At 72.4% G+C, this 230,686-nt stretch carries 163 protein-coding genes, 1 pseudogene and 1 riboswitch (2 of these 165 only partly in view); of the genes and pseudogenes, 79 read left to right on the top strand and 85 right to left on the bottom strand.

What is annotated here, in order from left to right; translation table 11 throughout:
- The 3 genes in view from J2Z30_RS14010 to J2Z30_RS14020 are tightly spaced (at most 41 nt apart) and all read right to left on the bottom strand, a layout consistent with a single transcriptional unit that may run on beyond the window.
- On the bottom strand, positions 1 to 5,703 hold the start of the coding sequence (locus J2Z30_RS14010; RefSeq protein ID WP_044567792.1) for a type I polyketide synthase. 6,504 nt of this gene lie to the left of the window's left edge; 5,703 of the gene's 12,207 nt are visible here — the first part of the coding sequence; the start codon lies at positions 5,701 to 5,703; its stop codon lies off the left edge, out of view.
- Positions 5,704 to 5,744: 41 nt separating this feature from the next.
- Positions 5,745 to 12,449, bottom strand: coding sequence for a type I polyketide synthase (locus J2Z30_RS14015; RefSeq protein ID WP_044580887.1), 6,705 nt, complete (start codon positions 12,447 to 12,449; stop codon positions 5,745 to 5,747).
- A gap of 41 nt (positions 12,450 to 12,490) precedes the next feature.
- The gene (locus tag J2Z30_RS14020) at positions 12,491 to 19,894 is read right to left on the bottom strand and encodes a type I polyketide synthase (protein ID WP_044567794.1); all 7,404 of its coding nucleotides are present in this window, start codon (positions 19,892 to 19,894) and stop codon (positions 12,491 to 12,493) included.
- A gap of 252 nt (positions 19,895 to 20,146) precedes the next feature.
- On the opposite strand from J2Z30_RS14020, the gene J2Z30_RS14025 reads away from it, so the two are divergent.
- The 4 genes from J2Z30_RS14025 (at position 20,147) to J2Z30_RS14040 (ending at position 24,709) form a co-directional block, all read left to right on the top strand.
- Positions 20,147 to 20,959 carry an SAM-dependent methyltransferase gene (locus J2Z30_RS14025; protein ID WP_044567796.1) on the top strand — a complete coding sequence of 271 codons (813 nt, stop codon included), beginning with the start codon at positions 20,147 to 20,149 and terminating at the stop codon, positions 20,957 to 20,959.
- 727 nt (positions 20,960 to 21,686) lie between these two features.
- Complete coding sequence (locus J2Z30_RS14030) at positions 21,687 to 22,457, top strand: AfsR/SARP family transcriptional regulator (RefSeq protein WP_044580889.1); 771 nt, start codon at positions 21,687 to 21,689, stop codon at positions 22,455 to 22,457.
- An 18-nt stretch (positions 22,458 to 22,475) separates the two neighbouring features.
- Entirely contained in the window at positions 22,476 to 22,715 is a 240-nt protein-coding gene (locus J2Z30_RS14035) for a DUF5988 family protein (protein WP_308279930.1), read from the top strand.
- 86 nt (positions 22,716 to 22,801) lie between these two features.
- On the top strand, positions 22,802 to 24,709 hold the full coding sequence (locus J2Z30_RS14040; protein ID WP_044567798.1) for a Xaa-Pro dipeptidyl-peptidase: 1,908 nt from the start codon (positions 22,802 to 22,804) through the stop codon (positions 24,707 to 24,709).
- A gap of 75 nt (positions 24,710 to 24,784) precedes the next feature.
- Here J2Z30_RS14040 and J2Z30_RS14045 read toward each other — a convergent pair whose 3' ends face one another.
- Complete coding sequence (locus tag J2Z30_RS14045; protein WP_044567799.1) at positions 24,785 to 25,636, bottom strand: class I SAM-dependent methyltransferase; 852 nt, start codon at positions 25,634 to 25,636, stop codon at positions 24,785 to 24,787.
- A 344-nt stretch (positions 25,637 to 25,980) separates the two neighbouring features.
- Positions 25,981 to 26,118 (bottom strand): hypothetical protein, encoded by a 138-nt coding sequence (locus tag J2Z30_RS49525; RefSeq protein WP_245387987.1) that lies wholly within the window; start codon positions 26,116 to 26,118, stop codon positions 25,981 to 25,983.
- Here J2Z30_RS49525 and J2Z30_RS14050 point away from each other — a divergent pair.
- Positions 26,117 to 27,142, top strand: a complete 1,026-nt coding sequence (locus J2Z30_RS14050; protein ID WP_245387988.1) for a CapA family protein — start codon at positions 26,117 to 26,119, stop codon at positions 27,140 to 27,142. The genes J2Z30_RS49525 and J2Z30_RS14050 overlap by 2 nt on opposite strands.
- A 41-nt stretch (positions 27,143 to 27,183) precedes the next feature.
- Here the strand turns inward: J2Z30_RS14050 and J2Z30_RS14055 are convergent, their stop codons facing one another.
- Entirely contained in the window at positions 27,184 to 29,808 is a 2,625-nt protein-coding gene (locus J2Z30_RS14055) for an ATP-dependent Clp protease ATP-binding subunit (protein ID WP_044567801.1), read from the bottom strand.
- A gap of 110 nt (positions 29,809 to 29,918) precedes the next feature.
- Positions 29,919 to 30,977 carry a PP2C family protein-serine/threonine phosphatase gene (locus J2Z30_RS14060; RefSeq protein WP_245387989.1) on the bottom strand — a complete coding sequence of 353 codons (1,059 nt, stop codon included), beginning with the start codon at positions 30,975 to 30,977 and terminating at the stop codon, positions 29,919 to 29,921.
- A gap of 191 nt (positions 30,978 to 31,168) precedes the next feature.
- Between J2Z30_RS14060 and sigJ the strand changes: the two genes are divergently transcribed.
- Together sigJ and J2Z30_RS14070 are read left to right on the top strand one after the other, a co-directional pair.
- Positions 31,169 to 32,041 carry an RNA polymerase sigma factor SigJ gene (gene sigJ, locus J2Z30_RS14065; RefSeq protein ID WP_044567802.1) on the top strand — a complete coding sequence of 291 codons (873 nt, stop codon included), beginning with the start codon at positions 31,169 to 31,171 and terminating at the stop codon, positions 32,039 to 32,041.
- 74 nt (positions 32,042 to 32,115) lie between these two features.
- Complete coding sequence (locus J2Z30_RS14070) at positions 32,116 to 33,198, top strand: NAD(P)/FAD-dependent oxidoreductase (RefSeq protein WP_044567803.1); 1,083 nt, start codon at positions 32,116 to 32,118, stop codon at positions 33,196 to 33,198.
- Between the two features lie 54 nt (positions 33,199 to 33,252).
- On the opposite strand, the gene J2Z30_RS14075 is transcribed toward J2Z30_RS14070, so the two are convergent.
- Both J2Z30_RS14075 and J2Z30_RS51680 read right to left on the bottom strand, forming a co-directional pair.
- Positions 33,253 to 34,713 carry an aldehyde dehydrogenase family protein gene (locus J2Z30_RS14075; RefSeq protein ID WP_044567804.1) on the bottom strand — a complete coding sequence of 487 codons (1,461 nt, stop codon included), beginning with the start codon at positions 34,711 to 34,713 and terminating at the stop codon, positions 33,253 to 33,255.
- 150 nt (positions 34,714 to 34,863) lie between these two features.
- Positions 34,864 to 35,420: pseudogene (locus J2Z30_RS51680) on the bottom strand (GNAT family N-acetyltransferase).
- Between the two features lie 133 nt (positions 35,421 to 35,553).
- Here J2Z30_RS51680 and J2Z30_RS14080 point away from each other — a divergent pair.
- Positions 35,554 to 37,968: a tetratricopeptide repeat protein gene (locus J2Z30_RS14080; protein WP_044567805.1), complete on the top strand. Its 2,415-nt coding sequence runs from the start codon at positions 35,554 to 35,556 to the stop codon at positions 37,966 to 37,968.
- A 120-nt stretch (positions 37,969 to 38,088) separates the two neighbouring features.
- Here J2Z30_RS14080 and J2Z30_RS14085 read toward each other — a convergent pair whose 3' ends face one another.
- From J2Z30_RS14085 to J2Z30_RS14110, 6 genes are all read right to left on the bottom strand, one after another.
- Positions 38,089 to 38,418, bottom strand: coding sequence for a hypothetical protein (locus J2Z30_RS14085; protein ID WP_044567806.1), 330 nt, complete (start codon positions 38,416 to 38,418; stop codon positions 38,089 to 38,091).
- Positions 38,419 to 38,526: 108 nt separating this feature from the next.
- The gene (locus J2Z30_RS14090) at positions 38,527 to 39,123 is read right to left on the bottom strand and encodes a hypothetical protein (protein WP_044567807.1); all 597 of its coding nucleotides are present in this window, start codon (positions 39,121 to 39,123) and stop codon (positions 38,527 to 38,529) included.
- Positions 39,124 to 39,277: 154 nt separating this feature from the next.
- Positions 39,278 to 39,604 (bottom strand): MmcQ/YjbR family DNA-binding protein, encoded by a 327-nt coding sequence (locus tag J2Z30_RS14095; protein WP_044580895.1) that lies wholly within the window; start codon positions 39,602 to 39,604, stop codon positions 39,278 to 39,280.
- Positions 39,605 to 39,670: 66 nt separating this feature from the next.
- Positions 39,671 to 40,447 (bottom strand): GNAT family N-acetyltransferase, encoded by a 777-nt coding sequence (locus tag J2Z30_RS14100; RefSeq protein WP_044567808.1) that lies wholly within the window; start codon positions 40,445 to 40,447, stop codon positions 39,671 to 39,673.
- 65 nt (positions 40,448 to 40,512) lie between these two features.
- On the bottom strand, positions 40,513 to 41,448 hold the full coding sequence (locus J2Z30_RS14105) for a pseudouridine-5'-phosphate glycosidase (RefSeq protein ID WP_044567809.1): 936 nt from the start codon (positions 41,446 to 41,448) through the stop codon (positions 40,513 to 40,515).
- Positions 41,445 to 42,581 carry a PfkB family carbohydrate kinase gene (locus J2Z30_RS14110; protein WP_044567810.1) on the bottom strand — a complete coding sequence of 379 codons (1,137 nt, stop codon included), beginning with the start codon at positions 42,579 to 42,581 and terminating at the stop codon, positions 41,445 to 41,447. The genes J2Z30_RS14105 and J2Z30_RS14110 overlap by 4 nt, the downstream gene beginning before the upstream one ends.
- 190 nt (positions 42,582 to 42,771) lie before the next feature.
- On the opposite strand from J2Z30_RS14110, the gene J2Z30_RS14115 reads away from it, so the two are divergent.
- The 3 genes from J2Z30_RS14115 (at position 42,772) to J2Z30_RS14125 (ending at position 45,448) form a co-directional block, all read left to right on the top strand.
- Complete coding sequence (locus J2Z30_RS14115; protein WP_044567811.1) at positions 42,772 to 43,701, top strand: ATP-grasp domain-containing protein; 930 nt, start codon at positions 42,772 to 42,774, stop codon at positions 43,699 to 43,701.
- Positions 43,698 to 44,531 carry an ATP-grasp domain-containing protein gene (locus tag J2Z30_RS14120; RefSeq protein ID WP_044567812.1) on the top strand — a complete coding sequence of 278 codons (834 nt, stop codon included), beginning with the start codon at positions 43,698 to 43,700 and terminating at the stop codon, positions 44,529 to 44,531. Before J2Z30_RS14115 ends, J2Z30_RS14120 begins: the two co-directional genes overlap by 4 nt.
- Positions 44,532 to 44,692: 161 nt before the next feature.
- Positions 44,693 to 45,448, top strand: coding sequence for a thioesterase II family protein (locus J2Z30_RS14125; protein WP_044567813.1), 756 nt, complete (start codon positions 44,693 to 44,695; stop codon positions 45,446 to 45,448).
- Between the two features lie 23 nt (positions 45,449 to 45,471).
- Here the strand turns inward: J2Z30_RS14125 and J2Z30_RS14130 are convergent, their stop codons facing one another.
- A complete protein-coding gene (locus tag J2Z30_RS14130) occupies positions 45,472 to 46,686 on the bottom strand; it encodes a DUF4032 domain-containing protein (protein ID WP_044567814.1) in 1,215 nt (404 codons plus the stop codon).
- 193 nt (positions 46,687 to 46,879) lie between these two features.
- Here J2Z30_RS14130 and J2Z30_RS14135 point away from each other — a divergent pair, with 193 nt between their 5' ends.
- Together J2Z30_RS14135 and J2Z30_RS14140 are read left to right on the top strand one after the other, a co-directional pair.
- Complete coding sequence (locus J2Z30_RS14135; RefSeq protein WP_044567815.1) at positions 46,880 to 47,668, top strand: SDR family NAD(P)-dependent oxidoreductase; 789 nt, start codon at positions 46,880 to 46,882, stop codon at positions 47,666 to 47,668.
- Positions 47,669 to 47,729: 61 nt separating this feature from the next.
- On the top strand, positions 47,730 to 48,476 hold the full coding sequence (locus J2Z30_RS14140; RefSeq protein ID WP_044580897.1) for an AraC family transcriptional regulator: 747 nt from the start codon (positions 47,730 to 47,732) through the stop codon (positions 48,474 to 48,476).
- 16 nt (positions 48,477 to 48,492) lie between these two features.
- Here the strand turns inward: J2Z30_RS14140 and J2Z30_RS14145 are convergent, their stop codons facing one another.
- The 3 genes from J2Z30_RS14145 to J2Z30_RS14155 all read right to left on the bottom strand — a co-directional run bounded on the left by J2Z30_RS14145 (position 48,493) and on the right by J2Z30_RS14155 (position 53,784).
- Positions 48,493 to 50,364: a CASTOR/POLLUX-related putative ion channel gene (locus J2Z30_RS14145; protein WP_044567816.1), complete on the bottom strand. Its 1,872-nt coding sequence runs from the start codon at positions 50,362 to 50,364 to the stop codon at positions 48,493 to 48,495.
- A gap of 107 nt (positions 50,365 to 50,471) precedes the next feature.
- Positions 50,472 to 53,162: a SpoIIE family protein phosphatase gene (locus tag J2Z30_RS14150; RefSeq protein ID WP_044580898.1), complete on the bottom strand. Its 2,691-nt coding sequence runs from the start codon at positions 53,160 to 53,162 to the stop codon at positions 50,472 to 50,474.
- 247 nt (positions 53,163 to 53,409) lie between these two features.
- Entirely contained in the window at positions 53,410 to 53,784 is a 375-nt protein-coding gene (locus J2Z30_RS14155; RefSeq protein WP_044567817.1) for a hypothetical protein, read from the bottom strand.
- A gap of 244 nt (positions 53,785 to 54,028) precedes the next feature.
- Here J2Z30_RS14155 and J2Z30_RS14160 point away from each other — a divergent pair, with 244 nt between their 5' ends.
- Entirely contained in the window at positions 54,029 to 55,471 is a 1,443-nt protein-coding gene (locus J2Z30_RS14160) for a Gfo/Idh/MocA family protein (protein WP_044567818.1), read from the top strand.
- 59 nt (positions 55,472 to 55,530) lie between these two features.
- The gene (locus tag J2Z30_RS14165) at positions 55,531 to 56,223 is read left to right on the top strand and encodes a DUF4232 domain-containing protein (protein ID WP_052701192.1); all 693 of its coding nucleotides are present in this window, start codon (positions 55,531 to 55,533) and stop codon (positions 56,221 to 56,223) included.
- A gap of 38 nt (positions 56,224 to 56,261) precedes the next feature.
- Here J2Z30_RS14165 and J2Z30_RS14170 read toward each other — a convergent pair whose 3' ends face one another.
- Positions 56,262 to 62,897, bottom strand: coding sequence for a type I polyketide synthase (locus J2Z30_RS14170; RefSeq protein WP_209468673.1), 6,636 nt, complete (start codon positions 62,895 to 62,897; stop codon positions 56,262 to 56,264).
- A gap of 84 nt (positions 62,898 to 62,981) precedes the next feature.
- The gene (locus J2Z30_RS14175) at positions 62,982 to 64,328 is read right to left on the bottom strand and encodes a beta-ketoacyl synthase N-terminal-like domain-containing protein (RefSeq protein ID WP_209468674.1); all 1,347 of its coding nucleotides are present in this window, start codon (positions 64,326 to 64,328) and stop codon (positions 62,982 to 62,984) included.
- Positions 64,329 to 64,850: 522 nt separating this feature from the next.
- Here J2Z30_RS14175 and J2Z30_RS14180 point away from each other — a divergent pair.
- The 17 genes from J2Z30_RS14180 (at position 64,851) to J2Z30_RS14260 (ending at position 85,725) form a co-directional block, all read left to right on the top strand.
- Positions 64,851 to 65,342: an Lrp/AsnC family transcriptional regulator gene (locus J2Z30_RS14180; protein ID WP_020866202.1), complete on the top strand. Its 492-nt coding sequence runs from the start codon at positions 64,851 to 64,853 to the stop codon at positions 65,340 to 65,342.
- Positions 65,343 to 65,476: 134 nt separating this feature from the next.
- Positions 65,477 to 66,286 (top strand): dimethylargininase, encoded by an 810-nt coding sequence (gene ddaH, locus J2Z30_RS14185; RefSeq protein ID WP_044567819.1) that lies wholly within the window; start codon positions 65,477 to 65,479, stop codon positions 66,284 to 66,286.
- Complete coding sequence (gene rocD / locus J2Z30_RS14190) at positions 66,286 to 67,557, top strand: ornithine--oxo-acid transaminase (RefSeq protein ID WP_245387990.1); 1,272 nt, start codon at positions 66,286 to 66,288, stop codon at positions 67,555 to 67,557. Before ddaH ends, rocD begins: the two co-directional genes overlap by 1 nt.
- Positions 67,558 to 67,866: 309 nt before the next feature.
- A complete protein-coding gene (locus J2Z30_RS14195; RefSeq protein WP_044567820.1) occupies positions 67,867 to 68,463 on the top strand; it encodes a putative antibiotic biosynthesis monooxygenase in 597 nt (198 codons plus the stop codon).
- Between the two features lie 78 nt (positions 68,464 to 68,541).
- Positions 68,542 to 70,848: an aminodeoxychorismate synthase component I gene (pabB, locus tag J2Z30_RS14200; RefSeq protein WP_063790854.1), complete on the top strand. Its 2,307-nt coding sequence runs from the start codon at positions 68,542 to 68,544 to the stop codon at positions 70,846 to 70,848.
- Positions 70,849 to 70,874: 26 nt separating this feature from the next.
- Entirely contained in the window at positions 70,875 to 72,476 is a 1,602-nt protein-coding gene (locus J2Z30_RS14205) for an AMP-binding protein (RefSeq protein ID WP_044580906.1), read from the top strand.
- A 74-nt stretch (positions 72,477 to 72,550) separates the two neighbouring features.
- Positions 72,551 to 74,140, top strand: coding sequence for a class I adenylate-forming enzyme family protein (locus tag J2Z30_RS14210; RefSeq protein ID WP_044567821.1), 1,590 nt, complete (start codon positions 72,551 to 72,553; stop codon positions 74,138 to 74,140).
- Position 74,141: 1 nt separating this feature from the next.
- On the top strand, positions 74,142 to 75,359 hold the full coding sequence (locus tag J2Z30_RS14215; RefSeq protein ID WP_044567822.1) for an FAD-dependent monooxygenase: 1,218 nt from the start codon (positions 74,142 to 74,144) through the stop codon (positions 75,357 to 75,359).
- Between the two features lie 151 nt (positions 75,360 to 75,510).
- Entirely contained in the window at positions 75,511 to 76,344 is an 834-nt protein-coding gene (locus tag J2Z30_RS14220; protein WP_044567823.1) for an aminotransferase class IV, read from the top strand.
- A 32-nt stretch (positions 76,345 to 76,376) separates the two neighbouring features.
- Positions 76,377 to 76,874, top strand: coding sequence for a carboxymuconolactone decarboxylase family protein (locus J2Z30_RS14225; RefSeq protein WP_044567824.1), 498 nt, complete (start codon positions 76,377 to 76,379; stop codon positions 76,872 to 76,874).
- A gap of 54 nt (positions 76,875 to 76,928) precedes the next feature.
- Positions 76,929 to 77,543, top strand: coding sequence for an Rv1733c family protein (locus J2Z30_RS14230; RefSeq protein WP_044567825.1), 615 nt, complete (start codon positions 76,929 to 76,931; stop codon positions 77,541 to 77,543).
- Positions 77,544 to 77,652: 109 nt separating this feature from the next.
- Complete coding sequence (locus J2Z30_RS14235) at positions 77,653 to 77,943, top strand: DUF1876 domain-containing protein (RefSeq protein WP_044567826.1); 291 nt, start codon at positions 77,653 to 77,655, stop codon at positions 77,941 to 77,943.
- Positions 77,944 to 78,161: 218 nt separating this feature from the next.
- Positions 78,162 to 79,418, top strand: coding sequence for a cellulase-like family protein (locus J2Z30_RS14240; RefSeq protein ID WP_044567827.1), 1,257 nt, complete (start codon positions 78,162 to 78,164; stop codon positions 79,416 to 79,418).
- 127 nt (positions 79,419 to 79,545) lie between these two features.
- Positions 79,546 to 80,928 carry an MFS transporter gene (locus J2Z30_RS14245; protein ID WP_044567828.1) on the top strand — a complete coding sequence of 461 codons (1,383 nt, stop codon included), beginning with the start codon at positions 79,546 to 79,548 and terminating at the stop codon, positions 80,926 to 80,928.
- Entirely contained in the window at positions 80,919 to 82,091 is a 1,173-nt protein-coding gene (locus J2Z30_RS14250; RefSeq protein ID WP_044567829.1) for an anhydro-N-acetylmuramic acid kinase, read from the top strand. The genes J2Z30_RS14245 and J2Z30_RS14250 overlap by 10 nt, the downstream gene beginning before the upstream one ends.
- A 179-nt stretch (positions 82,092 to 82,270) precedes the next feature.
- Positions 82,271 to 84,253, top strand: coding sequence for a hypothetical protein (locus J2Z30_RS14255; protein ID WP_308279931.1), 1,983 nt, complete (start codon positions 82,271 to 82,273; stop codon positions 84,251 to 84,253).
- Between the two features lie 5 nt (positions 84,254 to 84,258).
- Positions 84,259 to 85,725, top strand: a complete 1,467-nt coding sequence (locus tag J2Z30_RS14260) for an ABC transporter substrate-binding protein (protein ID WP_044567831.1) — start codon at positions 84,259 to 84,261, stop codon at positions 85,723 to 85,725.
- 3 nt (positions 85,726 to 85,728) lie between these two features.
- On the opposite strand, the gene dnaK is transcribed toward J2Z30_RS14260, so the two are convergent.
- The 4 genes from dnaK to J2Z30_RS14280 all read right to left on the bottom strand — a co-directional run bounded on the left by dnaK (position 85,729) and on the right by J2Z30_RS14280 (position 90,646).
- On the bottom strand, positions 85,729 to 87,636 hold the full coding sequence (dnaK, locus tag J2Z30_RS14265) for a molecular chaperone DnaK (RefSeq protein ID WP_044567832.1): 1,908 nt from the start codon (positions 87,634 to 87,636) through the stop codon (positions 85,729 to 85,731).
- Positions 87,637 to 87,720: 84 nt separating this feature from the next.
- Positions 87,721 to 89,124 carry a Si-specific NAD(P)(+) transhydrogenase gene (sthA, locus tag J2Z30_RS14270; protein ID WP_044567833.1) on the bottom strand — a complete coding sequence of 468 codons (1,404 nt, stop codon included), beginning with the start codon at positions 89,122 to 89,124 and terminating at the stop codon, positions 87,721 to 87,723.
- An 85-nt stretch (positions 89,125 to 89,209) separates the two neighbouring features.
- A complete protein-coding gene (locus J2Z30_RS14275; RefSeq protein WP_044567834.1) occupies positions 89,210 to 89,944 on the bottom strand; it encodes a YoaK family protein in 735 nt (244 codons plus the stop codon).
- A 72-nt stretch (positions 89,945 to 90,016) separates the two neighbouring features.
- Positions 90,017 to 90,646: a CGNR zinc finger domain-containing protein gene (locus J2Z30_RS14280; protein WP_044567835.1), complete on the bottom strand. Its 630-nt coding sequence runs from the start codon at positions 90,644 to 90,646 to the stop codon at positions 90,017 to 90,019.
- A 55-nt stretch (positions 90,647 to 90,701) separates the two neighbouring features.
- Between J2Z30_RS14280 and J2Z30_RS14285 the strand changes: the two genes are divergently transcribed.
- Positions 90,702 to 91,670: a ketopantoate reductase family protein gene (locus tag J2Z30_RS14285; protein ID WP_044567836.1), complete on the top strand. Its 969-nt coding sequence runs from the start codon at positions 90,702 to 90,704 to the stop codon at positions 91,668 to 91,670.
- Here J2Z30_RS14285 and J2Z30_RS14290 read toward each other — a convergent pair.
- Positions 91,642 to 92,106, bottom strand: a complete 465-nt coding sequence (locus J2Z30_RS14290; RefSeq protein ID WP_044567837.1) for a DUF2000 domain-containing protein — start codon at positions 92,104 to 92,106, stop codon at positions 91,642 to 91,644. The two genes, J2Z30_RS14285 and J2Z30_RS14290, sit on opposite strands and share 29 nt — an antisense overlap.
- Positions 92,107 to 92,205: 99 nt before the next feature.
- Here J2Z30_RS14290 and J2Z30_RS14295 point away from each other — a divergent pair, with 99 nt between their 5' ends.
- Positions 92,206 to 92,700 (top strand): Lrp/AsnC family transcriptional regulator, encoded by a 495-nt coding sequence (locus J2Z30_RS14295; RefSeq protein ID WP_044567838.1) that lies wholly within the window; start codon positions 92,206 to 92,208, stop codon positions 92,698 to 92,700.
- Positions 92,701 to 92,781: 81 nt separating this feature from the next.
- Here the strand turns inward: J2Z30_RS14295 and J2Z30_RS14300 are convergent, their stop codons facing one another.
- Together J2Z30_RS14300 and J2Z30_RS14305 are read right to left on the bottom strand one after the other, a co-directional pair.
- Positions 92,782 to 94,209, bottom strand: coding sequence for a purine-cytosine permease family protein (locus J2Z30_RS14300; RefSeq protein WP_044567839.1), 1,428 nt, complete (start codon positions 94,207 to 94,209; stop codon positions 92,782 to 92,784).
- Positions 94,210 to 94,290: 81 nt separating this feature from the next.
- The gene (locus J2Z30_RS14305; protein WP_044567840.1) at positions 94,291 to 95,208 is read right to left on the bottom strand and encodes a flavin reductase; all 918 of its coding nucleotides are present in this window, start codon (positions 95,206 to 95,208) and stop codon (positions 94,291 to 94,293) included.
- A gap of 220 nt (positions 95,209 to 95,428) precedes the next feature.
- On the opposite strand from J2Z30_RS14305, the gene J2Z30_RS14310 reads away from it, so the two are divergent.
- From J2Z30_RS14310 to J2Z30_RS14370, 13 genes are all read left to right on the top strand, one after another.
- Positions 95,429 to 96,568: an LLM class flavin-dependent oxidoreductase gene (locus J2Z30_RS14310; RefSeq protein ID WP_044567841.1), complete on the top strand. Its 1,140-nt coding sequence runs from the start codon at positions 95,429 to 95,431 to the stop codon at positions 96,566 to 96,568.
- Positions 96,561 to 97,169, top strand: a complete 609-nt coding sequence (locus J2Z30_RS14315) for an amino acid synthesis family protein (protein ID WP_044580908.1) — start codon at positions 96,561 to 96,563, stop codon at positions 97,167 to 97,169. The genes J2Z30_RS14310 and J2Z30_RS14315 overlap by 8 nt, the downstream gene beginning before the upstream one ends.
- Positions 97,166 to 97,717 (top strand): amino acid synthesis family protein, encoded by a 552-nt coding sequence (locus J2Z30_RS14320; RefSeq protein ID WP_020866230.1) that lies wholly within the window; start codon positions 97,166 to 97,168, stop codon positions 97,715 to 97,717. Before J2Z30_RS14315 ends, J2Z30_RS14320 begins: the two co-directional genes overlap by 4 nt.
- 16 nt (positions 97,718 to 97,733) lie before the next feature.
- The gene (locus J2Z30_RS14325; RefSeq protein ID WP_078956475.1) at positions 97,734 to 98,642 is read left to right on the top strand and encodes an alpha/beta fold hydrolase; all 909 of its coding nucleotides are present in this window, start codon (positions 97,734 to 97,736) and stop codon (positions 98,640 to 98,642) included.
- Complete coding sequence (locus J2Z30_RS14330) at positions 98,639 to 100,126, top strand: aldehyde dehydrogenase (protein WP_044567842.1); 1,488 nt, start codon at positions 98,639 to 98,641, stop codon at positions 100,124 to 100,126. Before J2Z30_RS14325 ends, J2Z30_RS14330 begins: the two co-directional genes overlap by 4 nt.
- 143 nt (positions 100,127 to 100,269) lie before the next feature.
- Positions 100,270 to 100,950: a GntR family transcriptional regulator gene (locus tag J2Z30_RS14335; protein WP_044567843.1), complete on the top strand. Its 681-nt coding sequence runs from the start codon at positions 100,270 to 100,272 to the stop codon at positions 100,948 to 100,950.
- 241 nt (positions 100,951 to 101,191) lie between these two features.
- Positions 101,192 to 103,477, top strand: coding sequence for a glycoside hydrolase family 3 N-terminal domain-containing protein (locus tag J2Z30_RS14340; RefSeq protein WP_107073241.1), 2,286 nt, complete (start codon positions 101,192 to 101,194; stop codon positions 103,475 to 103,477).
- Positions 103,478 to 103,670: 193 nt separating this feature from the next.
- Complete coding sequence (locus J2Z30_RS14345; protein WP_044567844.1) at positions 103,671 to 104,591, top strand: AEC family transporter; 921 nt, start codon at positions 103,671 to 103,673, stop codon at positions 104,589 to 104,591.
- Between the two features lie 260 nt (positions 104,592 to 104,851).
- Positions 104,852 to 105,670, top strand: a complete 819-nt coding sequence (locus J2Z30_RS14350) for a SigB/SigF/SigG family RNA polymerase sigma factor (protein ID WP_044567845.1) — start codon at positions 104,852 to 104,854, stop codon at positions 105,668 to 105,670.
- 139 nt (positions 105,671 to 105,809) lie between these two features.
- A complete protein-coding gene (locus J2Z30_RS14355) occupies positions 105,810 to 106,649 on the top strand; it encodes an SDR family oxidoreductase (RefSeq protein ID WP_044567846.1) in 840 nt (279 codons plus the stop codon).
- A 46-nt stretch (positions 106,650 to 106,695) separates the two neighbouring features.
- Positions 106,696 to 107,337, top strand: a complete 642-nt coding sequence (locus J2Z30_RS14360; RefSeq protein ID WP_044567847.1) for a cysteine peptidase family C39 domain-containing protein — start codon at positions 106,696 to 106,698, stop codon at positions 107,335 to 107,337.
- A gap of 125 nt (positions 107,338 to 107,462) precedes the next feature.
- A complete protein-coding gene (locus J2Z30_RS14365) occupies positions 107,463 to 108,290 on the top strand; it encodes an LLM class F420-dependent oxidoreductase (RefSeq protein WP_044567848.1) in 828 nt (275 codons plus the stop codon).
- A 16-nt stretch (positions 108,291 to 108,306) separates the two neighbouring features.
- Entirely contained in the window at positions 108,307 to 108,738 is a 432-nt protein-coding gene (locus J2Z30_RS14370) for a TIGR03668 family PPOX class F420-dependent oxidoreductase (RefSeq protein ID WP_044567849.1), read from the top strand.
- Positions 108,739 to 108,759: 21 nt separating this feature from the next.
- Here J2Z30_RS14370 and J2Z30_RS14375 read toward each other — a convergent pair whose 3' ends face one another.
- On the bottom strand, positions 108,760 to 109,137 hold the full coding sequence (locus J2Z30_RS14375; protein WP_044567850.1) for a DUF2267 domain-containing protein: 378 nt from the start codon (positions 109,135 to 109,137) through the stop codon (positions 108,760 to 108,762).
- 148 nt (positions 109,138 to 109,285) lie between these two features.
- On the opposite strand from J2Z30_RS14375, the gene J2Z30_RS14380 reads away from it, so the two are divergent.
- Positions 109,286 to 110,002 (top strand): HdeD family acid-resistance protein, encoded by a 717-nt coding sequence (locus J2Z30_RS14380; RefSeq protein WP_044567851.1) that lies wholly within the window; start codon positions 109,286 to 109,288, stop codon positions 110,000 to 110,002.
- Between the two features lie 103 nt (positions 110,003 to 110,105).
- Here J2Z30_RS14380 and J2Z30_RS14385 read toward each other — a convergent pair whose 3' ends face one another.
- From J2Z30_RS14385 to J2Z30_RS14395, 3 genes are all read right to left on the bottom strand, one after another.
- A complete protein-coding gene (locus tag J2Z30_RS14385; protein ID WP_164502469.1) occupies positions 110,106 to 110,264 on the bottom strand; it encodes a hypothetical protein in 159 nt (52 codons plus the stop codon).
- Positions 110,265 to 110,411: 147 nt separating this feature from the next.
- Positions 110,412 to 113,177, bottom strand: coding sequence for a glycoside hydrolase family 2 protein (locus tag J2Z30_RS14390; protein ID WP_052701193.1), 2,766 nt, complete (start codon positions 113,175 to 113,177; stop codon positions 110,412 to 110,414).
- 476 nt (positions 113,178 to 113,653) lie between these two features.
- Complete coding sequence (locus tag J2Z30_RS14395; RefSeq protein WP_044567852.1) at positions 113,654 to 114,808, bottom strand: baeRF2 domain-containing protein; 1,155 nt, start codon at positions 114,806 to 114,808, stop codon at positions 113,654 to 113,656.
- Between the two features lie 132 nt (positions 114,809 to 114,940).
- On the opposite strand from J2Z30_RS14395, the gene polX reads away from it, so the two are divergent.
- Both polX and J2Z30_RS14405 read left to right on the top strand, forming a co-directional pair.
- Entirely contained in the window at positions 114,941 to 116,686 is a 1,746-nt protein-coding gene (polX, locus tag J2Z30_RS14400; protein ID WP_044567853.1) for a DNA polymerase/3'-5' exonuclease PolX, read from the top strand.
- Positions 116,683 to 117,447: a uracil-DNA glycosylase gene (locus J2Z30_RS14405; protein WP_044567854.1), complete on the top strand. Its 765-nt coding sequence runs from the start codon at positions 116,683 to 116,685 to the stop codon at positions 117,445 to 117,447. The genes polX and J2Z30_RS14405 overlap by 4 nt, the downstream gene beginning before the upstream one ends.
- A 139-nt stretch (positions 117,448 to 117,586) precedes the next feature.
- Here J2Z30_RS14405 and J2Z30_RS14410 read toward each other — a convergent pair whose 3' ends face one another.
- The 7 genes from J2Z30_RS14410 to J2Z30_RS14440 all read right to left on the bottom strand — a co-directional run bounded on the left by J2Z30_RS14410 (position 117,587) and on the right by J2Z30_RS14440 (position 127,183).
- Positions 117,587 to 119,044, bottom strand: coding sequence for a S1 family peptidase (locus tag J2Z30_RS14410; protein WP_044567855.1), 1,458 nt, complete (start codon positions 119,042 to 119,044; stop codon positions 117,587 to 117,589).
- A gap of 329 nt (positions 119,045 to 119,373) precedes the next feature.
- Positions 119,374 to 119,724: an L-rhamnose mutarotase gene (locus J2Z30_RS14415; protein ID WP_044567856.1), complete on the bottom strand. Its 351-nt coding sequence runs from the start codon at positions 119,722 to 119,724 to the stop codon at positions 119,374 to 119,376.
- Between the two features lie 78 nt (positions 119,725 to 119,802).
- Positions 119,803 to 121,695, bottom strand: coding sequence for a discoidin domain-containing protein (locus J2Z30_RS14420; RefSeq protein ID WP_044567857.1), 1,893 nt, complete (start codon positions 121,693 to 121,695; stop codon positions 119,803 to 119,805).
- An 876-nt stretch (positions 121,696 to 122,571) separates the two neighbouring features.
- Entirely contained in the window at positions 122,572 to 123,936 is a 1,365-nt protein-coding gene (locus J2Z30_RS14425; protein ID WP_044567858.1) for a GH1 family beta-glucosidase, read from the bottom strand.
- Between the two features lie 44 nt (positions 123,937 to 123,980).
- Complete coding sequence (locus J2Z30_RS14430; protein WP_078956477.1) at positions 123,981 to 124,856, bottom strand: carbohydrate ABC transporter permease; 876 nt, start codon at positions 124,854 to 124,856, stop codon at positions 123,981 to 123,983.
- Positions 124,849 to 125,847, bottom strand: a complete 999-nt coding sequence (locus J2Z30_RS14435) for a carbohydrate ABC transporter permease (RefSeq protein WP_044567860.1) — start codon at positions 125,845 to 125,847, stop codon at positions 124,849 to 124,851. Before J2Z30_RS14435 ends, J2Z30_RS14430 begins: the two co-directional genes overlap by 8 nt.
- A 13-nt stretch (positions 125,848 to 125,860) precedes the next feature.
- Positions 125,861 to 127,183, bottom strand: a complete 1,323-nt coding sequence (locus J2Z30_RS14440) for an ABC transporter substrate-binding protein (protein WP_044567861.1) — start codon at positions 127,181 to 127,183, stop codon at positions 125,861 to 125,863.
- Between the two features lie 182 nt (positions 127,184 to 127,365).
- On the opposite strand from J2Z30_RS14440, the gene J2Z30_RS14445 reads away from it, so the two are divergent.
- Entirely contained in the window at positions 127,366 to 128,673 is a 1,308-nt protein-coding gene (locus J2Z30_RS14445; protein ID WP_044567862.1) for an ROK family protein, read from the top strand.
- A gap of 250 nt (positions 128,674 to 128,923) precedes the next feature.
- Here J2Z30_RS14445 and J2Z30_RS14450 read toward each other — a convergent pair whose 3' ends face one another.
- The 3 genes from J2Z30_RS14450 to J2Z30_RS14460 all read right to left on the bottom strand — a co-directional run bounded on the left by J2Z30_RS14450 (position 128,924) and on the right by J2Z30_RS14460 (position 133,022).
- The gene (locus J2Z30_RS14450) at positions 128,924 to 129,964 is read right to left on the bottom strand and encodes a LacI family DNA-binding transcriptional regulator (RefSeq protein WP_044567863.1); all 1,041 of its coding nucleotides are present in this window, start codon (positions 129,962 to 129,964) and stop codon (positions 128,924 to 128,926) included.
- A gap of 66 nt (positions 129,965 to 130,030) precedes the next feature.
- Complete coding sequence (locus J2Z30_RS14455) at positions 130,031 to 131,779, bottom strand: discoidin domain-containing protein (protein WP_044567864.1); 1,749 nt, start codon at positions 131,777 to 131,779, stop codon at positions 130,031 to 130,033.
- A gap of 124 nt (positions 131,780 to 131,903) precedes the next feature.
- Complete coding sequence (locus J2Z30_RS14460; protein ID WP_044567865.1) at positions 131,904 to 133,022, bottom strand: DUF1996 domain-containing protein; 1,119 nt, start codon at positions 133,020 to 133,022, stop codon at positions 131,904 to 131,906.
- Between the two features lie 443 nt (positions 133,023 to 133,465).
- On the opposite strand from J2Z30_RS14460, the gene J2Z30_RS14465 reads away from it, so the two are divergent.
- Both J2Z30_RS14465 and aroQ read left to right on the top strand, forming a co-directional pair.
- Entirely contained in the window at positions 133,466 to 135,271 is a 1,806-nt protein-coding gene (locus J2Z30_RS14465; RefSeq protein WP_044567866.1) for a pectate lyase-like domain-containing protein, read from the top strand.
- A gap of 76 nt (positions 135,272 to 135,347) precedes the next feature.
- Entirely contained in the window at positions 135,348 to 135,821 is a 474-nt protein-coding gene (gene aroQ, locus J2Z30_RS14470; protein WP_044567867.1) for a type II 3-dehydroquinate dehydratase, read from the top strand.
- A gap of 54 nt (positions 135,822 to 135,875) precedes the next feature.
- On the opposite strand, the gene J2Z30_RS14475 is transcribed toward aroQ, so the two are convergent.
- The gene (locus J2Z30_RS14475; protein ID WP_044580914.1) at positions 135,876 to 136,661 is read right to left on the bottom strand and encodes a DeoR/GlpR family DNA-binding transcription regulator; all 786 of its coding nucleotides are present in this window, start codon (positions 136,659 to 136,661) and stop codon (positions 135,876 to 135,878) included.
- A 134-nt stretch (positions 136,662 to 136,795) separates the two neighbouring features.
- Here J2Z30_RS14475 and J2Z30_RS14480 point away from each other — a divergent pair, with 134 nt between their 5' ends.
- From J2Z30_RS14480 to J2Z30_RS14495, 4 genes are all read left to right on the top strand, one after another.
- Complete coding sequence (locus J2Z30_RS14480; protein ID WP_044567868.1) at positions 136,796 to 137,689, top strand: SIS domain-containing protein; 894 nt, start codon at positions 136,796 to 136,798, stop codon at positions 137,687 to 137,689.
- Between the two features lie 138 nt (positions 137,690 to 137,827).
- Positions 137,828 to 138,667, top strand: coding sequence for a class II fructose-bisphosphate aldolase (locus J2Z30_RS14485; protein WP_044567869.1), 840 nt, complete (start codon positions 137,828 to 137,830; stop codon positions 138,665 to 138,667).
- A 212-nt stretch (positions 138,668 to 138,879) separates the two neighbouring features.
- Positions 138,880 to 139,581 (top strand): glycoside hydrolase family 75 protein, encoded by a 702-nt coding sequence (locus J2Z30_RS14490; RefSeq protein WP_044567870.1) that lies wholly within the window; start codon positions 138,880 to 138,882, stop codon positions 139,579 to 139,581.
- Between the two features lie 102 nt (positions 139,582 to 139,683).
- Positions 139,684 to 140,103: an STAS domain-containing protein gene (locus tag J2Z30_RS14495; protein WP_245387992.1), complete on the top strand. Its 420-nt coding sequence runs from the start codon at positions 139,684 to 139,686 to the stop codon at positions 140,101 to 140,103.
- On the opposite strand, the gene J2Z30_RS14500 is transcribed toward J2Z30_RS14495, so the two are convergent.
- The 4 genes from J2Z30_RS14500 to J2Z30_RS14515 all read right to left on the bottom strand — a co-directional run bounded on the left by J2Z30_RS14500 (position 140,002) and on the right by J2Z30_RS14515 (position 146,357).
- Positions 140,002 to 141,003 carry a sigma-70 family RNA polymerase sigma factor gene (locus tag J2Z30_RS14500; RefSeq protein ID WP_044567871.1) on the bottom strand — a complete coding sequence of 334 codons (1,002 nt, stop codon included), beginning with the start codon at positions 141,001 to 141,003 and terminating at the stop codon, positions 140,002 to 140,004. The genes J2Z30_RS14495 and J2Z30_RS14500 overlap by 102 nt on opposite strands.
- 123 nt (positions 141,004 to 141,126) lie before the next feature.
- On the bottom strand, positions 141,127 to 141,366 hold the full coding sequence (locus J2Z30_RS14505; RefSeq protein WP_044567872.1) for a DUF6296 family protein: 240 nt from the start codon (positions 141,364 to 141,366) through the stop codon (positions 141,127 to 141,129).
- A gap of 92 nt (positions 141,367 to 141,458) precedes the next feature.
- Positions 141,459 to 145,961 carry a cation-translocating P-type ATPase gene (locus J2Z30_RS14510; RefSeq protein WP_044567873.1) on the bottom strand — a complete coding sequence of 1,501 codons (4,503 nt, stop codon included), beginning with the start codon at positions 145,959 to 145,961 and terminating at the stop codon, positions 141,459 to 141,461.
- 72 nt (positions 145,962 to 146,033) lie between these two features.
- A complete protein-coding gene (locus J2Z30_RS14515) occupies positions 146,034 to 146,357 on the bottom strand; it encodes a hypothetical protein (protein ID WP_209468675.1) in 324 nt (107 codons plus the stop codon).
- On the opposite strand from J2Z30_RS14515, the gene J2Z30_RS14520 reads away from it, so the two are divergent.
- The 6 genes from J2Z30_RS14520 (at position 146,356) to J2Z30_RS14545 (ending at position 152,877) form a co-directional block, all read left to right on the top strand.
- Entirely contained in the window at positions 146,356 to 146,787 is a 432-nt protein-coding gene (locus J2Z30_RS14520) for a hypothetical protein (protein WP_209468676.1), read from the top strand. The two genes, J2Z30_RS14515 and J2Z30_RS14520, sit on opposite strands and share 2 nt — an antisense overlap.
- 297 nt (positions 146,788 to 147,084) lie before the next feature.
- The gene (locus tag J2Z30_RS14525; protein ID WP_052701196.1) at positions 147,085 to 147,705 is read left to right on the top strand and encodes a LuxR C-terminal-related transcriptional regulator; all 621 of its coding nucleotides are present in this window, start codon (positions 147,085 to 147,087) and stop codon (positions 147,703 to 147,705) included.
- Positions 147,706 to 147,926: 221 nt separating this feature from the next.
- Entirely contained in the window at positions 147,927 to 148,766 is an 840-nt protein-coding gene (locus J2Z30_RS14530; protein WP_044567875.1) for a hypothetical protein, read from the top strand.
- Positions 148,763 to 149,524, top strand: coding sequence for a two-component system response regulator CseB (gene cseB, locus J2Z30_RS14535; RefSeq protein ID WP_044567876.1), 762 nt, complete (start codon positions 148,763 to 148,765; stop codon positions 149,522 to 149,524). The genes J2Z30_RS14530 and cseB overlap by 4 nt, the downstream gene beginning before the upstream one ends.
- A 2-nt stretch (positions 149,525 to 149,526) precedes the next feature.
- Positions 149,527 to 150,858, top strand: a complete 1,332-nt coding sequence (locus tag J2Z30_RS14540; protein ID WP_044567877.1) for a sensor histidine kinase — start codon at positions 149,527 to 149,529, stop codon at positions 150,856 to 150,858.
- Between the two features lie 138 nt (positions 150,859 to 150,996).
- Entirely contained in the window at positions 150,997 to 152,877 is a 1,881-nt protein-coding gene (locus tag J2Z30_RS14545; RefSeq protein WP_044567878.1) for a transglycosylase domain-containing protein, read from the top strand.
- Here J2Z30_RS14545 and J2Z30_RS14550 read toward each other — a convergent pair.
- Complete coding sequence (locus J2Z30_RS14550; RefSeq protein ID WP_044567879.1) at positions 152,864 to 153,211, bottom strand: hypothetical protein; 348 nt, start codon at positions 153,209 to 153,211, stop codon at positions 152,864 to 152,866. The genes J2Z30_RS14545 and J2Z30_RS14550 overlap by 14 nt on opposite strands.
- Before the next feature lie 2 nt (positions 153,212 to 153,213).
- Positions 153,214 to 154,878, bottom strand: coding sequence for an aa3-type cytochrome oxidase subunit I (gene ctaD / locus J2Z30_RS14555; RefSeq protein WP_044567880.1), 1,665 nt, complete (start codon positions 154,876 to 154,878; stop codon positions 153,214 to 153,216).
- Between the two features lie 104 nt (positions 154,879 to 154,982).
- On the opposite strand from ctaD, the gene J2Z30_RS14560 reads away from it, so the two are divergent.
- Positions 154,983 to 155,570 (top strand): RNA polymerase sigma factor, encoded by a 588-nt coding sequence (locus tag J2Z30_RS14560; RefSeq protein WP_044567881.1) that lies wholly within the window; start codon positions 154,983 to 154,985, stop codon positions 155,568 to 155,570.
- Positions 155,567 to 156,550 (top strand): CU044_5270 family protein, encoded by a 984-nt coding sequence (locus tag J2Z30_RS14565; RefSeq protein WP_044567882.1) that lies wholly within the window; start codon positions 155,567 to 155,569, stop codon positions 156,548 to 156,550. The genes J2Z30_RS14560 and J2Z30_RS14565 overlap by 4 nt, the downstream gene beginning before the upstream one ends.
- A gap of 294 nt (positions 156,551 to 156,844) precedes the next feature.
- Here J2Z30_RS14565 and J2Z30_RS14570 read toward each other — a convergent pair whose 3' ends face one another.
- Positions 156,845 to 157,633 carry an Fpg/Nei family DNA glycosylase gene (locus tag J2Z30_RS14570; RefSeq protein WP_044567883.1) on the bottom strand — a complete coding sequence of 263 codons (789 nt, stop codon included), beginning with the start codon at positions 157,631 to 157,633 and terminating at the stop codon, positions 156,845 to 156,847.
- Positions 157,634 to 157,718: 85 nt separating this feature from the next.
- On the opposite strand from J2Z30_RS14570, the gene J2Z30_RS14575 reads away from it, so the two are divergent.
- Both J2Z30_RS14575 and J2Z30_RS14580 read left to right on the top strand, forming a co-directional pair.
- Positions 157,719 to 158,864: a PP2C family protein-serine/threonine phosphatase gene (locus tag J2Z30_RS14575; protein WP_044567884.1), complete on the top strand. Its 1,146-nt coding sequence runs from the start codon at positions 157,719 to 157,721 to the stop codon at positions 158,862 to 158,864.
- Positions 158,865 to 158,991: 127 nt separating this feature from the next.
- Positions 158,992 to 159,138: riboswitch (SAM riboswitch) on the top strand.
- Positions 159,139 to 159,494: 356 nt separating this feature from the next.
- Complete coding sequence (locus J2Z30_RS14580) at positions 159,495 to 160,340, top strand: glutathione S-transferase C-terminal domain-containing protein (RefSeq protein ID WP_063790856.1); 846 nt, start codon at positions 159,495 to 159,497, stop codon at positions 160,338 to 160,340.
- A 62-nt stretch (positions 160,341 to 160,402) separates the two neighbouring features.
- On the opposite strand, the gene J2Z30_RS14585 is transcribed toward J2Z30_RS14580, so the two are convergent.
- Positions 160,403 to 161,344, bottom strand: coding sequence for a LysR family transcriptional regulator (locus J2Z30_RS14585; RefSeq protein WP_245387993.1), 942 nt, complete (start codon positions 161,342 to 161,344; stop codon positions 160,403 to 160,405).
- 73 nt (positions 161,345 to 161,417) lie between these two features.
- Between J2Z30_RS14585 and J2Z30_RS14590 the strand changes: the two genes are divergently transcribed.
- On the top strand, positions 161,418 to 161,591 hold the full coding sequence (locus J2Z30_RS14590) for a hypothetical protein (protein ID WP_209468677.1): 174 nt from the start codon (positions 161,418 to 161,420) through the stop codon (positions 161,589 to 161,591).
- A gap of 33 nt (positions 161,592 to 161,624) precedes the next feature.
- On the opposite strand, the gene J2Z30_RS14595 is transcribed toward J2Z30_RS14590, so the two are convergent.
- The 8 genes from J2Z30_RS14595 to J2Z30_RS14630 all read right to left on the bottom strand — a co-directional run bounded on the left by J2Z30_RS14595 (position 161,625) and on the right by J2Z30_RS14630 (position 168,268).
- Positions 161,625 to 162,368 carry a Mut7-C RNAse domain-containing protein gene (locus J2Z30_RS14595; RefSeq protein WP_044580919.1) on the bottom strand — a complete coding sequence of 248 codons (744 nt, stop codon included), beginning with the start codon at positions 162,366 to 162,368 and terminating at the stop codon, positions 161,625 to 161,627.
- A 123-nt stretch (positions 162,369 to 162,491) separates the two neighbouring features.
- Complete coding sequence (locus tag J2Z30_RS14600; RefSeq protein ID WP_052701197.1) at positions 162,492 to 163,361, bottom strand: YhjD/YihY/BrkB family envelope integrity protein; 870 nt, start codon at positions 163,359 to 163,361, stop codon at positions 162,492 to 162,494.
- 150 nt (positions 163,362 to 163,511) lie between these two features.
- Entirely contained in the window at positions 163,512 to 164,372 is an 861-nt protein-coding gene (locus tag J2Z30_RS14605; protein ID WP_044567886.1) for a MauE/DoxX family redox-associated membrane protein, read from the bottom strand.
- The gene (locus J2Z30_RS14610; RefSeq protein ID WP_020866286.1) at positions 164,369 to 165,004 is read right to left on the bottom strand and encodes a hypothetical protein; all 636 of its coding nucleotides are present in this window, start codon (positions 165,002 to 165,004) and stop codon (positions 164,369 to 164,371) included. The genes J2Z30_RS14605 and J2Z30_RS14610 overlap by 4 nt, the downstream gene beginning before the upstream one ends.
- A gap of 13 nt (positions 165,005 to 165,017) precedes the next feature.
- Positions 165,018 to 165,440, bottom strand: a complete 423-nt coding sequence (locus tag J2Z30_RS14615; protein ID WP_044567887.1) for a septal ring lytic transglycosylase RlpA family protein — start codon at positions 165,438 to 165,440, stop codon at positions 165,018 to 165,020.
- Between the two features lie 96 nt (positions 165,441 to 165,536).
- Positions 165,537 to 166,694, bottom strand: coding sequence for an acetyl-CoA C-acetyltransferase (locus J2Z30_RS14620; protein WP_044567888.1), 1,158 nt, complete (start codon positions 166,692 to 166,694; stop codon positions 165,537 to 165,539).
- Between the two features lie 80 nt (positions 166,695 to 166,774).
- The gene (locus J2Z30_RS14625; protein WP_044580921.1) at positions 166,775 to 167,398 is read right to left on the bottom strand and encodes a TetR/AcrR family transcriptional regulator; all 624 of its coding nucleotides are present in this window, start codon (positions 167,396 to 167,398) and stop codon (positions 166,775 to 166,777) included.
- Between the two features lie 84 nt (positions 167,399 to 167,482).
- Positions 167,483 to 168,268 carry an SDR family oxidoreductase gene (locus J2Z30_RS14630; protein ID WP_044567889.1) on the bottom strand — a complete coding sequence of 262 codons (786 nt, stop codon included), beginning with the start codon at positions 168,266 to 168,268 and terminating at the stop codon, positions 167,483 to 167,485.
- Between the two features lie 75 nt (positions 168,269 to 168,343).
- Between J2Z30_RS14630 and J2Z30_RS14635 the strand changes: the two genes are divergently transcribed.
- The 3 genes from J2Z30_RS14635 to J2Z30_RS14645 all read left to right on the top strand — a co-directional run bounded on the left by J2Z30_RS14635 (position 168,344) and on the right by J2Z30_RS14645 (position 171,744).
- Positions 168,344 to 169,534, top strand: coding sequence for an acyl-CoA dehydrogenase family protein (locus tag J2Z30_RS14635; protein ID WP_044567890.1), 1,191 nt, complete (start codon positions 168,344 to 168,346; stop codon positions 169,532 to 169,534).
- Positions 169,535 to 169,616: 82 nt separating this feature from the next.
- Positions 169,617 to 170,681 (top strand): acyl-CoA dehydrogenase family protein, encoded by a 1,065-nt coding sequence (locus J2Z30_RS14640; RefSeq protein WP_044567891.1) that lies wholly within the window; start codon positions 169,617 to 169,619, stop codon positions 170,679 to 170,681.
- Positions 170,682 to 170,739: 58 nt separating this feature from the next.
- On the top strand, positions 170,740 to 171,744 hold the full coding sequence (locus J2Z30_RS14645; protein ID WP_044567892.1) for a LacI family DNA-binding transcriptional regulator: 1,005 nt from the start codon (positions 170,740 to 170,742) through the stop codon (positions 171,742 to 171,744).
- 43 nt (positions 171,745 to 171,787) lie between these two features.
- On the opposite strand, the gene J2Z30_RS14650 is transcribed toward J2Z30_RS14645, so the two are convergent.
- Positions 171,788 to 172,531, bottom strand: a complete 744-nt coding sequence (locus tag J2Z30_RS14650; protein ID WP_044567893.1) for a PaaX family transcriptional regulator C-terminal domain-containing protein — start codon at positions 172,529 to 172,531, stop codon at positions 171,788 to 171,790.
- A gap of 102 nt (positions 172,532 to 172,633) precedes the next feature.
- On the opposite strand from J2Z30_RS14650, the gene J2Z30_RS14655 reads away from it, so the two are divergent.
- From J2Z30_RS14655 to J2Z30_RS14675, 5 genes are all read left to right on the top strand, one after another.
- On the top strand, positions 172,634 to 174,280 hold the full coding sequence (locus tag J2Z30_RS14655) for an acyl-CoA dehydrogenase family protein (RefSeq protein WP_044567894.1): 1,647 nt from the start codon (positions 172,634 to 172,636) through the stop codon (positions 174,278 to 174,280).
- Between the two features lie 65 nt (positions 174,281 to 174,345).
- The gene (locus J2Z30_RS14660) at positions 174,346 to 175,104 is read left to right on the top strand and encodes a crotonase/enoyl-CoA hydratase family protein (protein ID WP_044580923.1); all 759 of its coding nucleotides are present in this window, start codon (positions 174,346 to 174,348) and stop codon (positions 175,102 to 175,104) included.
- A 440-nt stretch (positions 175,105 to 175,544) separates the two neighbouring features.
- Positions 175,545 to 175,934, top strand: a complete 390-nt coding sequence (locus J2Z30_RS14665) for a hypothetical protein (RefSeq protein ID WP_052701198.1) — start codon at positions 175,545 to 175,547, stop codon at positions 175,932 to 175,934.
- Complete coding sequence (locus J2Z30_RS14670) at positions 175,921 to 176,073, top strand: hypothetical protein (RefSeq protein WP_167442832.1); 153 nt, start codon at positions 175,921 to 175,923, stop codon at positions 176,071 to 176,073. The genes J2Z30_RS14665 and J2Z30_RS14670 overlap by 14 nt, the downstream gene beginning before the upstream one ends.
- Positions 176,074 to 176,107: 34 nt before the next feature.
- A complete protein-coding gene (locus J2Z30_RS14675; RefSeq protein ID WP_044567895.1) occupies positions 176,108 to 176,878 on the top strand; it encodes a bestrophin-like domain in 771 nt (256 codons plus the stop codon).
- On the opposite strand, the gene J2Z30_RS14680 is transcribed toward J2Z30_RS14675, so the two are convergent.
- Together J2Z30_RS14680 and J2Z30_RS14685 are read right to left on the bottom strand one after the other, a co-directional pair.
- Positions 176,841 to 178,133 carry a cytochrome P450 gene (locus J2Z30_RS14680; protein ID WP_044567896.1) on the bottom strand — a complete coding sequence of 431 codons (1,293 nt, stop codon included), beginning with the start codon at positions 178,131 to 178,133 and terminating at the stop codon, positions 176,841 to 176,843. The genes J2Z30_RS14675 and J2Z30_RS14680 overlap by 38 nt on opposite strands.
- A gap of 207 nt (positions 178,134 to 178,340) precedes the next feature.
- A complete protein-coding gene (locus J2Z30_RS14685) occupies positions 178,341 to 179,192 on the bottom strand; it encodes a metallophosphoesterase family protein (protein WP_044567897.1) in 852 nt (283 codons plus the stop codon).
- Positions 179,193 to 179,298: 106 nt separating this feature from the next.
- Between J2Z30_RS14685 and J2Z30_RS14690 the strand changes: the two genes are divergently transcribed.
- Positions 179,299 to 179,760: a universal stress protein gene (locus J2Z30_RS14690; RefSeq protein WP_044567898.1), complete on the top strand. Its 462-nt coding sequence runs from the start codon at positions 179,299 to 179,301 to the stop codon at positions 179,758 to 179,760.
- A 65-nt stretch (positions 179,761 to 179,825) separates the two neighbouring features.
- Here J2Z30_RS14690 and J2Z30_RS14695 read toward each other — a convergent pair whose 3' ends face one another.
- On the bottom strand, positions 179,826 to 180,044 hold the full coding sequence (locus J2Z30_RS14695; protein ID WP_044567899.1) for a dodecin: 219 nt from the start codon (positions 180,042 to 180,044) through the stop codon (positions 179,826 to 179,828).
- Positions 180,045 to 180,374: 330 nt separating this feature from the next.
- On the opposite strand from J2Z30_RS14695, the gene J2Z30_RS14700 reads away from it, so the two are divergent.
- On the top strand, positions 180,375 to 181,055 hold the full coding sequence (locus tag J2Z30_RS14700; protein ID WP_044567900.1) for a formylglycine-generating enzyme family protein: 681 nt from the start codon (positions 180,375 to 180,377) through the stop codon (positions 181,053 to 181,055).
- Here J2Z30_RS14700 and J2Z30_RS14705 read toward each other — a convergent pair.
- The 7 genes from J2Z30_RS14705 to J2Z30_RS14735 form a co-directional block, all read right to left on the bottom strand.
- Entirely contained in the window at positions 181,039 to 181,578 is a 540-nt protein-coding gene (locus tag J2Z30_RS14705; protein ID WP_044567901.1) for a GNAT family N-acetyltransferase, read from the bottom strand. The two genes, J2Z30_RS14700 and J2Z30_RS14705, sit on opposite strands and share 17 nt — an antisense overlap.
- 51 nt (positions 181,579 to 181,629) lie before the next feature.
- Positions 181,630 to 182,700 (bottom strand): phosphatidylinositol-specific phospholipase C domain-containing protein, encoded by a 1,071-nt coding sequence (locus J2Z30_RS14710; RefSeq protein ID WP_044567902.1) that lies wholly within the window; start codon positions 182,698 to 182,700, stop codon positions 181,630 to 181,632.
- Between the two features lie 214 nt (positions 182,701 to 182,914).
- Complete coding sequence (locus J2Z30_RS14715; protein WP_044567903.1) at positions 182,915 to 184,003, bottom strand: NAD-dependent epimerase/dehydratase family protein; 1,089 nt, start codon at positions 184,001 to 184,003, stop codon at positions 182,915 to 182,917.
- A 141-nt stretch (positions 184,004 to 184,144) separates the two neighbouring features.
- Positions 184,145 to 185,980 carry a transketolase gene (locus tag J2Z30_RS14720; protein ID WP_044567904.1) on the bottom strand — a complete coding sequence of 612 codons (1,836 nt, stop codon included), beginning with the start codon at positions 185,978 to 185,980 and terminating at the stop codon, positions 184,145 to 184,147.
- Positions 185,981 to 185,997: 17 nt separating this feature from the next.
- Positions 185,998 to 187,323, bottom strand: a complete 1,326-nt coding sequence (locus J2Z30_RS14725; RefSeq protein ID WP_044567905.1) for an NAD(P)/FAD-dependent oxidoreductase — start codon at positions 187,321 to 187,323, stop codon at positions 185,998 to 186,000.
- A gap of 171 nt (positions 187,324 to 187,494) precedes the next feature.
- On the bottom strand, positions 187,495 to 188,706 hold the full coding sequence (locus tag J2Z30_RS14730; protein WP_044580925.1) for an FAD-dependent monooxygenase: 1,212 nt from the start codon (positions 188,704 to 188,706) through the stop codon (positions 187,495 to 187,497).
- A 188-nt stretch (positions 188,707 to 188,894) separates the two neighbouring features.
- On the bottom strand, positions 188,895 to 189,761 hold the full coding sequence (locus J2Z30_RS14735; RefSeq protein ID WP_044567906.1) for an Fpg/Nei family DNA glycosylase: 867 nt from the start codon (positions 189,759 to 189,761) through the stop codon (positions 188,895 to 188,897).
- 157 nt (positions 189,762 to 189,918) lie between these two features.
- Between J2Z30_RS14735 and J2Z30_RS14740 the strand changes: the two genes are divergently transcribed.
- On the top strand, positions 189,919 to 192,744 hold the full coding sequence (locus tag J2Z30_RS14740; RefSeq protein ID WP_078956479.1) for a peroxidase family protein: 2,826 nt from the start codon (positions 189,919 to 189,921) through the stop codon (positions 192,742 to 192,744).
- Between the two features lie 143 nt (positions 192,745 to 192,887).
- Here J2Z30_RS14740 and ccrA read toward each other — a convergent pair whose 3' ends face one another.
- The 15 genes from ccrA to J2Z30_RS14815 all read right to left on the bottom strand — a co-directional run.
- Complete coding sequence (gene ccrA, locus J2Z30_RS14745; protein ID WP_044567907.1) at positions 192,888 to 194,228, bottom strand: crotonyl-CoA carboxylase/reductase; 1,341 nt, start codon at positions 194,226 to 194,228, stop codon at positions 192,888 to 192,890.
- Positions 194,229 to 194,339: 111 nt separating this feature from the next.
- Positions 194,340 to 195,749, bottom strand: coding sequence for an NDP-hexose 2,3-dehydratase family protein (locus tag J2Z30_RS14750; protein WP_044580927.1), 1,410 nt, complete (start codon positions 195,747 to 195,749; stop codon positions 194,340 to 194,342).
- Positions 195,743 to 196,729 (bottom strand): aldo/keto reductase, encoded by a 987-nt coding sequence (locus J2Z30_RS14755; protein ID WP_044580928.1) that lies wholly within the window; start codon positions 196,727 to 196,729, stop codon positions 195,743 to 195,745. Before J2Z30_RS14755 ends, J2Z30_RS14750 begins: the two co-directional genes overlap by 7 nt.
- The gene (locus tag J2Z30_RS14760; RefSeq protein WP_044567908.1) at positions 196,729 to 197,694 is read right to left on the bottom strand and encodes an NAD-dependent epimerase/dehydratase family protein; all 966 of its coding nucleotides are present in this window, start codon (positions 197,692 to 197,694) and stop codon (positions 196,729 to 196,731) included. The genes J2Z30_RS14755 and J2Z30_RS14760 overlap by 1 nt, the downstream gene beginning before the upstream one ends.
- A gap of 92 nt (positions 197,695 to 197,786) precedes the next feature.
- Complete coding sequence (locus J2Z30_RS14765) at positions 197,787 to 198,455, bottom strand: response regulator (protein ID WP_044567909.1); 669 nt, start codon at positions 198,453 to 198,455, stop codon at positions 197,787 to 197,789.
- Positions 198,452 to 199,714, bottom strand: coding sequence for a sensor histidine kinase (locus J2Z30_RS51340; protein ID WP_044567910.1), 1,263 nt, complete (start codon positions 199,712 to 199,714; stop codon positions 198,452 to 198,454). Before J2Z30_RS51340 ends, J2Z30_RS14765 begins: the two co-directional genes overlap by 4 nt.
- 1 nt (position 199,715) lies before the next feature.
- On the bottom strand, positions 199,716 to 200,453 hold the full coding sequence (locus J2Z30_RS14775; protein ID WP_037962594.1) for an ABC transporter permease: 738 nt from the start codon (positions 200,451 to 200,453) through the stop codon (positions 199,716 to 199,718).
- Between the two features lie 22 nt (positions 200,454 to 200,475).
- Positions 200,476 to 201,390, bottom strand: coding sequence for an ABC transporter ATP-binding protein (locus J2Z30_RS14780; protein ID WP_044567911.1), 915 nt, complete (start codon positions 201,388 to 201,390; stop codon positions 200,476 to 200,478).
- A gap of 162 nt (positions 201,391 to 201,552) precedes the next feature.
- Positions 201,553 to 202,143: a dTDP-4-dehydrorhamnose 3,5-epimerase family protein gene (locus J2Z30_RS14785; RefSeq protein ID WP_044567912.1), complete on the bottom strand. Its 591-nt coding sequence runs from the start codon at positions 202,141 to 202,143 to the stop codon at positions 201,553 to 201,555.
- On the bottom strand, positions 202,140 to 203,372 hold the full coding sequence (locus tag J2Z30_RS14790; protein ID WP_209468678.1) for an activator-dependent family glycosyltransferase: 1,233 nt from the start codon (positions 203,370 to 203,372) through the stop codon (positions 202,140 to 202,142). The genes J2Z30_RS14785 and J2Z30_RS14790 overlap by 4 nt, the downstream gene beginning before the upstream one ends.
- A 35-nt stretch (positions 203,373 to 203,407) precedes the next feature.
- Complete coding sequence (locus tag J2Z30_RS14795) at positions 203,408 to 204,193, bottom strand: thioesterase II family protein (RefSeq protein ID WP_044567914.1); 786 nt, start codon at positions 204,191 to 204,193, stop codon at positions 203,408 to 203,410.
- Between the two features lie 58 nt (positions 204,194 to 204,251).
- Positions 204,252 to 210,590 (bottom strand): type I polyketide synthase, encoded by a 6,339-nt coding sequence (locus J2Z30_RS14800; RefSeq protein ID WP_044567915.1) that lies wholly within the window; start codon positions 210,588 to 210,590, stop codon positions 204,252 to 204,254.
- A gap of 38 nt (positions 210,591 to 210,628) precedes the next feature.
- Positions 210,629 to 220,816, bottom strand: a complete 10,188-nt coding sequence (locus tag J2Z30_RS14805; RefSeq protein WP_209468679.1) for a type I polyketide synthase — start codon at positions 220,814 to 220,816, stop codon at positions 210,629 to 210,631.
- A 24-nt stretch (positions 220,817 to 220,840) separates the two neighbouring features.
- Entirely contained in the window at positions 220,841 to 225,808 is a 4,968-nt protein-coding gene (locus J2Z30_RS14810; RefSeq protein WP_209468680.1) for a type I polyketide synthase, read from the bottom strand.
- Positions 225,809 to 225,872: 64 nt separating this feature from the next.
- On the bottom strand, positions 225,873 to 230,686 hold the 3' portion of the coding sequence (locus J2Z30_RS14815; protein WP_209468681.1) for a type I polyketide synthase. It continues 427 nt past the right edge of the window; 4,814 of the gene's 5,241 nt are visible here — the last part of the coding sequence; its start codon lies beyond the right edge, outside the window; its stop codon occupies positions 225,873 to 225,875.

Raw genomic sequence — 230,686 nt, forward strand, 5'->3', positions numbered from 1 at the left:
CTCGCGTGCGTAGCTGGTGCCCGTGTGGTCCGGGTCGGGGTCGAAGAGGCCCCCGAGGTCCCAGCCACGGTCCGCAGGGAACTCCCCGATCGCGTCCCCGCCCTCGGCCACCAGCCGCCACAGCTCCTCGGGGGAGCCGACGCCGCCCGGATAGCGGCAGGCCATGCCGACGATGGCGATCGGGTCGTCGTCGGTGGCCACGACGGCCGGCGTCGTCGGGAGCGGTGTCCCGGCCGGTGCGCCGACCAGCCGCTCCCGCAGGAAGCGCACCAGGGCGTCGGGGGTCGGATAGTCGAAGACGACGGTGGCCGGGATCCGGGTGCCGGTGGCGGCGTTGAGCCGGTTGCGCAGGTCGAGCGCCGTGAGCGAGTCGAAGCCGAGATCCTGGAACGCCCTGCCCAGGTCGATGGCCTCCGGTGCGGGATGGGCGAGTACGGTGGCCACCTGGTCGCGTACCAGCTCTCCGATGAGCCGGTCCCGCTCCTCGGTGGACAGCCCGGCGAGCCGCCCGGACAAGGAGCCCGATCCGGTGTTCCGCGCGGCCCGCGTGGGGACGTGCACCAGCCGCCGCAGCACGGGCGGAAGTGGCCCGGCGGCGGCCCGGGTGCGCAGCGCCGCGAGGTCGAAGCGCGCGGGGACGAGCGTGGGGCGGTCGGTGGTGAGTGCCGCGTCGAGCAGCGTCAGCGCCTGCTCGCCTGAGACGGCGGCGATACCGGAGCGGGCCATCCGGGCGAGGTCCGCGTCATCCAGGTGGCCGGTCATGCCACCGGCGGACGCCAGCAGCCCCCAGGCCAGCGCGTGGGCCGTCCGCCCCTCGGCGCGGCGGTGCTCGGCGAGGGCGTTGAGGAACATGTTGGCCGCGGCATAGTTGGCCTGGCCGCCGTTGCCCATGATGGAGGCGGCGGAGGAGAACATCACGAACGCGGCCGGATCCATGTCCCGGGTCAGCCGGTGCAGATGCCACGCGGCATCCACCTTCGGGGCGAGGACGGTGTCGAGTTGCTCGGGGGTCATGGCGGTGACCACACCGTCGTCGAGCACTCCCGCGGCATGGATGACGGCCGTCAGCGGATGGGCTTCGGGGAGCGAGTCGAGCAGGGCGGCCAGCGCCTCGGGGTCGGCGGCGTCACACGCGGTGACGCGTACGTCCGCCGCGCCCAGCGCGGTCAGTTCGTCCGCGAACGCGTCGATGTCCTCCGTGATGCCACCACGCCGGCTGACCAGCAGCAGATGGCGGGCGCCGTGTGCGGTGACCAGATGGCGGGCGACCAGCCGGCCGAGCGCTCCGGTGCCACCGGTGATCAGTGCCGTGCCGTCCGGGTCGAGGGTGCGGGACGGGGTGTCGTGGTCAGGGCGAACGGTGACCAGACGGGGCACATGGGCCGTTCCCGCCCGTACCGCCACCTCGGATTCGGCACCGGCGACGGCGGCCGGAAGGACGGTGCTCAGGGCATCGCGCGAGGCGGGGTCGTCGTCCAGGTCGAGCAGCAGGATGCGCTCGGGGTGTTCGGCCTGGGCGGCGCGGACCAGGCCCCATACGGGCGCGGTGGCCAGGTCGGCGGGCCCGTCCCCGGGGCCGGTGGCGACGGCGCCACGGGTGGCGATGACCAGCCGGGCCCCGCTGAACCGCTCTTCCGTCAGCCAGGTGCGCAGTGCGTCGAGGACGTGATGGACCGCCGCGCGTACGCGAGCGGGTGTTTCGTCGGGGTGTGGTGCGGTGTCCGGTGTGCCGGGGCATTCGAGGACGACGATGTCGGGGGCGGGCTGTCCGCCGTCGAGGACGGCCCGCAGGGCGGCCAGGTCGGGAAGGGATGGGAGGGCCGGGTCCGGGTCCTGGGATCCGACGAGCGCCCAACTCGCCGAGGGCGGGGCGGAGTCGGCGGGGACCGGATACGGCTGCCAGTCCAGGCGGTACAGCGGGGTGTCGGCCGTGGCGGCGCGGGCCGAGCGCCAGCGGTCGGCGGAGACCTCCCGCAGCCCGAGGGCGTCGATGGTGGCCACGGGCGCGCCGTGGTCGTCGGTCAGCCTCAGGGTGATGGTGTCCGGGGCGGTGGGGGTGATGCGTACGCGCAGCCGGGTGGCGCCGGTGGCGAAGAGCCGCACCCCGCCGAAGGAGAACGGCAGCCGGACGGTCCCCTCGGCGCCGTCCGGCGCGTGGTCACCTCCGAAGCGGCCCTTGCCGCCCATGCCGCCCATGCCGCCGAAGAGCTCCTCCACCGGGTGCAGTGCGCTGTCGAGCAGGGCGGGGTGGAGTCCGTAGCCGTCGGCCTCGCCGCGCTGTTCGGGGGCCAGACGTACCTCGGCGAACATCTCGTCGCCGAGCCGCCATGCGGAGTGCAGTCCGCGGAAGGCGGGCCCGTAGGCGTATCCCCGCGCGGCCAGGCGCTCGTACAGGTCCGCCACATCAACCGGGACGGCCTCGGCGGGTGGCCAGGCCATGGCCGGTGGCTCGCCGCCGGGCGGTGGCGTGGCCGCGGCGGACAGGAGGCCGGTGGCGTGGTGGCGCCAGGCGGCCGGGGCGTCCAGGATGTCGCCGCCCTCGTCGGCGGGGCGCGAGGCGATGGTGACGGTCCGCCGTCCGGCCTCGTCGGGTGCGGTGACGGCGAGCTGGATCCGTACCGCGCCGGAGGCGGGCAGGATCAGCGGGGTCTCCAGGGTGAGGTCGTCGATCAGCTCGCAGCCGGTGTGCGCGGCGGCGAGGAGGCCCAGCTCCAGCAGGGCCGTACCGGGCAGGGGGACGCTGTCCGCGATGGTGTGGTCGGCGAGCCAGGCGTGGGTGTGCGCGGACAGCCGTCCGGTGAGCAGCAGCCCGCCATCGGGCGTTTCCACGGCGGCCTGGAGCAGGGGATGGCCGGTGGCGCCGAGGCCGACGGCGCGTACGTCGGCGGTGGCGTTCGGGACGGGCCGCCAGTACCGCTGCCGCTGGAACCGGTAGGTGGGCAGGTCGACATGGCCCGCGTCCTCGGGGATGGCGGCGGCGAAGTCGACCGTGCCGCCGTCGATGTGCGTCAGGGCGAGCGCGGTCAGCAGCGTACGGGGCTCGTCGCGGCCCGGACGCAGGGCGGTGGCGAACACGGGCGCGGGGCCCGGGGTGTCGGAGGTGTCGGCGGTGTCGGCGGCCAGGGCGTCCTGGGCCATGGTGGTGAGGACGGCGTCCGGGCCGAGTTCGAGGTAGCGTGTCACGCCTTCGCGGTGCAGGGTGCGCAGTCCGTCGTGGAACCGTACGGGCTCGATGACGTGGCGCACCCAGTACTCGGGGTCGCGGAGCTGCTCGGGGTCGGCCTGCCGGCCGGTGACGTTGGAGATCACCGGAATGCGCGGTGCGTGGTAGGTGAGCCGCCGCGCCACCTCGCGGAAGTCGTCGAGCATGGGGGCCAGAAGGGGCGAGTGGAAGGCATGGCTGACCCGGAGCCGCTTGGTGCGGTGCCCTCGTTCCTTCAGGGTGCGGGCGATCTCGTCGACGGTTTCGGCGGCTCCGGACACGACCACCGAGGCCGGGCCGTTGACCGCGGCGAGCGTCACATGGTCCTCATGGCCGGCGAGCAGGGGGAGCAGCTGCTCCTCGGTGGCTTCGACGGCGGCCATCGCACCGCCGGAGGGCAGCGCCTGCATCAACCGGCCGCGGGCGGCCACCAGTTCGCAGGCGTCCGGCAGGGACAGCACGCCCGCCACATGCGCCGCCACCAGTTCGCCGACGGAGTGTCCGGTCAGGAACGAGGGGGTGAGGCCGAACGACTCGACGAGCCGGAAGAGCGCGGTCTCCAGGGCGAAGAGGGCCGCCTGGGTCACACCGGTACCGTGCAGGGCCCGCGCCTGGTCGGTGTCCTCCGCCGCGAAGAGGATCTCGCGGAGCGGTCGGCCGGGCAGCGGATCGAGATGGGCGCAGACCTCGTCCAGAGTGGCGGCGAACACCTCGAAGGTCCGGTACAGCTCACGGCCCATACCGGGCCGCTGGCTGCCCTGCCCGGTGAACATGAAGGCGGTGCCACTTGAGCGGGTCGCCGCCGTGGCCCGGATCAGCCCGGGGTGGCTCTGGTCGTCGGCCAGCGCCCGCACGGCGGCCAGCAGCTCGTCGTGGTCCTCGCCGATGGCAACGGCCCGGTGTTCGAAGGCCGAGCGGGTCCGGGCCAGCGACCGGCCCACATCGGCCACGGGCGGCCCGGGGTGGGCGGTGAGGTGGGCGGCGAGCGCCCCGGCCTGGTCCCGTAACGCCTGTCCGGTACGGGCGGACACCACCCAGGGCACCACGCGGCGGTCCGGCGTCGCCGGGTCCGCGGCGGTCGGCTCAGGGGTCCCGGCCGAGGTGAAGGGCTCGTCGGCGGGGGGCTGTTCGAGCAGCAGATGGGCGTTGGTCCCCGAGATGCCGAAGGAGGACACCCCGGCCCGGCGCGGCCGTTCGCCACCCGGCCACCCGACGGCTTCGGTGAGCAGGCGTACGGCGCCGGTGTCCCATGCCACATGGGGCGTGGGGTGCTTGACGTTCAAGGTGGCGGGCAGCGTCTCATGCCGCATCGCCATGATCATCTTGATGACACCGGCCACGCCCGCGGCACCCTGGGTGTGACCGATGTTGGACTTGACCGATCCAAGCCACAGCGGCCGGTCCTCGGTCCGGTCCCGGCCGTAGGTGGCGAGCAGTGCATGGGCCTCGATGGGATCGCCGAGACGGGTTCCGGTGCCATGCGCCTCCACCACGTCCACCTCGGCCGGGGACAGCCGTGCGTTCGCCAACGCCTGGAGGATGACGCGCTGTTGGGAGGGCCCGTTGGGCGCCGTCAGGCCGTTGGACGCGCCGTCCTGGTTGATGGCCGAGCCCCGGATCACGGCCAGCACCCGGTGGCCGTTGCGCCGGGCGTCGGACAGCCGCTCCAGCAGCACCAGGCCGACGCCCTCGGAGAAGGCGGTGCCGTCGGCGTCGGCGGAGAACGCCTTGCACCGGCCGTCGGGGGCCAGCCCGCGCTGCCGGGAGAACTCGGTGAAGACATTCGGGATGGCCATCACCGTCACCCCGCCCGCCAGGGCCAGGGTGCACTCGCCCTGCCTCAGCGCCTGCCCGGCCAGGTGCATCGCGACCAGCGAGGACGAGCACGCCGTGTCCACCGTGACGGCGGGTCCCTCCAGGCCGAGGGTGTACGCCACCCGGCCGGAGAGCACACTGGGCGCGTTGCCCGTCACCAGATAGCCCTCGGCGCTCTTCTCGATGTGCGGAGTGCCGAAGCCGGGCAGCGCGGTCCCGGCGTACACGCCCGTCGAGGTGCCCTTCAGCGAGACCGGGTCGATTCCGGCGCGTTCGAGAAGCTCCCAGGACACCTCCAGCAGCAGCCGCTGCTGCGGGTCGATGACCAGCGCCTCGCGCGGGCTGATCCCGAAGAACTCGGGGTCGAAGCGGTCGGCGTCGTAGAGGAAGCCGCCCTCGCGGGCATGGCTGGTGCCGGGGTGGTCCGGGTCCGGGTGGAACAACCCCTCCAGGTCCCAGCCGCGGTCGTCGGGGAACTCCCCCATCGCGTGCGCGCCGGAGGCCAGGAGCCGCCACAGCGCCTCGGGCGAGTCGGCGCCGCCGGGGTAGCGGCAGGCCATGCCGACCACGGCCACCGGCTCCTGGGAGCGGTCCTCCAGCTCGCGCAGCCGCTGACGCGTTTCGTGCAGATCGCCTGCCACTCGCCTCAGATAGTCGACCAGCTTCTCTTCATTAGCGTGCGTCACGGAGGATCACCCGGCCTTCAGCGAAGGGCGCGCCACGTTGTTCATGACAGGCCAAGTTCGTTGTCGATGAATTCCAGAACCTGATCGGCGGTCGCCACCTGCAACCGCTCCACGGCATTGCCGTCGTCCGCCTGCGCCGACGAGCACATCGCCTTCCACTTGGACAGCAAGGTCTCCAGCCGGGCGGTGACCGCCCCGGAGTCCACGTCCTCGACGCCGGCGGCCGACAGGCTGTTCTCCAGCCTGACCAGCTCATTGAGGACGGGGTGGGGCTGGGCTACGTCTGAGCCCGGGTCACCCGGCGCACCGTCCGGGGAGAGCTCCCGGCGCAGATACTCGGCCAGCACCGCCGCCGCCGGGTGGTCGAAGACGAGCGCCGCGGGCAGCCGCAGTCCGGTGGCCGCGGCCAGCCGGTTGCGCAGTTCCACGGCGGTCAGCGAGTCGAAGCCGAGGTCCTTGAACGACGCGTCCGGCTGCACCACACCCGGATCGGCATGGCCGAGGACCGTGGCCGCCTGGGTGCGCACCAGGTTGAGCAGCAGCCGGTGCTGTTCGGTGGGCGGCAGTCCCCTGAGCCGGCCAGCCCAGTCGGTGTTCAGTCCACCGGCGGCCGCCGTGGGCCGGGCCCGTCCGCTGCCGCCGACGGTGGCGAGGGCCCTCAGGGGGGTGGGGAGGGTGCCGGGGGGCTGAGCGGCGAGGGAGCCGGTGTCCAGGTGGAGCGCCAGCAGATGCGGATGGCCGTGGTGGCAGGCCGCGTCCAGCAGCGCCAGCCCCTCCTCGGTGCTGTTGGCCTTGATGCCCAGGCGGGCCATCCGGGCGAGATCGGCGTCGGCCAGTCGTGCGGTCAGGCCGCTGGTGGCCGCCCAGAGTCCCCAGGCCACCGACAGCCCGGGAAGCCCGGCCGCCTGGCGGCGGGTGGCCAGGGCGTCACAAAAGGCGTTGGCCGCGGCGTAGTTGGCCTGGCCGGGCGTACCGAGATCGGAGGCGAAGGAGGAGAACAGGACGAACATGCCCAGCCGCAGATGCGCGGTGGCGGTGTGCAGATGGGCCGCCGCCGCGGCCTTCGCCGCCCAGGCCCGCGCCAGCCGCTTCGGGTCCTGCGAGGGAAGCATCGCGTCGTCCAGCGCCCCCGCCGCGTGTACGACACCGGTCAGCGGATGCGCCGGGTCGATGTCCGCGAGGACTTCCGCCACCTGGGTGGCGTCGCCGATGTCGCAGGCGGCGATGCGTACGTCGGCACCCAGGTCGGCGAGCCGGGTCACCAGCTCCTTCGCCCCGGCCGCGTCGAGGCCACTGCGGCTCACCAGCAGCAGATGGCGGACGTTCCGGCTACGGACGAGGTGCTCGGCGACGCGTGCGCCGAGGGTGCCGGTGCCGCCGGTGATGAGCACGGTGCCGTCCGGGTCCACCGGGGCGGGGACGTCCAGGACCAGCTTGCCGGTGTGCTTGGCCTGGCTGAGACACCGCAGGGCCTCACGCGCCCGGCTGAGCGGCCACGCCCGTACCGGAGGCGGCTCCAGCACACCGGAGGCGAACAACTCGCCCAGTTCTCGCAGCATTTCGCCGATTCGGTCCGGACCGGCGTCGGCGATCAGGTCGTACGCGTGGTAGCGGACACCGGGGTGCTCGGGCCCGATCCACTCCGGGTCGCGGATGTCGGTCTTGCCCATCTCCAGCAACCGCCCGCCCTCGCGGAGGAGGCGGAGCGAGGCGTCCACGAACTCCCCGGCGAGGCTGTTGAGCACCACATCGACGCCACGGCCACCGGTGGCCTCCCGAAGCGCCTCTTCGAAGTCCAGATCGCGCGACGAGGCCCGGTGGGCCGCATCGATGCCCATCTCCTCCAGCACCCCATGCTTCGCCGGGCTCGCCGTCGCGTAGACCTCCGCGCCGAGATGCCGGGCGATCCGCACCGCGGCCGTCCCCACACCACCGGTCGCCGCATGGATCAGTACGCGTTCACCCGCCTGGAGACCGCCCAGCCCCACGAGCCCGTACCAGGCGGTGAGGAACACGACGGGGGCCGCGGCCGCCTGCCGGAAGGTCCAGCCTTCGGGGATCGGTACGACCGTACGGGCGTCCGCCACGGCCAGCGGGCCGAACGCACCCTCGAACAGGCCCATCACCCGGTCGCCCACGGCGAGTCCGGCCACGCCGGGGCCGACCTCCCGCACCACACCGGCGCCCTCGCTGCCACCGAACACCGCGTCGCCGGGATACATCCCCAACACCATCAGCGCATCGCGGAAGTTGACACCCGCCGCGTGGACATCGATGCGCACCTGGCCCTTCCGCAGAGGCTCCAGCACCTCCGGGCACGCCACCGGCCGTACGCCGTCCACCGTCCCGGCGCCTTCGAACCCGAGCCGCCACGCGGGCTGCCCCACCGGGGCCGCCAGGCCCGCGCTCGACGCGGCGCGCACCAGCCGGGGCATCAGCGCCCGCCCCGCGCGCAGGGCCAGCTGCGACTCGTCCATCTCGATGGCGCGCGCCACGGCGCCGGTCACAAGGTCGGCGGACACCTCGGCGTGAGGGTCGAGATCGAGCAACAGGAAACGACCCGGGTTCTCGGCCTGCGCGCTGCGCACCAGACCCCAGACCGCGGCGCCCGCCACGTCCACGCCCGCGGCCATGGGGTCAACGCCAACCGGATCGCCGGTCGCGACGGCGCCACGCGTCACCACCACCAACCGGGCCTCGGCCAGACGCGGCTCGGCCAGCCAGCTCTGCAACAGCTCCAGGATCCGCTCCGCCGAGGCCAGCCCATCGGCCGCCATCCCGCCATCCCGGGCATGGACCGCCTCGGCGGGCTCCAGGGCAAGGACGACGGCGGGGGCGGGGGCACCGGCGTCGAGCGCGCTGAGCAACGCCTGCGGATCCGGATGGCATACGGCGGCGGACCCGGCCGGAGCCCGGTCCCCGGGCCCCAGGATCACCCAGTCGGCGTCATCGGCCGGGTGATCCGCGGACCGCCCGTCGCCGTTGGGCGGCGCGGGAACCGGCAGGGGGGCCCAGTCCATGACGAACAGCCCGTCCACGCCCGGCCGTTGGGCCGTACGGAGCTGCTCGACGTCGTCGGCGGACCGCAGCACCACCGCGTCGGCGCTCAGCACCGGGGCGCCCAGGGCGTCCGCCACGGTCACCCGCAGCGTACGTTCCCGCTCCGCGCTCGGCTCGTACGGAGAGATCCGCACCCGTACCGTGCTCGCCCCGGCCGCCCACAGCGACACCCCGTTCCAGGTGAACGGCAGCCACACCCGGCCACCGGCCGACTCGGCGTCGCTCGGCGAGCCATCGGTCAGCAGAACGGGATGCAGGGCGGCGTCGAGCAGCGCCGGGTGGATGCCGAACCCCGTCCGCTCCCCCGCGGCCTCGGGCAGCGCCACCTCGGCCAGCAGGTCGGCGCCGTCCCGCCATACGGCGCGCAGCCCCTGGAAGGCGGGGCCGTACGCGTACCCCGACGCCGCGATGTGTGCGTAGAAGTCCACGGGATCGATCGGCTTCGCAGCCGCCGGTGGCCATGCCCCGCCCAACTCCTCCTCTGGCGTGGAACCGTCGGAGGGCGGGCTCAGCACGCCCTCCGCATGGCACACCCACCCGGCCGCCGTATCGGCTCCGTCGTCGGGGCGCGAGTACATCCGCACATCACGTCGGCCATCGGCGCCCGGCCTGCCGACGACCACTTGCAGACGCACACCGCCGCTGGACGGCAACACCAGCGGTACCTGGAGCGCCAGCTCCTCCACGCCACCGCAGCCGACCTCGTCGGCGGCCCGTAACGCCCACTCGACCAGGGCCGTCCCGGGCACCAGGGCCGCGCCCGCCACCACATGGTCGGCGAGCCAGCCATGGGACTGCGCCGAGAGCCGTCCCGTCAGCAGATGGCCCTGGCCGTCGGCGAGGTCCACGGCGGCGCTCAGCAGCGGATGGCCCGCGGCGACCAGACCGAGGTCGGTCGGATCGGCACCCCGGCCACTGAGGCCGTCGAGCCAATAGCGCTGGTGCTGGAAGGCGTACGTGGGCAGGTCCACGGTACGAGGGGTGGGGTCGGCCGGGAACGCCGCCTTCCAGTCGACGTCGACCCCGGCGATGAACGCCTGACCGAGGGAGTCAAGGAGCTGAGCCTGACCACCGTGATCGCGACGCAGGGTCGGTACAGCCACCGCGTCCACACCCGCCTGCTCGAACGTCTCCTGCATCCCCAGGAGCAACACGGGATGGGTACTGGCCTCGATAAACACCCGATGCCCGTCCGCCAACAACGCCTCGACGGCATCGGCAAACCGCACCCGCTCCCGCAGATTCCGCACCCAATAGTCCGCGTCCAGAACGGACGCCTCGACCCGGCCACCGGTCACCGTCGAATAGAACGCCACCTCATCCGCGCCACCGACGGCGGGGTGGACACCGGCCAGGATTTCGTTCAACTCCTCGCGGATCTCATCCACCTGAGGGCCGTGCGAGGCATAATCCACCTCGATCAGCCGCGCCCGCTCCCCCGCCTCCTGACACGCGGCTACGACAGCGGCAACCTGCCCCGGCGGACCCGAAACCACCATCGAGGACGGTCCGTTGGATGCCGCCACACCCACACCAGCAGCCTGATCGCCCAGCTCGGACAGCAGCTGCCCCGCCCGCTCCTGACCCACACCGAGCGACGCCATCGCCCCACCACCAGCCAACCGCCGCAACGCCTTGCTCCGCAACGCCACGACCCTGGCGCCATCCTCCAGGGACAGCACCCCCGCGACAACAGCCGCCGCGATCTCACCCTGGCTATGACCCACCACCGCCACCGGACACACCCCATACCCCGCCCACACCGCAGCCAACGACACCATCACCGCCCACAACACCGGCTGGACCACATCCACCCGCCCCAAATCCGCCACGCCCCCCACACCACGCAACACATCCACAAGCGACCAATCCACATACGGCGCCAACGCCCCCTCACACTCCGCCACCCGCGCCGCAAACACCGACGACACTTCCAACAGCTCGGCACCCATCCCCACCCACTGCGAACCCTGACCCGGAAAGACCAGCACCGGGCCTACGTCTCCCGTCAACGCCGCCGCACCCGACCGCACCACCCCCGGATGCGACACACCCCCCGCCAACGCCCCCACGGCGGCCAACAACTCCGCGCGGTCATCACCCACCACCACCGCCCGATACTCAAACACCGACCGCGCCGCAACCAACGACCACCCCACATCAACCGACGAAAGCTCGGACGCACCCCCCACCCACTCAACCAACGCCCCAGCCTGCCCCCGCAACGCCTCCACACTCCGCCCCGACACCACCCACGGAACCGTGCCCACGTCCAAGGAGACCGGACCCTTCGGCGCATCCTCCTCAGGAGCCTGCTCCAGGATCAGATGGGCGTTCGTCCCCGAGATGCCGAACGACGACACCGCCGCTCGGCGGGGCCGCTCCAGGTGGGGCCACTCCACCGGCTCGGTCAGCAGCCGCAGCCCGCTGTCCTCCCAGTCCACATGCGGGGTCGGCTGGTCCAGATGCAGGTTCGCGGGCAGTCCGGAGTGTCGGAGTGCCATCACCATCTTGATCACGCCCGCCACACCGGCCGCCGCATGCGTATGGCCGATGTTGGACTTCAGCGAGCCCAACAGCAGTGGCCGGTCGGCGGGGCGGTTCTGGCCGTACGTGGCGATCAGGGCCTCGGCCTCGATCGGGTCGCCGAGTTTGGTGCCGGTGCCGTGTGCCTCGAGGGCGTCCACGTCGCCCGGCCCCAGGCGGGCGTTGGCCAACGCCTGGCCGATGACGCGTTCCTGGGCCACGTCGTTGGGCGCGGTGAGGCCGTTGCTGGCACCGTCCTGGTTGATGGCCGAGCCCCGGAGCACCGCCAGTACCCGATGGCCGTTGCGACGCGCCTCCGACAGCCGCTCCAGCACCACCAGCCCGACGCCTTCGGAGAAGCCGGTGCCGTCCGCGTCGGCGGCGAAGGACTTGCACCGGCCGTCCGGGGCCAGTGCGCGCTGCCGGGAGAACTCGGTGAACATGATGGGGGTGGCGAGCGAGGTGACACCGCCCGCCAGGGCCAGGGTGCACTCCCCCTGCCGCAGTGCCTGCACCGCCAGATGCATGGCCACGAGCGAGGCCGAGCATGCGGTGTCCACCGTCACCGCCGGCCCCTCCAGACCGAAGGTGTAGGCCACCCGGCCCGAGATCACACTGGTGAGTCCGCCCGTGGTGGCGTAGCCCTCGAATCCCTCGGGGATGCGCGGGGCCCTGGACAGATAGTCCTGGCTGGACACACCGGCGTAGACACCGGTGCGGGTCCCCTTCAGCGACACCGGATCGATACCGGCCCGCTCCAGGGATTCCCACGCCATCTCCAGCACCAGCCGCTGCTGCGGATCCATGGCGAGCGCTTCCCTGGGGCTGATGCCGAAGAACGCCGCGTCGAACCGGTCCGCCTCGACGAATCCGCCCTGGCGGACACAGCTGGTGCCGTAGTGCTCCGGATCGGGGTGGTAGAGGTTCTCCAGGTCCCAGCCACGGTCCGTCGGGAAGTCCCCGATCGCGTCGACACCGGAGACGAGCAGTTCCCACAGCTCCTCCGGGGAGGTGACCCCGCCGGGAAAGCGGCAGGCCATGCCGACCACGGCCACCGGCTCGTGGGAACGCTCCTCCACCTCGCGCAAGCGCAGACGCGTATCGTGCAGATCCGCGGAAACGCGCTTGAGATACTCGACCAGCTTCTCTTCGTTCGCCATGAGGGTCACCCGGCCTTCAGCGATCGTCGCGCCCGGCACATTCAGGACACACCAAGCTCGTTGTCAATAAACTCAAGGACCTGATCCGCGGAGGCGGACTCCAGCCTTTGGGCCGCGCTCATTTCATCCGTCGGCTGCCGTGGCAATTGCGTGCTCGGAGGGACGATCGCGGTGGGGGCGGTGTCGGTACCGTCGGAGGTCAGCCGTCGCACAAGATGGTGGGCGATGCCTTCCGGGGTCGGATGTCTGAAGATCAGGGCCGCGGGCAGCCGCAGACCCGTGGCGGCCGCGAGGCGATCGCGCAGTTCGACGGCGGTCAGGGACTCGAAGCCCAGCTCCTTGAAGCTGGCGTCGGCGTGCACCGCCTCGGCATCGGTGTGTCCCAGCACGGTGGCGGCGTGGTCGCGCACCAGGCCGAGGAGGGTTCGATACCGCTCCACGGCCGACAGCCGGGCCAGCCGGGCGGCCCAGTCGACGGACGACGCTCCGGCGGCGGCCGCGGCGGCGGCGCGCCGCCGTACGCTTCCGCCACCGGCACTCTCACTCGCCATCGCCACTCGGCCGGTGTTCAGGGACCGCAGCTGATCGGCGTCGGCGTGGCGCAGCACCAGCGCGTCGATCGTCAGCACCGGGGCGCCCACGGCGTCCGCGACGACGACCCGCAGTTCACGCTCGGCCTCGGCCTCGCCCTCGGCCTCGGCGGTCCGCGGACGGGGGGTGAGTCGGACGCGTACGGCGGTGGGCTCGGCCGCCCACAGGGACACACCGCTGATGGTGAACGGCAGCCACATCCTGCCCTGGTCCTCCTCCCCCTGGGTCCGGGCCGTCCGGTCCATCGCGTCCATCGCGTCCATCGCGTCCATCAGCAGCGTCGGATGCAGCACCGCGTCCAGCAGGGCGGGGTGAATCCCGAACCCATCGGGCTCTCCCGCGGCCTTGGGCAGCTCCACATCGGCCAGCAGATCCGCGCCGTCCCGCCACACCGCGCGCAGCCCCCGGAAGGCGGCTCCGTAGGCGTATCCGGATGTGGCGATCCGTTCGTAGAACCCGTCGGTGTCGACCGGCCGCGCTCCGGGCGGCGGCCAGGTCCCGGGCAACTCCCCCGACCGGCTTTCCGGTACGGCGGGGCCGAGGACGCCCACGGCGTGGCACATCCAGTCGGTGTCGCCACCCGTGCGAAGGCCGTCGTCGGGGAGGGAGTAGATCGCGATGTCGCGGCGTCCGTCGTCGGCGGGCGGGCCCACCACCACCTGGACACACCGGCCGCCCGTCGCGGGCACCACCAGCGGCAGCCGCAGCGCGAGCTCCTCCACCGCGCCACAGCCTGCCTCGTCGGCCGCCCGCAGGGCCCACTCCACCAGCGCGGCTCCGGGCACCAGGGCCACGCCCGCCACCACATGGCCGGCGAGCCAGCCGTGCGTCTGCGGGGAGATACGTCCGGTCAGCACATGGCCGCTGCCGTCGGCGAGTCGCACCGCGGCGCCCAGCAGCGGATGGTCCGCGGCCACCAGGCCGAGGGCGGCGGGGTTCCCGCCGGACCCGGCGGGGGCGTCCAGCCAGTAACGTCGGCGCTGGAAGGCGTACGTGGGCAGATCGACCGTACGGGGCGTGGGGCCGGCCGGGAAGGCGGCCGACCAGTCCACCTCGGCCCCGGCGATGAACGCCTGCGCGACCGACTTCGTCAGCTGGGCCCGGTCTCCGTGGTCCCGCCGCAGCGTGGGCACCGCGGTGGCGCCGATCTCGGCGTGCTCGAAGCTCTCCCGCATCGCCATGGTGAGAACGGGATGGGTGCTGGACTCGATGAACACCCGATGCCCAGCCGCCAGCAACGCCTCGACGGCATCGGCGAACCGCACCCGCTCCCGCAGATTCCGCACCCAGTAGTCCGCGTCCAGGGTGGATACATCGGTCCGGCCGCCGGTCACGGTGGAGTAGAACACCACCCCGGAGGCTCCAGGCGTCCCGACCGTGTCAACTCCCCCGAGCAGCCTGGTCAGTTCGTCGGCGATCTCATCGACCTGGGGGCTGTGCGAGGCATAGTCCACCTCGATCATCCGCGCCCGCTCGCCCTCGTCCTGACACGCGGCCACCACAGTGGCCACCTGCTCCGGTGGCCCGGACACCACGGTGGACCCGGGCCCGTTCACCACCGCCACCACCACCGCGGCGGCCCGATCGCCGAGCCCGGTCAGCAGCTCCTCGGCCCGCTCATTGCCCAGTGCCAGCGAGGCCATGGCCCCGCCCCCGGCGAGTCGCCGCAGGGCCCGGCTGCGCAGCGCCACGACCTTCGCGCCGTCCTCCAGGGACAGCGCTCCGGCCACCACGGCCGCCGCGATCTCACCCTGGCTGTGGCCCACCACGGCGGCAGGGCACACACCGTACTCGGCCCATACGGCGGCCAGGGACACCATCGCCGCCCAGAGCACCGGCTGCACCACATCCACCCGGCTCAGCTCGGCGGCGTCTTCGGCTCCCCGCAGGACATCGGTGAGCGACCAGTCGACGTGGGGTGCGAGCGCCCGTTCGCACTCCGCCACGCGGGCGGCGAACACCGGTGAGGCGTCCAGCAGTCCGGCGCCCATCCCGGCCCACTGCGAGCCCTGCCCGGGGAACACCAGCACCGGACCCGTGTCCACTGCCGCGCCGGAGCGGATGGCACCCGGGCCCACCACACCCGGATGCGTCTCGTCGGCCGCCAACGCCTCGAGGGCGGCGGTGAGTTCGTCGCCATCCCCGACGACCACCACCGCGCGATGGTCGAACGCCGTCCGGGTGGTGATCAGTGACCAGCCCACGTCCCGGGGCGACAATGTGTCGTCGGCGGCCGTGTGGGCGGCCAGCTCCCGGGCCTGTCCCCGGAGGGCTTCGGCGCTGCGGGCGGACAGCACCCAGGGCACCGGCCGGTCGTCCTCGTCCGTCCGCGGACCGCTGGGGACGGATTCCGGCTCGGGGGCCTGCTCCACGATCAGATGTGCGTTGGTGCCACTGATGCCGAAGGAGGACACGCCCGCGCGGCGCGGGTGTCCGTCGCGCAGCCACTCCACCGGCTCGGTCAGCAGCCGTACCGCACCGCTGTCCCAGTTGACGTGGGGGCTGGGCGCGTCGATGTGCAAGGTGGCGGGCAGCAGTCCGTGCCGCATGGCCATCACCATCTTGATGACGCCCGCCACGCCGGCCGCGGCCTGGGTGTGGCCGATGTTGGACTTCAGCGAGCCCAGCCACAGGGGCCGTTCTTCGGGCCGCTGCTGCCCGTAGGTGGCGAGCAGGGCCTGAGCCTCGATCGGGTCCCCCAGGGTGGTTCCGGTGCCATGCGCCTCGACGGCGTCCACCTCGGACGGGGACAGCCGGGCGTCGGCGAGGGCCTGGCGGATCACCCGCTGCTGGGAGGGGCCGTTGGGCGCGGTCAGGCCGTTGGACGCGCCGTCCTGGTTGACGGCCGAGCCCCGGATCACCGCGCATACCCGGTGGCCGTTCCGCCGGGCGTCGGACAGCCGTTCCAGGAGCAGCAGGCCGACGCCCTCGCCCCATCCGGTGCCGTCGGCGGCGGCCGCGAAGGGCTTGCACCGGCCGTCGGGGGCCAGGCCGCGCTGGCGGGAGAAGCCGGTGAACATGCCGGGTGCGGCCATCACCGTCACCCCTCCGGCCAGGGCGAGCGCGCACTCGCCCTGCCGCAGTGCCCGCACCGCGAGATGGATGGCCACGAGCGACGACGAACACGCCGTGTCGACCGACACCGCGGGCCCTTCCAGGCCGAAGGTGAACGCCACCCGGCCGGACACCACGCTCGGGGTGCCGCCGGTCAGCAGATGGCCGTCGAGCCCCTTGGGCGCCTCGTGCAGCCGGGGGCCGTAGTCCTGGGGCATCACTCCGACGAACACCCCGGTGGGGCTGGACTGGAGGGTGGTGGAGCGGATGCCCGCCCGTTCGAAGGTCTGCCACGCGGTTTCCAGCAGCAGCCGCTGCTGTGGGTCGGTGGCCAGCGCCTCCCGGGGGCTGATCCCGAAGAACTCCGCGTCGAATTCCGGTGCGTCGTAGAGGAAGCCGCCCTCGTGGGCGTAGCTGGTGCCGGGGCGGTCCTGGTCGGGGTCGAAGAGTCCGGCCAGGTCCCAGCCGCGGTCCCGGGGGAACTCCCCGATCGCGTCGACGCCCTCGGCCACCAGCCGCCACAGTGCCTCGGGTGAGTCGACGCCGCCGGGGAAGCGGCAGCCCATGGCCACCACCGCGATCGGCTCGTCGGCGTCGCGCGGTACGGGGGCCGTTGCCGCGGGCGGGGTGGCGGCAGGGCTGGTGCGGGCCCGCAGATGGTCGGCGACGGCCAGGGGCGTGGGGTGGTCGAAGGTGAGCGTGGCGGTCAGGGGCAGCCCGGTGGCGGCGCCGAGCCGCTCGCTCAGTTCGGTCGCCGCGAGCGAGTCGAAGCCCAGTTCCTTGAAGGTCAGGCCGGGATCGATGGCGTCCGGCTCGGAGTGTCCGAGGACGAGGGCCACTTGGGTCCGCACGACCTCCAGCGGGTCCCGGTCCGGCCCCGTGTCGCCGGGCTCGGCCGTCTCTTCTACGGGCGCTGCCTGGTCCGGGGCATCCTCCGTCCCGGTGGTGTGAGTGCCCCGTGCGGTGGGTCCGGGTGTGGCGCCGGGCCAGTAGCGGGCCCGCTGGAAGGCGTACGTCGGCAGGGGGACGCGCTGCCGGGGGTCCCCGCCGCAGGCCCGGTCCCAGGCCACCTCGGCGCCGCGGACATACGCCTGGGCCATGGCGGCGGCGAAGGTGCGCGCTTCGGGGCGGTCGCGGCGCAGCGCCGCCACGGCGGCCGGGCGTGGCCGCCCGGGGGCGGGGCCGGGCCGTGCGGCGAGGCATTCGCGGGTCATTGCGGTGAGCGGGGCGTCCGGCCCGAGTTCGAGGAAGGTGGTGACACCGGCGTCGAGGAGGATGTGCACACCGTCCATGAAGCGCACCGCGTGGCGGGCGTGCCGGGCCCAGTAGTCCGGTGCGGCGAGCTCCGAGGCGGTGGCGAGCCGTCCCGTCACGTTGGAGACGAGGGGGATGGCCGGTGCGGAGAAGGTCAGTCCGGAGGCGACGGCGCGCAGTTCGTCGAGCATGGAGTCCATGTGCGGCGAGTGGAAGGCGTGGCTGACCTTCAGCGGCCGGGCCTTGCGGCCACGCTCGCGCCACGCGGCGACGGACGCGTGGACGGCGTCGTGGTCACCCGAAATCACCACGGAGGACGGGCCGTTGACGGCGGCGAGGTCCAGCCGGTCCTCCCATCCGGCGAGCAGTCCGGCGGCCTCGTCCGGGTCGGCCTGGAGGGCGGCCATGGCACCCGTCGCCGTGATCGACTGCATCAACCGGCCGCGGGCGGCCACCAGGGTGCAGGCGTCGGACAGGGTGAGCACACCGGCCACATGGGCCGCGGCGATCTCGCCGACCGAGTGGCCCATCAGATGGCCGGGGGTGAGACCCCAGGACTCGGCCAGCCGGTAGAGGGCCACCTCGATGGCGAACAGCGCGGGCTGGGTGTACGAGGTGCGGTCGAGCAACGCCGCTCGCGGGGACGGGAGTTGGGTGAACATGACCTCGCGCAACGGCTCTGCCAACTGCCCGTCCAGACAGTCGCACACCTCGTCCAGCGCCGCCGCGAAGACCGGATGGGCGCCGTACAGTTCACGGCCCATGGCCGCCCGCTGGCTGCCCTGGCCGCTGAAGAGGACGGCGAGACCGCCGTCCGTGGCGCTGCCTCGCACCACTCCGGCGGCCTCCGTGCCGTTGGCCAGCGCGTCCAGCCCGCTCAGCAGCTCGTCGGCGCCCTCGCCGAGGATCACGGCGCGGTGGCCGAAGGCCGTCCGAGTAGTCGCCAGGGAGTGTCCGATGTCGGCCGGGGAGCGGCCGTCGTGGTCGGTCATATGGTCCCGCAGCCGCCCGGCCTGGGCACGCAGCGCCGCGGGGGCCTTCGCGGAGATCGGCCAGGCCACGATCGGGGGCGTGGGGGCGTCGGCGGTTACGGACGTGGATACGGGCGCGGGTACAGGAACGGGCGCGGGTACGGGTACGGGAACGGGCGCCGACGCGGGTGCTTCGCCCAGGACGAGGTGGCAGTTGGTGCCGCCCATGCCGAAGGAGCTGACCCCGGCGAGCAGCGGGCGGTCCGGACGGGGCCACTCGCTGAGCCGGTCCTGGACCCGCAGTCCGAGTTCGGCCAGCGGGATCCGCGGGTTCGGGGTGGTGAAGTGGAGGCTGGGCGGCAGCAGTCGGTGGGTGATGCCGAGGGCGGTCTTGAGCAGTCCGACGATGCCCGCGGCGCCCTCGAGGTGGCCCACGTTGGTCTTGGCGGAGCCGACGAGCAGTGGTGTGCCGTCCGTCCGTACGGTCCCGAGCGCGGCGCCGAGCGCCGCCGCCTCGACGGGGTCGCCGACGGGGGTTCCGGTGCCGTGCAGCTCGACGTACTGAACCTCGCCGGGTGAGACTCCGGCCCGCCGGTGGGCGGTGCGCACCACGTCCTCCTGGGCCGCCGGGCTGGGGGCCGTCAGCCCGTCCGTGGCGCCGTCGTTGTTGATGGCGCTCGCGTGGATGACGCAGTACACCGGGTCGCCGTCGCGTACCGCCGCGGCGAGTGGCTTGAGGAGGACCGCCGCGCCGCCCTCGCCACGGACGAAGCCGTTGGCGCGGGCGTCGAAGGTGTGGCAGCACCCGTCCGGGGAGAGCCCGCCGAACTGGGCGGCGGCGGCCGCCATGCTGTCCTCGGTGAGGATGAGGTTGACGCCCCCGGCCAGGGCCAGGGCGCACTCCTGGCGGCGCAGACTCTCGCAGGCGGTGTGCACGGCCACCAGCGAGGAGGACTGTGCGGTGTCCACGGTGAGGCTGGGGCCGCGCAGACCGTAGCCGTAGGAGATCCGGTTGGCGATGATGCTGCGGTGGACACCGGTCATGGCGTGCCGGGTGGCCGCGGTGGCGTCCCGGCGCAGGAGGGCGGCGTACTCGTCCCAGATGGCGCCGACGAACACACCGGTCGGGCTGTCCTTCAGCGTTCCGGGCCGGATTCCCGCGTCCTCGAACGCCTCCCAGGCGAGTTCGAGCATCAGCCGCTGCTGGGGGTCCATGGCTGTGGCCTCGCGGGGCGAGATGCCGAAGAAGGAGGCGTCGAAGGTGTCGACGCGGTCCAGGAAGCCGCCGTACCAGGTCGGCGCCGGCCGGTCGGGGCCGTCGCTGACGGGACCGTCGGTGGCGGCGCCCTCGGTGGCGGCGCCCTCGGTGGCGGCGCCCTCGGTGGCGGCGCCATCCGTAGCGGAGGCGCCGGTCCGGCGGCGGTCGTCCGGCATGGCGGTGATGGCGTTCCCGCCCTGCCGGAGCAGCCGCCAGAAGGCCGACGGGCTGGGTGCGTGCGGCAGGCGGCAGGCCATTCCCACCACGGCGATGGGCTCCGCGTGCTGAGGTGTGCGGGTGGGCTCGTCGCTATCCATCGCACCCCATACGGCGCTCGGAGAACAGCTGCGTGTTCGTGGTCATGGGCGGCACTCCCGCTCCGGATTGATGATCGGTGCGAGCACGTGGCCCATCGTGGGGCGCGGTTCTAAAGCAAGACCAAATAGGCCACGGCCGGTGACTTTAGAGACGCGTTACCGGAACCCCGGACGATCGCTTGAGCGGGTGAGCCTCTACGTGCCCTGGGCCGACCCGATCTTTCGAGCTTTCGAGCACACAGGAGGAGTGCCATGACCTCTCCCTCGGCCGTGCCGCCAGGCGGCACGGTGTCGGACTACTACAGCTCGCTGGGCCCGCTTCTGCAGATGGCGTGGGACGACAACTTCCACTTCGGCTACTGGGACGGCCCGTCCGATATCCGTTCGGTCCAGGAGGCCACCGATCGCTTCACGGATCTGCTGATCGAACGGCTGCGGGTGGGGCCGGGAGACCGGGTGCTGGATGTCGGCTGTGGCATCGGGAAACCGGCGATGCGACTGGCGTCCGCCACCGGCGCCAATGTCCTGGGCGTCACGATCAGCGAGCTCCAGGTCAAACAGGCGACCGAGTCCGCCCGGCTGGCCGAGCTGTCCGACCGGGTGGCATTCCAATACGCCGACGCCATGGCGATGCCTTTCGACGACGCGGCTTTCGACGCCGTACTCGCATTCGAATCGATCAATCACATGGACCGTCCGACGGCGCTGCGGGAGATGGCCCGTGTGCTGCGGCCGGGAGGCCGGGTGGTGCTCACGGATGTCACCCCGCCGAGCGACGGCAGTTATCAACCGGACGACGATCCCGCCGTGGTCACCTCGCTGACCCGGCTGGAGGACTGGCCCGGTCTGGTCGGTGACGCCGGGCTGGTGCTCGATGAGCTGACCGATGTCACCGAGAACACCAAGGACACCGCCAACCGCATGATCGACGGCATCCTGCGCTGTCGCCGGGAGTTCGAGGCGCGCCACGGGGTCAGCGTGCAGGAGGTGCTGGACGCCGCCAAGTCGGCGCTGCCCACCGTGCCCAGCGCCGGCTGCGCCATCGTGGTGGCCCATAAGCCCTGAATCGACGGCAAACCTGTCGGTTATTCGAGAACCCTTCATGGGTCCCGCGCAGACGGAATTCTCCGCTCCTCATCAAAGTGACGCCAAGGGGCCCATGATCTCGCAAGATACGCTTGTCCCGGCCGATGTGATCCGCGTATTCTCCTTCGCGGACTGCAACACCTCAAGTGCGGGATATCCGGACTCCGATCTTCCGGACCGTATTGCGAATACCCGCTCCGCACCGTCGGGGACGCCGCCTCGAGGGCGCGTATATCCGGATTCTAGGTGAGGTGGGTAGTCATAGGACTCGCTTACGATGTGGGGCACCTGCCGAAGGCGTCGATCTCGTCCATCCCCTGATTCCTCGGCAGGTCCGCAACAAAAGAGGGGTGAGTAATGGCAGTCGCGAACGGCGTGCGTCAGTGGATCCGGCGGCACCGCCCGTCCCCGACCAGTACGGCGCGGTCGGACCACTTTCCACACGCAAGCGGCTCGGCAAGCGCCCACTTCCCATCCCCTTCGGGGCCACCGGACTCCGGGGACGTGACAATTCCAGCGCGCCACCCGGACGGCATGGGTCGACGATCCGCATGGACCGCCAGAGCCCGCCCCGCACACGCGTTCGCCTCCGGAAGCAGACCGCCCTCGAAATCGAGAGAACACACAGACAACCCCGCGGGCAATTCCGGCAAAGACGCCGACTGTCCCATGACCGCACTCGTCGGCGACTCGGATGGGGCACATCGTGCGATATGAGATCATGGGACCTCTCCGCGTAGTGGAAGAGGAGAGGAAATTAACTGTCAGGGCGCGGAAGATCGAGGTCCTGTTGACCGTCCTCCTCGTCCGCGCCGACCAAGTGGTCCCGATCGACCAGCTCATCACGGAGATCTGGGGAGAGGACCCGCCGCGCCGGGCGGTCGCCGGGCTTCATGTGTATGTCTCCCAGATCCGTAAGTTCCTGCGCCGACCCGACCAGAACGAGAGTCCCGTTATCACCCGCCCGCCGGGATATGTCCTGCGGCTGGGCCACGACCGCCTCGACTTCCACTGCTTCGAGCGGCTGGTGTGCGAGGGGCGGGACCATCTGCGGGAGCGGCGTTACCAGCAGGCCACGGCGACTTTCGAAAACGCGCTCGATCTCTGGCGCGATCCATTGCTGGACGACGTATGCCATGGGCCGATCCTCGAAGGCTTTCAGACCTGGCTGAAGGAAGCCCGGCTGGAATGCGTCGAGATGCTGACGGATTCCCGGCTCATGCTCGGCCGTCATCGAGAGCTGGTGAGCGATCTGTATCAGCTGACCACCGAACATCCCTTGCGGGAGGCACTGCACCGTCAGTTGATGCTGGCGCTCTACCGATGTGGCCGCCGGGCGGACGCCTTGCATGTGTATCAATCGGCGCGCAAGACGCTCAATGAGGAGCTCGGGCTCGAGCCGTGCCGGGCCCTGCAGGACATGCAGCAGGCCATCCTCACCTCGGATGACCGACTGGAACTGCATGTTCCCGCTTGAGGAGGACCGCGTAAGGAGGTGGAGACATTGAGCGAACACGTCAGTTATCTGTCCGAGGGCAGTCCGATCGAGGTCGTCCTCGAAGGCGGACCGGAGGATCTGCCCCGGGCATTCAGGACCGGGCGGTCGACGCTCACCAGCAAGAAGCTCAAAATCCAGCACCGCAACGGATACGAGCACTTCGAACTCGTCAACGATTCCGCCGACATCACCACAGCGATCTTTCGCTGGACCATGCGTACGAAAATCGCCGAGTAGCCTCCATGGCTCCGGAACCCCGGGATCGCCGACCGGCCACGGCCGGCCGGTGGTCCCGGGGCGGGGGCCGTGGCCAGGAGGTCCGTATGCGCACTTCACGATGGCGCGGGGTCGCGATCGCCGCGCTCACGATGTCGACAGCCCTTGCCGCGCTGCCCGCCGGGCCCGCGTCGGCCAGGACATCCGCCGCCCCCGCCACCAAGGTGGTGGACGGCCGCACTCAGCCGGTGTTCTCCTACGCGGACGCCGTACGTGAGCATCTGATGGTCCAAACGCCGGTCGACAGTGACGGCGATGGCCACAAGGACCGGGTCGCGGTGGACATCATCCGGCCCAAGGAGACCCAGCAGGGTCTGAAGGTGCCGGTCATCATGTCGTCCAGCCCCTACAACGACACCGTGGGCCGTGGCTTCGAGTCGGAGCGCAAGGCCTACGACGCCCAGGGCAACCCGGCCAAGTTCCCTCTCTTCTATGACAATTACTTCGTACCGCGCGGCTACGCCGTGGTCGATGTCGATGTGACCGGTACCGGCAGATCCGACGGCTGTCTGACGGTCGGCGGCGCCGCCGATGTGGCGGCCGCCAAGGCCACCATCGACTGGCTCGGCGGCCGCGCCACCGCGTACGCGGCCGACGGCGGCGAGGTGAAGGCCTCCTGGTCCACCGGAAAAGTGGGCATGATCGGCCACTCGTACGAGGGCATGCTGGCCAACGCGGTGGCGGGCACCGGGGTGGAGGGGCTGGAGACCATCGTCCCGATCTCCGGAGTCAGTTCCTGGTACGAGTTCGCCCGCACCAACGGCGCCAAGCACTGGAACGGTTTCGCCTCGTATCTGACCATCGCGCTGGACACCGACCCGCCCCAGAAGTGCCAGGCGGTGCGCGAGCGGTTGCAGGCCGGTGAGGACGACGCCACCGGCGACTACAACGCCCACTGGCGTGAGCGCGATTACATCGCACGGCCCGCGCCCGAGGTGAACAAGGTGCGCGCGAGCGTCCTCGCCGCGCATGACATCAACGACTACAACATCCGTATCGACCAGCTCGCGAACTGGTGGGGTGCGCTGGCCGAGCGCGGGGTGCCACGCAAGCTGTGGCTGGGCCGCTACGGCCACACCGATCCGTTCGACTGGCCCGGTCGGCGCGCGCAGTGGGTCGACACCGTGCACCGGTGGTTCGACCACTGGCTGTACGGCATCCGGAACGGAATCATGGACGAGCCCCGCGTCGATCTGCAGACCGGCCCGGACACCTGGACCACCCAGGCCGACTGGCCCGCGGGCACCTCCTCGGTCCCCCTGCATCCAGGGCCCGACGGCTCGCTGGCCCTGAGCCCCGCGAGCGGTACCGGATCCTTCACCGACACCAAGCTGAGCGAGGCGGATCTCACCGCCGACTCGGCGGCGGACCGCCCTGACCGGCTGGCCTTCCTCACCCCGCCGCTGCGCACCGGGGTACGGCTCTCCGGCACACCCACCGCCGATCTGCGGGTCACGCTCGACAAACCGACGTCGAACCTCACCGCGCTGCTCGTGGACTACGGCGAGGACGAACGGATCGACTGGAACCGCAACGAACCCCAGAACCGGATCCACGACGGTCTGCGGGGGCTGGACGAGGAGTCCTGCCACGGGGAGAGCACCGCCCAGGACGACGCCTGCTACCAGCGGACCGCCAATGTGACGGCGCGCAAATCCTCCGAGGTGATCGCCCGGGGCTGGATGGACGCCCAGAACCGCCACTCGCTCACCACCCCCGAGCCACTCACCCCCGGCCGGTCCTACCGGATCACCTGGAAGACCCTGCCGGGCGACTACGAGATCAAGCCGGGCCATCGGCTGGGGCTGGTCCTCGGCGGCACCGACGCCGACTTCCTCTACTTCGAGGACGCGACCGGCGCGAAGGTGACGGTGGACCTGGGTGGCAGCCGGGTCACCGTACCGGTGACCTCCGCCGATAGGATCCGCAACTCCCTTCGCCGAAGGGCGCGTTGACGAGGCTCCGGGCCGCCGCCACCGGCGGTCCGGGCCCAGTCCCGCAGCCAGGCGCTCAGCCCCGCCTCCCCGCGCTCAGCCCTGTGTCCAGGCGTGAATCACATGGGCACCGAGGTCCGCGTGCCCCCCGGCCGTGCGGTGGCCGCTCTCGTACCGGGCCGTGAGGTCGCGGTAGCGGATGTCCTCCCTCGCGGAGAAGCCCAGCTGGCGCAGTTCATCCGCGAGCTCGTCCGGGGTGAAGAAGCTGAGGAAGGGCTCACCGGCCTCGGCGGCCCACGCCGCGCGCGCCTCGTGCACGGCACGTTGCTCCGGTGGCAGCGCGTCCGGCGGCTCGCCGTAGTCGAAGACCACGCCCGAGCCGTCCGGCAGTGCCGCGATGAAGCGGAGCGTGTCCAGTACGGCGGTGTGCGTCAGATACGGCACCACCCCGAGCCAGACGAAGAACGCCGGGCGGGCCGGGTCGAAGCCCGCCGCCGTCAGCCCGTCGGCCAGGCTCTGCCGCTCGAAGTCCACCGGCGCGAAGGTCAGTGACGGCGGTACGGGGATCTCCGCGGCGGCCAACCGGTCGCGCTTCCACTCCTGGGTGGCGGGATGGTCCACCTCGAACACCCTGAGGCCGTCCGCCTCGTACGGATTGCGGCAGCCGAAGGTGTCCAGTCCCGCCCCGAGTGCCACCGCCTGCCGTGCCCCGCGTGCCACGGCCGCCGCGACGGCGTCCTCGGCGAACCGCGTACGGGCGGCCACTGACAGCCGCACATCCTCGCGCTCGGGGTGGAAGGCCGCCTCGAGGACGGGGGCGTCCGCGTCGGCGGCGAGGATACGGAGCGCCAGCGGGTCGTAGAACACCCGGCCACCCTCAAGCTCCTGGTGGGCCGCGCGGAACGCGGCCGCGCCGCGGGCGGTGATGCTGGGCCGGCCGATCTGCATGGAACGTCCTCCCCCGAGGTCCCACCGCGGATGCCGCGAGCGACACCTCCATGGTGTCAGCTCCGCACCCCGCTCGCACCGCTAACGGCCCTTGTTCACAGGGGAGTTACGCGACGAACAGCCGCCCCGGCCGTGGCGCCGCGCGGCGGGCGCGCATTGTCCCATCGATGGACTCCGGACAGGGGTTGGCCGGGCCCATCGGGTGCAACCGGTCGGCCGAACCGGTGAAGCTCCGCACCACTCCGCAAGCCCCGCTGCTGTCGTGCAATAAATACGACAATCCGACAATCAGAACAAAAGGGGTCCGGTATGGCCCGGACCAGTGCGGAGTGCACCGTGTCCCATCACCCACGCCATCGGACGGCGCTTCTCGCCGTCGCCCTGCTCGGCACCGCCACCGCGTGCGGCAGCGGGACACCGGCCGCCCCGAAGGCCGAGGCGAAGCCCTCGAGGACCTCGGCGGTGGCCAGGAGCGGGTCCATGAAGAACTTCACCCTCGTGGCCACCGGCGATCTGCTGGTGCACGCCTCGGTCATCCGGCAGGCGAAAGCGGACTCGGGCGGTGAGAGCTATGACTTCCGGCGCATGATCCGGGCGGCCGCGCCCATCGTCGCCCAGGCCGACCTGGCCATCTGCCATATGGAGACCGTCTACGGGGCCACCCAAGGGCCGTTCACCGGCTATCCGACCTTCAAGACGCCTCCGCAGCTCGCCTCGGCCGTGAAGGACATCGGCTACGACTCCTGCTCCACCGCCTCCAACCACACCCTCGACGCCGGTCCGGAGGGAGTGGTCCGCACCCTCGACGCCATGGACAAGGCCGGGCTCAAGCACGCCGGGTCGGCCCGCTCCGCCGCGGAGAGCGTCCGTCCCACGATCATGGAGGCCGGTGGCGCCAAGGTGGCCCATCTGGCCTACGCCTACGGCACCAACGGCATCCCGGTCCCCAAGGGCAAACCGTGGCTGGTCAACCTCATCGATCCGGCACGCATCATCAAGGACGCGCGGGCCGCGCGGCGCGCCGGGGCCGATGTGGTCGTCGTCAGCGTGCACTGGGGCACCGAGTGGCAGCAGGCGCCGGACAAGCTCCAGCTCTCACTCGCCAAGAAGCTCACCGCCTCCAAGGACGGCGGCCGCCGCGACATCGACCTGATCATCGGCACCCACGCCCATATCCCCCAGGCGTACGAGAAGGTCAACGGCACCTGGGTGGTCTACGGCATGGGCGACCAGATCGCGGGGGTCATGCCCGACAAGCGGGGCCAGATGGGCTCGGCGGCGCGCTTCACCTTCACCCCGCCCTCCGCCCCGGGCAGGGCGTGGCAGGTGAAGAAGGCGGAGTACATCCCGCACGCCGTGGACAACGACCCGATCACCCTGGTGAACCTTCCCCGGGCCCTGCGGAAGAGCCCCGGCAACCCGGGTTACACCAGTGCCCTGAGCACCATCCAGGAGGCGGTGCTCAGCCGGGGCGGCAAGAAGGACGGCCTGTCCATGGGGCGTTGACCGGGCTCGCCCCGGGTGGCGCTACCGCTCCCCGGGTGGCGCTACCGCTCCGGCTGCTCCGTCCCGCCCGGCCGCTCCGTGTGGCCCGGCGGACCGAGCTGACCCGTCGGCTCGGTGGCCTCCTGTGTGTGGAAGGTCAGCCGGTCGTCGTGCACATCGACCCGGACCTGGCTGTGCGCGGGCAGCTCGCCGCCGAGCAGCATCCGGGAGAGCGGATTGTCGACCTCGCGCTGGATGGTGCGGCGCAGCGGCCGGGCGCCGTACTCCGGCTGGTGTCCGTGGGTGGCCAGCCAGTCGACGGCGGCCAGGGTGAACTCCACGCCGACGTCCTGGGCGTGCAGCCGGCGCCGGGTCTCCTCCAGCAGCACATCGGCGATCTGCCGCAGCTGGTCGTCGGCGAGCCGGCGGAAGATGATGATCTCGTCGATACGGTTGAGGAACTCCGGCCGGAAGTGCTCCCGCAGCGGGCGCAGCACCCGCTCCCGGCGCGCCGCGTTGTCGGCCTCCTCGTCACCGCCGCCGCCGAAGCCCAGAGGGCCACCGCGGCCGGTGATGGTCTCCGAGCCGAGGTTGCTGGTCATCACGATGACGGTGTTCTTGAAGTCGATGGTGCGGCCCTGGGCGTCCGTCAGCCTGCCGTCGTCGAGCACCTGGAGCAGGATGTTGAAGACATCGGGGTGGGCCTTCTCCACCTCGTCCATGAGCAGCAGCGAGTAGGGCTGGCGGCGCACCGCCTCGGTGAGCTGTCCGGCCTCCTCGTGCCCGACGTATCCGGGTGGCGCGCCGACCAGCCGGCTGACGGTGTGCTTCTCCTGGTACTCGCTCATGTCGAGGCGGACCATGCGGTCCTCGCTGCCGAAGAGCGCCTCGGCCAGTGCGCGGGCGAGTTCGGTCTTGCCGACGCCGGTGGGGCCGAGGAAGAGGAAGCTGCCGCTGGGGCGGTTGGGGTCGGCGAGTCCGGCGCGGGCGCGCAGGACCGCGTCGGCCACGGCGGACACGGCCTCCTCCTGCCCGACCACCCGGCGGTGGAGGTGCTCCTCCAGGCTCAGCAGCCGTTCGCGCTCCTCCTGGGTGAGGCTGGAGACGGGGATCCCGGTCTGCCGGGAGACGATCTCGGCGATGTCCTCGACGGTGACCTCGGCGACGCGCCCGCCGTGGTACTGCGTTCCGGATGCCTGCGCGATCCGGTTGTTCAGCTCGGCGATCCGGTCCCGCAGGGAGGTGGCGCGTTCATAGCTCTCGGATGCGACGGCCTGGTCCTTGTCCCGGGTGAGCTGCTCGACCTCCCGCTCCAGGGCGCGCAGATCGGTGCCGCGGGCGCTGGAGCGCAGCCGTACCCGGGCCCCCGCCTGGTCCATGAGGTCGATGGCCTTGTCGGGCAGGAAACGGTCGGTCAGATAGCGGTCGGACAGCTCGACGGCGGCGAGCAGGGCCTCGTCGGTGTAGCGGACCTGGTGATGGGCCTCGTAGCGGTCACGGAGGCCGCGCAGGATGGCGACGGCGTCCGCGGAGGTCGGCTCGGGGACCATGATGGGCTGGAAGCGGCGGGCGAGCGCGGCGTCCTTCTCGATGTACTGGCGGTACTCCCGGAGGGTGGTCGCGCCGATCACATGCAGTTCGCCGCGGGACAGCGCGGGTTTGAGAAGGTTGCTGGCGTCCATCTGGCCGCCCTCGGAGCCACCGCCGCCGGCGCCGACCACCGTGTGCAGCTCATCGATGAAGATGATCAAGTCGTCGGAGTTGGCGCGGATCTCGTCGACGATGCTGGTGACGCGCTGCTCGAAGTCGCCGCGGAAGCGGGTGCCGGCCACGACGCTCGCGATGTCGAGCTGGACGACGCGGCGGCCGAGCAGGATGTCCGGCACATCGGCGTCGGCGATCCGCTGGGCGAGCCCTTCGACGACGGCCGTCTTGCCGACTCCGGCCTCGCCGATGAGGACGGGGTTGTTCTTGCCGCGCCTGGCGAGCACCTCGATGCTCTGCTCGATCTCCTCGTCGCGGCCGATCACCGGGTCGATCCGCCCCTCGCGGGCCAGTTCGGTCAGGTCGCGGCCGAACCGGTCGAGGTTCGGGGTCTTCCGCTGGTCCATGACGGGCCTCTGGTCTGCCGTGGGGGCGCTCGGGGTGAGGCCGCCGGTCGGCGGGCCGGGGGCCCGGGGTTCGAAGCGGGCGGCGCCCAGGATCTGCCCGGCGGTGGACTCACGGTTGGCGGCGAGCGCGATCAGTACGTGTTCGGGGCCGATGTACGAGGCGCCGCGCGAGCGGGCTATCTCATGGGCGTCGAGCAACGCACGTTTGACGGCCGGGGTGACGGCGACCGAGTTGCGCGGCGGCCCGCCGCCCGCCTCCCGGTCGATCTCGGCGGCGATCCGGTCGGGGTCGGCTCCGGCGCGCGAGACCATGGTGCGGGTGGGCTCGGCGGAGAGCGCCGCCCGCAGCAGATGTTCGGTGTCGAGGTCGGTACTGCCGTGTTCGGCGGCGTAGGAGGCGGCGGCCGAGACGAGATGGCGTGCGTTCTCGCTCATCAGCCGGCCGAAGTCGACATGGCGTGAATCGGGCCGCCGCCCGGCCGGCCCGGTTCCGAGGAAGCGTGCGAGGAAGTCGCCGAGTGGATCCGGCCCGAAGTCCTCGGGGCCCTGATTCGGGCCCTCGTTCCCGCTGCCCATATGACCAGTTTACGAGCGATCGAGGCCGATGTCCGTTCCTGGGCGGTGCCGCGAGCGGACACCGCGGCCCGGCCACGGCTTCCGGGCGGCGCCCGGCGCCACCGGGTGCGTCAGCGCTCCACCCGATGGCGTTCGAGGACGACCAGGGCGGCGTCGTCGCCCTGGTGTCCTCCTGTGTGGCTGAGCAGATCGCGGTGCAGACGGTCGACGAGGTACTGGGGGCCGCCGCCGTCCGCTCCGGGGAGCCGCTCGGCGAGCGGGAAGAAGGCGCCCTCGCTGTTTCGCGCCTCGACCACCCCGTCGGTGTAGAGCAGCAACTGATCGCCCTCGTCGAACGGGAAGTCCTCGGTGTGGTAGCGGCCGGCCGCCAGGTGGCCGAGGCCCAGCGGCAGTGCGGGCGCCTGGCCCTCCAGGGCCTTGACCCCGGAGTCGCACAGCAGGAGCGGCGGCGGATGCCCGCAGTTGACGAGGCGGACCACCGGCCGGTCGTCGGGGATCTCCAGCACGGCGGCGGTGACGAACGACTCCCCCGCCCCGGGCTCCTTGTCACGGGGTTCGGTCCGCTCCGCGGACAGCGCGGTGTCCAGGTGGGACGCCAGATCGGTCAGCGGTACGGGCCAGTGGGCGATCGCGCGGAAGGCGCCGAGCACCAGGGAGGCGTCCGCGACGGCGGTCAGCCCACTGCCCCGGACATCGCCGATGATCAGCCGGGTGGCGTTCGAGGTGCGCGCCGCCGCGTACAGATCGCCGCCGATCTCCGCCCCCGGCTCGGCCGCGAGGTAGACCGAGGCGATCAGCAGCGGGCCGACCCTGACAGGGAGCGGGCGCAGCAGCACCCGCTGCGCCACATCGGCCACCGCCCGCACCCGGTTCAGCTCGCGCATGTGCCGGTCGAGAACCGCCCGGAACAGCACGATCATCGCCGAGACCAGGGCCAGGGTGATCACCTCGGTCAGGCGGCCGGGAAGGCCGAGGAACCCCTCCGAGGCGTTCGCCGCGATCTGCGCGACGACGGCCAGCAGCCCGACGCACGCGGTGAGCACCGGACCGGCGAACGATGCGGTCATGGCGGGGGCGGCGATCAGCAGCGGGCTGAGCCGGACATTTGCCGGTGCCAGCACATCGCCGAGCGTGATCAGCCCGATGACCAGCAGGGGGATCACGACCAAGACGCGGGTCCGCCACCTTGGCCGGCGCAGATCCGAGGGACCTTGCCGCAAGTGCACATCTACTGCTTACGCCTGCCGTGGCCCCCGCGCCAACCCGCCGGCCCTTGGCACGAGCGCGCCCCCCGGAGGCGGCTGTCACATTTCCGGCCGCTGTCCCGTCCTCCTTCTCAGGCCGAGGAGAGGATCGGGACATGGCAGAGCTGACCGCATTCGAAGAGCAGCGCGACCGGCTGTGGGCCGTCGCGTACCGCATCACCGGCTCGGTCGCCGACGCCGATGACGCGGTGCAGGAGACCTGGCTGCGCTGGCAGGCGCTGCCCGCGGACGAGGTGGCCGACCCCCGTGCGTATCTGACCACCGTCATCAGCCGCATCTGCTACGACCTGCTGGGTTCGGCGCGGGTGCGGCGCGAGCGTTACGTCGGCCCCTGGCTGCCCGAGCCGGTGGTGGCGGCCGGCGGTCCGGAGGACCGGGTGACGCTGGACGAGTCGGTGGGTCTCGCGCTGCTCACCGTGCTGGAGCGGCTGACTCCGGCGGAGCGGACCGCCTTCATCCTGCACGATGTCTTCTCGGTGCCGTTCCCCGAGATCGCCGAGGTGGTGGGCCGGAGCCCGGAGTCCGTACGGCAGCTGGCCTCCCGCGCCCGCAAGCGGGTCCGGGCGGAGGCGCCGCGGCGCTCGGTGGACCGCGAGGAGCACCGGCGGGCCGTGGACGCGTTCCTCCAAGCGGTCATGGGCGGCGACATGGACGGGCTGCTGGAGATTCTGGATCCGGAGGTCGTCTGGCGTTCGGACGGCGGCGGCAAGGTGGCGGCGGCCCGGCTCCCGGTGCTGGGGAACGAGAAGGTGGCGCGCTTCGCCCAGCGGCTGGCCCGGGGCTTCGACCCGGCCACGATGCTGGTGCACCACCGCGACGTCAACGGCGCCCCGGGCCTGGTCATCGTCGACAGCGCGAGCGTGCAGGCCGTGGTCTTCGCGTTCTCCGTACACCAGGGCCTGATCACCGAGATCGACGTGATCGTCAACCCCGACAAGCTGCGCCACCTCGACCTGCCCAACCTGTGACCGGCATCACCGTCACATCTCGGGTCGCCGTGTCGTCCTCCTCGTGAACACCGACCGGCAAGGAGGCCGCCCACATGGAGAAGCAGCAGGTCCTAGTGCTCGGCGCGGGCTATGCGGGGCTGATGGCCGCCCTGCGGCTGGCCCCGCACACCCGCGTCACCCTGGTCGATCCGAGCCCCGCCTTCACCGAGCGAGTGCGGCTGCACGAGCGGGCCGTCGGACGGCCCGACATCACGCATCCACTCGACGCGCTCACCCGGCGGGCCGGGATCGTCCACGTGGCCGCCCGCGCCACCGGGATCGATCCGGCCGCCCGGCGGATCACCACCGACGACGGCCGCCGGCTCCCGTACGACCGGCTCGTGTACGCGCTCGGCAGCCGCACCGCCGACCCCGGTGAGCGCGCCTACACCCCGGAGACGGCGGACGAGCTGCACAAGCGGCTGCTGGACGGCCCGGGTGAGCTGACGGTGGTCGGCGGGGGACTCACCGGCATCGAGCTCGCGGCCGAGATCGCCGAGTGCCACGAGGCCTGGAGGGTCCGGCTGATCACGGGCGAGGAGGTCGGCGGGGGGCTGTCGGTGAAGGGCCGCGCCCATGTCCGTACGACGCTCACCGGGCTCGGTGTCCGGATCGAGGAGGGCCGCCGGGTGGCCCGCCCGGAGGACGTCGACACCGACGCGGTGGTCTGGGCCACCGCGATGACCGCGAATACCGCGCTGGCCGAGGCCGCCGGGATCGCCCTCGACCCGGGCGGCCGAGTCCGCGTCGACGCCACCCTGCGCTCGGTGTCCCATCCGGAGATCTACGCGGTGGGCGACGCGGCGGCCATGACCGCCCCGGCCGCCGGTGCCCTGCGCATGGCCTGCGCCACCGCGATCCCGTCCGGTTCGCACGCGGCCTCCTCGATCATCGCCGAGACGCGCGGGCGGGAGCCCAAGCCGTTGCGCTTCCGCTACGTGGCGCAGTGCGTGAGCCTCGGCCGCCGGGACGGGCTGATCCAGCTGGTGCGGGCGGACGACTCCCCGCGCGAGACGGTGCTGCGCGGTGGCACGGCCGCGCGCGCCAAGGAGCAGGTGGTGCGCACCACGGTCAGGGCGCTGCGGCTGGCGGCGCGCCGTCCCGGGGCCGTGCCCCTCATTCCCGGGGTCGGCTGAGGGGCCCGGGGAGAGGCTGAGGTATCCCCGGGGAGCGGCCGGAGCCGCACCCCCTTAGAACGGGTAGTGGGCGTGCTGGGTGGCGAGGGTGATCCACCGGGTGTCGCTGAACGCCTCGATCCCCCAGCGGCCGCCGAACCGCCCGTACCCCGAGTGCTTGACGCCACCGAACGGGGCCTGGGGCTCGTCCGCCACCGACTGGTCGTTGATGTGCACGATGCCGGTCCGGATACGGCGGGCGACCTTGAGCCCATGGGTCCCGTTCTCGGTGATGATGCCGCAGGTCAGGCCGTGGTCGGTGGCGTTGGCCAGGGCCACGGCCCGATCGTCGTCGGCGAAGGTGTCCACCACACAGACCGGTCCGAAGGCCTCGGCGTGGTGGATGTCCATGTCCGGGGTGACATCGCTCAGCGCCGTCGCCGGGTGGACCGCGCCGTCCGGTTCGCCACCGCCGGTCAGCACCGTGGCGCCCTTGTCCACCGCGTCCCTCACCAGGGCCGCCACCCGGCGCGCCGAGTCGGCCGTGATCAGCGGGCCGACCACGGTGGCCGGTACGGCGGGGTCGCCGCACGGCAGGGCGGCCACCTTGGCGGAGAACTTCGGGGTGAACTCCTCGGCGAGGCTCTCATGGACGAGTATCCGATCGCCCGACATGCAGATCTGACCGGAGTTCATGAACACGCCGAAGGCGGCGGCGTTCACCGCGTGGTCCACGTCGGCGTCGTCCAGGACGATGATGGCGTTCTTGCCACCCAGTTCCAGCACGGCCGGCTTGAGGTGCCGCGCGGCCAGTGAGCCGATGGTCCTGCCGACTCCGGTGGAACCGGTGAAGTTGACGATCCGTACGCGGGGGTCGGCGATGAGCGCCTCGGCCACCTCGGCGGCGTCCTCACGGGCGTTGGTGACCACGTTGAGCACCCCGTCGGGCAGCCCGGCGTCGCGCAGCACATCGGCGATGAAGAGCCCGCAGGCAAGCGGGGCGTCCTCGCTGGGCTTCATCACCACCGTATTGCCCGCCGCCAGGGGTGCCGCGACGGAGCGGACACCGAGGATGACCGGCGCGTTCCAGGGGGCGAAGGCCGCGACGACACCGGCCGGTTCGCGGACGGCGAGACCGAGCGCGCCCGCCTCCTGGGCGCTGAGCACCTCACCGCGCGGGGCGGTGATCGCGGCGGCGGCCTCGCGGAGGATGTTCGCGGCCAGGCCCACGTTGAAACTGGCCCAGGGCGCGGTGCCCCCGGTCTCCTGGGCCATGATCGCGGCGGCCCGGCCGGCGCGCGACTCCAGCAGGTCCGCAGCGGTCAGGAAGATCGTACGGCGCTCGAACGGGGCCAGCTCCGCCCAGGCCGGGAAGGCGGCGTCGGCGGCGGCCACCGCACGCGCCACGTCCTCGGCCCCGGCGGCCGCGACGGTGGCGAACACCTCCCCGGTGTAGGGGTTGAGGTCGTCGGCGGTGCGCCCCGAGGCGGCCGGGGTGTCCTTGCCATCGATCAACAGATCGCGGTGGAGGGTCATATCGGATGTCCTTTGCGGTCCCTCGCCCCAAGGGCATGTTCGCGGAGTGAACTTCGGTTCACTCCGCGCGGACCGTCAGTCTCCGACGCACCCCGGGCAGTCGTCAATGCGGAGGGCGCCGGCGGGGCCACCGCACCCCGCCGGACGCCGTCACCGCCAGGAGACCCAGAAGGGCCGGCACGGCGGCGGGCGCAGCAGCGCGTGGCGGACGACCGGGGGCAGAACCGCGGGCAGCGGCGGTGTGCGTGGCCAGCGGGGCCCAGGCGACGGCGGCCACGGCGAGCGCGGAGGTGTACCGACCGCGTGCCCGCCGCCCCGGCGACCAGCAGCCCGGCGAGCACGGGCGGCACCGCGTTCACCGTCTCGGCGAGTCCGCCGGACAGCCGGGGCACCAGCCCGAGCAGCACCCCCGGCTCGGCGCCCGGCACCGCCGGATCGGCGCCGGTGCTCGGGGCGCACATAGACCCGGCGCAGCTGGGCGGTCTCGCCCGACGGATAACGCGCGGCCAGCCAAGGGGGGTTGGGCGGCCGGGCCGGGCCCCGGGGTCGAGTGCGGCGGTCGCCACGACCGCCCCGTCACTGTCGTCCACCGCGACCAGCAGGGTGTGGCGCGCGCCGTTCAGATACGCGGCGGCGGGATCGATGATGTCGGCGTGCCGGCGCGGCACATAGCCGGTTCCGAAGTCGCGGTAGACGGTGTCGGGCATCACACCGCGGGCGGCGTCGAGGTCGTCGGGGGTCGCGGCCCTGATGCGATAGCCCGGGCACCTGCACGTCGTACGCAATAAGCCCGCCCACCGATCGTACTGGCAGACTGGACACCAAGGGGAGGAGGGGCCGATGGGGCGGGCACGGCCGTCGATGCAGGAGCTGATCCAGCGGCGCAGGAACGCCGGATTCGTGGGCCGGCGCCGGGAAGTCGACGCGTTCAGGGACAATTTCGGGCTGCCGCCGGAGGACGCGCGGCATCGCTTCGTCTTCCATGTGCACGGCCACGCGGGCGTGGGCAAGACCTGGCTGACGCGCCGGCTGGAGCAGACCGCCCGTCAGGAGTACGGCGCGCTGACCGCCCGCGTCGACGAGACGGCGAGTTCCGTACCCGAGGCGATGGCCGCGATCAGTGAGCAATTCGCCCGTCAGGGACGGGAGTTGACGTCCTTCGACCGGCGGCTCGCCACCTATCGGCAGCGTCGCCACGAGGCGGAGTCGGTACCGGCGGAGAGCGAGCGGCAGGGGCCCAGCACCGGCAGTATGGCCGCCGCGCGGGCGGGTCTCGCGGGGCTCGGCCTGGTGCCGGGTGTCGGGGCGCTGGCGGGCGCCGTCGATCCGGTGCCGCTGGCCGAGGGCACCGACCGGCTGCGGGCGGCGCTCAGCTCGCGGTTCCGCGACCACAAGGACGTCCAGCTGGTGCTGGACCCGGTGGAGACGCTGTCCCCGCTGCTGGTCAGGGAGTTGTCGGAGGCGGCCGCGGCGGTGCCGTGGCTGGTGCTGCTCTTCGACACCTACGAGCGCCTCGGACCGCTGCTCGACCCCTGGCTGCGCACCCTGCTGACCAGCGAACGCCTGGGCACCTTCCCCGCCAACACCGTGCTGGTGCTGGCCGGGCAGACCCGGCTGGACCCCGGCTGCTGGGGCGATCTGGCCGATGTGGTCGCGGAGCTGCCGCTGGAGCCGTTCACCGAGGCGGAGGCCCGGCAGCTGCTGACCGCCAAGGGGATCACCGAGGAGCCGGTGGTGCGGGAGGTGTTACGGCTCTCCGGCCGGCTGCCGGTCCTGGTGTCCACCCTCGCCGAGAACCCCGGGACCGGCGGAGACGTGGACGACCCGAGCGCCACCGCCGTCGACCGGTTCCTGAAGTGGGAGCGCGATCCGGTGCGCCGCTCCGCCGCCCTGGCGGGCGCGCTGCCCCGGCGGCTGAACGAGGACACCTTCAGGGCGGCGGTGGACGACGACGGGGCCGGGCTGTTCGGCTGGCTGCGGTCGCTTCCGTTCATCGGCGACCGCGATGGGGCGGCCCGCTACCACGATGTGGTCCGCGCCCCCATGCTGCGGCTGCAGCGGACCACCTCACCGCAGCGGTGGGGCGCGGCGCACACCCGGCTGGCGGAGACCTTCGCCGGGTGGCGGGAGGTGGCCACCGGAGGGCTCGACCCGCACGACGGATGGCGGCTGGACACCTGGAGCGGACCGCGTCTGGAGGAGTGGTACCACCTGCTGTGCGCACGGCCGTCGGCGGCGCTGCCCGGAGCGCTGCGGGACGGGATCGGCGCCTGCGACGCGGGCACCGCGGTGGCCAGGCGCTGGGCGACCACCCTGGTCGAGGCGGGCGAGGACGCCGACTCGGACGCGGTGCGCGCCTGGGGGCGGCACCTGGTGGAGGCGCTGGCGGACGAACGGCGGCGCGGTATCGAGGCGATGGGGCTGCTGCTGGCGCGGGCCGGACTGGACGCCGCCGCCCGGGTCGCGGCCCTCGTCGTACGGGGCTGGCACCGCCGTTCGGTCGAGGAGTTCGACGGGGCGCTGGGGGACTTCCACCGGGCGATCGAGCTGGACTCCGGGAACGTGCGCGCGCACTTCGGGCGTGCCGTGGTCCACCGGGCGACCGGGGAGTTCACCGCGGCGATGGACGCGCTGGACCGCGTGGACGCGCTGGAGCCGGGCTCGACCTGGGTGCAGCGGGAGCGCGGGGAGACCTGCCGCCGGGCGGGCCGGTACGAGGAGGCGCTGGCCCGGCTCGACCCGGTGATCGAGGCCGATCCGGCGGACCATGTGGCCCTGGGCAGCCGCGGCCAGACCAAGATGGCGCTCGGCCGGATCCAGGAGGCCCTGGCGGACCTGGACCGGGCCATCGAGCGACATGGCGACTACACCTGGGCACTGCTCCGGCGGGCCCGGGTCCGCAGCACCCTGGGGGACACGGCGGGCGCGCTGGAGGACCTGGACCGGGTGGAGGCGCTGGAGCCGGGCATCCCGGGAGCGCTCGGCGAACGCGGCGATGTCCACCGCTTCGCGGGCCACTACGAGGAGGCCATCGCGGTCTACGACCGGGCGCTGGCCCTCGACCCCGGCTACGCCTGGGCCCTGGGGAGCCGCGCGATGGCCAACGAGGCCCTGGGTAGACGCGCGGAGGCGCTGGCGGATCTGGAGCGTGCGGTGGCGCTGAATCCCGGCTACGCCTGGGCCGTGGCGCAGCGCGAGCGGTTGCTCTCGAGCGGGGATTCACCGGAGGGCGGACGGAACGACGGGCCGGTGTGACCTCCCGGCACCCGTGCTTCCGGCTCCCCTCCCCCGGTGGCCGGTTTCAACGGCCGTGTGTCACCGGCCGTGTGTCACCGGCCCTGTGTCACCGGCCTTGTGCATCACCGGCCCTGTGCGTCACCGGCCCTGTCGTGACGCGCGTCCGGCGAAGCAGGACGACACGGCGTGGCGTACGGCACGCAGCACGGCACGGCAGCGCGACAGGTACCGGGACTGGCGGGCCCGGCGGACGGGGCGCGGCACGGCGGATGGAGCCGGTACGGTCGACGGAGCCGGTACGGCCCCCTCGGCTGACGTGTCCCGAACGGCGGCGTCCACCTGGGCGGGAGCGGCCGGATCCACCGCGGGCGGCGAGGGATCGGCGGTGCCGGTCCGCGGGGTGACGGGGCTCCGGGTGGCTTCCGCGCGCAGCATCGCGCGCATGGCGGCATAGACATCGATGGGCATGCGGATACTCCTGCGGTCTCGGACGTCCTACGGCTGAGCGGGCAGGCCGGACCGGATCCGGGATCCGCGACGGACGCGGAAACGGGATGACGGACGGCCCGGTCCCGGTCAGCAGCGCAGAACGGCGGACCGCGAGGAGAGCCGGCCGGCCGGGACGTCACCCCCCGCGCCGAACGCGCCGGCGCCCGGCGCCGGGTCGGCGGGGCGACCGCGGAACGCGTCGAGCACGAAGGGGCCGAGGGACGTCGAGAGGGACCGATGCGCGCCGAACGAGGCGCCGTGAGCCACCCGCCCGGCGTGCCGGGCCGGATGCCCGGCACCGTCCCGGGCGGAGAACACGGCCGATGCCGAGGAGGCGGAGCGCTCGTCTTCGGCCTCCGGCGCCACCGGAACGGGGGCGCCGGGAGCGGGAGCACCGCCGGGAGCGGGGGCGGACGCGGCGAAGGCCCGAGCCGGGACGGGCGCACCGGCGCCACCGGGCACGGACGTGGCCGGGGCCCGATTGGGCGCCAAGGGCGCCCCGGCCTTCCCGGTCGCGCACCGCTCAGGCCCGGTGGACGGCTCCGGCCCGGTGGACGGCGAGGCGCGGACGACCCCCAGGGCCAGCACGGCGTGCAGCAGCGTGGCCGCCAGCAGCAGAAGGACGGCGGCCGCGCACGGGCCGCCGCACACCGCGGGGCGGTTCGTCCTGCCGCCGTGCACCATGCGGCCTCCCTCGCTGTTCCCCCTCCAGGGAACCCCGCACAGCGGAAGACGGCACTCCGATTACCGGGAAAAGTCCATACTTTCACCCGTGTCGGTTATCTACTCGAACACCCATAACGCCACATTTCGAGGAGTCATGGGCCGCGTGGTGTGCTCATTCGAGCAATGAGGCCGGTGCGGCCTGCCGCCAGGAGTCGAGCAGGATGTCCCGCAGCTCATCGAGGTCGTCCAGCGCGGCGAGCCGCACCCGCACCCAGGCCGAGCTCGCCTCATGGGCGGCGACCCAGAACTTCCCCGGCTCCGCGAGCACCAGCTCCTCCCGCTCCACCTTGGGACATCTGACGGCCATCGAGGTCTCGTCCTCGGGCAGGGTGGCGAACATCTTCCCGGCGACCCTGAACGTGGGCATCGACCAGGCGATCTTCTCTGTGGTCTCCGGCAGCGACAGGGCGACGGCACGGACATCATCGGAGGTCGTCATGGCCCGACCGTAGAACACCCCACCGACAAGGCCCCTGGCCACGTCCGCCCCCGGCCCCGGCTGTCATCAGGCCCGATACACATACGGCGTGGTGGTGGTCAGGGGCACGAAACCGAGCCGGCTCAGGATCGGTCGGCTCAGGCCGGACGCGTCCACCTGGAGATAGCGATAGCCGCGATCGGCGGCGATACGGGCCCGGAAGGCGACCAGGGCGCGGTAGACGCCCCGGCCGCGCCACTCCGGCACGGTGCCCCCGCCCCAGAGCCCGGCGAACGGCACCCCCGGCGGCAGCTCCATCCGCGCCGCGCTGACCGGCCGGTCACCCTCCATGGCCACCACCGCGACGACCGTCTCCGGCTCCTCGGCGAGCTGGGCGAGGAGCCGGTGCCGGAGAGCGGCGCCGTCGTCGCCGAACGCCCGCTCATGGACGTCCACCACCCGCTCCACACCGGCCGCGTCGGCCACCGGGAGCAACCGGACGCCCTCGGGCGGTTCGATGGCGGTGTCCAGGTCCGCCACGTGGGCGACCATCAGCGTCTCCTCGGGCTCGGGGACGAGTCCGGCGGCCCGTAGCCGTTCGCCGAGGTCACCGGGGCGGTCGTGCGCGTACAGCTTCCACTCGAACGCGCGGTCCGCGCCCCCGAAGTGCCGTATCTGCGCGGCGATCGCCGCATCGGCGGTGGCGTCGTCCAGATCCGACCACAGGACGCCGTTCCAGTCGTCGCGGCCACCGGTCTGCCGCACCACCGCGCCCACGCGCTCGATCCGGACGCCGGGGCCGTCGGCCCGCGCACCCAGTCTCATCTCCCGGTCGTACAGCTCACGCACCACATCACGGTCCATGCGCCCACCCCAGCACCGGACCCCTTAAGGCGGCAATCGATTATCGGGCCGTCCAGGCCGGCGCGTCACGACCCGCCCTTCGTCCCGGCCGCGTAGTGGATCGCGATCCGCGTCCCGAGGCGCGCGTTGTTCTTGACCAGGGCGATATTGGTCCGCAGGCTCTCCCCCTCCGTCAACTCCACGATCCGGCCCAGCAGATACGGGGTCGCGTCCTTGCCGCCGATCCCCGCCTCCGCCAGCTCGGCGAGGGCCCGCTCGATGATGCCGTCGATCCGCTCGGCGGGGATCTCCTCGGCCTCGGGAACCGGGTTGGCGATGCTCAGCCCCGCCGTCATGCCCAGCTCCCACTGGGCCCGCATGGTGGCGGCGATCTCCTCGGGTGAGTCGACGCGCAGCGGGGAGCGGAAACCGCTCACCCTGGAGTAGAAGGCGGGGAAGTCGTCGGTGCCGTAGGTGAGCACCGGAACGCCCAGGGTCTCCAGCTTCTCCAGGGTCAGTCCGATGTCGAGGATGCTCTTGACCCCGGCGCTGATGACGGCCACCGGGGTGGTGGCGAGCTCGGTGAGATCGGCGCTGATGTCGAAGGACCGCTCCGCTCCCCGGTGCACTCCGCCGATGCCACCGGTGACGAAGACCCGGATCCCGGCGAGCGCGGCGAGCCGCATGGTGGACGCCACGGTGGTCGCGCCATGGCCGCCGCGCGCGATGACATGGGCGAGGTCGCGCACGCTGACCTTGCCCACCTCGGGGCTGGTGGCGAGCAGTTCCAGATCGGCCCGGTCCAGACCGGCGCGCGGCCTGCCGTGGAGGACGGCGATGGTGGCGGGGACCGCGCCCTCGGCGCGGATGATCTCCTCGACCTCGGTGGCCATCTCGACGTTCTGCGGATACGGCATGCCGTGGCTGATGATCGTGGACTCCAGCGCGACCACGGGACGGCCGTCGAGCAGGGCCTCCGCGACCTCCTCGGTGAGGGTCAGCCGGGGGTGGGGGGTGGTCATGTGGTCCTCCGCAGCGGGGCGTCGAGCGCGTCCTCGATCAGACGCGGGGTCAGGTCGGGTCGTACGGTGGCGGAGGTGGCCACTGTCAGCGCGGCGGCGGCGTGGCCGTAGCGGGCGGCGTCCACCGGGTCGGCGCCACCGAGCAGGGCGTGGGCGAACGCGCCGAGCATCGCGTCACCGGCCCCGGTGACGTCCCGCACCTCGGCCGGTGGCGCCTCCAGCGGCACCCGGCCCTCGTCGAGGGTGCTCAGCAGGGAGCCGCGCGCACCGAGCCGCACCCACACATGCCGCACCCCGCGCTCATGGAGGGCGGCCACGGCCCGGAGCAGCCCCGGGTCGTCCGCGTCCGCTGCCCCGCCGAGGTCCCGACCGGCGAGCGCGCCCAGCTCCGCCACGTTCGGCGTGACGGCGAAGACCGGCCGCCCGGCGGCGAACAGCGGGGCCAGCAGCGCCGCCTTGGGGACGCTCACCGGGTCGATCAGCGTCTGGACACCGGTGGCGGACGCGATGTCCAGGACGTAGGAGAGCACCCGCGTGGAGAGGTTCCCGTCCAGTACCAGCAGACCGGCGTTGCCGATGAGTTCCCGCGCGGTGTGGAGGTGCTCGGGGGCCAGCGCGTCGGTGGCGGCCATGTCGGCGATGGCCACGACCAGATCGCCGTCGGCGTCCAGCACCGCCGTATAGGTGCCGGTGGGATGCGGACCGCGGTGCACATGCTCGATGCGCACCCCGGCGGCCTGGGTCTCGCTCAGCAGCCGCTCCCCCGCCGCGTCCTGCCCCACGGCGGCGATGAGATGGGTGGGGGTGCCCAGCCGGGCGAGGTTCTCGGCGATGTTGCGGGCCACCCCGCCGGGGCTGGTGTGGGACCGCCCCGGGTTGCTGGTGCGGTACGCCACGGGGGCGACGCTGCGCACCTTGATGTCCACGTTGGCCCCGCCGATGACCACCACCGCGTGCTCCTGGCGCAGGATGTAGCCGCGCCCCAGGATGGCGCCCTTCTTGCCCAGGTTGGAGAGGTGCACATTGACCGCGGTCCGCGTGGTCCCGAGGGCGTCGGCGATGGACTGGGCACCGGCCAGCGGGTCCCGCCGCAGCAGCGCGAGTATCTCCCGCTCCCTGCGCGTCAGCGTCATGTTCAGCAGAATAAAGCAAACTTAGCCCGATAAACAGGCCCCATCAGGGGCCGATGAACAGGCCACCGACGGCCATGGGTTGGCCCAGGAGATCGTAAAAGAACGGCGGATGACATCCTGAGGAGCCATGGCGCGCCGGACACTCTCGGCAGCGGCCCGGGAACCTGTCCGGTGACGAGGGAGAAGGCCGATGAGACTCTGCTTTCTGGTGGAGGAGCGCTATCGCCATGACGGCATGCCGCGTGAGGTGATCCGTCAGCTCTCCGCCTGGGGCCACCAGGTGGACGTGGTCCGGCCGGGTCGTTCCCTGATGCGGATGTCCGACGCGGTGCGGGCGGGCAGCCATGACGCCTGGGTGCTCAAGACGGTGTCCGGAGGCCCCGGGCTGATGCTGCTGGAGGCCGCGGCGGCGGTCGGGCTGACCACCGTCAACGACGCCCGCTCCATCCGCGGCGTACGGGACAAGGCCCTGGCGGCCGCCATCGGGCGCAGCCGTGGCCTGCCGATGCCGCCCACCTACGCGGCGGCCCGGCCCGAGGCGCTGGAGGAGATACCCGAGGCCGAGTTCCCGCTGGTGGTCAAGCCCGCGGACGGCAGTTCGGGGCGGGCCGTGCGGCTGGTGCCGACCCCGGACCGGCTCAGCGCGCTGCGCGCCGAGCTGGCGGCGGAGGGCATGCTCATCGCCCAGCCGTATGTGCCGAACTCAGGGCTCGACCTCAAGGTGTACTGCGTGGGCGGGGAGTTGTACGCCACCGAGCGGGTGTCACCGCTCGGCCCCGACGGGAGCGCACGCGGCCGGCGGGTACCGCTGTCCGCCGAAGTGGCGGCCATCGCCACCGAGGTCGGCGCGGTCTACGGCCTCGATCTGTACGGGGTGGACGTGCTGCTGGGCCCGGACGGGCCGGTGGTCGTCGATGTGAACGATTTCCCCAGCTTCAAGGAGGTGCCGGACGCGGCGGCCCGGGTGGGGCGCGCGGTACTGGAGTTGGCACGCGGGGGCGGTGGCCGGTCCGGGCCCGAGCTCGTCGGCGCCCTCGCCGGAGCCGAGCCGCCGGTGCACACTCCGGAGCCGCCCACGGCCACGAGCCGGATGACGGCGACGGTGAGCGGCGGCCGATGAGGATCGGGCTGATCACCGCCGACCCCGGCCATCAACTCCTCGCCGATGCCGCGGCCTTGCTCACCCCACGCCATGAGGTGGTGGCGCTCGACCCGCGTGGCCACGACGGAACCAAGACGCGGGACCCGGCCTCCGCCGGGGAGCTCGCCGACATGTATCTGCTGAAGGCCCGGACACCGCCCGCGCTGGCGCTCGCCCGGTCCCTGGAGCGGCGTGGCGCCCCGGTGGTGAACTCCGCCGCGGCCACCGCGTGGTGCCAGGACCGGACGGCGATGGCCGAACGCGCGCTCCGCGCCGGTCTGCCGTTCGCCCCCACCCGTACCGTGGCCTCCCTCGCCGGGCTGGCGGCGGAGCCGCCCCGTCGTCCCGTCGTCGTCAAGAGCCGTCACAGCCGCCGCCATGACCTGGTGGCCCGCGTGGACGAGGCCGCACAGCTGCGTGCCCTGACCGCGGACTGGGCGGATGAACCCGTGGTGGTGCAGGACTTCGTCCCGAACGACGGCTGGGACCACAAGCTGTGGGTGGTCGCGGGCCGGGTGTTCGCCGCGCTGCGCCGGTCGGAGCTGGCGGCCGGCGGCCGCGGTCCGAACCTGCCGCTGGCCCTTGACGCGCTGCCACCGGGCTGCCTGGATCCGGTGCTCCGGGTCGGTCCGGTATTCTCGCTGGACGTCTACGGCGTGGATCTGATCGACGCGGGCGGCGGCGCGCCACTGATCGTGGACATCAATGCCTTCCCGGGAATCCGCGGTCAGGCCGGGGCTCCCGAGGCGCTGGCGGCCCTGGCGCTGCGGACGGCCGAACGGGGCGGACTCACCGTCTCCCACACATGACCGACACGAGGGAAATACTAGGGGACTCCCGGCCGAAATAGGGGTGGCCGCAGGTCGGATGAGACGGGCAGGGTGGTCTACTGGTCTGCGCGCGACCCGAGGCACGCGCGTGACAGCCACCCGACAGCCGCCGCAGAGCGAGCGGCACGAAAGGACATCACGTGACCGCAAACCCCACCGGCACAAGCCTGTGGATCAGGCAGTTCCACCCCGCGCCGGCAGCGGCGACGCGACTCGTCTGCCTGCCCCACGCCGGCGGGTCCGCCTCCTACTACTTCCCCGTCTCCAAGGCCCTCTCGCCCACGGTCGACGTGCTCGCCGTGCAGTACCCGGGACGCCAGGACCGGCGCCACGAGAAGTGCGTAGACAGCATCGCCGAACTGGCCGACGCGCTGGTGCCTGAACTGCTGCCCTATACGGACAAACCGGTGGCGCTTTTCGGCCACAGCATGGGCGCCACACTGGCCTTCGAGGTCGCCCTGCGCCTGGAGCAGAAGGGCGTGACGCCGGTGGCGCTGTTCGCCTCGGGGCGGCGCGCCCCGTCCTGCCACCGTGACGAGTCCGTCCACCTCCGCGACGACGACGGGCTGATCGCCGAGGTGAAGGGGCTGAGCGGCACCGACACCCAGCTCCTCGGCGACGACGAGGTCCTCCGCATGGTGCTGCCCGCGATCCGCAGCGACTACAAGGCGGCCGAGACCTATCGCTACACCCCCGGCCCGCAGCTGGCGACGCCCATCCACGCGCATGTGGGGGACGCCGACCCCAAGGCGACCGTCGAGGAGGCCCGCACCTGGGGCGAGCACACCACCGGTGGCTTCGACATCCAGGTCTACTCCGGCGGCCACTTCTACCTCAACGACCAGGCGCCGCGGGTGATCGCGTCGATCCGGGACGTGCTGACCGCGAAGTCCTGAACACCCGCCCGGCCGCAGGGCGTTCAGCCGCCTGGTTGGTGGGTCAGGACGGTCCGTATGTAGTCCTCGACGGTGGCGTCCAGGCCCACGTCCCGGCTGGCCCGCTCGGACAACAGCCAGCGGTGTTCCAGCAGTTCGTAGTAGATCTGCGCGGTGTCGGTGGCACCGCGCAGTTCCTTGGGGACGGTCCGCACGGTGGGCCGGAAGACATCGCGGACCCACCGGTGGGCGAGCACCTCCGGGCGGGCGCCGAGCGGATCGCCGGGCGCGTAGTCGTCCTGGGTGGCCATCCAGGTCTCCAGGTCGTTCAGGAGGCTGCGGGCCTGGTTCTCCTCCGCGTCGAGCCCGGTCAGCCGCAGCAGCTGCCGCTGGTGGTGGCCCGCGTCCACGACCTTGGGCACGAAGGTGACGGTGTCGCCGTCGGGCGAGCGCTCGATCTGCATCTCCGCGACGTCGAACCCGAGGTCGTTCAGGCGCCGGACACGCTGGTCGATGGCGTGGCGCTGGGCGACCGGATAGACCGACTGACGGGTCAGCTCATGCCACAGGTCGCAGTAGCGCTCGACGATGGCCTGGCCGAAGAGCACCGGGTCGACCGAGGGGTGCAGCGATCCGCCGGCCTCCAGGTCCATCAGCTCGCCCGCGATGTTCACCCGCGCCACCTCGACGTCGTACTCCCGCTGTCCGCTGGTGAGCCTCGGCTGGATCTGCCCGGTCTCGGCGTCCACCAGATAGGCGGCGTACGCGCCCGCGTCGCGCCGGAAGAGGGTGTTGGACAGCGAGCAGTCGCCCCAGGCGAACCCCGCCAGATGCAACCGCACCAGCAGCACGGCGAGCGCGTCGAGCAGCCGTCTGATGGTGCTGGGCCGCATGGTCGTCTGGAACATCGACCGGTACGGCTGCGACCCCACCAGATGGCGGGTGATCAGCGCCGGTTCCAGCGGATCGCCGTGCTCGTCGGTGCGCCCGGTCACCACCGCGAGCGCGTCCACCGCGGGCACCGCGAGCCGGTCCAGATCGCGCAGCAGCCCGTACTCCCGCACCGCCGCCCACTCGCCGACCTCCTTGACCGCCACGATCTCGCCGCCCGCCTGCGCGAAGCGGACGACATGGCGGGAGATGCCCCTGGGCAGCGCGACCAGGTGCTCCTCCGGCCACTCCGCCAGCGGGACGTTCCACGGCAGATCGAGCAGGGACGCCGGATGCTCGGGCGAGGTGGCGGTGATCTGCAGCTCCATGGCACCCCAGTGTGCGGTACGGAAGTGTCATCGGAGCCGGTCGTACGGCGGCCCGACGGTCGTACGGCGGCCCGACGCACGATCAAATGGACAGAATCTGTCCGGATACATACGCTGAAGATCCAATCGGACAAGATCTGTCCGTTCAGGGAGGCCGCCGCGACAGGACCGACACCTCGAAGGGAGCCCGTGCATGAGCCACCTCGCCGGCACCACCGCGGTGATCACAGGAGCTGCCGAGGGCCTCGGCTACGCCATCGCGGACGCCTTCGCGGTGGCGGGCGCCCACTTGGTGCTGCTCGCCCATGACGGGGACAAGCTGGAGCGGGCCCGCCACACCCTGGCCGGACACGGCACCACCGTACGCGGACTCCGCGTGGACCTCGCCGACCCCGGCGCCGCCACCGCCGCCGCACGTCAGGTGCTCGCGCTCACCGAGCGGGTGGACACCCTGGTCAACAACGCGGGCACGGCACACTTCAGCCCGCTCGCCCAGACCTCGGCCGACTCCTTCGACGCCATGCTGCACCACAATGTCCGGGTGCCCTTCCTCCTCGCGCAGGCGCTGCTGCCCGCGCTCATCGAGGGGCGTGGCAGCATCATCAACATCAGCAGCTACTGGGCCCATACGGCGTCCGCCGACCGGCCGTCCGCGGCCTACTCCGCCACGCGTGGCGCCATCAACGCGATGACCCGGGCGCTCGCCAATGAACTGGGCCCGTCCGGGGTCCGGGTGGTCGGCATCGCCCCCGGCGCCGTACCCGCCCCGGCGTGTGAACGGGACCGCCTCACCGCGCTGAGCGCCGGGGAGCGGTACGGAGCCGGTCACGCCCCGGACGGCCATCCGCCGGGCCGGGCCGGTGAACCCCATGAGGTGGCCGCCGCCGCGGCCTTCCTCGCCTCCCCCCGGGCCGGGTGGACCACCGGCACCATCATGAACGTGGACGGCGCCGATGTGGACGGCGCCCTGGCCGTCCGCTGACGGCCGCGGCGGGATCCACGCCCCGGCCACCGGCTCCGGTGGCCGATACCATGAGGCCGCGATGGAGAGAATCCGCCACACTCCCCGGGCGACGACGGGCCAGCGCCCGCTGCCCGCCGGTGGTGGCATCGACGCTCACCGGCATGACGAGCACCAGATCGTCTACGCCGGGCGCGGGGTGCTGGCGGTCACCACCGACGCGGGCAGCTGGATCGCGCCCGCCAACCGGGCGCTCTGGATTCCGGCGGGGACCGTCCATGAGCACCGCGCGTACGGCGCCACCGAGCTCCATCTGGTGGGGCTGGCGGTGGCGGACAACCCGCTGCAGCTGGAGCAGCCCGCGGTACTCGGCGTCGGCCCGCTGCTGCGCGAGCTGATCATCGAGTACACCGCGCGGCCGGCGGACCTCGGCGCCGAACGCCGCCGGCTGCGGGCCGTACTGCTCGATCAGCTCCGCCGGTGTGCCGAGCAGCCGGTGCATGTGCCCGCCGCCAGGGATCCGCGCCTGGCGGCGGTGTGTTCCGTGCTCCACGGCGACCCGGCGGACAACCGGACCCTGCGGCAGCTCGGCGCCGCGGTCGGGGTCGGGGAGCGCACCCTGACCCGGCTGTGCGGGGCGGAGCTGGGGATGACCTTTCCGCAGTGGCGCACCCAGCTGCGGCTGCACCACGCCCTGCGGCTGCTGGCCGAGGGCGTCCCGGTCACGGCCGTGGCCCATCGCTGCGGCTGGGCGTCCAGCAGCGCCTTCATCGATGTCTTCCGCCGGGCCTTCGGCCACACCCCCGGTGCCCATCGCGCGCTCGGCTGACACCCCGCGCCCGCGTTCAGTCCTCGGCCAGGACCACGACCGTATCGCCCTCCTCCAGGGTCAGCGGCGCGGTCTTGGGCGGGTTGAGATGGACTCCGTAGAGCGGTGGCTCGTCGCTCTGCCGGGCCAGCCGGTAGCCGATGGCCGTCTCACCGCGCTGGCGGGCGGCCTCGATGACGGTGGCGAAGTTGGCCTCCGCGCCGGGTATCAGATAGCTGGGCGCCGGTTTGAGGTAGATCTCGGAGCCCTGTGGGTCGAAGAGGTCGGCGAAGACCGCGTACAGATGGCGGTTCTCGGTGAGCTGGGTCAGCAGCAGGCTGATCACCTTGGTGGAGACGATGAAGTCGTCGGCCTTGGTGACCTGCGCGACCTCGCGGTTGGCGTCGTCGTGCATCTCGGTGACGATGGAGTACGGATCGCCGAGCTGGATCTCGATGTCGCGCAGATGGAGCAGGGTGACCAGGGTGCGGTCGTCGGCGCGGCCGGGGTCGATCCCGTCGTCCGTCAGCACCACGATGTGGCGGTAGCCGTCCAGCCCGAGTGCCTCCAGCGACGGACGGCGGGTGGGTTCGCAGTACTTGAAGCCGACCGTGAGGTTCTTCAGCTCCCGGTTCGCCTCCTCCCGGGGCTGGCGCGCGGCGGCGATGTCCACCACCGACCCGGGTTTCACCAGGAGGTCGAGCTGCGCGATGATCTTCTCGGCGCGGGAGTTCCAGCCGATCAGCAGCGTCCGGTCCGGCACCGGTGGCCGGAACTCGGCCAGGGCCATCGCCGGGCGCAGGACGCGGGGCCGGGTGGCCGTGGCCTTGATGAGCAGATCGTCCTCCGCGACCATCAGCAGCCGGTCCCCGCGCCCGATCCCGGTGTCCATGGGAGGGTTGACCAGCACCTCGCCGTCCGCGCGGTGCACGCCGATGGGCACACCGAGCTCAAAGGCGTTCAGCGACTCCCCGTAGGTGGCGCCGGTCAGTGCGGGCTCGTCCCAGGGGTAGATCTCGTTGCCGACGAAGCTGAGCAGTTCGTTGAAGACGGTGGAGAGACCGGACTGGCGGTGGGACTGCACGATCAGCCCGACCGCGATGTCATCGGCGTCGATCACCAGCGCGGTGTCCCCCGCGGCGAGCCGGGCGGCCGCCAGGTTCGCCGAACTCTGCACGGCGGCCACCACATTGGGCCGGGTCCCGGTCCAGGTGCGGCTGTTCAGCAGCAACAGCGACTTGATGACGTCGATGTCGCTGTCGTCCCCGACGGGCGAGAGCACCATGATGGCCTTGGCGCTGTCCGGGCTCACCAGCTCCAGGTCGCCGCGCTGGAGCGGACTGCCGGAGCGGCAGACCACCCGGGTCTTCCCGGTGTCCGGGATGCGGCGCCGGATCTCGTCCTCCATGTCGACCTTGTCCCGGTCGGCGAGGACCACCACACAGGAGCGCCGCTCGCTCTGATTGGCCTCCACCAGCTCCGCTATCACCGTGAACACCTGCTCCGACCAGCCCAGCACAACGGTGTGGTCGTGCTCGATCAGGCGCGATGTGCCCTTGCGCAGCTGCTGGATCCGGGCCTCCAGGCCGGTGGTCAGCACACCGATCAGCGCGCTGACGATGAAGATGCCGCCGATGGTCACCGTGAGCATGAGGACGAGGAACAGCGGCCGGCCGCTGTCCCCGCCCATCGTGCCCGGGTCGAGGGTGCGCAGCAGGCTCATCCAGACGATGCCCGGCCAGCCGCCGTTCTCCTCGGTGTCGTTGTGGGCGAAGGCGACCGCCGCCCCGGAGACCAGGGTGATCAACGCCAATGAGGCCAGCCCCAGCCAGCCGATCAGCGCCGGGGTGCCACGGTCCATCGTCCCGTCGAACCAGTACCGCAGCCGCTCCCGCAGCCTCTTGCGCATGCCGCATTCCTCCATAGCCCATCGCGCCGCCGGGCCCAACGGCCTGTGGTGTGCGGCGCTTTACGCCATGAGGGTGTCGTCTGACGGGGCTTCGGCGCCAATCGGGATCAGCCGGGGATGTCGGCCCACTGGTCGAGGAGGTCGTCGCCCGTGGCGTCGCCCACCGGGGACACCGGGGCGGTCAGGGGCTGCTCGGCCCAGATGATCTTGCCGTTCGGGGTGTAGCGGGTCCCCCAGCGCTGGGCGTACTGGGCCACGAGGAAGAGCCCTCGGCCGCCTTCGTCGGTGGTGGCGGCGCGGCGCAGATGCGGGGAGGTGCTGGAGCCGTCGGCCACCTCGCAGATGAGGGTGCGGGCGCGCAGCAACCGGACGCGGCTGGGGCTGCATCCGTAGCGGATGGCGTTGGTCATCAGCTCGCTGAGGATGAGTTCGGTGGTGAAGCCGACCTCCTCCAGCCCCCATGCGCTCAGTTGCTCGGCGGCCTCGTTGCGGATGCGGGCCACCGCGGCGGGGTCGGATGGCAGCTCCCATTCGGCGACATGCCCGGGGTCCAGCAGATGGGTGCGGGCCACGAGGAGGGCGATGTCGTCGCCGGGGTGGGAGGACACCATGGTGTCGAAGACGGCCTGGCAGGTCTCCTCCGGAGTGCGCTCGGGCAGTCCGGCGAGGGTGGTGCGCAGCACGCCGAGCCCCTCGTCGAAGTCCCGGCCGCGGTCCCGGATCAGCCCGTCGGTGAACAGGGCCAGCCGGCTGCCCTCGGGCAGCTCCAGCTCGACGGTCTCGATGGGCTCGCCACCCAGGCCCAGTGGCGGGCCGAGGGGGACGTCGGGGAAGGCCACGGTGGAGTCGGGGAGGACCACCGCCGGGCCCGGGTGGCCGGCGCCCGCCATCGTGCAGCGGCCGGAGACGGGGTCGTAGATGGCGTACAGACAGCTGGCGCCGCTGATCCCCGGCGCGTCGGTGCCCGCGGACGCCTGGTCCTGGTCGAACCGGCTGACCAGTTCGTCGAGATGGGCCAGGAGTTCATCGGGCGGCAGGTCGAGCGCGGAGAAGTTGTGCACGGCGGTGCGCAGCCGGCCCATGGTGGCGGCGGCGTGCAGTCCGTGGCCGACGACATCGCCGACGACGAGGGCGACCCGGGAGCCGGGCAGGGGGATGACGTCGAACCAGTCGCCGCCGACTCCGGCCCTGGCGGGCAGATAGCGGTGGGCCACCTCCATGGCGTCCTGTTCGGGCAGGCCCTGGGGCAGCAGGCTGCGCTGCAGGGTGGCCGCCATCGCGTGTTCGCGGGTGTAGCGGCGGGCGTTGTCGATGGCGACCGCGGCGCGCGCGACCAGCTCCTCGGTGAGCGCCACGTCGTCCTCGTCGAACGGCTCGGACTTCTCCGAGCGCCAGAAGGTGGCGATGCCCAGGGTGACGTCCCGCGCCCGCAGCGGGATGGTGATCATCGAGTGGATGCCATACTTGACGATCTTGGTCGCCTGCTCGCGGTCCTGCTCCTGCCATCCCTCGTAGGTCCGCAGATCCGCCTCGAGCACCGGCCGGCCGGCGCCGAAGCCCAGCGCCTGGGGCACGGTGCCGCTGTAGGTGATCATCTTGCCGACCCGCCACAGCGGATGGTCGGACCGGATGCCACAGGTGGCGGTGCGGCGCATGGCGCTGCCCACGGGCTCGTCGCCGCGCAGCACGGGGTCCACGAGGTCGACGGTGGCGAAGTCGGCGAACCACGGGACGGCGAAGCGGGTCAGCTCCTCGGCGGTCCGTACGACATCGAGGGTGGTGCCGACCTTCGCACCCGCCTCGTAGAGCAGCCTCAGCCGCCGCTCCGCCACTTCGGCCTTGCCGGACAGCGCGCGCAGTTCGGTGGAGTCGCGGAGCGTGGCGACGCTTCCGGACATCCCGCCGTCCCATCGGGTGGCGCGCTGGTTGACCGCCAGCAGCCGCTCCCCGGCCAGATGCACCTCGTCGGTGGCGATCCGGCCCGAGGCGAGCAGCTCGGCGGTGCGCGGCTCGATGCCGAGCTCGGTGACGGGGCGGCCCTCGGCGCCCGGGGGCAGGTCGAGCAGCCGGCCGGCCTCGTCGTTGGCGAGGACCAGACGGCCGTGGCTGTCGACGATGAGCACGCCTTCCTTCACGGAGTGCAGAACGGCGTCGTGGTGCTCGTACATGCGGGTCATCTGGGCGGGGCCGAGCCCTCGTGTCTGCCGCCGCAGCCGCCCGCCGACCAGCGCGGTCCCACCGGTGGCGAGCGCGAGGGCACCGGCGGCGGAGCCGAAGACCAGCGGCAGCTGGCGCTCGACCCGGCCGCTCACATCGGCGGCGGTCATCCCGGCGCACACCACACCGGCCACGGTGCCGTCGCCCTTGGGGATCGGGACGGTGGCCTGGACCTCCCGGCCGAGGGGCCCCTGCACGGACTCGGTGACGATCTTGCCCTTCACCACCGGCCGCCAGTCGGCCACCAGCGTCTTGCCGATGTACTGCGGCTTGGGGTGGGTGTAGCGGATGCCGTGGGTGTTCGCCACGACCACGAAGTCCAGATGCGCCCGCCGACGGGTCTCCTCGGCCCGGGGCTGGAGCAGGGTGGTCGGATTCTCGGTGTGCATCGCGGACGCGGTGCCCGGGGAGGTGGCGAAGGTCTGGGCGACGGCGGTGGCGCGGTTGAGGGCCTCCTGCTCGCTGTCGATACGCGCCTGGAGGATGAGCGCCGTCGTCGCCGCCACGATGAGCAGGCACACGAGCAGCACTTGGACAGCGAAAACCTGCCCGGCGATGCTGCGCACGCTCAAGCTGCGCAGGCGCAGGAGCGAGCGGAGACGCGTCCGGGAGAGGGTGTGTGGGGCAAGCCTAGATCGACCGAAAACTCCGACCACGCACCCTTCCTACCATTTATCCCCCTCCGATCGGGAAGCCCCGTCACCCACGATCCATTGCCGTCCCGGTGCGTGATACACATCGGCACGATACGTGGCGCCTCGCCCACGCAACGCTCACCATGGCCCCCCGGCGGGCGTCACCCGCTCCCGTCGGGGCGAGGGGCCCCGGTCACACATCGAGCCGGAGGGCCACATCGCGCATCGTGGCCCTCGCGGCGTCCAGATCCGCCCGCGCCCGGTCGGCCACCAGATAGAGGAAGACCCCCTGGCTGGCGCGCCGGCTGAGCGGACGGATCAGGTGGTACTCGGTGTCCAGTGTGACGACGATGTCCTCGAGACGCTCCGGACCGTAGCCGAGCAACTCCAGCGTGGACATCTTGGCCCGCAGCACGTCGGTGTCCCCGTAGGCCACCTTCTCCAGGTCCGGTCCCTGCGGGGTCTGTACGGCACCCAGGGTGATCCGGCTCAGATAGTCGACGAGCGAGGCCGCGAGCGCGCCCTCGCACTCCATCACCTCGCGCAGCGACTCCTGGATATCGGTCATGGCCCGTCGCCCTCCCGGGACCTATGAGGGGCGCCGGCGACAGCGGCCGGACACGTCCACCGCGCCGGGACCCCGGAGGTCATGTCCACACATTTCATCCTTGCACAGAGACCGCCGGTGCACCCCCGCGCGGCCGCCCCCGGAGCCGTGCGGCACTCCCCGTGGTGGCGGGCCGCCGATCGTCCTATCCTGCGCAGGCGTTGATCGACTTCGGATTGAATCGTTTGCTTCCGCTGGAGGACGCATGACCGTCGGCAGCACCCCGTCCCGGGCCGTGGTGGTGGGCACCGGCTCCCGGGCCCAGATGTTCACCGAGGCGCTGGCCCGCCGCCCACGGCTGAGGGTCGCCGCGCTGTGCGATCCGAACCCGGTCCGCATCGCCCACCACCAGCGGCTGCTGAAGGAGGCGGGCGAGCCGGCGGCCGCCGCCTGGAGCCCGGAGGAGTTCGAGCGGCGGCTGCGCGCGGACGATATCCAGGAGGTGGTGGTGACCTGCGTGGACGCACTGCATGACGCGTACATCGTGCCCGCGCTGCGGGCCGGCTGCCGGGTGGTCACCGAGAAGCCGATGACCACCGACGCGGCCAAGTGCCGCCGCATCCTGGAGACGGTCCGGGAGACCGGCAACCATCTGGCGGTCGCCTTCAACTACCGCTTCAACCCGGTGCACGAGGAGGTCCACCGGCAGCTGTCCGGCGGCGCCATCGGCGAGGTGCTGTCGGTGCACTTCGAGTGGCTGCTGGACACCCGGCACGGCGCCGACTACTTCCGCCGCTGGCACCGCGAGAAGGAGCACAGCGGCGGGCTGATGGTGCACAAGTCCAGCCACCACTTCGACCTGGTCAACTGGTGGCTGGGGGCGCGGCCCGAGGAGGTGTTCGGCTACGGCCGGCTCGGCTTCTACGGCCGTGCGGCGGGCGAGCGCAGCGGCTACCGGCGCGAGTACGAGCGGGCCCACGGCGCCGCCGCCGCCAGGGACGACCCGTTCGCGCTGGAGCTCGCCGAGAGCGAGGCGATGCGCTCGCTGTATCTGGACGCCGAGGGCGAGGACGGCTACCACCGCGACCGCAATGTGTTCGGCGACGACATCACCATCGAGGACGACATGGCGCTGCTGGTCCGCTACGACACCGGCGCCACCATGACGTACCACCTGACCGCCTACTCCCCCTGGGAGGGCTACCGGGTGATGTTCAACGGCACCCGGGGCCGGCTGGAGCTGGAGGTCGAGGAGAGCGCCTGGCAGCCGCCGCTGCTGGGCACCGCCTCCGGCCGCGGCACCATCCACGGCGACCAGGCCCTGGCCAACGCGGGCGGTCCGCGGCTGGTGCTGCGGCCGCTGTGGGAGCCGCCGCGGGAGGTGGAGCTGCCGGCGTTCGACCACGCGGGGCACGGCGGCGGGGACGAGCGGATGCTCGATGTGCTCTACGGTCCGGTGGACCCGGCGGACGGTCCGGTGGACCCGGCGGACGGTCCGGTGGACCCGGCGGACGGTCCGGTGGACCCGGCGGACGGTCCGGTGGATCCGGCGGCGGCCACCGAAGCGGCGGCCGTGGACGCCTCGGACGCCTCCCGCCGGCGGGCCACCGAGGAGGACGGGGCGCTCGCCCTGGTCACCGGGCTCGCGGCCAACCGGTCGTTCGTCAGCGGAAGGCCGGTGGCCACGGCGGACGTCATGACGCCGTAACCGGGGCGTTCCGGTCCAACGCGGCCCATCCCGGCCGGGGTTGGGGCAGGATGAGCCGCATGGACACGGATGCGATCACCACACCCCGGGCGCACCTCTTCCGGAGCGCCGCCCGGTACCGCCGAAGACGGCTGCTCGGCTCGCTCGCGGCGGCCGGTCTGCTCACCGCGTGCGGTACGCAGTCCTCGTCGGGAGTGGCCGCGGTGCCCGACGAGGCCACGTCCCGCCCGGCGGGCCCCACCGTCGCCCCGGACACCACCGCGCCCACCGCTCCTGCGGCCTGCCCCGACTCGGGGGTGCTGCTGCGGGCCGCGGAGGCCGACGCGGCGATGGGGCTGCGGGTGCAGCAGATCGAGCTGGTGAACTGCGGCACGCGCGCCTATACGGTGAGCGGCCATCCGTCCGTCCAGGTGCTGGACGAGGACCTGGAGCCGCTGGAGGTCACGGTCAGCCACGGGGCCTCGGCCATCGCCACCCTCGACGGCTTCGAGACGGCCACCGGGCCGGTGCGGCTGAAGCCCGGTGAACGGGCGGTGGCGCGGCTGGCATGGCGGAATCTGGTGACGGACGTGACGCGCCCCGCCGCCGACGGGCGCTATCTGAAGATCGCGCCGAGCGGCGGGGGTGAGGACGCGCAGACCGTGCCCGACCATGTCGACCTGGGCACCACCGGCAAGCTGGGCGTGAGCGCCTGGGCCCGCCCGGCCCCGGACTCCCCGGAGCGCCCGAAGCGCCCGGACGCCCGCCCGTAGCCGCCCGCCGGTGGCGCCGTAGCCATCCCACGGTCCCGTCAGCCCGGGGCACCCAGCCGCTCCTCCGGCCGGTCGGCCGGATCGAGCTCCAGCTGCTGGGCGAGCCCGGCGGCCAGGGCCTCCACGGTCGGATGCCGCCAGACGAAGTTGCCCGCGAGCTTGATGCTCAGCCCCGCCTCCAGCCGTACCCGCAGCTCCATGGCGAGCAGCGAGTCGAAGCCCAGCGACTTGAGCGGGGTCCGCGGATCGAGGGTGGTGCCGCTGAGCCGCAGCACGGCTCGGATGTGCCCGGTCAGATAGGACTCCAGCGCGGTGCGGCGGGCCGGACCGGCCGGGAGGGCGGCCAGCCGGGCGCGGATGTCGTCGGTGCTCTCCCGGCCGGCCGCCGGGGCGTCGTCGCCTGGGAGCAGCGGGGCGAACAGCGAGGACCGGCGGCCGGTGGCGGGGATCCAGGTGGCCGGTTCGCCGGGGATCACCCCGGTCTGCACCCGCCGATGGGCCAGCAGGGCGCCGAGCGCGCGCAGCCCCTCGTCCGTGGGGATGGTCTGGTAGCCGCGGTCGGCGAAGCCGGTGGCCACTCCGGTCTCGCCCCACGGGCCCCAGTTGACCGCGAGGGTGGGCAGGCCGCGTGCCGAGCGCCAGGCGGCGAAGCCGTCCAGCCAGGCGTTGGCGGCCGCGTAGGCGCCCTGTCCGGCGTTGCCGAGCAGGGAGGCCATCGAGGAGTACACCGCGAACCAGTCGAGCCGGTGCCCCTCGGTGGCCTGGTGCAGCCGCCACGCCCCGGTGACCTTCGGCGCCCATACGCGGCGCAGCTGGTCCTCGCGGATGTTGGCCACGGCCGCGTCGTCGAGGACCATCGCGGAGTGGACGACGCCGTGCGGGGACGCCCCCTCGTCGGCGGTAGCGGCGGCCATCAGCCGCTCGGCCGTGTCCGGGCGGGCGATGTCGCCGGTGACGACGGTGATCCTGGTGCCCGCGGCGGAGAGCTCGGCGAGCGTCCGCGCGGCGGCGCCGACCGGTGCGGTCCGTCCGTTGAGCACCAGGTGGCCCGCGCCCTGCCGGGCCAGCCAGCGGGCGGTGGCGAGCCCGAGGCCGCGCAGGCCGCCGGTGACGATGTACGTCCCGCCGTCCCGCACCGTGCGGGGTCCGTCGGGCAGCACCGCGTCGACCTGGCCCTCCTGCGGGATGGTCAGCACGAGTTTGCCGATGTGGCGGGCGCCGGCCATCTGCCGGAACGCATCGGTGACCTCCGCGAGCGGATAGGTGGTGCAGCGCAGTGGCTTGAGGCGGCCCTCGCCGATCGCGGTGAGCACCTCGCGCAGCATCGCCGCGTACTCCCGCGGGCGGTCCAGCTGAAGCTCCCTGAGGTCCACGGTGGAGAACGTGATGTTGTGGCGCAGCGGGGAGAGTCCGAGCGGTGCGTCGGAGAGGATGTCGCGGACGCCGAGTTCGACGAAGCGGCCGAAGGGGCGCAGACACTCGAGCCCGGCCCGGATGGCCGCCCCGGAGAGGGAGTTGAGCACCACGTCGACACCCTCGCCTCCGGTGGCCGCCATGACCTCGTCACGGAAGTCCAGCGACCGGGAGTCCATCACCCGGGCGACGCCCATCCCCCGCAGGAAGCGCCGCTTCTCCTCGCTGCCCGCCGTGGCCAGCACCTCGGCGCCCAGCAGCCGGGCCACCGCGATCGCGGCCAGCCCGGTGCCGCCGGTGGCCGAGTGGATCAGCACCCGCTCCCCCGCGCTCACCCGGCCGATGTGGCGCAGCGCGTACCAGGCGGTGAGGAAGGCGATCGGCAGCCCGGCGGCGGTGTGCGGGTCGAGGCCCTCGGGGAGGGGCGCGGTGCGGTCGGCGGGGACGACGGTGAAGGAGCCGAAGGCGCCGCCGTGCACATCGGCGGCCACCACCCGGTCACCGGCACGGAGGTGGTCGACGCCGGGTCCCACCGCGCTCACCTCGCCCGCGCATTCGAAGCCGAGCCGGTAGCGGATGTCCTCGTCGCCGGGGAGCAGGCCCATGGCGGTGAGGACGTCACGGAAGTTCAGCCCCGCGGCGAGCACCCGCAGTTCCACCTCACCGGGTCCGGGCGGGCGGCGGGGGGTGGTGGTGAGCTCCAGGCTGCCGAGGTCGCCGAGGCGGCCGGCGCGCAGCCGGAAGCCGTCGGTGCCGCAGCGCGCGGTGCGGGCGGCGGCGGTGGTGCGCTCGGTGTCGGTGAGGGGCGCGTGGTCCAGTTCGGCGGTGTAGCGGGCTCCGTCGCGCAGTGCGATCTCGTCCTCGGGGCCGTCGGCGAGGAGTTCGGCGGCGAGGGTGTCCGCGAGCTGGTCCGGGGCGGCCGGGTCGGTGTCCACCGAGGTGGCCCGCAGCTCGGGGTGTTCCAGGGCGAGCACCCGCAGAAGTCCGCGGAGCGCGCTCTGTCCGGGGTCGGCCAGGTCGCCGGGGGTCACGGTACGGGCGCCCGAGGTGGCGGCGTAGAGGCGGGGCGGTTCGGGGAAGCGGGCGGTGAGTGCCTGGGCGGCGGCGAGCAGCCGGCGGGTGCGGCGCAGCCCGTCCTCCGCGCCACCCTCGGCGGGGTGCGGGCCACCCCCGGCGGAGTGCGGGGCGCCCCCGGCGGAGTGCGGGGCGCCCCCGGCGGGATGCGCGCCACCCTCAGCGGAGTGCGGGCCACCCCCGGCGGGATGCGCGCCACTCCCGGCGGGGTACGCACCACCCTCAGCGGAGTGCCCGCCACCCCCGGCAGGATGCGCGCCACCCTCAGCGGAGGGCCCTCCACCCCCGGCAGGAAGCGCGCCGCCCCCGGCGGGGTGCGGGCCGCCCTCGGCGGGGTGCGCGCCGCACACGGCGGGTTGCGGGCCGCACACGAACACTACGGCGCGCGGCCTTTCCCCGGGGCGGGTGAGCCGGTTGGTGAGGGCGTCGCGGAACACGTCGAGCCTCTGGTCGGACAGGGGCAACTCCCACACCCGGGCGGTGGCACCGGCGGCGCGCAGGGCGGCGGCCAACGGGCGGGCGGTGCCGTCCGCCTCCCCGACGATCAGCCACCGTCCAGGGGGCCGGGTGGCCGGGGGCCGGGCGGCGCGCCGCCAGCCGACCTCGAGGAACCACTGGTCGGCCTCGGCCGCACGCTCCACGGCCCGGTGGACGATACGCAGCCCGTCGACGGCCAGGACCGGCCGACCCTCCGCGTCGAGCAGGCGGACGTGGCCGATGGTGGCTCCGGGGGCGGTCTCGGCGAGCCGGGCGTGGCAGTACACGGCGGTCTCGGGGTCGCCGAGGACGCGTACGCATCGCATCCGCGCGGGGAGCAGCAGCCGCCGGTCGCCCTCGTCGAGCAGTCCGGCGACGAGGAGTTGCGCGCACAGGTCGACCAGGACGGGGTGGACACGCAGCCCGTGTCCGGGCTCACGGGCGGCCTCGGGGATCCGCACCCGGGCCCAGAAGCTGTTGCCGTGGCGGGAGGCGGACACCTCGGTTATGCCCTGGAAGGCCGGTCCGTGTGCCACGCCCCGGGCCCGCAGATCGGCGTACAGCGCTTCGGCCTCGATGGGCACGGGATGGCGCAGGGCGAGGGTACGGACGGAGGCGGCGCGGGAACGGGGCGGTACGGCGAGTCTGCGGAGCACCGCGGTGGCCTGCCGCACCCAGGCGCCGTCCTCGTCGCGTCCGAAGATCTCGCATTCGGCGCGGTCGGCGGCGGCGAGGGTCACCGTGGTGGACAGGTCGGTGTGGTCGGCGAGCCGCAGCAGCTCACGGAAGTGCAGATCGGTGACCTCGACCTCCTCGGGCCCGGCGCCGAACACCTCGCAGGCGGCGGTGAGCGCGAGGGCGTAGGAGGCCGCGCCGGGCAGGACGGGGGCGCCGTGCACCCGGTGGTCGTCGAGCCAGGGCAGGGCCGCGGTGCCGGTGCGGGCGCGCCAGGAGTGGCGGACGGGTTCGCCGGGCACCTCGAGGTGCGCGCCGGGGAGCGCACCGGCCGAGGCGGTATCGGCGGGGGCGGGGAGCGGGGCGTCGGCCCAGTGGCGGGTGCGGTCGAAGGTGATGGGCGGTACGTCGGCGAGTGCCGCGTCCGCGTACAGCGCGGACCAGTCGACGGGGACACCCGCGCAGTGCAGCGCGGCCAGCTGGGTCCGGAAGGTGGTCGGCTCGTCCGCCTCGCGGCGGAGTGTGGGCAGACCGACGGGGTCCTCCACCAGACCGGCGAGACCGGCCAGGACGGGGTGGGTGATGACCGGGTGGGGGGAGATCTCGACGTACACCAGGTGGCGGTCGGCCGCCGCGGCGGCGACGGCCGCGGAGAACCGGACCGGGTGGCGCAGATTGGCGCACCAGTAGTCGGCGTCGAAGGCGGGCGGGGTGTGCGGATCGTCCAGGACGGTGGTGTAGAAGGGCATCGCTGGGCGCCGGGGTTCGAGGTCGGCGAGGGCGGTGCGCAGATCGGCCAGGAGCGGGTCCACCTGGGGCGAGTGCGAGGCGACGTCCACGGCGATCGGCGCGGCGGGGACGGAGCGGGCCTGCCAGCCGGCGACGAGCCGTTCGATGTGTGCGGTGTCCCCGGCCACCACCGTGGAGCCGGGTGCGGCCATCACGGCCACGGTGACGGCTTCGGCGACGCCCCCGCTGTCGAGTTCGGCCTGCACCTCGTCGGCGCCGAGGCCCACCGTGGCCATGGCACCGTTTCCGGCGACACGGGTGAGCAGCGCGGAGCGGCGGCAGATCACCTTGGCCCCGTCGGCGAGGGAGAGCGCCCCGGCCACCACGGCGGCGGCGACCTCGCCCATGGAGTGGCCGATGACCCCGGCGGGCTCCACGCCGTGGGCGCGCCAGGTGGCGGCGAGCGCGGTCTGGAGGGCGAACAGCACGGGCTGCACCCGGCCGCAGCCGGTCACCGGCGCACCGCGGCGGACGATGTCGAGCACCGAGAATCCGGACTCGGCGGCGATGAGGGCGTCGGCCTCGGCGAGCGCCTCGGCGAAGACCGGTTCGGTCTCCAGCAGCCGCCGTCCCATGCCGGGCCACTGGGAGCCCTGCCCGGAGAACACCCAGATCGGCCGGCGGGAGACCGCGGCGCCCACGGCGCCGCTCACCACGGCGGGGTGGGCCTGCCCGTCGGCGAACGCCCTCAGGGCGCCCACGAGTTCGGCGCGCGAGGCGGTGGTGACGCCGAGCCGCCCACGACCGGCGCCACGGCGCAGCGCCAGGGTGTGGGCGATGTCGCGCAGCGGGGTGTCCGCGCCGTCGCCCTCCAGCCAGTCGGCCATCCGGCGGGCGGCGCCGGGCAGCACGGCCGGGGAGCCCGCGGGGACGAGGAACACCTGCGGAACGGCGGAAGTGGCGGGCCGGGGGCGGGGCGGGGCGGGACGGGACACGGGGGCGGGCGGTTGTTCCAGGACCACATGGGCGTTGGTTCCGGAGAAGCCGAAGGAGGACACCGCGGCCAGCCGGGGGCCGGTCCGCACCGGCCAGAGGGTGAGCTCGCGAGGGATGAAGAAGCGGGTTCCCTCGGCGGCGATGGCGGGATTCCACTGGGTGAAGTGCAGATTGGGCGGGATGAGTCCACGGCCCAGGCAGAGCACGGCCTTGATCAGCCCGGTGACACCGGCGGCGGGCTCCAGATGGCCCAGGTTGGTCTTGACCGAGGCCAGGGCGCAGCGGTCCCGGCCGGTGCCGTAGACCTGCGCGAGGCTGGTGAATTCGACCGGGTCGCCGACGGGGGTGCCGGTGCCGTGGGCCTCGACCATGCCGACGTCGGCGGCGTCGACCCCGGCGCGGCCGAGCGCCTCCTCGTACAGGGCGCGCTGGGCGGCGGCCGAGGGCGCGGCGAGCCCGTCGGAGTGGCCGTCCTGGTTGACGGCCGAGCCGCGCAGCACGGCCAGGATCCGGTCCCCGTCGCGCAGCGCGTCGGTGAGGCGTTTGAGGACGACGATGCCGCAGCCCTCGCCGCGGACGAAGCCGTCGGCGGCGGCGTCGAAGGCGTGGCAGTGGCCGGTGTGCGAGAGCATGCCCATCCGGTCGAACGAGCGGGTGATCCGCGGCTCGAACATCAGGGTGACCCCGCCGGCCAGGGCCAGATCGCACTCCCCCGCGCGCAGCGCCTGGACGGCCAGGTGGACGGCGACCAGGGAGGACGAGCACGCGGTGTCCAGGGCCACCGACGGGCCGTGGAGGCCGAGGAGGTAGGAGATCCGGCCGGTGGCCACGCAGTGCCCGTTGGCCAGGGCGGAGCCCTCCAGCTCGCGGGGGTGCCGGTCGAGCCGGTTCATGTAGTCGTTGTAGCTGAGCCCGGCGAAGACGCCGGTGGCGGTGGAGCCGAGCCGGTCGGGTGGCATTCCGGCGTGTTCCAGGGCCTCCCAGACCACTTCCAGCAGCAGCCGGTGCTGGGGGTCGAGGACATCGGCCTCGCGTCCGGAGACGCCGAAGAAGTCGGCGTCGAAGCCGGCCACATCGCGCAGATATCCGCCGCGTACGGGCGGCGCGGAGGCGGGGCGGGCGGTCGTGGCGGGGTCGGCCGCCCAGAGCGCGGCGCGCTCGGCGGGCGGTTCGCCGACGGCGTCGCGTCCGTCGGCCAGCAGCCGCCACAGGGCGGCGGGTGAGTCGGTGTCACCGGGGAGCCGGCAGCCCATGCCGACGATGGCGATGCGGCCGGGGGACCGGCCGGGGGCAGGAGTGTGCTGACGCATCGGGGTCTCCGTGGGTGGTGCTCGGCCCGGGGTGTGGGCCGTGAGGGGCCGTGGGGTGGAGATCGCCGCGGGGGTCGAACGGACTCAGGTGGCGTCCGGGCCGCCCAGCAGCATCGCGTGCTTCACGCCACCGATCTGGTAGTTGAAGCTGAGCGCGTGGTCGAAGTCGAGGGGACGGGTGCGGGTGCCGGGGACGGGGTCGAAGGGGAGCCCGTCCACGGGCTGTTCGCAGTTGGCGGTGGGGCACACCTCGCCGAACTCCATCATCATCAGGGTCAGGGCGAGGCCGAGGCAGCCGGCGGGTGAGCCGTGGTGGCCGAAGCATCCCTCCTGGGAGGACATCAGCACGGTGGGGTCGGGGCCGTAGAGCTCCCTGATGGTGTTGGCCTCCAGGGCGGTGACGGCCGCGCCGCCGTCGCTGGCGCCATTGATGTACGGCACCTGCTCGATCCGCCAGCGGTCGCCCAGGCAGAGGCGTACGGCCCTGGCGAGCTGCGCGCCGGAGTCGTCGGCCGCGAGTGGGTTGGCCAGGCCGTCGCGGGTCATGGCGGCGGCGAGCACCTGGCCGTAGAGGTGGGCGCCGCGGCGCGCGGCGTGCTCCCTGCTCTCCAGGACCACGGTGGCGGATCCCTCACCGTGGTTGATGCAGTCCGCGCGCCGGTCGTAGGGGCGCATCAGGGAGTCGAAGGACGGCAGCAGATCGGGCATTCCGGCGGCATCCATGCCGTCGTAGGCGTGCTGGGCGCCGTGCAGCAGCCGCTGGCCCTTCTGGATCAGGTCGACGTTGAAGACGTCGACGCCGGTCACCACCGCGAGGTCGGTCTCACCGGTCGCGATGAGGCGGCGGGCGTTGCCGATCTGTACGGCGGCGGAGGAGCAGCCGCAGGAGACGGTGAAGCAGGGGCCGACGGTCCGGGTCAGTGCGCCCTGGACGACGGCCACGTCGGAAGGGGACACGGCCTGTTCGGCGGCGACGAACATCTCCAGGGCGTCGAGGGTGGTGGCGGAGTCGGGGTCGATGCCCAGCAGGGTGAGATAGCTGTCCACATTGGCGTCCACGCTGCCGCGGCCGACGAGCAGGGCCGCCTCGCCCAGCTCACCCGCGGCCAGGTCGAGTTCGGCGTCGGCACACGCCTCGACGAGGGAGACCAGGCCGTAGCGGTGGGCGTTGGTGTAGTGGCGGGAGAAGAATTCGGGGATGTCGGGGAGGCGCTCCTCGAACTGCTCGGCGCTCAAATGGACCGAGCCGTAGTGGCTGTCGTGCCGGTCGAGGACGGTACGGCCGTGGGAGGCGATGTCCCACACCTGGGCCGCGGTGAAGACGGGTTCGGCGCCGCCTGGGAGGCAGAAACCCAGGCCGGTGACGACGGCGTCCCGTGGGTTTCCGGGGCCCCCGGAGGCCGGCCGGGGTGGGTGCCGGCGCGGGCTCACGACGCCCTGCCGGATCTGAGGAGGGTCATGACGGTGGTCCCTTTCGCTCACACCGGAGTACGGGGCCGCCGGTACGGCGAGTCGCCGAATGCACGGTGAGACCGCCGGTGTTCCGGAATCGGTTCATGGTGAATTCGGCGCGTGCGGCGCGGCGTTGGACGTACTCGAAGCCTTTCCCCGTTGGATGGTGAGTCGTCTCCGTCGGGAGAGCCGTCATCGTCCGGAAAGGACAGGTGGAATAGTTGACGCTACGCCTGGAGGGACAGGGGCCGGTAGGTGGTGTCGTATCACCGCGGTGGATTCGGCCGTTCCGGCGCACCGCCCTTGTACCCCCGGAGCCCATGCCGCGCGACCCCGGAGAAAAGGGGGCTCGTGCCCCGGTTCACGCCCCCTCTTGTGGAATCTTTCTGAAAGAGCGTAGAGAAAAGGACGCCTCAGGCACTCACTGAGTATGGGGCGGTTTTGAGCACAGGGAAGAGGTCCCTTCACGGAGGGGGCGAAAGACGCAAAGGGTGGTAGATGATGACACATCAGTCCGTACCGTTCGACGATCTGGACCGCAAAATCGTTGCGGCGCTGGTCGCCAACGCCAGGACCAGCTTCACGGAGATCGGCGCCGCGATCGGGCTCTCGGCCTCCGCGGTCAAGCGCCGCGTCGACCGGATGCGGGAGACCGATGTGATCACCGGCTTCACCACCACCGTGCGCCCGGCCGCCCTCGGCTGGCGGACCGAGGCATATGTCGAGGTGTACTGCGACAGCGCCGCGCCACCCCGGCGCCTCGCGGAGGTCGTGCGCAACTATCCGGAGATCATCGCGGCCATGACGGTGACCGGCGGCGCGGACGCCCTGCTGCATGTCATGGCCACCGATGTGGAGCATTTCGAGGAGGTGCTGGAGCGCATCCGGGCCGAGCCCTTCGTCCGCCAGACGATCAGCTACATGGTCCTGTCGCACCTGCTCACGGGCAGTGCGGAGGCCGGCGCGGCCCCTCCCGCGACCGCGACGCAATGAACCGCCGCGAACCGGCCTCCGCACGCAGCATTGGTGCGCCGACGCGCAGTTTTCTTTTCTTGTCTCCCCTCTCCTCCGCTTTCTACCGTTGATTCATCCCCCCGGTCGCCCGCGGAAGCGAGAGGAATCCTCCGTTGCCCCTTACGCGTGTGCCGCGCCCCAGGCGCTTCCTGACCTGTGCCCCCAGATACTTCGATGTGCGGTATGCCATCAATCCCTGGATGCGTGAGGACACCGAGGTCGACACCGACCTCGCCCAGACGCAATGGGAGACCCTGATCCGCGCCTACCGCGACCACGGTCATCGGGTCGAATTCATCGAACCGGTGGCGGGGCTGCCGGACATGGTGTTCGCGGCGAACGCGGCCCTCGTCCTGGAGGGCCGGGTCTTCGGCTCACGATTCCACGCACCGCAGCGCCGGCCGGAACAGCTCGCCTACGAACGGTGGTTCAAGACGGCGGGATTCGACGTCCATCCGCCGGAATCGGTGTGCGAGGGCGAGGGCGACCTGGTGCCGGCCGGGCCCTATGTCCTGGCGGGCACCGGCTTCCGCACCACCCGGGCGGCCCATCAGGAGGTACAGGAGTTCTTCGGGGTGCCGACCATCAGCCTGCTGCTGGTGGACCCGTACTTCTACCACCTGGACACCGCGCTGTTCGTCCTCGACGACCGGAACATCGCCTACTACCCGGAGGCGTTCTCGCCCGGCAGCCGTGAGGTGCTGGGGCGGCTCTACCCCGACGCGCTGATCGCCACCCGCGACGACGCCATGGCCTTCGGGCTCAACTCCGTCTCCGACGGCCGCCATGTCTTCGTGGCGCCCCAGGCCACCGGGCTCATCGACCAGCTCACCGACCGCGGTTACGTCCCCGTCCCCGTCGACCTGTCGGAACTGCTCAAGGCCGGCGGGGGCATCAAGTGCTGCACACAGGAGATCCGCTGATGACCGCCACCACCCCCATCGCCTCCGACTCCACCGCCTCCGGTTCCGGCGCGGCCGTGGCGAACGGCGCGGCTCGCTCCTCGCAGGAGCTGATCCGCGCCGAGGAGACCTCGCTCGCGCACAACTACCACCCGCTGCCCGTGGTCGTCGCCGGCGCCGAGGGCGCTTGGGTCCGGGACGTCGAGGGGCGCCGCTATCTGGACATGCTGGCCGGGTACTCCGCCCTCAACTTCGGCCACCGCCACCCGGCGCTGATCGAGGCCGCCCACCGCCAGCTCGACCAGCTCACGCTGACCTCCCGGGCCTTCCACAACGACCGGCTGGCCGGGTTCGCCGAGGGGGTGGCGGAGCTCACCGGGCTCTCCATGGTGCTGCCGATGAACACCGGCGCGGAGGCGGTGGAGAGCGCCATCAAGGTCGCCCGCAAGTGGGCGTACGAGGTGAAGGGCGTCGCCCCGGACCAGGCCACCATCGTGGTGGCGGCCGACAACTTCCACGGCCGCACGACGACGATCGTCGGATTCTCCACCGACCCCGTGGCCCGCGACGGCTTCGGGCCGTTCGCCCCGGGCTTCCGCGTCGTGCCGTACAACGACCTCGCGGCGCTGGAGGCCGCCGTCGACGAGACCACGGCGGCGGTCCTCATCGAGCCCATCCAGGGCGAGGCGGGCGTCGTCATCCCCGATGACGGCTATCTGCGCGGGGTGCGCGAGCTGACCCGGCGCACCGGGACGCTGTTCATCGCCGATGAGATCCAGTCCGGCCTGGGCCGCACCGGCACCACGCTGGCCGTCGAACACGAGTCGGTGATGCCGGATGTGCTGCTGCTCGGCAAGGCGCTGGGCGGCGGCATCGTGCCGGTGTCGGCGGTGGTGGCCGACCGTGCAGTGCTCGGGGTGCTGCGCCCCGGCGAGCACGGCTCCACCTTCGGCGGCAACCCGCTGGCCGCGGCGGTCGGCTCGGCCGTGGTCGATCTGCTGCGCACCGGCGAACTCCAGCGCCGGGCACGGGAGTTGGGCGAGGTGCTGAGGGACGGGCTGGCCGCGCTGACCGGCAAGGGCGTCGTGGGGTACCGCTGCCGCGGGCTGTGGGCCGGCGTCGACGTCGACCCCGCGCTCGGCACCGGCCGTGAGGTGAGCGAGCGGCTGATGGCCGAGGGGATCCTGGTCAAGGACACCCATGGTTCGACGATCCGGCTGGCACCGCCGCTGACCATCACCCGTGAGGAGCTGGAGGGGGCGCTGGCGGCGCTGGAGAAGGTACTCGGCTGACAGAGGAGACGCAGCCGATCGAGCTGATCGATTGATCGAAACCATGAAGCGCCGGGCCGCATTACGTTTCATACGGCCCGGCGCTTCCCCATGTTCAATCCCGCTCGGAGATTCTTTATCGGCGACCCCCGCGCGGCCCTGCCAGAACCTCGAACCGTAGGTAACGCCCAGGTCACGGCGGCCTTTCCGGGTTTTTATGTACGTTGTTGAGCATTCCACTGTTCCCGATCGCACGGTGTGGAACACTTCGTGTCATCTCGCCGGGCACAACAGGCGAAGGTAACGGCGCGGAAAGGAGTTGCGGCTGGAGTGGACAGAGAACCGGTCACGGTGACTGCCGCATACCGGGTGGAGCCCGGCCGCGAAAGCGAGTTCTATGCCTGGGCGATCGAGATGCTCAATGCCGCGGCAAGCCTTCCGGGATATCTCGGTGGCGGGGTGATGGGATCCGGTTCGACCTCCTCGGAGTGGCACGTCCTCTACCGGTTCGAGGCGGAAGGCCCGGCTCGGGCATGGGATTCCTCACTGGAGCGGGCACGATTGGCGTCCCGTACCGGGCCCTTCATCGAGGAAAAGGGAACGCAGCGCACCTCGGGACTGGAGAACTGGTTCAAAGGGCCGGTGCGGCCACTGCCGCCACCACCCAAATGGAAGCTGTGGCTGGTGAATCTGAGCGCGGTCTTCCCTCCGGTTCTCATCTTCAATGTGCTGGTGATCCCGTTCATCAAGGACGCCAATTTCCTGCTGCGGACCCTGGCCTTGTGTCTCGGTGTGACCGCGATGGTGACCTGGCTGGTCATGCCGCGGCTGCAGCGGCTTCTCAAGAAGTGGCTCTACCCGCCGCTTCAGTCGATACGAGGACGTCACAGGCGGATGGCGGTCGACGGCCCACGCGCTCGCCGGTAGGTGAGCGGGGCGTCGCGGCCCGAGGGCCGGGGCGGGTGATACCCGGTCGGTTTTCTCATCGCAAGGAGGCAAATCCGGATGGAATCGCTGAGGACACTCCTCGTCGATCATTACGACTCGTACACGTACAACCTCTTTCATCTGCTGACCGAGGTCAACGGCGAGGAACCGGAGGTGCTTCTGCATGACGCGCCGGAGTGCGCGGACATCGATCTCTCCGCGTTCGACAACATCGTGCTCTCCCCCGGCCCCGGCCATCCGGCCGATCCCCGGGACTTCGGCGCCACCGCCCGGCTGATCGGGCGGTCGCCCATCCCCGTGCTGGGGGTGTGTCTGGGGCACCAGGGGATCGCGCTCGGCGCCCAGGCGCGGGTGGTGTCCGCGCCCGAGCCCAAGCACGGGCATCTGTCCCGGATCAAACACGGCGGGCGCGGACTGTTCCGCGGCCTTCCGCAGGACTTCACGGCCGTGCGCTATCACTCGCTGTGCGTGGCCGAGCCGCTGCCGCTGGGACTGCAGGGCATCGCCTGGTCGGAGGACGGTGTGCTGATGGGGCTGCGGCACCGGGCCCGGCCACTGTGGGGCGTCCAGTTCCACCCGGAGTCGGTGCTGACCGGATACGGCCACCGCATGCTCGGCAACTTCCGTGATCTGACCATTGAGCACGCCAACGGCGAGTCGGTGACCTCCACCGTGACCACCGCCTCCGCCGAGGAGCCGCGCCGCGCCCGTACGGCCCGCAAGGCGGCGGAAGCGGCCAAGACGGCCACCGCGCCGGACTCCCCGCCCATCCCCGAGGCGGACCCCCGAACCGAACTGGCCCGGCCCGCGCCCAGGAACGAAGCTCCGGCCCAGCCGCCCCCGGCGGGCCCCGGCTACCGGCTGCACGCCCGGTGGCTGGCCGACGCCACGGACACCGAGGCGGCCTTCACCCGGCTGTACGCCGAGGCGCCGCACGCGTTCTGGCTCGACAGCTCGCGCGCCGAGTCCGGCGAGGCCCGCTTCTCCTTCCTCGGGGACGGCACGGGCCCGCTCGCCGAGTTCGTCCGCTACGACACCGACACCGGCGTGTGCGAGGTCGAGCGGGCGGGACGGCCCGCCGTCCGGGTCGAGGGCGGTGTCTTCGACCACCTCAAGCGGGAGCTGACCCGCCGCCGGGTCAAGGCCCCCGATCTGCCCTTCGACTTCACCGGCGGCTATGTGGGCTACTTCGGCTACGAGCTCAAGGCCGACTGCGGCTCCCCCAACCGCCACCGGGCCACCACCCCGGACGCCTGCTGGCTCTTCGCCGACCGGTTCGTCGCCGTCGACCACCAGGAGGGCGTCACCTACATCTGCTGCCTCACCGAGGACACCCCCGACGGCCACCGGGAGGCGAAGGACTGGCTGGACACCACCGTGACCGTGCTCAGCGGGGTGCCGACGCTCACCGGACCCGCCCCGCAACCGCCCGCCCTCGCCACCACGGCCGCCGTGGAGCCCTGGCTGGTGCGGGACCGGGAGCGGTATCTGGCCTCGATCGAGGCGTGTCTGCGGGAGCTGCGCGCCGGGGTGAGCTATGAGATCTGCCTGACCAACTCCGCCTGGCTGCCCGCCCCCAGCGACTCTTACGCCTTCTACCGGGCCCTGCGGCGGTTCAACCCGGCGCCGTACGCCGCCTATCTGCGGTTCGACGGCACCGATGTGGCCTGCGCCTCCCCCGAGCGCTTTCTGCGCATCACCCCCGACGGCACCGCCGAGGCCAAGCCGATCAAGGGCACCGCCCCGCGCGGCCGGAACCCGGAGAAGGACGCGCGGGCGCTGGCCGCCCTCGCCTCCAGCCCCAAGGCCCGCGCCGAGAACCTGATGATCGTGGATCTGCTCCGCAACGACCTGGGGCGGGTGTGCGCGTCGGGCAGTGTGTACGTGCCGCGGCTGATGAACACCGAGACCTACGCCACCGTCCACCAGCTGGTCTCCACCGTGCGCGGCCGGCTGCGCCCGGAGATCACCTCCGTCGACTGCGTCCGGGCCTGTTTCCCGGGCGGCTCCATGACCGGCGCCCCCAAGCTGCGCACGCTGGAGATCATCGACTCGCTGGAGACCGAGGCCCGCGGTGTGTACTCCGGAGCGCTCGGCTACCTCAGCTGCAACGGCGCGGCCGACCTCAACATCGTCATCCGCACGGCCGTGTTCACCGGCGGCCGGATGCACATCGGCGCGGGCGGCGCCATCGTCCTCGATTCCGATCCGGCCGAGGAGTACGAGGAGATGCTGCTGAAGACCGCCGCCACCATGCGCGCCTACCAGGCCGTGGAGCAAGCGTCCGGCGGGGAGATCGACGATCTGCTGGTGGCCGCCGCCGCGGCGCCGCCCGCCCCCGCGGCGAAGGAGCCCGGCCGGTGACCGCCGTATCGGTGTCCGCCCCGCCCATGCCCGTCGGGCCCACCGTCTCGGCCAATGTGGCGGCGCATCTCGCGGCGCTCGCGGACCGCCGCGGCTGGTCCGGCCGGGCCGCCTTTCTCGAGGGCCACCGGGTCTGGACCCACGGTGAGGTCCACGACCGCGCCGAGCGCGCGGCCACCGTACTGGCGGGCCGGGGAGTGGCGGCCGGTGACCGGGTGCTGCTGGCGTTACCCGACGGCATCATGTGGGTGACCACGTTCCTGGCCGCCGCCCGGCTGGGCGCCGTGGCGGTGCTGGTCAACCCCGCGCTCACCGCCGACGACCACCGCTTCATGGCCGAGGACTCGCGCGCCGCGCTGGCCGTCTCCGGCCCCGGTCTCCAGGACCACTTCGACGGCGTCCCCTGGCTCGGCCGCGACCAGCTGTCGGCCCTGACCGGTCCGCCCGCCACGCTGGGCTCGGCGGCCCCGGCCCCGGCGGCGGAGCCGGTGACGGCCGCCACCCCGCTGTACATCCAGTACACCTCCGGGACCACCGGCCGCCCCAAGGCGGTGGCACACGGCCATGGCGATGTGGCCGCCTATCACGACCTGGTCGGGCAGGAGGTGCTGGACATCGGCCCGGCGGACGTGTCGTTCTCGGTGTCCAAGCTGTTCTACGCCTACGGCTTCGGGAACGCCTTCGCCTTCCCCCTCTTCTCCGGGTCGGCCGCGGTGCTCACCGCGGACCGCCCCGGACCCGCCCTCATCGACGACCTCGTGGCCCGGCACCGGGTGACCCTGCTGTACTCGGTGCCGTCCTCGTACGCCGCGCTGGTGGACGAGCGCGGCACCGGCCACACGGCCTGCTTCACCTCCGTCCGCGCCGCGGTCAGCGCGGGCGAGGGACTGCCGCCCGCCCTCGGTGAACGGGTCGGTGAGCTGCTCGGCGCACCGGTGCTGGAGCAGATCGGCTCCACCGAGGCGGGCCACGCCTTCTGCGCCAACACGGTGTGGGACAACGCCCCCGGCACCCTCGGCCGTCCGGTGCCCCGCTTCGAGCTGGAGCTACGGGACGGCGCGGGCGCCGTGGTGGCGGACGGCGCCGACGGCTCGGCCGAGGGCGAGCTGTGGGTGCGGGGCCCGACGGTGGTCACCGGCCGCCCGGAGGACGGCGGTTGGCTCGCCACCCGGGACCGGGCCCGGCGCGGGCGCGACGGGACGTATCGCCATCTGGGCCGGGTGGACGACCTGGAGATGGTCGGCGGGATCACCGTGTCGCCGCTGGAGGTCGAGGAGGTGCTGCGGCAGCACCCGTCGGTACGGGAGGTGGCGGTGGCGGCCGTCCCCGACGAGCGGGGCGCGACCCGGCTGCGCGCCTATGTCGTACCGGCGGGTGGCCGGGCGGACGACGCGGGTGGCCGGGCGGACGGCCGGGACGGCTCGGGCAACCCGCGCGGACCGGACGGCCCGGACCGCCCGGACCGCCCGGCGGTGGACGAGGAGACGCTGACGGCCGATCTGATCGCGCTGGCCCGGCGGCGGCTCGCCGCCTACAAGGCGCCGCGCACCGTACGCCTGGTGGCCTCGCTGCCGCGCACCCCGACGGGGAAGCTGCGGCGCCATGTCGTCCGTACGGGCCGCTGGTGACGGGGCGAACCGGCTTGCCGGCCGCGCCCGAGCGCACGGCTCCCTGACCGACTTCGAACGATGAGGACCTCGATATGTTGCAGCGGCTTCTCCCCGAGCGCGGGTTCTATCTGGGGCTGATGTTCCAGGAGGCCGCGGCCCGGCACGGCAGGGTCAGGGTGACCCTGGACCGGCCACTGGACGTCGCCCCCGACGCCGGTACCGACCTCGGCTACACCGAACTGGCCGATCTGGTCGACGACCTGGCCGCCCGGCTGTGGTCGGCGGGGGTGCGCCCGAGTGAGCATGTGGCGATCCTCAAGGGCGACAACGTCGACATCGTGCTGCTGACCTGTGCCGTCTCCAGGATCGGCGCGGTGCCGGCGCTGCTGTCGCCCTCGCTGGACGGACAGGTGGCCGCGGTGCTGCTTGACCGGCTGCACGCCCCCTGGCTGATCACCGACCGGGCGACCCTGGAGTCCACGCTGAGCACGGTGGACACCACTCTGGCCCGGGGCGTGCTGACGGTGGACGAGGCGCCCGGGAACACCATCGCGCCGGCCGCGCTCGCCGGGGTGCCGCGCCGCCCGGCCATCCGGCTGCACCCGCGGGAGCCCTCGCTGATCACCCACAGCTCGGGGACCACCGGCATACCGAAGCTGGCCGTGCACTGCCCGCACACCATGTGGAACCGGCTGGCGCCCCAGCAGGCGCTGGGCCGCGCCACCCGTGGGGAGGCGGCCGCGCTGCACATGTCGTTCGTCCACTCCCGCTTCTACCATCTGCTGGGCGTACTGCTGCACTTCGGCAGCCCGCTGCTGCTGCTCGTCGACCCCGACCCGGCCCACGCCGGCCCGCTGCTGGCGGCGCATCGCCCCGGCATCGTGGAGACGCATCCCAACACCTATGTGCTGTGGGAGGACCTGGCCGACGCGCCGAACGGCCCGCTGTCCAACGTCCGGGCGTACGGCTCCACCTTCGACGCCATCCACCCCCGTACGGTGCGGCGGCTGCTCGCCGCGTCCCAGCGCCGCGACCCCCGGCTGATGCAGCTGTACGGGCAGAGCGAGACCGGGCCCGTCGCCTTCGGCTGGTACACCCGGCGGGGCGCGGACCGGGTGGAGGCACGGCGGGTGGGCACCGGCATCCCCGGGTTCACCCGGATCCGGGTGGTGGACGAGCGGGGCCGCAAGTGCCCGCCGGGTGCGACGGGGGCCATCGAGGCGCGCACCCGCGGCCGGATCCTCACCTATCTGGGCGCGCCGGAGAGTTACGCCCGGCAGGTGGACCGAGGCTGGTGGCGGATGGGCGACATGGGCTACCGCGACCGGTGGGGCGCGCTGTATCTGCTGGACCGCGAGGTGGACCAGATCTCCACCGTGGACAGCACGCTGGAGGTGGAGGACGAGCTGCTGTCGCGGTTCGCCGACCTCCGGGAAGTGATCATCGTCCACGGTCCGGGGCGCGAACCGGTACCGGTGGTGTGCACCCGGGGGAACGAGCCGCTGGACCCCGACAGCTGGCGGCGGGCGACCGGGGACCTCCCGGCGCTTGCCGAGCCGGTGCAGTGCCGCTTCGAGGATCTGCCGCGCACCGCCACCTGGAAGATCAAGCGGCTGGAGATCGCCCGGCAGCTCGCCGCGGGTGAGCTGCCCACCCTGTCCACCGCACCGGTCGGTGGCTGACATGACGGCGGGCAAGGGCTGCGGGCCGGTTCTGGTGGTGGGCGCCGGGCCGGTCGGGATGACGGCGGCGCTCACCCTGCGCGCCGCCGGGCTGCCGGTCGTGGTGCTGGAGGCCGGGGCGCGGGACCGGGTGCGCCCCGGCAGCCGGGCACTGTTCGTCCACCGGCGGTCGCTGGGGCTGCTGGAGCGGGCCCGCCCGGGGCTGGGCGCGCGGATCGCGGCGTACGGAACCACCTGGCGCACCCGGCGCACCCTCTACCGGGGCCGCGAGGTGTTCGCACAGACCTTTCCGCGGGCCTCCGGGGACGACGGGGCCGCGGCCCTGCCCGCGTTCACCAGCCTGCGTCAGGTGGACACCGAGCGATTCCTCCACGAGGCGTGTGCGGAGGCGGGCGTGGAGTTCCGCTTCGACGCCGAGGTGGACGAGGTGCGCGCGGACGGCGACGGGGTGACGGTGACCGACAGGGCCGGCGGGAGCTGGACGGCCGGTCATGTGATCGCCGCCGACGGGGCCCGTTCGGGGGTGCGCAAGGCGCTGGGCATCCCGCTGGAGGGCACCCGGTCCGACGGCTATCACGTGGTCGTGGACGTGGCGGATCCGCCCGGCGGGGATCTGCCGGTCGAGCGGGTCTTCCACTACGAGCACCCCGGCACCGGCGGCCGCACCGTACTGCGGGTGCCGTTCACCGGGGGCTTCCAGATCGATCTGCAGTGCCGCGCGGACGATCCGCCGGAGTCCTTCGGCACCGAGAAGGCGCTGCGCCGCTGGCTGCCCCGGCTGGTGGGCGAGGACTGCGCCCACCGGGTGCTGTGGGTGTCGCGGTACCACTTCCTGCGCAAGGTCGCCGCGTCGTTCGCGGATCCGTCCGGCCGGGTGCTGCTGGCGGGCGAGGCGGCGCATCTCTTCCCGCCCTTCGGGGCCCGCGGGATGAACAGCGGGATCGCGGACGCGGTCGCGGCGGCGGAGGCGGTGTCGGCGGCATGCTCCGAGCCATCGCGGGGACCCGCGACGGTGGCCGGGTACGCCTCCGCCCGCCGGAGCGCGGCCGTCTACAACAGCGAGGCCGCCGGAGCGGCCCTGGACCATCTGCGGCCCCGGCCGTGGAAGCGCGCGACCCAGCGCGCGGCGGCCGCCCTGTCCCCGGTGGTCCCCCGCTGCGGGGAGTGGCTGGAACGCGCCCCCTACGGCCCCCGGGGCGGCCCGGCGCGCGGCTATTGACCAGCAATCCAGCGAGCGCGGCTAGGAACCCGGCCGGACGGCGGAACGACGGAACACGGAACAACGGAACAACGAAACGCGGACGCAGGACATCGGGGCAGCACGGCATCGAGCACATCGAGCACATCGGGACGGAGACGTGGAAGCGGACATGGTCGCCACACAGAACATCGGTCACGCCGACGCGTCGGACCAGAAGCAGTGGACGCTGATGTGGCGCGAGGACGGCGGGCTGATGCCCTCCCGGGCGGTGCCGGACAGCGCGCTGCTGGCCGCCGACTCCTGGCTGATCGACGACGGGCGGGTGCGCGGGCTCGACCACCACCGCCGCCGGTTCGTCGCCGCGTGCGTCGAGGCGAGCGGCGACTCCCCCGCCCGGATCGAGAGCTTCTGGCGCGACGCGATCGCCGCCCTGCCCCGCACCGAGCGCTGGTTCCCCCGGGTCGAGCTGGCCGGTCCCGAGCCGGCCCGGCTGTTCCTGCGGGTCCGGCCCGCGCCGCCGCGCACGGTCAATGTGACCGTATGCCTGACCGAGGAGTTCGACCCGCGGTCGCATCCCCGCCGCACCGGCCCCGACCTCTCCCTCCTCGCCCATCTGCGGGAGCGGGCGGCCGCCCGCGGCGCGCAGGAGCTGCTGCTCACCACTCCCTCCGGGCTGGTGCTCGAGGGCACGGCGGCGAGCGTCCTGTGGTGGGAGGACGACGTGCTGTGTCTGCCGCCCCCGGAGCTTCCGCTGCTGGCGGGCGTGACCTCGACCCTGATCCAGGACCGGGCGGCCGAGCTGGGCGTCCGCACCGAGCACCGCCGCCGCACCGTGCAGGAGCTGGACGGCCGTGAGGTGTGGCTGGTCAACGCGGTGCACGGGATCCGCCCGGTGACCGCGTGGCTGGGCCGCCCGCTGCGGGCGGGCCCGGCGCTGCGCGCCGCCCCCTGGCAGGCCTGGCTAGACGGCGTTCCCGACCCCCTGATCGCCCCGATTCCCTGACCGCGACCGACCGCGACGAACGGAGTTCACCGATGACGACGACCACCCCGGCCCGCACCACCGCCCGGCTGGATCTGAAGGGCCTCGCCCCCGAGGTGTCCGCCGCGATGGGCGAGCTGCACCGGGCGGCGGTGCGGGCCGCGCGGGCGGCGGGGGTCGAACCCGAGCTGCTGGAGCTGGTCAGGATCCGCGCCTCGCAGCTCAACGGCTGCGCGTTCTGCCTGGACATGCACACCAAGGACGCCCGCGCTCAGGGCGAGACCGAGCAGCGGATCCACACCCTCGCCGCCTGGCGGGAGACCCCGTTCTTCACCGAGCGGGAGCGGGCCGCGCTCGCGCTGACCGAGGCGGTGACCTCGATCCAGGACGGCCATGTGCCGGACGAGGTCTACGCGGCCGTCCGTGAGGTCTTCGACGAACCGCAGGTGGCGGCCGTGATCTGGGCCGCCGTCGTGATCAACGCCTACAACCGCACGGCGATCAGCGCGCGGATGGTGCCCGGCGCCTATCAGCCCACCCCGCGCACCTGACCCCGACGCCCGCGCGACCGCGCGCCGGCGTCAGCACCCGCTGGAGGCCAGACCATGAACACCCACGGACCGCGACGCGTATTCGGGCCGCGTCCGCCCCTGCTCAAACGCCCGGCCAGGGGGCCCAACCCGCTGCGCCGCCGGACGGACCGGATCCAGACCTGGTGCACCGTGCTGTTCGCGCTGATCCTCGTGGCCGGACTGCCGGCCGCCGCGATCAGCGCGGGGTACGCGGCACACGCCTCCCAGATGCGCGTCGTGGCCGCCGAGACCTCGGCCCGGCACCAGATCAGCGCACGGCTCGCCGATGCCGCCCCCGGCCCGGCCCACAGCGATGTGCGGGAGCCGCGGCAGGCGCGGGTGCGCTGGGTCGCGGATGACGGTGAGCGCCATACGGGCACGGCCACGGTGGCGGGGGACGGCGACTCGAGGGACGAGGTGCGGGTCTGGGTGAACCGCGAGGGCGCCCTGGCGCAGCCGCCCTCCTCCCCGTCGACCGCGCGGACCATGGGCTGGTTCACCGGCTGTATCACCGCGGCGACGGTGGCCGCGCTCGCGTTCACGGGACGGGCCCGGGTCCGGCGGGCCCTGGACCGCAGGCGTTACGCGCGCTGGGAGGCAGAGTGGAAGGTGGTGGAACCCGCGTGGTCCGGCAGGAACCGCCGCTGAGCGGGGCTCCGGCCGCCGCCGCGGGGTCCGGCCGCTTCTGGCGCCAGAAGCGGCCGCCAGGAGGTTCGGCCGCCAGAAGGTTCGGCCGCCAGAAGGTGAGGAGCAGACCATGTCGCACATAGTGGAGTGGAAGGTCCATCTCTATCTCTCCGAGGACGAGGGGCGGACCAGGGCGCGGGTGGAGCTGGACACCGGGTCCACTGCGCTCACCGGCCGGGGCCTGGCCAGGTGCAACCCGGACGACGAGGACGTGCCCGTGATCGGCGATGAGCTCGCGGCCGGGCGCGCCCTCAGCGACCTGGGGCAGCAGCTGATGCGGGCCGCCGAGCACGACCTGGAGAGCGTGGGCGCGCCCCCGGCCTCGCGCAGACCACGGCCCGGCTACGGCTGGATCGCCTGAGGGACCGCCTCCACAGTCGGCGCGACCGCCGTCCGGGTCGCGCCCCGGTCCCGGACGGCCTCCGGCACCGGCCGTACCGGATGAACGGGCTGGAAACCCGACCACCCAGCACTGGCCATTATTTATGAATACATCTTGACAGCCCGTTGGCGCCCCCGGACGATGAACCGATCTCCCGTCTCTGTCATCGCCGAGCCGCCGACCGCGGGGAGCCCCCTGTGACGCTGTCGCCGCATCTGCCGGACAAACTGACCATCTCACTCTGGGACTTCAGCTGGTACACCCGCACCGGTCCGGATGAGCCCTTCGCCGATCTCGACCGCGCCTTCGGGGATGCCGTGGCCCGCGGCTACAACACGGTGCGCGTGTGCGCCATGCCGTACCTGCTCTTCGGCTCCCGGCTGGACACGACCAAGCTGCGGCCGTCCGCGCTGGGCGGCGCGTACGGGCAGCGGATGCGCTGGTACGACCTGGGCGGCGGGGGCGAGATCGACGGACGGGCGTGGCTGCGCGAGCTGTTCGAGGCGGCCCTGCGCCATGACTGCTTCGTCATCCTCTCCAGTTGGGAGTACCAGCAGAGCCCGTCGTTCGGCGAGGACCGGGCCTGGTTCGACGCGCTGATGGCCGTCGACCCCGAGCGGCGCGCCGAGGCGCTCGCGGACGCGCTGGCCGATCTGATCGACTTCCTGGTGATCCACGGTCTGGACGACCGGATCGCCTTCACCGAGCTGCACAACGAGGTCCAGGGCAGCCGGCTCGCCGAAGGGCTGGACGGCGAGGACAAGGTCGTCGCCCTGCGGCCACGGCTGGAGCGGGGCATCGCCCGGTTCAAGGAGCGCCACCCCAACCGGCCGGTCACCGTCAACTACGCCAAGGTGCCGGTCGGTTCGCTGCGCGGGGTCCCCCGCGAGGTGGATGTCGCGGTCTTCCACCCCTATGTCTACGGGGTGCTGGACGAGCTGCTGACCACCTTCGCCGTCCGCGACCGGGCCCGCCCCTTCCCCCAGGAGGCGGTCCGCCGGGAGCTGCTGCGCCCCGGCGCCCCCGATCTGGCCGACTGGGCCCCGCCGCCCGGTGACCGCTGGCGGCTGGAGGCCACCACGGTCGGCCCCCGGGAGATCTACGTCCACGACTGGTGCGACCCCGACCGCTGGGACGCCTGGCTGTACGACCGCTACGCCGTGCACCGGCTGGCGATGGACCAGCGGCTGGTCACCTGGATCGAGGCGGCCGCGGACTGGGCGGCCGCGAGCGGGGTCCCACTGGTCTTCGGTGAGGGCTGGATCGGCTACACCCCGCTGCACGGGACCTTCGAGGAGGGCCCGGTGGGGGCCGCGTTCTGCCGCCGCGCCGTCGAGGAGTCGGCACGGGTGGGCGCGTGGGGCGCGGTGGTGTGCTCCAACGCGGCGCCCCAGCACCCGATGTGGCAGGACATCGCGCTGCAGCGGGAGTGCAACGCGGTGCTGCGCGGCTGAGGACGGGCCGTACGGGATCTGCCCGGACCTCGAGCGCCGCTGGAGCCGCACTCGCACCGGTAACCGCGCTCCCTGACGGGTACGGACATCACATCCCCTTGGCGGTGACGGCTGAAAGGGCCCGGATGTGACGACGTCCCCAGCGGATCCCAGCGAGCGTGTTGCCGGGCGGGCCCCGCGCCGTGCGCTGGTGGCCGGTTCGGTCGGCAACTTCATCGAGTGGTACGAGTTCGGTGTCTACGGCTTCTTCGCGACGATCATCGCCGCGAACTTCTTCACCCCGCACGGCGGCAACGAGCTCGAGGGCCTGGTCAAGACCTACGCCTCCTTCGGGATCGCGTTCTTCTTCCGCCCCATCGGCGCCGCCGTCTTCGGCCGGGTCGGCGACCGGATCGGCCGCCGGCCCACGCTGATCCTGGTGCTGCTGCTGATGACCGGCGCCACGACCCTCATCGGAGCGCTGCCCACGTACGACACGCTGGGCGCGGCCGCGCCCTGGCTGCTCACCCTGTTGCGGATCCTCCAGGGTCTTTCCGCGGGCGGGGAGTTCGGCGGTGCGGTGTCGATCATGACGGAGTTCGCTCCGCCGGGCCGCCGCGGGCTCTACGGGGCGTGGCAGTCGTTCACCGTGGCGCTGGGGCTGCTGACCGGGGCCGGGGTGGCGGCGGTGCTGGCCACCGTGATGAGCGAGGAGGCGCTGGGCGACTGGGGGTGGCGGCTGCCGTTCCTGCTGACCCTGCCGATCGGACTGGTGGCCCTGTGGCTGCGGCTGAGGCTGGAGGAGACCCCGTTCTTCCGCGCGGCGGCGGACGGGGACACCGGCACCGCGCCATCCGCCGGGCCGGAGCGGGTGGCGGACCCCCGCGAGGTGGCCGGGGCCATCGTCATGGGGGCCGCGCGCATCATGGGCTGGGCGGCGGCCGGTTACACCTTCCTGGTCGTCATGCCCTCGTATCTCCAGGCCACCTTGAACGCCACCTTCCAGCAGGCGCTGGTCGCCACCGTGGTGGCCAACGCGGGTTTCGCGCTCTCCATCCTCCCGGCGGGGCTGCTCAGCGACCGGATCGGGCGGCGGCCGGTGATGCTGACCGGGGCCGCGCTGGTGGCGGTGCTGGCCTTCCCGCTGCTCAATGTCCTACAGGATCCCGGCAGTTCGGCATGGGTCCAAGGGGCGGCGGTCTTCGTGGCGGGCGTGGTGGTGGGCCTGATGGCGGGGCCCGGTCCGGCCATGCTCGCCGAGATGTTCCCGACCCGGGTCCGCTACACCGGTCTGGGCCTGGCGTACGCGCTGTCCAACGCGGTGTTCTCCGGATGCGCCGGGCTCATCATCACCGAGGTGATCAAGCACACCGGCGAGGTCGACATCCCGGCCTACTACGTGACGGTGACCTGCGCCATCAGCGTGGTCGCCCTGTTCACCCTGCGCGGGGAGAACCACCGCGGCGCGCTGCCCGACGCGGCGCGGCCCACGACGGGGACCGAGCGGGAGGAGGAGACACCATGCGGGTGATCGGACTGATGTCGGGCACGTCCCATGACGCGGTGGACGCCGCGGCGGCCGATCTGGTGCTCGACGGCGACACCGTGGTGCTGGCCCCGCTGGGGCTGGTCAGCGAGGCGTATCCGGAGGCGCTGCGGTCGGCGCTGAGCGCCGCGCTGCCCCCGGCGGCCACCACCATGCGGGACGTGTGCGCGCTCGACACCCGGATCGGCCAGGCGTTCGCCGCGCTCGGGGTCCGCGCCGACCGGGAGCTGTGCGAGGGCCGTACGGACCTCATCGGCTCCCACGGCCAGACGGTGTACCACTGGGCCGCGGACGGGCGGGTGCACGGGACGCTCCAGCTCGGCCAGTCCGCCTGGATCGCCGAGGCCACCGGCTGCCCGGTGGTCTCCGATCTGCGCACCCGCGATGTGGCCGCGGGCGGCCAGGGCGCTCCGCTGGTCAGCCTGGTGGACGCCCTGTGGCTGCGCGGGCGGCCCGGCGTGTGCGCCGCCCTGAACCTGGGCGGGATCGCCAACATCACGGTGGTCGCGGGCGCCCGGGATCCGCTGGCCTTCGACACCGGCCCGGCGAACGCGCTCATCGACGCGGCGGCCGGCGATCTGACGGGCGGCCGGCTGGACCATGACGCGGACGGCGCCATGGCGGCGCGCGGCACCGTCCACCAGCCCCTGCTGGAGCGGCTGCTGGCCGAGCCGTACTACGCGCTGTCCGCGCCCAAGACCACCGGCAAGGAGCTGTTCCACGCGTCCTATCTGCGCGCTGCCCTGGCCGCCACGGGCCCGGTGCCGGACGATGACGTGGTCGCCACCGTCACCGAGCTGACGGCCCGCACCGTGGCCGACGCCGTACGGAAGGTGCATGCCACCGAGGTGATCGCCTCGGGCGGCGGCACCCGCAACCCCACCCTGATGGGGTCGTTGCGCCGGGAGCTGGGCCCCATCGCCCTGCGGACCTCCGACGACCTCGGCCTTCCGGCGGCGGCGAAGGAGGCGTACGCCTTCGCCGTCCTCGCCTTCCTGACCGCCCACGGGCTGGCCGGTACGGTGCCGAGCTGCACCGGCGCCCGCCATGCCAGCGTGCTGGGGTCGATCACCCCGGGGCGCCGCGGCCTCGGTCTGCCCGCACCGGGGCGGCCCGCGCCCACCCGGCTGGAGGTCTTCCGCCGCTGAGCGGGGGGGCGGCGGCGCCTCGCGGGCCGGTGGAGCCGCACGGCGGGAAAGCGGGAAAGGGGATGTCGGCGCCGGCCGTAGCCGGAGTACGTTTGGGAAGGGCCCGCTATCGAAGGGGCGAATGTGGGTAAAGGACCCCTAGTTGCCGACGGGGGGCCTGAACGGGGGGACGGGGGCACGTGGCGGAATCCGGAATGGGTGTGGGCTTAAGAGGCCGCAGCGGGATCATCAGTCTGGTCGGGGAGTGTCTCAGGCTGGAGCCCACGGACGAGCGGCCGGTGATCATGCTGTTGGGGCCGCGCGGCAGTGGGGCCAGCGACGCTCATGGCGCGCTGATGGAGAAGTTCGGCCCCGAGACGCCGTTCGCGTATGTCAATGTCGGCGGTGAGCAGTCCCTGCTGCCGCGGTACTCCCTGGCGCTGCTCGCGCGCCAGCTGGAGCGCAAGCTGCCGCGCTACCGCCGCTCGCACTTCCCGCGGCTGACGCTCGGTCTGCTCGCCTCCGACCACCAGCTGCGGATGACGAGCCTGGCGGAGGGGCGGCGCAACATCCGGCGGGAGCTGGACGCGTTCCAGGAGCAGGCGGAGGCGCGCTACGGCGACTATCTCGCCGCCTTCTTCGAGGTGGCCGGAGGCGCCGTGGGCGCTCCCGACGGCGCCTCCACGGCGGCGCTCGCGCTGCTGCGGGACGCGCTGCGGCGCGGCCGGAGGCGGCTGCCGGGCCGCAAGTTCACCAGCAGCGCGGCCTGGTACGGCGGCCATCCGCTGCTGCGGAGCCGGGATCCGTGGGAGGCGCTGGTCGAGCTCAACCTGTGGCGCCACGACGGGGACGAGGACGATCAGGAGCGGCTGGACCGGGTGCTGTTCTCGGCCCTGCTGGAGGACATGCGCGGCAATGTGCGCCACTCGTTCATGCCCCGCTCGTATCTGCTGCTGCTCGACAACTCCCATACGGAGTACGGCCGTCGCTTTCTCGATCTGCTGATCCGGGCCCGCCATGACGACGCCGTGGTGGCGGGCGCCGACTGCGATCCACTCACCGTCGTGGCGAGCTCCAACCGGTGGCTGCCCCGCTGGGGCCCGGCCACCGGCGACCAGTGGCCGTGGCGGCTGCGCGGTCCGGACCGGGCCTCCCTGGCGGACTGGAGCGAGCACCGGCCGGGCCGGGACAGCGATGACACCTGGTGGTATCCGCTGCGGCTGCGCGACCTCAATCTGGACGAGGTGCGCATCCGGATCGAGCTGGAGCTGCGCCACCACCCCGACCTCGCTCCGTTCACCCGGCTCGCGCCCTTCGTCCACCGGCTGACCGCGGGGCTCCCCCGGGCGGTCAGCCTGGTCCTGGAGCTGCTCCGGCACTCGTCCGTGCCGGTCGAGGACGGCGCCGAGCAGGACCGCTGGCTGCGCACCCTGCCGGACCGTACGCCACGGGAGGGCGAGGACACCCGGACACTGGCGGAGGCCGCCCTGGACCATCTGCTGCGCGGTTTCGACCCCGCGCGGCGGATGGCGCTGGAGGAGAGCGCCGCGGCGCGCGATCTGTCCATCGGCACCCGGCTGCTGGGCTCGGGCGACTCGCTGTTCGGCGAGGTCCGCGACCGCTGGCTGCTGCACAGTCCGGGCACCGTGACCCCGGCCCTGCACCCCTGGCTGCGGCGGCTGTTGCTGTGGCGGCTGGCCGGGCGTCCGGACGACTGGGACGCGGTGCACGAGCTGCTGGCCGAGCACTTCAGGTCCGAGGGCCGGCCGGTCCAGGAGATGTACCACCGGCTGGCGGCGGAGCGGATCGACGAGGTGACCGGGTATCTGGTGGAGCGCTTCCCGGCGGTGCCCGCGGCGCAGTGGATCAGCGAGTTCAACACCATCACGGCCGCCCCCAACCGGCTGGGCCAGGCCGGCGGACCGCTGGAGCTGCTCGCCGACCTCGCCCCGGACGAACCCCCGGAGGCGGTCACCACGGCCTCGGTGATCCGGGAGCTGATCACGGCGCGCTGGGTGTGGAGCGATCCGCTCGCCGACCCCGGGATGCGGCTTAACGACATGATCGCCGACGGCTTCAACCAGCTCTCACGACTGCGGAGGAACGACATCGTGGCCCTGTTCAACGAGGCGGAGCGGTACCGCCACTGGCGCCATCCGCTGACGCGCGCGGGCGAGGGGTGAGACCGGTGCCGAGACTGGAATGGCCGCTGCACATCGTGCGCCGAGTGGTGATCGGCGTGATCGTTCTGGCCGTGCTCGCGGTGGCGGTCCCGCTCACCGTGAACTGGATCCAGGAGAGGCGGGCGCGGTGCGGTGACGGCGTCGTCAAGATGGGCGACGACCGCGAATGCGTGGGCGTCACCGACGGCTCGTACACCTTCGCCGACCACCTGGGGCCCGTGGAGAAGAAGATCAAAGAAGAGAACGACCGGGTGGAGGAGAAGGGTGCCAAGTACGTCAGCGTCGCCTATATGACCTCGTTCACGCTGACCGAAGACGACAGCAACTCCGAGGAATCGGTCCGGCATGAGCTCGAGGGCGCGTATCTGGCGCAGCACCGGCACAACCGCGGCGATCTCTCCTCCTCCCCCAAGATCAAGCTGCTGATCGCCAATATGGGCAGCAGCGCGGCCCATTGGGAGCACACCGTCGATGAGCTGATCGACCGGAAGACCTCCGACGACAAGCTGGTCGCGGTCACCGGGCTCGGCCCCAGCGACACCCAGAACCTCGACGCGCTGAGGCGGCTGTCCGGCAACGGTCTCGCCCTGGTCGCCAGCACCATGACGGCCACCAACATAGAGGGCATCAAGGGGCTCGTCCGGGTCTCCCCGACCAATGTGGACGAGGCGTACGCCGCCGCCGCGTATCTCAAGGAGGAGAAGGTCCGCCGGGCGGTGGTGGTCCAGGACGACGCGCCGGACAACTACTACGCCAAGACGCTGGGTGACGCCTTCACCAAGGTCTTCCAGGACATCAAGGGCCACCAGCTGGTGGCGGACAGGATGACCTATGACTCCTCGGTGCGCGGCGCCTGGGAGAACGAGCTGCGCTATATGCCGGGGCAGCTGTGCGACCAGAAGCCGGAGGCGGTCTTCTTCGCGGGCCGCGGCAAGCACCTCACCCGGTTCCTGGACGCGATCGCCAACCGTCCGTGCCAGGACCGGGAGTTCATGGTGATCACCGGCGACGACACCACCAACCTCACCGCCGACGACCTGGCCCACGCCGCCGAGAGCAAGGTGCGGGTGCTCTACACGGGCCTGGCGCACCCCGATATGTGGCAGGAGGACCCCGACTCCGTCTCCCGCCCGTCGGCCCGGTACTTCCAGCCGGGCGGGCTGCTGGCCAAGTGGTTCCCCGACGACCAGCACCAGGACGGCCAGGCCATCATGGCGCATGACGCGGTGCTCACCGCCGCCCAGGGCATCCAGATGGCGGCGCTGGGCGACGTGACCGGGGAGTCGGTGGCGCGGATGTTCCACCAGATGAACAGCCGTCAGCAGGTACCGGGGGCGAGTGGGTTCATCTCGTTCCAGAACAACGGCAATCCGCGCAACAAGGCCATTCCGATCCTGCATCTCAACGCGAAGGGGCGCTCGGAACTCGTGGAGGTATCGGCGCGGCGGGGCGAGCCGGCCAGGAAGCAGTGACGGTCAGCGGGGGCCGCCCTTGGGCTCGTCCCCGGTCTTCTCGTCGTCGACGATCTCCGCGTCCACGACGTCGTCCTCGGACGCGTGGGCCCGGTCCCCTCCGTCGCCGGAGGGGCCGCCCGCGGAGCCGCTGGATCCGCCGCCGTCGGACGGGCCGGACTGCTGGGCCTGGGCGTAGATCGCGGTGCCGATCTTCTGCCCGACGGTGGCGGTCCGCTCGGTGGCCTCGCGGATCGCGTTGGTGTCCTCGCCCTCGAGCGCCCTCTTCAGATCCGCGACCGCCGCCTCGGCCTCCTGCCGGACGTCTCCAGGCACCTTGTCGGCCTGGTCCCGCAGCAGCCTCTCGGTCTGGTAGACGAGCGACTCGGCCTGGTTGCGGGTCTCGGCGGCCTCGCGGCGCCTGTGGTCCTCCTCCGCGTAACTCTCGGCCTCGCGCATCATGCGGTCGATGTCGTCCTTCGGCAGCGCGGAGCCGCCGGTGACGGTCATCCGCTGCTCCCGGCCGGTGCCGAGATCCTTGGCGGAGACATGCATGATGCCGTTGGCGTCGATGTCGAAGGCCACCTCGATCTGCGGCACCCCGCGCGGCGCGGGCGGCAGCCCGGTCAGCTCGAACATCCCGAGCTTCTTGTTGTACGCGGCCATCTCGCGCTCGCCCTGGAAGACCTGGATCTGCACCGACGGCTGGTTGTCCTCGGCCGTGGTGAAGACCTCCGAGCGCCTGGTCGGGATCGTGGTGTTGCGCTCGATCAGCTTGGTCATGATGCCGCCCTTGGTCTCGATGCCGAGGGACAGCGGGGTGACGTCCAGCAGCAGGACGTCCTTGACCTCGCCCTTGAGGACACCGGCCTGGAGGGAGGCGCCGATCGCCACGACCTCGTCCGGGTTGACGCCCTTGTGCGGCTCCTTGCCGGTCAGCTCCTTGACCAGGCCGGTCACGGCGGGCATCCGGGTGGAGCCGCCGACCAGGATCACATGGTCGATGTCGGCGGTCTTGATTCCGGCGTCCTTGATCGCCTGGTGGAAGGGGGCCTTGCAGCGCTCCAGGAGGTCCTCGGTCAGCTGCTGGAACTGCGAGCGGGTGAGCTTCTCGTCCAGGTGCAGCGGGCCCTGGTCGGAGGCGGTGATGTAGGGCAGATTGATGGTGGTCTCGCTGGCCGCGGAGAGCTCGATCTTGGCCTTCTCGGATGCCTCGCGCAGCCGCTGGACCGCCATCTTGTCCTTGGCCAGGTCGACGCCGTAGCCGTGTCCGAAGCGGGAGACCAGATGGTCCACGATCCGCTGGTCCCAGTCGTCGCCGCCGAGGTGGGTGTCGCCGTTGGTGGCCTTGACCTCCACCACCCCCTCGCCGATCTCCAGCAGCGAGACGTCGAAGGTGCCGCCGCCGAGGTCGAAGACCAGGATGGTCTGGTCGTTCTCCTTGTCCAGCCCGTACGCCAGGGCAGCGGCCGTCGGCTCGTTGATGATCCGCAGCACCTTCAGCCCGGCGATCTCGCCCGCCTCCTTGGTGGCGGTGCGCTGGGAGTCGTTGAAGTACGCGGGGACGGTGATCACGGCGTCCGTCACGTCCTCGCCGAGGTACGCCTCGCCGTCGCGCTTGAGCTTCTGCAGCACCCGCGCGGAGATCTCCTGCGCGGTGTAGCGCTTGCCGTCCACGTCGCCGGTGGCCGGGAACCGCCACCGGTCCTCGCCCATGTGGCGCTTGACCGATCGCGCGGTGCGCTCCACGTTCGTCACCGCCTGGCGCTTGGCGACCTCGCCGACCAGCACCTCGCCGTTCTTGGCGAAGGCCACCACCGAGGGGGTGGTCCGGGTGCCCTCGGTGTTGGTGATGACGGTCGGCTCGCCGCCCTCCAGGACCGATACGACCGAGTTCGTGGTACCCAGGTCGATTCCGACTGCGCGAGTCATCTCAGCCCTCCTCCCAGTCTGTCTCCCAGTATCCCAAAAGAGACATTCAGGAGTGGGGTGCGGAGGAGGGCCGTGGGCCGGGGGTCAGTCCCGCAGGTGGTCGACCTCGCGCATCTTGTTGGTGGCGTCGAGCGCGGCGACCTTGTAGGACTCGGCGAAGGTCGGATAGTTGAACACCGCGTCGACCAGATAGTCGACGGTGCCGCCGCAGCCCATCACGGCCTGGCCGATGTGGATCAGCTCGGTGGCGCCGGTGCCGAAGCAGTGCACTCCGAGCAGCCGCCGGTCCTCCGGGGAGACCAGCAGCTTCAGCATGCCGTGGCCGTCGCCGACGATCTGGCCCCGGGCCAGCTCGCGATAGCGGGAGACCCCGACCTCGAAGGGCACCTTCTCGTCCGTGAGCTGGTCCTCGGTGCGGCCGATGAAGCTGATCTCGGGGATGCTGTAGATCCCGATCGGCTGGAGGTGGTGGATCGGGTTCACCGGCTCCTCGCACGCGTGGTACGCCGCGCTCCGCCCCTGCTCCATGGAGGTCGCGGCCAGGGCCGGGAAGCCGATGACATCGCCGACGGCGTAGATGTGCGGCACGGCGGTGCGGTAGTGCTCGTCCACCGCGATCCGGCCCCGCCGGTCGGCGGTGAGCCCCGCCTTGGCGAGGTCCAGCGCGTCGGTGAGCCCCTGGCGCCCCGCGGAGTACATCACCGCGTCGGCGGGGATCTTCTTACCGCTCTCCAGGATGGTCAGGGCGCCCCGCGGATGGCGCTCGACGGCCGCTACGGTCTCGCCGAAGCGGAAGGTGACGGCCAGGTCGCGCAGCCGGTACTTCAGCGCCTCGACGATCTCGACGTCGCAGAAGTCCAGCATCCCCTCGCGCTGCTCGACCACGGTGACCTTGCTGCCCAGGGCGGCGAACATCGAGGCGTACTCGATGCCGATCACCCCGGCGCCCACGATGACCATGGAGCGCGGCACCCGCTCCATGTTGAGGACACTGTCGGAGTCCATGATCGTCCGCTCGTCGAACTCCACGCTCGCGGGGCGGGCCGGGCGGGTGCCGGTGGCGATCACGATGTGCTGGGCGGTGAGCAGCTGTTCCTGGCCGGTGGCGTCCGTGACGGCCACGGTGTGGTCGTCCACGAACCGCCCGGTGCCGGAGAACATCGCGACCCGGTTGCGGGACAGCTGGTTGCGGACGACATCCACCTCACGGCCGACCACATGCTGGGTGCGGGCCGTCAGGTCGGCGACGGTGATCTCCTCCTTGAGCCGGTAGCTCTGGCCGTAGAGATCCCGCTGGGTCAGTCCGGTGAGATAGAGCACCGCCTCACGCAGGGTCTTGGACGGAACGGTTCCGGTATGCAGGGAGACCCCGCCCACCATCTCCTTACGGTCGACGACGGCTACCCGGCGACCGAGTTTCGCGGCGGCGATGGCAGCCTTCTGGCCACCCGGCCCGGACCCGATCACAAGCATGTCAAAGTCGGTCACGGGCCGAGTCTGACATCGGATGACGCCCCGCTGGAAGGGTGAATCACCGGTCAACCCGCCCCGGAGCGGGTGGGCTTGGGGCGGACTACTCGGCGTGGGGCCAGAGATGGCCCTGGGCATCCCGGGCCAGGGAGGTCAGGGACGCCAGCAGAACGAGGCCGACCAGCCCGGTCGGCAGGGCGGGTGCGGCCCGCGCGGCATGGGCCACCAGCAGCCCGCCGGCCGCGGCGCCCACCACCAGGCCCGCCAACAGCGCGATGCTGAGCCGGCGCACCGTTCCACTGCGCACCGCGTCGACCAGCACCCCGGTCAGGGCGCCGGTGAGATACGTGGTGGAGAAGCCGGGCGGCCCGACGGCCCGCACCAGACCGCTCTGACCTCCCATGGCGAGCGCGGCCACCGCCAGCAGCCCGAGCTGCCGGCCACCGCCGGGGTGGCCGTCGGCGGACGCCCACACCGCCCAGAGCCCGCCGAGCGCGAGCAGTTCCACCATGAGCGCGCACCGGGCCCGCAGGGCCGGCCGGGAGCCGCGGACGATCCGGCCGCTCAGCAGCGCGCCCACGACGTATCCGCCCATGGCGACCGCGGAGTCCCGGGCGAGCGTCGCGTCCAGGGACGCGGTGGACATGCCGAGCAGGGAGAGATTGGCGGTCATGACGCTGGTGAAGACGCCGCCCAGGGCCAGAAAGCTCATCGCGTCCATCGCCCCGGTCGCCACGGTCAGCGCGACGGCGGCCACCGCTCCCCCGGAAGCGCAGGCCCGGCCGGGGTGTCGTGCTTTCCGTGCGGGGTCGGGGTCGGTATCGCTCTCTTCGGCCATCGGCAATCCTCCGGCCACCTCGGGTGCCCCGGGCGGCCCACCGGAAACAGCGGCCCTGGGAGCGCCGGGGCGTCAGGACCCGGCCGGGGCGGCGGACGCCTGCCGCTGCCGGTGTTTCGCGGCCTTGGCGCTGTTGCCGCACAGCCGCATGGAGCACCACCGGCGCCTTCTGCCCGGTGTGGGGTCGAGGTAGATCATGGTGCACAGCGTGGAGTCGCACGCCCGCAGCGCCTCGCGCCGCTCCGGGTCCCCGAGCACCGCTATGAGGTCGCGGACGACGGCCGACTGCAGCTCCCACCCGGACAGCGGACGATCGGCGCCGCCCACCTCGACCCCGGTACCGGTGGCCATCAGCAGCGGCTGCGGTGGGGCGGGGCCCGCCCGGTCGTTGAGCAGGGCGACGGACGCGGCGGCTGGGGCCCGGCCGTGGACGACCGCCGCCACCGCGTCGTACGCCGCCTCGCGCAGCGTCCGCAGCTCGGTGAGGAGCTCATCGGTGACGGCCTCGTCGTGGAGCCGCAGCCCGACGCCGTCGCACCACTCCCGCAGCCGGTCGAGGGTGCCGATGCGCTCGATCGGGGTGCTGCCGCGCCGCCCGAGGGAGGCGACGAGGTTCAGGGCGAGGCTGCCAGCGTCGAAGCGCAGCGCCCGCAGCCGAGCGGTGACCCGCGGCCGCGGGACCTGCTCCGTCGAGGGATCCATGTGAATATAGTAACCGTCTGAAGGGTTACTAAGCGGCTGGGAACGAGGGGACATCATGCGGATCGCGATCATCGGCGCGGGTGGCGTCGGCGGATACTTCGGCGCACGGCTCGCCGCCGCGGGGGACGAGGTCACCTTCGTGGCCCGGGGCCGCCATCTCGCGGCGATCCGGGAGAAGGGGCTGACGGTGCGCAGCCCGCTGGGGGATCTGCGGGTGCCGTCCGAGGCGGTCGTGCCGACGGTTTCCGACCTCGAGGCCCCGGACCTGGTCATGGTTGCGGTGAAGCTGTGGGACACCGAGGACGTCGCCCGGCAGCTGGCGCCCCTCGCCGAGAGCGGCGCCGCGGTCGTGTCGTTCCAGAACGGAGTCCAGAAGGACACGGAGCTGCGGCGCCATCTGCCGGCGGGTTCTGTCCTCGGCGGGGTCGGCTATATCTCGGCGTTCATCGAGGAGCCGGGGGTGGTGGTGCACAACGGCACGCTGCAGCGGCTGGTGTTCGGGGAGTACGACCGCAAGGAGTCCCCGCGCGCCCGCCACTTCCTCGACCGCTGTCTCGCGGCCGGTGTCGACGCGGAGATCAGCGGGGACATCGAGCGCACCATCTGGGAGAAGTTCGTCTTCCTGGTGGGCCTTTCCGGGACGACGTCGGCGGTGCGGCAGCCGATCGGCGTGGTCCGCGGGAACCCCGGGTCGCGGGACCTGCTGCGTGATGTGATGCACGAGGTGGTCGCCGTGGGACGGGCCAAGGGGGTGGGCCTGGACCCCGGCTTCGCCGACGACCGGCTCGCGTTCTGCGACACGCTGCCCGCCACGATGACGTCCTCCATGCACAACGACCTGCTGCGCGGCAACCGTCTGGAACTGGGCTGGCTCAGCGGGGCCGTGGCCGACCTCGGCGCCGAGCTGGGGGTCGCCACCCCGCGCAACCGGGCCATCGCCGACATCCTCGCCCCCTACGCGCCGGGCGATCCGGCCGCGACAGGTGGCCCGGAGGTCAGCGCAGCAGGGGGAGCTTCCCGATGAGCCTGCTCACCTTGTTCCGCGGGCCGACGATACTGACCGCGAGATAGTCGAGATCGTCGGTCTTGGTGCCGGCCAGGCTGTCGAGGTACTCGTCGTAGACCCGTGAGGTCTGGGCCTGTCCGGGCATGTCGACGAGGAACAGATCGTCCTTCTCGGCGGCCTTGGCCCGCAGCTCGCGCAGCGCCGCCGGGCCGGCCGCCAGGATCGAGCAGCCGGCCCACGGCAGCCCCGGGTGGCCGGCGCCGGAGCCGTCCCTGCCGTCCGGCCCCAGCAGCTCCGGCATCGCCCGGCCGACGGCGGCGGCCATGCAGGCGGCGGCGTTCACCGCCCGGCCCGCGGGCAGCTCCTCGTTCACGACGATCACCCACTTGAGCTTCGCCTGCCGGGTGGACTGATCGGTGCGTACATCCTCGTCGGACAGCTGGGGAACGGACACGAGCGGTACTCCTTGTCGATGGCTAATGTGGTGGACGGTACCCATCCATCCGAGTCGGAGCACGGCTCGCCGAATTTCCTCAGGCAAAGGAGCGCTTTCGTGGAACTTGATGCACTCGACCGTGCTCTTCTGCGGGAGCTGCAGAACGATGCACGCCAGACCAATCGCGAGCTGGCCCTGCGCACGGGGGTCTCGCCGTCGACCTCTCTGGAGCGGGTCCGGGCGCTGCGGGAGCGCGGCATCATCAGCGGCTATCACGCCGCCGTCGACCTGGAGGCGGTCGGCCGTCCCGTGCAGGCGCTGATCTCGGTGCGGATCCGCCCGCCGTCCCGGCCGGTCATCGAGGGGTTCCGGGAATGGGCCGCCCAGCTGCCGGAGACCATCGGGCTGTTCGTCACCTCCGGCGCCCATGACTTCCTCATCCATGTGGCAGTGCCGGACACCAACGGGCTGTACGCGTTCGTCATCGACCGCCTCACCGAGCGCCGTGAGGTGGCGGATGTGCAGAGCACGATGGTGTACGAACACGCCCAGTCGCGCTGTATCGACCCCGCCCCCACCGAGCGCCCCGCGCCCTCCCGCCGGAGGCGATGACCGGGAAAGGGCCAGGGCGCGCCGGAGGGCGGGCGGCATCGCCGTTCGCGACACCGCCCGCCCCGGTTCATCGACGCTTCGTCAGGAGCCCGCCACCGCCGCCGTCTTCTCCTGCTGGGGCTCGGCCGTGGCGGGGGTGCCCCGCGTCCACAGTGGCCGCAGCCGGTAGGTCAGCAGATAGAGCACCGCCGAGGCGCCCGCCGCGACGAACATGCTCAGATCGCCCGCGTGCGGATACGCCGAGGCGAACGCCCCGGTGTAGAGGTCGGACTGCCAGAACGGCACCGAGGCCAGCACCCCGCCGGCCCAGGCGACGAAGCCCCAGGAGAGCACCCGTCCACGGTCGTACAGCTCGGCGATCCGGTTGGGGTCGGAGCGGCCGCCCAGGTGGTAGTCGAGCAGCAGCACGGTGGCGAACGGTGCGATGAAGTACGCGGTGAGGTTGAGGAACACCGAGAACTTGTCCTCGGTCCCGGAGTGTCCCCACAGGCTGATCACATACGCCAGCGCGCAGATGAGGGTGACGGCCTGGGTCCGGGTGACCGGCACCTTCAGCGTCTGGACGGAGATCGCGCCGCCGTAGACATTGAGGAAGTTCTGCGCGAGCGCGGAGAGCCCGATGGCGATCAGGGCGGGGATGGCGAACGGCCCGGTCAGCTGGTGCAGGGCGGTGATGGAGTCGGTGCTGGTGGCGTTGGAGCCGAGGAGCACACCGAGGATGCCGAGCCAGCAGATGGTGACGAAGTTGCCGAGCCCGGTGTACCAGGCGGTGCGCTTCACCACGCCCGGCGAGTCGGGCAGATAGCGCGAGTAGTCCGAGGCGAACGGCGCCCAGGCGACGAGGAAGGAGAGGAACCAGCCGCCGAAGGTGATCCAGCCACCGGTGGAGCCGACGTAGTCCGCCGCCTTCGGATCGGCGTCGAAGGTGCCCGCGCCCCGCACCAGGGCCACCACCGTGATCATCACGAACAGCGGGGTGAGGACGTAGGTCAGCACCCGCTGCAGGAAATTGATCATGTTGTAGCCGTAGATGGACACCACCAGCTCGACCAGGGTGAGCGCCAGTCCGCAGACCCAGAAGGGCAGATGGGTCAGCTCGGCGATGGCCTTGCCGCCGAGGATCACGGTCACGGCGGCCCAGCCGACCCCGGCGAACACATTGATGTATGCCACCGGCAGGAAGTTGCCGAAGAAGCCGAGCGGGCCCCGCGCCTGGATCTGCTGGGGCACCCCCAGCCGTACGCCCATCCGGGACATCACGGCCATCAGCAGCGAGCCGAGACCCGCGCCGGCCACGATGGCGGCGACGGCGGCGCCGAAGCTGAGGCCGAGCCCGACCGCGCTGAACCCGAGCAGGATGATGGGAAAGTTGAGACCGGCGGCGAACCAGACGAAGAACTGCGAACTGGGCTTGCCGTGCCGCTCGTTGTCGGGAATGTGGTCGACCCCGAAGGGCTCCACCTTGGTGACCGCGCTGCCGTACACCGGCGCCGTGTCGTCGTGGGTCATGGGCGTGCTCCTGGGACGGGAGGAGTGGGCGTCAGAGGGTGGCGGGGGGCCGGTGGCGCCGGGGACCGGGGTGGCGGTGTCTCACCACGGCAGTGGCGCGGTGTGGGAGATGTCGAAGAAGCCACCACCGCTGTAGACCAGCGGGGCCAGCTCCTCATGGCGGGCGGACACCACCCGGCCGGTGAAGACGGTGTGGCTGCCGGCCTCCAGCCGCTCGCCGATCTCCACCTCGAGCTGGGCGCAGGACCGGTCGATCAGCGGGACGCCGAACTCACCGGCGGTCCAGGACAGCCCGGCGAACTTGTCGTCGGCCTTGGAGGCGAAGGTCTTGGCCACATCGAGCTGGCCGGCGGCGAGGATGTTGATCCCCAGATGGCTCGCCCGGTGCAGCGCGGGATGGGTCGTGGAGCTGCGCTGCACGCAGACCAGCACCATGGGCGGATCCAGTGAGATGCTGGCGAACGCGTTCACCGCGAGCCCCCGGGGCTTACCGTCGTCGTCGCAGGTCACGACGGTGACACCGGTGATGAACTTGCGGTGCACGCCACGGACCACATCGGCGTCCACGGCCGCCTGCTGAGTGGTGGTGATGATCCCGAGCGCCTCCAGCAGCTGGCGCGGGTCCCAGGTCACCCACTCCTCGCTGACCACACCGTGGTCGAAGCGGGTGAAGGTGGCGCCGGAGACCTCGACCGGCCTGCCGGTGGCCGGGACCCCGAGGAAGTCGCCGGTGTGGCTGCCGGTGCTGCGCCAGCGGATCGCCAGCGATTCGCCGTCCTCGACGATCTCCTCGATCTCGGTGCGGAGATCGGGAAACGCCTGGCGGATGGCGCGGATGGACTCCTTGAACTGCTCTCGGTCCTGGGGGGCCGCGGCGGGCCCGCGGCGGCGTACATAGGCGGGGCCGAGCAGCTGGTCGAGCGCGTCGACCTCGCCCCGGTCCCAGACCGCCTGCCAGGTGGAGCGGATGCGGGCGGTGCGGTCAAGAGTGTGCGTCATGACGTCTTCCCTCAGTCAGCTCTTGTATGGCAGAGGACCGTAGAAAGGCCATCGACGGCTGTCAACACCTTGAGACAGATGAGCCAAGAAAGTTCCGAGCGCTCACTAAAAGCACAGGTCACGGTTGTTTGCCTGACCTCGGCCCTTGACGGGCCCGATACGGACTCCTAGCCTCCCTGCCATGGCACAGCGTGAGCCGGAAGAACAGGACGGACGCTGCATGCGCTTTTCGATATTCCACAACCTCGGTGCCCCGGGCCGTCTCGGTGAGTACGCCGAAGTCATGAACGAAGCCCGGGAGTTCGCGGTCGCCGCGGACCGGGCGGGCTTCTGGTCTACCTGGTACACCGAACACCACTTCGGGCACGAGGCGATCGAGATCACCCCGAACCCGGTGCTGATGGGGGCGGACATCGCCGCCCGTACCGAACACATCCGGATCGGCCAGGCGGCCTCGATCGCCACCTTCTGGCATCCGCTGCGGCTCGCCGAGGACATCGCGATGCTCGACCAGCTCTCGGGGGGCCGGGTCGAGGTCGGCCTCGGCCGGGGGCTGTACGGCCGCGAGGCGCTCAACCTCAACGCCCTGGCCGACCCGCGCGACCAGGAGCAGAACCGCGCCCTGTACGACGAGACCGTGGAGGTCCTGCGCAAGGCGTGGAGCGGCGAGTTCTTCTCGCACCAGGGCCGGTTCTACGAGTTCCCCTCCCCCGGGGTGAAGTGGAACCACCCCCTCTCCCCCGCCACCCCGGCGTACACCGACGCCGGTGTCATTACGAAGATGCAGGTCACACCGTTTCCGCTGCAGCGGCCGCACCCTCCGCTGTGGCAGGTGATCGACAGCCCCCGCTCGATCAGGTCCGCCGCGGCCGACGGTGTCCAGGGACTCTTCTGGCTGCCGCCGGTCTCCGCGCTCAAGGAGCGGTTCGAGCTCTACCGGGACACCGCGAGCCAGGCGTCCGGGCGTGAGTACGCGCTGGGCGAGGGCATCGGCCTGGTGCGCGATGTGTATGTCGCCGACACCATGGAGCAGGCGCGCGCCGAGTTCGAAGAGGCGCTGATGACCACCTACCGGTGGATCATGCACTGGCGCGGGCTGTCCAACCTCATGGAGGCGGGCGAGGAGCTCACCGACGCCCATGAGCTGTCCTTCGACTTCCTCCAGAGGCGCAATCTGCTGGTGGGCACCCCCGAGTACGTCTCGGAGAAGATCGCCGAGCTGCGCGACGAGGTGGGGCTGGAGCATCTGCTGCTGTGGACCACCCACCCCGGTCTGCCGCACCGCAACGCCATGCGCAGCCTGGAGCTGTTCGCCGAGAAGGTCATGCCGCGGTTCACCACCGGTGGCGGTCATGGCTGAGGCACGGCTGCGCAAGGTCGTCACCGTCGCCGATGAGCTGCTGCTGGAGCTCGGCCGCCCGGTCGCAGCGCCGGTGCGCCGGGTCGCGGCGGCCGCGGTGATCAGCAACCCCTGGGCCGGCGGCGGCTTCGTCGCCGACCTGGGGCCCGAGGTCGAGCGGATCGCACCGGGGCTGGCCCGGCTGCTCACCGACCGGATCAGCGAGGCGCTGGGCGGGGTCGACCGGATCGAGTCCTTCGGCAAGGCCGCGATCGTCGGTCTGGACGGGGAGATCGAGCACGGCGGCGCGCTGATCCACACCCCGTTCTTCGGCAATGTCTTCCGCGAGCTGACCGAGGGCACCTCGATCATCGTCTTCAGCGACGACCGCCTGCCGGCCGGTGAACCGCTGACCGTGCCGCTGTGGCACAAGACCGCGGCCGCGACCCGCTCGCACTACCAGACCTGCCAGATCCGTATCCCCGACGCGCCCCGCCCGGACGAGATCGTCGTCATCGCGGCCGGGGCGTCCGGCCCCCGTCCGAACGCCCGAATCGGGGACCGCGCCACCGACCCCCTCATCCGCCTCGCCGACCTGGACGACCTGGAGACCGTGACGTGAATATCCGCAAGATCATCACCTTCACCGAGGACATCCACAGCGAGGGCGGCCGCCCGGTGGACCCGCCCGCCCGTACGGCCGTGGTGCTCGCCGTCATCGAGAACCCCTGGGCAGGTCAGGGCTTCGTGGCGGATCTGCTGCCGGGGATCGACGAGGTGGCGCCGAAGCTGGGCGAGCTGCTGGCGCCCCGCGTGGTCGAGGCCCTGGGCGCGCCGGTGGAGGCGTACGGGAAGGCCGCGATCGTGGGTCTCGACGGGGAGGTCGAGCATGGCTCCGCGCTGATCCACACGCTCAAGTTCGGCGACCACTTCCGCCGCGCGGCGAACGCCACCACGCTGCTCCCGGCCGTGGAGAAGCGGGCCGCCGCGGGCACGGTCTTCGACATCCCGCTCAAGCACATCACCGACGCCACCATCCGCTCGCACCACCAGAGCATCGAGGTGCGGGTGGCGGACGGGCCACGCGCCGACGAGATCGTCGTCGGGCTGGCGGCGGCCGCCCAGGGCCGCCCCCAGGCCCGGCTGGCGCCGCTGTCGACGGAGCGGTGAGCAGGCGGTGAGTGACATGGGCAGGTCCGAGGCGGGTGTCCGGGCGCGCGTCCCGGCCTCCCGGGCCGGTGCCCCGGTGGCGCTGAGCCACGAAGCGCACGGCGACGGCCCGGAGCTGGTGCTGCTGCACGGCGTCGGCCTCGACCGCCGTATGTGGGACCGGTGCCTCCCGGCCCTCGCGGCCCGGCACCGGGTGACGCTGGTCGATCTGCGCGGCCACGGCGCCTCCCCGGCCGCGGCGGCCGGGGTGTCGCTCGCCGAGCTGGCCGCCGATGTCGGGGCGCTGCTGAGCGGCCCCAGCCATGTCGTCGGCTTCTCGCTCGGCGCCCTGGTCGCCCAGCGGCTGGGTCTTGACCGGCCGGAGCTCACCGCCTCGCTCACCCTGGTCAGCTCGGTCGCGGGCCGGTCGGAGGAGGAGCGCGCGGCGGTGGCCCGCCGCCAGGAGCTGGCCGCCCAGGACTTCGGGGCGTCCGCGTGGGCGGCGGTCGACCGCTGGTTCTCGCCCGCCTGGCGGGCCCAGGAGCCCGATCTGGCACGGCAGGTGCTCGATACGCTGCTGGCCAACGACCGGGCCTCCTACCTGGCCTGTTACCAGGTCTTCGCGACCGCCGACACCGCGCTGTGGCGGTGGCTGCCCCGGATCGCCGCGCCCACCGTGGCGGTGACCGGCGAGCGGGACCCCGGCTCGACCCCGGCCATGTCGCACCGGCTGGCCGAGCGGATCCCCGGCGGCCGGGCGGTGATCGTGCCCGGCGCCCGCCATCTGCTGCCGCTGGAACGCCCCCGGGAGCTGACCGACGTGATCCTCACCCAGACCGGAAGCCACGCCGGAAGCCAGACCGGAGGCCACACCGGAACCCACCCCAGCCACACCACCGGAACCCACCCCGGAACCCCCACCGGACAGGAGTCCCAACGCTCATGAACCCCCTGCCGCGCCATGACCACTACATCGCGGGCGAGTGGACCGCCCCCGCCGAAGGCGGCTACTTCGCGAGCGTCAACCCGGCCACCGCCGAGCCCTGGTACGAGGCGGCGCGCGGCACCGCCGCCGATGTGGACCGTGCGGTGGGCGCCGCCCGCACCGCCTTGGAGGATCCGCGCTGGCGCGATCTGAGCCAGACCCGGCGCGGTCGGCTGCTGCGGAACCTGGGCGATCTGATCGGTGAGCACGCGGAGCGGCTGGCCCGCACCGAGACCCTCGACAACGGCAAGCTGCTGCGCGAGATGCGGGCCCAACTGGCCGGGCTGCCCGAGTACTTCCACTACTACGCGGGACTCGCCGACAAGATCCAGGGCGAGGTGATCCCCGGTGCGAGCCGCGAACTGCTCAACTACACCCTGCGCGAGCCGGTGGGCGTGGTCGGCGCCATCACCCCCTGGAACTCCCCGCTGCTGCTCACCACCACCAAGCTGGCCCCGGCCCTGGCCGCGGGGAACACGGTGGTGGTCAAGCCCTCGGAGCACACCTCGGCCTCGCTGCTGGCGCTCGCACCGCTCTTCGAGGAGGCGGGGTTCCCGCCGGGGGTGGTCAATGTGGTCACCGGGTACGGCCCGGAGGCGGGCGGGCCGCTGACCGAGCACGACGGCGTGTCCAAGGTGACCTTCACCGGCTCCAGCGGGACCGGCCGCCGGATCGCCCGCACCTGCGCCGACCGGCTGATCGGCTGCACCCTGGAGCTCGGCGGGAAGTCGCCCAACATCATCTTCCCGGACGCCGACCTGGGCTCGGCCGCCATGGGCGTGATCGCGGGCGTCTTCGCGGCCGCGGGTCAGACCTGTGTGGCGGGCAGCCGGGTGCTGGTGCACCGGGAGGTGTACGAAGAGATCCTGGAACGGGTGACGGCACGGGCGGCCACGATCCGCATCGGCGATCCGCTGGCGGAGACCACCGAGCTCGGCCCGCTCGCCATCGCCGAGCAGCTGGAGAAGGTCGAGTCGTATGTCGAGCTGGGGCAGGCCGAGGGCGGAAAGGTGGTCTGCGGCGGCAGGCGGCCCGAGACCGGTCTCGACGGGTACTTCTACTCTCCCACCGTCTTCACCGGCACCGACAACGGGATGCGGATCTGCCAGGAGGAGATCTTCGGGCCGGTCGCGACCGTCATGCCCTTCGGTTCCGAGGAGGAGGCGCTGGCGATCGCCAACGACTCCGCGTACGGCCTGGCGGCGGGCGTGTGGACCCGGGATGTGAACCGGGTGCACCGGATGGCCGCGCGGCTGGAGGCCGGGACGGTGTGGGCCAACACCTATCGCTCGATGTCGCCGATGTCGCCCCGGGCCGGGTTCAAGACCAGCGGGATGGGGACCGAGCACGGCACGGAGGTGATCCGGGAGTACACCCGGCTGAAGAGCGTCTGGATCAACACCAGCGAGAAGCCCGCCGGGGATCCCTTCATCCTGAGGTCCTGAGGTTCTGAGCTCCTGAGTCCCTGAGGTCCTGAGGTCCTGAGACCCCCGCCCCCCCTGGACCGAGGAAGGGTTGTTGTATGGCACAACACACCTGCGTTCCCACAGTTGACGGGAAGCGATGGCCACACCTAGGGTCCCGTGCCATGCAACGACCCACCGGGAAGCGGCTTCAGCAGACCAGCATGCAGGCGAGGGTCGCCGAAGAGCTGCGGCAGATGATCATCAGTGGTGAGTTGCCGCCCCGCTCCAGCCTCTCCGAGATGGCGCTGTCCGAGACCTTCGGCGTCAGCCGGACGCCCATTCGCGAGGCCCTCAAACAGCTCCAGATCGAGGGCCTGGTCGAGGTGCGGCCACGGGTCGGCACGTTCGTCGCCGTACCGTCCCGGCGCGAGCTCACCGAGCTGTTCCAGATGAAGGAGCTGCTGGAGGGCGCCGCCGCCCGGCTGCTCGCCTTCCGCGGGAACGTACCGGAAGTGGAGCGGCTCGAGGCCAATATGAAGGCCGCCGACGCGGCCGTCCGGGACGGCGACGCCGAGCAGTACGCGGCGCTGGTCCACGAGTTCCACGATCTGATCGTGGTGGGCGCGGACAACAGCAAGCTGGAGGCGCACTACCGCACCCTGATGAACCAGCTGGCCTACGCCCGGCTGGTACGCACCTCGCTCTCCCGGCCCGGCCGGCTGGACGAGTCCGACGATGAGCACCATCGCGTCCTCAATCTGATCCGGGCCAAGGACGGCGACGGCGCGGAGCGGGTGATGCGGGAGCATGTACGGATGAGCCACCAGGCCCTGATGGCGGGCATGGACGAGCGCCGGGCCTGACGGGGCGGTTCATCGGCGAGGGCGCCTTCGACGAGGTGGGGTGCCGGAGTGCAGCCGCCCGGACACGGTGAGCACACGCAGGTCTCGGCGCCGGGTGTACCGGGGGCCCGGAGCCCGATCCTGTCGTACGTTGGCAGAAGACCCGGGTGGCGGCCCACATCCCGCGCGGGGTCGTGACCGGCATGGTCTTGAGGAAACCGGGCTCGGGGAGAACCGATCGCCGAAGACCAGGACGAAGACCATGAACGATGTGCGCAGACGTACGGTGCTCGCCGCGGCCGGGGGGACGGCCATCGCGGGCAAGGCCGCGGCCGCCCATGCCCAGGCCCCGCCCGGCCCCTCCGCCGGCCAGGCCCGGCCGGGGCGGGAACCCGGCCCGTACGAGACCAGGATCCAGGCGCTGATGGCGCGGATGTCCGTCGACGAGAAGCTCGGCCAGCTCCAGCAGCTCGCCTGGACCGGCGCCACCGGGCCCGGTGGCGGGCAGACCGCCGCCGCGGAGAAGGCGGCCCGCAGGGGCAGGCTCGGCTCCGTGCTCAACATCTACGGGGCCCGCACCACCAACACGCTCCAGCGGATGGCCGTCGAGGAGTCCCGGCTGGGCATTCCGCTGATCTTCGGGCTCGATGTCATCCATGGCATGTGGACCACCTTCCCGATCCCCCTCGCCCAGGCCGCCGCCTTCGATCCCGCGGTGGCCGAGTGGGACGCGGAGGTGTCGGCGCGGGAGGCCCGCTCCAACGGGGTGCACTGGGCGTTCTCGCCGATGATGGACGTCACCCATGAACCGCGCTGGGGGCGGATCGCCGAGGGCGACGGCGAGGACCCGTATCTGGCGGCGCGGCTAGCGGCCGCCAAGACCCACGCCTACCAGGGCGATGACCTGCGCTCCCGGCGCCACCTCGCGGCCTGCGCCAAGCACATGATCGCCTACGGGGGCGTCGAGGGAGGCCGCGACTACAACACGGTGGATGTCTCCGAGGCCCGGCTGCGCAACTTCTACCTCCCCCCGTTCCGGGCGGCCGCGGACGCCGGGGTGGCCACCGTCATGGCGAGCTTCAACACCGTCAGTGGGGTCCCCGCCCACGGCTACCGGCATGCGCTGACCGAGATCCTCAAGGAGGAGTGGGACTTCGGCGGCTTCGTCGTCAGCGACTACAACGGCGTTCAGGAAATGATCGTCCACGGCTACGCCGCCGACCGCTCCGACGCCGCCCGGCTGGCCTTCAACGCCGGGATCGACATGGAGATGGCCAGCACCACCATCAATGAGTACGGCAAGCGGCTGCTGCGCAGGGGTGAGATCACCACCGAGCGGCTGGACGACGCGGTGGCCCGCATCCTGCGGCTGAAGTTCCGGCTCGGGCTCTTCGAGCACCCCTACGCGGACGAGGACAGGGCGATCGCCGGGCCCACGAAGGCGTCCCGGGCGGCGGCCCGTGAGGCGGCCGGGCGCACCATGGTGCTGCTCAAGAACGAGAAGTCCACGCTCCCGCTGGACAGATCGGGCTCCATCGCCGTCGTCGGCCCCTTCGCCGACTCCACCGATCTGCGCGGCTCCTGGGCCGGGACCTGGGCCGAGAAGTTCCGCCCGGTCACCGTGCTGGACGCGGTCAAGGACGCGGCACCGAAGGCCCGGATCAGCCATGTCGAGGGCGTGGACGCCTCCGGCCGGAACACCCGGGGCATCGCACGGGCGGCCTCGGCGGCGAGGGCGACCGATGTGACCGTGGTGGTGGTCGGTGAGCCGGCGACGCTCAGCGGGGAGGCGTCCGTGCGCAGCGACCTCGGCCTGCCCGGCCGGCAGGAGCGGCTGATCTCCGCGATCGCGGACACCGGCGCGCCGTTCGTGGTGGTGCTGCTCAGCGGACGTCCGCTGACGATGGAGGGCTGGCTGGACCGCACGCCCGCCGTGCTGCAGGCGTGGCATCCGGGGATCGAGGGCGGCAACGCCATCGCGGATGTGCTCTTCGGCACCGTGAACCCCGGTGGCAAGCTCCCCGTGACCTTCCCGCGCACGGTCGGGCAGATCCCCATCTACTACAACCACGAGAACACCGGACGCCCCTACGACCGGGCCAACCACTACACCTCCAAGTACCTCGACCTGGCCAACGGGCCCCAGTTCCCCTTCGGCCACGGCCTCAGCTACACCACCTTCGACATCGGCGAACCCCGGCTCAGCGTCAGCCGCATCCGGGCCGAGGCGCTGCGCAAGGGCGACACCGTCGAGGTCGCGGTGGCGGTGCGCAACACCGGGCGGCGCAAGGGCGATGAGGTGGTGCAGCTGTACATCCGCGATCCGGTGGCGAGCATCGTGCAACCGGTGCGCAGGCTCAGTGGCTTCCGCCGGGTCGGCCTCGGTCCGGGGAAGGCCACCACGGTCCGGTTCCGGCTGAGCGCCGAGGAGCTGGGCTTCTGGACCCAGGACCCGCACGGCCGGTTCCTGCTGCAGAAGGGCGAGATCCGGGTCTTCGCGGGCAACAGCTCGCTGGCCAAGCGGGGCCGCACCCTCACCATCACCTGAGCCCGGATACCCCCGCCCGTCAGCGACGTCACAGCGCGGCGGCCGAATTACTTGTAGGGTGCATGCTGACCCTACGCACCCGGAAGACGCCCTTGATGACCGCCGCGCCCTGGCCCTCGACCACCACGACGAGCGGACGAGACCCCGCGGCACCCCGCGCGGGCGGCTCCGGCCGCGGTGGGGCGGAGGCGCAGTGGGCGGTGTGATCACCGGCTTCGGTGTCATCGCGACCATCATCGTCACCGGCTATGTCATCGGGCGCCGCCGCTCTTTGGGCGTCCACGGCCGCGAGGTGCTCACCAAGCTCTCCTTCGATGTGGCCTCCCCCGCGCTGCTGTTCACCACGCTCTCCAAGGCCGACCTCTCCGCCGTCGTCTCCACACCGCTGCTGGTGACGGCCCTGAGCACGTTCGTGGTCGCGGGCACGTTCGTGGCCGTCGGCGCCGTACGGCGGTGGAGCGTCGGCCGGACGACGATCGGCGCGCTGTGCGCGAGCTATGTGAACGCGGGCAACCTCGGCATCCCCATCGCGATGTACGTCCTGGGCGACGCGAGCCTGATCGCCCCGGTGCTGCTCTTCCAGCAGCTCGTCATGACCCCGATCGCGCTGACGGTCATCGACCTCTCCCGCCCCGATACGCGCCCCTCGCTGATCCGCAGGCTGACCAGCCCGTTCCGGAACCCCATCGTGATCGGCTCGCTGTCCGGTGTCCTGGTGTCCGCCACGGGCTGGCGGATCCCCGGGCCGGTCATGGAACCGCTCTCGCTGCTGGGCGGCATGGCCGTGCCCGCCGTACTGCTGGCCTTCGGGATCTCGCTGCCGGGCAGTCAGCTCCCCGGGCGCGGCGAGGAGCGCGGGCCGGTGCTGCTGTCGGTGGCGCTGAAGTCCTTCGCCCAGCCGGTGGTGGCGTGGGCCATCGCGGCGGGTGTGTTCCGACTGAGCGGCCCGGCGCTGTTCGCCGCCGTCGTCACCTCCGCGCTACCGGCGGCTCAGAACCTGTTCACCTACGCCTCCCGGTATCAGACCGCCACCGTCCTGGCCCGTGAGTCGATCCTGCTGTCCACCCTGCTCGCGCCGCCGGTGCTGATGACGGTGGCCGCGCTGCTGGGCTGAGCCCGGCCCCCGCGGCGGACACCCGGACCGGGCGTTCGCACCCGTGTGCCACGTCGTCAACCGGTCCGGAAGAACTTTGTTTGCCCCTGGAGGCCAAGGGCAGGCGGATATTCGTGCTTCGGACCGTAGGCACGCACCGCGGGAGCAGTCTGCAACGCTCCAGACCGCGGCGGCGCGCCAGTCCGCACGTCCCCGTGAACCTCCCGCGATGCACTCCCGGTCCCAGGTGACCCGTCAGCCCATCGCAGGAGGTGTGTTCCATGACGACCGCGACGCAGGACATGACACGGCCCCAGACCGGCCCCACGAAGCACCCGCACGACGACGCGCCGGACACCGGCGCCGAGTTCGCGGAAATGGCCCGGCTCCCCGACGGCCCGGAGAAGGAGGCGCTGCGCCGCCGGGTGGTGGAGGCGTGGATGCCGATGGCCGAACGGCTGGCCCGGCAGTACCGCAACCGCGGCGAATCCCTGGAGGATCTGCAGCAAGTGGCCGCGCTCGGCCTGGTGAAGGCCGTCAAGCGGTACGACCCGGAACACGGCACCGCCTTCGCCGGGTTCGCGGTGCCCACGATCGTCGGCGAGATCAAGCGCCACTTCCGGGACCACCTGTGGGTGCTGCACGTCCCCCGCCGGGTCCAGGAACTGCGCAACCGGGTGCGGGCCGCCCACCGCGAGCTGTCCCACGGGGTGGACGACCGGCCGCCGCGGGCCCAGGAGATCGCCGAGCGGACCGGGCTTACCGAGAAGGAGGTGCGCGCCGGCATGGAGGCCATGGGCAGCTTCACCCCGCTCTCCCTGGACGCCCAGCTGACCGGCGCCGACGACGGCTACTCGCTGGCGGACACGCTCGGCGCCCAGGAGCCCGCGTACGATCGGGTGGTGGAGCGCGAGGCCGTGCGCCCCGGTCTCAGCCGGCTCCCCGACCGGGAGCGGCAGATCCTCTACATGCGTTTCTTCTGCGATATGACACAGAGCCGGATCGCCGAGCAGCTGGGCATCTCCCAGATGCACGTCTCACGGCTCATCAACCGCACCTGCTCCTCCCTGCGCGCTCAGGCGCTCGCGGAGGCCAACTGAGCCGGTCGCCACGTTGCGCCGCTGGAACGATGTGCATCGCCTTAGCGGGTGACCGTGGCGCCGTGGGGGGCTACGGCTCCCCCGGCGGGCTGCGAGGGTCGGGGCGGCGGGTGACGGACCAACGAAGGAGACCGAGCCAGTGAACAGCAATCCCGATCGTCCTCCTCCGGTGCGCGTCCCGGAACTCCTCAAGGGGCAGAAGGCGCTGGTGACCGGGGCGAACTCGGGGATCGGAAAGGCCACCGCGATCGCGCTGGGACGCTCCGGCGCCGATGTGGTGGTCAACTACGCCAGCGACCGGCCGGCCGCCGAGGCCGTCGTCGCCGAGATCCAGAGCCACGGTGTGCGGGCCTATGCCCATCAGGCGGATGTGTCCCAGGAGGACCAGGTCACCGACCTGGTGTCCACCATGGTCGACCGCCTGGGCACCATCGACATCCTCGTCGCCAACGCGGGACTCCAGCGGGACGCGCCCACCACCGAGATGACGCTCGAGCAGTGGCAGAAGGTCATCTCCGTCAACCTCACCGGCCAGTTCCTGTGCGCCCGGGAGGCCATCAAGGAGTTCCTGCGGCGCGGTGTGGTCCCGGAGGTGTCGCGGGCGGCCGGGAAGGTCATCTGCATGAGCTCGGTGCACCAGACCATCCCCTGGGCCGGCCATGTGAACTACGCGTCGTCCAAGGGCGGTGTGGCGATGCTGACGCAGACCCTGGCCCAGGAGTTCGCACCCCATAAGATCCGGGTGAACGCGATCGCGCCGGGCGCCATCAAGACCCCGATCAACCGCGACGCCTGGCAGACCCCCGAGGCGCGCGACTCCCTCCTGCGGCTCATCCCGTACGGCCGCGTGGGCGACACCCTGGACATCGCCAACGCCGCCGTCGTCCTGGCCTCCGACCTGTGCGACTACGTGGTGGGCACCACCCTCTACGTGGACGGCGGCATGACCCTCTTCCCGGGCTTCGCCACGGGCGGCTGAGCGGAGGCCGGGGCGCGGCGGGCGGAGTTCGGGAAGACTGGCGCGCATGCCCGAGACCCCGGTTTCCCTCATCCACCCCGTGCCCTACTACGCCCAGTGGGAGTCGCCCGGCCTGGTGCCCGGCATCATCGCGGGCACCCTGTCGGCGGCCGACGATCCGCTGTGGCAGAAGTCCGGGGCCGCGAGCCCGGAGGAGTACGCCTTCTGGTCGTGGCGGCTGTGCGGGATGGCGTGTCTGCGCATGGCGCTGGACCACTGGCGCGGCACCGCGCCACCCGCGGTGACACTCGCCGAGGAGTGTGTCGAGGCGGGGGCGTACGTGCGCCATCCGGACCGGGTGGACGGGCTTGTCTATGCCCCGTTCGCCGCCTACGCGCGACGGCGCTGGGAGCTGTTCGCCGAGTCCCGGCCCCAGCTTCCGGCCGAGGAGCTGCCAGGACATCTCGCGGCCGGGCGGCTCGCGATGCTGTCCGTCCACCCCTCCCTCCGCGCCCTGGACCCGCGGCCGCCGCACCGGGGTGGCCATCTGGTGCTGGCCGTCGGCGCCACCCCGGACCATCTTCTCGTGCACAACCCGTCGGGCTTCCCGGACGGCTCCCAGCGCTTCGCCGAGGTCCCCTGGGGCGACCTCGGGCGGTTCTACGCGGGGCGCGGTGTCCTCCTCGGTCCGGGCGAGTCCCGGTCGTAGGGCCCGCGCCGGCCGGCCCGCCCGCCACCCGGCCGTGTCACTCGTGCGCGGCGTTGCGGTTTCCGCGCGGCCGGGTACCCATGTGGTTCACGTAGATCATCCACGCACCGTCCCAGGGAGCCGCAGTGAAGTTCGGCGTATCCACGTTCGTCACCGACCAGGGCATCCGGCCCGCCCCCTTGGGGCGGGCTCTGGAGGAGCGCGGTTTCGACGCGCTCTTCATCGCGGAGCACAGCCATATCCCGGTGGAGCGCCGTACCCCCTATCCGGGTGGCGGGGACCTGCCGGAGGTCTACTACCGCACCCTCGACCCGTTCGTGACACTGGCCGCGGTCGCCACGGTCACCCGGCGGCTGCTGCTGGGGACCGGTATCGCCCTGCTGGTGCAGCGGGATCCGATCACCACCGCGAGCGAAGTGGCCTCCCTCGACCTGATCTCGGACGGACGGGCCGTCTTCGGGGTCGGCGCGGGCTGGAACCGCGAGGAGATGGAGAACCACGGGACCGATCCATCCACCCGGGGCCGGCTGATGGACGAGCGGCTGCGGGCGATCCGCGAGCTTTGGACGAAGGAAAAGGCCGAGTTCCACGGGGAGTTCGTGAACTTCGACCCCGTCTTCCAGTGGCCCAAGCCGGTCCAGCGGCCGCATCCGCCGATCTATGTGGGTGGTGGCGGCGATGCCGCGTTCCGGCGGATCGCCGCCGTCGGCGACGCCTGGCTGGCCAACAGCGGATCCCCCGAGGAGCTGCGCCCGCAGATCGAGCGGATGCGCGAGGTGGCCGGCCGCGAGGTGCCGGTGACGCTGTACGCGATGCCCGAGGACGCCGAGGTGGCCGAGGGGTATCAGCGCATCGGTGTGGAGCGGGCGCTGTTCTATCTGCCGACGATGCCGGAGGCGGAGACGATCGCACGGCTGGACTCGATGGCCCGGATCGCCGCCCGGTTCCAGTGAGGTGCCGGGGGTCGCGATGCCGCAGTTGACGAGCGCGCAGGCGCGGGAGCGCTTCGCACGGGCCAGGCTGGCCCGGCTGGCCACGGTCGGCGCCGAGGACCGCCCGCATCTGGTGCCGGTGGTCTTCGCGCTGACCGGCGACACGGTGGTGACGGCCGTCGACCACAAGCCGAAGCGGACAACCCGGCTGAAGCGCCTGGACAACATCCGCGCCCACCCCGCCGTATGCCTCCTGGTGGACGACTACGACGAGAACTGGGACCACCTGTGGTGGGCGCGCGCCGACGGCACGGCCCGCGTCCTGCCACCGGCCGACGAGTCGCCGGTGTCCTCGGATTACGTCCGGCTGCTCGTGGACACCTACCCGGCCCAGTACCGGGACCGGGCGCCGTGCGGGCCGGTCGTGGAGATCACCGTAGGGCGGTGGAGCGGCTGGCGGGCCGGATGAGCCCGTCCGCCCGTGGGCGGGTCAGCGCGCGGACTCCGCCATCCTCGCGAACTCGCTGCCCAGCTGGGACATGGCGTGGCCGTACTCCTCGGCGGAGACGGCCTCCCGGAGCGTGGCGAGGACCGCCCGGACACCCCGGTCGGCCTCCGGCTCGGACAGCCCGGTGCGCAGGTGCACCCTGCGGACCGACTCCTCGGGGTCGAAGATCTCCATCTCCCCGGGCCCGCGCCGAAGGGACTCCCGGAGGTGTCCGGGCAGCTCCTGGGCGAGCTCGCGGGCCTCGCCCGCGCTCAGGCGGGCCGCCAGGGTCTCGAGCGTGGCGCGGGTGACATCCGCCGCCTCCTGCCGTGACAGCTGGGTGCGGTCCGCCACCGTCTGGAAGAACTCCCGGTCGTCCATGCGGGCCTCCCTATGACGCGCACCAGGACACGGCCTCACCACCACCTTGCCATGCGGTTCCACCGCCCGCGAGGCGCTGGAACCGGCACGGAGGGACGATGGATCTGTGGGCTACGGCCATCTTGTCCCCCCGAGGAGGTGGACGACCATGACTTACTCCTCCGACAGTCCGCATGGCGCCGGGCGGCCCGGCGAGGAACCCTACGGCCGGCCGGGAGAGCGGCCCTCCGAGGAGGGCACCCCCTACGCCACGATGCAGAACATGCTGTCCAACACCACCTGGCAGGTCCTGGTGACCGCGGGTCTGGTGGCGATCGCGCTCGGTATCATGGTGCTTGCGTGGCCGGGTCCCTCCCTGGTGGTGATCGGCGCCCTGTTCGGCGCGTATCTGCTGATCAGCGGGATTTTCCAGCTGGCCGGGGCCTTCGGTTCGCATATTCCGAGGAATCTGCGGGTGCTGAGTTTCGTCACCGGCGCGCTGAGTGTGCTGCTGGGACTGCTCTGCTTCCGGGCGCCGGCCCAGTCGATCCTGCTGCTCGCGCTGTGGATCGGCTTCGCCTGGCTGATCCGGGGCGTGATGCAGACCGCCATGGCGATCTCCGGTGAGGACCTGCCCGCCCGGGGCTGGCAGCTGTTCCTCGGTGTGCTCACCATCCTGGGCGGGATCATCCTGATCGTGGCGCCCTTCGGCTCGATCACGGCGCTCACCGTGGTGGCCGGTATCTGGCTGCTCGCGCTGGGCATCATCGAGATCATGCACGGCATCCAGCTGCGCACCAGTCTCGGCGGACCCGGCGCCCCGCGCGCCGAGCACCGGGGGACGCGCTTCCCCCGCTTCCGGTCGCAGCCACATCCTCAGGCGTAGCCCGGCCGCCGCGACGGCCGTGAGTGGCCGTCGCGGCGGACCGCGGACGATCAGGGTCAGGGGCTCCGGCTCGGGACGGGATGGCGGGGTGGGGCGGGGGGTGTCAGCGGGTCTGCACCCACCACGCCATCAGACCGATGGCCGCGGTGCCGCACGCGTACGAGGCACCCCGGACGAAGTTGGCGGCGGCGAGTCGGCCGTATCGACGCCATCTGCTGCTGGAACGGCTGGGTACCGGCGGGCGAACCTCCATGGTGTGCATATGGAGCCCCTTTCGTGAACGTACGGACAGTGACTGTCCGACACGAGGGAACGACGCGCTGGAGAAAGCATACAAAAGTGTGAACTTGCTCCATGCATCGGACTCGCCGAAAAAATTCCTTTCGACACGATTTCAGGACATTGCCGCTCAGCGGGTCTTGGCGGTCGCGGGGACGGTGCGGGTGGCGGTGTTCCAGCCCGAGATCCGCACCGAGGGGGCCGAACCGCCCAGGTCCGCCGTGCGATAGGTGGCGGTGAGCGTCACCGACTCGCCCGGCCACAGGCTCACCTCGTTGTCCGACCAGCGAACGGGCAGGACCGGCTTGCCCGAGCCGTTCACCAGATGGGCGTCCACGAGCAGTGCCGGTGTGCGCCCGCTCCCGGTGTTGCGCAGGGTGACGGTCGTGGTAGCGGTGGAGTCCGGCCCGCCGGTCGTGGTGGCGGTGGCGGACACCGGCGCCTCGGCCATGTCGTCGAGCCCGGTCAGATCCGCGTACGAGGTGGTGGGGGTGTAGTACCAGTCGGTGTTGTCCCAGTCGAGCACGTCCTTCTCGGTGGAGAGCCAGTACACATTGCGGCTGACCTCCTTGCCCGCGCCATCGGTGAGCTGGAGCTTGACCAGATAGGCGCCGGACAGCCCGCTCACATCGGCCGGGACGGTGAGCGCGGTGGCCTTGCCACCGTCGCCCGGCACCCGGAGGCCGGTGGCGCTCTGGTCGAACTTCCGGGTGCCGTCGGGGGTGTAGAGGCTGACCCGGGCGGTGAGACCGGTGGCCGCGGTGTGCTCGCTGTTGACCACGACCACCGAGCGGGAGTCGTAGGAGTACTGGATGTGCAGCGGCTCATTGGCCTTCTTGGCGCCGTAGTAGGCCCCGCCCTGATCCGAAAAGCGGTCGAAGAGCTGCCAGTGGAGCGAGGTCCAGCCGCTGTTGAGCATCCAGTGGACGACACCGGTGGCGGGCCGGGAGGTGTCGGAGAAGTTGCGCGCGTACGCCTCGAACTGGGCGCGCACCGCCTCGTACCGTGCCAGCCCGGCCTTGCGCACGTAATCCGTCAGCCCGGTCGGCTTTCCGTAGCGGCCGATCAGCGCGTTGTCGAACAGCTTGAGGTCACCGAAGGTGGCGGACGGGGACCGGTGGTACTGCTTGGCCGACGGATCCCGCCACAGGGTCTCCAGTTCGCTCGGGGACATCATGCGACGAAGCGTGTCCAGGGTGGGGATGTCGGGTCCGGCGCTGGTCTCGGAGTTGAAGCCGGTGGCGCCGCCCTCGCGCTTGGCGTACCAGTAGTCCGGCGGGACCCAGTCGTAGGGGCCGGTCATCTTCATGCCGGACTTCCCGAGTTGCGGTGAGGACTTGGCGGAGGCGGCGGGGATCACCGGGTTCGGCCAGTCGGCGGCCTTGAGGGCGTCCAGGTAGTTCTTCTCGATGGTGGCGTCGGGGGCGAAATCGCTGCCGATGAGGAAGGAGATGACGCTGGGGTGGTCGCGCAGCCGCGCCGCCTCGGCGGCCATCGAGTCCTTGGCGACCGGGTAGTCGGCGGGGGTCCACTTCTCCCCCGTCTCATCGCCGTTGACCTGGCCCTCCCACTTGTCGCAGCACTCCCAGCCGGGGAGGGTCAGGACGCCGTAGCGGTCGGCGAGGTCGAAGAACTCGTCCGGCTCGATATGGCCTTCGAGGCGGACGGTGTTCAGCCCCAGGTCGAGGGTGTACTTCAGCCGGTCCTCCACCGAGCGGGCGTCCCAGCGCAGAAACACATCGGGGGACCAGCCGCCCGCCTTGATCAGCAGCGGGCGTCCGTTGATCCGGTACTGACGGGCACCGTCGGCGTTGAGCGGCGCCTTGACGTCGCGGATGCCGAAGCTGTGGTGGGCGGTGTCGGAGGAGGTGCCCGAGACGGTGGCGGTGAGGTCGAGGTCGTACAGCGGCTGACCGCCCATCCCGGCGGGCCACCACACCTTGGGCCGGTCCAGGCGCAGCTGGGGGAAGTCGGCGGGGGTGAAGGCGACGGCCTTGGTCTCGTGCGGGGCGAGCGAGACCGTGCGGCTGATGGCCGCGGGGCCGGCCGTGCCGGAGACCGTGGCGGTGACCGACGAGGCGGAGTCGTTGCGGACCCGCGCCTTGACGGTGAGCTCGGCGGAGGCGAGCGATTCGGTGTCCAGCCGGGTCGTCACATGCGCGTCGCGCAGGGCCACCGGGCCGCCACGGCGCACCAGCACATCGCGGACGATGCCCATGTTCTCGTCGGGCGGGGGCTGCAGCCAGTCGATCCAGCCCATCGTGAGGTTCTTGCGCGGATCGTTGGGCTGGACGCGGAACGCCACCGTATTGGCCCCCGCCCTGACCAGCTCGGTGACGTCCAGCTCATGCTGGGTGTACGCACCGGCGATCCGGTCCTTGGTGGCCACCTGGACGCCGTTGACATACACATCGGCGGCGGACACCACACCGCTGACGTCCAGATAGGTGCGGCGGGAGGGGTCGGCCACGGTGAAGTCGCCGCGATACCACCAGGGGACGGTGAAGTCGGCCGCGGGGATCTTCTCGAGGTTGGTCGAGTAGAACGGATCCGGGTACGCACCGGCCGCGAGCAGCCCGGCGAGCACCGTCGACCGGGGCCCCACCGAGTGCCAGCCGGACGCGGGGTAGCCGGGGGTGGAGATGGCCGCGGGGGTGTCGGACACCTTGGCCGAGGACTGCGTGGCGAAGCCCGCGAGCGGCGTCGCGGTGCCGGGCGCCGCGCCCACCCGGGTCACCGGGGTCGGACCGCCCGCCGCCGGGCCGCCGCGCGGGGGCGCGGCGCCCGTGGTGAGGGAGACGGTGAGGAGCAGGCCGCCGACCGCGAGCGAGGCGGTCAGAGCGCGCCGGACGCGGGCTCGCGCCCGCCGCCGGAATGGTGCCGGACGGAGGACCACGGATGTCTCCCTGGGGGCAGGCAGCACATTGGTTAAGTAGGTTTCCTAACAACCAACGGACGGTAGAGAGCTGAGCGAGCCATGTCAACCAGCCCCGCCGAGAATGCCCTTCCGGCGGATAGCGCAATGGGGTGCGGGGCCGCGGTGCTGCGCGGTCGGGTGCGACGCGGTCACGCGCGGCACGGTTGAGTGCGACGCGGCCAGGTGCGCGGCGCGGCCACGCGCGACGCGGTCGGGTGCGGCGTGGCCAAGCGCGACGCGGTCAGGTGCGCGGCGCAGCCAAGCGCGATGCGGTCGGGTGCGGCACGGCCAGACGCGACGCAGCCAAGCGCGACGCAGCCCGGCGCGGCACGGCCACGCGCGGCGCGGTCGCACTGGCGGGGCCAGCGGGGTTGGGCATGGCCAGTGCGGACCAGGCGCGGGGCAGCCAACGCGGCGGGCGCGGGGCGCTGGCCGCGCTCGGCCTCGCGGGTCGTTCAGGCGTGCCAGCGCAGCACCGCGCCCAGGCCTCCGGCCGGTCCCTGGAGACCCTCGGGCACCACCAGCACCTCGGTGTCGGCCATCGTCGCGGACCGCATCAGCGCGTCGTCCGCGCGGGCGGCTTCGGGCGCTCTGACGCCCATGGCGCGCGCCTGGGAGCGCTGCACGGCCATCTGATCGGCGTCCGGCCCGATCCACACCTCGTGGCGCATATCGCCCCCCGCGTGCCCCAGCAGGAGCGTGGCCGCCTGGTGGCGGCGCATGGCCTCCACCACCGCCGGTACGCCCTCCGCCGCACCGCTGCTCGGCGGCCCGGTGCCGTCGTGTCCGCCCAGGGCCGGTCCGCCGGGGCGGCCCCGGCCGGCGCGGAAGAGGTCGAGGACCGTCTCCAGATGGGCGCGGGCGTACTCCGCCCGAGCGTGGTCGATCTCCGCGTTCAGCTGCTCGGAGCAGCCTGCGGCCCTGCTGCCGTGGCGCGTCTCCTCCGTCTTGGCCCGCAGCGGCTCGGGCAGCCGGTCGCGTACGGCCCGTCGCTCGCGCGCGTCACCGGCCAGGATCAGCAGGTCGGCGTCGGTGTCCGTCCACTGCCGCATCAGTTCGTCGGCCACGCGGTCGGCGGTCTGCTCCCAGGTGTTCCCGACCCGGTTGCGGTAGTGCCACTCAAAACGGTCGGCGGGCACCGACCGATGGCCCCGGCCATGCGCTCTGCGGCCCCCGGCACGCCCCGCCGGGCGGGCACCGGTGTCGTCCCGCAGCTCCAGATCGGCCCCCGCCTGGTCGACGAAGGCCACCAGACAGGCCGGCCACTCACCGCGGAACGCGGCCAGCGGCGCCACTCGCGGCAGCATCGACCAGGACGTCACCACATCGATCGGGGACGTGGCCAGCGGCAGGTCGAGCACCACCTCGCCGTCCGCGGCGAACAGCGCCCGCCCCGCGGACGCCCTGGCCCATTGCTCACCGGCCAGCCGCTCGATCACCGCGTCACAGGTGGCGCGGTCGGCGCCCTGGCCGGTCAGCTGATCCGCCACGAACCGCTCCCGCAGCCTGCGCCGCCTGGGCGCGTCCTCCGTGCTGCGGGAAGTGTCCATGTACACGCCCGCCCATGGACCGGGGCGGTCGAACAACGGCTTCAGGAATCCAACGTCCATGACCTCCCCCAAACCCGGGGAAACACACGGCAGAAAACCGGTCGACCCGACTCGCGCGGATCGCCGTTTCGCTCCTGACACCAGGATCCCTCCACCTCACCGGGATCGCCAGAGCCGACTAAAATCGCTGTCATGGCTCGCTCCAACGAGGAGGTCGAAGCCCTCCTGCGCGAATACGCCGATCTGCTCCTGATCACGGGCGGGGACGCGTACCGGGCGCGTGCGTACGAGAAGGCCGCCCGTGCGATCGGCGGCCACGCGGCCGACATCTCGCAGTTCGACGCGAAGGCGCTGCGGGACATCCCCAACGTGGGCCGGTCGATCGCCGACAAGGTGGTCGAGTACCTGCACACCGGGACCATGCCCGCCGTCGAGGAGGCGCGCGCCGCGATCCCGGCCGGGGTGCGGGAGCTGACCGCCATCCCGGCGCTCGGGCCGAAGAAGGCCATGATCCTCTACGAGGAGCTGGAGATCTCCTCCATCGACCAGCTGGCCCAGGCCATCGAGGACCATCAGCTGCGCGACCTCAAGGGCTTCGGGCCGAAGTCCGAGGAGAACATCCTGCACGGCATCGGGCTGATGCGTGCCGCGGGCAACCGCATCCCGCTCGACGAGGCCATGGACGTGGCCGATGACATCGTCTCCACGCTGTCCAAGGTGCCCGGCTGCCGGCGGTGTGCGTACGCCGGGTCGCTGCGCCGGATGAGGGAGACCGTGGGCGATGTGGACATCCTGGTGGCGGCGGAGGAATCCGGCCCGTTCATGGAGGCGTTCACCCGGCTGCCGCTGACCTCCGAGGTGATCGCCCACGGCCAGAAGAAGACCTCGATCCGCACCACGAAGGGGCTCCAGGTGGATCTGCGGGTCCTGCCGCTGGACTCCTGGGGCGCGGGACTGCTCTACTTCACCGGCTCCAAGGCACACAACATCCGCATCCGCGCGATCGCGGTGCGCCATGGCCTCAAACTCTCCGAGTACGGCCTCTTCGAGACCAAGAGCGGGAAGACCGTCGCCTCACGGAGCGAGGAGGACGTCTACGCCCGGCTCGGCATGGACTGGATCCCGCCGGCGCTGCGCGAGGACCGGGGCGAGGTCAAGGCGGCCCTCGAAGGCCAACTCCCCCGGCTGGTCGAGGAGTCCGACCTCCGGGGCGATCTGCACACCCACACCAACCTCACCGACGGGCTGGAGTCGCTGGAGGACATGATCGCCAAGGCGGAGCGGCGCGGCTACGCGTACTACGCCATCACCGATCACGCGCCCAAGCTGTATATGCAGCAGATGACCGAGGAGAAGATGCTGGCGCAGCGGGAGCGGGTGCGCGCACTCGACCGGGGGCGTGGCCGCGGGGACACCCGGCTGCTGCACGGTGTGGAGCTGAACATCGACGTCGACGGGGACGTGGACTGGCCGCCCGAGTTCCTCGAGGACTTCGACCTGTGCGTGGCCTCCGTGCACACCCAGTTCGGCCTGGACCGCAAGGCCATGACCCGGCGGCTGGTGCGGGCCTGCGAGAACCCGCATGTGCATATCATCGGCCATCCGACCACCCGGCTGATCGGCAAACGGCCCGGTATCGACGCCGACTTGGACGAGGTGTTCGCCGCCTGCGCCCGCACCGGCACCGCGCTGGAGATCAACGCACATCCGGACCGGCTCGATCTGTCGGACGAGAACATCCTGCGGGCCAAGTCGCACGGGGTGGTGTTCGCCCTGGACAGCGACGCCCACTCGACCCGGGATCTGGACAACATGCGGTACGGGGTGGGCATGGCCCAGCGGGGCTGGCTGACCCCGGACGATGTCATCAACACCTGGTCGCTCACCCGGCTGCGGCGTTTCCTGCGCAAGGACACGGGGCACCAGCCCCCAACATGACCACTTCCGAATCCGACCCCTCCTACCCCGCCCGTCAGGCCCCCGGCGCCGAAACCGTCGCCGAGCTGGACGCACGGGTCATCGACTGCCGTGCCTGCCCCCGGCTGGTCCAGTGGCGGGAGGAGGCCGCCCGCACCAAGCGCCGGGCCTACGCCGACTGGGAGTACTGGGGGCGGCCGGTGCCCGGGTTCGGGCCACCGGACGCCGGGGTGGCGATCGTGGGGCTCGCACCGGCCGCCCACGGTGGAAACCGCACGGGCCGGATGTTCACCGGCGACCGCGCCGGCGACTTCCTGTACGCCGCGCTGTACGACCTGGGGCTGGCCAGCCAGCCGACCGCCACCCACCGCGGCGACGGTCTGGAGCTGTACGGGGTCAGGATCACCTCGCCGGTGCACTGCGCCCCGCCCGCCAACCGGCCCACCCCCGAGGAGCGGGACACCTGCCGCTCGTGGCTGGCCCGCGAGCTGCGGCTGCTGCGGCCGACGCTGCGGACCGCGGTAGTACTCGGCGCGTTCGGCTGGCAGGCCGTGATGCCCGCCCTGGAGGCCGCCGGATGGGCCGTGCCCCGGCCCCGGCCGGTGTTCGGACACGGCGCGCGGGCCACGCTGCGGGCGGCCGACGACGGGCCGCCGCTCACGCTCTTCGGCTGCTACCACGTGAGCCAGCAGAACACCTTCACCGGACGGCTCACCCCGGCCATGCTGCGCGAGGTGCTCGGCGCGGCGGCCGGGGCGGCGGGGCTTCCGGTCTCCGGCTAGGGCACCGGGGGGGGTCGTAGGTCGTCTCGTAGGCCGTAGGGAAACTCGTAGGCCGTAGGGAACAGGCCGTAGGGAAAGGGGAGGCCCCGGGCACTGGGGCAGGAGGGCGCCCGGGACCTCGTTCATGGGGTGGGCCGGATCAGTTGAGGCCCTGGCCCGCGACGCTGCCGGTGTCACCGGCCCCGGTGGCCGCGCCCGCGTCACCGGCGCCCGCATCGCCAGCGCCCGCGTCACCGGCTCCGGCGTTGCCCGCGCCTGCGGCGTCACCGGCGCCGCCCGCCGCGTCACCAGCACCGCCCGCCGCGTCACCAGCACCACCGGCCGCGTCACCGCCACCGGCGCCGCCGCCGTCCGCGCCGATGACCGCTCCGGTGGCCTCCAGCGCGGCGGTCACCGGCTGGAAGAACGTCTCGCCGCCCTGGGTGCAGTCGCCGCTGCCGCCGGACGTCAGCCCGACCGCCGCGTCCTCGGCGAACATCGCGCCACCGCTGTCGCCGGGCTCGGCGCACACATCGGTCTGGATGAGGCCGTTGACGATGTCGCCGTTGCCGTAGTTCACCGTGGCGTTGAGGCCGGTGACCGTGCCGTCGGTGACTCCGGTCGTGGAGCCGGAGCGCTGCACCTTCAGGCCCACGCTCGCCTCGACGGCGCGCCCGATCTCCTGGGTGTTGCCGTTCTGGAGGTCGACCGTGCTGGACGGCTGGGTGGTGGCGTCGTCGTACATCACCAGCGCGAAGTCGTTCTCGGGGAACTTGGAGTCCTGCACCGTGCCCACCTGCTGGGCACCGGCCTCGTCCGAGGTCCAGGTCTGGGATTCGTTGCCGCAGTGGCCCGCGGTCAGGAAGCCCGGCGCGCCGTCGACGCTGACGTTGAAGCCCAGGGAACAGCGGGCACCACCGCCGAAGATGGCATCGCCGCCGTCGAGCCCACCGGCCGCGGCGTCCCCGCCGCCCCCGGCGTCACCCGCACCGCCCGCGGCGTCACCGGCGCCACCGGCGGCACCGGCGGCATCACCCGCACCGCCCGCGGCCTCTCCGGCGCCACCCGCACCGGCGTCATCCGCACCGCCCGCCGCACCGGCGGTCTCCTCGCCGTCGAACTTCTTGAACTCGCCCGTGCTGCGCTTGACGCTGACCGTGCCCGCCATCTGGCCCGTGGCCTTGGTCAGCGTGTCCCACTTCGTGCCGGTCACCGTCCGGTCGGCGGTCACCTGGACCTTGTTGGTGACCGGGTCGATCGACCAGGCGGTGCCGGGCACCGACGCGTCGCTGCTCAGCGTCTGGGTGGCGGTCTTCAGATCGGCCATGCTGTTCTGGACGACCTTCGCCACGGCGCCCTTGGCCCGGACGGACTCGGCGGAGTCCTCGTCGACCACGTTCATGACCAGTTGGCGGTTGCCGTTGTCGTAGTACCAGCCCGCGCCGTTGTCACCGAGGTCCGAGGCGAGACTCCTCGCGAGCTTCACCGCGGCCGGGGACGAGAAGGTCTTGGCGCCCGACGTCTCGTCCGGGTTCGCGTTCGCGTTGGGCAGCATGATGGCGGCTGCCCCGAGCGCGGTGATGGCGGCTCCGGAAATGGCGAGGGTCCGCTTGTTCACACGTCGGTGGCTCAACTCACTGACCTCCAGTCGGGGATGCGCGGCAGGCGTGTGCGGAGCGCTTGCCGCGTTCCGCCACGCCCCCGCGCGGGGCCACCACGTCGTACGTGGACGCGTTCGCCCCGTTCTCACCCGTACTCAAGGTCTGATGAATGGCTGCGCCGAACGATCCGGATCGGTAAGCTCCGCCGGTTCGGCCGATCGTCGTGACGCCTGCGGCGGGCTACTCCCCTCCCCGCCCCTTCCCACAACTGGGGCTCCGCCCCAGACCCCGAGGGCCCAGGGCGAAGCCCTGCCACGCACCAGACACCCCGTAGCCGGGACACCGGCTATCCGCGCTCGGCGGCCTCGGCCTGGGCGCGCAGCTCCCACACCTCGCCGAGCGACATCCGCTCCCCCTCGGCGGGGGAACCGCCGGTGTCCTCGAAGTGGTCGACGTACGCGCCGATGAACTCCTGCCAGCGCTGGTTGGCCGGGTCCTCGTCCAGCGCCGCCATCGCGGCCGCGAAGTCCTCGCAGTCCACGAGGTGGAAGAGATGGCGTCCGCTGCGCCAGATCCGCCAGTCGGTGATCCCGGCCCGGCGCAGCGCCGCCAGCAGGTCCTCCGGGACCGTGGCGTGCACCTGCTCATAACCGGACTCCTGGCCCTCCTTGAGGACCGAGTGCAACGCCACCCGCATCGGCGCTCCTCCTTCTTCCGCTGCTTCAGTTGCCGGGCGGCCACGGCGGCCGCCCGTCAACGATCCATGATGCAGCGCTCACCCCTTCTGTTCGACGCGCACCCAGTCCACCTCCGCCTGCACTCCCCCGGCCGCGATCCGGTCGACGCTGGACTGCGGCAGGCCCCAGTAGGGGGTGGTGACCTTGTTCCACCCGGCCGGGTACGCCCCGCCCAGGGCGAGGTTGAGTATCACGTACTGGTTGTGGCCGAAGACCCACTGGCCACGGGTGGACTCGAGCTTGTTGCGGCTCGTCTCCTGGACCACCCGGTCGTCGACGAGGAAGCGCATCCCGGTGGGTGTCCACTCCACCGCGTAGGTGTGCCACTGGTCGGCGCGGCCACCGCCCGGGTAGGTCTGGCGGGCGCCGATGTTGCCGTCCGCCGAATAGCCGGGGCCGTGCAGGGCGGTGCTGGTCCAGTCGGCGTAGCCGATGTTCTCCATGATGTCGGTCTCACCGGAGGAGGGCCAGGACACCGAGGGATCGTCCACATCGCTGCCCAGCAGCCAGAACGCGGGCCAGTAGCCGTCGCCGACCGGCAGCTTCATCCGGGCGCTGACCCGGCCGTAGGTGAAGTCCAGCTTGGTGTGGGTGTCGATGCGTCCGGAGGTGAAGTCGTACGTGCCGCCGCCCGCCTGGGTGCAGCCCTTGCAGTACTTCGCCCTGAGGACGAGATTGCCGTTCTCGGTGCGGATGTTGTCGGAGGAGTCGACATACGCCTGCGACTCGCCGTTGACCGACCCCATCTCCTGGCCGGTCCGCACCACACGCCACTTCGAGCGGTCGAGGGAGGCGCCGGTGAAGTCGTCAAAGAACGTCGTCCGGTACGCACCGGACTGTTCCCCGGGGAGGGCCGGGTACGCGGCGGAGGCGCTCCCACCGGTGCCCCAGACCTGGAACTCGTAGAGGGAGTAGCCGAATTGGGCGGTGGCCGGGGCCGGGTTGTAGAAGGAACGGCGCTCCTTCCCCAGCATCCGCACATAGCGGCCCTTGGCGGGTTGCGACAGCTTCACGGTGTCATGGCGGCCCACCGCGTCCGCGGGGGACTTCACATCCGCGCGGCGGGCGGCCACCTCGGCGGCGGAGGGCTGATAGACGGTGCGCCAGGTGCGGTTGTCGTCGGACACCTGCACCTGGTAATCGACGGCGTAGGCGGCCTCCCAGTAGAAGTCGACGGTGTCGATCGTGGAGGTCGCGCCGAGGTCCACCGAGACCCAGCGGTCGGCGTTCCAGTCGCTGGACCAGCGGGTCTGGTCGTCCTTGAGGTTGGCGGGCCAGCCGCCGTCGGTCACGAAGGCGGGCGAGTTGCCCGCGTGCTGGTAGTAGTTGGAGTAGGCGGGGTGGTTCAGGGCGAGATTGGTCCGGGTCGTGGACGCCGGGGCGGGCTCTCCGCCGTACACCTTGAACGAGTACAGCGAATAGCCGTGCGGCGTGCCGCGCTCGATGCCACGCATCCGTACGTAGCGGCCGACGACGTCCTGCGGATGGGTGTGGGCGGTGACGGATCCTCCGGTACCGGCGTCCTCGGTGTAGAAGGGGGCCCAGTCGGTGCCGTTCTTCGACACCTCCAGGACGTACTTCTTGCCGTAGGCGGCCTCCCAGTCCAGGACGACCCGGTCGATCCGGATGGTGGCGCCGAGGTCGACGCGTATCCACGCGTTGTCGGTGAACGGGCTGGACCAGCGGGTCGACCCGTTGCCGTCGAAGGCCAGGCCCGGCGCGGTGCCGTCGTTCTCGCTGCCGGACGCGGTGACGGCGCCGTGGTCCGCGGCGTACGCGGCCGCCGCCCGGTCGGTGTCCCACGTCGCCTGGGCGGCGGTCGCGGTGGAGTGCGAGGTGGGTGTGGCGAGGGCCGGGCCCGTGGTCAGCACCGCCACCGTGGCCAGGGTGGCGAGGGCGCTCAGCAGGATGCGGGGGGTACGGGATGGCATGCGGCTCTCCTCGGTGAGGTCGTGGGGTGCACGTGTGATGCCGATGGGTGTTCGTGCCGATGTGCCGATGTGCCGTCGTGCCGATGTGCTTTGCGTTGTGGCTATGTGCTGCGGGCGGACTTTTCCCCTCCCCGCCCCTTCCCGTAACCAGGGGCTCCGCCCCTGGACCCCGCGGTCCGGAGCGGAGCCCCGCCACCCGGCGGAACCGCATATCAATGCCGGGGGAAGGGGCGGAACCCCGGTCCGGGGTCAGGGACGGACCCCGGACCCGGAGTCTGAGGCAGAGCCCCGACCCAGGGACTGGGACGGAACCCCAACCCAGACCCGGGGCGGAACCCCGGCCCGGAGTCTGGGACGGACCCTCGACCCAGGGTCTGGGACGGAACCCCGGCCCGGAGTCTGGGACGCGAGCCCAGGGTCAGGGACGAACCCCGACCCAGGGTCTGAGGCAGAGCCCCCGGCCCAGGGCCAGGGCCCGACCCAGGGTCTGAGGCGGGAACCCGGCCCAGAGTCTGGGACGGAACCCCGGCCCGGATGTCTGAGGCGGAACCCGGGGCCGGGGCCTGGGGCGGGACCCCCGACCCAGGGTCTGGGGCGGAGCCCCGGCCCGGGGGTCTGGGACCGAACCCCGGCCCGGGGGTCTGGGACCGAACCCCGGCCCGGGGGTCTGGGACCGAACCCCGGCCCGGGGGTCTGGGACGGAACCCCGGTCTCGGGGTCTGGGGCGGAGCCCCGGTCTCGGGGTCTGGGGCGGAGCCCCGGTCTCGGGGTCTGGGGCGGAGCCCCGGTTTTGGGGGCTGGGGCGGAGTCCCGGTTTTGGGGAGGGGCGGGGAGGGGAGCGGCGCGCCGCAGGTGGAACTACTTGTCCAACACCCCCTAGGCGGCGCGGCGGGCCCGGCCCCGATGGTCGCGGATGATCTCCGCGTAGCGGTGGCCGGTCCCCTTGATGGTGCGGACCTGGGTGCGGTAGTCGACGTGGACGAGACCGAAGCGCTTGTCGTAGCCGTAGGCCCATTCGAAGTTGTCCAGCAGCGACCAGGCGAAGTACCCGGCCAGCGGGGCGCCCTTGCGGACCGCCGAGGCGCAGGCCGCGAGGTGCTGGACGAGGTAGTCCTGGCGCTCCGGGTCGTCCACGGTCCCGTCCGGGCGTACGACATCGGGGTAGGCGGAGCCGTTCTCGGTGACGTACAGCTTGCGGGCGCCGTATTCGCCGGTCAGGCGCAGCAGCAGGGTTTCGATACCACCGGCCTCGATCTCCCAGTCCATGCCCGTGCGGGGGACGTCCGGGCGGCGGACGGCGCGGGCGTGGGGGGCCGGGCCATCGGGGTCGTCGGTGACGGTGGCCGGGAAGTAGTAGTTCAGGCCCAGCCAGTCCAGGGGTGCGGCGATGGTGTCCAGGTCGCCGGGGCGTTCCGGCAGTTCGACCCCGTACACCTCGCGCATGTCGGCGGGGAAGCCACGGCCGTGCACCGGGTCCAGCCACCAGCGGTTGGTGTGGCCGTCCATGCGCCGCGCGGCGGCCTGGTCCTCCGGCCGGTCGGTGGCCGCCTCCACGGTGTTGAGGTTGTTGACGATGCCGACCTCGGCGCGTGGCGCGACGGCCCGGATCGCCTGGGCGGCGAGGCCGTGGCCGAGCAGCAGGTGGTAGGAGGCGCGGACCGCCGCGGTCAGATCGGTGAGTCCGGGCGCCATCACGCCCTCGAGGTGGCCGATCCAGGCCGAGCACAGCGGCTCGTTGAGGGTGGTCCAGTGGTGCACCCGGTCGCCGAGGCGGTCGGCCACCACCGAGGCGTACGCGGCGAAGTGTTCCGCGGTGTCGCGCTCGGGCCAGCCGCCGCGGTCCTGGAGCACCTGGGGAAGGTCCCAGTGGTACAGGGTGACGGACGGGGTGATGCCCGCCTCCAGCAGGCCGTCGATCAGCTCGTCGTAGAAGGCCAGGCCCTTGGCGTTGACCGGTCCGTCGCCGCCCGGCACCACGCGTGGCCAGGCGATGGACAGCCGGTAGGCGTTGGTGCCCAGCCGCTTCATCAGCCCGATGTCCTGGCGCCAGCGGTGGTAGTGGTCGCAGGCCACATCGCCGTGGTCGTTGCCCGCCACCTTGCCGGGGGTGTGCGAGAAGGTGTCCCAGATCGAGGGCGACCGTCCGTCCTCGGCGACGGCTCCCTCGACCTGGTAGGCGGAGGTGGCCGTGCCCCACAGGAAGTCGTGCGGGAAGGCTGTGAGGTCCAGGAGTTCGGACACGTACGTCCTTTCAGAGGTGGGGAGGTCAGAGGCGGGGAGGCCGGTCACTTCACGGCTCCGGCGGTGAGTCCGGCCACGAGATAGCGCTGCAGCAGCAGGAAGCCCGCGACCACGGGGACACTGACGACGAGCGAGGCGGCCATGACCTGGTTCCAGTACACCTCGGTCTGGGTGGCGTAGCCCTGGAGGCCCACGGCGAGGGTGCGGGTGGCGTCGTTGGTCATCACGGACGCGAAGAGCACCTCGCCCCAGGCGGTCATGAACGCGTAGACGGCGACGGCGACGATGCCGGGGATCGCGGCCGGGACGACGACCCGGAACAGCGCGCCCAGCGGTCCGCAGCCGTCCACCAGCGCGGCCTCGTCCAGATCGCGTGGCACCGAGTCGAAGTACCCGATGAGCATCCAGATCGAGAACGGCAGCGAGAAGGTGAGATAGGTGAGGATGAGGCCGCCCCGGGAGCCGAAGAGGGCGATGCCGGTGGCGTTGCCGATGTTCACGTAGATGAGGAACAGCGGCAGCAGGAAGAGGATCCCGGGGAACATCTGGGTGGACAGGACGGTGACGGTGAACACCCGCTTGCCCCGGAACCGGTACCGGCTGACCGCGTACGCGGCGAACACGGCGATCACCACCGAACAGACGGTCGCCGCGCCCGCCACGATGGCCGAGTTCATGAAGTACTTGGCGAGCGGCACCGTCGACCAGATGTCGATGTAGGGGCGGATGGTCAGCCCGCTCGGCAGCCAGCGGAACGTCCCCGAGACGTCCTCCAGTGGCTTCAGGGAGCTGGAGACCATGACGTACACCGGCAGCAGGACGAACCCGGTGAGCAGGGTGAGGAAGATCCGGCGGGCCCAGAGGAAGGACCGGGGGGCGGCCATCGGTGAGCGGGGCCGCGCCGGGGAGGTGCTAGACATCGGCCGTCTTCCTTCGTCGGGAGGTCAGCAGGAGGTACAGGCCCGTCACCACGAGCAGGAAGAGCAGCAGCAGGACGGACATGGCGGACCCGGTGCCGAAGTTCCAGGTGGCGAACGTCGTCTGGTAGACGTGGATCGAGATGAGGTCCGCGGCCTCCGGCGCTGCCTTGCCGAACAGCACATACGGGGTGTTGAAGTCGTTGAACGTCCACAGGAACAGCACCAGCACCAGCACCTGGTTGACCGGGCGCAGCGAGGGCAGGGTGATGCGGCGGATCTGCTGCCACATCCCGGCGCCGTCGAGGGCGGCCGCCTCGTAGAGCTCCTTGGGGATGTTCTGCAGACCGGCCATGATGACGAGGAACGCGAACGGCCAGCCCTTCCACACCGACACGGTGAGCAGGGCGATGAAGCTGTTGTCGCCGATGAGCCAGAACGAGGGCTTGTCGGTGAGGCCCAGCTGGTCGTGGAGGACGTGGTTCACCAGCCCGTTGTCATGCTGGAACATGAACGCCCAGGTGATGACGGCCGTGTAGACGGGCAGCGCGTACGGGACCAGGAACAGGGTGCGCAGCACGCCCCGGCCGCGGAAGGTGTCCTGGAGGAAGATGGCGGTGGCGGTGCCCAGCAGCCAGCACAGCCCGACGGACAGCACGGTGAAGCCGCAGGTGACCCAGAACGAGTGGAGCAGCGCCTCACCGGCCGGCGCGTTGATGTCCACCGAGATCTTGTAGTTGTCGAAGCCGGACCAGGGGGCGGCGCTCCAGTCCCGGATGGAGAACCGGGTGAGCGCCTTGAAGCTCATCAGGATGCCCATCACCATCGGCACCAGATGGACCAGGAGCTCGAGGACCAGGGCGGGCAGGAGCAGCAGATACGGCAGTCCGATGCGGCGGATCCGCCCGGGGCGGCGCGGGCCTCGCGCCGCCCCGGGGGTGCTCCCCGACACGGTCCGCCGCTCTGCCTCGGCGGTGGTGGTCGTGGTGGTCATGAGGTGTCCGCGCTCACTTCGCCGGCATCTGCTGCTGGGCCTTCTCCAGCTTGGCCTTCACCGATGCGGTGGTCACCGGGCGTCCGCCGGCGGCGTCCGCGAACAGCTCCTTGACGGCCGTGCCCACGGACGTCTCGAACTGCGACTCGTCGGCCACCTGTGGCAGCGCCTCGGCGCTCTTGGCGAGGGTGTCCCGCAGGGCGGCCGTCGCCTGGGTGTTGAACGCGGGGTCGGACTGGGCGGACTTGACCGGCGGGATGGAGCCGTACGCCTTGTTGAGGATCTTCTGCTCCGCGTCGCTGGTCATGAACTTCACGAACTTCAGGGCGCCGTCGTGGTTGTCGGTGTTCTTGAAGACGGCCAGGTTGATGCCGGCGACCATCGAGTTGACGGCGGTGCCGGTGCCGGGGGTGCCGGAGCGTACGGGCGCCGGGGCCACGCCCCACTCGTCGTCCTTCATGCCCAGGGAGGCGAAGGTGGCGGAGGCGGTCTGCCACAGGACCATGGCCGTCTTGCCCTTGGCGAAGTCGCTGAGGGACTGGTTCTGCGCGTACTCGGCGTTGCCCGGGGCGATGATCTTGTCCTTCGCCATCAGGTCGACATACTGCTTGATCGCGGAGACCGCGCCGTCCGAGGTGAAGTCGGGCTTGCCGTCGGCGGTGAAGAAGTCCGCGCCGTGCTGCTTGGCGAAGACGAAGACCTGGTGGATGTTCTCCGAGAGGTTCGCGCCCTCGGCACCGAGGCCCCACTTGCCGTCCTTGGAGAGCTTCTTGCCGTCGGCGACGACGTCGTCCCAGGTGGCGGGCGGCTTCGAGATGCCGGCGTCGGCGAACATCTTCTTGTTGTAGTAGAGCGCGTACGCCATCGAGTACAGCGGCACCGCGGCCGGGTCCTCGCCCTTCACCCCGGTCGAGCCGAGGGCGGAGTCCACGAAGCGGTCCTTGCCGCCGATGCCGCCGAAGTTCTTGTCGTCCCACGGCAGCAGCGCCCCGGACGCCTGGAGCGAGGCGCTCCAGGTGTTGCCGATGTTCAGCACGTCGGGGCCCTGACCGGAGGTGGTGGCGGTGAGGATCCGGTTCAGCAGCTCGGACCAGGGGATGACCTCGAGTTTCACTCTGATCCCGGTCTGTTTCTCGAACTTGTCGAGCTCGGGCTTCAGGACCTTCTTGTCCACCGCGATGCTGGCGCCCTGGTTGGAGGCCCAGTAGGTGAGCGTCTTGGGCGAGTCGTTGGATCCGCCGCCGCCAGCCGTCGAGGAACCGCCTCCGCAGGCCGAGACGGCGAGGGCGAGTGACAAGGTGACGGCGCCTATGGCCGCGACTCGGATGCTGCGCATGGCTCCTGGTGTCCCTTCCGGGAGTGGTGAATGCCAAGAAGGACCCGGGTACGCGACCGCGTTCAACTCCCGAAGCCTCTCACGGCTTAATTTAGGACGTGAGTTAAACCTCAAGAGAAGGTCGCGTCAAGAGATCCGGCGGAGGTATCTTGCGGCGCGTAGCCCGGAGTTGAGGAGGCCAGGTGACGGCGAACAACGGCCGTACGGTTCGTGACCTGCGGCGGGAGAACCGTGCCGGCGTGCTGCGCCGGTTGTACTTCGACGGGCCGATGAGCCGCTATTCGCTGGCCCCCGCGACCGGGCTGAGTTCAGGTTCCATCAGCAACGTGGTCACCGAACTGCTCGCCGAGGAGCTGGTGGAGGAGGCCGGGAGCGTCGACTCCGACGGCGGCCGCCCCCGCACCCTGCTGCGGATCGCCCCGCACAGCGGCCACATGATCGGGGTGGATGTCGGCGAGACCCGGGTCCGCGTCGAGCTGTTCGATCTGGCACTGGCCGAACAGGCCCATGCGGACCGGCCGTTGCCCACGCGCGGCCCCGGGCACCGGGACCGCTACGACAGCGAGCTGATCGCGGGCCATATCCGCGACGGTATCGCCGAGGTCCTGGCGGCGGCCGGGCTCGCCCCCGATCGGCTCCTCGGCGTCGGCATCGGCGTCCCCGGCATCGTCGAACACTCCGAGGAGGGCGGTGCGGTGGTGCACTGCCAGCCGATCGGCTGGGAGGCGGTCCCGCTGGAGCGCATGCTGCGCCGACCGGGCCATCTCCCCGAGGACGTCCCGTACTTCATCGAGAACGGCGCCAAGACGCTGGGCCAGGCCGAGATGTGGTTCGGCGCCGGGCGCGGCGCGCGCAACGCGGTGGTCGTGCTCTTCGGATCGGGCGTCGGCGCCTGCGTCGTCACCGAGGACGTCGAGCACGGCCGGGCGGTGGAGTGGGGCCATCTCACGGTGCGGGTGCGGGGCCGCCGGTGCCGCTGCGGGGCGCTGGGCTGCCTGGAGGCGTATGCGGGCGCGGAAGCGCTGCTGGAGCGCTGGCAGGAAGCGGGCGGGCAGCCGCCGTCCGACACCGACGAGGAGACCGCCCTGACGGCGATGCTGGCCGCCGCCTACCCCGAGGACGGTGGCGACCCGGACCCGGTGGCGGCCGCCGTCCTCGCCGAGACGGCGGAGTACCTGGGCGCGGGGCTGTCCGACCTGATCAACCTCTTCCAGCCCGAGCGCATCCTGGTCGGCGGCTGGGCCGGTCTCCAGCTCGGCGCGCGCTTCCTGGACTCGGTGCGCCGCCACGCGCTGTCCTACGCGCTGCCGTACCCGTCCGGACGCGTCGGCATCGACCTGGGGGCGCTGGGACCGGACGCGGTGACGGTGGGCGCCGCGATCCTGCCGCTCGCCGACTTCTTCGCCCGCGGTGGGCGCCGCCTGCCCGCCGGGCCCTCGCCGGAGCCGTCCCCCGCGTGGCGCACGACCTTGGGCACGCGGCTGGCGTAGGGGCGGGGCGGGCGGCACAGGGGGGGCGACGCACATGCCTGGCGCAGGCGGAGGGGACGCACATGCCTGGTACAGGCGGAGGCGACGCACATGCCTGGTACAGGCGGAGGCGACGCACATGCCTGGCGGAGGCGCTACGCGCGCCTCCCGCGCAGGAGGCGACGCCCACGTCCGGCGCAGGCGCTACGCACACGGGTGACACACGGGGCGCCCCCACGTCCGGCGCGGGGCTACGCCGACTCCCATGCCGCTACGCCGACTCCCGTACCACCAGCTCCGGTTCGAAGAGGACCGCGACCGGATCGGTGCGCAGGCCCCGGACGTGCTCGTCGAGCAGCCGGGCCATCGCCGCCGCCATGTCCTCCACCGGCTGGCGCACCGAGGTCAGCGGCGGCCGACAGGTGGCGGCCACGCTTGAGTCGTCGAAGCCGACGACCGCGACATCGTCGGGCACCCGCCGGCCACGCTCCCTCAGCACCTGGCAGGCCCCCTGGGCCATCAGGTCGTTGGCCGCGAACACCCCTTCCACATCGGGGTGTTCGGCGAGCAGCGCGGTCATCGCCACCACCCCGCTGTCCAGCGTGAATCCGCCCTCGGCCACCGGAACGTACGGATGCCCACCGCGGGCCATGGTGTCGCGGAATCCGGCGAGCCGCTCCTGGCTCGCCGGCACGGCCCACGGTCCCGACACGGTGGCCACCTTCCGGCACCCCCGGGCCAGCAGGCGCTCGGCGGCGATGCGGCCACCGTCCCAGTGCGCCAGGTCGACATGGCTGAGCGCCACCGGCCGCACGGGCCGGGCGAACAGCACGGCGGGCAGTCCGGCGTCAGCGAGCAGCGCGGGCAGTGGATCGTCGGGGTGGGTGGACACCACGAGGGCCCCGTCCGCGTTCCCCTGCCGCAGATACCTCACCACCTCCTGCCGGGCCTCGGGGGACTCGGCGAACATCAGCACCGGGTGCGTCGAGCGCGGCCGCAGGAACCCCACCACGCCACCGACCACCCGGCCGAAGAACGGGTCCGAGAACACCCGGGCGGCGAAGGCGTTCTGCTCCTCCTCCGAGGTGTCCCCGGCCCCGGAGACGACGAGCGCCACGGTGCCGGTGCGCCGGGTCACCAGCGATCTGGCCGCCCGGTTGGGCGCGTAGCCGGTCCTCTCGATCGCCAGCCGGACCAGGTCCTGGATGGCCGGATCCACATTGCGGACGCCATTGACGACCCGGGACACGGTCGCCCGGGAGACACCAGCTTCCCGGGCGACATCCTCCAAGGTCGGGGCCTGTCGGTTCATGTCCGCACCCTAGTGGCCGTGCGCCTCGGGGGCATAGAGCGCTCTCCCGCCGCCCTCCTCAGTGGCTCAGTGGTAGACGCCGAACTCGTAGAGCGAGTAGCCGTAGCCGGTGCCACGGGCCGTGCCGTGGACGCGGACGTAGCGCCCGGTGCCGGAGACGTCGAAGTCGTCCACACCACCGTTGCCGTCCGTCACCTCACGGACGGTGCGCCAGCTGCTGCCGTCGTCGGATGTCTGGATGGTGTACGCCTTGGCGTAGGCGGCCTCCCACACCAGCTGGACGTGGGTGAAGGAGGTGGACGCGCCGAGGTCCACCTGGAGCCACTGCGGATCGCTCCAGTCGGCGGCCCAGCGGGTGTCCGCCTTGCCGTCCACGGCGTTGGCCGGGGTGCAGGGGCAGTCGCCGCCACCGGTCTGGTACGAGGAGGCGGTGGCGGGCCTGCCGAGGGCCGCGTTGGTGCCGTTCACGGCGGGCGGGACGACCCGTACGGAACGGGTCTCGATGCCGACGTTGCCCTTGCCGTCGGTGGCCTTGACGTACACCTTCCACACGCCGGGGCGGTCCGGCGCGGTGACCCTCAGGCGGCCGCCGCCGAGGTCGGTGGCGGGCAGCGGGATGAGCCTCTTGTCCTTGTCGAGGTACATCGTGCTGCCCAGCACCTGGTAGGAAATGGCGTCGCCGTCGGGGTCGGTGGCCCTGACCGCGAGGGTCAGGTCGCGGCCCGCCTCCACCTTGGCGGCATCGCCCTCCACGGCCAGCGAGGAGACGACCGGCGGTGTGTTGTCGCGCGAGGTGTCCGCGCCGTAGGCCTTCTTCACCGCGTAGTACGACAGCCGCTTCTGCCCGGCGGGCAGCAGATTGAACCAGACACCACCGAAGTCGTCCTCGGTGCCGTAGTGGAACATCGTGGCGCCGAGCGCGACGCCCTGGTGGCCGGTGACGCAGTTCCACGCCTTGGTGTAGCCCGCGGCCTTGGCCTGGTCGGTGGGCTCCTGCGGCACCCCATTGGAGTCGTCTGGCACCTCCCACTCCCCCGCCGGGCCGGTCTCGGTGACGATGTACGGCTTGGTGTAACCGCCCTGCTCCCAGGTGGCCTTGATGTCGCACACGGCGTTGTAGGAGTTGACGGCGTACAGATCGAGGTCGGGGGCGTTCTTCTGGTAGTACGGCCACGCGCCGGTCCAGGCGTCGGTGGAGGTCACCGGGTGGCCGGGGTCGATGGCATGGATCTTCTTGGCGATGTCGTTGACGAACGTGGTGTAGGCGTCCCGCTGCCGCTCCAGCTCATCGCCGCTGTAGCAGTTCTGGAGGCCGAGCACCGACTCGTTGCCCACGTTCCACATCAGCACGCCCGGGTGGTCCTTGTAGGCGGAGACCCATTTGGTGAACTCGGCGGCCATCTGATCCTTGTAGGCGGTGTCCGTCCGGTAGTTCACACAGCCGCCGCTGCCCGGTCCGCCACCGGGCTGCAGCCAGAATCCGGCGATCACCTTGATGCCGTGGGCGGCCGCCGAGTCGAAGAGGGGTTTGCTGGTGGCGTCGGTGCCCCAGGTGCGGATTGTGTTCACGCCCATCGACCGCAGATCGGGGAGGTAGCGGTCGGCGTCCGCGATGGCGGGGCCCCAGGTCAGGCCCTTGATCTGATACGGCTGGCCGTCCACGGTCAGCCGCCAGTCGCCCTGGGCGCCGGTGACCTTGACGACGCTTCCGGCGGCGTGTGCCTGCTGACCGGGCAGCGCGAGGGCACCGGCGGCCAGCAGACCGGCGGCGAGGGGCGCCGCGATACGGCGTGGGGCGGTACGGATCCGGGTCATGGTGGTGTCTTTCGGTGTGTCGGCGGGGGGAGTCGAGTGCGGACGGCCCGGCCGCGGCGGGGTGTCCCGCGAGCGGCCGGGCCGCGGTGCTACGGCAGCTACGGCAGCTACGGCAGCCGCTGTGCTACGGCAGCTCGTAGTTCTCGTCGAGGACCGCTCCGGCCTCGGGGTGGGTCTGGTCATAGCCACGGGCGTCGCACTGCAGCGCCCCGACCACGCAGTGGTCGACGAGCGCCTTGAGCGTGGGCGCGTCCCAGGCGTTGAAGAAGTCGTAGTGGAACGACCAGCTCGGACCGCTGGCCAGCCTCGCCCGGGAGAGGTCACCGTTGACCGGGAAGGCCATCTTGAACTCGATCATCGGCAGCGCCACCGGGTGGTCGGCGGGGCACACGTTGTTGTTCGTACCGGGGTTGACCACCGGGTAGGCCATGTGGCTCCGGTGGTCGGGCGTGTCCAGGTACTTACCGTCCCAGCAACTGGGCGCCTGGAAACGGATGTTGAGCTGGACCTCGGGACGGCTCGGGCAGTCCTTGGGGAATTCGACGTTGAAGAAGCTGTCGCCGCACTCCCAGCCCTCCACGAAGCCGGGGTGACGGCGGAACTCCTCGGCGGTCTGCATCGGGTCGCCCACCACGAACCGCAGTCCCTTGGGGAACGGCCGGACACTGGTGTAGTCGGTCACGCCCGCCTTGTAGTAAATGGTCTGCGGGCCGATGGGCAGCACCGGCCTGTCGCCGTTTGAGAGCGTGGGCATCCAGTAACCGGACTTGTCCCCCGGCGCCTTGCAGGTGGTGCGGCCGGCGTCGAGGGAGGCCGTGGTGCTGGCCGCGTCGGTCGTGGTGTTGCCCATGAAGGTGTGGTCATGGGACGCGCCCGGCTGCTGCGGATACACGATGGGGTCATCCGGTTTGGTGTGGCTCACCGAGCAGTTGGCCTGGAACTCGTGGAAGTAGCGGTGGGGCGGCTCCTTCGTGGACGGGGTGACGCCGGTGACCGGCGGGTTCGCGGGAATGTAGCCGTCGCCGTCCGGGTCCTCGGGCGAGGAGGCGGACGACGCCGCCATGGTGTGCCCCGCGTGGGCCGCGTGCCCGGCTCGGGCCGCGTGGGCCGCCGTGACACCGCCGCCCGCGGACTTCGCCGCGGGCGTCTCGGCGCTCATCGCGATACCGCCGAGCCCCAGCGAGGTCAGCAGCAGCGCGCCCGCGATCAGAGTGGATGAAACGATCTTCGATCTCCGTGCCATGGAGACTCCTGCCACATGGAGAGGGGGGTGAAGGTGGCCGGGCGGCCCTCGCACGGCGAGGACTCGCGACGCCGTGGGTGCGGACCGGGCCGCCCGTATGACGGGCCGTCACCGGCCCGCGACAACATGGGAGAGCGCTCTCCGAGATGGGAGTGTCCGGGCGGGAGCACAAAGGTGTCAAGGCGTCGAGCGGAAAGGATCAGAGACCGGCCCCCCTTTCCCTCTTGAACACAACGGTCAGAGGCGCGGCCGACCACAAATCTCCCCAAGTTCGCCCGAACCAGGGGATCCACCAGGGCAGTTGACGTTCAAAAAGCAACAACATGTAAGGACTGTGGTCACAACTCTTGACGAGTCGTTCACATGGATGAAGCATGCGACGGCAAGAGAGCGCTCCCTCACCCCCCATCCCGTTCATTTACTGAACCAGGAGAGACGCCCCCATGACGCCTTCCCCCACGTCTTCCTCCTCCGGCCGCTCCGCGGTCGGCCGCCGGGCGGTGCTCGGCGCCGCGGCCGCCGTCGCATCGGTCCCCGCCCTCGGCGGCCTGGCCGCTCCCGCGGCCGCCGCCCCCTCGGGCCGGGGCAGAAGCCCCAAGGCCCTGCCCGGCGGTGGCGACCTCGGCCCGAACGTGATCGTCTTCGACCCGTCCACGCCCGGCATCCAGGCCAAGCTGGACGAGGTGTTCAAGAAGCAGGAGTCGGCCCAGTTCGGCACCGGGCGCTACGCCCTGCTGTTCAAGCCCGGCAGCTACAGCGGGCTCAACGCCCAGCTCGGCTTCTACACCTCCATCGCCGGGCTGGGGCTGTCCCCCGACGACACGACCATCAACGGCGACATCACGGTGGACGCCGGGTGGTTCAACGGCAATGCCACCCAGAACTTCTGGCGTTCGGCGGAGAACCTCGCGGTCGTACCGGTCAACGGCACCAACCGCTGGGCCGTGGCACAGGCGGCCCCCTTCCGGCGGATGCACGTCCGCGGCGGGCTCAACCTCGCCCCCGACGGCTACGGCTGGGCGAGCGGCGGCTACATCGCGGACAGCCGCATCGACGGCCAGGTCGGACCGTACTCCCAGCAGCAGTGGTACACCCGCGACAGCGCGGTCGGCGGCTGGCTCAACGGCGTGTGGAACATGGTGTTCTCCGGTGTGGAGGGCGCACCCGGGCAGAGCTTCCCCAACCCGCCGTACACCACGCTCAACACCACCCCCATCTCCCGGGAGAAGCCCTTCCTGTACCTCAACGGCAGCGAGTACCGGGTCTTCCTGCCCGAGAAGCGCACCAACGCCCGCGGTGTCACCTGGGGCAACGGCACCCCCAGAGGCACCTCGCTGCCGCTGTCGCAGTTCTACGTGGCCAAGCCCGGCGTCACCGCGGCCACCCTCAACGAGGCGCTGACCCAGGGGCTGCATCTGCTGCTCACCCCGGGGATCTACCACCTCGACCGGCCGGTCCAGGTGAACCGCGCGAACACCGTCGTCCTGGGGCTCGGCTACGCCACGCTCATCCCCGACAACGGCGTCACCGCGGTGAAGGTCGCCGATGTCGACGGGGTGCGGCTGGCCGGTTTCCTCGTCGACGCCGGGCCGGTGAACTCCGCCACGCTGCTGGAGGTCGGCCCGCAGGGGGCCTCGGCCGACCACTCGGCCAACCCCACCACCGTCCAGGACGTGTTCATCCGCATCGGCGGCGCGGGCCCCGGCAAGGCCACCACCAGCATGGTGATCAACAGCCGGCACACCATCGTCGACCACACCTGGGTCTGGCGCGCCGACCACGGCGACGGGGTCGGCTGGGAGACCAACCGCGCCGACTACGGCGTCCGGGTCAACGGCGACGACGTGCTGGCCACGGGGCTCTTCGTGGAGCACTTCAACAAGTACGACGTGCAGTGGTTCGGGCAGCGGGGCCGGACCATCTTCTTCCAGAACGAGAAGGCGTACGACGCCCCGAACCAGGCGGCCATCCAGAACGGCTCCATCAAGGGCTACGCCGCCTACAAGGTGGCCGATTCGGTGACCACGCACGAGGGATGGGGGCTCGGCAGCTACTGCTACTACAACGTCGCCCCGAGCATCGTGCAGCACCACGGCTTCGCCGCGCCGAACGCGTCGGGGGTGAAGTTCCACAATCTGCTGGTCGTCTCGCTCGGCGGCCAGGGCCAGTACGAGCGTGTCATCAATGACACCGGGTCCCCGACCTCGGGCACCTCCACCGTGCCGTCCACTGTGGTGTCATATCCCTGATCTACGATGCCTCGCGGGTCGGTGCCCCCGGTGAACCGCCCCTCGAAGTGCCGACGCCCAGGAAGGACCACACACCATGGCCATCACCCCCGTGCGCGACCGCTCCACGATCATGGTGCTCAACGGACCGAACCTGAACCTCCTGGGCCGCCGGCAACCCGAGATCTACGGCACCGACACGCTGGCCGACATCGAGAAGCTGGTGGCCGAGACCGCCGCGCCGCACGGTCTGACGACCGACTGCCGGCAGAGCAACCACGAGGGCCAGCTGATCGACTGGATCCATGAGGCCCGGGAGCGCCACGCGGCGGTCATCATCAACCCCGCGGGGTACTCCCACACCTCCGTCGCCCTGCGCGACGCCCTGGCCACCTGCGACGGTCTGCCGATCGTGGAGGTGCACATCTCCAACATCCACCAGCGGGAGACCTTCCGGCACCACTCCTATGTCTCCGCGCTGGCCAGCGGGGTGATCGCCGGATGCGGTGTCCAGGGCTACGCATTCGCCGTCGAGCGGGTGGCGGCCCTGCTGGCCGCCGCCAGGGCGTAGGCGCAGGCGTAGACGCGGGCGCAGACGTACGACATCTCGGGCCCTGATCAGACCTCAGGCCCTGATCACACGGACACCGGCCTCGGTGTACGGAGCGACCAGCTCCTCATCGGCGCCGGTGTCCGTGATCAGCACATCGATCTCGTCCAGTGCGCAGATCCGGGCGAACGCCCGGCGGCCCAGCTTGGAGCTGTCCGCCACGACCACCACCCGGGTGGCCCGGCCGGCCATGAGGTGGTTGATGCTGGCCTCGCCCTCATGGTGGGCGGTCGCGCCCTGGACCGTGTCCAGGGCGTCCACACCGAGGATCGCCAGATCCAGCGACACCTGGTCCAGCACTCCGGTGGCCAGCGGCCCCATCAGCTCGAAGGACTGCGGACGGGCCACCCCACCAGTGAGCACGATCTTGACCTGGGGGCGCACCGCCAGCTCATTGGCGATGTTCAGGGCATTGGTGACGACCGTGACGGCCGGACCGCCGCCCGATGTGGAAAGGTCACCGCGCGTGGAGATGGCGCGGGCCACCTCGGTGGTGGTCGTCCCGCCGTTGAGCCCCACGATCGAGCCCGGTTCGGCCATCCGGGCCGCGGCCGCGGCGATGCGCTGCTTCTCCGAGGCGCGCCGGGCGGTCTTGTAGCGCAGCGGTAGGTCGTACGAGAGGTTATGCGCGACCGCGCCGCCACGGGTGCGCGTCAGCATCTGCTGCTGAGCGAGTTCATCCAGGTCGCGCCGGATGGTCGCGGCGGACACCGCCAGCTCGGCGGCCGCCTCCTCGACATCGATTCTGCCGTCCCTGGCCAGCAGATCCAACAGGGCGTTCCAGCGCTCGGGCCGTTTCACGCCGATCACCCTACCCCGCTCCCCGCATGCATCGGCTCTGGACTTCCGTGCGTGATTCTGCGCATTATCAGGCCGTACGAAACAACTCCGCGCATCCATACTGCTCGGGTCATCCGTGCGACGAGGGGAGTCCCATGAGCCACACCGAGGCCGAGATCGCGAGCCAGCCCGACTGCTGGCGGCGCGCCATCGCCCTGGCCCGGGATCCGGAGGGGCCCGTACGGGCGGCGCTGCCCCGGGCGGGTGAGCGGGTCGCCGTCGTCGGCTGCGGCACCTCGTGGTTCATCGCCCAGTCGTACGCGGCGCTGCGCGAGGCGGCGGGCCAGGGCGAGACGGACGCGTTCGCGGCGTCGGAGATGCCACTCGGCCGCGCCTACGACCGGGTGGTCGCGCTGTCCCGGTCCGGCACCACGACCGAGGTGCTGGAGCTGCTCGGCGCGGTGCGCGGCCGGGTGCCCACCACCGTCGTCACGGCGGTCCCCGACTCACCCGTCGTGGGCGCCGCGGACGCCGCGGTGGTGCTCGACTTCGCCGATGAGCGGTCGGTGGTGCAGACCCGCTTCGCCACCACCGAACTCGCCCTGCTCCGCGCCCATTTGGACGCGCCCCTGGACCACCTGGAGGCGGACGGGGAGGCGGCGCTCGCCGAGCCGCTGGCCGGGCCGCTCGTGGACGCCGGGCAGTTCACCTTCCTCGGGCGGGGCTGGACGTACGGAGTCGCCCAGGAGGCCGCGCTCAAGATGCGCGAGGCGGCGGGGGCGTGGACCGAGGCGTATCCGGCCAAGGAGTACCGGCACGGCCCGATCAGCGTGACCGGCCCGCGGAGCGCGGTGTGGTGGCTGGGCGAGGGGGCGTCGGATGTGGCGGACGAGGAGATCACCCGCACCGGTGGCCGGGTCGCCGGCTACGGCCGCGACCCGCTGGCCGAACTGGTGGTGGTGCAGCGGCTCGCGGTCGCGATCGCGGCGGCCCGCGGGCTCGACCCCGACGAGCCGCGCCATCTCACCCGCTCGGTGATCCTCGGCTGAGCAGAGCCGAGCGGGGACGGGCGGACCGCGCGTGGTGCGGGCGGACCGCGCGTGGTGCGGGCGGTCCGCGCGGAGACGGGCGGTCCGCGGGGTACGGGACAGGGTCGGAACACGGGAACGGGCGGAAGGAGCCGGTAGATGCCGCTGGTGGCCACCGGGGAGATCGTCGGGGCGGCCGCACGGGCCGGGCTCGGCGCGGGTGCGTTCAATGTCATCCAGATCGAGCACGCCCAGGCCATCGTGGCCGGGGCGGAGGCGGCGGGCGCGCCGGTGATCCTCCAGATCAGCGAGAACGCGGTGCGTTATCACGGCGCCCTGGCCGCCATCGGGCGGGCGACCGTGGAGGTGGCCCGCGCGGCGCGGGTGCCGGTGGCCGTGCATCTGGACCACGCCACCGGGCCGGAGCTGGTGCGGGAGGCGGTGGACCTCGGCTTCGGCTCGGTGATGTTCGACGCCTCGGCCCTGGACTACGACGGCAATGTGGCGGCGACCGCAGAGGTGGCGGCCGGCTGCCATGCCCACGGGGTGTGGGTGGAGGCCGAGTTGGGCGAGGTGGGCGGCAAGGACGGCGTCCACGCGCCGGGCGCCAGGACCGACCCGGCCGAGGCCGCCGCCTATGTGTCGGCCACGGGAGTGGACGCGCTCGCGGTCGCGGTGGGCACCTCGCACGCCATGGTCGTCAAGGCCGCGGTGGTGGATCTGCCGCTGGTCGCGGCGTTGCGTGCGGCCGTGCCGGTACCGCTGGTGCTGCACGGCTCCTCCGGGGTGCCCGAGTCGGATCTGACCCGGGCGGTGGAGGCGGGGCTGACGAAGGTGAACATCGCCACCCATCTGAACGTGGCATACACCCGGGCGATCCGCGACCATCTGGCCGGCCACCCCGAGGTGGTCGACCCGCGCAAGTATGTCGCGGCCGCACGGGACGCGGTGGCGCGCGAGGTGACGCGGCTGCTGAAGCTGGTGCGGGCCACGCCCTGAGGATCACGCAGGAGAGCCACGATCCGGGCATCACGCGCCCGGGAATCACACGCTGACAGCGTTTGCGCGAAGTCGCTGCGAACGCCGACGATTCGCGCGGCAATACGCAGCAGCTTCCGCGGTGCAACGTATTGCGTATTGACATGAGCTTATCAACTCACCCAAGATGCCCCAGTCGAGGTTAGGAAAGGTTCCTAACAAAGGGGTGTCCTATGCGCAAGCGTTTCGCGTTCGTGATCGCCACGGCCGGTCTGCTGGCCGGCTCCGTCACCGCCGGCGCCCACGCCAACACCCGGGGCCCCGCGCCGGCCCCCGCGTCCACCAAGGAGGGCACGGTCACCGCGGCGCAGCTGCTCGCCAAGGTGCAGAGCTGTTCCCAGATATCCAGTGGCAAGTACCGCACCGACGAGGAGACATCGGCCACCATCCCGGTCTGCGGTGCCAATGGGGCGGTCTTCTGGAAGGCCGACATGGACGTCGACTGCGATGGCCAGGTGACCTCCCGGTGCAACGAGGACACCGATCCGTGGTTCCAGGACGACACCGCCTTCCACCAGTCCGACGGCAAGCCCCTCATCGCCGACAAGCTGCCGTATGTCGTGGTGCCGAGCCCGAGCTCCACCTGGGACTACCGGCAGGCCGGCATCAAGGGCGGCGGTGTGGTCGCGGTCATCTACAACAACAAGGTCGAGTACGCGGTGGTGGGCGACACCGGGCCGACGGCGATCATCGGTGAGGCGTCCTACGCCACGGCCAACGCGCTCGGCATCGACCCCGACCCGGAGACCGGCGGCGCCGAGTCGGGGGTGACGTACATCCTGTTCAAGAACTCCTCCGTCTCCCCCATCGAGAACCACGACAAGGCCGTGTCGGTCGGCGACGGCCTTGCGAAGCAGTTCGTCCAGAACAACTGACCCGCCATCGTCGGGGAGCGTGCGGCACAGCCGCGTGTTCCCCGATGATTTTTCCCGGGCCGGGCGGTCTGCACCGGTGAACGCCGCGACAGGAGGTGGACGTTGACCGGTCCCGAGCCCGAGAATCCGCCCATGCCGCCCCCGGCCGTGCTGGTGCTGGTCCACCCGGTCACCCGCGCCGAGGTGGCGCGGCTGTGCGAACGGCTGACCGCGCTGGCGCGGCGGGCCGGTCCGGGGCCGGTCACCGTGGACGTCGGCGGGGTGGGGCGGCCGGACCTGGCCGTGGTCGAGGCCCTGTCCCGGCTGCGGCTGACCGCCGGCCGGCTGGGGCGCGGGATCCAGCTCCGCAACGCCCGCGGCGAGCTGCGGCGGCTGCTCGCCTGGACGGGGCTGGACGAGGCCCTGACGACCCCCGCGACGTCAGGCCACGCCCTCGGGCCCGAGCCAGGCGGGGAGGCCGAACAGCGGGAAGAGGCGCTCGGTGTCCAGGAAGGAGTTGAGCCCGGTGATCCGGCCCCCTGATATCTCCAGGACCTGGAGCGCCCAGGGCTCATGGCGGCCGTCGAGGCCACCCGGGCGGTACTGGCCGAAGGCGGGCATGCCGTTGGCCACGGTCGGCACCAGACGGGAGCCGCGGCAGCCGATGCCATGGCCCAGCAGCCACTGGCGGATGTCCTCGTGGCCGCGCAGCCACAGCTCGTACGGCGGCATGGAGAGCGTGGCGTCCTCGTGCAGCAGGGCGGTGAGGGAGTCCAGGTCATAGCGCTCGAAGGCATCCACATAGCGGGCCAGCAGCGCGCGCTGCTCCTCGTCCAGCGGCTTGACCGGGTCGGAGTCGCTGACCTGGCTCGCGGCGAGGGTGGCTCGGGCGCGCTGCAGCGCGCTGTTGACCGACGCGACGGTGGTGCCCAGCAGCTCGGCGACCTCGCTCGCCTTCCAGGCCAGCACCTCGCGCAGGATCAGCACCGCCCGCTGGCGGGGCGCCAGATGCTGGAGCGCGGCGATGAACGCGAGCCGCACCGCGTCCCGCTGGGCCGCGACCTCGGCGGGGTCTCCCCTGTCCGGCAGCACCTGGCCGTCCGGGACCGGCCCGATCCAGGTGGCCTCCGGCTGCTCGGCGAGCGTGGCCGGGAACGGGGTGGCCGCGGAGGTCAGATCCATGGGCCGGGCGCGGCGCTTGCTCCCGCTGAGCATGTCCAGGCAGACATTGGTGGCGATGCGGTAGAGCCACGACCGCAGCGCGGACCGGCCCTCGAAGCGGTCCAGCCCCCGCCAGGCGCGCACCATCGTCTCCTGGACGGCGTCCTCGGCCTCGAAGGCCGAGCCCAGCATCCGATAGCAGTAACCGGTCAGCTGCGTGCGGTACGGCTCCAACCGGAGCTCGACACCGGCCGCGCCGTCCACCGCCGCCACATCACTCATCGCCGCACCTCGATCGCTTCGATCGCTCTTCGGACTCCCATCGGCGCCAAACCTAGCGGGCCCCACTGACAACGGCCCCGACCTGCGGAGACGACAGACGGCTCGGGGCGCCGGACGGGTGACTCAGGACACCGGGCGGGCACTGACCGCGGCGGCGTGCACCTGATGACCGCCGCTGGCGATCATGCGTACCTCCGCGCGGTCGCTGATCTCCGCCCGCACGATGCCGGTGTCGTCCACGTACACGGGGTGGCCGCCCGGACCGCTGCTCTCCGTGCGGTGCACCACCACGACGTCCTCGGCTCCCGGGTCCGGGGCGGCCGTATCCAGGAAGACCAGCTCATACCTCTCTCGGCTCCGCATCACGCCCTCCTCCGCACCGACCCGCCCCCGCCATCTCAAACCGGGACATTCAACACTATCGCTCGGGCCGGGCGGCGCAAGAGGTTCGGTTCTCACCGCGGTGCGGCGGCCGCCGGCCCGTCCGCGGCGTCCGTACGCTCCTCCGCCGCCTCCCCGGGCGGCGTCCTGTCGAGGTGCAGCATCGGCGCGAGGACGGGGCCGAACAGGGTGGCCACGGTGATGGAGCCCAGAGTGATGGCCCAGGCGAACGGGCCGAGCGGGGTGCAGCCGAAGAACTGGCTGACGCCCGGGGTCTGGATGATGGCGGCGAGCACCGCGGCGGAGCCCAGGCCGGCGATCAGGACGTGCCGGTCCAGGCCGCCCGTCGTCAGCGTCTGCGCCAGCTGGGTGCCGACCAGGGCGGCGAGCGCCACCGTACTGGCCCGGCGGCCCCGGCCGGTGACCCGGGCGCCGGTCCACGCCAGTCCGGCCCCGGCGGCCGTGATGACGCCCCGCAGCAGCATCTCCTTGGTGAGCGCCACGCCCAGCGAGCGGCTGGGGCCCTCCTTGAGCAGCCGTTCGCCGGTGTGCCCGGTGGGTTCGCGCACCGCGATGGCGAGCGCGGGCGCGAGGTCGGTCAGCAGGTTGACCAGCATGATCTGACGTGCGCTCAGGGGTGTGGTGCCGGTCAGGGCGGAGGCCGCCACGCTGAAGGTGACCTCGCCGAAGTTGCCGCCGATGAGGATGGCGAGGGCGGCCCGGACCGAGGCCCACATGGCGCGCCCCTCCATCAGGGCCGAGACGATGGTCTCCAGGCGGTCATCGGTGACGACCAGGTCCGCCGCGGCGGTCGCGGCGGGGGTGCCGCGCCGGCCGAGGGCGATCCCGACGTCCGCGAGCCGGATCGCGGGGGCGTCGTTGGCGCCGTCGCCGGTCATGGCCACCACCCGGCCGAGGCGCTGATACGCCTGGACGATGCGGACCTTGTGGTGCGGGCTGCACCGGGCGATCACGTCCACCGTGGGCAGCAGCTCGTCCAGCCGCTCGTCGTCCATCTCGTCCAGCTCCGGACCGGTGCTCACCTTGGGCTCGGGGACGTCCATGATGGTGGCCGCGATGGCGTCCGCGGTGGCGGGGTGGTCGCCGGTGAGCATCACCGTCTGCACGCCCGCCTCGCGCAGCCGCTCGGTGGCCGGGCCGGCGCTGGTGCGGACGGGGTCGGCGAGCGCGATGAAGCCGAGGAAGTCCAGGTCCCGCACGGTGTCGTCGGTAAGGTTCTCGCCCTCCCGCATCGGGCGCTCGGCCACCGCCAGCACCCGCCGCCCCGCTCCGGCCAGCTCCTCGGCGGCCTCGGCCAGCTTCTTGATGTCCTCCGCGTCCAGTGGGGTGGCCCGTCCGGTGCCCGGTGTGCGCCGCCGGACGACCCGCTCCAGGACGCCCTCGGGCGCTCCCTTGACGCTGAGCAGGGCGCCGTGCGGGGTGCGCCCGGCGGTGGCGTGGTAGGCGCGGGAGGGTTCGAAGGGCAGCGAGTCGGTACGGCGCCAGCGGGCCGCGCCGCGCCGCACCCCGACCCCGGCCCGGCGCGCCCCGACGCTCACCGCGCGGTCGGTCTGGTGCGCCATGGGCTCGGCCTGACGGGCCGGCGGGGTCGCGCGCAGGGCGGCGGCGAGCACGGCCTTACGGGGCGCGTCGAGCCGGTCGGCGGGGAGCGGGCCGCCGCCGTCGCTGACGGCCGCGAGCTGGAGGGTGCCCTCGGTGAGGGTCCCGGTCTTGTCGAAGCACAGCACGTCGGCGCGGCCGAGCGCCTCGATGGTGCGCGGATTGCGGACCAGGGCGCCGAGGTCGGCCAGTCGCCGGGCGGCGGCCAGCTGGGCGGCGTTGACCAGGAACGGAAGCCCCTCGGGGACGGACGCCACGGCGAGGTTGACGGCGGAGGCGAGGTTCTCGGTGGGCGGCAGGCCGTGCAGCAGCCCGGCGCCGGCGACCGCGGCGGCGGACCCGACCGCGATGGGCACGCTGGACCGGGTGAGCGCGGTCAGCCGGGCCTCGACACCGGTGACGGGGGCGGCCTGGCGGGCGGTGGCCAGGCTGCGGCCGACCTCGGTGGCCGGTCCAGTGGCCACGACGACGGCCACGGCCCGCCCCGCGGAGATCGTGGTGCCCTCGTAGAGCATCGAGCGGCGCTGGGTGATGTGGGCGGCGACGACCGGTGCCGGGGACTTTTGCACGGGAAGGGACTCGCCGGTCAGCGAGGACTCGTCGACCTCGAGCCCCTCGGCCTCCAGCACCCGGCAGTCGGCGGGCACCACGTCCTCCGGGCCCAGTACGACGATGTCGCCGGGGACCAGGTCCCCGGCGGTCACCAGGCGTTCCGTACCGCCCCTGCGGACCCGGGCGCCGATCGCCGACCGGGCGAACAGCTCGGAGAGCGCCCGCTCGGTCCTGACCCGCTGGAATCCGCCGACGAGCGCGGAGATGCCGGTGATGGCGGCCACCAGCGCGGCGTCGGTGCGCGAGCCCACGGCGGCGGCCAGGGCCGCCCCGGCGGCCAGGACGGGGGTGAGCGGGTTGGCGAGCTCCTCGATGAACGCGGCGGGCAGGGTGGTGCCGGTGGGCTCGCCCCGGCGCGGCCCCTGCGCGGTGCGGGACGCCGCCGCCTCCGGGGTCAGCCCGTCGGGCCCGGTCCGCAGCCGCTCCAGCACCCGGGGGACGGGCATCAGATGCCAGGGGGTGGTGGTCACCGGCGGGTCCATGGGGCGGGCGAGGAGTTGGCGCGCCCGCCAGTTGCCCAGGGCGAAGGCCAGGGTCCCCGCGGTGGTGCCCGACGCCGCGCCGCGCGCGGTGGCCTGGTCCGGGGGCGCCTGGAGGGCGGCCACCGCGCCGATGGCGCTGCCCCCGGCGGACAGCAGGGCGCTCTCCCGGTCGACCCGCGCGGCCACGCCGACGGCGTCCACGATGAGCCCGGCCGACTCCAGGTCCGCGCCGACGAGCAGATGGGCGCCCCAGGCGGGGGGCTCGCCGTCGCGGTGCACCCCGATGCCGCAGTCGGCGGCCCCCAGGGCCCGGCGGCTGCCGGAGAGCAGCAGCACCACGGCGCCGTCGGCCTGGAGGGAGCGTACGGAGGCCACCAGACGGCCGCCGGAGGGCACCACCGCGTCGGCGAAGGTGATGTCCGTGGGCTGCTGCCGGTCGGTGGCCAGGACGATGCGGGACCCCGCCCGCCGGGCGGCGGCCGCCACGGCCTCGGCGCCGGGCACGGTCTGCGGGGCGAGGCCCACCACCGCCTGGAGCTTGCTCCCCCGGGCCAGGCCGAGCACCCGCTCGCTGCCCCTGCGGCGGAGCCTCGCCGCGGTCTGCTGCCCGGTGCGGCCCGTCAGCTCCAGCGTGTCCAGGGCGCCGAGCACCCATCCGTTGCCGCGGCGGGTCTCCAGGGGCTCATCGGAGTCGAAGAGGTCGAAGAGCCGCCCGGCGGTCCGCTCGGGGTCGGCGCCGCCGAGGAGTTCCAGGTCGATGGGCTCGTAGCGGTCGCCGCGCAGCGCCGCCTCGTCCAGCACCACGGTGTCGACCTGGCCCAGCCGCCGCAGCGAGCTGCGATCCATGGCCAGGACGCCGCGCAGCGCCAGGAACCGGCCGAGGCTGGTCGCGAACCCCTCCCGGCCCGCCCCCGGCGCCTTGGGCACGGAGGAGAACCCGACGGCGAACCCGCGGCGCGGGCCGGCGAAGGGCGCGGTGAGGGCGCCGGCCACGGCCCCCGCGGCCATGGAGCGCTCCGCGAAGCGCTCCACGGCGTCCTTGGGGGACGGTCCGGGCCGCTCGACCACGATGGGCTCGGCCACCACGTCCTGGGGGCCGTGCACCAGGTGCGGCTCCATCGCGGCCCAGGCCCGGCCCTCCGCCTCCGCCTCCCGCCACAGGGCCATCCGCTGGATGAGGTCGAGCGCGAGCCCGCCGCCCCGGGTGGCCACGCCCTGGGTCAGCGCGCTCAGCACCGGCAGCGTCGCCTCGGTCGGCCGGCCCCGGGTGATGGCCAGGGCGAGGCGCCGCAGGCGGGGGTGGTTCTGGATGGCGGACATGGTGGCGGCCACCTCGGTGGGCAGCTTGAGCCAGGGGGCCAGGCGCAGGGCGGTGGCCACGCCCAGGCCCACCACGTCCGCTGCCACGACGGCCAGCGACTGGGCCTCCCTGGCGCCGCCGGAGGGGTGGCGCGGCTCGGGGGCCCATTCGTCGAACTCCTCGGTGGGCCCGACGGGCGCCTGGACCTCCGCGCGCTCGATCCGGGCGATCAGGTCCAGTTCGGACGGGGGCGGCTTGCCCACGGCCACCACGACCCGCTCGGAGGGCGCGTTCACCCGAGCCCACCCCACCCGCGGATGCTCCTCGAGCGCCCGCTCCACCCGGCGGGCCACCTGCTCGCCACCGATGCCGTGCACCCCGCGGACCTCGATGTAGTACCGCCCCGGGTAGGACCAGATGCCGCGCTCGGAGGGCCGGACCAGCCGTCCGACGGCTCCGGCGGCATCCCGCACGCCCGCGGCCACACCGCTCTTGATGGGCGCGAGCAGCAGCGAGGGCGGCAGGGACAGGCGCAGTGCTGACAGCGACGGCAGCGGTGACATCGAGGGACCTCCGCTCTCCGGGCGGCCTGCCCGGTTCATCACGATTACCCTGAAAAGGGAAGAAGATTCCGATCACCGTGTGGACGTGAGACCAGTGACCACTCCCGCTACTTCACGCAAGCGCAGTTCCCCGACCGCCGCGAAGAAGACGGCATCACCGGCGCGCGGCGGCAAGTCGACGACGAAGTCCCAGACCACGTCGGCCACCTCGAAGCCCTCGCAGGCCAAGTCGGCCACCTCGAAGCCGTCGCAGGCCAAGAGGACGACGAAGTCCACCAGGCCGTCGAAGACCACACAGCGGCAGCGGACGGCGAAGGCCGCGAAGGGCCCCATGGAGACATCGCGCAGCGACGGCAGGCGCCGCCTGACCGTCACGGTGCCCACGTTCAACGCCATGGGCCACGCCACGAAGGAGGGGTTCGACACCGTCGGCCACGCCACCAGGGAAACCCTCGACACCGTGGGCCACGCCACGATGGAGACCTTCGGGACGGTCGGCCACGCCACCACCCGCGCGACCGGTGGTGCGGCCAAGGTGGCGATGAAGCCGATCGAGATGGCCCGCCGGGTGCTGCCCGCCAAGGGCGGACTCCCGCTGTACGTGGGGCTCGGGGCACTGGGTGCCGTGGAGGTCATCGAATGGCCGGTGGCCCTCGGCATCGGGGTCGGTTACGCGGTGCTGCGCAAGGGCGGCATCATGGCCGAGCCGTCCGAGCAGCGCGGCACAGCCCGCGGCGGGGCTCGCACGGCGGGCCGCTCGAGTTCGAAGAGAGCCCGTTCCGGCAGCCGTTCGCAAACGCGTAGGTCCGCCAAGGCCGCGGCGTAACGCCTCGACCAGCGGCTTCGTGCCACATCGATTTCGTCCGCAAAACGGTCAAAAAACGGGCACAACTCTGTTGGAAACGGGCACCCCACAGTCACTGTAGCGTTGGTATACACCAGGAAGCGGGCCTAACACCCGTCACTGAATTCCCCCTGGGGTCCGGCGTATTGCGTGGCCGCGATGCGCCGACCCTCCGTCACCTGGGGGTTCACCCGAGACGGACTGACCACTCCGTCACGAACCGACCGAAAGCGGTGACTCCTCTTGGCCCTCCCCCACAGCGCTCAGAGTGCCCCTCGAATGCCCGGACAGGCAGTGTCCGCCGCCTCGCGGCACGCCACCGGAATGGCCACGCTCGCCCCCAACCTCCATGTGGTAGCCGGGGACGAGGACTTCTTCCGACACTTCGGCGCCTCGTCCGCCGAGTTGTGCGGCCGCAGCCTGTTCGACCTGCTGCACCCCAGCACCCCCTCCGTCCTGCGGGAACACTTCTCGCGGCTGCACGACGGGCGGCGCACCCGCTTCACCGAGCGCGTCCTCGGCTACCACGCGCGGGGCCAGGTGTTCTCGGGCAAGCTGACCGGCACGGCCATCCAGGGCCGGTCCGACCGGCTCGCGGCCATCGTCGTAATGGTCAAACCGGATGACGAACGACCAGAGGAGGAACCGACCCCCACCAGCCAGAAGCTGCTGTCGCCGCTGGAGGCCCGGATACTCGAGGGCGTGGCCACCGGCGCGTCGACCGTGCAGATGGCCGCCAAGCTCTATCTCAGCAGGCAGGGCGTCGAATACCACGTGGGATCCATGTTGCGGAAGATGAAGGCACCCAACCGGGCGGCCTTGGTCTCGCGCGCCTACGCGGCGGGCATGCTGACCGTCGGCACCTGGCCGGCCCGCGTTCGCCCGGAATTCATCAAGTGACGCACGTCATGTGACGCCGCGTCACACGGAACAGGCCCGGGGCAGTGCCGCCCCGGGCCTGTCGTCTTCGGCGGCCCGGCAGATACGCCATGACTCCCGCGGCCCGGCCGACACCTCACGGGTCCCGCGGCCCGGCCGACACCTCACGGGCCCCGCGATCCGGCCGATACCTCACGGGTCCCGCGTGGCACACCTCTGTCGCTCAGTAGGCTGAGACGGCCATGCGTTCACTCCCCACCGGATCGCGCACCGCGCGACGACGCCCCCGCCCCAGGCTCCCCCGCGCCCTCCTGCCCGCCGTGGTGGCCGCCTGCGCCGCCGTGACCGCCGCGGGGTGCGCGGCCCAGGCGGGGGTGCGGGACGACGGCGCGGCGCCCTCGCTCTCGGCACCGGCCAGCGCGGTTCCGCTGTGGCCCCGGTACACCCCCCCGGCCGTGACCACGCCCCGCGAGAAGTCCGACTTCGCCCGCTATCTGCCGGTGGACAAGGTCAAGGTGCCCTCGGGCGGACTGGCCGCCCTGTCCGCGAAGAACCTGCTGCTCCACGACCCCAATGTGCCGTCGGTGATACAGAAGGAGGTCTCCCTGTGCCCGGACGGCAGCCGCTGCCCGCTGCGGGACACCGCCCACCCCGATCTGACCGGTGACGGCCGGGACGAACTGGTGGTGGCGGCCGATCTGCCGGCGTTCGAACGGACGCTGCTCCAGGTCTACACCGCCTCGGGCCGCACGGTCCGCCCCGTGCTGATCTACTGGGGCCCGCCCGGACTCACCGGCGAAACCTTCGGCCGCGATCTGCTGATCTCCGCGATCGGCGGGGACGGCCGGGTCACCACCCGCTTCCGCTGGAACGGCACCGTCATGGCGGCCGTGACGCCCGATGGCGGCACGGCCACCCGGACCCCCGTCCCGGAGGACGGCGCGGCCACCCGGCCCCCGGCCCCGGGGGAGGGCGCGGCCGCCCGGACCGCCGACCCCGGCGCCGCACCGGAGGCCGTGCCGAGCAGCACCGGCACGGCCGCGGACACGGGTACCCGTACGGAGACGAGGACGACGCGATGACCACCGCCTTCACCCCGCCCGGCCCGAGCTCCCCGACCGAGGCGCATCTGCTGCTCGTCGAGGACGACGAGGTGATCCGCAATACGGTGCGGATGGCCCTGGAGCGGTACGGCTTCACCGTGTCCACCGCGGGCGACGGCCTCACCGGGCTGGAGATCTTCCGGGAGAGACAGCCCGATCTGCTGCTGCTGGATGTGATGCTGCCCGAGCTGGACGGCATCGGACTGTGCCGCAGGGTCCGCGAGTTCAGCCTGGCGCCGATCCTGATGATGTCCGCGCGCGGTGACTCCCTGGACGTGGTCTCCGGTCTCGAGGCGGGCGCCGACGACTATGTGGTCAAGCCGTGCGAGAGCGCGGTCCTGGTGGCCCGTATCCGCTCGCTGCTGCGCCGCGCCTCCTTCACCCCCGTGGCCCGCGCCTCGCGCGCCGAGGCGCGCGGCGGGGCTCCGGAGGGGGACGGCGCGGCCGGTCCGGACACCCTCGTCTTCGGCGATCTGACCATCGACACCCTCGGCATGGAGGTGCGCCGGGCGGGAGAGCCGCTGGCCCTGACCCCCACCGAACTGCGGATGCTGCTGGAGTTCGCCGGCTCGCCCGGTGTGGTGCTGGAGCGCCGTACGCTGCTCAGCCGGGTCTGGGACCACGCGTGGCAGGGCGACACCCGTGTGGTCGACCTCCATGTGCAGCGGCTGCGGGCCAAGATAGGCGCCGAACGGATCGAGACGGTCCGCGGCTTCGGCTACAAGTTGCGGCGCTGACGATGACGCTGAGATGGCGGATCGTCGCCCTGGTGGCGGCGGCGACCTGTGCCGCCGCGGCCGCGGTGGGGGTGCTGGTGCACCACGCCTCGCGCGATCGCGAACTGTCCCAGGCACGCGACGGGGCCCGGACCACGCTCGACCGCGCGGCGGTCATCTACGCCCGCACCGGCGCCGTCCAGGGCTCCGGGGCGGTGCTGGACGCGCCCGGACTCCCCGGGGATCTGCGGCGCCTGGTGGAAAAGGGCCATCAGGGCACCGAGTTCACCACCGGTCCGGGCGGACCCGCGATGTGGGCGGCCCGGCCCGCCGATGACCAAGTCCTGTCCGTACGCCTCGACGTGAGCACCGCGATGCGCGACATCGGCGCGCTGGACACCAACATCATCCTGGCCGGGCTGATGACCACCGCCGTGGTGCTGCCGCTGGGCGTGCTGACCGCCGAGCGGATGAGCCGGCGGCTGCGACTGGCGGCGGCCACCGCGCGGCGGATCGCGGCCGGGGACCTGGACGCCCGGATCTCCCCCGCCGCCCGCCCGCACGACGAGATCGCCGAGATCTCCGGGGCCGTGGACTCGATGGCCGCCGCGCTGCAGGAGCGGCTGCTCGACGAGCAGCGGTTCACCGCCGATGTGGCGCATGAGCTGCGTACTCCGCTGATGGGTCTGGTCACCGCCGCCGAACTGCTGCCGCCGGGTGAGGCGGCCGGGTATGTACGCGACCGGGTGCGGGTGCTGAGCACGCTGGTCGAGGAGCTGCTGGAGATCTCCCGGCTGGACGCGGGGGCGGAGGAGGCCGATCTGTCCCCCTGCCCCCTGGGGCCGGTGCTCGAGGAGGCCATCGCGGGCACCGGGCTGTCGGCACGGCTGCGGACCGGCGCGGCGGAGGACACCGGCCAGGAGGACACCGGGCAGCAGAACACCGGGCAGCAGGACGGCGAGGACACCAGGCAGCAGGACGTCACGGACGGCCCGAAGGTGTGGACGGACCCCCGCAGGCTGACCCGTATCGTCGCCAATCTCGTGGTCAACGCCCACCGTCACGGCCGCGAACCGGTCGAGGTGACGGTGGCGGCGGACGGCCGGACCGTGACGGTCCGCGACCACGGCACCGGCTTTCCGGACGATCTGCTGGAGAAGGGCCCGCAGCGGTTCCGCACCGGGGTCCGGGAGCGGGGCCGGGGCCATGGCCTCGGGCTGACCATCGCGGTCGGCCAGGCTCAGGTCATCGGCGCCACGCTGGAGTTCGGCAACGCACCGGACGGCGGCGCGGTCGCCACCCTGCGCCTGCCCGAGCAGCCCGAACGGCCGGAGCCCGGACCGATACACGGCTGATACACCGTCGAGCGGAAGTCGAGACCCGGCCGAGCCCCCGCCGAGACCGCTCGTTGCGGTTCCGAAGATCTTCCCTGAGGAGGATGGCGCCGACCCGCGCGAACCCTCGCGGCCGGGATCGACGGAGGAGCAATCGGCATGGCAGGTCCCCTGACGGCACTACGCGTACGGTTCACACCGGACTCGGAGCAGACGCCGCGGGACACCAGACCCCCCGGCCGGCGGCGCGGAGCGAGAGGGCGCGGCAGGCGGAAGCGCACCGGCATCCGGCGGTTCTTCACGTGGCGGAAGCTGCTGGCCTATCTGGCCGCCCTGTTGGCCCTGCTGATCGGGGCGTTCACGGTGCTCTACTACTCGATCGACATCCCCAGGGCCAACGCGCAGGCGAAGGCGCAGAGCAACGTCTACAAGTTCAGCGACGGCACGATCCTCGCCCGCACCGGCGAGATCAACCGCGAGATGGTCACCCTCGACCGGGTGCCCACCGGTGTGCAGCACGCGTTCGTGGCGGCCGAGAACAAGTCCTTCTACAAGGACTCCGGCGTGGACCCGATGGGCATCCTGCGGGGGCTGGTCAACACCGTGACGGGCAAGGGCACTCAGGGCGGCTCGACCATCACCCAGCAGTACGTCAAGAACTACTACCTGAGCCAGGAGCAGACCGCCACCCGCAAGATCAAGGAGCTGGTCATCTCCCTCAAGGTCGACCAGCGCAACTCCAAGGAGGACATCCTCGCGGGGTATCTGAACACCAGCTACTTCGGCCGCGTCGCCTACGGCGTCCAGGCCGCCGCCCGCGCGTACTACGACAAGGACGTGGACGACCTCACCGTCGAGCAGGGCGCGTACCTCGCGGCGCTGGTGCAGGCCCCCAGCCAGTACGACTGGGCCGTCGCGAGCCCCAAGGCGAAGCGCCTGGTCACCCGGCGCTGGAACTACGTGCTGGACAACATGGTGGACATGCACTGGCTGGACCCCGCGGAGCGGAAGCGGATGCGCTTCCCCGTGCCGGTGGCCCCCGAGCCCGCCCCCGGCCTCGGCGGCCAGGCCGGGTATCTCGTGGAGGCGGCCCGCAATGAGCTGATCGCCTCGGGCGTCAGCGAGCAGGAGCTCGCCGCGGGCGGCTGGACCATCACCCTCAACGTCGATCCGGCCAAACAGCGGGCGCTGGAAGAGACGATGCACCAGGGCCTCGACGGCTCCGCCAAGGGCAAGCGGGCCCGTGCGGACGCGGCCGCCACCCAGGGCGGCGCGGTCTCGGTGGACCCGAGGAACGGGCGGATCGTCGCGCTCTACGGCGGCCGGGACTACACCCGGCACTATCTGTCCAACGCGACCCGCGGCGACTACCAGGTGGGCCCCGTCTTCGAACCGGTCACCACCGCCTCGTCCCTGGACGCCAAGATGCGGGACGGGGCCACCGCCGGCGGGTTGCCGGAGGTCAAGCGCACCGCCGGGGCGCTGGGCATGGACACCGACGGCGGCGGCTTCGCCACCAAGGAGTCGGTCGGGCTGGGGCTGATGGGTTCGAGCCCGCTGCGGATGGCCGGTGTCTACGCCTCGTTCGACCACCAGGGCAAGCGGGTCACCCCGAGCATCGTGAAGTCCGCCCGGCGCGGCGACGAGACGGCCGGGCCGCCGAAGGCGGTGGGCGACCAGGCGATCGCCCCCGCGGCCGCCCAGCTGATCACCCGCGGCCTCATCGAGGACGGCGGAGCGACCGCGGTACGCGCCGTCAAACGGCCCTCGGCGGGCAAGGGCGGGGTCTCCGACGACAAGAGGGCGGCCTGGTACGTCGGTTACACCCCGGACCTGGTCACCGCGGTCGCCCTCTTCGGCGAGGACGCCAAGAAGCGGAAGCAGATCCCCTTGAAGAACGCCCGTGTCCAGCGGGTCGCCGAGCTCTGGAGCCACTACACCGGCCAGGCGCTGGGCGACGCGCCCCCGGCCTGGTTCGACTTCGGCCCCGGGTCGGGGGCGGTTCCGGTCCCGACCGAGACGGGGCCTACCGCACGGTGAGGGCGGCGGCGACGCCGCCGGCGAGGGCCGCGGCCCCGAGGAGGCAGGCCAGCAGCAGCCGGCGGCGCAGCGTCCGGTAGACCTCCTGGTACTCCGCCCGCAGCTCCTCGCAGCGCCGCACCACGGTGCGCAGGGTCTGCTCGGTGACGGCCAGCTGGTCCTGGATGTAGACCCGCTCGACCTCCGCCCGCTGGGCGGAGGTCAGCCAGTCGAGCCGACCGGTGAGGCGGCGGGCCCGCTCCCGGGCCGCGTCCCGCTCGCCCTGCAGCAGCAGATAGCCCTCGATCTGGTTGATACCGGCGGCGATACCGGGGGGCTCGGCGGCTCTGGCCATACTCACGCCACACTCTCCTTCTGGCCGACATCGGGATGGTGCAGATCGAACGCGGGCGATTCGGAACGGATCTTCGGCAGGCTGACGAAGTTATGGCGCGGCGGCGGGCAGGAGGTCGCCCATTCCAGCGAACGTCCATAGCCCCAGGGATCGTCGGTGACGATCTTCTCGCCGTACTTGGCAGTCTTCCAGACGTTGTAGAGGAACGGCAGGAACGACAGGCCGAGGACGAAGGAGCTGATGGTCGAGATGGTGTTCAGGGTGGTGAAGCCGTCGGCCGCCAGATAGTCGGGAATTCTGCGCAGCATTCCTTCGGCGCCGAGCCAGTGCTGCACCAGGAACGTGCCGTGGAAGCCGAGGAAGAGGGTCCAGAAGGTGATCTTTCCCAGCCGTTCGTCGAGCATCTTGCCGGTGAACTTGGGCCACCAGAAGTGGAATCCGGCGAACATGGCGAAGACCACGGTGCCGAAGATGACGTAGTGGAAGTGGGCGACCACGAAGTAGGTGTCCGAGACATGGAAGTCCATCGGCGGCGAGGCCAGGATCACACCGGTCAGACCGCCGAAGACGAAGGTGATCAGGAAGCCGACCGCCCAGAGCATCGGGGTCTCGAAGCTCAGCGACCCCTGCCACATCGTGCCGATCCAGTTGAAGAACTTGATGCCGGTCGGCACCGCGATCAGGAACGTCATGAAGGAGAAGAACGGCAGCAGCACACCGCCGGTGACATACATGTGGTGCGCCCAGACGGTGACCGAAAGGCCGGCGATGGAAATCGTCGCCGCGATGAGCGAGATATAGCCGAACATCGGCTTCCGGGAGAACACCGGAATGACCTCGGAGATGATGCCGAAGAACGGCAGCGCGATGATATAGACCTCGGGATGGCCGAAGAACCAGAAGAGATGCTGCCAGAGCAGCGCCCCGCCATTGGCCGCGTCGAAGACATGCGCCCCGAATTGGCGGTCCGCCTCCAGGGCGAACAGCGCCGCCGCGAGCACCGGAAAGGCCAGCAGCACCAGCACACCGGTCAGCAGCACGTTCCAGGTGAAGATCGGCATGCGGAACATCGTCATGCCCGGAGCGCGCATACAGATGATCGTGGTGATGAAGTTGACCGAGCCGAGGATGGTGCCGAAGCCGGAGAGGGCCAGACCCATGATCCACATATCCGCGCCGACACCGGGTGAGCGGACCGCGTCCGACAGCGGGGAGTAGGCGAACCAGCCGAAGTCGGCCGCGCCCTGCGGGGTCAGGAACCCGCCCACCGCAATCAGCGAGCCGAAGAGATACAGCCAGTACGCCAGCATGTTCAGCCGCGGGAACGCCACATCGGGCGCACCGATCTGCAGCGGCATGATCCAGTTGGCGAACCCCGCGAACAGCGGGGTGGCGAACATCAGCAGCATGATCGTGCCATGCATGGTGAACGCCTGGTTGAACTGCTCGTTCGACATGATCTGCGTACCCGGGCGGGCCAGCTCGGCGCGCATCAGCAGCGCCATCACCCCGCCGATACAGAAGAAGGCGAACGAGGTGATCAGGTAGAGCGTGCCGATCGTCTTGTGATCGGTGGTGGTCAGCCACTTCACGGCCGTGGCCCCCGGCCCGGGGCGGCGCGACGGCGGGGCGGCCGGCGCCGCCGCGACAACGGTGTTGTTCCTCATGACCGCTAGGTGTCCGGCACCCCGTGGATCGTCACTCCGACGGCCGGTCAGGATTGCCCGCCGCGAGGTGTGATGATCTGTGGTGTGCCGGACACCTTCGGATCATGAGCACCGACGACGCCTTCGACGCCGCCTACCGTGAGCATTACTGGGCGGTCAGCCGTTTTGTGGCACGGCGGCTGGACGACCAGGCATGGGACGTCGAGGAAGTGGTCGCCGAGGTCTTCGCGGTGGCCTGGCGGCGCCGGGCCGAACTGCCCGAGTCGCCGCTGCCGTGGCTGTACGGGGTGGCCCGGCACTGCCTGGCCAACACGGTGCGCGGCAAGGGCCGTTACCGCAGACTGCTGCTCAAACTGGGCCACCACGAGGTGACGCGCGGCGCGCGCACCGTGGCGAGCCCGGACGCGGAGCGGCCGGGCTCCTGGGTGCTGGAGGCGCTGTCCCGGCTCGCCGAGGCCGACCAGGAGGTGCTGCGGCTGACGGCGTGGGAGGAGCTGACCGTCGAGGAGCTCAGCACCGTGCTGGGGTGCGGCCGGTCCGCCGCGGCGATGCGGCTGCACCGGGCGCGGCAGCGGCTGCGGGAGCAGATAGAGACCCTGCGCCGGGACGACCGGGTCTCGCTGGGGTGCACGAGCGGCAGGGGCGACAGGTCCCAGAGGGCTGACAGGGCCGGCAAGGATGGACACGCATGACCGACGAACTGGATCTGCTCCGCGAGGCCGACCCCGTGTCCGCCGACACCGGCCCCTGGCGGGACCGGCCGCTGGACGCGCGGGCCGAGCTGCTGCTGCGGCGGCTGCCGTCCCGGGACCGGCGGCGCCGTACCGTCCGGCGGCGCGCGGTCTGGAGCCTGGGGGCCGCGGCGGCCGCGACGGTCGTCGCCCTGGCGCTGACCGTCTCGGGCACCGGCTCCTCCCCCGCCGTGGCCGCGCCCAGGCCACTGCCGCTGGTGGCGCATGCCTCCCGGGCGGACGTATCGATCGCCGAGATCGCCCGGCGGGCGCGGGCGGCGGCCGAGGAGTCCCCGGGGAAGAGCGAGCGGGGCAGCCATTTCCAGAGCTGGGCGCTGAGCATGAAATCGGGCGAGGACGCGGTGACGCTGCCCCGGGAGTCGCTGACCCGCTGGAACGCGGACGGCAGCGGTTCCACGCTGGAGGTGGCCACCGATCCGCGCCATCCGGGCCGCCCGGTGATCGAGGACGGTCCCCCGCCGCGTACGGTCCACGACGGCAAGGTGCTGAGCGAGGAGCGCTATCCGCCCGGTATCAACGGCGCCAACCAGAGCTACTTCGAGGACCCCCCGGCCGGTGCCTCCGCGCTGCGCGAGTATCTCGCCGTCTGGTCCCCGGGCGCCGACCGCGACCCGGAAGAGCTGCTCTCGGCCATCGGGTCCTTCCGCACGGTGTGGACCCCGGGACCGCGCCAGAGGGCGGACATCGTCACCCTGCTCTCCGGGCTCGAGGGGCTCCGCCCGGCGGGCGAGGTCACCGACCGGCTCGGCCGGGAGGGGCAGGGATTCCGGTTCACCGGCACCCCCGGCAGCCGTTACCTGATCGTCCTCGACCCGGACGACGGCGGGGTGCTGGACATCGAGGAGACCTTCAGCCGGGACGATCCCGAGTACCGGGTGAAGGCGGGCGACGTGATGTCCTACACGGCCTACATCCCCTGACCACCGGCCACGTCGGGAGGGCCGGGCGGGACGCCACGTCGGGAGGGCCGGGCGCGACGCCACGTCGGGAGGGGCGGGCGCGACGCCACGTCGGGAGGGGCGGGCGGGACGCGGGGTCGCGGGCGGTGCACGAGTGCGCTGGCGGCGCCGACGAAGCACGAATGCGCGGGCGGGGCGCAGGTGGCGCCGACGGGGCACGAATGCGCGGGCGGGGCGCAGGTGGCGCCGACGGGGCACGGGTGCGCGGGCGGGGCGCAGGTGGCGCCGACGGGGTACGGGGGGCCCGGTCGGCCGTCAGGCGGCCTCCTGTTGGCAGTGGGGGCACCACAGGCTGGTCCGCCCCGCGATCCGGCCGCGGCGCAGCGGATTGCCGCAGCGGGGGCAGTGCGGATCCGGATCGTCGCGCTGCCCGGTGAGCCAGTCCGGGTCGTCCGGCACCCGCCCCGCCCGTACCGAGGCGCGCAGCACCTCGCGCAGCGCGCTGTGGAGCCCATCGCGCTCGTCGTCGGTCAGCGCGTTCACCGGCCGCCGCGGATGGATCCGGGCGTGCCACAGAATCTCGTCGCCGAGCAGATTGCCGAGTCCGGCGATCACGGCCTGGTCGGTCAGGGTGGCCTTGACGCGTCCGCGCCGCCCCTCCAGCAGCCGGTCCAGATCGGCCCGGCTCAGCGAGAGCGCGTCCGGGCCCTGATCGCCGATGATCCGGTCGATGTCGTCGTCGGTGGCGGCGAGCCAGATGCCCTGGAGTTTGCGCTGGTCCTCATAGCCGAGGCGGTGGCCGTCGTCGAGGTCGAAGGCGACGCGCTGGAACCGGCCGGCCGGTTCGGAGTCCGCCCCGCAGACCAGCCGCCCGGTCATGCCGAAGTGGAGCACGACGGTGGGCCCGTCGGTGGGGGCGATCAGCCACTTGCCGTGGCGGCGCGGTGCCGCGAAGCGGCGGCCCTTGAGGTCGCGCTTCAGCCGCTGCGCGGTCACCCCGTGCAGTACCCCCGGATCGGCCACCTCCGCCCGCTCGACGCGGTGGCCCTGGGCGCAGGAGGCGAGCGTCCGCCGGAACCCCTCGACGTCCGGAAGCTCGGGCATAGCGTCAGGCTACGCCCGGGGCTTCCGTAGCGCGTTGTGGAGAGCACCCCCGTTCGGGGGTCTTCATCGGATAAAGTACCCAATTATGCGATTCATGCGCGCCGCCCCGGGGGTGAGCGGTCGCAGCCAGACGCTGTTCGCGATCACACGGTGTCTGCCGTTCCTGGTCCTGGCCGCGGTATTCAGCATCGAGCTCTCCCCCGCGCACACCCTCTACACCGGCCCCCTGCTCTCCCCGGCGCCGGCGCTGGCGGCGGTGACCATGGGGCCGGTCGGCACCGTCGGGGTGGCGGTGCTGGCGGGCGTGGTCAGCGCGATCACCGCCATCCACAACGACGCCTGGGGCACCCCGCAGGTGTACACGAATCTGCTGGCCCTGCTGGTGGTGGCGGTGGCGAGCGTGGCGACCAGCGCGGTGCGGGTGCGCCGGGACCGCGAGCTGGCCCATATCCGCCGGATCGCCGAGGTGTCGCAGAACGTGGTGCTGCGGCCGCTGCCCGCCCGGATGGGCGTGGTGAACACCGCCAGCGTCTATCTGGCGGCCGAGCGCGGTGCGCAGATCGGCGGGGACCTCTACGAGGCGATGTGCACCCGCTACGGAGTGCGGCTGATCGTCGGCGATGTGCGGGGAAAGGGGCTGGCCGCGGTGCGGTCCGCCGCGGCCGTCGTGGGCGCGTTCCGGGAGGCGGTGCACTACGAGCAGGACCTCGCCGAGGTGATGCACCGCTGTGCGGCCGCGCTGGCGCGCGAGTACGAGCTGCTGGACCGCTCCCAGCTACAGGATCCGCAGGAGCTGGAGGAGCAGTTCGTGACCGTGCTCCTCGCCCAGGTGACGGACGAGTCGCTGATCCAGCTGATCAACCGCGGCCATCCGCCGCCCCTGGTGATGCGCGAGCGCGAAGTGCGCTCCCTGGACCCGGCGCGCCCGCTGCCGCCGCTCGGCCTCGAGGAGTTCCTCGGCCCGGCCGCGATCGGCGTCGAGACCTTTCCGTTCCTGCCCGGTGACCGGCTGTTGCTGCACACCGACGGGGTGGTCGAGGCCCGCAACAACGACAACGAGTTCTTTCCGCTGCACCGGACCATGGAGACGCTGGACCGCGCCACCCCGTCCGAGTACCTGGACGGGCTGCGCCACGCCCTGGTCCGGCACACCGAGGGACGGCTGGCGGACGACGCGGCCATGGTCCTCATCGAGCGGGACATCGGCGGCCCGGACCGGCCGTTCCGCTGAGCCGGTCGCGCCACCGCCGAGCCGGTCGCGCCAGGGCGCCGCCGTACATCCGCCGTACCGTCCGCCGGTGTTGGCCGCCTGGGCATGGGTTGACGCCCTCGCGGAGCGCGACGACACTGTCAGGGACGGTCACGATTGTCAGCGCCCACCGTGCGGAACCCCCGCTCAGATGGGTCATCGGCCCCGGCTCGTTGACAGGCAACCCTTCTCCCGCGACGGGGTGCCCCCGGGTGACGACCAGGTTCCGTCGGTGTGGACGGGACAAGCGCGGTCTCGCTGCCTCGCGAGCCCCCGATGATGGGATCGGTGGAGATGCCCAGGACCGACAGCCACGGGGACGGCGCACGTCGGCGTCCCCGTCCGTTGTCCCCGCTCCGCCCGCTCCGCCGGCTCCACCTCCTGACCAGACGGCTGCACATCGATCTGCTGCGCATCTGCAGCGCCTCCAGTCCAGCTCTCTGAGTCGGCCCGAGCCGACACGGTCACCGAGCGCGGTCCCGCGCGCCGGGGGTCGGGTGTTTCCCGGCACCGTCCCGGCGGCCGTCCCGCGTGGGCTTCCCTTCCGTCGCGCCATCGGCGCCGCCCTCGACCGGCGGTGGCCGGGGCTTTTCGTCACTGCCTTGGAGAGCCATGTCCGAGACGTTTCCGGTCAGTTCAGGTCCCGCCGCTCTTCTCGACCCCGACCCCTGCTCGCCCCGCCCCCGGATCGCCCCGCCCGCGCCACCGCACCGCTTCCGCAGCCGCATCGGCGTCGACCTCGCCGGTGGCTTCTATCCGGTGCCGCACCGCTATCGGCTCTATCTCTCCGCGAGCTGTCCGCTCTCGCTGCGCGTCTCCATCACCCTCGATCTGCTCGGGCTGCGGGACACCGTGGCCACCACCCTCATCGGGCTTCCGGACGACACCCCCGAGGCGTACGCCGCACTGCGCGGGGCCTACGAGGCCACCTGGCACCGCTACAGCGGACCGGTGGACGCGCCCGCGCTGTGCGACCGCTGGACCGGACGTGTCGTCAGCAATCACGCGCCGGACATCCTGCGCGACCTCGCCGGCCATCTGAGCGACGACAGCGGAACCGGACGCCCCCTGCTGCGCCCGGCGGCCCTCGCCACGGACATCGACGCCCTCCGGGACCTCATCGACGCGGACATCATCCACGCCGCCCGGCAGGCGGGGACCTCAGCCGAGGCGGAGTGCCGGGACGCGGCGCTGGAGCGGCTGCTGACCGCCCTCGGCCGGCTCGACCGCGGGCTGACGGCCGCGCCGTACGCCCTGGGCGAGGAGCTGACCGCCGCCGATGTGGACCTGTGGGTGGCCCTGGTCCAGCTGGACACCGAGCACCGGCTGCTCCTGGACGCCGACGCGGCCGACCGGGTCTCCCGCCATGGGCAGCTGCGCGCCTATGTACGGCGGCTGCACGCCCATCCGGCCTTCCACACCACGCTTCCGGAGGCCCTCCAGGACGAGGTGTCCTGAAAGGGCGTCGAGGTGGCCGAAGAGGACGTCCAGGTGTCCTGAGAGGGCGTCATGGTGAGCCGTCAGGCGGCGGCCCGGGGCCAGTCGTCCAGGCTCTGGTGCTGGCGCACCGCCTCTTCCAGCGCCCCTATCCCGAGGTCGATCAGCGGGCTCCGCCGGCTGCCCCGGCGCACACAGGTGAGGATCCGCCGCGTCGGCATGTTCTCGCCCGCCACCGGCACCCGCGCGACCGCCTGGCCCGCCGGGCCCTCGGCCAGCCGCGGGATGAGCGAGACGCCCAGCCCGTTCCCGACCAGCGACCAGACCGCCGACCAGTGGGTGGCGGCGTGCACGATCCGCGGTGAGAACCCGGCCGCCGCGCACAGCACCCGCACCCGCTGGGCGTGGTCACAGGTGCCCGCGTCGGCGACGATCCAGTCCTCGGCCGCCGCGTCCTCCAGCCGCACCGACACCGCCCCCGCCAGCCGGTGGTCGGCGGGCACCAGCATGATGTGCGGCTCCTCCAGCAGGGGGCTCTGCTCGAACCGCGCGTCATCCGGCGGCGGCCCGCCCTCGATGGGCTCCACGACCGCGAGATCCACCTCGCCCGCCACCAGCAGGTCCATGCTCTCCTCGGTGTCGCACTCGCGCACCCGCACCAGCAGGTCGGGGTGGCTGTGCCGCAGCCGCCCGGCCGCGGGGGCGATCAGACCGCTGATCGCGGTGGTGAAGCCCGCGATGCGCAGCGGTCCGGTCATGCCCGCCCGGTAGGACTCCAGCTCCGCCTGCGCCTCCTCCCAGCGGGCCAGCAGCGCGTCGGCGTGCTCGATGAGCAGGTGTCCGGCCGGGGTCAGCCGGACGCGGCGACCGTGCGGCTCCAGCAGCGGGACCTTGAGCTCGCGCGCGAGCTCGCGCATGTGGTGGGAGACAGCGGACGGGGTGAGGTGCAGGGCCTCGGCGGCCGCGGTGACCGTGCCCTGCTGGCGCACCACCCGGAGCATATGAAGCCGACGCAGGTCAATCATGAAATCATTTTGCACACATGACCTGGAAAACATGCAATGGACCTCAACGGTCGGCCGGAGTCATCCTGCTGCCATGAACACCGACACTCACACCATCGTTTCCCGGCACACCACCAGCGAGGGCGTCGTGGTCTGGAGCCGCTGCGCCTGCGGACGGCTCCAGATGGTCCTGGTTCCCTACGGCGCCGGCGGCAAGGGAATCGCCGCGGGCGGACATGACTTCCAGTGCCCCCGCTGCGGCCGTTAGTGCCGCTCGACGGCGCGGCGAACGGCCTGGCGCTCAGGACAGCGCGGCCCGCGCGTCGCCGAACTCGCCCATCGCCCCGGCCACGATGGCCTCCAGACGGGCGTGGTGGGCACCGCGCCAGTAGACCCGCTCACAGACCGTGCAGCGCGCGAAGACGTCGTACGTGCGCCGGGTGCCGTGCTGCAGTTCCTCCCGGACCGTCTCCTTGTCGGCGTCCTCCAGCGGGCCGTTGCAGGCGGTGCAGCGGGTCCAGGGCGCCAGGCTCGGGGTGAACCGGCCGAGGACGTCGCGAAGTTGCTCATCGGGGCGGTCGCTGTAGACATACGCCCCGGCCCACAGCTCGCGGCGGCGCAGCAGCCCCCGGTCGCGGGAAAGCAGCACCCGGCGCTGGGCGGCGGAGCGCGCGGCCAGCTCGGGGTCGCCGATGTCCTCGCTCTCGTACGCGGCGTCCACGCCCAGCAGCCGCAGCCGCCGCGCGAGCGTGCCCAGGTGCACATCGAGCAGGAAGCGCAGCGGGGCGCCCGGCACCCGCTGCGGGCGGACGACCGGCTGGACCTCCACGGTCTCCCCCGCGCCCGGCACACGCGAGACGGCGGCCTCCTCGCCGTTCACCAGCAGCCTGCCCACCTCGGTGAGCGGCACCCCCAGCGACTCGACCACATGGCCGAGGGTGGAGACGCCGTCGGTGGCGACGGCCGTCCAGGGGCGGCGCCGCTCGGGAACGGCGAAGAATCGCAGTTCAGGGGCGAGGCTGACGTGGATCTCGGGTCCATTCACACCGCCAGCATGCCAGGCGCCCAAGGCCCGGGGCGACGGCGTTTCGGGGCCGGGACAGGGCCTGACGGTCATGAGGGCGGCCGTCGCCCGCGGGCTGGGGCAACGTGGCCGCGGGCCGGGGCGTCACCCCGGCGGTTCGGCCGCCTTGGCCCGGTCGCGGCGCCGCTTGCGGCGCCAAGCCACCATCCGCAGATAGTCCTCGTGCAGCACCCGCCCGACGAGCGCACCGCCGAAGACCACGAAGCCGACACCGACCAGCCAGGACTGGACGACCAGGACGGTGCCGACCGGGCCGTAGGAGACCGTGCTGGAGGCGATCAGCGGGGAGAACACCAGCTGGGAGAAGACCCGCAGCCCCAGCAGCCCGATGCTGGTCGCCAGCGCGCCGGGCAGCAGGGCGCCCCAGCTGATCCGCCCCCCGAGCAGCAGCCGCTGCGACCACCAGAAGAACAGCACCGTGCCCAGCACCGCCACCAGCACCCGGGAGAGGCCGGGCTCCAGATGGGCGGAGAGCAGCAGATAGCAGATCAGCACCACGAGCCACACCAGATGGCGCCAGACGGTGTGCCAGCGGCCGGCCGGCAGTTCCCACACCTTCTCGTAGCCGACCTGGAGCACCGTGCCGAAGCGCAGTCCGAAGATGGCGAGCGTGGCCAGACCGAAGGCGGTGGTGGACTCCAGCGCCTGCTTGGGCGGGGCGAACAGCCGCTGTACCTCGTCCCGCGAGGTCGAGGTGAGCCCGAGGCCCTCGGCCAGCCACTGGGCGAAGCCGAGCCGGTTCACCGGGTCGGCCGCGGCGACCACGATCAGCAGGGGCACCAGGGTGAGAAAGCCCAGGGCGGCGAAGCCCATCGCGCGGTGCAGCAGCTCGAATTCGCTGCCCCGGCGCCATCCGCGTCCGATCGCGGACCGGTCGAACGCGTCCTCCAGCCGCTGCCACCAGGACCAGGACCTGGGCCCTCGGGAGCCGGACGCGGTCCGATTCTCGGACATACCCACTCCCCTACTCGCGCCACCGGCTCGACCTGGGCAGTGCCGTCCAGGCTACTCGGGGTGGTGACGTTCCGCCGGGAGCTCCGCCGGGACTCCCCCCGGAACACCCGCGCGGCGTCCGGGCCGCCGTCGGGGTCCGCTCGGCGGGCCTCACGCCGTGGCCATGACCGGGGCCCCGCTGTCCGCGTCGAGGACGCTGACCCGAACGGCGGGCTCGCGCACCGTGTCCAGGCTGGCCCCGGCGTCCACCGCGAAGAGCACCAGCACGGGCCTCGCGGCCTGGCCGCCCCCGTACACCCCGGCGAACTGCAGGATGCGCCAGCCGCCGTCGTCCCAGTGGTCCAGCAGCGCGGAGCGCACCACGCGGGAGACGCTCTGCCAGGCGCGCGAACGCTCCAGCAGTTCGACGGTCGCGGCGACCGGGACCGCCGTCCCGGCTCCGGTCGCGGCGAGCGGATGCCCGGTGATCCGCAGCCGCAGCCGGCGCAGCGGCATCCGCCAGCGGCGGTCCGGATCGGCGGCGAGGGCCGTCAGGGCCGCCGCGGCGGCCAGGACCAGGCACAGCGCCGCGGCCGGACGGCGGCCCGCCGCGGTCCACCAGGGCTGCTGGGCCAGGGCCGCCGCGGCCCCGCCCGCGAGGACCGCGGCGGCGCGGACGAAGGCGCGCCAGGTGAGGGGGGCGTCCTGCCGCGCCGTACAGCCGCAGGAGGAGCCGGGTGCGGCGGCGCGGGCGTAGCCGAGGTAGCCGAGGAAGCCCGCGCCGAGGAGGGCGGCCGCCGCCCCCGGGAGCGGGGTGGCGGGCGGTGCCAGCAGCCCGGCGGCGAGGAGGAGTTCGACCGCGCCGAGGACGCGGAGGGCGAGCGCGGCCCGGCCGCCGTCGCGCAGCAGCCGCGCGAGCGCGGTACGGGGCGCCTGCCGGGCGGTGCCCCGCCCGAACAGCTTGCCCGCACCGGCCGGCCCCAGCACCCCGGCGAGCACCAGCGATGCGAGGTCGCGGACCAGGGCGCTCACCGCCGCCTCCCCGCGCCGGGGGCGACCGCGACCCGGACCAGGTCCACGGAGCCGTCGGACGGCCGCCACGCGCCCAGCACCTGGGCGCTCTGCCCGATGGTGAGCCGGGACAGATCGGCGGTGGGCGAGGCGGTGCCGTACGCGGCGCTGGTGGTCTCCGCCATGAGGTTGCCGACGATCTCGTGCTGCCCGTGGGCGAGGTGCAGCCGGGTCTTCTCGATGCCGCGGATGGTGGCGTGGAGGTTCACGATGTTGACCCACACCGCGTCCGCGGCGAGGGTGCCGTCGGGCAGGGGGACGCCGCGGGCGTAGAGGCCGTCGCCGGTCTCGATGTCGGCCGCGGTGGTGGCGCGGGCCTTCCAGACGCTGGTGGCGCCCGTGACCCGCACCCGGGAGTGGTCGCCGTAGGAGCCCGCGACCGCCAGGACGTCGTCGTTGATCGCGGTGATCCGCCCCTCGGCGAAGGCACTCTCGGCGACCGCGGGGTCCAGGGGGCGGATGGGCGCCGCGAAGGCGGCGTCGGCGTCCACCGCGCCCAGGGCGGTCGCCCCGACGACGGTGGCGCCGTGGAGGGCGGCGGTGGTGAGGAAGCGACGGCGGTCGAGGGGGTCGCCGGTTCGGTACGCGCTCATGGCCGGGCCCGCCTCATTCGAAGATGGAGACCGGCAGGGTGCCGGAGCTCAGACTGCCGATGGCGGAGAAGGCGGCGGGGGTGAGGTCGATGACCCGGTTGGTACGGCAGACCCCGTCGCAGCAGGTGGACTCGGAGCAGAAGCTGCGGGTGCGGGGGCCGCAGTCGCTGACGGTGACACAGACGCTCGCGCCCGAGCAGTCATGGCGCACCTTCATCACCGAGCCGCAGCCGCGCCGGGGTATGTCCTCGCCGCACAGGTCCGGCCGGGTGATGTCCCAGCACGCCTTGGAGGCGTTGGGCCAGGCGGCCTGCAGGGCGCTGGACCGGCAGGTGCCGCATGCGCCGCCGCCCGCGGAGGCGCACGGACCCCAGGCGCTGCCACAACAGAACCAGGTGGCCTCGCCGTTCCAGAGCTTGGTCGATCCGCACGCCATGGCACTGTCCTCCCGGCCTCGGTCCCGCCCTCGGAGCAGCACCATCATCTGTGGAGCCGGGCCCGGTCGCCACGGGAAGGCGGCCGGTCGGAGTCCTCACAACCGCTCGACGACCGTGACGTTCGCCTGGCCGCCCCCCTCACACATGGTCTGCAGGCCGTAGCGGCCTCCGGTGCGCTCCAGTTCGTGCAGGAGGGTCGTCATCAGCTTGGCGCCGGTGGCGCCGAGCGGGTGGCCCAGGGCGATGGCGCCGCCGTTGACGTTGACCCGCTCGGGGTCGGCGCCGGTCTCCTTCAGCCAGGCCAGGACGACGGGGGCGAACGCCTCGTTGATCTCGACCAGGTCGATGTCGCCGATGGTCAGCCCGGTCTTCTTCAGCGCGTGCGCGGTCGCCGGTATGGGTGCGGACAGCATCCGGATCGGGTCCTCGCCGCGCACCGACAGATGGTGCACCCGGGCGCGCGGGGTCAAGCCGTGCTCCCGTACGGCCTGTTCGGAGGCGAGCAGCAGGGCCGCGGCGCCGTCGGACACCTGGGAGGAGAGCGCGGCGGTGAGCCGCCCGCCCTCGATGAGCGGCTTGAGCGCGGCCATCTTCTCCAGGCTGGTGTCCCGGCGCGGCCCCTCGTCCACCGAGACGTCCCGGAACGGGACGGTCTCGCGGTCGAAGCGGCCCTCGTCGATGGCGCGCAGCGCCCGCTGGTGCGAGCCCAGGGCGAACTCCTCCATGGCCTCGCGGGTGATGCCCCACTTCTCGGCGATCAGCTCGGCGCCGTAGAACTGGCTGACCGGCCGGTCTCCGTAGCGCGCCCGCCAGCCCTCCGAGCCCGCGAAGGGGCCTTCGGTCAGCCCCAGGGACTCACTGGCTTTGCCGCTGGCGAAGCCGATGGGCACCATCGACATGTTCTGCACCCCGCCCGCGACCACCAGGTCCTGGGTGCCGGAGAGCACCGCCTGGGCGGCGAAGTGCAGGGCCTGCTGCGAGGAGCCGCACTGCCGGTCGACGGTCACGCCCGGAACCTCCTCCGGGAGCCCGGCGGCCAGCCAGCAGGTGCGCGCGATGTCCCCGGCCTGCGGGCCCACCGTGTCCAGACAGCCGAAGACGACGTCCTCGACGGCGGCCGGGTCGGCGCCCGAGCGCTCCATCAGCGTGCGCAGGACATGGGCGCCGAGGTCGGCGGGGTGGACGGAGGCGAACCCGCCCTTCCGCCGCCCCACCGGCGTCCTTACCGCTTCCACGATGTATGCCTCGGGCATGGCAGCTCCTTGGGATCCCTCAGGTCGTGACGGTCTTACGGTCGTTGTGTCTCTCGTTGTGTCTCTCGTTGCGTCTTTCGTTACGTCTCTCGTTGCGTCCGGTCTCGACGTGTCTGTTCTTCTCGCGGAGTGATGCCGTCCAGGACCATCGACAGATACTGACGGGCGATCTCCTCGGGGCTGTGCCGGCCGCCCGGCCGGTACCAGGAGGCGGCGACCCACACCGTGTCGCGCAGGAAGCGGTACGCCAGCCGGATGTCGAGGTCGGCGCGGAAGACCCCCTCGGCCACACCGCGCTCGAGCGCGCCCAGCCATGCCCGCTCGAATCTCCCCTGCGATTCGGTGAGATAGCGGAAGCGCGGCTGAGTGGACAGGTGTTTGGACTCCTTCTGGTAGATCGCGACGGCGGCGCGGTGCCGGTCGATCTCCCGGAAGGACTCGGTGACGAGTGCCTCGACGGTGTCCCGGGGGCCGAGTCCGGCGCCGAGCACCTCGTCGTACCCGGCCCAGAGCTCGTTAAGGAAGGTGGAGAGGATCTCGTCGACCATCGACTCCTTGGAGTCGAAGTGGTAGTAGAGGCTGCCCGCGAGCATCCCCGCCTCGTCCGCGATCCGGCGGACGGTGGTCGCGTTGTACCCCTGGGCGGCGAAGACCTCCGCCGCGGTCGAGAGCAGTTCGCGCCGTCGCTCGGGGGACGGGGTCACGGTCGTCTTCTTCTCGCTGTTCTTCGCGCTGTTTCCGGTGGAAGCGCGGTTCCTGGTGGAATTCGGCACGCTCTCATTCTCGCCTCATGGGTGCTGGCTGCTCACGGACACCGTCTCGCCCGTCATGTACGACGAGTAGCCGCTGGCCAGGAAGACGATGACGTTGGCCACCTCCCAGGGCTCGGCGTACCGGCCGAAGGCCTCGCGCTCGGTGAGCGCGGCCAGCAGTTCGGGGGTGGTGACCTTCACCAGATGCGGATGCATGGCCAGGCTCGGCGAGACCGCGTTGACCCGCACCCGGTACGCGGCGGCCTCGACCGCGGCGCAGCGGGTGAGCGCCATGACGCCCGCCTTGGCCGCCGCGTAGTGGGCCTGACCGGCCTGGGCGCGCCAGCCGACGACCGAGGCGTTGTTGACCACGACGCCGCCGTGGCCGCCCGCCCTCATCCGGCGCAGCGCCGCGCGGGTGCAGCGGAAGGTGCCGTTCAGGGTGACGTCGATGACCTTGTCCCACTGTTCGTCGGTCATCTCGGTCAGCAGGGCGGTGCCACCGAGCCCGGCGTTGTTGACCACCGCGTCCAGCCGTCCGTGGCGCTCCTCGGCGAGGTCGTACAGCGTGGCGATCTGGGCCTCGTCGGTCACATCGCTGACGCGTCCGGCGACCCGCTCCTCGCCGAACTCCGCGGCGAGCGTGGCAACCGTCTCCTTCAGCCGGCGCTCATGGGCGTCGCCGAGGACGACACGCGCGCCCTCCTCGAGGAACCGGCGGGCCGTGGCGCCGCCGATCCCGGCGCCCGCGGCGGCGGTGATGACGGCCGTGCGACCGGTAAGGAGGCCATGGCCGGGGACGTACGGCGCCTTGTTGTCCATCACGACGCCACGGTAACCTACCAAACACTTGTTAGGGAACCCGCCCAAGGAGCCGATGGAGGGGGTGGTGCGTCGATGGACCTCGATCTCACCGAGCGGCAGTCGGCGTTCCGGGCCGAGGCCCGGCGGTGGCTGGCCGCGCACACGCCCACCAGCCCCCTCCCCTCCCTGGAGACCGCCGAGGGGTTCGCGGCGCACCGCGCCTGGGAGCGCGCCCTCGCGGCCGGCCGCTGGTCGGCGGTGACCTGGCCCGAGGAGTACGGCGGCCGGGGCGCGTCGGTGATCGAGTGGCTGCTGTTCGAGGAGGAGTACTACGCGGCGGGCGCGCCCGGCCGGGTGAGCCAGAACGGGGTCAGCCTGCTCGCCCCCACCCTCTTCGAGCACGGCAGCGCCGAGCAGCGCGCCCGGATCCTGCCGCCGATGGCGCGCGGCGAGACGATCTGGGCCCAGGCGTGGTCCGAACCCGAGTCGGGATCCGACCTCGCCTCGCTGCGCTCCACCGCCCGCCGCACCGACGGTGGCTGGCGCTTGAGCGGACAGAAGACCTGGTCGTCCCGGGCCGCCTTCGCGGACCGGGCCTTCGGCCTGTTCCGCAGCGACCCGGCGGCTGACGCACCGCACCGGGGGCTGACGTATCTGATGTTCGCCCTGGACGCGCCCGGTGTGACCGTGCGCCCCATCGGCCGCCTCGACGGCAAGCCCGCCTTCGCCGAGCTCTTCCTGGACGAGGTGTTCGTCCCCGACGAGGACGTCATCGGCGAGCCGGGGCAGGGCTGGCGCATCGCGATGAGCACGGCGGGCAACGAGCGCGGGCTGACCCTGCGCAGCCCCGGCCGGTTCACCGCGGCGGCGCGGCGCCTGGTGGCGCTGTGGCGGGAGCGGGCGGACGAGGCCGGGAGCGCTGCGGGGATCGAGGCGGCCGCGCTACGGGACCGGGTCGCGGACGCGGTGATCGGCGCCCGCGCGTATGAGCTCTTCGCCTGCGCGGGCGCCTCCCGCCTGGCCGCCGGGGGCTCGCTCGGGGCCGAGTCCAGCCTGAACAAGGTCTTCTGGTCGGAGCTGGACATCGCCCTCCACGAGACGGCCCTGGACCTGCTGGGACCCCACGGCGAACTGTCCGACGCCGCCGACGACCGGGACGCGCCCGGCCCGTGGTCCGACGGCTACACCTTCGCCCTGGCGGGCCCGGTCTACGCGGGCACGAACGAGATCCAGCGCGACATCATCGCCGAGCGACTGCTGGGCCTGCCGAAGGGACGCCGGTGAGGGTGACGGGCCCGTGGCCGCGGCCGAGGCGGTGCGCCCCTCGGCAGGTGACGAGCCCATTGGCCGACGAGAGGGCGCCCGGATGAGGTTCATGCTGGATCAGGCGCAGACGGACTTCGGCCGCACCGTGGACCGGATGCTCGGCGGGGCCGACACGCCGCACGCCATCCGGGCCTGGGGGCGCGGCGAGCACGCGCCGGGGCGCGCGGTGTGGGGGCGGCTCGCCGACGCCGGAGTGACCGGGCTGGCCGTACCGCAGGCGTACGAGGGCGTCGGGCCGCTGCCCGTCGAGCTGAGCGTGGCGTACGTCGCGGCGGGACGGCACGCCGTGCCGGGGCCCCTGGCCGAGACGGCCGCCGCCGCGGTGCTGCTGGGGGCGCTCGCCGAGGGCGGCACGGCGCGGAGCGGGCAGGTGGCCAAGGACTGGCTGCCCCGGATCGCCGACGGACGGGCGCTGGTGACGCTCGCGGCGGCCGACGGCGGGCCGTACGCGCTGGACGCGGACGCCGCAGACGCCGTCTTCGCCGTCGCGGGCGAGGAGCTGTGGCTGGCCCCGGGGCACGGGCCGGTCCAGCCCTCGTTCGACCCGGCCCGGCGGCTGGCCCGGCCGCTGCCCGGCGGTGAGTTGCTCGCCCGGGGCCCGGCCGTGGCCGCGGCCGCCGCACGCGCCGCGGACTGGGCCGCCTTCGCCACGGCCGCGCTGTCGCTCGGCGCCGGGCTCGCGCTGGTGGAGCGCACCGCGACGTACGTCGGACAGCGCACCCAGTTCGGCCGCCCGATCGGCTCGTTCCAGGCGGTGAAGCACCGGCTGGCGGACGCGCTCATCGGCCTGGAGTTCGCCCGGCCGCTGCTGTACGGAGCCGCGGTGGCGCTCGCGTCGGGGCCCGCGGACGGCGCACTCGCGTCGGGGCCCGCGGGCGGCGCGCTCGCGTCGGGGTCCACGGGCGGCGCCCGCGCGGAGGTCGCCGCGGCGAAGGTGGCCACCGGCGAGGCCGCGTACACGGCGGCGCGCACCGCCCTCCAACTGCACGGCGCGCTCGGCTACACCGACGAGTACGACCTCTCGCTGTGGATCCGCAAGGCCCGCGCCCTGCGCTCCGCCTGGGGCTCCCCGTCGGTTTGCCGCGCCCGCGTCCTCGCGCCCTGACCGGTCTTGATCCATGCTGTATCGACCCGTCAGTGAGCGAACAGCGAGGTATGCGCGGATGCACCGGCCCCGGCCCACCCTGGAGAGCGTGGCGCGGCGCGCGGGTGTCTCGCGCGCCACCGTCTCCCGTGTCGTCAACGGCTCGACCAAGGTCGGCGAGGACAGCCGGGAGGCGGTCCTGAGCGCCATCCAGGAGCTGGGCTACATCCCCAACCAGGCGGCCCGCAGCCTGGTCACCCAGCGCACCGACTCCTTCGCGCTGGTGCTCCCCGAGGAGCCGGGCCGGGTCTTCTCCGACGACCGGTTCTTCCCGGGCGTGGTGCGCGGGGTGAGCCAGGAGCTGGAGGCCGCGGACAAGCAGCTGGTGCTGATGATGGCCCGCTCCGCCGCCAGCCGCGACCGCATCGAGCGCTTCGCGCTGGCCCGCCACGTGGACGGGGTCATGGTCGCGTCGATGCACGGCGCCGATCCGCTGCCCGCCGCGCTGGCCCGGATGGGCATCCCGGTGGTCTGCAACGAACGGGTGCCGGGCCCGGCGTCGCCGCCGTACGTGGGGGTGGACAACGCGGCGGGCGCGGCGCTGGCCGTGGAGCATCTGATCCGCTCCGGGCGTACCCGCGTCGCCACCGTCGCGGGCCCGCAGGACATGGTCGCCGGAATGGACCGGCTGTCGGGCTACCGGGCGGCGCTGGACGGGTCACGGCTGGCGGCGCATGTCGCGGTCGGGGACTTCACCCAGGAGTCGGGGGCGGTCGCGATGCGGGAGCTGCTGGACCGGGAGCCGCGGCTGGACGGGGTGTTCGTGGCCTCCGACCTGATGGCGATCGGGGTGCTGCGGGCGCTGCGCCGGGCGGGCCGGCGGGTGCCGGACGACGTGGCGGTGGTCGGATTCGACGACATAGAGCCCGCGCGCTACACCGAACCCCCGCTGACCACCGTGCGCCAGCCGATAGCCGGCATCGGCCGCCGTCTGGCCCGCCAACTGCTGCGCCTGACCGCCGGGGAGAGCATCGAACCGGCGCTGGTCCTCCCCACGGAGCTGGTGATCCGCGAATCGGCGTAGCCGGGCGCGGGACGACGTCTCCGGCCGAGGGACGCCGGCACGGTCAGCCGCCGCCCGCGTATCGCGGCAGCCACGCCCGGAAGTCGCGTTCGAAGGCGTCGTAGCGGCGGCGCAGCTCCGCACCCGGCCAGTCCTCCGGCAGGAGCCGGCCGGGGAGGACGGGGTCGGCGAGGAGGTGGCGGAGGGCGGCGGCCGCGACGGTGAAGCGGTCGGCCGGTTCCTCCGCGTCGTCCAGCGCCGCGCCGAGCAGCCGGGCCTGGTGTGCCCAGCCGTCCAGGTCCCACAGGCGCGCGGCGAGCTCGGCCGGATCGCCCTCCGGCGCGCCGGTGAACCAGCCGCACTGCTCGGCGGCGACGTCCGGGCGCGGGTGGACGAGGTTGGCGGGGCGCATCCAGGTGCCCTCGCGCAGTTCGGCCAGGCGCAGGGTGGCCATGGCCTGGCGGAGGGCGGTGCGCTCGGCCGCCTCGCGCCGGTCGGAGGTGACGATCGCGATCTCCCAGGCGCCGTCCCAACGGCGGGTGCGGGGGGCGCGGCTCTCGTCCTGTCGTGCCTGGCGGGCCAGCAGCCGGTCGGTGAGCCGGTAGGTGCCACCGCTCTGCTCCAGGTCACCGGCCGCGACCATCCGGGTGAGCGCGACCCGGATGGTGCCCTCGGCGGTGCCGAAGAGCGCGCCGACGCGCACCAGGGCGCGGGCGGGCAGCCGGGGCGGATGGAGGCCCAGCAGGGTACTGAGCACGACCGAGCGCGCGGTCAGCGGCCGCAGGGGGAGCGTTCCGGTGTCGTCCATGGTTACGCGAAACCCTACCCATTACAATTCTTCGTCGCGCATACTAGAAGTGTAAGACCCGGCCGGACCCGGGAGACCACCACGAACGAGGAGATGTCTGCCATGAGCGCTACGCACGAGGTCCTCAACCAGGCCCCGCCGCTCATCGGCTTCAGTACCGCGGACGACCCCGCCCTGCTCGAGGCCCTGCGGCGGCACGGCGGCGACTGGGGCGAACAGGAGGTGCGGGAACTGGGCGCGCGAGCCGGTTCCGCGGAGGTGCAGGACTGGGCGCGGATGGCCGAGGAGCACCCCCCGGTGCTGCACACCCACGACCGCTACGGCCATCGCGTCGACGAGGTCGAGTACCACCCCGCCTACCACCAGCTGATGGAGGTCGCCGTGGCGAGCGGCCAGCACGCGGCGGCGTGGAGCGAGACCCGCCCCGGCGCCCATCTGGTGCGGGCGGCCAAGTTCTACGCCTTCGCACAGGCCGAGCCCGGCCATGGCTGCCCGATCTCCATGACGTACGCCGCGGTCCCGGCACTGCGCGCCGAGCCGGAGCTCGCCGCCGTGTACGAACCGCTGCTCGCCGCCCGCAGCTACGACTTCGGGCTGCGCCCGCCGCTGGGCAAGCGGGGCCTGATCGCGGGCATGTCGATGACGGAGAAGCAAGGCGGCTCGGACGTGCGCGCCAACACCACCCGGGCCGTACCGGACGGTGCGGGCCGATACGTGCTCACCGGCCACAAGTGGTTCACGTCCGCGCCGATGAGCGACGTCTTCCTCACACTGGCCCAGGCGGAGGAGGGCGTCACCTGCTTCCTGGTGCCCCGGGTGCTGCCGGACGGCGGCCGCAATCCGCTGCGGCTGATGCGGCTCAAGAACAAGCTGGGCAACCGGTCCAACGCGTCGGCCGAGATCGAGTACGAGTCCGCCCTCGCCTGGCGGGTCGGCGAACCGGGCCGCGGGGTGCGGACCATCGTGGAGATGGTCAACGTCACCCGGCTGGACTGCGTCATCGGTTCGGCGGCGGGCATGCGGGCCGGGCTGCGGCAGGCGCTGCACCACGCCGAGCACCGCCGGGCGTTCGGCGCCGAGCTGGTCGACCAGCCGCTGATGCGCAATGTGCTCGCCGACCTGGCGGTCGAGTCGGAGGCGGCCACCACGCTCGCGATGCGGCTCGCGTCCGCTCTGGACCGCGCCGAGGCCGGGGACGAGAGCGAGGCGGCGCTGCGCAGGCTGGGGCTCGCGGTGAGCAAGTACTGGGTGTGCAAGCGCGGCGCCACCCACGCCGCCGAGGCCCTGGAGTGCCTGGGTGGCAACGGCTATGTGGAGGAGTCCGGGATGCCGCGCCTGTACCGCGAGGCGCCTCTGCTGTCGATCTGGGAGGGCTCGGGGAACGTCGCCGCGCTGGACGTGCTGCGCGCGCTGGGCCGGGAGAACGGCGCCCTGGAGGCGTTCCTGGCCGAGGTCGACGCCGCGGCCGGGGCGGACGCCCGGCTGGACGCGGCCGTGGACCGGCTGCGCGGGCTGCTGCCGCAGCTCACCGACCCCGAGCGGGCGCAGCTGCTGGCGCGCCGGGTGGCCGAGCAGATGACGCTGGTGCTCCAGGGCAGCCTGCTGGTGCGGTACAGCCATCCGGCGGTCGCCGACGCGTTCTGCGCCTCGCGGCTCGACGGGGACTGGGGGCACGCCTTCGGCACCCTGCCGCCCGGCACCGACACCGGCCCGATCCTGGAGCGGGCCCGCCCGAAGGACGCGCGGTGACGCCCTCGGACGGCCCGGCCGATCCACACGAAGCAGCGGAGGACGCGGCCGGTGCGCGCCTTACGGTGCGCACGGAGCGGGAGGGTCCGGTCACCACGGTCGTGCTCTCCCGCCCCGAGGTGCGCAACGCCGTCGACGGCACGACCGCCGGGGCGCTGGCCGACGCCTTCCGCGCCTTCGACGCCGACCCCGAGGCGCGGGTCGCGGTGTTGTGGGGCGAGGGCGGCACCTTCTGCTCCGGCGCCGATCTGAGGGCGGTCGGCACACCGCGCGGCAACCGGGTGGCCGAGGACGGCGACGGCCCGATGGGGCCCACCCGGCTGCGGCTGTCCAAGCCGGTGATCGCGGCGGTCAGCGGCCACGCGGTGGCGGGCGGGCTGGAGTTGGCGCTCTGGTGCGATCTGCGCATCGCCGAGGAGGACGCGGTCTTCGGGGTGTTCTGCCGCCGCTGGGGCGTCCCGCTGATCGACGGCGGAACGGTAAGGCTGCCCCGGCTGATCGGTGCGAGCCGGGCGATGGACCTGGTGCTGACGGGACGGCCGGTACCGGCCGACGAGGCGTACGCCATCGGGCTCGCCAACCGCGTCGTATCGCCGGGGCGGGCGCGCGCGGCGGCGGAGCGGCTGGCGGCCGAGATCGCCCGCTTTCCGCAGACGTGTCTGCGCTCGGACCGGACCTCGCTGCTGGAACAGGAGGGGCTGCCGGAGGACGAGGCCATGGCGCGGGAGCTGCGCCACGGTCGGGCGGCGCTGGCCGAGGGGCTGGACGGCGCGGCGCGGTTCGCTGCGGGCGCGGGACGGCATGGGAGCTTCGGCGAGCCGTGACCGGCGCGCTCGGCTGACCGGGGCGGGCCGCCCCGGTCGGCCGAGCGGGCATGAGGGGAATGTCCTCGGCTAAACCTCGATGCGCCAATGTCAGCACCACCCATTCCCCTATTCGGGGGAATTCCTGTGGTCACACGGCTGGCGGGCGCCCGTTCGGCCGAATATCTCCTCGTGAAGCGATGGCAGCGCGTATGGCGTGCGGGGGTCCTGGCCACTGCCCTTGTCCTCACGTCGGCGGGGGCGACAGCCCTGGCCGACGAGGACGGTGACGGTCCGGCGAGCGCGCCCGCCTCCCCCCGGCCGACGGCCCATACCCGGTCCTGGGCCGGGGGCCCGGACGACGGACCGCTCGCCTCGGTGCGGATCCGGATCGGTCCGGGCCTGTGCGTATGCGTCGCCGCCTCGGCGGGCCCGGTCGGCCTCGTCGCCCGATACGGCTGGTGTCCCAAACCACCCAAGCCGACGCCGACCCCTACGCCCACTCCTACGCCGACGCCCACTCCTACGCCGACGCCGACGCCGACGCCGTCGCCGACTCCTACGCCCACCCCGACGCCGACGCCGACGCCGTCCTCGACGCCCACCCCCAGCCCGTCCGCCACGCCGAGCCGTACGCCCACACCCACGCCGACCCCCACTCCTCCCCCCACCCCGACGCCGCGGGCCCCCTCCCCCACGCCCGCTCCGCGGCTCCCCGCGCCGGGGCCCACCCGCGCGCCCGCGCTGCCGCTGCCGCCGTCCCCGCCCTCGCGTACCCAGCCTCCGGCATCGCCCCCCGCGCCGGCTCCCGCACCGACCAGGACCCGGGCCGTCGAGATGCACGCGTATGAGAAACCCGCGCGCAAGAAGCCCGACAACGGGACCTCCTTGGTCACCTTCACTCTGCTGCTCACCGCGCCCGCGGTCCTCGCGGCCGCCGCTCTCCGTCCGCGTTCGCGCTCCGGCGCGCGCGGCGGGCGGCGCGGCTGACGGCCCACCGCCGAACCGCTTGGGAGGTTCATCCATGCCCGAATGGCTGATTATGACCCTGGTGATGGCCGGGACCTGCGCGGTCGTGGTGACCGGGGCGGTCCTCAACTCCCGCAGACTCGGGGAGGAGGACGATCCGGACGAGACCCCCGATGTCCTCGACTACATGATCATGATGATCGGCGTGGTCTACGCGATCGTGCTGGGCCTGGCCATCGCCGGTGTCTGGGAGGCGCGCTCCGCCGCGCAGGACGGGGTCCGTACGGAGGCGCAGGCGCTGCACGAGGTGGCCGAGCGGGCGAGCGTCTACCCCGGCCCGGTGCGCGACCGCATCCGCGACGACGTGGACACGTATGTGGACCATGTGGTGCACACCGAGTGGAAGGTGATGATCGACAAGGGCGAGCTCACCGACCGCGGCACCGAGCTGCTGACCACCCTGCGCCGCGATGTCACCCTCGCGGCCCCGCACAACGACCTCCAGTCGCAGGCGTATCAGCCGATGGTGGATCAGGTGGCCGCCGTGGACGACGCGCGTGGCGCCCGGCAGCAGAGCGCTGGGTCCACCATGCCCCCGCTGGTCTGGTTCGGCCTGGTGCTCGGCGCGGCGCTGGTGATCGGGCTGGTCTTCACCCTGCAGATCCGCCGCTCGCCCCGGGAGCTGATGCTCGCGGTGATGTTCACCGCGCTCATCGTCTTCCTGCTCTTCCTGGTGTGGGACTTCGACGAGCCCTTCGGACGGTCGGTCGGCGACTCGACCACGGCCTTCACCGATCTGTTCCCCAGCGCACGGGGAGAGTCTTGAGCCCGTTCTGGAAGTTGGAGGTGAGCCGCACCGGCTCACCGGCCCGGCGCAGCCCCGGCAGCCGGTCCAGGGCGGCGCGCAGCATGGCCCGCATCTGGACCCGGGCCAGATGCGCGCCCAGGCAGACATGCGGCCCGAAGCCGAAGCTCAGGTGGTCGTTGGGGGCGCGGGTGATGTCGAACCGGTCGGGGTCGGTGAAGACCGTCTCGTCGCGGTTGGCCGAGGCGTGGAAGACGACGACCTTCTCACCGCGCCGGATGAGCTGTCCGCCCAGCTCAACATCGCGGGTGGCGGTGCGCCGGAAGTCGATGACGGGCGGCCAGTAGCGCAGCATCTCCTCCACCGCGGAACCGGTCAGCTCGGGCCGGTCGAGCAGCAGCCGCAGGCTCTCGGGGTGGTCGAGCAGGGTGAGCAGCCCGCCGGGGATGCCGTTGCGCAGCGTCTCGTTGCCCGCCACGGCGAAGAGGAAGAACATGTTCTCGAACTCGTCCCGGCTCAGCCCGCCCTCCCGCATCCGCGCCATCACACTGCCCGGCCGGGGCCGCTCGGCGAGTGCGTGGGCGTAGGCGAACATATCGGCCAGGGCCTCACGGGAGCGCGGGTTCATCGGCCGACCGTCGGGGCGGCGCGGCGCCGAGGACGGCCGGTGGGCGAGGGCGGCGCGCCCGATGGGGCTCAGCTCCTCGCGGGCCGCGGTGGACAGCCCGGCGTAGTCGGTGTCCTGGTAGCCGATGACCCTGCCGGCCCAGTCGAACAGCAGCCGCCGGTCGCTCTCGGGGACGCCCATCACCTGGGCGAGGGTCCAGACCGGCAGATCGGCGGCGAGCTCCACGAAGTCGGTCTCGCCGCGCCCCGCCACGGAGTCCACGAGCGCCGCCGCGCGCTCCTCGATGACCGCCTCCAGCTCCCGTACGGCGCGCGGGGTGAAGGCCGCGGAGACGATGCGGCGGCTGCGGGAGTGGTCGGGCGGGTCCTGGTTGAGCATCATCGCCCGCACGAACTCCAGGTCGGCGGGCGTGTCGGGGTCGCGGATCTGGGTGGCCCCGAGGTGGGAGGAGAAGACCTCGGGGGTGCGCAGGACGTGTTTGACGTCGGCGTGCCGGAACACCGCCCAGAAGCCGGGGCCGGCCGACCAGGCCCCGACCGCGGGTTCGTCGATCCGGCAGACGGGGCGGGTGACCCGCAATTCGCCGAACAGGGCGTACGGGACACCGGCGGTGTAGGTCTCGGGGAGGAACGCCTCGACAGGGTTCACAGCCGAGACCGTACGGCGCCGCCCTCCGGGCCCGTCAAGACACCCCGCGCGTCAGGACGCCCCGCGCGTGAGGACGCCCCGCGCATCAGGAGGCCCTGCCCATCAGGACGCCCTGCCCGTCACGGGGCCCCGCCCGTCAAAGGGCCCCGCCCGTCGCGAGGCCCTGAGCCACCGGGCCCCCCGAGCCCACCGGACACCGCGCGGCCCCTATGCCACCGGCACCGGGAGAATCCGGCGCAGCGGGTCCTCGGGCAGTCGGCCGTGAGCCTTCCACTCCCGGGGGTAGCCGACCGAGACCTCCTGGAACTTCACCCCGTCCTCCACGGTCGTCCGGGGGATGTGCAGATGGCCGTAGACGACCGTCTCGGCCCGGAACCGCACATGCCAGTCGGCGGTCAGCTCGGTGCCGCACCACAGCGCGAAGTCGGGGTAGCGCAGCACCCGGGTGGGCAGCCGGGTCATCGGCCAGTGGTTGATGAGCACGGTCCGCAGCTCCGGGTCGACGGCCGCCAGCCGCGCCTCGGTCTCGGCGACCCGGGCCCGGCACCACGCGTCGCGGGTGGGGTAGGGGTCGGGGTGCAGGAAGTGCTCATCGGTGCAGACCACCCCCGCCTCATGGGCGTGGGCCAGCGCGGCGTCCTTGGTGGCCAGGCCGTCGAGGCGGAAGGTGTAGTCGTAGAGCAGGAACAGCGGGGCGATGACCAGCGGCCCGCCGACGCCCTCCCAGAGCGGGTAGGGGTCCTCGGGCGTGACGATGCCCTTCGCCCGGCACATCTCCACCAGCGCCTCGTAACGCGCCACCCCCCTGACTTCCAAGGGGTCCTTGGGATGGGTCCACAGCTCGTGGTTCCCGGGTGACCAGATGACTTTGGCGAAGCGCTCGCTCAGCAGGCCGAGGACCTCCTCGATCTCCGAGAAGACCTCGCCGACGTCCCCCGCGACGATCAGCCAGTCGTCGTCGGAGCCGGGCCGCAGCCGCTCCACGATCGCCCGGTTCTCCGGATAGGCCACATGAAGGTCGCTGATGGCGAGGAGTTCGCCCCCGTGGGTGCCGCTCATTGTCTCTCCTGTCGTACGGTGGCGCTCATGACGCGGTCGCGGTGCGCGAGCACCGCGGGACGGGCCGGGTGATCACCGGACCGTCCCTGGCGCTAGCCTCGCAGATGTGGTGGACAAACTCCCTCCGTCTTTTGAACGGGGAACCGACGGACCGAAGGTCATCGTGGCCGGACTGGACGGTTCCGAATCCTCCTGGCGCGCCACGGCCTACGCCGCCGGGCTCGCTAGACGCCAGAAGGCGCTGCTGGTCGTGGTCTACATCCAGCCGGTGCTGGCCGCGGGGGCGGCCCTCGGGGCCTCGGTGGCCGACACCACGGGTGAGGTGGCCGAGGAGCTGATGCGCGAGATGCGGGAGGCCACCGAGCGGCTGCGCGGCGTCTTCGAGGTGCGCTGGGAGTTCCACACCCACCGGGGCGATCCGTACAACGGACTGGCCCAGGCGGCCGATGAGCTGAAGGCCGACGCCGTGGTGGTGGGCGCGTCCGAGCAGGCCGGGCACCGCTTCGTCGGCTCGGTGGCCGTACGGCTGGTCAAGGCCGGGCGCTGGCCGGTCACCGTGGTGCCGTAAGGGCCGCCCGTCCGGCTCGCGGAGCGTGGCGCGGTGAGGCACCGCGCCACGTGCGTTCGAGCCCGTCAGGAAGTCGTGTCCTCGAGCCGGAATCCGAGCTTCAGCCCCACCTGGTAGTGCGCGATGCGCCCGCCTTCGAGATGCCCGCGGATCTCCGTGACTTCGAACCAGTCCAGTTCCCGAAGAGTCTTGGAAGCCCGGTCGACGCCGCTCCTGATCGCGTCGTCGATGCTCTCGGTGGACGAGCCGACGAGTTCCGTCACCCGGTATATGTGACCGGACATGCGCCTCTCCCCTCAACAGGAATCCCCTCCACCGTGCACCGTGCGGGCTGCCCCCGCGACTTTACAACGTCATTCGGGAACGTCCGCGAACGCAAAGAAGCCCCGCCCGGCGCCACGGGGGTAGGCGTACGGACGGGACCGATGTCGAGGCGCTGGCCGAGCGGATCGCTGGGCCCGATGTGCTGCAGCACAACCTGACGTCTGGACAGGGCAACACCGCGCTGTACGAACTGGCCGCGCAGATCGAGCTCACTGCTGACGATGGCGCGCCGGTCCGGCCCGGCGTCCTGACCGGTTGTCCAGAACGGGTACCGATATGATCACCTGTCCATGGATGCGAGCGCGGGAAAGATGATCGCCATCCCGCCGGGGCAGGTAACGCTGTCGGACCGGCGGACACAACGCAGCTGGTCGGTCGAGCTCGCGCCCTACGAACTCGCGGCTTTCCCAGTCACCCAGGCACAGTACTCACAGGTCACCGGCCTGTGGCCGAGCACCGCCCAGGGGGCCCCACTGCCCGTCGAGAGCGTTTCCTGGTGGGATGCGGTCCAATTCTGCAACGCCCTGTCCCAACGCGACGGGTTCGCGCCCGCCTACCACCTCCATGCCGACGGCGAAGGCATCGAGTGGGACACGTCCGCCGACGGGTACCGGCTGCCTACCGAAGCCGAGTGGGAGCACGCCTGCCGCGCCGGTACGACCGGACCGCACTACGGACCTCTCGACGAGATCGCTTGGTACCGCGGCAACTCCCATGAGCAGATCCACGACGTGGGTCGCAAACGGCCCAATCCGTGGGGCCTCTACGACATGCTCGGCAATGTCTGGGACTGGTGCTGGGACATCTACGACGCCGAGGTCTACGGCGCCTACCGGGTGCTGCGCGGCGGAGGCTGGTTCGACGAGCCCTGGAGCTGCCGGGCCTCCGCGCGGCGCCGCAGCCACCCGACTTTCCAGGTCGACGACGTGGGATTCCGCATCGCACGTTCCCAGCTCAACCGGACGGCGTGACCGGGGACCGCAGGCCGAGCCACTGTTCGGCGTCCCATGCGTGGAACCGCTCCACCTCGGTGAACCCCAGCTTTGCCGCGAGGCGCATCGAGCCGGCGTTGGCGGTCTGGGTGGTGAGGACCACCGGCTCGCCGGGGAGGGCGCCGTCGAGCCAGTCGAGTGCCGCCGCGCACGCCTCGGCGGCGTACCCGAATCCCCACACTCGCGGCAGGAACAGGTAGCCGAGGTCGACCTTTCCCGTGGCTGCCGGGCGGCGGTGGTCCGTAGCCCGCCTGAGCAGGATCTGGCCGATCATCGCCCCGTCGAGATCGACGACGAAATTCCCGGGCCGCCGCGCGGGCGTCCCGGGCATCTCGCGCTCGAGCTTGTCACGCGCCCGGGGACCGCCGAGGTAGGTGTGCACCTCTGGCGACGCCAGCAGCTCGATGAACGTCGCGCGGTCCCGGGGCTCGGGCTCGCGGAGCACCAGCCGCTCGGTCCGTATCGGGGCAGGTGGCCAGGTGACGGGCCCCAGTTCGGTCATGGCGGGCAACCTACCGCAGGCCCACCGAGGACCGGGCCTGCTGACCTCGGCTCAGCCACGGGGCACGACAGTGGACAGCACGGACGGCAGCGGATACCAGTCGGCGGTCGCGAAGCTGGCGTGGCGGGCGGCGAGTTGGGATACCCGGTCCCGGGCCTGGGGCTCGGTGGGGTTGGTGCCGTCGATCGGGGGCGCCACGTTGTGTGCGTCCGTCATGATCAGCAGGTAGTGGCGGTCGTCGTACCAGGCGGTGTCGATGCCGCTGGTGACATACGTGGACGCGTCCCCGTCGAAGAGCACGAACCAGGGCCGGAGGGCGGCGTCGGTGTAGCGGGTGCGCGGGTCGCCCGAGGCGGCGCCGTGGACGGCGGGGAAGGCGGCGGCCTGGCCGAGCTTCCCGGCGGCGGACAGGTCCCGCAGATGGGTGGCGTACTCGCGGTCGGTCCACAGCGTGTCGAGGGGGTTGTTCTCCTCGACCGTGCCCGGTATCAGCTCGATGATGAACTTGCCCGCGAGTGCCGAGCGGGACGGCCAGCCGCCCGCCTGAACCGCCTCGTCGAGGGTGGCATGGCCGCCCACCACATCCGCCGGGCGCAGCGCCGCGTCGCCCAGGGTGGCGCCGAGGAGGGCGTCGAGGTCGGCCGGGCCGCGGCCCTTCTTGCCGTTGAAGCCGTCCTTCATCTCCACCTTGACGAGGATGGGACGGTGCCCCGGATGGGCCTGGTGCCAGGCCCGCATGTCGGCGAGGCAGCCGGTCAGGCTCTGGTCGCGGGGCTTGGTGCGCAGCTCGTCCGGGCCCGCCGCGTTCTCGCAGTTGTTGTCGTTGCCGAGCGGGTTGGAGTGCGAGACGCGCCAGCCGGAGCCGAAGGCGTTGGTCCACACATCGAGTTCCAGGAGCGAGGCTCCGGAGTCCAGCGCGTCCGCGAAGTAGGGGTACTTGGCCTCCTCGTAGGCGTTGTGTACCCCCACCGAGGTGGTGGCGGAATAGGACGGATCGTCCGCGGGGGCGGCGGGCCGGGCCTTCGCCGGTGCCGTCAGACACAGTGCGGCGGCCGCCGCGGCGACCGCCACCGTTCCCGTGCGCCGGGCATGACCGCGCGCCGGACTCCCCACCCTGCCCATGTGTCCCCACCCTCGTCGATGTCCCGACCAACTGGGCAGCAGCGTACGGGAGTCGCGTCACGGGTTACGAGGGGTCAGGGGTCAGGGGTCAGGGGTCACAGCGGTACGGGCCCGGCGGCGTGCTGCCGTCGAGCCCGTCTCATGTGCCGCGTCTCACACGGCTGGGGGTCGTTCAGGGGGCGGCCCTGTCAGCGCCGCCCCACACCGGTCGTCGTCAGGGCCGCTCCCCCACGCCGGTCGTCGCGGCCTCGCGCGCGTGTCCGCCGGGCAGCTTGGGGGCCAGCGGCGCGGTCTGGTCCATACCGGTGCCGCGCCGCAACCCGGTGAGGAACTCCCGGAGGGTCTCGACGGCGGTGTGCCGGGGCCGCCAGCCCAGTTCCTCCTGGGCGCGGGTGGTGTCCATCAGCGGGAGCCGCAGGGCGGCGTCGAACAGCTGGGGCGAGGGCGGCAGCAGATGCAGATGCCAGGCCGTGGCCATGGCCGAGCGGGCGGCGAAGCGCGGGATCCGCATCGTCCGCGCGTCGAGCAGCCCGGCCAGCGTCTCGCCGTCCACCGGCGGTTCGGCCGCGAGGTTGAAGGCGCCGCGCACCTGACGGCCGAGCGCCAGCCGGTACGCCTCGGCGGCGTCGTCGGTGTGCAGGACCTGGAGCCGCAGTCCGGGCAGGTCGAAGACGGCGGGCAGGAAGGTGGAGCGGACCAACCGCCGGGGCAGGAACGGGCCCATGAACAGCCGGCGCTGCTCGGCCGCCGCCTCCTCCTTGAAGAGGAAGCCGGGTCGCATCCGCACCACCCGGACCTGCGGATGCTCCCGTTCGAAGGCGTCGAGCATCCGCTCCACATACGCCTTCTCCCGGCAGTACGCGGCCTCCGGCCAGCCGTCGGTGGGCCAAGACTCGTCCACCGGGCGGCCGTCCTCGGGGCCGGGCGAGTAGGCGCCCACCGAGGAGGCGTACACCAGCACCGGCACCTCGGCCCGCGCCACCGCCTCGAAGACCCGCTTGCTGCCGAGGACATTGGTGTCCCAGGTGACGGCGGGCCGGTGACTGGGCTGGATCAGCCAGGCGAGGTGGATGACCGCGTCGGCGCCCTCGAAGTGCCGTACGAGGCCGGCCTCCTCACCGGCGTCCCGCCCGATGTCCGCGCGTACCCAGGTGGTCTTCGGCGGCGACCAGCTGGGCACCCTGCGGGCGACGCCCACGATCGATTCGACGTCCGTGGCCTCGCCGAGCGCGCGGACGACGCTCGTACCGGCGTTGCCGGTGGCCCCGACCACCACCACGCGCATTCCGTGCTTGACACCCATGTGTCCGCTCCTTCCGGCAGCGTCGTGTCCTCAGCCGTCCCGGTCTCAGCCCTGGTCCCGGCCCTGATCCCGGCCCTGGTTTTGGCCCTGGTTCCGGCCCTGGCCCCGGTTCCGGTTCCGGCCCCGGTTCCGGCCCTGGTTTCAGCCCTTGCCGATCAGCTGCCGCGCGGCCGTGACGATCGCGTCCGCGTCGATTCCCGCGTCGCTCAGCTGCTCTTCGGGGGTCGCGGAGGCGGGCATCATGCGCACCGCGAGCCGGATCATCCGGGGCACCGGACGTCCGTCGCCGAACGCCTCGAGCACCGCGTCGCCCAGTCCGCCCTCGGGGTGGTGGTCCTCCACGGTGACCAGCCGGCCCGTCGCCTCGGCGGCGGCGCGCAGTGTCTCGACGTCCACCGGCTTGAGCGAGTACAGATCGATGACGCGGGCCGGGATGCCCTCCTGGGCGAGCCGGTCGGCGGCCTCGATGGCCTCGTGCAGGGTGACCCCCGCGCCGACCAGGGTGACCCGGTCGTCGTCGCCGGCGCGCACCACCTTGGAGCCGCCGATGGGGAAGCTCTCGGTGGGCGGGTAGATGACCGGCGTTCCGCTGCGGGTGGTGCGCAGATAGCGGACCCCGGACTGCTCCGCCATGGCCGCGGTCAGCTGGGCGGTCTGGTTGGCGTCGCACGGGTAGAGCACCGTGCTGCCGTGCACCGCCCGCATGGCGGCCAGGTCCTCCAGGCCCATCTGCGAGGGTCCGTCCTCACCGATGGCCACCCCGGCGTGGGAGCCGATGAGATTGAGGTCGGCGTCGCTGACGGCGGCCATCCGGATGAAGTCGTAGGCCCGGGTGAAGAAGGCCGCGAAGGTGGAGACGTACGGGTTCCAGCCGCGGGTCTGCATGCCGACGGCCGCGGCCACCAGCTGCTGCTCGGCGATGAAGAACTCGAAGTACCGCTCGGGGTGTTCCTTGTGGAAGTACTCCAGGCGGGTGGAGTCGCCCACCTCGCCGTCGAGCGCCACCACATCGCCGCGGGCGGTGCCGACGGCGGCCACCGCCTCGCCGAACGCGTCACGGCTGGCCACCGAGTCGCCGGTGTTGTAGCGCGGCAGCGCCAGCGGGCCCTCGGACGCGGGCCGGGTGGGGGTCACCGAGGGCGGGCCGAGCACCGGTACGGCCATGTTGCGTACGCCGCCGAGCTCGGCGATGGCCTCGTCCGCGTTCTTCAGCGGCTTGCCGTGCATGCCCTCGCGGTTCTCCACCGAGGCCACGCCACGGCCCTTCATGGTGCGGGCGATGATGGCGGTGGGGCGGCCGACGGTGGACGTCGCCTCGGCGTAGGCGCGGTCGATGGCCTCGATGTCATGGCCGTCGATCTCGATGGTGTGCCAGTCGAAGGCGCGGATGCGCCGGGCGTAGGCGTCCAGGTCCCATTCGTGGCGGGTGGGCCCGCGCTGGCCGAGCCGGTTCACATCGATGATGGCGGTGAGGTTGTCCAGCCGCTCGTAGCCCGCGTGCTCGAACGCCTCCCACATCGACCCCTCGGCCATCTCGCTGTCGCCGCACAGCACCCAGACGCGGTAGGGCACATGGTCCAGCCGCTTGCCGCTCATCGCGGTGCCCACGCCGTACGGCAGACCCTGCCCGAGCGATCCGGTGGCCACGTCCACCCACGGCAGCCGGGGGGTGGGGTGGCCCTCCAGCCTGCTGCCGCGCTTGCGGAAGGTGATGAACTCCTCGTCGCGGAGGGCCCCGGCCGCCTTGTACACCGAGTAGAGCAGCGGCGAGGCATGGCCCTTGGAGAAGATCAGGTGGTCATTGCCCGGGTGGTCGGGCTGCTCGAAGTCATAGCGCAGATGGTTTCCCATCAGGACGGCCAACAGGTCCGCCGCCGACATCGACGACGTGGGGTGGCCGGACCCGGCGGCCGCGGCGGCACGCACCGAGTCCACACGGAGCTGCTGCCCGAGCTCGCTGAGTTGTTCGTGTCGCATTGTTCTCCTTCCAGGTTTCACCGTCGGTCAGCGGCCGCCCGAGCGGTCTGCGCGACTTCGGGCGACTCGGTGTCCAGTGGCACCGCCCAGGGCGGGACCATCCCGAGCTGTACCCCCTGGCGTGGCAGCACCGCGTCGAGCAGCCAGTCGGCGGCGACCCGGACCCGGTTCCCCGGCATCGCCATCAGGTGGTAGCCGCGGGTGACCGCGTTGGCGATCGGGCCGGACAGCGGGATGTGCAGCGGGTCCGCGGCGGCCTGCACCCCGCCGAGGTCGACGGTGAACCCGAGGTCGTGGTGTTTGTACGGCTTGGCGGTGCCGCGCCCGAGGGTCGCCAGGACGTTGTGGCCCGCGACCTTGCCCTGCCGCTGGGCGTGCTGCGCGGTCATCGCGGTGAACTGGCCCGGCCGGGTCAGATCGGGTACCGCGGCGGCGTCCCCGCAGGCCAGCACGTCGGGATAGCCGGGCACGGCCAGATACTGGTCGACCCTCAGCCGGCCGCGTTCGGTCGGCAGCCCGAGCTGCTCCACCAGCGGGTCGGGGCGCACCCCGACACACCAGATCAGCGACCGGGTGTCGACGAACTCGCCGTTGTCCAGCAGCACGCCCTCCGAGGTGGCCTCCTTGACGCTGGTGCCGGTGCGGACCTCGACACCTCGTTTGCGCAGCACCCGGTCGGCCGTGCGGGACAGCTTCCTGTCCAGCTCGGGAAGGACCCGGGGGGCGATGTCGAGCAGCATCCAGCGGGGCCGCGGCGCGTCGCGGAGCGAGGTGTTCCGCCGCGCGAGCGAATCGGTGAAGAGCACCCCGTGGGCGGCCACCTCGGTGCCGGTGTAACCGGCGCCGACCACCACGAAGGTGCGGCGGGCCGCCCGCTCCCGGGGGTCGGCGGCGGTGCCGGACATCTCCATCTGCCGGGTCATGTGGTCGCGCAGGTAGAGCGCCTCGGGCATACCGCGGAAGCCGTGGGCGTGCTCGGCCACACCGGGGATCGGCAGCAGCTTGTTGACGCTGCCCACGGAGAGGACGAGCCGGTCGTAGTCCATCTCGCCGGACCGTCCGTCCGGGTCCCGCCAGGAGACCTTGCGGGCGTCCAGGTCGACGCCGTGGACCTCGCCCAGCACCAGCCGGACGTGCGGCAGGGTGCCGGTGAGGGAGACCGAGACCCGCCGGGGTTCCAGGACCCCGGCCGCCACTTCGGGCAGCAGGGGCAGATACAGGAAGTAGTCGTTGGGATTGATCAGGACGATGTCCGCCGCGCCGCGCAGGGTGCGGGAGAGCGTACGGGCGGCCTGATAACCGGCGAATCCGGCACCGACGATCACTATGCGTACTGGGCTCACACGAATCTCCCGGGCATACGGGGCCAGGGAGCTCCAAGTGCCCGTGAGAGTCCGGACCAAACGTGGGGCCCGGTCGGCCCCGCCCCCGGGGCCGTGTTCCGGGGGCGGTTCCCGGTCATAGGCGGTGCGTGGACCCCAGAGGCGGCGCGTACGTCAGCGGCGGCGCGTACGTCAGCGGCGTCGGAGGGCCGTCTGCGCGTCGATCCGCTCGTCCCAGTCGATGCGGTAGCCGGTCAGCCAGTCCGAGGAGCCGTCGCCCGCCCGGTCCAGCTTGCGCGGCATGGTGACATCGCGCAGGGCACGTGCCACGGGCCCCGGTGCCGTGCGGCGGGCCATGCCCGCGCTGGCCGCGGCGACCTTCTCGACCCGTTCCCGGCGCAGCGCCTCGTACGCGGCGAAGGCCGATTGGGGCGTACGCAGATCGCGCAGGCATTTGGCGAGTACGACACCGTCCTCGATGGCCATCGAGGCGCCCTGTGCGGCGTTGGGCGCGCAGGCGTGCGCGGCGTCGCCGACGATGACCATGGCCTCCTCGGACCAGGTGGGGGTGGAGACGATGTCGTAGGCGGCGGTGGCCACGATGGTGTCGCCGGTGGCGCGCACCAGGTCGGCGGCGGGGGTGTTGTCCTCGGCGAACAGCGTCAGCAGCCGCTCCCGCCACTGCTCGGAGGTGACGGCGGCGAGCTCGGCCTTGGACATCTCCTCGGCCGGGGCGTTGCAGAACCACCAGACCTCGCCGTCCGGGGCGGTGGTGCAGCCGAAGAACGCCTGCTTGCCGAAGATCATCGTGTAGGCGTCGGGGTCCGGGGGCGAGTCGGCGTCGCGGGTGTAGCCGCAGACGGTGTGCTGTCCGGTGTAGCGGGGCCGGGGCGCGGCCGCGTCGATGAGCCTGCGGACGAGCGAGTGGATGCCGTCGGCGCCGATCAGCATGTCGCCCACGGCACGGCCGCCGTCGGCGAAGGAGCCGACGATCCGGCCGTCGGGGCTGGTGTGGGCGGCGAGCAGCCGCTTGCCGCCCTCGACGCGCACTCCGCGGCGCACCGCCTCCTCACGCAGCACCCGGGCGAGGGTGGCGCGTTTGAGTGTCACGGAGCCGAGGCCACCGTCCTGCGATCCGGACATGGGGCGGTTGCCGAGCCGCTTGCCGGTGTTGCTGATGAAGTCGACGCGGCCGGCCGGGAAGGAGTTCTTCAGCACGGGTTCATGGGCGTCGATGGTGCGCAGTGCCTCCAGGCCGTTGGCGGCGACGACGAGGAACGCGCCGGCGTCGACGGCGTCCGTGGGGTACGTCTCGTAGACGACCGCGTCGATACCGGCTTTCCGCAGGGCCATCGCGGTCACCGTGCCGGCGATGCCGCCACCGATGATCAGGGCTGTGGTCATGGTGCTCCGTGACGTGGCGTGGGGTGTCGTGTCGTGGGATTGCGACAGCACCATATGGCGGCGCGGAGCTCCCCGGGTCAAGAGCGGCACTTCAACTAACGGGCGCCGGGCGGCATTTGGGGCGGAACCCGGCAGGTACGCCACTTGAGCAGCCACTTGAGCACCTATTTGAGCAGCCGCTTGAGCAGCTATTTGAGCAGCCTGGACATCCTCCGGTCGGCGAGCGGCTTGCCGCCGGTCTGGCAGGTGGGGCAGTACTGCAGCGCGGAGTCGCGGAAGGACACCTCGCGGACGGTGTCCCCGCACACCGGGCACGGCTGCCCGGCGCGGCCGTGCACCCGCATACCGCCGCGCTTCTCCCCCTTGAGGTCGGTGGCGGCCAGGCCGCGGGAGCGCTCGACGGCGGAGCGCAGCGTGGTGCCCATCGCCTCGTACACCCCGGCGATCTCCGCTTCGGTGAGGTCCGAGGCGAGCCGGTAGGGCGACATCCGGGCGGCGTGCAGGATCTCGTCGGAGTAGGCGTTGCCGATCCCGGCGATGACGCTCTGGTCGCGCAGCACTCCCTTGATCCGGTGGCGCACGCCGCGCAGCAGACCGGCGAACGCCTCCAGGGTGAAGGAGTCGTCCAGCGGGTCCGGGCCCAGCCGGGCGATCCCGGGGACCTCCTGGGGGTCACCGACCACGTACACCGCGAGCCCCTTGCGCGTCCCGGCCTCGGTGAGGTCGAAGCCGCTACGCTCCGGCCCGGCCAGGAGCAGCCGCAGCGCGAGGGGGCCCTTGCCGGGCCGGGGCGGGGCCTCGGGGAGTCCGTCCCGCCAGCGCAGCCAGCCCGCCTTCGCGAGGTGGACCACCAGATGCGGGCCGTCGGTGGCCAGGTCGAGGAACTTGCCGTGGCGGGCCACCGCCGTGACGGCGCGGCCTTCGAGAGCGCTCGGCGGCGGGTCGTAGGTCTTCAGGACGCTCACCGCGACGGGGAGGACGCGGGCGATCTCCTGGCCGACGGCGCGCTCGGCCAGGATCGCGCTGAGGGCCTCCACCTCGGGCAGCTCCGGCATGCCACCAGTGTGCCGCAGGCCGGAACGGAACCACCCGGGGCGGCCCGGGTGACCGATTCCCCCCGGTGCACCACTCCGGGCTGCGGCCTCGCACACCCTCCCTTAGCGTCTCATTTGTTCCCTATCGTCCCTGCCTGCCCCGTACGGAGCGTTCCCCATGGTCGACACCGGACAGCGGTCCGTACGCAGCGAGGCGGCACGCGAAGGCGAGGCGGCGCGCGTGGGCGGGACGGCACGCCTGGGCGAGACGGCACGGCACGAGGTGGCGGGCGGGACGGCAGGCGCGGCGTACGAGGGCTATGAGGCGTACGAGGGCGGCAGCCCCGAGGCCGAGTGGCTGCGCTTCCAGAAGCTGACACACGAGCTGATGCGAATGCGGCGGTACTCCGACGGCACCGACGGCACCGACGGCACCGACGGCCCGGTCGCCCCGCGGCCGCCGCGCGCCCTCCACGGCGCGGCGGCGCTGGGCGTGGAGAACGCCCGGCTGCGGTTCCGTGACGACCTTCCGCCGGAGCTGTGCGTGGGATACGCCCGGCCGGGCGCCGAGTACCCGGCCGTGGTGCGGCTGTCCAGCGCGAGCGGCTCCGAGGGGTACGGCGCCACCCCCGATCTGCGCCGGCTGACGGTGCGGGTCCAGGCCGGTCCGGAGGAGACCCACGATCTGCTGGCCACCAGCTTCCCGGTGTCCCACGCCGCCGACGCGCACGAGTTCGTCGCCTTCGCCAAGGCCACGGCGGGCGCCGGGAGCACCGTGGAGAAGGCGTTCGGGCTCTTCGTCCGGCTGCCGCTGGCCGTCGGCTGGGCCACCGCCGACCGGATGCGCCGCAACATGCGGATCGCCACCCGCCACACGGTGGGCTCGCTGGCCCGCGAGACCTTCTGGAGCCGGGGCGCGATCCTGTGGGGCCCGGCCGGTCCGGTGCGCTACCAGCTGCGGCCGGCGCCCGGCGGTACCCCCGCTCCCCCGCCCGACGGCGGCGACCCCGACTATCTCCACCGTGAGCTGGCGACGCGGCTGTCCACCGGCGACATCGCCTTCGAGCTGTGTGTGCAGCGCTATCTGGACGACCGCCGCACCCCCGTCGAGGACGGTTCGGTGGAGTGGCGGGAGAGCGACGCGCCGGTCGTCCCGGTCGCGGTGCTCACCGTGCCGTGCCAGGACCTGGACAGCGCCCCTGCCCGGTCGGCGGCCCGCCGGGTCGAACAGCTGGCGTTCAACCCCTGGCACACCACCGAGGAGTTCCGGCCGCTCGGCAACCTCAACCGGGCCCGCAAGGCCGCGTACGAGGCCGCCGCGGCGCACCGGCTCGGCCTGCCCTTCCCCGCCGCCGAGCAGCGGCCGACCGCGCTGCTGCCCGTCCCGGTGCGCGCCGCCCTCGACCTGCCGGTGCGGGCGGCATTCGACCTGGTGGACCGCTGTGTGCCCTGGCATCGGCTGCCGGCGCCGCTGGGTCTGCTCAATCCGGCCGCGCTGGGCCGGGCACTGCGCCGGCTCGGCCTCGTCGAGGTGGACGACACACCCGAGGCGCCGCAGCGCCCGGCACCGGCCGGGGGGCTCTCCCCGGCACCGGCCGGGGAGAGACCGCGGGTGGCGCGCTCGTACGACGGCCCGACGGGCGATCCCGCCGTGGCGCGGAGGGACGTGGCCGGGGCAGCCTCCGGCCGCAGCCCCGCACCGCTCCACCGGCCCGATCTGATCCATGTGCCCCACCCCGCCACGGTCGCCGGAGAGCTGCTGCACCGGGCGCGCCTCCGGCCCGCCACCTCGCTCAATGTCCTGTTCGCCGCCTGGCTCCACCTCCAGTCCCCCGACTGGGTGGACGGCGCCTGCCACCGGTGGGACGGCTCGCGGATGTACGGCGGCGGCGGGCTGCGCCTGGAGGACGGCCATCTGCCGCTGGGTCCGGGCGGGGTGCCGCCGATCGGCCCGACCAGCGGCTGGTGGCTGGGGCTCAGCGCCATGCACACGCTCTTCGCCCGTGAGCACGACGCGGTCCACGAGGCGCTGCGCCGCACCCATCCGTCGATGAGTGAGGAGTCGGCGCACCACACGGCCCGGCTGGTGGTCTCCGCGCTCATCGCCAAGATCCATACGGTGGAGTGGGTCCCGGCGATCCTCGCCACCGAGCTGAGCGACATCGGCTCGAGGACCAACTGGCAGGGCCCGCCCGCCCATTGGCTGTCCCGGCTCGGCCTGTTGCTGTTCGAGGCGGGCGCGTCGGCGGGCCTCCCCCGTGGCGTACCGGACCATCCCGAGATGCCGTTCGCGCTCGCCGAGGAGTTCATGGCGGTCTACCGGACGCATCCGCTGCTCCCGGACGACGTCGAGCTGTGCGACCACCGTTCCGGGCGGCGCACCCGGGCGCTCGGCTTCGACGAGGTGCGGGGCCCGGCGGCCGAGGCGGTGCTGCGCAAGACGGGGCTCGCCGACACCCTGTACTCCTTCGGCATCGCCCATCCGGGCGCGATCACCCTCAACAACTACCCGCACGCACTGCGCCGTTGCGAGCGGGACGGCGAGATCGTGGATCTGCCGGTGGTGGATCTGGCACGGGCCCGGCGGCGGGGCGTACCCCGGTACAACGACTTCCGGGCCCGGCTCGGCGCCCCCCGGATCCGCTCCTTCGAGGAGCTGTCCCCCGATCCGGACACGGTCGCGCGGCTCGAAGCGGTCTATGGCTCGGTCAGCCAGATCGACACCACGGTGGGGCTGTACGCGGAGAACCCACCCGCGAGGTTCGGCTTCAGCGAGACGGCGTTCCGTGTGCTGCTGCTCATGGCCACCCGGCGGATCCGGAACGACCGCCTCCTGACCGTGGACTTCCGGCCCGAGGTGTATACACGGCTCGGGCTGGACTGGGTTGCGAAGTCCAGCATGGCCTCGGTGATCCTGCGGCACTGCCCGGAGCTGACCGGGCTGCTGCCGCGCGGGGCGAGTCCGTTCGCGCCCTGGCGGCCGGTGGCGCCGTCCCTGTCCTGACCGCCGCACCCGAGCTCTTCGAGCGGACCGCACCCGACTGGACCGGTTTACCGACGCGCTACCGTGTGGCGGTCCACAGGGGACGGACGGCGGGGAGCGGTGGCATGGGCAGCGAGGCCTGTGTACCGCCTCGTTGAACCGGTTCAGTCCTGGCGGAAGCGGTTGATGGCCGGGAGATGGCGCTCGCGCAGCTCCGGGTCGCGTACGCCCAGCCCCTTCTCCGGGGCCAGGCACAGCACGCCGACCTTTCCGGAGTGGCGGTTGCGGTGGACGTCCTGGGTGGCCGTGCCGACCGCCTCGAGCGGATAGACCTTGGAGAGCGTGGGGTGCACCATCCCCTTCTCGATCAGCCGGTTGGCCGCCCACGCCTCCCGGTAGTTGGCGAAGTGGGTGCCGATGATGCGCTTGAGCGCCATCCACAGATAGCGGTTGTCGTACTCATGGCGGTAGCCGGACGTCGAGGCGCAGGTGACGATCGTTCCGCCGCGCCGCGCCACATACACACTGGCGCCGAAGGTCTCCCGGCCGGGGTGCTCCACGACGATGTCCGGGTCGTCGCCGCCGGTCAGTTCGCGGATCCGGGACCCGAAGCGCTTCCACTCCTTGGGGTCGGGCGTGGTCGCGTCCTTCCAGAAGCGATAGCCCTCCTCGGCCCGGTCGATGACCAGCTCGGCCCCCATGGAGCGGACGAGTTCGGCCTTGCGCCGCCCGGAGACCACGCACACCGGTATCGCCCCGCCGTTGACGGCCAGCTGGGTCGCGTACGAGCCGAGGCCACCGGCCGCGCCCCAGATGAGGGTCACATCGCCCTGTTTCATCTGGGCGCCGTTGCGGGAGACGAGCTGCCGGTACGCGGTGGAGTTGACCAGGCCGGAGGACGCGGCCTCCTCCCAGGTGAGGTGGGCGGGCATCGGCATCAGCTGGTTGGCCTTGACCAGCGAGAGCTCGGCGAGCCCGCCGTAGTTGGTCTCGAAGCCCCAGATGCGCTGCTCGGGGTCGAGCATGGAGTCGTCGTGGCCGTCCGGTGAGCGCAGTTCGATGGACAGACAGTGGGCCACCACCCGGTCGCCCGGCTTCCAGTGGCGCACCCCCGGCCCGGTGCGCAGCACCACACCGGCCAGGTCGGAGCCGAGCACGTGGTACGGCTGGTCGTGGCGGGCCGCTCCGGGGTCGTCGGTGCGTGCATAGCGCTCCAGGAAGCCGAAGGTCGGCAGCGGCTCGAAGATGGCGCTCCAGACGGTGTTGTAGTTGATCGCGCTGGCCATGACCGCGATCACCGCCTCGCCCGGACCCGGTTCGGGCGTGGGCACCTCGCGGATGTGGAGCGACTTCTGGGGGTCCTTGTCCTTGGTGGCCATGCCCTGGAACATCTCGGATTCCTCTTTGAGGATCACCGCGCCCCGATAGGACTCGGGAAGGTCCAAGGCGGCGAAGTCGGCGGCCACCGCGTTTTCTGCCAGCACGGCGCTGATGATGTCCTGCATGACTTGTCCTCCGATGTACCGCTCCGGGCACTCTGTGTCCCGGAGGCTATGGCAGCGGCCACGCTCCGAATAACCCCTAGCTCCGCCCAGGTCGCGCCCCTAGGCACCCCCCTATACGGCCAGGGAGTGCAGACAGGCGATGAGCGTGCGGGCCTCGACGTTGACGTAATGGCTGTGGCGGATCAGGTCGAGCAGCTGACGCACGGCCATCCAGCGGTAGTGCGGCGGCTCCTCGGGGACGGCGCTCATCTCCGTCTCCACGACCAGATAGCGGTTGAAGGCGTGGAAGAAGCGGCCGCCCTCCTCGGAGAGCACGGTGTCGAACCGCACCCGCTCGGCCGGCGCCTCCACCACCTCCCTGAGGAACGGCGGCGTGGCCCCCTCGGGCAGCTGGGTGTAGTTGCGCGGGGTGCACTGCACGGTGGGGGCCAGCTCCACCACGTCCGTGTAGCCGGGTTCGGCACGGGCCTGCACCAGCACATGCGGCACCTTGTCGGCGTGGGCCAGCAGAAAGGCCGCCACGCCCGGTCCATGGGGCTCGATCATGGGCTGGGTCCAGCCGCCCACCTCACGGCCGCCCGCCGTCACGTCCACGGCCATCACGCTGAAGAAGCGGCCGCTCTCATGGGAGATGCGGTGGGCGTTGCGGTGCCAGCCGGTGGTCTCCCGAAGCGGTATCCGCTCGGTGAACACCTCGCGCTCGGTGCGCAGTCCGGTGATCCAGCTGAGGATGTCGGCGTCGCGGTGGAGGGTGTGCCGCCCCTGCCGTTCCGGCTCGACGGTCCCGTGTGATCCGGCGGCCGGGAAGGGCTCCTCGGGGTCCGGCGGGGAGTGCGGCAGACAGGCCAGGACGCTGCGCGCGTCCATGTTCACCAGATCCTCCACGGCCAGCAGATGGTGCAACTGGCCCAGTGTCAGCCAGCGGAAGCCGTCGCGCACCTCGACGTCCGTCTCCGACGCCACCTCGACCAGCATGTTGCGGTTGCGCTTGCGGAAGAACCAGCTGCCCTGCTCCGACTGCCGGACGTCGGCGAGCACCCGGTGCCGTTCCGCCCGCCGGAAGTACTCCAGGTACGGCACCGCCCGGCCCTTGTGCACCCGGGTGTAGTTGCTGCGGGTGGCCTGGACGGTGGGCGACAGCTGGAGCCCGCCGTGGTTGCCCGGCTCCATCTTGGCCTGCATCAGGAAGTGCGGTACGCCGTCGAAGTCCTTGACCAGGATGCCCAGGATGCCGATCTCCGGCTGGTGGAGGATCGGCTGGCTCCACTCCTCCACCGGCGCCCCGGGCATCCGCACCCGGATGCCCTCGACGGTGAAGAACCGGCCGGTCTCATGGATGAGGTTGTGGGTGTCCGGCGCGAACTCCCAGCCGCGCAGCGCCTCGAACGGGATGATCTCGATCCGGGACTCGTCGGCGTCGACACGTTCGCGGAACCAGCGCTGGAAGTCGGCGAGCAGGGTCACCGAGCTGTCGACGGTGGTGGCGGAGCGGACCAGCCGCTCCTGGAGCGTGCTCACCACGCCCACGCCTCCGGTCCGGGGCCGCCGTTGCCGATCGGCGGGAACAGCCGGTCCAGTTCGGCCAGCACCTCGTCGGACAGCGTCAGCTCCATGGCCTTGAACGCCCCTTCGAGCTGGTCCAGGCTGCGCGGCCCGATGACCGGCGCGGTGATGCCGGGGCGTCCCATCACCCAGGCAAGACCCACCTCGGCCGGGTCGGCGCCGAGGCCGTCGCACAGCTTCTCGTACGCGGCGACGGCGTCCCGGTGGACCTCCAGCGCCTGGGCGGCCCGGCCCTGGGCGGTCTTCATCGCGGTGCCCTCGGCCAGCTTGCGCAGCGCCCCGCCGAGCAGCCCGCCGTGCAGCGGCGACCAGGCGAGCACCCCGACCCCGTACCGCTGGGCGGCGGGGATCAGCTCCAGTTCGATATGGCGGGTGACGAGGTTGTACACGCTCTGCTCGGAGACGATGCCGAGGAAGTGGCGGCGGGCCGCGGCCTCCTGGGCCTCGGCGATGTGCCAGCCGGCGAAGTTGGACGAGCCGACGTAGCGCACCTTGCCCTGCCGGGTCAGCGTCTCCATCGCCTGCCACACCTCCTCCCACGGGGCGTGGCGGTCGATGTGGTGCATCTGGAACAGGTCGATCCAGTCGGTGCCCATCCGGCGCAGCGAGTCCTCGCAGGAGGCGATGATGTGCCGGGCGGACAGCCCCGAGTCATTGGGCCAGTCGGTCATCGCGTTGAAGACCTTGGTGCCCAGTACGACCTTCTCGCGCCGGCCGCCGCGTTCCGCGAACCAGCCGCCGAGGAACTCCTCGGTGTAGCCCTTGTGCTTCTGCCAGCCGTACTGGTTGGCGGTGTCGATGAAGTTGACCCCGCGGTCCAGGGCGGTGTCCAGGATCGCGTGGCTCTCCTCGTCGCTCGCCCTGACCCCGAGGTTCAAGGTGCCCAGGCACAGTCGGCTCACCTTGAGGGCGGTGCGGCCGAGATAGGTGTACTGCATCAGTGTCCTTCGGTACGGGCCGCCGCGGCAGCCGGTCGGCTCGGGGTGGCGGAGGCGGCCCACAGGTCGTGGAGGGATTCCTCGAGGGCCACCTTCGGCGACCACCCCATGAGCCGCCGGGCGAGGCGGATGTCGGCCTGGGTCCAGCTGCCGCCCTTGCTGTGCACGGCGCCGCTCTCCTCGCGCACCAGACGGTCGGGGACCTGGGAGGCGGCGATCAGCAGCCAGGCCAGTTCGCGCGTGCCGAGGGCGTCGCCCTGCCCGATGTTGAGCACCCGGCCGGTCACCGGGCTGCTCGCGGCCAGCACCACGGCCTCGGCGACATCGCGGACGTCGATGAAGTCGCGCCGGTCGTCGACGAGGGTGACGGCGAGCGGGGTGTCCTCGGTGGTGTGGCGCAGCCGGTGGGCGAGCCCGCCGAGGAAGCTGCCCCGTGGGGTGCCCGGTCCGCAGACGTTGGTGACACGCAGCACGCAGCCGTCGATACGGCCCGCGTCGGCGGCACCGAGGACGATCCGGCTGCCGACGAGCTTGGTGCGGGCGTAGGGGGTACGGGGGGCGGTGGGGTGGTCCTCGGCGATGGCCGTGCCGTCGGGGACGGGGCCGTACTCGTGCACCGAGCCCAGATGGACCAGCCGCGGCCGTCTGGGGAGGGCCGCCACGGCGTCCACCAGCCGGTCCACGAGCGGAATGTGCGAGGCCGTCATGCTCGCCTCGTCGCCCTCCCAGCTGTCGCCCGCGGCATTGACGACGAGATCGGCGGACTGTGCTGCCCGGACGATGTCCTCGCTCGGCGCGGATACCGCGTCAAGTGCCAAAAAGACGACTCCGGGAATGGGTTCGGCGGATTTTCTCGCGATTGCCAGGACTTCATATCCGTGCTTGGCGAGAGCTCTGCAGATATGTCGCCCGATGAATCCGGTGCCGCCGATGACAACGGCCTGCCGATCTCGGATGTGGCCCATATCGCCACCGTATTGGCGCCGCTTCGAGCGGAACAACCCCTACCCTCGCCCACCCCTATCGGGCACCCCTATCACGGCCCCGACCTGCGGTGTCATTCGAATAGATGTCGTTTATGAGCCTCGCTGACCGCTGCCGCGCGATCCTTCACCCCGAGTTTTTCGTAGACATGCAGAAGATGCGTCTTCACGGTCGCCTGGCTGATGAACAATGCCGCCGCGGCCTGTCGATTCGTGGCCCCATCCGCGATAAGCCGGAGCACTTGGAGTTCACGGTCGCTCAGCGGGCCCTGGGTGGGTTTGCGGACCTGGCCGAGAACGCGTCCGGTCACCGCGGGCGAGAGGACGGACTGGCCCGAGGAGGCGGACCGCACGGCGCGGGTCAGCTCCTCGCGCGGGGTGTCCTTGAGGAGATAGCCGGTCGCCCCGGCGGCCAGCGCGCCCATCACGTCGCTGTCGGTGTCGTAGGTGGTCAGCACCAGGATCCGGGCCTCCGGGTCGCCGCGCAGCAGCCGTTTGATGGCCTCCACCCCGCCCATCCGGGGCATGCGCAGATCCATCAGGATCACATCGGCCGGCTGCCGCTCGTACAGTTCGACTGCCTCGGCACCGTCACCGGCCTCGCCGATCACCGTGAAGTCGGGGTCCCGCTCCAGCACCCCGCGCAGCCCGTCGCGGACCACCGGGTGGTCGTCGACGATGAGGATACGGATGGGGCTGGGGCTGGGGCCGGGAGTGTCGGCGCCAATGGTGTTTCCGCTCATGCACCGGCTTCCTGGGGGATCACGGGGACGGCCGCGCTGATGGCGGTGCCCTCGCCACGGGCGCTTTCGATGTCCAACGTACCGGCGACCCGGCCCAGCCGGCGCCGCATCGCCACCAGCCCGAGGCCGTGGCCGCCGGAGGTGCCCGCCTCGGCCTCCGCGGCCGCGGGGTCGAATCCGACGCCGTCGTCGAGTACGTCGAGGACCACCACGTCCTCCATGTACGACAGGGTGATGCCCACCTTCGACGCCCCGGCGTGCTTGGCGATGTTGGCGAGGGCCTCCTGTGCCACCCGGTAGAGCGTGGCCTCCAGTTCGGCGTGGAGGGGGATGGCGGTCCCGGTCGTCGCGAACGCGACCTTCGGCTCCCGCTCCTGTGACCAGCCCTCGACCAGCGACTCCAGGGCGTCCGGCAGGGTCCGGGACTCCAGTTGCTCGGGGCGGAGCGCCTGGACCGAACGGCGCGCCTCGGCGAGGCTGTCCCGGGCCAGATCCTTGGCGGCGACGAGATGGCGGCGCCACACCTGGCGGTCGCCCTCGGCGTGTTCGGCGGCCTCCAGCTGCCGGATGATACCGGCCAGCCCCTGGGCGAGGGTGTCATGGATCTCCCCCGCCATCCGCTGACGTTCGTCGAGCACCCCCGCCTCACGCGCCTGGGTGATCAGCTGGGCGTGGAGTCCGGCGTTCTCGGCGAGCGCGGAGCGGAGCTCGGCCACGGTCCGTTTGCGCCGCTGATGCTGTTCGTTGAGCCGACTCGACAGCAGGTTGATCCAGCCGATCACCACGGTCTGGAAGACGATGGCGGCGAGATAGCCGACCACCGCGCCGGTCGTGGGCCGCGGGAAGCCGTCCGGCACGGTGTTGACGACGAACGAGGTGGCCGCCACGGACACCAGCGCCCAGACGGTCGGCAGCAGCACCAGCGCCTGGAGGAACCCGGTGGCGGCGAACAGCATGAACACCTGGTCCCGCGCCATCAGCGCGGCGGAGAGTGCGAGCAGCCCGGCGAAGTAGACGGCCGTGCGCGCCATGCCGTACGGCTGTCTGCTGCGGCGGCCCGTGGGCAGGGTGTAGGTGCCCAGGATCCAGACGGCGGCCACGGCCGCGAGGCCGAGCGTGGTGAGCAGCCGCCGGGCCGGTGGCGGGCCGTGGACCAGGCTCAGGACCGTGGACAGAAACAGCAGAAGGTAGGGCAGCCCTCCGAACAGGATGTCGGAGTGCCGCTCCCACCGTCCGCCGTCGTCCTTGGACGCGCTCACCTCACTCCCAGCGGAACAGCTTGGCCGCGGCCGCGGTGGCGGCCACCGCGATCACTCCGAGGACGGTCAGGTGCAGCGTCTGCGGCCACTGGTTCTCCCAGGAGTCGCGCAGCGCCTGGAGCGCGGCACCCAGTGGCGTGTAGTCGCCGATGGTGGACACAGTCTCCGGCAGATCCTCCTTGGGGAGGAAGGCGCCGCCGAAGAAGAGGCTGGGGAAGAGCAGCGACAGGCCCATCGCGGTGGCCGACTTGCTGCTCGGCGCCACGGCCGCGATCACCAGGCCGATGGAGAACAGCGCCCAGGTGCCGAGGACGAAGCTCACCAGGAACGCGGGGACGTCACCGGGCAGTTTGGTGTCGAAGGCGGTCTTGCCGACGATGAGCACCAGCACCGCGGAGACCGCCGCGGTGACCAGGTTGATGAAGAGCTGGGCGAGCAGCAGGTTCCCCGGGTGGATGGGGCTCGCGGCCATGCGCCGCAGGATGCCCTTCTCGCGGTAGGTCGCGAGGGTGGTGGGCAGCAGGTTGAGGGCCAGCATCGTCAGACACAGCGACATGGCCATCGCGGGGACGAACGCGGCCATCGACGCCTTGGTGGCGGCGTCGTCGTCGGACTTGGTGGTGACGAAGTGGAAGATGGCCAGCAGCATGATCGGCAGCGCGATGACGAAGAACACCGCGGTGGGATCGCGCAGGAACAGCTTGCTCTCGACGTAGGTGAGCTTGGTGCGCCCGGACATGGCAGAAGTCTCCTCGGCGGCTTTAGTTGGCGGGCTTGGAGCCGGTCAGGGCGACGAAGGCGTCATCGAGACTCGCCTGCTCCAGGCGGAGTTCGTTCGCCACGATCTGGTTGCGGGCCAGGACGGAGATCACGGCGTAGACGACATTGCCCTTGCCGACCACCGTCACCTGGGACCTGGACCGGGTCACACTGCTCACCTCGGGCAGCGAGGTGAGCAGTTCGTCGTCCATCGGGACGGACGGCTTGAAGCGGATGATCTGCTGCTCATCGACCCGGGACACCAGTCCGGAGGGGGTGTCGAGGGCGACGACCCGGCCGGATTCGATGATGGCGATCCGGTCGCAGAGCCGCTCGGCCTCCTCCATGAAGTGGGTGACCAGCAGTACGGTCACGTCCTGCTCCCGGACCTTCTCGATCAGCTTCCAGGTCTCGCGCCGGGCGTGCGGGTCGAGCGCGGTGGTCAGCTCGTCGAAGACGGCGATCCTGGGCTTGCCGACGAGGGCGAGCGCGATGGACAGCCGCTGCTGCTGGCCGCCGGACAGCGATCCGTACGCCGTGTCGGCCTTGCCGGACAGGCCCCAGTCCTTGATGAGCTCGCGCCAGTCGACGGGGTCGCGGTAGAAGGTGCTGTAGAGCTCGAGCGCCTCCCACACCTTCATCTTGGGGGGCAGTTCGCTCTGCTGGAGCTGGATCCCGATGGACTCGCGCAGCTCGGCGAGGTCCTTGTCCTTCAGCGGGTCCAGCCCCATCACGGAGATCTCGCCGCCGTCGCGCTTGCGCATGCCCTCGATGCACTCCACGGCGGTGGTCTTGCCCGCGCCGTTGGGGCCGAGGATGCCGAAGATCTCACCCTCCTCCACGGAGAAGGACACGTCCTGTACCGCCACGTGATTGCGGTACTCCTTGCGCAGGTTACTGACCTCGATCAGCGGCATCGGCCCGGGTCCTCCTCGCTTGGTTCCTTCACTCTTCCACCGTAGGAAGCGGATATCCCCGGGGGATCGGCCCATCGGCTGCCCACCGGGCTGATCCTCCCTCCACCGACCGGCCGATCGGCCGCATCAACCGATCGGTGGATGGGGGTACGCCGGGCCGGGTCACCGGGCGTGCAGCGCCCGGCAGACCTCGTAGGACGGCAGCAGACCGGCCCGTTCGGCCTCGGCCAGCCCGGGGGCGTTCCGGTCGCGCTCGGAGACCAGGTATTCCAGATCCTTCGGCCAGGGCAGGCCGAGCGCGGGGTCGAAGGGGTCGATCTCGTGCTCGGCGCCCGGGTTGTACTCCTCCGAGTTGAGGTAGGCCGCCACGGTGTCGTCCCGCAGCGCGATGAACGCGTGGCCGAGGCCCTCCTCCAGATACACCGCCCGGTACGTCACGGGGTCAAGCCGCACGCTGTCCCAGTGGCCGAAGGTGGGCGAGCCCACCCGCAAGTCCACCACCACATCGAGGAGTTCGCCGCCGACACAGGTCACCATCTTGGCCTGGCCCGGGGGTACGTCCGCGTAGTGCACCCCGCGGACGGTGCCGCGCCGGGAGACGCTGTGGTGGTTCTGGCCCAGGCGCAGCGGATGGCCGACGGCCGCGCAGAAGGCCGATTCGGTGTAGTGGGCGACGAACGCGCCGCGTTCGTCGCGGTGGACGTCCGGGCTGAACTCGTAGGCGCCGGAGACCGCCAGCTCGCGCACCTTCACCGGCCGTGCTCCACGGTGAGCTTCTCCAGCACCGGCACCACGTCGTGCGGGGTGGGGGTGCGCAGGTTCTCCTCGCGCAGCCGCTCGGCGGTCTCCTTGTACGACGCGTCCTTCAGCAGCCGTTCGACGCTTTCCCGCAGCACCTCGGCGGTCAACTCCGAGGCGTGGACGACGAGTCCGGCACCGGCCTCGTGCAGGCTGGTCCCCTTGTTCCACCAGTCGGCGTAGCGGATGGTGGGGATGAACTGCGGTACGCCGCCCGCCAGTGCGGTGCCCCAGGAGCCGAAGCCGCCGTGGTGGATGAGGACCGCGGCGCCGGGCAGCAGGGCGTGCAGCGGAACGAAGTCGACGATGCGGGTGTTGGCGGGGACCTCCTCCAGCGCCTCGACCTCCTCGGGCGGCAGCGCGGCCACCACGTCGATGTCCATGCTCCCCAGGGTGTCGATCATCTCGGCCACCGGCATGAAGGTGCCGCCCAGGGCGGCCCGTGCGGAGACCCCGGAGGTCAGCACGACCCGCGGCCGCCCGGGGGTCTCGCGCAGCCAGCCGGGGATGTCGGAGGGGCCGTTGTAGGGCAGATAGCGGACCGGGACCCGCCGGAGGGACAGCGGGAGCTGGAGGCTGGTGGGGATCTGGTCGATGGTCCACTGGCCGACCACGACCTCCTCGTCGAAGGTGCGGTCGTAGCGGGCGAGGATGGAGCCGAGCCAGTCGGCCATCGGGTCCTCGCGGCGCTCCTCGGGCTGCTCGGCGAGGCGGGCCAGGAACACCTCGCGCATCTTCGCGTAGATGTCGACGCACCACAGCAGCCGGGCGTGGGCGGCGCCCACGACGCGGGCGGCCACCGGGCCCGCGTAGGTGACCGGGTCCCAGATGACCAGGTCCGGCTGCCAGTGGCGGGCGTAGTCCACCAGCTCGTGCACCATGCAGTCGTTGTAGGTCTGGTACGCGAACATCACGCTGATCTTGAACTTCATCAGCACCTGTTCCCAGGAGTGCTGATCGAGCTCGGGGGTGGACCAGTCGGAGAGCGGGTTCTCCAGCGACTCGCGGTTCTGCGTCAGCATCTCGTGGAGATTGTGGTCCTTGCCGACCGAGACGGCCGTCAGACCGGTGCTCTTGATGGACTCGGTCAGCGCGGGGTTGCTGGCGACATGCACCTCGTGGCCGGCCGCGGCCAGCGACCAGGCGAGCGGGACCATGGTGAACAGGTGTGATTTCTCGGACACCGTCGCGAAAAGGATACGCATCGTCGGTTTCTCTCTCAGTCGATGGGTCGTCGGGTGCGGGCGGTGGCCGCCCGCAGGGTGTCCGTGATGACTCCGGCCACCGCTGCCTTCTGCTCACCCAGGTAGAAGTGGCCGCCGGAGAAGACCTCCAGCCGGAAGGAGCCCGAGGTGTGCTCCCGCCACCCCGCCATTTCCGGGGCGGCGACGCGGACGTCGCTGTCGCCGGCGAGCCCCACGATGTCGCAGGCCAGCCGGGCGCCGGGCCGGTATTCGTAGGTCTCGGCCGCCTTGTAGTCGCTGCGGATGGCGGGCAGGGCCAGCCGCAGCAGTTCGGCGTCGCCGAGGATCCGGGAGTCGGTCCCGCTGACCAGCTGGAGCTCGGCGATCAGCCCGGCGTCGTCGCGCCGGTGGATGCCGAGGCTGCGGTGGTGGGAGGGCGCGGGGCGGCCCGAGGCGAAGAGCGCCACGGGCACGGTCCCCAGCTCTCCTTCGAGCAGTCTGGCCAGCTCGAACCCGACGCTCGCGCCCATGCTGTGGCCGAACAGCGCGATCGGCCGGTGTGCCGTGAGCGGCTTCAGCGCCTCGTAGATCTCGCGCGCCAGCTCGTGGATGTCCTCGATGGGCGCGTCATGGCGGCGGTCCTGCCGCCCCGGGTACTGGACGGCCAGCGCCTCCACGGACGGCGGCAGCAGCTCGGAGATCGGGAAGTAGAAGCTGGCAGCTCCTCCCGCGTGCGGCAGGCAGACCAGACCGACCTCGGCCTCCGGGCGCGGATGGAACCTGCGGAACCACAGGCTCTCATCGGTGACGGGCAACGCCATGATCGTCGTTCCTTATCTGATGCGGGGAGGGCGCCTGAAACGGGGTGTCCGGGCGGGGTCAGGCGCCGTCGCGCTCCAGTCGCTCCAGCCAGTCCTCGATGGCCTGGGCGGTGGGGAGGGAGTGGTCCTCCATCATGGTGAAGTGGTTGCCGCGCACATCGACGATGTCGTGCGGCAGCTCCCAGAAGGACCGCCAGTCGGGCAGCTCCTCCAGCTTCAACGATCCGGTGGACAGCGGCTCCAGCGCGCGCACCAGGAGGGTGGGGGTCTCGATCGGCTCGGGGTCCCAGCCGCCGAAGAGGTTGAGATACCAGCCCATGGCCGACAGCCGGGCGTCGTCCATGGTGACGAACACGCCCTCGCGCTCGGTCATCCCGTCCATGAGCGAGAGCCCGAACTGGTTGAGGATGCTGCTCTTGGGCACATAGGTGTCCACCAGGACCACCGCGGTCGGCCGGATGCCCATCCGCTCCAGATGTCCCGCCGCCCCGTGGGCGAACCAGCCGCCCGCCGAGGAGCCCAGGAGCACGATGGGCCGCCCGTCGGCGGCCTTCGCCACCGCCTCGGCCTGCGCGGCGACCACCGCGTCCGCCGTCTCCGGGAGGGGTTCACCGCGGCCGAAGCCCGGCAGCGCGAGCGCCGACACATCGCGCCGGCCCCGCAGCGAGGCCGCGAACCGCGCGTACTGGTGGATGCCCGCGACCGCCAGGCACGAGGAGAAGCAGAACATGTGCTGCTCGGCCGGGCCCTTGCTGAGCCGGACCGGCATCGGCAGCTTCTCCAGGTCGGAGGTGGCGCTGAACCGGGGCCGCAGCGCCGCCGTGGCATGCAGCAGGTCGAAGATTTCCTTCCATTTCCCGGTCTCGAACGCCTCGGTGTACAGCGTGCTCAGCGTGGTGGACTCCCCCGCCGCGGCGGGCGCCGTGCTCGCGGGTGTCCGCTCGGACGGGCCCGGCTGCCGGGCCGCGGCCAGTTCGGAGCGGAGCCGGGCGGCGAGATCGGTGGGCGTCTCGTGGTCGAAGACGAGCGTGGCGGGCAGCCTCAGCCCGGTGGCCGCGTTCAGCCGGTTGCGCAGCTCGACCGCGGTGAGCGAGTCGAAGCCGGAGTCCACGAACTCATGGGCCGGGCCGATGGCGGACGGGTCCGGGTGGCCGAGCACGGTGGCCACCTGCGCGCACACCAACTCCAGCAGTACGGCGTCCTGTTCGGCCTCGGGCAGCGCGGCGAGCCGTTCCCGCAGCGCGGAGCCGCCGCCCGGCGAGCCACCGCGTGTGGTCGCGCCCGCCCGGCGCGCCGGTGTCCGCACCAGCCCGCGCAGCAGCAGCGGCACCGAGCCGGATCCGGCACCCGCGCGCAGCGCCGCGAGGTCGATCCGCATCGGGATCAGCAGCGGGGTGTCCAGGGCGAGGGCGGTGTCGAGCAGTTCCATGCCCTGTTCGGAGGAGAGCGCGGCCACGCCCGAGCGGGCGGCCCCGGCCGTGTCCGCCGTCCCGGTCATCGCGCTGGTCCGCGCCCACAGCCCCCAGGCGAGGGAGTGGGCGGGCAGCCCCTGGGCCCGGCGCGCCTGGGCGAAGGCGTCGAGGAAGCCGTTGGCGGCCGCGTAGTTGCCCTGACCCGCGCCGCCCAGCACACCGGCGGCCGAGGAGAAGAGCACGAACGCGGCCAGGTCCAGCTCCCGGGTGGCCTCGTGGAGGTGGAGCGCGGCGTCGACCTTGGGCCGCAGCACCGTGTCCAGCCGCTCGGGGGTGAGCGAGGAGATCACCCCGTCGTCCAGCACCCCGGCGGTGTGGAACACCCCGGTGAGCGGATGGTCCGCGGGCACCTGGGCCACCAGGGCGGCCACGGCGTCCCGGTCGGCGGTGTCGCACGCCGCCACGGCCACGGTCGCGCCGAGCGCGGTCAGCTCCTCGCGCAGCCGCCCGGCCCCCTCGGCGGCCGGTCCCCGGCGGCTGGTCAGCAGCAGATGACGGACGCCGTGCTGGGTCACCAGGTGGCGGGCGAGCAGCCCGCCGAGCGTACCGGTGGCGCCGGTGATCAGCACGGTGCCCTCGGGGTCCAGCGCACGGGTGGCGCCGGTGGTGCCGGTCGCGCCAGTGGTGCCGGTCGCGCCCTGGGCGCGGGCGAGCCGCGGGGTGTGCGCCTGTCCGGCGCGCAGCGCGAGCTGCGGCTCCCCGGAGGGGAGTACCGCCGGGAGGGCCCGTACGGACTCCTCGTGCCCGTCGAGGTCGACGAGGGTGAACCGGTCGGGGTTCTCCGACTGCGCCGAGCGCACCAGGCCCCAGACGGCGGCGCCCGGCAGATCGGCGACCTCCGCGCCGGGCGCGGTGGCCACCGCGCCACGGGTGACGAACACCAGCCGGGAGTCGGCGAACCGATCGTCGGCCGACCAGTTCTGGGCCAGTTCCAGGGCGGTGCGCAGGGAGTCCCGCACCGCGTCGGCCGGTGCGCCGGGCCCGGCGGCGCAGGACACCAAGACCGCCGCGGGGGCGGCCGTACCGGCGTCGACGGCCGCGCCCAGCGACTCCAGGTCCACATACGATTCCAGGTGGACCCCGGCCGCGAAGAGGCTCTCGGTGACCTCAAGACCGTCGTCGCCGACCAGCGCGGCCCGGGTCAGCGGGGTGGGCCGATCGGAGTCCGTGAGCGCGGGCCAGTCGAGCTGGAACAGCGACTCGCTGCTCGCGGCGCGGGCGCCGCTGAGCTGATCGCCGGTCATCTTCCGCAGCAGCAGGCCCTCGACGGTGGCCACCGGACGGCCGGTGGGGTCGGCCACCGCGAGCGTCACGGTGTCCTCCCCGGCCGGAGAGATCCGCACCCGCACCTCGTCGGCCCCGGCGGCGTGCAGCGACACCCCGGTCCAGGAGAACGGCAGCCGCCCCTGTGCCGTCTCGGGGTCCTCCCCGGCGAAGAGGGTGCCGAGCGCGATGCCGTGCAGGGAGGCGTCGAGCAGGGCCGGGTGGATCCCGTACCCGACGGCGGCCGGTCGCTGCTCCTGGGCCAGCCGCACCTCGGCGAACACCTCGTCGCCACGCAGCCAGGCGGCGCGCAGGCCCCGGAAGGCCGGGCCGTAGCCGAAGCCGCCCGCCGCGTACCGCTCGTACATGTCGCTGACGTCGAGTTCGGTGGCGTCCGCCGGAGGCCACGCGGTCAGCTCCGCGGGGGCAGCCGGTGTGGCGGTGGCGAGCGTGCCGGTGGCGAGCGTGCCGGTGGCGTGCGGGGTCCACGGCTCGCCGAACCCGGCGCCCTCGGGGCGGGAGTGGACGTTCAGCGGGCGCCGTCCGCCCTCGTCGGATTCGCCGACCGTCACCCGGAGGGTGAGCGCGCCACGCGCGGGGAGGATCATCGGCGCCTGGAGGGTCAGCTCCTCGACCTGGTCGCAGCCGACCTGGTCACCGGCCTGGATCCCGAGCTCGAGGAACGCGGTGCCGGGGAAGAGGACCACACCGGAGACGGCGTGGTCGGCCAGCCAGGGCTGGGCGGCCAGGGACAGCCGCCCGGTGAGCACCAGGCCGTCGCTGTCGGCGAGTTCGACGGTGGCGCCCAGCAGCGGATGCCCGGCCGGGCCAAGACCCGCCGAGGTCACATCGCCCGCCGGGTCCGAGCCGTCCAGCCAGTAGCGCTGCCGCTGGAAGGCGTACGTGGGCAGCTCCACCCGGCGGGCGCCACGGCCCGCGAACACCTTCTCCCAGTCCACCGCGCCACCGTGGGCGTGCACCCGGCCCACCCCGGCCAGCAGCGACTCGGCCTCGCCGCGGTCCTTGCGCAGCAGCGGGACGAACGCGGCGGCGCCGGGGTCGGCGACGCACTCCTGCCCCAGCACGGACAGCACACCGGTCGGGCCCACCTCCACATACCGGGTCACGCCCTGGTCCTCGAGGAACCGCACCCCGTCCCGGAACCGCACCGGCTGCCGCACATGGCGCACCCAGTACTCGGGCGAGCACAGCTCCCCGGCCGCCGCCTCGCCGGTCACATTGGACACCACCGCGATCCGGGGGGTGGCGTAGGTCAGCTCACCGGCGACCTTGGCGAACTCCTCCAGCATGGGCTCGATCAGCGGTGAGTGGGCGGCGATGCCGATCCGCAGCCGTTTGCTCTTGACGCCGACCGCGTCCGCGATCCGCAGAACGGCCTTCTCCTCGCCGGAGATCACCGTGGCGGCCGGGCCGTTGACCGCGCCCAGGGACACCAGGTCCTCCTCGCCCGCCAGATGGGGCAGCACCTCGGCCTCGGCGGTCTGCAGCGAGACCATCGCGCCTCCGGCGGGCAGCGCGTCCATGAGCCGCCCCCGGGCCGCGACCAGCGCACACGCGTCCTCCAGCGAGAACACGCCCGCCACATGGGCGGCCGCCAGTTCGCCCACCGAGTGGCCGACCAGGAAGTCCGCGGTCACACCCCAGGACTCCAGCAGCCGGTACAGCGCCACCTCGACGGCGAAGAGACCGGTCTGGGTGTAGAGGGTCCGGTCGAGCAGCTCGGCGTCCTCGCCGAAGACCACGTCGCGCACCGCGTGCCCGACATGGCCGTCCAGGTGGCGGTCGAGCTCGGCGCAGACGGTGTCGAACGCGGCGGCGAAGACCGGGAAGGCGGTGTGCAGGGCGCGTCCCATGCCGAGCCGCTGTGCGCCCTGCCCGGTGAACAGGAACGCCGTCTTGCCCGCACCGGCCACCGCGCCGGGTGCCACGCCGGAGGCCAACTGGTCGAGTTCGCCGAGCAGTTCGGCACGGCTGGCTCCCACGACCACGGCGCGGTGGGCGAAGGCGGAGCGGGTGAGCGCCAGCGAGTAGCCGATGTCCACGGGGGACGGCCCGGACGCGCCCGCCACGTGGGAGCGCAGCCGCGCGGCCTGGGCCCGCAGGGCCTCCTCGGTCCGCCCCGACAGCGGCCACGGCACCAGGCCGGACGACACGGCGGCGGGGGCGGCGGCGGGCGCGGCGGCGGACACGGCGTCCGCGGGTGTCTCGTCAACGGGTGTTTCGTCGGCGGGTGTTTCGTCCGCGGCCTCCTCGGCGGGGGCCTGTTCCAGGATCACATGGGCGTTGGTGCCGCTGAAGCCGAAGGCGGACACGGCGGCGCGGCGCGGGCGCTCGGCCTCCGGCTCGGGCCACGGCCGGGCCTCGGCCAGCAGCCGTACCGCGCCCGACTCCCAGTCCACGTTGGGCGTCGGCTCCTCGGCGTGCAGGGTCTTGGGCAGGACGCCGTGGCGCAGCGCCAGCACCGTCTTGATGACTCCGCCGACGCCCGCGGCGGCCTGGGTGTGGCCGATGTTGGACTTCAGCGAGCCGAGCCACAGCGGCCGGTCCTCGGGGCGGTCCCGGCCGTAGGTGGCGAGCAGCGCGCCCGCCTCGATGGGGTCGCCGAGCGCGGTGCCGGTGCCGTGTGCCTCGACCGCGTCCACATCGGCCGTTGTCAGCCCGGCGTCGGCCAGCGCCTGCCGGATGACGCGCTGCTGGGAGGGGCCGTTGGGGGCGGTGAGCCCGCTGCTGGCGCCGTCCTGGTTGGTGGCGGAGCCCGTGACGACCGCGAGCACCTGGTGACCGTTGCGCCGCGCGTCCGACAGCCGCTCCACGAGCAGCATGCCCACGCCCTCGCCCCAGCCGGTTCCGTCGGCGGACGCGGCGAACGCCTTGCAGCGGCCGTCGGAGGCGAGCCCGCGCTGGCGGCTGAAGTCCACGAAGGCCACCGGGGTGGACATCACCATCGACCCGCCGACCAGGGCCAGCGAGCACTCCCGCCGGCGCAGCGCCTGCGCGGCGAGGTGCAGGGCCACCAGCGAGGACGAGCAGGCGGTGTCCACGGTGACCGCGGGCCCTTCGAGACCGAAGGTGTAGGCGATACGGCCGGAGGCGATGCTGCCGGAGCCACCGCTGCCGACGTACCCCTCGACATCGTCGGGCACCTGGCGCAGCCGGGTCGCGTAGTCCTGGTACATAACCCCCGCGAAGACCCCGGTGCGACTGCCGCGCAGGGTGGCCGGGTCGACCCCGGCGCGCTCCATGGCCTCCCACGCGGTCTCCAGCAGCAGCCGCTGCTGCGGGTCCATGGCGAGGGCCTCGCGCGGGGAGATGCCGAAGAACGCGGGGTCGAAGTGGTCGGCGTCGGTGACGAAGCCGCCTTCCCTTGCGTAGCTCGTCCCCGGCTTGTCCGGGTCCGGGTCGTAGAGGGCCTCCAGGTCCCAGCCCCGGTCGGCGGGGAACTCGGTGACCGCGTCACGGCCGTTCGCCACCAGCTCCCACAGATCCTCCGGCGAGGCCACGCCACCGGGGTAGCGGCAGGCCATCCCGACGATGGCGATGGGCTCGTGGTCCTTTGCCTCGGCCTCCTGGAGGCGCTGGCGAGTGCGGTGCAGATCCGTGGTCACTCGCTTGAGGTAGTCGCGGAGCTTTGCCTCGCTCACCGTTTACCGCCCATCTCTGTGAATTCCAACTCCGTGCACTACAGGCCGAGTTCGTTCTCGATGAAGTCGAAGATCTCGTCGTCCGAGGCGACGTCGATGCGGCCAGCGACCGCTTCGTCCTCCGCTTCCTCCGGGCCCTGGCCGAGCCGTACCAGCAGATCCTGCAGGCGCGAGGCGAGCGTGGTGCGCGCCCCGTCATCGGCGGCGACCTTGGCCAGGTTGCTTTCCAGGGCGTCGAGTTCCGGGAAGGTCATCGACGCGGTGGTGAATGCCTCCGGGGCGATTTCCGCCTCCAGGTACGCGGCGATCGCCGTGGAGGTGGGGTAGTCGAAGAGCAGGGTCACCGGCAGACGCCGGCCGGTGGCCTTGCCGAGCTGGTTGCGGAGTTCGACCGCGGTGAGCGAGTCGAAGCCGAGGTCCAGCAGTCCGCGCTCCGCCTCGACGGCCGCCACCGACTCGAAGCCCAGCACCCCGGCCACGGTGGTGCGGACCAGGTCCAGCAGGAACCGGCCGCGCTCGGCCTCCGGCAGGCTCGTCAGATGCTGCTTGAGCCCCTCGGGCCGCGCGGGCGCGGCCCCGGTTCCGGCGGCCGTCAGCCGGGCGGGCCTGGTGGCGGGCGCGGCCCTCACCAGCCCGCGCAGCAGCGCCGGTACGTCGCCGGGCCGCGCCCCGAGCCCCGCCGCGTCGAGCCGCATCGGCAGCACGACGGCGGAGTCCACGGCGCGTGCGGCGTCGAAGAGCCCGGCGCCGTCCTCGGAGGAGAACGGGACGATGCCACCGCGCGCCAGCCGGTTCAGATCGGCGCCCTCCAGCTTGCCGGTCATCTCGCTGCGCTGGGCCCACAGCCCCCACGCGTGTGACTGGACGGGCCGGCCCTGGGCGCGGCAGTGCTGGGCGAAGGCGTCGAGAAAGGCGTTGGCCGCCGCGTAGTTGCCCTGGCCCATCCCGCCGAAGGTGCCGGCGATGGAGGAGAACAGGACGAGCGCGGACAGGTCCAGGTGGCGGGTCAGCTCGTGCAGGGTGAGCGCGGCGTCGACCTTGGGCCGCAGCACCCGGTCGATCCGCTCGGGGGTGAGCGAGGAGACCACACCGTCGTCCAGGACGCCCGCCGTGTGCACGACGGCCGTCAGCGGATGTGCGGCGGGGACGGTGGCCAGCAGCGCGGCCAGCGCCTCCCGGTCGGCCACGTCGCAGGCGGCGAGGGTGACCCGGGCGCCCAACTCCTCCAGCTGGGTACGTAGTTCGGCCGCGCCATCGGCGTCCGGGCCACGGCGGCTGGTGAGCAGCAGATGCCGCACTCCACCCTCGGCCACCAGATGGCGGGCGATGACCCCGCCGATGGTGCCGGTGGCCCCGGTGACCAGCACCGTGCCCTCGGGGTCCCAGGCGGGCGGGGCGGTGTCGGGGACGGGGGTGGCGGCGAGCCTGGCCACCGCGATGCCGCCCTGACGAACGGCGAGTTGTGGCTCGTCCAGGGCGAGCGCGGTCGGCAGGGCGAGCGCCGACTCCTCGTGCTCGTCGAGGTCGACGAGGACGAACCGGCCGGGGTTCTCCGACTGCGCGGAGCGCACCAGACCCCAGACGGCGGCGTGCGCCAGATCGGGTACGTCCGCGCCGGGCGCGGCGGCCACCGCTCCCCGGGTGATGAACACCAGGCGGGAGTCGGCGAACCGGTCCTCGGTCAGCCAGGCCCGGAGCAGCGCCAGCGCCCGGTGGGTCGCGGCCCGTACGGCGTCGGCCACGCCCTGGGGGTCCGGTGCGCAGGGCACCAGTACGGTGGCGGGCACGGCGGCCGGGTCGGCGGGCAGCGCCTCCAGGTTCGGGTATGTGCGCATATCGAGTCCGACGAGCTTGAAGTCGTCGTCGCCGAGCAGGGCCCAGTGCCCGGAGGGTTGTTCGGGCGTGGCCGCGGAGGTGCCGGCGGCCACCCAGTCGAGCCGGTAGAGCGAGTCACCGCCGGTGGCGGCGTCGCCGAGCCGTTCGGGCCGCTTGCGCAGCACCAGCGATTCGACGGTGGCCACCGGCCGTCCGATGGTGTCCGCCACGGTCAGGGCCACCGTGTCGGTGCCGCTGGGTGTGAGCCGCACCCGTACCTCACCGGCCCCGGAGGCGTGCAGGGTCACCCCGGTCCAGGAGAACGGCAACCGGCCCTCGCCCGCCTGAAGCATCGGGCCGAGCGCGATGGTGTGCAGCGCGGCGTCCAGCAGGGCGGGGTGCAGGCCGTAGGCGGTGGCGGCGGACTGCTGCTCCTGCGCCAGCCGTACCTCGGCGAACACCTCGTCGCCGCGCAGCCAGGCCGCGCGCAGCCCCTGGAACGACGGGCCGTAGCCGAAGCCGCCCGCGGCGAACCGCTCGTACAGATCCCCGACCTCGATCGGCTCGGCGCCCGGCGGCGGCCACGCCCCGCCGAGGTCGTACGAGCCCTCGGCGGCACCGTCCGCCAGCACACCCGTGGCGTGCCGGGTCCACGGCAGCTCACCGCCGGTGTCCTCGGGGCGGGAGTAGACGTTCAGGGCGCGCCGGCCGTCCTCCTCGGGCGGGTCCACCACCAGCTGGAGGGTGACGGCGCCGCGCTCGGGGAGGATGAGCGGCGCCTGCAGGGTCAGCTCGTCGACCCGGTCGCAGCCCACCCGGTCCCCGGCCTGGACCGCGAGCTCCAGGAAGGCGGTGCCGGGGAAGAGGACCACACCGGAGACCGCGTGGTCGGCCAGCCAGGGCTGGCCGCGCGTGGACAGCCGCCCGGTGAGCACCAGGCCGCCACTGTCGGCGAGTTCGACGGCGGCGCCCAGCAGCGGATGCCCGGCGGCGCCGAGACCGGCCGAGGCCACATCGCCCACGCCGGCGGGCGCGTCCAGCCAGTAGCGCTGCCGCTGGAAGGCGTACGTGGGCAGGTCCACCCGGTGGGCGCCACGGCCCGCGAACACCTGCTCCCAGTCCACCGCGCCACCGTGGGCGTGCACCCGGCCCACCCCGGCCAGCAGCGACTCGGCCTCGCCGCGGTCCTTGCGCAGCAGCGGGACGAACGCCGTCTCGGCGGCGGTGTCGGTGTCGGTTTCGGTCTCGGTCTCGGTCTCGGCCAGGCACTCCTGGCCCATTGCGGAGAGCACACCGGCGGGGCCGAGCTCGACGAATCGGGTCACATTCCGCTCGGTGAGGTAGCGGATGCCGTCCCCGAAGCGCACCGCCCGGCGGACATGGCGCACCCAGTACTCCGGCGAGCACAGCTCCTCGCCCGCCGCCTCACCGGTGACGTTGGAGACCACCGCGATGCGCGGCGCGGAGTAGCCGATCCCGGCGGCCACCGTGCCGAACTCGGCGAGCATGGCGTCCATCAGCGGCGAGTGGAAGGCATGGGAGACGGTGAGCCGCTTGCTCTTGGCCCCGGTCGCTTCCGCGATCCGCAGGACGGTGTCCTCGTCACCGGAGATGACGGTCGCCCGCGGCCCGTTGACCGCCGCCACGCTCACCCGGTCCTCGTGGCCTTCGAGATGCGGCAGCACCTCGGCCTCGGCCGCCTGGAGCGACACCATGGCACCGCCCTCCGGCAGCGCCTGCATCAGCCGGCCCCGGGCCGCCACCAGCGCACAGGCGTCCTCCAGTGAGAACACCCCGGCCACATGGGCGGCCGCCAGCTCGCCCACCGAGTGGCCGACCAGGAAGTCCGGCGCCAAGCCCCAGGACTCGACCAGCCGGTACAGCGCCACTTCAAGGGCGAACAGCGCGGTCTGGGTGAACACGGTCCGGTTCAGCGGCTCCGCGTCCTCGCCGAACACCACCTCCCGCACCGAGCCGTCCAGATGGCGGTCCAGCTCGGCGCACACCGCGTCGAACGCCGCCGCGAACACCGGGAAGGCGTCGTACAACTCCCGTCCCATGCCGCGCCGTTGGGCGCCCTGCCCCGTGAACAGAAAGGCCGTCCTACCGGCGTCGGCCACCGTCTCCCGGGCCGTCCCCGAGGCCAGCTCCGCCAGGCCCCGCAGCAGCTCCTCCCGCTCGGCGCCGACGGCCACGGCGCGGTGGCCGAAGGCCGAGCGGCCCGTCGCCAGCGCGTAGCCGACATCTACCGGGCGCAGCTCCGGCCGCTCCTCCAGATGGGCACGCAGCCGCCCGGCCTGCGCCCGCAACGCCGTCTCGCCACGCGCGGAGAGCACCCACGGCACCACATCGGAGTCGACGGTTCGCTCGGCCACCGGCGCGGTGTGCTCGGGGCCCTGCTCCAGCACCACATGGACATTCGTGCCGCTGACGCCGAAGGCGGACACACCCGCGCGCCGCGGCCGTCCCGTCTCGGGCCACTCCCGGGCCTCGGTCAGCAGCTCCACCGCCCCCGCCGACCAGTCCACGTCGGGCGAGAGCTCATCGGCGTGGAGGGTCTTCGGCAGCACGCCGTGGCGCAGTGCCAGCACCGTCTTGATGACCCCGGCGACACCCGAAGCGGCCTGGGTGTGACCGATGTTGGACTTCAGCGCGCCCAGCCACAGCGGCCGGTCGGCATCCCGCCCCTGGCCGTAGGTGGCCATCAGGGCCTGCGCCTCGATCGGGTCGCCGAGCCGGGTGCCGGTGCCATGGGTCTCGACCGCGTCCACATCGGTGGCCGACAGGCCCGCACCGGCCAGCGCCTGGCGGATCACCCGCTGCTGGGAGGGGCCGTTGGGGGCGGTGAGGCCGTTGCTGGCACCGTCCTGGTTGACGGCCGAGCCACGCACCAGAGCCAGCACCTCATGGCCGTATCTCCGCGCGTCGGAGAGCCGCTCCAACAGCAGCATGCCGACGCCCTCGGCCCATCCGGCGCCGTCGGCGTCCGCCGAGAACGCCTTGCAGCGGCCGTCGGGGGCCATGGCCCGCTGTCGGCTGAACTCGATGAAGGTGTCCAGCGTGGACATCACCACGACACCGCCCGCGAGCGCCAGCGAGCACTCCCCCTGGCGCAGCGCCTGGGCCGCCTGGTGGAGGGCGACCAGCGAGGACGAGCAGGCGGTGTCCACGGTGACCGCGGGCCCTTCGAGACCGAAGGTGTACGAGATGCGCCCGGACGCCACGCTGCTGGCGCTGCCGGTGGCCAGATAGCCCTCGAACTCCTCGGGCGCGCGGGTGAAGCGCGAGCCGTAGTCGTTGTAGCTGGCGCCGATGAAGACTCCGGCCTGGGTGCCCTTCACCGAGGCCGGGTCGATCCCGGCCCGCTCGAACGCCTCCCAGCTGGTCTCCAGCAGCAGCCGCTGCTGCGGGTCGATGGCGAGCGCCTCGCGCGGTGAGATCCCGAAGAACTCGGGGTCGAAGTGGTCGGCCTGGTGGAGGAAGCCACCACCGGTGGCGTAGAAGGTGCCCGGCTTGTCGGGGTCGGGGTCGTAGTGGCCCTCGATGTCCCAGCCGCGGTCGGTGGGGAAGTCAGAGATGGCGTCCCGGCCGTCCGTCAGCAGCCGCCACAGCTCCTCGGGGGTGGTCACCCCGCCCGGGAGGCGGCAGCTCATGGCCACGATGGCGATCGGGTCGTCGTCCACCGCGACGGCGGCGGGCACCGGACCCGCCGGGGCGGTGGCCGCGGTCTCACCGGCGCCGCTCTCGGCGAGCAGGAAGCGGACCAGCGCGGTGACTGTCGGATAGTCGAAGACGAGGGTGACCGGCAGCCGCAGCCCGGTGGCCGCGTTCAGCCGGTTGCGCAGATCGACGGCGGTCAGCGAGTCGAAGCCCAGTTCGCGGAAGGCGCGCCCGGCCTCGACCGCCGCGGTGTCGGAGTAGCCGAGCGCGGCGGCCACTTCGGTGCTGACGAGGTCGGCCAGCGCCTCCTCGGCCTCCTGCGGCGACAGCCCGGCCAGCCGCTGGGCCAGGGGCGTGTCCCGCTCGCCCGCGGTGGCGGCCGCCGCCTCCGCCCGCCGGGCGTCGGGGAGTTCGCCGAGCACGGCGGCCCCGTCCAGGGAGGGGGTGGCGGCGATGAGCCGGTCCCACTCGACATCGGCCACGGCCACATGGGTGTCGGCCACGTCCAGGGCACGCTGCAGGGCGGTGATCGCCAGGTCGGGCGCCATCACGGGCATACCGTTGGCGCGCAGCCGCGCCTCGACGGCCTCGTCCACCAGCCCGCCGCCGGACCACGCGCCCCAGGCCACGGAGGTGGCGGGGAGACCCTGGGCGCGGCGGGCGTGTGCGAGCGCGTCGAGGAAGGCGTTGGCGGCGGCGTAGCTGCCCTGGCCGGGGCCGCCGAGCGTGCCCGCGAAGGAGGAGAAGAGCACGAAGGCGGACAGCTCACGGTCACGGGTGAGCTCGTGCAGATGGAGCGCCGCGTCCACCTTCGGGCGCAGCACCCCGTCGGCGCGCTCGGGGGTGAGGGCGTCGAGCACCCCGTCGTCCAGGACGCCCGCGGTGTGGACGACCGCGTCGAGCGGTGCCTCGTCCGCGTCCAGCGTGGCGAGGAGGCCGGCCAGCGCCTCGCGGTCGGCCGCGTCGCACGCGGCCACGGTCACCCGGACCCCCGACTCCCTTATCTCGTCGGCGAGTTCGGCCGCCCCGGGGGCATCGGGGCCCCGGCGGCTGGTGAGCACCAGGTGTTCGGCGCCGCCCCGGGCCAGCCAGCGCGCCACATGGGCGCCCAGGCCGCCGGTGCCGCCGGTGACCAGCACGGTGCCGCGCGGCCGCCACGGCGCGATGGCATCGGCCGCCGCCGAGGCCCTGACCAGCCTGCGCCCGTGGACCCCGGAGGCGCGCACCGCGACCTGGTCCTCATCGGTCAGCCGGCCCGCCAGCACACCGCACAGCCGCGCGACGGCGCGGTCGTCGAGGGTGCCGGGCAGATCCACCAGACCACCCCGGCGCCGCGGGTACTCCACGGCCGCGATCCGGCCCAGGCCCCAACTGAGCGCCTGCAGCGGGTGGTCGAGCGCGTCCGCGCGGCCCACGGACACCGCCCCGCGCGTGGCGTACCACACCGGGACGTCGGCGCCGGTGTCGCCGAGCGCCTGCAGCAGGGCGAGGTTGAGGGCCAGCCCGAGCGGCTGTGCCGTGCCCGCGCGGTACAGATCCTCGACGAGCGCGAGCAGCGAGAGCACCGCGGTCGGCGGCGTATCCGCCGTGGCCTCGCCGAGCCTGCGGGCGAGCGCCTCGCGTACGGCGTCGGCCTCGGTCAGCTCCACCAGCCGTACCTGGGCGCCGCGTTCCCGCAGCGCCTCCGCGACGCGTGGGCCCTCCGGCTCTCCGGCGGGCGCGGCGATCAGCCAGGTGGCACCGGCCGACGACCGGTCGTGGGGGGAGGTGAGGGCGTCGCCCAGGGGCTTCCAGGTGACGTGGTAGCGCCAGGAGTCGAGCACGGACCGCTCGCGGCGCGCCCGGCGCCACGCGGCCAGCGCCGGAACCACCATGGCCAGGGACGACTCCTCGGCGTCCACCTCCAGCGCGGCTGCCAGCGCCGCCAAGTCCTCGCGCTCCACGGCGTCCCAGAAGTCCGCGTCCACGGCGTGGCCTTCGGCGGGTGCGGAGGCGGGTGCGGAGGAGCCTTCGAGCCAGTAGCGCTGCCGTTGGAAGGCGTACGTGGGCAGGTCCGCCACGGACGCGTCCAGCCCGGCGAACACCGCGGCCCAGTCGACCGCCACACCCCGGACGAACGCCTCGCCCAGCGAGACCAGGAACCGCTCCGGGCCGCCCTCGTCGCGGCGCAGCGACCCCACGACCACGGCGTTTTCGGCGGCCGCCTGGAGCGGCATCGTCAGCACCGGATGCGGGGACATCTCCAGGAACGTGCCGAACCCGGCGGCGGACAGGGCCCGCACCGCCGACTCCAGCTCGACCGTCTCCCGCAGATTGGAGTACCAGTACCCGGCGTCGAGTCCGGTGGTGTCGATGGTGTCGCCGGTGACCGTCGAGCAGAACGGCACCTCGGCGCGGCGCGGGGCGATCGGGGCCAGGACGTCGAGGAGTTCCTCGCGCAACTCCTCCACTTGGGCCGAGTGGGACGCGTAGTCCACCGGGATCAGCTTCGCCCGTACGTCCTCGGCCTCGCACTCGGCTTGGAGCTCGCGGAGGGCTTCCGGGTCGCCGGACACCACGACCGAACCGGGGCCATTGACCGCCGCCACCGATATACGGCCATCCCAGGCGGTAATGCGCTCCCGCACCCGATCGGCACCCTCCGAAACGGACATCATGCCGCCACGCCCCGCCAACCCACGCCCGATGGCCTGCGACCGCAGCGCCACCACCCGCGCCCCGTCCTCCAACGACAACGCACCCGCCACCACCGCAGCCGCGATCTCCCCCTGCGAATGCCCCACCACAGCAGCAGGAGACACACCACACCCCCGCCACACCTCCGCCAACGACACCATCACCGCCCACAAGGCGGGTTGCACCACATCCACCCGCTCCAACCCCGGACCCTCACCCCGCAACACCCCCGTCAACGACCAGTCCACAAACCCCGACAGCGCCGACTCACACTCCGCCAACCGCCGCGCGAACACCGGCGAGCAATCCAGCAACTCCACCGCCATCCCCACCCACTGCGACCCCTGCCCCGGAAACACGAACACCGGACGGGCGTCGGTCGCCATCACTCCCCCGCCGCGCACCACACGCGGGGACTCGCCGCCCGACGCCAGCGCGCCCAGTGCGTCGATCAGCTCGTCGCGGTCGCCACCCAGGACCAGCGCTCGGTGGTCGAAGCGACCACGGGTGGTGGCGAGCGAGTGGCCGACGTCGGCCGGGGACAGCCCGGGGCGCGCGGTCACATGCGTCAGCAGCCGTTCGGCCTGCGCCCGCAGGCCCGCCGCGCTCTTCGCCGACAGCACCCACGGCACCACTCCCCCGCCCACCGGGGCGTCTCCCTCTGCCGCGTCCTCCGAATGCTCCTCCTCGGGCGCCTCCTCGATGATGGTGTGCACATTGGTGCCACTGGCCCCGAAGGCCGAGATGGCCGCCCGGCGGGGTTCCTCGCCGCGCGGCCATTCCCTGGCCTCGGTCAGCAGCTCCACCGCCCCCGCCGACCAGTCGATCCGCGAGGAGCGCTCCTCGGCGTGAAGCGTTCTGGGCAGCAGGCCGTGGCGCATGGCCTGCACCATCTTGATGACACCGCCGACACCACCGGCGGCCTGCGGATGGCCGATGTTGGACTTCAGCGAACCGATCAGCACGGGGCGGTCCGCCGCGCGGTCCTTCCCATACGTGGCGAGCAGCGCGCCCGCCTCGATCGGGTCGCCCAGCGGAGTGCCGGTGCCATGGGCCTCGATCGCGTCGATCTGCTCCGCCGTGAGTGCGGCGTTGGCGAGCGCCTGGCGGATCACCCGCTGCTGGGCGCGGCCGTTGGGGGCGGTGAGGCCGTTGCTGGCACCGTCCTGGTTGACGGCCGAGCCGCGCACGACGGCCAGCACTTTGTGGCCGTTGCGCCGCGCGTCCGAAAGGCGTTCCAGCAGCAGCATGCCGACGCCCTCGCCGAGGCCCATGCCGTCGGCTCCCTCGGCGAACGCCTTGCAGCGGCCGTCCTGCGCCAGCCCGCGCTGCCGGGCGAAGCCGATGAGTCCCATCGGGGCGCCCATCACGGCGGCACCGCCCGCGAGGGCGAGCGAGCAGTCGCCCTGGCGCAGCGACTGGCAGGCCAGGTGGAGGGCGACCAGCGAGGACGAGCAGGCGGTGTCGATGGTGACGGCCGGGCCCTCCAGGCCCAGGGTGTAGGCGACCCGGCCGGACATGATGCTCGCGGAGATGCCCGTGACCAGGTGGCCCTCAAGACCCTCGGGCATATGGGGCCAGTCGGGGATGTAGCCCTGGTAGGCGGCGCCCACGAAGACGCCGGTCTTGCTGCCGCGCAGCGCCGCCGGATCGATTCCGGCGCGCTCGAACGCCTCCCAGGAGGTCTCCAGCAGCAGCCGCTGCTGCGGGTCCATCACGGTGGCCTCGCGGGGCGAGATGCCGAAGAACACGGGGTCGAACTGGTCGGCGTCGTGGAGGAATCCGCCCTCGGTGGCGTAGACGGTGCCCTGCCGGTCGGGGTCCGGGTCGTAGAGGTTCTCCAGGTCCCAGCCGCGGTTGCCGGGGAATCCGGAGATGGCGTCGCGGCCGCCGGTGACCAGCTCCCACAGATCCTCGGGGCCGCGCACATCGCCGGGGTAGCGGCAGCTCATCGCCACGATGGCGATGGGTTCCCGGGAGGCGGCGGTGAGTTGCTGATTGACCCGGCGCAGCCGTTCGGTCTCCTTCAGAGACTCCCGCAGCGCGCCAACGATCTTGTCGGTTGGGTTTGCCATTGTCAGCTCCGCAGTCGAGTCTCGTCAGAGGTCGTTCTTGTCGTAGGCCATGCGCACGAGGTCAGCCACGTCCAGGTCGTCGATGGACTCGGCGGGCTCCTCGTCCGCCGGTGCGGTGGCCGGACCGTGGGAACCGGCCAGCCGCAACAGCTCGTCCAGCAGTCCGGATTCGCGGAGCCGGAGCAGGGGGATGGAGGTCAACGCCGCGCGGACGTCGGCCTCTTCGGGGTCGAGGGCGGTGGCGGCGGTGGCGGTGGCGGCGGTGTCATCGGGGAAGAGTTCGGCGCCGATGTGTCCGGCGAGCTCCTCCGCGCTCGGGTAGTCGAAGACGACGGTGACGGGGAAGCGGAGCCCGGTGGCGGTGCCCAGGCGGTTGCGCAGGTCGACGGCGCTCAGGGAGTCGAAGCCCAACTCGCGGAAGGCGCGCGTGGCGTCGACGGCCTCGGGGCCGGGGTAGCCGAGGACGGTGGCGATCTGCGAGCCCACCAGCGACAGCACGGCCGCCCGCCGGTCCGCCGGGGCCAACTCGGTCAGCCGGTCACGCAGCGAGGAGGACTCACCGGTCGCGTCCGCCCGGGTGTCGGCGTCGGCCGCGAGGATCCGCGCCACGTCGGGCACCTGACCGATGAGCGGGCTGGGCCGGGCCGAGGTGAAGACGGGGACGAACCGCTCCCAGTCCACGTCGGCGACCACGACCACGGTCTCGTCCCGCTCCATCACCTGCCAGAACGCGTCGATGGCGAGCCGGGGGGACATGAACGGGATGCCCCGGCCGCGCAGTTGCTCCTCGGCGAGGTTGGCGGCCATCCCGCCCTCCTCGGGGCTCCAGATTCCCCACACCACCGAAGTGGCGGTGAGGCCGCGGGCCCGGCGGTGCTCGGCGAGCCCGTCGAGATAGGCGTTGGCGGCGGCGTACGCGCCGTGTTCGCCACTGCCCCAGACGGCCGAGATCGAGGAGAAGAGCACGAAGGAGTCGAGCGTGTCCCGGTCGAAGAGGGCGTCCAGGTTCGCGGCGCCCGCGACCTTGGCCTCCGCCGTGTCCGCGAACTCCGCCAGATCGGTGTCGGCGAGCGGGACGAGCACACCGGCACCGGCGATGTGCAGTACGGAACGGATCGGCGGGCCCTCGGCCTCCACCCGCCGTACGAGCGCCTCCAGCGCGGCGCGGTCGGCCACATCGCACGCGGCCACGGTGACCTTGGCGCCGAGCTCGGTCAGTTCGGCCTTGAGCTTGTCGGCGCCGGGCGCCTCGGGGCCACGGCGGCTGGTGAGCACGAGGTGTTCGGCACCGGCCTGGGCCAGTCGCCGGGCGATCTGGGCTCCGACGCCGCCGGTCCCGCCGGTGAGCAGCACGGTGCCCTCGGGGGTCCACGCGGGGCCGCTCCCCCGGTGCTCCGCGGCCCGTACCAGCCGCCGGACGAACACCCCGGAGGGCCGCAGGGCCAGCTGGTCCTCTTCGTCGAGGCGGCCCGCGAGCGCACCGCACAGCCGGGTGGTCACCCGGCCGTCGACGGTGTCCGGCAAGTCGACCATGCCGCCCCAGCGCTGGGGGTGTTCCAGGGCGGCGACCCGGCCCAGTCCCCATACGGCCGCCTGGGCGGGGCTGTCGAGGGCATCGGTGCCGCCGACGGACACGCCGCCACGGGTGGCCAGCCACAGCGGGGCGTCCACCCCGGTGTCGCCGAGGGCCTGGACGAGGGCGAGGGTGAGTGCGAGTCCCATGGGCACGCCCGCGTGTGCGGGGTGCGGTGCGTCGGGGAGCCCGAGCAGCGAGAGCACTCCGGCCGGGGTGCCCCCGGCGGTGGCCTCGGCGAGCCGCGCGGCGACCGCGGCGCGGTCGGCCTCGGCCACCTCGACGGTGACGACCGTTGCGCCGTGGGTCTCCAGGCCACCGCGTACGGCGTCGACGAGCTCGGTGCCGGGGTGTCCGGCGGGGTGTCCGAGGAGGTTTCCGGCGGGGTGTCCGACGAGGTTTCCGGCCGGGACCGCGAGCAGCCAGGTGCCGGTCAGGGCCACCGAGGCCGGGTCCGGCACCCGGTTCCAGGTGACGTGGTAGCGCCAGGAGTCGAGTACGGACCGCTCACGGCGGCCGCGCCGCCAGGAGGACAGCGCCGGGAGCACGGTCCGCAGCGACGACCGCTCCTCGTCGGCGTCCACCTCCAGCGCGGCGGTCAGCGCGGCCAGATCCTCGCGCTCGACGGCATCCCAGAACTCGGCGTCCACCGGGTCGCCCCCGGTGGCGGCCACCTGCGCCGCGGGCCGCTCCAGCCAGTAGCGCCGGCGCTGGAAGGCGTACGTCGGCAGCTCCACCACGGACGCGCCCAGCCCGGCGAACACCGCGGCCCAGTCGACTGCCACACCCCGGACGAACGCCTCGCCCAGCGAGGCCAGGAACCGCTCCGGGCCGCCCGCGTCACGCCGCAGCGACCCCACGACCACGGCGTCCTCGGCAGCCGCCTGGAGCGGCATCGTCAGCACCGGATGCGGGGACATCTCCAGGAACGTCCCGAACCCGGCGGCCGACAGAGCCCGCACCGCCGACTCCAGCTCGACCGTCTCCCGCAGATTGGAGTACCAATACCCGGCGTCCAGACCGGCGGTGTCCAGGGGTGTGCCCGTGACGGTGGAGTGGAAGGTGATGTCCGAGGTGCGCGGGCGGATCGGGGCGAGCAGGTCGAGCAACTCCTCGCGGAGCGCTGCCACATGGGCCGAGTGGGACGCGTAGTCCACCGGGATCAGCTTCGCCCGTACGTCCTCGGCCTCGCACTCGGCTTGGAGCTCGCGGAGGGCCTCCGGGTCGCCGGACACCACGATCGAGCCGGGGCCGTTGACCGCCGCCACCGATATACGGCCATCCCAGGCGGTAATGCGCTCCCGCACCCGATCGGCACCCTCCGAAACGGACATCATGCCGCCACGCCCCGCCAGCCCACGCCCGATGGCCTGCGACCGCAGCGCCACCACCCGCGCCCCGTCCTCCAACGACAACGCACCCGCCACCACCGCAGCCGCGATCTCCCCCTGCGAATGCCCCACCACAGCAGCAGGAGACACACCACACGCCCGCCACACCTGCGCCAACGACACCACCACCGCCCACAAGGCGGGTTGCACCACATCCACCCGCTCCAACCCCGGCCCCGCACCCCGCAACACCCCCGTCAACGACCAGTCGACGAACGCTGCCAGTGCCGCCTCGCACTCCGCGATCCGCCGCGCGAACACCGGCGAGCAATCCAGCAACTCCACCGCCATCCCTACCCACTGCGACCCCTGCCCCGGAAACACGAACACCGGCTTCCCGGCGTGGCCCGCCACGCCCTGGGCCACGAGGCCACCGGGCTCCGCCCGGGTGAGCGCCGTCAGCCCGGCGCGGAAGTCCTCGACGCCGCCACCGACCACCACCGCGCGGTGGTCGAAGCGGGCGCGGGTGGTGGCCAGCGAGAAGCCCACATCCGCCGGGGACGGCTCCGGATCCTCCGCGAGGCGCGCCAGCAGCCGCTCCGCCTGGCCCCGCAGACCCGACTCGGTCTTGGCCGACAGCACCCACGGCACCGCCGCGCCGCCCACCGGTGCCACGCCCTCGGTTGACGTGTCCGCGGGCCCGGTGGCCTCGGCGGCCTGCTCGATGATGGCGTGGGCGTTGGTGCCGCTGGCGCCGAAGGCGGACACCCCGGCGCGGCGGACCCGCCCGGTCTCCGGCCACGGCCGGGCCTCGGTGAGCAGTTCGACGGCGCCCGAGGACCAGTCCACGTTGGGCGACGGCTCCTGGATGTGCAGGGTGCTGGGCAGCACCCCGTGGCGGATCGCCTGCACCATCTTGATCACGCCGCCGACGCCCGCGGCGGCGGCCGTGTGGCCGATGTTGGACTTCAGCGAGCCGAGCCACAGCGGCCGGTCGGCTGGTCGGTTCCTGCCGTACGTGGCGAGCAGGGCGGTCGCCTCGATGGGGTCGCCCAGCGACGTTCCCGTGCCGTGTGCCTCGACCACGTCCACATCGGTCCCGGAGAGGGTGGCGTTGGCCAGCGCCTGGCGGATCACCCGCTGCTGGGCGCGGCCGTTGGGCGCGGTGAGGCCGTTGCTGGCGCCGTCCTGGTTGATGGCGGAGCCCCGTACCACCGCGAGCACGGTGTGTCCGTTGCGGCGGGCGTCCGAGAGCCGTTCCAGCAGCAGTACTCCGACGCCTTCGCCCCAGGCGGTGCCGTCGGCCGTCGAGGAGAACGCCTGGCAGCGGGAGGAGGTGGACAGCGCCCGCTGGCGGCTGAACTCGATGAAGCCGCTCGGCGTGGACATCACGGTGGTGCCGCCGGTGAGCGCCATCGAGCAGTCGCCCTGGCGCAGCGACTGGCAGGCCATGTGCAGCGCCACCAGCGACGACGAGCACATGGTGTCGACCGTAACGGCCGGTCCCTCCAGGCCCAGGGTGTAGGCGACCCGGCCGGAGAGGATGGCGCCCGAGGCCCCCATGGACATCTGGCCTTCCAGCCCCTCGGGGAGCTCGGTCAGATCGCGGGCGTAGTCGAAGTCGGTGGCGCCCATGAAGATGCCGGTGTCGCTGCCGCGCAGGGTGCCCGGGTCGATTCCGGCCCGTTCGAAGGTCTCCCAGACCACTTCCAGCAGCAGCCGCTGCTGCGGGTCCATGGTGAGGGCCTCGCGTGGCGAGATGCCGAAGAACGCCGGGTCGAACTGGTCCACGTCCTGGAGGAATCCGCCCTGGCGGGCGTAGGTGCGGCCCTCGCGGTCGGGGTCCGGGTCGAAGAGGTTCGGCAGGTCCCAGCCCCGGTCTGCCGGGAAGTCACCCATGCCGTCCCGGCCTTCGGCCACGGCCTGCCACAGGTCCTCGGGCGACCGGATGTCGCCCGCGTAGCGGCAGTTCATCGCCACGATGGCGATCGGCTCGGGGACCTGCAGCTCCTGGATCCGGCGGTGTGCGGCGCGGAGGTGGCCGGTGGCCCGCTTGAGGTAGTCGCGCAGCTTCTTCTCGTTGTCCATGGTCGTCAGCTCCTCAAGAGGGCCGGAACGTCGGTGGCGGCCGGGGCGGTGGCGCGGCGGTTCATCAGGCCGTCAGATCCCGGCCCAGCAGCTCGAACATTCCGTCGAGCAGCTCGAACATGTCGTCGTCGGTGGCCGATTCGATGTCGTCCAGCTCCAGAGCGGCGAGGGTGGACTGGACGCGGTCGAGTTCGGCGAGCGCCACGGTGTCCACGGACTCCCCGCCCGATGGCAGGAGTTCCTCCCGCAGGAGTACGGCGAGGTCGTCGGCGGTCGGGTAGTCGAAGACGAGGGTGACCGGCAGCCGCAGCCCGGTGGCGGCGTTCAGCCGGTTGCGCAGATCGACGGCGGTCAGCGAGTCGAAGCCCAGCTCCTTGAAGGCCCGTCCGGTCTCCACCGCGCCCGCGTCGGCGTAGCCGAGGGCCGCGGCCGCCTGCTCGCTCACCAGCTCCACGAGGGCGGTGTGCCGGTCGGCCGGGCCGAGCTCCGCGAGCCGCGTGCGCAGCCCGGCGGCGCCACCGGCCGCCTCCCGCTCCGCTCCGGCCGGATCCTGCCCGGTGCCGCCCGCCTCGGGGAGGTCGGCGAGCAGCGGCAGCGGGCGGGTGGTGGACAGGGCGGGGGCGAAACGGCCCCAGTCGATGTCGGCCGCGACGAGCAAGCCATCGCCCCGCGCGACCGTCTGCCGCAGCAGCTCCAGCGCCCGTGCGCCGTCGATGGGCGGCGCGCCGCGGCGGCGCAGCTGGTCCGCCACCTCGCCGTCGATCATTCCGCCGCCCGCCCAGGCGCTCCAGGCCACCGAGGTGGCGGGCAGGCCGTCCGCGCGACGCAGTTGGGCGAGCGCGTCGAGATACGCGCTGGCCGCCGCGTAGTTGCCCTGTCCGGCGGCGCCCACGGTGCCGGCGATCGAGGAGATCAGGACGAAAGCGTCCAAGTCCAGGGCCCGGCCCCGGCCGCGGTCCCGGCCACGGTCCCGCGTGAGCTCGTGCAGATGGCGCGCGCCCGCCACCTTGGGGCGCAGTACGGCCTCGATCCGCTCGGGGGTGAGCGCGTCGACGGTGGCGTCGTCCAGCGCGCCCGCGGCGTGCACCACGGCGGTGAGCGGGTGGTCCGCGCCGTCGCCCACGACCTGGTCCAGCAGGTGTGCCAGCGCCTCACGGTCGGCCACATCGCACGCGGCGACGGTCACCCGGGCGCCGCGCTCGGTCAGTTCGGCCTCCAGCGCGGCCGCGCCCGGGGCCTGGGGCCCGCGGCGGCTGACCAGCACCACGTGTTCGGCGCCCTTGTCGACCAGCCCGCGGGCGATCTGGGCGCCGACGCCACCGGTGCCGCCGGTGATCAGGACGGTGCCGCGGGGCTGCCAGCGCTCAGCGGAACGGGTGGCCCCGGCCCGCCGGAGCCGCCGGGCGAGGGTGCCCGAGGCTCGGATGGCCAGTTGGTCCTCGCCGTCCTGGCCGGTCAGGGCGCGGGCGAGGGCCCGGAGGGCGCCCTCGTCGAGTGTCCCGGGCAGATCGATCAGCCCGCCCCAGCGCTGCGGATGCTCCAGGGCGACCGCGCTGCCCAGACCCCAGACGAGAGCTTGGGCCGGGGCTTCGAGGCGGTCGGCGCCGCTGGTCGAGACGGCGCCCCGGGTAACACACCACAGGGGCGCGTCGACACCCGCCTCGCCCAGCGCCCGCACCAGGTCGAGGGTGGTGGCGAACCCGGTGGGGACGTCGGGGTGTTCCGGGTGCGGAGCCTCGTCGAGAGCGAGTAGGGACACCACGCCGCCGGGCGCCCCGGCGTCCCCGAGGGCCTCGGTGATACGGGCGGCGAGCCGGGTGCGGTCGGTGTCGTACGGGCCGACGCGTATGGGGACGACCTCGACGCCGAGCTCGGCGAGCCCGGCGGTGATGGCCTCGGTGGCGGCGGGTCCGGTGAAGGCGGCTGCGGTGAAGGCGGTTGCGGTGGTGGCGGATCCGGTGGTGGCGGATCCGGTGGTGGCGGATCCGGTGGTGGCGGATCCGGTGGTGGCGGGTCCGGCGAGAGCGGCTGCGGTGAAGGCGGCTGCGGCGGTGACGGGCTCGGTGGTGGCGGGTCCAGCCTCGACGGCCCTGGTCACGGCGGCCCTGGAGTTGGCGGCCCCGGTGACGGCGGCTCCCGAATTGGCGGACCCAAACACGGCGGCCCCCGAGCTGGCGAACCCGGCCTCGACGGCCCCGGCCTCAGCGGGGAGCACCATCAGCAGGCGGGCGGGGAGCGTGGCGGTCCGCTCGCCGTCGAGCGGCTGCCAGCCGATGCGGTAGCGCCACGAGTCGAGCATTGCCTGGTCGCTCAGCCGGGAACGCCACGAGGAGAGCAGCGGAAGCACCTCGCTGAGCGGTGCGTCGGCAGCCGCGCCCAGCGTCGCCGTCAGCGCGTCCAGGTCGGCCTTCTCGACCGCGGTCCAGAATTCCGCCTCCGCCGGGCCGGTGGCCGCCTCGGTGACGGGCCTGGTCAGGGGATCGACCCAGTAGCGGATGCGCTGGAACGCGTACGTGGGAAGGTCGACACGCCTCGCTCCCCGCCCCGCGAACAGCCCCCGCCAGTCCACCTCCGCGCCGTGGACGTAGCCCTGGGCGAGCGAGAGCAGCATCCGCTCGGGGCCGCCCTCCTCGCGGCGCAGGGTGCCGATGACGGCGGCCGAGCCCTCGGCGGCCTCGACGGTGGCCTCGATGGCGGCGGCCAGCACGGGGTGCGGGCTCACCTCCACGAACAGCCGGTGGCCGCTGGTGAGCAGCGCCCGGGTGGCCGCTTCGAGCCGTACGGTCTCCCGGAGGTTGCGCGCCCAGTAGGCGGCGTCGAGCCCGGCCGTATCCAGGGGTTCACCGGTGACGGTCGAGTGGAAGACGATCCGCGATGTGCGTGGCCGGATGGGGGCGAGGATCCGCAGCAGCTCGTCGTGGATCTTCTCCACCTGGGCTGAGTGCGAGGCGTAGTCCACCGGGATCAGCTTCGCCCGTACGTCCTCGGCCTCGCACTCCACCTGGAGTTCACGCAGCGCCTCCGGTTCGCCGGAGACGACCATCGCGCCGGGGCCGTTGACGGCCGCCACGGAGATACGGCCGTCCCAGGCGGCGATCCGCTCCCGCACCTCGTCGACCGGGAGCGACACGGACATCATGCCGCCGTGTCCGGCCAGCCCACGCGCGATGGCCTGCGACCGCAGCGCCACCACCCGCGCCCCGTCCTCCAACGACAACGCACCCGCCACCACCGCAGCCGCGATCTCCCCCTGCGAATGCCCCACCACAGCGACAGGCACCACCCCACACGCCCGCCACACCTCCGCCAACGACACCATCACCGCCCACAACGCCGGCTGCACCACATCCACCCGCTCCAACCCCGGCCCCGCACCCCGCAACACCTCAGTCAGCGACCAGTCCACAAACCCCGACAGCGCCGCCTCGCACTCCGCCAACCGACCCGCGAACACCGGCGAAGCATCCAGCAACTCCACCGCCATCCCCACCCACTGCGACCCCTGCCCCGGAAACACGAACACCGGACGGGCCTCCGGCACCGCCGCACCCTCGCCGCGCACCACGCCCGCGGACACCCCACCGGAGGCCAATGCCTCGAGGTGGCCCAGCAGTTGGGAGCGGTCCGCGCCCACCGCCGCGGCGCGGTATTCGAAGGCCGACCGTCCGGTGGCGAGCGAGTGGCCGACATCGGCCGGGGACACCTCGGGGCGCTCGTGCAGATGGGCCAGCAGCCGCTCCGCCTGCGCCCGCAGGGCCGCTTCGCTCCTGCCGGAGAGCACCCAGGGGACGGCGGAGCCGCCGAGCGCGGTCCCGTCGAGGGCGGGGGCAGCGAACGCGGGAGCAACGAACGCGGGGGCAGCGAGTTCGGGAGCGTCGAGCGCGGGCGCGCCTGCTGCCTCGTCCTCCCCGGCGGGCGGGGCCTGTTCGAGGATGACATGGGCGTTGGTGCCGCTCACGCCGAACGCGGACACCCCGGCGCGGCGCGGACGGCCACGCTCGGGCCACTCCCGGGCCTCGCTCAGCAGCTCGACCGCGCCGGAGGACCAGTTGACAGCCGGGGACGCCTGCTCGACATGGAGTGTCTTCGGCAACGTGCCGTGGCGCAGCGCCATCACCGTCTTGATGACGCCGCCGACCCCGGCCGCCGCCTGGGTGTGGCCGATGTTGGACTTGAGCGAGCCGAGCCACAGCGGTTGGCCGGAGGCGCGGCCCTTTCCGTACGTGGCGAGCAGCGCGCCCGCCTCGATGGGGTCGCCGAGCGCGGTGCCGGTGCCGTGGGCCTCGACGGCGTCGACGTCGTCCACCGTGAGCCCGGCCGCGGTCAGCGCCGCCTCGATGACCCGGCGCTGGGCGGGCCCGTTGGGCGCGGCGAGGCCGTTGCTGGCGCCGTCCTGGTTCATGGCGCTGGAGCGCAGCACGGCGAGGACGGGATGACCGTTGCGGCGGGCGTCGGACAGCCGCTCCAGCAGCACCATGCCCGCGCCCTCGCCCCAGCCGGTGCCGTCGGCGCCCGCGGCGAAGGACTTGCAGCGGCCGTTGGCGGCCAGTCCGCGCTGATGGCTGAACTCGACGAAGACACCGGGGGTGGCCATGACCGCCACCCCTCCCGCCAGCGCCAGCGAGCATTCGCCGCGGCGCAGCGCCTGGGCCGCCAGATGCATGGTCACCAGCGAGGACGAGCACGCGGTGTCCAGGGTGATGGCCGGTCCCTCGAGGCCGAGGGTGTAGGAGATCCGGCCGGAGGCCACGCTGGAGACGTTGCCGATCAGCAGATGGCCCTCGACGCTCCGCGGGGCGTACTGCGGGTCCCCGCCGTACTGGAACGAGGCGAGCCCCACATAGACCCCGGCCCTGGTGCCCTTCAGCGAGAGCGGGT

Source organism: Streptomyces iranensis (genome assembly GCF_017874715.1).
Classification (GTDB): domain Bacteria; phylum Actinomycetota; class Actinomycetes; order Streptomycetales; family Streptomycetaceae; genus Streptomyces; species Streptomyces iranensis.

What these genes read in the sequence shown, in the direction of transcription:
- J2Z30_RS14590 (WP_209468677.1), top strand. Translation starts at nt 161,418, where the DNA reads ATGAACACCGACACTCACACCATCGTTTCCCGGCACACCACCAGCGAG.
- ccrA (WP_044567907.1), bottom strand. Translation starts at nt 194,228, where the DNA reads ATGCAGGACATCATCAGCGCCGTGCTGGCAGAAAACGCGGTGGCCGCC.
- J2Z30_RS14420 (WP_044567857.1), bottom strand. Translation starts at nt 121,695, where the DNA reads ATGCCATCCCGTACCCCCCGCATCCTGCTGAGCGCCCTCGCCACCCTG.
- J2Z30_RS14645 (WP_044567892.1), top strand. Translation starts at nt 170,740, where the DNA reads ATGCACCGGCCCCGGCCCACCCTGGAGAGCGTGGCGCGGCGCGCGGGT.
- J2Z30_RS14620 (WP_044567888.1), bottom strand. Translation starts at nt 166,694, where the DNA reads ATGCCCGAGGCATACATCGTGGAAGCGGTAAGGACGCCGGTGGGGCGG.
- J2Z30_RS14325 (WP_078956475.1), top strand. Translation starts at nt 97,734, where the DNA reads ATGGGCAGGTCCGAGGCGGGTGTCCGGGCGCGCGTCCCGGCCTCCCGG.
- J2Z30_RS14300 (WP_044567839.1), bottom strand. Translation starts at nt 94,209, where the DNA reads ATGACCCACGACGACACGGCGCCGGTGTACGGCAGCGCGGTCACCAAG.
- J2Z30_RS14530 (WP_044567875.1), top strand. Translation starts at nt 147,927, where the DNA reads ATGCGTTCACTCCCCACCGGATCGCGCACCGCGCGACGACGCCCCCGC.
- J2Z30_RS14070 (WP_044567803.1), top strand. Translation starts at nt 32,116, where the DNA reads ATGGAGAAGCAGCAGGTCCTAGTGCTCGGCGCGGGCTATGCGGGGCTG.
- J2Z30_RS14280 (WP_044567835.1), bottom strand. Translation starts at nt 90,646, where the DNA reads ATGGATCCCTCGACGGAGCAGGTCCCGCGGCCGCGGGTCACCGCTCGG.
- J2Z30_RS14810 (WP_209468680.1), bottom strand. Translation starts at nt 225,808, where the DNA reads ATGGACAACGAGAAGAAGCTGCGCGACTACCTCAAGCGGGCCACCGGC.
- J2Z30_RS14375 (WP_044567850.1), bottom strand. Translation starts at nt 109,137, where the DNA reads ATGGACGACCGGGAGTTCTTCCAGACGGTGGCGGACCGCACCCAGCTG.
- J2Z30_RS14145 (WP_044567816.1), bottom strand. Translation starts at nt 50,364, where the DNA reads ATGCGCAAGAGGCTGCGGGAGCGGCTGCGGTACTGGTTCGACGGGACG.
- J2Z30_RS14440 (WP_044567861.1), bottom strand. Translation starts at nt 127,183, where the DNA reads ATGCGCAGCATCCGAGTCGCGGCCATAGGCGCCGTCACCTTGTCACTC.
- J2Z30_RS14430 (WP_078956477.1), bottom strand. Translation starts at nt 124,856, where the DNA reads ATGTCTAGCACCTCCCCGGCGCGGCCCCGCTCACCGATGGCCGCCCCC.
- J2Z30_RS14380 (WP_044567851.1), top strand. Translation starts at nt 109,286, where the DNA reads ATGACTTACTCCTCCGACAGTCCGCATGGCGCCGGGCGGCCCGGCGAG.
- J2Z30_RS14640 (WP_044567891.1), top strand. Translation starts at nt 169,617, where the DNA reads ATGAGGTTCATGCTGGATCAGGCGCAGACGGACTTCGGCCGCACCGTG.
- J2Z30_RS14550 (WP_044567879.1), bottom strand. Translation starts at nt 153,211, where the DNA reads ATGGCCAGAGCCGCCGAGCCCCCCGGTATCGCCGCCGGTATCAACCAG.
- J2Z30_RS14405 (WP_044567854.1), top strand. Translation starts at nt 116,683, where the DNA reads ATGACCACTTCCGAATCCGACCCCTCCTACCCCGCCCGTCAGGCCCCC.
- J2Z30_RS14480 (WP_044567868.1), top strand. Translation starts at nt 136,796, where the DNA reads ATGAGCCACACCGAGGCCGAGATCGCGAGCCAGCCCGACTGCTGGCGG.
- J2Z30_RS14075 (WP_044567804.1), bottom strand. Translation starts at nt 34,713, where the DNA reads ATGACCCTCCACCGCGATCTGTTGATCGATGGCAAGGACACCCCGGCC.
- J2Z30_RS14415 (WP_044567856.1), bottom strand. Translation starts at nt 119,724, where the DNA reads ATGCGGGTGGCGTTGCACTCGGTCCTCAAGGAGGGCCAGGAGTCCGGT.
- J2Z30_RS14455 (WP_044567864.1), bottom strand. Translation starts at nt 131,779, where the DNA reads ATGACCCGGATCCGTACCGCCCCACGCCGTATCGCGGCGCCCCTCGCC.
- J2Z30_RS14025 (WP_044567796.1), top strand. Translation starts at nt 20,147, where the DNA reads ATGACCTCTCCCTCGGCCGTGCCGCCAGGCGGCACGGTGTCGGACTAC.
- J2Z30_RS14045 (WP_044567799.1), bottom strand. Translation starts at nt 25,636, where the DNA reads ATGCAGATCGGCCGGCCCAGCATCACCGCCCGCGGCGCGGCCGCGTTC.
- J2Z30_RS14545 (WP_044567878.1), top strand. Translation starts at nt 150,997, where the DNA reads ATGGCAGGTCCCCTGACGGCACTACGCGTACGGTTCACACCGGACTCG.
- J2Z30_RS14710 (WP_044567902.1), bottom strand. Translation starts at nt 182,700, where the DNA reads ATGGGCAGGGTGGGGAGTCCGGCGCGCGGTCATGCCCGGCGCACGGGA.
- J2Z30_RS14095 (WP_044580895.1), bottom strand. Translation starts at nt 39,604, where the DNA reads ATGACGACCTCCGATGATGTCCGTGCCGTCGCCCTGTCGCTGCCGGAG.
- J2Z30_RS14435 (WP_044567860.1), bottom strand. Translation starts at nt 125,847, where the DNA reads ATGACCACCACGACCACCACCGCCGAGGCAGAGCGGCGGACCGTGTCG.
- J2Z30_RS14285 (WP_044567836.1), top strand. Translation starts at nt 90,702, where the DNA reads ATGCGGATCGCGATCATCGGCGCGGGTGGCGTCGGCGGATACTTCGGC.
- J2Z30_RS14580 (WP_063790856.1), top strand. Translation starts at nt 159,495, where the DNA reads ATGTCCGAGACGTTTCCGGTCAGTTCAGGTCCCGCCGCTCTTCTCGAC.
- J2Z30_RS14160 (WP_044567818.1), top strand. Translation starts at nt 54,029, where the DNA reads ATGACCGTCGGCAGCACCCCGTCCCGGGCCGTGGTGGTGGGCACCGGC.
- J2Z30_RS14765 (WP_044567909.1), bottom strand. Translation starts at nt 198,455, where the DNA reads ATGAGCGGAAACACCATTGGCGCCGACACTCCCGGCCCCAGCCCCAGC.
- J2Z30_RS14220 (WP_044567823.1), top strand. Translation starts at nt 75,511, where the DNA reads ATGGTCGCCACACAGAACATCGGTCACGCCGACGCGTCGGACCAGAAG.
- J2Z30_RS14775 (WP_037962594.1), bottom strand. Translation starts at nt 200,453, where the DNA reads ATGTCCGGGCGCACCAAGCTCACCTACGTCGAGAGCAAGCTGTTCCTG.
- J2Z30_RS14610 (WP_020866286.1), bottom strand. Translation starts at nt 165,004, where the DNA reads ATGAGCGCGTACCGAACCGGCGACCCCCTCGACCGCCGTCGCTTCCTC.
- J2Z30_RS14235 (WP_044567826.1), top strand. Translation starts at nt 77,653, where the DNA reads ATGTCGCACATAGTGGAGTGGAAGGTCCATCTCTATCTCTCCGAGGAC.
- J2Z30_RS14565 (WP_044567882.1), top strand. Translation starts at nt 155,567, where the DNA reads ATGACCGACGAACTGGATCTGCTCCGCGAGGCCGACCCCGTGTCCGCC.
- J2Z30_RS14795 (WP_044567914.1), bottom strand. Translation starts at nt 204,193, where the DNA reads ATGGCGTTGCCCGTCACCGATGAGAGCCTGTGGTTCCGCAGGTTCCAT.
- J2Z30_RS14600 (WP_052701197.1), bottom strand. Translation starts at nt 163,361, where the DNA reads ATGTCCGAGAATCGGACCGCGTCCGGCTCCCGAGGGCCCAGGTCCTGG.
- J2Z30_RS14650 (WP_044567893.1), bottom strand. Translation starts at nt 172,531, where the DNA reads ATGGACGACACCGGAACGCTCCCCCTGCGGCCGCTGACCGCGCGCTCG.
- J2Z30_RS14135 (WP_044567815.1), top strand. Translation starts at nt 46,880, where the DNA reads ATGAGCCACCTCGCCGGCACCACCGCGGTGATCACAGGAGCTGCCGAG.
- J2Z30_RS14505 (WP_044567872.1), bottom strand. Translation starts at nt 141,366, where the DNA reads ATGCGGAGCCGAGAGAGGTATGAGCTGGTCTTCCTGGATACGGCCGCC.
- J2Z30_RS14700 (WP_044567900.1), top strand. Translation starts at nt 180,375, where the DNA reads ATGGATGCGAGCGCGGGAAAGATGATCGCCATCCCGCCGGGGCAGGTA.
- J2Z30_RS14655 (WP_044567894.1), top strand. Translation starts at nt 172,634, where the DNA reads ATGAGCGCTACGCACGAGGTCCTCAACCAGGCCCCGCCGCTCATCGGC.
- J2Z30_RS14585 (WP_245387993.1), bottom strand. Translation starts at nt 161,344, where the DNA reads ATGATTGACCTGCGTCGGCTTCATATGCTCCGGGTGGTGCGCCAGCAG.
- J2Z30_RS14080 (WP_044567805.1), top strand. Translation starts at nt 35,554, where the DNA reads ATGGGGCGGGCACGGCCGTCGATGCAGGAGCTGATCCAGCGGCGCAGG.
- J2Z30_RS14055 (WP_044567801.1), bottom strand. Translation starts at nt 29,808, where the DNA reads ATGGGCAGCGGGAACGAGGGCCCGAATCAGGGCCCCGAGGACTTCGGG.
- J2Z30_RS14250 (WP_044567829.1), top strand. Translation starts at nt 80,919, where the DNA reads ATGCGGGTGATCGGACTGATGTCGGGCACGTCCCATGACGCGGTGGAC.
- J2Z30_RS14720 (WP_044567904.1), bottom strand. Translation starts at nt 185,980, where the DNA reads ATGCGACACGAACAACTCAGCGAGCTCGGGCAGCAGCTCCGTGTGGAC.
- J2Z30_RS14685 (WP_044567897.1), bottom strand. Translation starts at nt 179,192, where the DNA reads ATGAGCGGCACCCACGGGGGCGAACTCCTCGCCATCAGCGACCTTCAT.
- J2Z30_RS14780 (WP_044567911.1), bottom strand. Translation starts at nt 201,390, where the DNA reads ATGCCGCTGATCGAGGTCAGTAACCTGCGCAAGGAGTACCGCAATCAC.
- J2Z30_RS14520 (WP_209468676.1), top strand. Translation starts at nt 146,356, where the DNA reads ATGGGCCACGCCACGAAGGAGGGGTTCGACACCGTCGGCCACGCCACC.
- J2Z30_RS14460 (WP_044567865.1), bottom strand. Translation starts at nt 133,022, where the DNA reads ATGGCACGGAGATCGAAGATCGTTTCATCCACTCTGATCGCGGGCGCG.
- J2Z30_RS14360 (WP_044567847.1), top strand. Translation starts at nt 106,696, where the DNA reads ATGCCCGAGACCCCGGTTTCCCTCATCCACCCCGTGCCCTACTACGCC.
- J2Z30_RS14575 (WP_044567884.1), top strand. Translation starts at nt 157,719, where the DNA reads ATGCGATTCATGCGCGCCGCCCCGGGGGTGAGCGGTCGCAGCCAGACG.
- J2Z30_RS14225 (WP_044567824.1), top strand. Translation starts at nt 76,377, where the DNA reads ATGACGACGACCACCCCGGCCCGCACCACCGCCCGGCTGGATCTGAAG.
- J2Z30_RS14015 (WP_044580887.1), bottom strand. Translation starts at nt 12,449, where the DNA reads ATGGCGAACGAAGAGAAGCTGGTCGAGTATCTCAAGCGCGTTTCCGCG.
- J2Z30_RS14730 (WP_044580925.1), bottom strand. Translation starts at nt 188,706, where the DNA reads ATGACCACAGCCCTGATCATCGGTGGCGGCATCGCCGGCACGGTGACC.
- J2Z30_RS14230 (WP_044567825.1), top strand. Translation starts at nt 76,929, where the DNA reads ATGAACACCCACGGACCGCGACGCGTATTCGGGCCGCGTCCGCCCCTG.
- J2Z30_RS14570 (WP_044567883.1), bottom strand. Translation starts at nt 157,633, where the DNA reads ATGCCCGAGCTTCCGGACGTCGAGGGGTTCCGGCGGACGCTCGCCTCC.
- J2Z30_RS14210 (WP_044567821.1), top strand. Translation starts at nt 72,551, where the DNA reads ATGTTGCAGCGGCTTCTCCCCGAGCGCGGGTTCTATCTGGGGCTGATG.
- J2Z30_RS14085 (WP_044567806.1), bottom strand. Translation starts at nt 38,418, where the DNA reads ATGCCCATCGATGTCTATGCCGCCATGCGCGCGATGCTGCGCGCGGAA.
- J2Z30_RS14100 (WP_044567808.1), bottom strand. Translation starts at nt 40,447, where the DNA reads ATGGACCGTGATGTGGTGCGTGAGCTGTACGACCGGGAGATGAGACTG.
- J2Z30_RS14120 (WP_044567812.1), top strand. Translation starts at nt 43,698, where the DNA reads ATGAGGATCGGGCTGATCACCGCCGACCCCGGCCATCAACTCCTCGCC.
- J2Z30_RS14695 (WP_044567899.1), bottom strand. Translation starts at nt 180,044, where the DNA reads ATGTCCGGTCACATATACCGGGTGACGGAACTCGTCGGCTCGTCCACC.
- J2Z30_RS14805 (WP_209468679.1), bottom strand. Translation starts at nt 220,816, where the DNA reads ATGGCAAACCCAACCGACAAGATCGTTGGCGCGCTGCGGGAGTCTCTG.
- J2Z30_RS14310 (WP_044567841.1), top strand. Translation starts at nt 95,429, where the DNA reads ATGCGCTTTTCGATATTCCACAACCTCGGTGCCCCGGGCCGTCTCGGT.
- dnaK (WP_044567832.1), bottom strand. Translation starts at nt 87,636, where the DNA reads ATGACTCGCGCAGTCGGAATCGACCTGGGTACCACGAACTCGGTCGTA.
- J2Z30_RS14130 (WP_044567814.1), bottom strand. Translation starts at nt 46,686, where the DNA reads ATGGAGCTGCAGATCACCGCCACCTCGCCCGAGCATCCGGCGTCCCTG.
- J2Z30_RS14115 (WP_044567811.1), top strand. Translation starts at nt 42,772, where the DNA reads ATGAGACTCTGCTTTCTGGTGGAGGAGCGCTATCGCCATGACGGCATG.
- J2Z30_RS14140 (WP_044580897.1), top strand. Translation starts at nt 47,730, where the DNA reads ATGGAGAGAATCCGCCACACTCCCCGGGCGACGACGGGCCAGCGCCCG.
- J2Z30_RS14615 (WP_044567887.1), bottom strand. Translation starts at nt 165,440, where the DNA reads ATGGCGTGCGGATCGACCAAGCTCTGGAACGGCGAGGCCACCTGGTTC.
- J2Z30_RS14110 (WP_044567810.1), bottom strand. Translation starts at nt 42,581, where the DNA reads ATGACGCTGACGCGCAGGGAGCGGGAGATACTCGCGCTGCTGCGGCGG.
- J2Z30_RS14525 (WP_052701196.1), top strand. Translation starts at nt 147,085, where the DNA reads ATGCCCGGACAGGCAGTGTCCGCCGCCTCGCGGCACGCCACCGGAATG.
- J2Z30_RS14735 (WP_044567906.1), bottom strand. Translation starts at nt 189,761, where the DNA reads ATGCCGGAGCTGCCCGAGGTGGAGGCCCTCAGCGCGATCCTGGCCGAG.
- J2Z30_RS49525 (WP_245387987.1), bottom strand. Translation starts at nt 26,118, where the DNA reads ATGGACCCGCTCCTGGCCACCGCCGAGGTCCTCGAGGGCTTCGCCTCG.
- pabB (WP_063790854.1), top strand. Translation starts at nt 68,542, where the DNA reads ATGGAATCGCTGAGGACACTCCTCGTCGATCATTACGACTCGTACACG.
- J2Z30_RS14465 (WP_044567866.1), top strand. Translation starts at nt 133,466, where the DNA reads ATGACGCCTTCCCCCACGTCTTCCTCCTCCGGCCGCTCCGCGGTCGGC.
- J2Z30_RS14670 (WP_167442832.1), top strand. Translation starts at nt 175,921, where the DNA reads ATGCACGCGTATGAGAAACCCGCGCGCAAGAAGCCCGACAACGGGACC.
- J2Z30_RS14165 (WP_052701192.1), top strand. Translation starts at nt 55,531, where the DNA reads ATGGACACGGATGCGATCACCACACCCCGGGCGCACCTCTTCCGGAGC.
- J2Z30_RS14755 (WP_044580928.1), bottom strand. Translation starts at nt 196,729, where the DNA reads ATGCAGTACACCTATCTCGGCCGCACCGCCCTCAAGGTGAGCCGACTG.
- J2Z30_RS14740 (WP_078956479.1), top strand. Translation starts at nt 189,919, where the DNA reads ATGGTCGACACCGGACAGCGGTCCGTACGCAGCGAGGCGGCACGCGAA.
- J2Z30_RS14215 (WP_044567822.1), top strand. Translation starts at nt 74,142, where the DNA reads ATGACGGCGGGCAAGGGCTGCGGGCCGGTTCTGGTGGTGGGCGCCGGG.
- J2Z30_RS14705 (WP_044567901.1), bottom strand. Translation starts at nt 181,578, where the DNA reads ATGACCGAACTGGGGCCCGTCACCTGGCCACCTGCCCCGATACGGACC.
- J2Z30_RS14395 (WP_044567852.1), bottom strand. Translation starts at nt 114,808, where the DNA reads ATGGACGTTGGATTCCTGAAGCCGTTGTTCGACCGCCCCGGTCCATGG.
- J2Z30_RS14560 (WP_044567881.1), top strand. Translation starts at nt 154,983, where the DNA reads ATGAGCACCGACGACGCCTTCGACGCCGCCTACCGTGAGCATTACTGG.
- J2Z30_RS14630 (WP_044567889.1), bottom strand. Translation starts at nt 168,268, where the DNA reads ATGGACAACAAGGCGCCGTACGTCCCCGGCCATGGCCTCCTTACCGGT.
- J2Z30_RS14170 (WP_209468673.1), bottom strand. Translation starts at nt 62,897, where the DNA reads ATGCGTCAGCACACTCCTGCCCCCGGCCGGTCCCCCGGCCGCATCGCC.
- J2Z30_RS14205 (WP_044580906.1), top strand. Translation starts at nt 70,875, where the DNA reads ATGCCCGTCGGGCCCACCGTCTCGGCCAATGTGGCGGCGCATCTCGCG.
- J2Z30_RS14515 (WP_209468675.1), bottom strand. Translation starts at nt 146,357, where the DNA reads ATGGCGTTGAACGTGGGCACCGTGACGGTCAGGCGGCGCCTGCCGTCG.
- rocD (WP_245387990.1), top strand. Translation starts at nt 66,286, where the DNA reads ATGACCGCCACCACCCCCATCGCCTCCGACTCCACCGCCTCCGGTTCC.
- ctaD (WP_044567880.1), bottom strand. Translation starts at nt 154,878, where the DNA reads ATGAGGAACAACACCGTTGTCGCGGCGGCGCCGGCCGCCCCGCCGTCG.
- J2Z30_RS14315 (WP_044580908.1), top strand. Translation starts at nt 96,561, where the DNA reads ATGGCTGAGGCACGGCTGCGCAAGGTCGTCACCGTCGCCGATGAGCTG.
- J2Z30_RS14540 (WP_044567877.1), top strand. Translation starts at nt 149,527, where the DNA reads ATGACGCTGAGATGGCGGATCGTCGCCCTGGTGGCGGCGGCGACCTGT.
- J2Z30_RS14715 (WP_044567903.1), bottom strand. Translation starts at nt 184,003, where the DNA reads ATGGGTGTCAAGCACGGAATGCGCGTGGTGGTGGTCGGGGCCACCGGC.
- polX (WP_044567853.1), top strand. Translation starts at nt 114,941, where the DNA reads ATGGCTCGCTCCAACGAGGAGGTCGAAGCCCTCCTGCGCGAATACGCC.
- J2Z30_RS14330 (WP_044567842.1), top strand. Translation starts at nt 98,639, where the DNA reads ATGAACCCCCTGCCGCGCCATGACCACTACATCGCGGGCGAGTGGACC.
- J2Z30_RS14335 (WP_044567843.1), top strand. Translation starts at nt 100,270, where the DNA reads ATGCAACGACCCACCGGGAAGCGGCTTCAGCAGACCAGCATGCAGGCG.
- J2Z30_RS14340 (WP_107073241.1), top strand. Translation starts at nt 101,192, where the DNA reads ATGAACGATGTGCGCAGACGTACGGTGCTCGCCGCGGCCGGGGGGACG.
- J2Z30_RS14040 (WP_044567798.1), top strand. Translation starts at nt 22,802, where the DNA reads ATGCGCACTTCACGATGGCGCGGGGTCGCGATCGCCGCGCTCACGATG.
- sigJ (WP_044567802.1), top strand. Translation starts at nt 31,169, where the DNA reads ATGGCAGAGCTGACCGCATTCGAAGAGCAGCGCGACCGGCTGTGGGCC.
- J2Z30_RS14305 (WP_044567840.1), bottom strand. Translation starts at nt 95,208, where the DNA reads ATGACGCACACTCTTGACCGCACCGCCCGCATCCGCTCCACCTGGCAG.
- J2Z30_RS14490 (WP_044567870.1), top strand. Translation starts at nt 138,880, where the DNA reads ATGCGCAAGCGTTTCGCGTTCGTGATCGCCACGGCCGGTCTGCTGGCC.
- J2Z30_RS14020 (WP_044567794.1), bottom strand. Translation starts at nt 19,894, where the DNA reads ATGGATAGCGACGAGCCCACCCGCACACCTCAGCACGCGGAGCCCATC.
- J2Z30_RS14050 (WP_245387988.1), top strand. Translation starts at nt 26,117, where the DNA reads ATGAAGAACTTCACCCTCGTGGCCACCGGCGATCTGCTGGTGCACGCC.
- J2Z30_RS14485 (WP_044567869.1), top strand. Translation starts at nt 137,828, where the DNA reads ATGCCGCTGGTGGCCACCGGGGAGATCGTCGGGGCGGCCGCACGGGCC.
- J2Z30_RS14105 (WP_044567809.1), bottom strand. Translation starts at nt 41,448, where the DNA reads ATGACCACCCCCCACCCCCGGCTGACCCTCACCGAGGAGGTCGCGGAG.
- J2Z30_RS14450 (WP_044567863.1), bottom strand. Translation starts at nt 129,964, where the DNA reads ATGAACCGACAGGCCCCGACCTTGGAGGATGTCGCCCGGGAAGCTGGT.
- J2Z30_RS14635 (WP_044567890.1), top strand. Translation starts at nt 168,344, where the DNA reads ATGGACCTCGATCTCACCGAGCGGCAGTCGGCGTTCCGGGCCGAGGCC.
- J2Z30_RS14385 (WP_164502469.1), bottom strand. Translation starts at nt 110,264, where the DNA reads ATGCACACCATGGAGGTTCGCCCGCCGGTACCCAGCCGTTCCAGCAGC.
- J2Z30_RS14275 (WP_044567834.1), bottom strand. Translation starts at nt 89,944, where the DNA reads ATGGCCGAAGAGAGCGATACCGACCCCGACCCCGCACGGAAAGCACGA.
- J2Z30_RS14760 (WP_044567908.1), bottom strand. Translation starts at nt 197,694, where the DNA reads ATGGGCCACATCCGAGATCGGCAGGCCGTTGTCATCGGCGGCACCGGA.
- J2Z30_RS14510 (WP_044567873.1), bottom strand. Translation starts at nt 145,961, where the DNA reads ATGTCACCGCTGCCGTCGCTGTCAGCACTGCGCCTGTCCCTGCCGCCC.
- cseB (WP_044567876.1), top strand. Translation starts at nt 148,763, where the DNA reads ATGACCACCGCCTTCACCCCGCCCGGCCCGAGCTCCCCGACCGAGGCG.
- J2Z30_RS14090 (WP_044567807.1), bottom strand. Translation starts at nt 39,123, where the DNA reads ATGGTGCACGGCGGCAGGACGAACCGCCCCGCGGTGTGCGGCGGCCCG.
- J2Z30_RS14350 (WP_044567845.1), top strand. Translation starts at nt 104,852, where the DNA reads ATGACGACCGCGACGCAGGACATGACACGGCCCCAGACCGGCCCCACG.
- J2Z30_RS14180 (WP_020866202.1), top strand. Translation starts at nt 64,851, where the DNA reads ATGACACATCAGTCCGTACCGTTCGACGATCTGGACCGCAAAATCGTT.
- aroQ (WP_044567867.1), top strand. Translation starts at nt 135,348, where the DNA reads ATGGCCATCACCCCCGTGCGCGACCGCTCCACGATCATGGTGCTCAAC.
- J2Z30_RS14370 (WP_044567849.1), top strand. Translation starts at nt 108,307, where the DNA reads ATGCCGCAGTTGACGAGCGCGCAGGCGCGGGAGCGCTTCGCACGGGCC.
- J2Z30_RS14675 (WP_044567895.1), top strand. Translation starts at nt 176,108, where the DNA reads ATGCCCGAATGGCTGATTATGACCCTGGTGATGGCCGGGACCTGCGCG.
- J2Z30_RS14155 (WP_044567817.1), bottom strand. Translation starts at nt 53,784, where the DNA reads ATGACCGATATCCAGGAGTCGCTGCGCGAGGTGATGGAGTGCGAGGGC.
- J2Z30_RS14500 (WP_044567871.1), bottom strand. Translation starts at nt 141,003, where the DNA reads ATGAGTGATGTGGCGGCGGTGGACGGCGCGGCCGGTGTCGAGCTCCGG.